The organism is Pseudobutyrivibrio sp. UC1225, from assembly GCF_900115215.1.
Lineage (GTDB): Bacteria > Bacillota > Clostridia > Lachnospirales > Lachnospiraceae > Pseudobutyrivibrio.
Genome location: NZ_FOVQ01000004.1, coordinates 57672 through 258251, shown reverse-complemented (window position 1 = coordinate 258251; position 200580 = coordinate 57672). Strand labels below are relative to the sequence as shown.

186 protein-coding genes, 2 tRNA genes and 2 pseudogenes (1 of these 190 cut by a window edge) are annotated in these 200580 nt (G+C 39.4%); 168 read left to right on the top strand and 22 right to left on the bottom strand.

Features of this window, described 5'->3' with window-relative positions:
- Positions 1-211, top strand: a 211-nt coding sequence (locus tag BMZ41_RS07720; RefSeq protein WP_304442051.1) for a group II intron maturase-specific domain-containing protein, incomplete at its 5' end; no start/stop codon positions are given.
- A gap of 123 nt (positions 212-334) precedes the next feature.
- On the opposite strand, the gene BMZ41_RS07715 is transcribed toward BMZ41_RS07720, so the two are convergent.
- From BMZ41_RS07715 to BMZ41_RS07700, 4 genes are all read right to left on the bottom strand, one after another.
- Positions 335-1309, bottom strand: coding sequence for a glycoside hydrolase family 43 protein (locus tag BMZ41_RS07715; RefSeq protein WP_090168299.1), 975 nt, complete (start codon positions 1307-1309; stop codon positions 335-337).
- A 28-nt stretch (positions 1310-1337) separates the two neighbouring features.
- Entirely contained in the window at positions 1338-2165 is an 828-nt protein-coding gene (locus BMZ41_RS07710; protein ID WP_090168296.1) for a carbohydrate ABC transporter permease, read from the bottom strand.
- A 12-nt stretch (positions 2166-2177) separates the two neighbouring features.
- Positions 2178-3062 (bottom strand): carbohydrate ABC transporter permease, encoded by an 885-nt coding sequence (locus BMZ41_RS07705; RefSeq protein ID WP_090168294.1) that lies wholly within the window; start codon positions 3060-3062, stop codon positions 2178-2180.
- 110 nt (positions 3063-3172) lie between these two features.
- Positions 3173-4468, bottom strand: coding sequence for an ABC transporter substrate-binding protein (locus tag BMZ41_RS07700; RefSeq protein WP_090168289.1), 1296 nt, complete (start codon positions 4466-4468; stop codon positions 3173-3175).
- Between the two features lie 356 nt (positions 4469-4824).
- Here BMZ41_RS07700 and BMZ41_RS07695 point away from each other — a divergent pair, with 356 nt between their 5' ends.
- From BMZ41_RS07695 to BMZ41_RS07655, 9 genes are all read left to right on the top strand, one after another.
- Positions 4825-5697, top strand: a complete 873-nt coding sequence (locus BMZ41_RS07695) for a helix-turn-helix domain-containing protein (protein WP_090168285.1) — start codon at positions 4825-4827, stop codon at positions 5695-5697.
- Positions 5698-5804: 107 nt separating this feature from the next.
- Positions 5805-6155, top strand: coding sequence for a GntR family transcriptional regulator (locus BMZ41_RS07690; RefSeq protein ID WP_090168282.1), 351 nt, complete (start codon positions 5805-5807; stop codon positions 6153-6155).
- A gap of 17 nt (positions 6156-6172) precedes the next feature.
- Positions 6173-6883 (top strand): ABC transporter ATP-binding protein, encoded by a 711-nt coding sequence (locus BMZ41_RS07685; protein WP_090528356.1) that lies wholly within the window; start codon positions 6173-6175, stop codon positions 6881-6883.
- Positions 6883-7626: a hypothetical protein gene (locus BMZ41_RS07680; protein ID WP_090168275.1), complete on the top strand. Its 744-nt coding sequence runs from the start codon at positions 6883-6885 to the stop codon at positions 7624-7626. Before BMZ41_RS07685 ends, BMZ41_RS07680 begins: the two co-directional genes overlap by 1 nt.
- Before the next feature lie 27 nt (positions 7627-7653).
- Complete coding sequence (locus BMZ41_RS07675) at positions 7654-9060, top strand: efflux RND transporter periplasmic adaptor subunit (RefSeq protein ID WP_177184177.1); 1407 nt, start codon at positions 7654-7656, stop codon at positions 9058-9060.
- 9 nt (positions 9061-9069) lie between these two features.
- The gene (locus BMZ41_RS07670; protein ID WP_090168271.1) at positions 9070-9798 is read left to right on the top strand and encodes an ABC transporter ATP-binding protein; all 729 of its coding nucleotides are present in this window, start codon (positions 9070-9072) and stop codon (positions 9796-9798) included.
- Positions 9798-11093, top strand: coding sequence for an ABC transporter permease (locus BMZ41_RS07665; RefSeq protein ID WP_090168270.1), 1296 nt, complete (start codon positions 9798-9800; stop codon positions 11091-11093). The genes BMZ41_RS07670 and BMZ41_RS07665 overlap by 1 nt, the downstream gene beginning before the upstream one ends.
- Before the next feature lie 114 nt (positions 11094-11207).
- Positions 11208-12299 carry an FIST C-terminal domain-containing protein gene (locus BMZ41_RS07660; RefSeq protein ID WP_090528350.1) on the top strand — a complete coding sequence of 364 codons (1092 nt, stop codon included), beginning with the start codon at positions 11208-11210 and terminating at the stop codon, positions 12297-12299.
- A gap of 33 nt (positions 12300-12332) precedes the next feature.
- Positions 12333-13295, top strand: coding sequence for a methyl-accepting chemotaxis protein (locus tag BMZ41_RS07655; protein WP_176754501.1), 963 nt, complete (start codon positions 12333-12335; stop codon positions 13293-13295).
- A gap of 142 nt (positions 13296-13437) precedes the next feature.
- Here the strand turns inward: BMZ41_RS07655 and BMZ41_RS07650 are convergent, their stop codons facing one another.
- A complete protein-coding gene (locus tag BMZ41_RS07650; RefSeq protein ID WP_090528347.1) occupies positions 13438-13644 on the bottom strand; it encodes a helix-turn-helix domain-containing protein in 207 nt (68 codons plus the stop codon).
- 259 nt (positions 13645-13903) lie between these two features.
- Here BMZ41_RS07650 and BMZ41_RS07645 point away from each other — a divergent pair, with 259 nt between their 5' ends.
- The 5 genes from BMZ41_RS07645 to msrA all read left to right on the top strand — a co-directional run bounded on the left by BMZ41_RS07645 (position 13904) and on the right by msrA (position 19332).
- On the top strand, positions 13904-16039 hold the full coding sequence (locus tag BMZ41_RS07645; protein WP_090528344.1) for a hypothetical protein: 2136 nt from the start codon (positions 13904-13906) through the stop codon (positions 16037-16039).
- Positions 16040-16176: 137 nt separating this feature from the next.
- Entirely contained in the window at positions 16177-16353 is a 177-nt protein-coding gene (locus tag BMZ41_RS15595; protein ID WP_090528341.1) for a YlcI/YnfO family protein, read from the top strand.
- A gap of 176 nt (positions 16354-16529) precedes the next feature.
- Positions 16530-18209: a M3 family oligoendopeptidase gene (locus tag BMZ41_RS07635; RefSeq protein WP_177184176.1), complete on the top strand. Its 1680-nt coding sequence runs from the start codon at positions 16530-16532 to the stop codon at positions 18207-18209.
- Between the two features lie 2 nt (positions 18210-18211).
- Positions 18212-18841 carry a histidine phosphatase family protein gene (locus tag BMZ41_RS07630; RefSeq protein ID WP_090528336.1) on the top strand — a complete coding sequence of 210 codons (630 nt, stop codon included), beginning with the start codon at positions 18212-18214 and terminating at the stop codon, positions 18839-18841.
- 11 nt (positions 18842-18852) lie between these two features.
- The gene (gene msrA / locus BMZ41_RS07625; RefSeq protein WP_015550922.1) at positions 18853-19332 is read left to right on the top strand and encodes a peptide-methionine (S)-S-oxide reductase MsrA; all 480 of its coding nucleotides are present in this window, start codon (positions 18853-18855) and stop codon (positions 19330-19332) included.
- A 51-nt stretch (positions 19333-19383) separates the two neighbouring features.
- Here the strand turns inward: msrA and BMZ41_RS07620 are convergent, their stop codons facing one another.
- Together BMZ41_RS07620 and fliB are read right to left on the bottom strand one after the other, a co-directional pair.
- A complete protein-coding gene (locus tag BMZ41_RS07620; RefSeq protein ID WP_090168260.1) occupies positions 19384-19725 on the bottom strand; it encodes a phenylpyruvate tautomerase MIF-related protein in 342 nt (113 codons plus the stop codon).
- Positions 19726-19760: 35 nt separating this feature from the next.
- Positions 19761-20813: a flagellin lysine-N-methylase gene (fliB, locus tag BMZ41_RS07615; protein ID WP_090528333.1), complete on the bottom strand. Its 1053-nt coding sequence runs from the start codon at positions 20811-20813 to the stop codon at positions 19761-19763.
- A 94-nt stretch (positions 20814-20907) separates the two neighbouring features.
- On the opposite strand from fliB, the gene BMZ41_RS07610 reads away from it, so the two are divergent.
- The 5 genes from BMZ41_RS07610 (at position 20908) to recJ (ending at position 26860) form a co-directional block, all read left to right on the top strand.
- Positions 20908-21084: a DUF4250 domain-containing protein gene (locus BMZ41_RS07610; protein WP_090168412.1), complete on the top strand. Its 177-nt coding sequence runs from the start codon at positions 20908-20910 to the stop codon at positions 21082-21084.
- Between the two features lie 9 nt (positions 21085-21093).
- The gene (locus BMZ41_RS07605) at positions 21094-22275 is read left to right on the top strand and encodes a CapA family protein (RefSeq protein ID WP_090168256.1); all 1182 of its coding nucleotides are present in this window, start codon (positions 21094-21096) and stop codon (positions 22273-22275) included.
- 166 nt (positions 22276-22441) lie between these two features.
- A complete protein-coding gene (locus BMZ41_RS07600; protein ID WP_090528330.1) occupies positions 22442-23857 on the top strand; it encodes an AAA family ATPase in 1416 nt (471 codons plus the stop codon).
- A 193-nt stretch (positions 23858-24050) separates the two neighbouring features.
- Positions 24051-25034 carry a phosphate acetyltransferase gene (gene pta, locus BMZ41_RS07595; RefSeq protein WP_090168252.1) on the top strand — a complete coding sequence of 328 codons (984 nt, stop codon included), beginning with the start codon at positions 24051-24053 and terminating at the stop codon, positions 25032-25034.
- A gap of 59 nt (positions 25035-25093) precedes the next feature.
- Positions 25094-26860, top strand: coding sequence for a single-stranded-DNA-specific exonuclease RecJ (recJ, locus tag BMZ41_RS07590; RefSeq protein ID WP_090528327.1), 1767 nt, complete (start codon positions 25094-25096; stop codon positions 26858-26860).
- Positions 26861-26906: 46 nt separating this feature from the next.
- Here recJ and BMZ41_RS07585 read toward each other — a convergent pair whose 3' ends face one another.
- Positions 26907-27311 carry a hypothetical protein gene (locus tag BMZ41_RS07585; protein WP_090168249.1) on the bottom strand — a complete coding sequence of 135 codons (405 nt, stop codon included), beginning with the start codon at positions 27309-27311 and terminating at the stop codon, positions 26907-26909.
- Positions 27312-27371: 60 nt separating this feature from the next.
- Here BMZ41_RS07585 and BMZ41_RS07580 point away from each other — a divergent pair, with 60 nt between their 5' ends.
- Positions 27372-28589 (top strand): 6-phosphofructokinase, encoded by a 1218-nt coding sequence (locus BMZ41_RS07580; protein WP_090168247.1) that lies wholly within the window; start codon positions 27372-27374, stop codon positions 28587-28589.
- A gap of 3 nt (positions 28590-28592) precedes the next feature.
- Here the strand turns inward: BMZ41_RS07580 and BMZ41_RS15435 are convergent, their stop codons facing one another.
- Both BMZ41_RS15435 and BMZ41_RS07575 read right to left on the bottom strand, forming a co-directional pair.
- Positions 28593-28877 carry a hypothetical protein gene (locus BMZ41_RS15435; RefSeq protein ID WP_143002007.1) on the bottom strand — a complete coding sequence of 95 codons (285 nt, stop codon included), beginning with the start codon at positions 28875-28877 and terminating at the stop codon, positions 28593-28595.
- Positions 28878-28901: 24 nt separating this feature from the next.
- Positions 28902-29147 (bottom strand): helix-turn-helix transcriptional regulator, encoded by a 246-nt coding sequence (locus BMZ41_RS07575; protein ID WP_090168246.1) that lies wholly within the window; start codon positions 29145-29147, stop codon positions 28902-28904.
- A 199-nt stretch (positions 29148-29346) separates the two neighbouring features.
- Between BMZ41_RS07575 and BMZ41_RS07570 the strand changes: the two genes are divergently transcribed.
- From BMZ41_RS07570 to BMZ41_RS07460, 23 genes are all read left to right on the top strand, one after another.
- Positions 29347-30666: a glycoside hydrolase family 5 protein gene (locus BMZ41_RS07570; protein ID WP_177184175.1), complete on the top strand. Its 1320-nt coding sequence runs from the start codon at positions 29347-29349 to the stop codon at positions 30664-30666.
- Positions 30663-32456, top strand: a complete 1794-nt coding sequence (locus tag BMZ41_RS07565; RefSeq protein ID WP_090528319.1) for an aminopeptidase P family protein — start codon at positions 30663-30665, stop codon at positions 32454-32456. Before BMZ41_RS07570 ends, BMZ41_RS07565 begins: the two co-directional genes overlap by 4 nt.
- Positions 32456-35161, top strand: a complete 2706-nt coding sequence (gene polA, locus BMZ41_RS07560) for a DNA polymerase I (RefSeq protein ID WP_090528317.1) — start codon at positions 32456-32458, stop codon at positions 35159-35161. Before BMZ41_RS07565 ends, polA begins: the two co-directional genes overlap by 1 nt.
- An 81-nt stretch (positions 35162-35242) precedes the next feature.
- On the top strand, positions 35243-36178 hold the full coding sequence (locus BMZ41_RS07555; RefSeq protein WP_090168237.1) for a DUF975 family protein: 936 nt from the start codon (positions 35243-35245) through the stop codon (positions 36176-36178).
- Positions 36179-36181: 3 nt separating this feature from the next.
- A complete protein-coding gene (gene coaE / locus BMZ41_RS07550) occupies positions 36182-36772 on the top strand; it encodes a dephospho-CoA kinase (RefSeq protein WP_090528314.1) in 591 nt (196 codons plus the stop codon).
- A gap of 29 nt (positions 36773-36801) precedes the next feature.
- Positions 36802-38895 (top strand): cell division FtsA domain-containing protein, encoded by a 2094-nt coding sequence (locus tag BMZ41_RS07545; RefSeq protein ID WP_090528312.1) that lies wholly within the window; start codon positions 36802-36804, stop codon positions 38893-38895.
- An 84-nt stretch (positions 38896-38979) separates the two neighbouring features.
- On the top strand, positions 38980-39780 hold the full coding sequence (locus tag BMZ41_RS07540; RefSeq protein ID WP_090168230.1) for an MBL fold metallo-hydrolase: 801 nt from the start codon (positions 38980-38982) through the stop codon (positions 39778-39780).
- A 112-nt stretch (positions 39781-39892) separates the two neighbouring features.
- On the top strand, positions 39893-40168 hold the full coding sequence (locus BMZ41_RS07535) for an ACT domain-containing protein (protein ID WP_090168227.1): 276 nt from the start codon (positions 39893-39895) through the stop codon (positions 40166-40168).
- Positions 40169-40267: 99 nt separating this feature from the next.
- Positions 40268-41632: a PFL family protein gene (locus BMZ41_RS07530; protein ID WP_090168225.1), complete on the top strand. Its 1365-nt coding sequence runs from the start codon at positions 40268-40270 to the stop codon at positions 41630-41632.
- A 498-nt stretch (positions 41633-42130) separates the two neighbouring features.
- Complete coding sequence (locus tag BMZ41_RS07525; RefSeq protein WP_090528311.1) at positions 42131-42673, top strand: hypothetical protein; 543 nt, start codon at positions 42131-42133, stop codon at positions 42671-42673.
- Positions 42674-42769: 96 nt separating this feature from the next.
- On the top strand, positions 42770-43480 hold the full coding sequence (locus BMZ41_RS07520; protein WP_090528309.1) for a hypothetical protein: 711 nt from the start codon (positions 42770-42772) through the stop codon (positions 43478-43480).
- A gap of 111 nt (positions 43481-43591) precedes the next feature.
- Positions 43592-44341 (top strand): hypothetical protein, encoded by a 750-nt coding sequence (locus BMZ41_RS07515; RefSeq protein ID WP_090528307.1) that lies wholly within the window; start codon positions 43592-43594, stop codon positions 44339-44341.
- Between the two features lie 164 nt (positions 44342-44505).
- Positions 44506-46554 (top strand): endo-1,4-beta-xylanase, encoded by a 2049-nt coding sequence (locus tag BMZ41_RS07510; RefSeq protein ID WP_177184174.1) that lies wholly within the window; start codon positions 44506-44508, stop codon positions 46552-46554.
- 121 nt (positions 46555-46675) lie between these two features.
- A complete protein-coding gene (locus BMZ41_RS07505) occupies positions 46676-47248 on the top strand; it encodes a precorrin-2 dehydrogenase/sirohydrochlorin ferrochelatase family protein (RefSeq protein ID WP_090168216.1) in 573 nt (190 codons plus the stop codon).
- Between the two features lie 33 nt (positions 47249-47281).
- Positions 47282-48313, top strand: coding sequence for a S66 family peptidase (locus BMZ41_RS07500; protein WP_090528304.1), 1032 nt, complete (start codon positions 47282-47284; stop codon positions 48311-48313).
- 116 nt (positions 48314-48429) lie between these two features.
- Complete coding sequence (gene dhaL / locus BMZ41_RS07495) at positions 48430-49050, top strand: dihydroxyacetone kinase subunit DhaL (protein ID WP_090528301.1); 621 nt, start codon at positions 48430-48432, stop codon at positions 49048-49050.
- Between the two features lie 34 nt (positions 49051-49084).
- A complete protein-coding gene (gene dhaM, locus BMZ41_RS07490; RefSeq protein WP_090528298.1) occupies positions 49085-49477 on the top strand; it encodes a dihydroxyacetone kinase phosphoryl donor subunit DhaM in 393 nt (130 codons plus the stop codon).
- Between the two features lie 60 nt (positions 49478-49537).
- Positions 49538-50533, top strand: coding sequence for a dihydroxyacetone kinase subunit DhaK (gene dhaK / locus BMZ41_RS07485; protein ID WP_090168209.1), 996 nt, complete (start codon positions 49538-49540; stop codon positions 50531-50533).
- A 76-nt stretch (positions 50534-50609) separates the two neighbouring features.
- On the top strand, positions 50610-51428 hold the full coding sequence (locus tag BMZ41_RS07480) for an N-acetylmuramoyl-L-alanine amidase family protein (protein WP_242942025.1): 819 nt from the start codon (positions 50610-50612) through the stop codon (positions 51426-51428).
- A gap of 151 nt (positions 51429-51579) precedes the next feature.
- Positions 51580-53562, top strand: a complete 1983-nt coding sequence (locus BMZ41_RS07475; RefSeq protein WP_090528295.1) for a methyl-accepting chemotaxis protein — start codon at positions 51580-51582, stop codon at positions 53560-53562.
- Between the two features lie 75 nt (positions 53563-53637).
- The gene (locus BMZ41_RS07470) at positions 53638-54222 is read left to right on the top strand and encodes an ATP-binding cassette domain-containing protein (protein ID WP_090528292.1); all 585 of its coding nucleotides are present in this window, start codon (positions 53638-53640) and stop codon (positions 54220-54222) included.
- A gap of 19 nt (positions 54223-54241) precedes the next feature.
- A complete protein-coding gene (locus tag BMZ41_RS07465) occupies positions 54242-54913 on the top strand; it encodes a methyltransferase family protein (protein WP_090168205.1) in 672 nt (223 codons plus the stop codon).
- A 20-nt stretch (positions 54914-54933) separates the two neighbouring features.
- Positions 54934-55620, top strand: a complete 687-nt coding sequence (locus tag BMZ41_RS07460; protein WP_090528288.1) for a DNA alkylation repair protein — start codon at positions 54934-54936, stop codon at positions 55618-55620.
- 14 nt (positions 55621-55634) lie between these two features.
- Here BMZ41_RS07460 and BMZ41_RS07455 read toward each other — a convergent pair whose 3' ends face one another.
- A complete protein-coding gene (locus tag BMZ41_RS07455; RefSeq protein WP_090168200.1) occupies positions 55635-56192 on the bottom strand; it encodes a biotin transporter BioY in 558 nt (185 codons plus the stop codon).
- Positions 56193-56340: 148 nt separating this feature from the next.
- On the opposite strand from BMZ41_RS07455, the gene bioB reads away from it, so the two are divergent.
- Positions 56341-57297: a biotin synthase BioB gene (gene bioB / locus BMZ41_RS07450; protein ID WP_090528285.1), complete on the top strand. Its 957-nt coding sequence runs from the start codon at positions 56341-56343 to the stop codon at positions 57295-57297.
- Between the two features lie 86 nt (positions 57298-57383).
- Entirely contained in the window at positions 57384-58685 is a 1302-nt protein-coding gene (locus BMZ41_RS07445; protein ID WP_090528282.1) for a S41 family peptidase, read from the top strand.
- Here the strand turns inward: BMZ41_RS07445 and BMZ41_RS07440 are convergent.
- Together BMZ41_RS07440 and BMZ41_RS07435 are read right to left on the bottom strand one after the other, a co-directional pair.
- A complete protein-coding gene (locus BMZ41_RS07440; protein ID WP_090528279.1) occupies positions 58675-59700 on the bottom strand; it encodes a PAS domain-containing protein in 1026 nt (341 codons plus the stop codon). The two genes, BMZ41_RS07445 and BMZ41_RS07440, sit on opposite strands and share 11 nt — an antisense overlap.
- Positions 59684-60364, bottom strand: a complete 681-nt coding sequence (locus BMZ41_RS07435) for a Crp/Fnr family transcriptional regulator (protein WP_090168193.1) — start codon at positions 60362-60364, stop codon at positions 59684-59686. Before BMZ41_RS07435 ends, BMZ41_RS07440 begins: the two co-directional genes overlap by 17 nt.
- Before the next feature lie 133 nt (positions 60365-60497).
- Here BMZ41_RS07435 and BMZ41_RS07430 point away from each other — a divergent pair, with 133 nt between their 5' ends.
- From BMZ41_RS07430 to BMZ41_RS07400, 7 genes are all read left to right on the top strand, one after another.
- Complete coding sequence (locus BMZ41_RS07430) at positions 60498-61088, top strand: hypothetical protein (RefSeq protein ID WP_090528276.1); 591 nt, start codon at positions 60498-60500, stop codon at positions 61086-61088.
- Positions 61089-61190: 102 nt separating this feature from the next.
- Entirely contained in the window at positions 61191-61592 is a 402-nt protein-coding gene (locus tag BMZ41_RS07425) for a hypothetical protein (RefSeq protein WP_090168189.1), read from the top strand.
- 55 nt (positions 61593-61647) lie between these two features.
- Entirely contained in the window at positions 61648-62610 is a 963-nt protein-coding gene (locus tag BMZ41_RS07420; RefSeq protein ID WP_090528274.1) for a putative ABC transporter permease, read from the top strand.
- A gap of 15 nt (positions 62611-62625) precedes the next feature.
- Positions 62626-63648, top strand: a complete 1023-nt coding sequence (locus BMZ41_RS07415; protein WP_090168184.1) for an Mbeg1-like protein — start codon at positions 62626-62628, stop codon at positions 63646-63648.
- A 70-nt stretch (positions 63649-63718) separates the two neighbouring features.
- A complete protein-coding gene (locus BMZ41_RS07410; RefSeq protein ID WP_090528271.1) occupies positions 63719-64417 on the top strand; it encodes a hypothetical protein in 699 nt (232 codons plus the stop codon).
- A gap of 173 nt (positions 64418-64590) precedes the next feature.
- Positions 64591-65181 (top strand): helix-turn-helix domain-containing protein, encoded by a 591-nt coding sequence (locus BMZ41_RS07405; RefSeq protein ID WP_090528268.1) that lies wholly within the window; start codon positions 64591-64593, stop codon positions 65179-65181.
- A gap of 20 nt (positions 65182-65201) precedes the next feature.
- Positions 65202-65408: a hypothetical protein gene (locus BMZ41_RS07400; RefSeq protein WP_090168177.1), complete on the top strand. Its 207-nt coding sequence runs from the start codon at positions 65202-65204 to the stop codon at positions 65406-65408.
- Here BMZ41_RS07400 and BMZ41_RS07395 read toward each other — a convergent pair.
- Entirely contained in the window at positions 65405-66196 is a 792-nt protein-coding gene (locus BMZ41_RS07395; RefSeq protein WP_090528265.1) for a biotin--[acetyl-CoA-carboxylase] ligase, read from the bottom strand. The two genes, BMZ41_RS07400 and BMZ41_RS07395, sit on opposite strands and share 4 nt — an antisense overlap.
- A 177-nt stretch (positions 66197-66373) precedes the next feature.
- Here BMZ41_RS07395 and leuB point away from each other — a divergent pair, with 177 nt between their 5' ends.
- From leuB to BMZ41_RS07185, 42 genes are all read left to right on the top strand, one after another.
- The gene (leuB, locus tag BMZ41_RS07390) at positions 66374-67465 is read left to right on the top strand and encodes a 3-isopropylmalate dehydrogenase (RefSeq protein ID WP_090528262.1); all 1092 of its coding nucleotides are present in this window, start codon (positions 66374-66376) and stop codon (positions 67463-67465) included.
- 18 nt (positions 67466-67483) lie between these two features.
- Positions 67484-69154 (top strand): dihydroxy-acid dehydratase, encoded by a 1671-nt coding sequence (gene ilvD, locus BMZ41_RS07385; protein ID WP_090528259.1) that lies wholly within the window; start codon positions 67484-67486, stop codon positions 69152-69154.
- 2 nt (positions 69155-69156) lie between these two features.
- Positions 69157-70833, top strand: a complete 1677-nt coding sequence (gene ilvB, locus BMZ41_RS07380) for a biosynthetic-type acetolactate synthase large subunit (RefSeq protein ID WP_090528256.1) — start codon at positions 69157-69159, stop codon at positions 70831-70833.
- A 65-nt stretch (positions 70834-70898) separates the two neighbouring features.
- Positions 70899-71981, top strand: coding sequence for a 3-phosphoserine/phosphohydroxythreonine transaminase (gene serC, locus BMZ41_RS07375; protein WP_090528253.1), 1083 nt, complete (start codon positions 70899-70901; stop codon positions 71979-71981).
- Complete coding sequence (locus tag BMZ41_RS07370; RefSeq protein ID WP_090528249.1) at positions 71981-73144, top strand: phosphoglycerate dehydrogenase; 1164 nt, start codon at positions 71981-71983, stop codon at positions 73142-73144. The genes serC and BMZ41_RS07370 overlap by 1 nt, the downstream gene beginning before the upstream one ends.
- A gap of 2 nt (positions 73145-73146) precedes the next feature.
- Positions 73147-74382: a DUF1015 domain-containing protein gene (locus BMZ41_RS07365; protein WP_090528246.1), complete on the top strand. Its 1236-nt coding sequence runs from the start codon at positions 73147-73149 to the stop codon at positions 74380-74382.
- Between the two features lie 170 nt (positions 74383-74552).
- A complete protein-coding gene (locus BMZ41_RS07360; protein ID WP_090528243.1) occupies positions 74553-75434 on the top strand; it encodes a mechanosensitive ion channel family protein in 882 nt (293 codons plus the stop codon).
- 49 nt (positions 75435-75483) lie between these two features.
- Positions 75484-78390 (top strand): insulinase family protein, encoded by a 2907-nt coding sequence (locus BMZ41_RS07355; RefSeq protein WP_090528240.1) that lies wholly within the window; start codon positions 75484-75486, stop codon positions 78388-78390.
- Between the two features lie 9 nt (positions 78391-78399).
- The gene (era, locus tag BMZ41_RS07350) at positions 78400-79308 is read left to right on the top strand and encodes a GTPase Era (protein ID WP_090528237.1); all 909 of its coding nucleotides are present in this window, start codon (positions 78400-78402) and stop codon (positions 79306-79308) included.
- Between the two features lie 3 nt (positions 79309-79311).
- A complete protein-coding gene (recO, locus tag BMZ41_RS07345) occupies positions 79312-80037 on the top strand; it encodes a DNA repair protein RecO (protein ID WP_090168155.1) in 726 nt (241 codons plus the stop codon).
- Between the two features lie 32 nt (positions 80038-80069).
- The gene (locus BMZ41_RS07340) at positions 80070-80813 is read left to right on the top strand and encodes a hypothetical protein (RefSeq protein WP_143002006.1); all 744 of its coding nucleotides are present in this window, start codon (positions 80070-80072) and stop codon (positions 80811-80813) included.
- Between the two features lie 39 nt (positions 80814-80852).
- Positions 80853-82250 (top strand): glycine--tRNA ligase, encoded by a 1398-nt coding sequence (locus BMZ41_RS07335; protein WP_090528234.1) that lies wholly within the window; start codon positions 80853-80855, stop codon positions 82248-82250.
- A gap of 23 nt (positions 82251-82273) precedes the next feature.
- Positions 82274-82948 carry a hypothetical protein gene (locus tag BMZ41_RS07330; protein WP_090528230.1) on the top strand — a complete coding sequence of 225 codons (675 nt, stop codon included), beginning with the start codon at positions 82274-82276 and terminating at the stop codon, positions 82946-82948.
- Between the two features lie 26 nt (positions 82949-82974).
- On the top strand, positions 82975-84621 hold the full coding sequence (locus tag BMZ41_RS07325) for a putative manganese-dependent inorganic diphosphatase (protein ID WP_072913579.1): 1647 nt from the start codon (positions 82975-82977) through the stop codon (positions 84619-84621).
- A 170-nt stretch (positions 84622-84791) separates the two neighbouring features.
- The gene (gene rho, locus BMZ41_RS07320) at positions 84792-86255 is read left to right on the top strand and encodes a transcription termination factor Rho (RefSeq protein ID WP_090528227.1); all 1464 of its coding nucleotides are present in this window, start codon (positions 84792-84794) and stop codon (positions 86253-86255) included.
- A gap of 45 nt (positions 86256-86300) precedes the next feature.
- Positions 86301-87452, top strand: coding sequence for an NAD(P)-dependent malic enzyme (locus BMZ41_RS07315; protein ID WP_090528224.1), 1152 nt, complete (start codon positions 86301-86303; stop codon positions 87450-87452).
- Positions 87453-87478: 26 nt separating this feature from the next.
- Complete coding sequence (locus BMZ41_RS07310; RefSeq protein WP_090528221.1) at positions 87479-87994, top strand: DUF4364 family protein; 516 nt, start codon at positions 87479-87481, stop codon at positions 87992-87994.
- A gap of 181 nt (positions 87995-88175) precedes the next feature.
- Positions 88176-92807 (top strand): family 43 glycosylhydrolase, encoded by a 4632-nt coding sequence (locus BMZ41_RS07305; protein WP_090528218.1) that lies wholly within the window; start codon positions 88176-88178, stop codon positions 92805-92807.
- Positions 92808-92939: 132 nt separating this feature from the next.
- Positions 92940-93146 carry a 50S ribosomal protein L31 gene (rpmE, locus tag BMZ41_RS07300; protein ID WP_015550865.1) on the top strand — a complete coding sequence of 69 codons (207 nt, stop codon included), beginning with the start codon at positions 92940-92942 and terminating at the stop codon, positions 93144-93146.
- A gap of 68 nt (positions 93147-93214) precedes the next feature.
- Positions 93215-94144: a DUF1385 domain-containing protein gene (locus BMZ41_RS07295; protein ID WP_090528215.1), complete on the top strand. Its 930-nt coding sequence runs from the start codon at positions 93215-93217 to the stop codon at positions 94142-94144.
- Entirely contained in the window at positions 94144-94974 is an 831-nt protein-coding gene (gene prmC / locus BMZ41_RS07290) for a peptide chain release factor N(5)-glutamine methyltransferase (protein ID WP_090168138.1), read from the top strand. The genes BMZ41_RS07295 and prmC overlap by 1 nt, the downstream gene beginning before the upstream one ends.
- Positions 94975-95026: 52 nt before the next feature.
- The gene (prfA, locus tag BMZ41_RS07285) at positions 95027-96100 is read left to right on the top strand and encodes a peptide chain release factor 1 (RefSeq protein WP_090168136.1); all 1074 of its coding nucleotides are present in this window, start codon (positions 95027-95029) and stop codon (positions 96098-96100) included.
- Positions 96101-96225: 125 nt separating this feature from the next.
- Positions 96226-96930, top strand: coding sequence for a LytR/AlgR family response regulator transcription factor (locus tag BMZ41_RS07280; RefSeq protein WP_090168135.1), 705 nt, complete (start codon positions 96226-96228; stop codon positions 96928-96930).
- 8 nt (positions 96931-96938) lie between these two features.
- Positions 96939-98300 carry an ATP-binding protein gene (locus BMZ41_RS07275; protein ID WP_177184173.1) on the top strand — a complete coding sequence of 454 codons (1362 nt, stop codon included), beginning with the start codon at positions 96939-96941 and terminating at the stop codon, positions 98298-98300.
- A 99-nt stretch (positions 98301-98399) separates the two neighbouring features.
- Positions 98400-100757 carry a glycoside hydrolase family 3 C-terminal domain-containing protein gene (locus BMZ41_RS07270; protein ID WP_090528211.1) on the top strand — a complete coding sequence of 786 codons (2358 nt, stop codon included), beginning with the start codon at positions 98400-98402 and terminating at the stop codon, positions 100755-100757.
- The gene (locus BMZ41_RS07265) at positions 100758-101312 is read left to right on the top strand and encodes a GtrA family protein (protein ID WP_090528207.1); all 555 of its coding nucleotides are present in this window, start codon (positions 100758-100760) and stop codon (positions 101310-101312) included.
- Positions 101313-101336: 24 nt separating this feature from the next.
- Positions 101337-104270: a glycoside hydrolase family 3 protein gene (locus BMZ41_RS07260; protein ID WP_090528204.1), complete on the top strand. Its 2934-nt coding sequence runs from the start codon at positions 101337-101339 to the stop codon at positions 104268-104270.
- Between the two features lie 152 nt (positions 104271-104422).
- Positions 104423-105439 carry a glycosyltransferase family 2 protein gene (locus BMZ41_RS07255; RefSeq protein WP_090168126.1) on the top strand — a complete coding sequence of 339 codons (1017 nt, stop codon included), beginning with the start codon at positions 104423-104425 and terminating at the stop codon, positions 105437-105439.
- Positions 105440-105646: 207 nt separating this feature from the next.
- On the top strand, positions 105647-109276 hold the full coding sequence (locus BMZ41_RS07250) for a SpaA isopeptide-forming pilin-related protein (protein WP_177184172.1): 3630 nt from the start codon (positions 105647-105649) through the stop codon (positions 109274-109276).
- Between the two features lie 13 nt (positions 109277-109289).
- Positions 109290-110696 carry a SpaA isopeptide-forming pilin-related protein gene (locus BMZ41_RS07245; protein WP_090528198.1) on the top strand — a complete coding sequence of 469 codons (1407 nt, stop codon included), beginning with the start codon at positions 109290-109292 and terminating at the stop codon, positions 110694-110696.
- An 81-nt stretch (positions 110697-110777) separates the two neighbouring features.
- Positions 110778-111620: a class C sortase gene (locus BMZ41_RS07240; RefSeq protein ID WP_242942024.1), complete on the top strand. Its 843-nt coding sequence runs from the start codon at positions 110778-110780 to the stop codon at positions 111618-111620.
- On the top strand, positions 111601-112482 hold the full coding sequence (locus BMZ41_RS07235) for a class C sortase (RefSeq protein ID WP_090528192.1): 882 nt from the start codon (positions 111601-111603) through the stop codon (positions 112480-112482). Before BMZ41_RS07240 ends, BMZ41_RS07235 begins: the two co-directional genes overlap by 20 nt.
- 13 nt (positions 112483-112495) lie before the next feature.
- Positions 112496-113338 carry an isopeptide-forming domain-containing protein gene (locus BMZ41_RS07230; RefSeq protein ID WP_090168114.1) on the top strand — a complete coding sequence of 281 codons (843 nt, stop codon included), beginning with the start codon at positions 112496-112498 and terminating at the stop codon, positions 113336-113338.
- A gap of 257 nt (positions 113339-113595) precedes the next feature.
- Positions 113596-117414 (top strand): DUF7604 domain-containing protein, encoded by a 3819-nt coding sequence (locus tag BMZ41_RS07225; RefSeq protein ID WP_090528189.1) that lies wholly within the window; start codon positions 113596-113598, stop codon positions 117412-117414.
- A 28-nt stretch (positions 117415-117442) separates the two neighbouring features.
- Complete coding sequence (locus BMZ41_RS07220; RefSeq protein WP_090528186.1) at positions 117443-118864, top strand: isopeptide-forming domain-containing fimbrial protein; 1422 nt, start codon at positions 117443-117445, stop codon at positions 118862-118864.
- Between the two features lie 176 nt (positions 118865-119040).
- The gene (locus BMZ41_RS07215) at positions 119041-120081 is read left to right on the top strand and encodes a hypothetical protein (protein ID WP_143071331.1); all 1041 of its coding nucleotides are present in this window, start codon (positions 119041-119043) and stop codon (positions 120079-120081) included.
- A gap of 13 nt (positions 120082-120094) precedes the next feature.
- Positions 120095-120601, top strand: coding sequence for a hypothetical protein (locus tag BMZ41_RS07210; protein ID WP_090528181.1), 507 nt, complete (start codon positions 120095-120097; stop codon positions 120599-120601).
- A gap of 17 nt (positions 120602-120618) precedes the next feature.
- Positions 120619-121332 carry a hypothetical protein gene (locus BMZ41_RS07205; RefSeq protein WP_090528177.1) on the top strand — a complete coding sequence of 238 codons (714 nt, stop codon included), beginning with the start codon at positions 120619-120621 and terminating at the stop codon, positions 121330-121332.
- A 16-nt stretch (positions 121333-121348) separates the two neighbouring features.
- Entirely contained in the window at positions 121349-122236 is an 888-nt protein-coding gene (locus BMZ41_RS07200) for a hypothetical protein (protein WP_090528173.1), read from the top strand.
- A complete protein-coding gene (locus tag BMZ41_RS07195; protein WP_090528170.1) occupies positions 122220-123326 on the top strand; it encodes a hypothetical protein in 1107 nt (368 codons plus the stop codon). The genes BMZ41_RS07200 and BMZ41_RS07195 overlap by 17 nt, the downstream gene beginning before the upstream one ends.
- A 63-nt stretch (positions 123327-123389) precedes the next feature.
- The gene (gene srtB, locus BMZ41_RS07190; protein ID WP_090528167.1) at positions 123390-124601 is read left to right on the top strand and encodes a class B sortase; all 1212 of its coding nucleotides are present in this window, start codon (positions 123390-123392) and stop codon (positions 124599-124601) included.
- A gap of 140 nt (positions 124602-124741) precedes the next feature.
- Positions 124742-126430: a hypothetical protein gene (locus BMZ41_RS07185; protein ID WP_090528163.1), complete on the top strand. Its 1689-nt coding sequence runs from the start codon at positions 124742-124744 to the stop codon at positions 126428-126430.
- A 61-nt stretch (positions 126431-126491) separates the two neighbouring features.
- Here BMZ41_RS07185 and BMZ41_RS07180 read toward each other — a convergent pair whose 3' ends face one another.
- Positions 126492-127085: a hypothetical protein gene (locus tag BMZ41_RS07180; RefSeq protein ID WP_090168094.1), complete on the bottom strand. Its 594-nt coding sequence runs from the start codon at positions 127083-127085 to the stop codon at positions 126492-126494.
- A 191-nt stretch (positions 127086-127276) separates the two neighbouring features.
- Here BMZ41_RS07180 and BMZ41_RS07175 point away from each other — a divergent pair, with 191 nt between their 5' ends.
- The 10 genes from BMZ41_RS07175 (at position 127277) to rpsI (ending at position 136386) form a co-directional block, all read left to right on the top strand.
- Positions 127277-128914 (top strand): VanW family protein, encoded by a 1638-nt coding sequence (locus BMZ41_RS07175; RefSeq protein WP_090528161.1) that lies wholly within the window; start codon positions 127277-127279, stop codon positions 128912-128914.
- Positions 128915-128935: 21 nt separating this feature from the next.
- A complete protein-coding gene (locus BMZ41_RS07170; protein WP_090528158.1) occupies positions 128936-129916 on the top strand; it encodes an AIR synthase family protein in 981 nt (326 codons plus the stop codon).
- Positions 129917-129941: 25 nt separating this feature from the next.
- Complete coding sequence (locus tag BMZ41_RS07165) at positions 129942-130424, top strand: Lrp/AsnC family transcriptional regulator (RefSeq protein ID WP_072919154.1); 483 nt, start codon at positions 129942-129944, stop codon at positions 130422-130424.
- Complete coding sequence (locus BMZ41_RS07160) at positions 130421-131590, top strand: pyridoxal phosphate-dependent aminotransferase (RefSeq protein WP_090528155.1); 1170 nt, start codon at positions 130421-130423, stop codon at positions 131588-131590. The genes BMZ41_RS07165 and BMZ41_RS07160 overlap by 4 nt, the downstream gene beginning before the upstream one ends.
- Positions 131583-132080 (top strand): tRNA (uridine(34)/cytosine(34)/5-carboxymethylaminomethyluridine(34)-2'-O)-methyltransferase TrmL, encoded by a 498-nt coding sequence (trmL, locus tag BMZ41_RS07155; protein WP_028247695.1) that lies wholly within the window; start codon positions 131583-131585, stop codon positions 132078-132080. The genes BMZ41_RS07160 and trmL overlap by 8 nt, the downstream gene beginning before the upstream one ends.
- Before the next feature lie 9 nt (positions 132081-132089).
- The gene (locus BMZ41_RS07150) at positions 132090-133859 is read left to right on the top strand and encodes an energy-coupling factor transporter ATPase (protein WP_090528152.1); all 1770 of its coding nucleotides are present in this window, start codon (positions 132090-132092) and stop codon (positions 133857-133859) included.
- A complete protein-coding gene (locus BMZ41_RS07145) occupies positions 133844-134644 on the top strand; it encodes an energy-coupling factor transporter transmembrane component T family protein (RefSeq protein ID WP_090528149.1) in 801 nt (266 codons plus the stop codon). The genes BMZ41_RS07150 and BMZ41_RS07145 overlap by 16 nt, the downstream gene beginning before the upstream one ends.
- Position 134645: 1 nt before the next feature.
- Positions 134646-135383, top strand: coding sequence for a tRNA pseudouridine(38-40) synthase TruA (gene truA, locus BMZ41_RS07140; protein WP_090528146.1), 738 nt, complete (start codon positions 134646-134648; stop codon positions 135381-135383).
- Between the two features lie 162 nt (positions 135384-135545).
- Positions 135546-135974, top strand: a complete 429-nt coding sequence (rplM, locus tag BMZ41_RS07135; RefSeq protein WP_090168074.1) for a 50S ribosomal protein L13 — start codon at positions 135546-135548, stop codon at positions 135972-135974.
- Positions 135975-135987: 13 nt separating this feature from the next.
- Positions 135988-136386, top strand: a complete 399-nt coding sequence (gene rpsI / locus BMZ41_RS07130; RefSeq protein WP_028234846.1) for a 30S ribosomal protein S9 — start codon at positions 135988-135990, stop codon at positions 136384-136386.
- 114 nt (positions 136387-136500) lie between these two features.
- On the opposite strand, the gene BMZ41_RS07125 is transcribed toward rpsI, so the two are convergent.
- A complete protein-coding gene (locus tag BMZ41_RS07125; protein WP_026504513.1) occupies positions 136501-137403 on the bottom strand; it encodes an AraC family transcriptional regulator in 903 nt (300 codons plus the stop codon).
- A 134-nt stretch (positions 137404-137537) separates the two neighbouring features.
- Between BMZ41_RS07125 and BMZ41_RS07120 the strand changes: the two genes are divergently transcribed.
- The 33 genes and pseudogenes from BMZ41_RS07120 (at position 137538) to dtd (ending at position 167349) form a co-directional block, all read left to right on the top strand.
- Positions 137538-138137 carry a DUF1349 domain-containing protein gene (locus BMZ41_RS07120; protein WP_022780009.1) on the top strand — a complete coding sequence of 200 codons (600 nt, stop codon included), beginning with the start codon at positions 137538-137540 and terminating at the stop codon, positions 138135-138137.
- Positions 138138-138139: 2 nt separating this feature from the next.
- A complete protein-coding gene (locus BMZ41_RS07115; protein WP_026504514.1) occupies positions 138140-139321 on the top strand; it encodes an MFS transporter in 1182 nt (393 codons plus the stop codon).
- A gap of 467 nt (positions 139322-139788) precedes the next feature.
- Entirely contained in the window at positions 139789-140274 is a 486-nt protein-coding gene (locus BMZ41_RS07110; protein WP_090528143.1) for an NUDIX hydrolase, read from the top strand.
- Positions 140275-140343: 69 nt separating this feature from the next.
- Positions 140344-140874 carry a nucleotidyltransferase domain-containing protein gene (locus BMZ41_RS07105; RefSeq protein ID WP_090528141.1) on the top strand — a complete coding sequence of 177 codons (531 nt, stop codon included), beginning with the start codon at positions 140344-140346 and terminating at the stop codon, positions 140872-140874.
- Between the two features lie 21 nt (positions 140875-140895).
- On the top strand, positions 140896-141342 hold the full coding sequence (locus BMZ41_RS07100; RefSeq protein ID WP_090528137.1) for a GNAT family N-acetyltransferase: 447 nt from the start codon (positions 140896-140898) through the stop codon (positions 141340-141342).
- Positions 141343-141399: 57 nt separating this feature from the next.
- Positions 141400-141597: a hypothetical protein gene (locus BMZ41_RS16030; RefSeq protein WP_330388837.1), complete on the top strand. Its 198-nt coding sequence runs from the start codon at positions 141400-141402 to the stop codon at positions 141595-141597.
- Between the two features lie 57 nt (positions 141598-141654).
- Complete coding sequence (locus tag BMZ41_RS16025; protein WP_330388836.1) at positions 141655-142455, top strand: hypothetical protein; 801 nt, start codon at positions 141655-141657, stop codon at positions 142453-142455.
- A gap of 354 nt (positions 142456-142809) precedes the next feature.
- Positions 142810-143193, top strand: a complete 384-nt coding sequence (locus BMZ41_RS07090) for a hypothetical protein (protein ID WP_015550808.1) — start codon at positions 142810-142812, stop codon at positions 143191-143193.
- Between the two features lie 53 nt (positions 143194-143246).
- A complete protein-coding gene (locus tag BMZ41_RS07085; protein WP_090528134.1) occupies positions 143247-144119 on the top strand; it encodes an NAD-dependent epimerase/dehydratase family protein in 873 nt (290 codons plus the stop codon).
- A 577-nt stretch (positions 144120-144696) separates the two neighbouring features.
- Positions 144697-146061, top strand: coding sequence for a TrkH family potassium uptake protein (locus tag BMZ41_RS07080; RefSeq protein ID WP_090528130.1), 1365 nt, complete (start codon positions 144697-144699; stop codon positions 146059-146061).
- A gap of 10 nt (positions 146062-146071) precedes the next feature.
- Positions 146072-146722 carry a potassium channel family protein gene (locus BMZ41_RS07075; RefSeq protein ID WP_090528127.1) on the top strand — a complete coding sequence of 217 codons (651 nt, stop codon included), beginning with the start codon at positions 146072-146074 and terminating at the stop codon, positions 146720-146722.
- 357 nt (positions 146723-147079) lie between these two features.
- Positions 147080-147991 carry a helix-turn-helix transcriptional regulator gene (locus tag BMZ41_RS07070; protein ID WP_090528124.1) on the top strand — a complete coding sequence of 304 codons (912 nt, stop codon included), beginning with the start codon at positions 147080-147082 and terminating at the stop codon, positions 147989-147991.
- A 40-nt stretch (positions 147992-148031) separates the two neighbouring features.
- Positions 148032-148118, top strand: a pseudogene (locus tag BMZ41_RS15920) (GyrI-like domain-containing protein); the annotation flags it as partial.
- A 2-nt stretch (positions 148119-148120) separates the two neighbouring features.
- The gene (locus tag BMZ41_RS07065; protein ID WP_090528121.1) at positions 148121-148894 is read left to right on the top strand and encodes an N-acetyltransferase; all 774 of its coding nucleotides are present in this window, start codon (positions 148121-148123) and stop codon (positions 148892-148894) included.
- A 334-nt stretch (positions 148895-149228) separates the two neighbouring features.
- Positions 149229-149726 carry a P-loop NTPase family protein gene (locus BMZ41_RS07060; protein ID WP_090528118.1) on the top strand — a complete coding sequence of 166 codons (498 nt, stop codon included), beginning with the start codon at positions 149229-149231 and terminating at the stop codon, positions 149724-149726.
- A 160-nt stretch (positions 149727-149886) separates the two neighbouring features.
- Positions 149887-150142: pseudogene (locus tag BMZ41_RS07055) on the top strand (VOC family protein).
- Positions 150143-150800: 658 nt separating this feature from the next.
- On the top strand, positions 150801-151247 hold the full coding sequence (locus BMZ41_RS07050) for a tetratricopeptide repeat protein (protein ID WP_090169335.1): 447 nt from the start codon (positions 150801-150803) through the stop codon (positions 151245-151247).
- Positions 151248-151290: 43 nt separating this feature from the next.
- The gene (locus BMZ41_RS07045; protein ID WP_090169338.1) at positions 151291-152523 is read left to right on the top strand and encodes a S41 family peptidase; all 1233 of its coding nucleotides are present in this window, start codon (positions 151291-151293) and stop codon (positions 152521-152523) included.
- 161 nt (positions 152524-152684) lie between these two features.
- On the top strand, positions 152685-153341 hold the full coding sequence (locus tag BMZ41_RS07040) for a hypothetical protein (protein WP_090528115.1): 657 nt from the start codon (positions 152685-152687) through the stop codon (positions 153339-153341).
- Between the two features lie 95 nt (positions 153342-153436).
- A complete protein-coding gene (locus BMZ41_RS07035; RefSeq protein WP_090528112.1) occupies positions 153437-153913 on the top strand; it encodes a hypothetical protein in 477 nt (158 codons plus the stop codon).
- Positions 153903-154139, top strand: a complete 237-nt coding sequence (locus BMZ41_RS07030) for a helix-turn-helix transcriptional regulator (RefSeq protein ID WP_036952582.1) — start codon at positions 153903-153905, stop codon at positions 154137-154139. The genes BMZ41_RS07035 and BMZ41_RS07030 overlap by 11 nt, the downstream gene beginning before the upstream one ends.
- 250 nt (positions 154140-154389) lie before the next feature.
- Positions 154390-154761: a desulfoferrodoxin family protein gene (locus BMZ41_RS07025; RefSeq protein WP_090169341.1), complete on the top strand. Its 372-nt coding sequence runs from the start codon at positions 154390-154392 to the stop codon at positions 154759-154761.
- A 123-nt stretch (positions 154762-154884) separates the two neighbouring features.
- Positions 154885-156189, top strand: a complete 1305-nt coding sequence (locus BMZ41_RS07020; RefSeq protein WP_090169343.1) for an ATP-binding protein — start codon at positions 154885-154887, stop codon at positions 156187-156189.
- 136 nt (positions 156190-156325) lie between these two features.
- Positions 156326-158059: a GGDEF and EAL domain-containing protein gene (locus BMZ41_RS07015; RefSeq protein WP_090169345.1), complete on the top strand. Its 1734-nt coding sequence runs from the start codon at positions 156326-156328 to the stop codon at positions 158057-158059.
- A gap of 7 nt (positions 158060-158066) precedes the next feature.
- Positions 158067-158762 (top strand): MgtC/SapB family protein, encoded by a 696-nt coding sequence (locus tag BMZ41_RS07010; RefSeq protein ID WP_090169347.1) that lies wholly within the window; start codon positions 158067-158069, stop codon positions 158760-158762.
- Between the two features lie 68 nt (positions 158763-158830).
- On the top strand, positions 158831-160408 hold the full coding sequence (locus tag BMZ41_RS07005; protein WP_090169349.1) for a helicase HerA-like domain-containing protein: 1578 nt from the start codon (positions 158831-158833) through the stop codon (positions 160406-160408).
- An 89-nt stretch (positions 160409-160497) separates the two neighbouring features.
- The gene (locus tag BMZ41_RS07000) at positions 160498-161754 is read left to right on the top strand and encodes a transglutaminase-like domain-containing protein (RefSeq protein WP_177184170.1); all 1257 of its coding nucleotides are present in this window, start codon (positions 160498-160500) and stop codon (positions 161752-161754) included.
- Positions 161747-162469 carry a cysteate racemase gene (locus tag BMZ41_RS06995; RefSeq protein WP_090528106.1) on the top strand — a complete coding sequence of 241 codons (723 nt, stop codon included), beginning with the start codon at positions 161747-161749 and terminating at the stop codon, positions 162467-162469. The genes BMZ41_RS07000 and BMZ41_RS06995 overlap by 8 nt, the downstream gene beginning before the upstream one ends.
- A gap of 2 nt (positions 162470-162471) precedes the next feature.
- Positions 162472-163983: an amino acid adenylation domain-containing protein gene (locus BMZ41_RS06990; protein ID WP_177184169.1), complete on the top strand. Its 1512-nt coding sequence runs from the start codon at positions 162472-162474 to the stop codon at positions 163981-163983.
- Between the two features lie 14 nt (positions 163984-163997).
- Positions 163998-164231: an acyl carrier protein gene (locus BMZ41_RS06985; RefSeq protein ID WP_090528103.1), complete on the top strand. Its 234-nt coding sequence runs from the start codon at positions 163998-164000 to the stop codon at positions 164229-164231.
- 3 nt (positions 164232-164234) lie between these two features.
- The gene (locus tag BMZ41_RS06980; protein ID WP_090528100.1) at positions 164235-165827 is read left to right on the top strand and encodes an MBOAT family O-acyltransferase; all 1593 of its coding nucleotides are present in this window, start codon (positions 164235-164237) and stop codon (positions 165825-165827) included.
- An 11-nt stretch (positions 165828-165838) separates the two neighbouring features.
- Positions 165839-166897, top strand: a complete 1059-nt coding sequence (locus tag BMZ41_RS06975; protein ID WP_242942021.1) for an SGNH/GDSL hydrolase family protein — start codon at positions 165839-165841, stop codon at positions 166895-166897.
- 2 nt (positions 166898-166899) lie between these two features.
- A complete protein-coding gene (gene dtd / locus BMZ41_RS06970) occupies positions 166900-167349 on the top strand; it encodes a D-aminoacyl-tRNA deacylase (protein WP_090528097.1) in 450 nt (149 codons plus the stop codon).
- A gap of 40 nt (positions 167350-167389) precedes the next feature.
- Here the strand turns inward: dtd and BMZ41_RS15590 are convergent, their stop codons facing one another.
- Positions 167390-167536, bottom strand: coding sequence for a hypothetical protein (locus BMZ41_RS15590; RefSeq protein ID WP_176754527.1), 147 nt, complete (start codon positions 167534-167536; stop codon positions 167390-167392).
- 442 nt (positions 167537-167978) lie between these two features.
- Positions 167979-168063 (bottom strand) — tRNA-Leu (locus BMZ41_RS06965).
- 174 nt (positions 168064-168237) lie between these two features.
- Here BMZ41_RS06965 and BMZ41_RS06960 point away from each other — a divergent pair.
- From BMZ41_RS06960 to BMZ41_RS06930, 7 genes are all read left to right on the top strand, one after another.
- The gene (locus BMZ41_RS06960; protein WP_090169362.1) at positions 168238-170049 is read left to right on the top strand and encodes a carboxylesterase/lipase family protein; all 1812 of its coding nucleotides are present in this window, start codon (positions 168238-168240) and stop codon (positions 170047-170049) included.
- A 124-nt stretch (positions 170050-170173) separates the two neighbouring features.
- Complete coding sequence (locus tag BMZ41_RS06955; RefSeq protein WP_090528096.1) at positions 170174-171547, top strand: MBOAT family O-acyltransferase; 1374 nt, start codon at positions 170174-170176, stop codon at positions 171545-171547.
- 11 nt (positions 171548-171558) lie between these two features.
- Positions 171559-172431, top strand: coding sequence for a GDSL-type esterase/lipase family protein (locus BMZ41_RS06950; protein WP_090169369.1), 873 nt, complete (start codon positions 171559-171561; stop codon positions 172429-172431).
- 130 nt (positions 172432-172561) lie between these two features.
- A tRNA-Leu gene (locus BMZ41_RS06945) sits at positions 172562-172646 on the top strand.
- Positions 172647-173078: 432 nt separating this feature from the next.
- Entirely contained in the window at positions 173079-173411 is a 333-nt protein-coding gene (locus tag BMZ41_RS06940) for an inorganic diphosphatase (protein ID WP_090169371.1), read from the top strand.
- Between the two features lie 321 nt (positions 173412-173732).
- Complete coding sequence (locus BMZ41_RS06935) at positions 173733-174182, top strand: GNAT family N-acetyltransferase (protein ID WP_090528093.1); 450 nt, start codon at positions 173733-173735, stop codon at positions 174180-174182.
- Between the two features lie 15 nt (positions 174183-174197).
- The gene (locus BMZ41_RS06930) at positions 174198-175058 is read left to right on the top strand and encodes an AAA family ATPase (RefSeq protein ID WP_242942020.1); all 861 of its coding nucleotides are present in this window, start codon (positions 174198-174200) and stop codon (positions 175056-175058) included.
- Here the strand turns inward: BMZ41_RS06930 and BMZ41_RS06925 are convergent.
- From BMZ41_RS06925 to BMZ41_RS06915, 3 genes are read right to left on the bottom strand one after another with little or no spacing between them, the layout of a single operon-like run.
- Entirely contained in the window at positions 175055-175435 is a 381-nt protein-coding gene (locus BMZ41_RS06925) for a C-GCAxxG-C-C family protein (RefSeq protein WP_090528090.1), read from the bottom strand. The two genes, BMZ41_RS06930 and BMZ41_RS06925, sit on opposite strands and share 4 nt — an antisense overlap.
- Before the next feature lie 10 nt (positions 175436-175445).
- Positions 175446-176036, bottom strand: coding sequence for a 4Fe-4S binding protein (locus BMZ41_RS06920; RefSeq protein WP_090528087.1), 591 nt, complete (start codon positions 176034-176036; stop codon positions 175446-175448).
- On the bottom strand, positions 176029-176241 hold the full coding sequence (locus tag BMZ41_RS06915; RefSeq protein WP_090169382.1) for a 4Fe-4S binding protein: 213 nt from the start codon (positions 176239-176241) through the stop codon (positions 176029-176031). The genes BMZ41_RS06920 and BMZ41_RS06915 overlap by 8 nt, the downstream gene beginning before the upstream one ends.
- 122 nt (positions 176242-176363) lie before the next feature.
- On the opposite strand from BMZ41_RS06915, the gene BMZ41_RS06910 reads away from it, so the two are divergent.
- The 23 genes from BMZ41_RS06910 (at position 176364) to BMZ41_RS06805 (ending at position 200369) form a co-directional block, all read left to right on the top strand.
- Positions 176364-176705 carry a winged helix-turn-helix transcriptional regulator gene (locus BMZ41_RS06910; protein ID WP_090528084.1) on the top strand — a complete coding sequence of 114 codons (342 nt, stop codon included), beginning with the start codon at positions 176364-176366 and terminating at the stop codon, positions 176703-176705.
- 91 nt (positions 176706-176796) lie between these two features.
- Positions 176797-177504 (top strand): ABC transporter ATP-binding protein, encoded by a 708-nt coding sequence (locus BMZ41_RS06905; protein WP_090528081.1) that lies wholly within the window; start codon positions 176797-176799, stop codon positions 177502-177504.
- Between the two features lie 12 nt (positions 177505-177516).
- On the top strand, positions 177517-179853 hold the full coding sequence (locus BMZ41_RS06900) for an ABC transporter permease (protein ID WP_090528078.1): 2337 nt from the start codon (positions 177517-177519) through the stop codon (positions 179851-179853).
- A gap of 169 nt (positions 179854-180022) precedes the next feature.
- Positions 180023-181804 (top strand): ABC transporter ATP-binding protein, encoded by a 1782-nt coding sequence (locus BMZ41_RS06895; RefSeq protein ID WP_090528076.1) that lies wholly within the window; start codon positions 180023-180025, stop codon positions 181802-181804.
- Complete coding sequence (locus BMZ41_RS06890) at positions 181801-183543, top strand: ABC transporter ATP-binding protein (RefSeq protein ID WP_242870683.1); 1743 nt, start codon at positions 181801-181803, stop codon at positions 183541-183543. The genes BMZ41_RS06895 and BMZ41_RS06890 overlap by 4 nt, the downstream gene beginning before the upstream one ends.
- A 101-nt stretch (positions 183544-183644) precedes the next feature.
- Positions 183645-187979 (top strand): FMN-binding protein, encoded by a 4335-nt coding sequence (locus BMZ41_RS06885; protein WP_090528072.1) that lies wholly within the window; start codon positions 183645-183647, stop codon positions 187977-187979.
- 138 nt (positions 187980-188117) lie between these two features.
- On the top strand, positions 188118-188330 hold the full coding sequence (locus BMZ41_RS06880; protein ID WP_090169394.1) for a FeoA family protein: 213 nt from the start codon (positions 188118-188120) through the stop codon (positions 188328-188330).
- Between the two features lie 18 nt (positions 188331-188348).
- Positions 188349-188576, top strand: coding sequence for a FeoA family protein (locus BMZ41_RS06875; RefSeq protein WP_072917523.1), 228 nt, complete (start codon positions 188349-188351; stop codon positions 188574-188576).
- A 2-nt stretch (positions 188577-188578) separates the two neighbouring features.
- Entirely contained in the window at positions 188579-190972 is a 2394-nt protein-coding gene (gene feoB, locus BMZ41_RS06870; protein WP_090528069.1) for a ferrous iron transporter B, read from the top strand.
- Positions 190973-190995: 23 nt separating this feature from the next.
- Entirely contained in the window at positions 190996-191175 is a 180-nt protein-coding gene (locus BMZ41_RS06865; RefSeq protein ID WP_176754528.1) for a FeoB-associated Cys-rich membrane protein, read from the top strand.
- 28 nt (positions 191176-191203) lie between these two features.
- On the top strand, positions 191204-191575 hold the full coding sequence (locus BMZ41_RS06860) for a metal-dependent transcriptional regulator (protein WP_090528066.1): 372 nt from the start codon (positions 191204-191206) through the stop codon (positions 191573-191575).
- A gap of 117 nt (positions 191576-191692) precedes the next feature.
- A complete protein-coding gene (locus tag BMZ41_RS06855; RefSeq protein ID WP_090528063.1) occupies positions 191693-192457 on the top strand; it encodes a class I SAM-dependent methyltransferase in 765 nt (254 codons plus the stop codon).
- Positions 192458-192470: 13 nt separating this feature from the next.
- Positions 192471-192602, top strand: coding sequence for a hypothetical protein (locus tag BMZ41_RS16130; RefSeq protein WP_330388833.1), 132 nt, complete (start codon positions 192471-192473; stop codon positions 192600-192602).
- A 25-nt stretch (positions 192603-192627) separates the two neighbouring features.
- Entirely contained in the window at positions 192628-192810 is a 183-nt protein-coding gene (locus tag BMZ41_RS16125) for a hypothetical protein (protein WP_051194868.1), read from the top strand.
- Positions 192811-192820: 10 nt separating this feature from the next.
- Entirely contained in the window at positions 192821-193729 is a 909-nt protein-coding gene (locus BMZ41_RS06845) for an alpha/beta hydrolase (RefSeq protein ID WP_090528060.1), read from the top strand.
- Between the two features lie 5 nt (positions 193730-193734).
- Positions 193735-194502 carry an alpha/beta fold hydrolase gene (locus tag BMZ41_RS06840; RefSeq protein WP_242942019.1) on the top strand — a complete coding sequence of 256 codons (768 nt, stop codon included), beginning with the start codon at positions 193735-193737 and terminating at the stop codon, positions 194500-194502.
- A 21-nt stretch (positions 194503-194523) separates the two neighbouring features.
- Positions 194524-194745: a hypothetical protein gene (locus BMZ41_RS06835; protein WP_090528057.1), complete on the top strand. Its 222-nt coding sequence runs from the start codon at positions 194524-194526 to the stop codon at positions 194743-194745.
- A gap of 17 nt (positions 194746-194762) precedes the next feature.
- Positions 194763-195008: a heavy-metal-associated domain-containing protein gene (locus BMZ41_RS06830; RefSeq protein ID WP_090528054.1), complete on the top strand. Its 246-nt coding sequence runs from the start codon at positions 194763-194765 to the stop codon at positions 195006-195008.
- Between the two features lie 44 nt (positions 195009-195052).
- Complete coding sequence (locus BMZ41_RS06825; protein WP_090528051.1) at positions 195053-195691, top strand: class I SAM-dependent methyltransferase; 639 nt, start codon at positions 195053-195055, stop codon at positions 195689-195691.
- A 169-nt stretch (positions 195692-195860) separates the two neighbouring features.
- Entirely contained in the window at positions 195861-196529 is a 669-nt protein-coding gene (locus BMZ41_RS06820) for a DUF6796 family protein (protein WP_090528048.1), read from the top strand.
- A 112-nt stretch (positions 196530-196641) separates the two neighbouring features.
- Positions 196642-198699, top strand: coding sequence for a hypothetical protein (locus BMZ41_RS06815; RefSeq protein ID WP_090528045.1), 2058 nt, complete (start codon positions 196642-196644; stop codon positions 198697-198699).
- Between the two features lie 102 nt (positions 198700-198801).
- Complete coding sequence (locus BMZ41_RS06810; RefSeq protein WP_090528042.1) at positions 198802-199596, top strand: Cof-type HAD-IIB family hydrolase; 795 nt, start codon at positions 198802-198804, stop codon at positions 199594-199596.
- Positions 199597-199622: 26 nt separating this feature from the next.
- Positions 199623-200369, top strand: a complete 747-nt coding sequence (locus BMZ41_RS06805; RefSeq protein ID WP_090169403.1) for a metallophosphoesterase — start codon at positions 199623-199625, stop codon at positions 200367-200369.
- A gap of 114 nt (positions 200370-200483) precedes the next feature.
- Here BMZ41_RS06805 and BMZ41_RS06800 read toward each other — a convergent pair whose 3' ends face one another.
- On the bottom strand, positions 200484-200580 hold the final stretch of the coding sequence (locus BMZ41_RS06800) for a Uma2 family endonuclease (RefSeq protein WP_072917652.1). It continues 662 nt past the right edge of the window; only the last 97 of its 759 coding nucleotides appear in the window; its start codon lies beyond the right edge, outside the window; the stop codon is at positions 200484-200486.

Genomic DNA, 200580 nt, shown 5'->3' with positions numbered 1-200580 from the left:
AAGAGGCTGGATTAATTATTTTGGGAAATTCAATCCATCAGCCATGAAATATACACTTCAATGTATAGAACGTAGGCTAGTAAAATGGGCAATGTGTAAATATAAGAACCTTCGTGGTCATAGAAGACGGGCAGAAAAATGGCTCACGTCTGTAAGAAAACGAGAGCCGAGATTGTTTGCACACTGGAGCAAAATGTATTCGTATTGTTAGATGATAAGAGCCGTATGAAGGGAGACCTTCACGTACGGTTCTGTGAGAAGTTTGAGGTGAAAATCCTCCTACTTACTCGACTGAGAGGTCGGGAGATTAATTAAATCTCCCTCCTACTCGATTTTACTCATATTCTGGAGTGATTGTCTGGATTGTGCCATCCTCGTTATACTTTAACTCACAGTACTTAACATTTCTTCTGTGGTTGATACCCTTTGAAATCTCGCAGTCATGATAGAAGAGATATGACTTGCCGTGATACTCTACGATAGAGTGGTGTGTTGTCCATCCAAGTACTGGCTCTAAGATTCTGCCCTGATATGTGAATGGACCGTATGGGTTATCTGCTACCGCATATACGATATAGTGTGTTGTTCCTGTTGAATAAGAGAAGTAGTACTTTCCATTGTGCTTGTGCATCCATGGATCTTCAAAGTATCTTCTGTCTTCATCGCCTGCAAGAAGCTCGTTGCCGTTCTCATCAAGGATTACTACATCTGAAGGAGCCTTTGCAAATTCGCTCATGTCATCCTTCATAGGAGCTACCTTTGGCCATACAGCATGCTCGTTCTTAGCTGGTTCTGTGCCGTTAGGATCAAACTTTCCTGTACGGTATTTCTCTAACTGGCCGCCCCAAAGTCCACCAAAGTAGATATAAACCTGTCCGTCATCATCGATGAAAGAGCATGGGTCAATACTAAAGCTACCTGGAATACATTCTGGTCTTGGCTCGAATGGTCCTGCTGGATTCTTGCTTTCTGCAATACCAAGTCTAAAGTTTCCTTCTTTGTCTCTGGCTGGGAAGATTAAGTGATATACTTCATCCTTTAATACACAGTCTGGAGCCCACATCTGGCTGCTTACCCAAGGAACATCGTCCTGATGTAAAACCATTCCATAGTCTGTGACTTCGTCACTGTCTTCACTCATTGAAAATACGTGATAATCTTCCATCTGATACTCATCACCATTGTCGTTATCCTCTCCGTTGTGAGGGATGTCATGTGAAGGATAGATAAAAATCTTGTCCTCGTAAACATGAGCTGATGGATCAGCTGTGAAAAGTTCAGTAATTAGGGGTTTGTTTTGTGTCTTCATTATACTCTCTTTGTCTCCTGTAAATTTTTTAGCCCTTAACGGCTCCAGCTGTAAGGCCATCTACAATCTGGTTAGAGAAAGCGCAATATACAATGATGGTTGGTATGATTGCGATGATGATGGCTGCAAACATCTGTGAATAGTTTGTATTATAAGGTCCAACGAATTTTGAAAGAGAAACAGGAAGTGTTTTCTTCATATCGTCAGATATAAATACCATTGCAAGTAAAAGTTCGTTCCAGTTTCCTACGAAAGTCATAAGACCTGTAACGAAAAGTCCTGTCTTTCCAAGTGGAAGACAAACCTTAAAGAAAATCTGATAAATCGATGCGCCATCGATGCAGGCACTTTCAATAAGCTCGTTTGGCATTCCCTCAAAGAAACCAACCATGATAAAGATTGTGATTGGTAGAGAGAAAGTCAAATATGGAAGAACAAGACCTGTAAGGCTGTTTGAAAGACCAACCTTTGCAAAGCGTGTGAAAAGTGGAATCAAAACGCAGTGTACAGGAATCATCATTCCAGTAAGGAAATAAACAAGTGCTAAATGTGAAAACTTCCAACGTAAACGTGCAATGCCAAAGGCTGCCATGGAACCAATAATCATGCTAAAAAGAAGTGTTACAACGCAGACAATAAATGAGTTAAGTGTTGCGATGCCAAGCTTTCCGGCAGTCCATGCAAAGGTGAAGTTTTCCATTGTAGGATTTTGTGGTAATGCGAATGGAGCGGTAAATATCTCCTTATTTGTTTTGAAGGCTACATTAAAAGTCCAAAGCAATGGAGCTAAATAAAGGACAGCCATGATTACCAAAAAGATGTAAATAATAATTTTCCAAACTGACAATTTTTTCATTTCTAAAACCTCCTACATCTCATATGGCTCGGTCTTTACAACCTTGTTTATAAACAGTGTTACAGCTAAGCAAAGCACAAGGAGTAAAACGCCGATTGCACTGGCATATCCATACTTGAAATACTTAAAGCCCTGCTGATAAAGGTGTGTTGCAAGAACCTCTGTCTTGTGGTTTGGACCACCTTCAGTCATGTTGAAAATCATGTCGAAGAATTTCAAAGAACCGATTGCGTTAAGTGACATTGCGGTTGCAACCATAGGACGGACGAGCGGGAGAGTGATATATCTAAAGCTCTTAGCCTTGCTGCAACCATCAATGTAACTTGCTTCATATAAAGACTTGCTGATTCCTGAAATTTGGGCCATGTAAAGCATCATAGACTGACCTACATACTGCCATAAAGCTACAAATGCGATTACCCACATTGGAAGGATGATGAAACCTTTTGTATCCATAAGCCAGAGTGGTCCTTCCATTCCAAGCTTCTGGAGAAGCTGGTTGATACCAAGCTTTGGACTGAAGATGAACATCCATAACAGACCAAGAGCTGCAGAAGAAAGAACACATGGTAAATAGATGATATTTTTGAAAAGGTTTCTTCCTTTATCTATATTTGTAAGAAGGGCTGCTAAGAACAGACCCATAATAAGCTGAGTTACACAAGAATAAATCAGAAAGAATACAGAATTCTTTAAGGCAATCTTCAATGTCTTATCGCCAAGTAATCCCTGATAATTTTTTAATCCAACCCATTTTGCTGGTGTCAAAGCGTTGTAATCACAGAATGAATAATATACAGATTGACAGATTGGAATAAACAGAATGAATGTAAACAGAATTAATGCTGGTGCCATGAAAATTACGATGGCTTTTTTATTTCTAAGTAATTTATCCATATCTTATTTTCCTTAATTTTCTTATTAATAGAGCCTAAAAAAGTTTAAAAGAATAGGGGCGCAGGGAAGTTGCGCCCCATATACAATAAAGGTATTGAAGAAAAAGAATGTTATCGGCAGTTTGCCTGGTAGAACTCTTCCATATCTGTAGCAGCTTCTGCTGGTGTCATATCACCAAGGAATACTGATACCATTGTGTCATCGAAGTGTGAACCTGTCTCTGTTGTAGGCATTGACTCGTTGTAGAATCCGAATGTACCCTTTGCGTTCTCAAAGATGTCCATTACGTATGCAAGCTGAGCAGGTGCTGCTGAAGCATCATATTCAACCTTTGTTACAGGAATCTTTCCACCAACTTCTGCTGTGTACTTCTGAGCTGTGTCGTCTGTGAAGTACTTCATGAATGCAGCGCAAGCCTCAGGAGACTTTGTTGATGAGCTCATGCAAAGTGAATCAGACTTAGCAATAAGTCTCTGTACACCAGGGAACTGGAATACACCACACTTAGACTCGAACTCTGGGTTCTCGCCGTTGATCTGTCCGATTGCCCATGAACCCTGAATAAGGATAGCAGCTTCTTCGTTGTAGAAGTTTGCTGTAGCAACATCGTTTGTGTCACCAGCTGCTGTTGGCTGGAAGTACTTAGAAAGGTCAAGAAGCTTTGTTGCAGCTGCCTCAAGCTTTCCATCCTCCCAAGAAGCAGAACCATCTGCAAGCTTAGAAAGGTCTACGCCTTCAGCTTCGCAAAGGTAACCAGCTACCATTGAAAGGCACCAAGCTGTACCAGCTGAAATTGTGATTGGTGTAAATCCTGCTGACTGAAGCTTGTCGCAAGCGTCAAGCATCTCATCCCAGTTTGTAGGAACTTCAACGCCAGCCTTTTCGAACATCTCTGTGTTATAGAAGCAGCAAGCTGCAGCTGTGTTAAGAGGTACAGCGTAAATCTTGCCGTCATATGTCTGCTGTGTGAATACTGCATCACTTGTAAATGTGTCTTTCCAACCATCTGCAAGATAGTCATCAAGTGGAGCAGCGATACCAGGTGCTACATAATCTGTAAGCTGTGGACCTGGGCTGACAATAAATACATCAGGTGTTTCCCCTGCAGCTACCAATGCATTTAACTTGTCATAGTACTCTTCGAGGTTTGTTGTAACAACGTTAACGTGATACTGACCCTCATAATCCTTGTTGAATCTTTCAACGTTCTCCTTGTATCCAAGAGAGATAAGATCCTGTGTGGCATCCAAATCATCCCAGAACATCCAAGTGATTTCCTGAACACCATCTGCTGAACCATCAGAGCTAGAAGCTGAATCAGATGATCCGCCTGATGCACCGCAACCTGTGAAAACAGAAGCGATCATCATTGCTGACATTAAAGTCGCAATTAATTTCTTTTTCATTACGTCTCCTCCTTCTTTTTGACAAATGTAAAGCCCCCTATTTGCTTTTGTGTCGCATTTGTCTGTTAACTGTTTTGGTACTTTCAATTTAACACACAATTTGAACACAATCTTCAAAAATGTTGTTGATTAGTTATCAAAAATTGCTCAAGTAAAGATAATTCTTGCTCAAAAATTGTACAATTTTACTAAAAAACATTCTTAGAAAATGATAAAATGAACAAATTAATGGATTTTGAGGAGCAATTATTTGAAAAAACTTGATTTTAGGGCAGATAAGCGCAAAAATTATAACGGAAATTAGTTATCAATTATTGCCTTGGCGGAAAAGGCGTTTTTTAAGGGAGAAGAATTATATGATAGAAAGCTTAGACGGCATCTTTGAGACCGTGAATTATAAGCAAAGTACGGGGCTGAAACTCTACGACAATACACAATATGAAGATTATCCTATGCACTGGCATCCAGCTATCGAGATTGTCATGCCAGTTGAGAATGGATATAAAATGGTTTTTTCTAATTCGGAGGTAGAGCTTAGAGAGGGAGATATCTGTATCGTTTGTCCAGGGTGTGTTCATTCTATTATTGCGCCGCCTACAGGACGCCGTATTATTTTCCAACCTAACACCACGACTCTTAGATTTATGAGAGAGGTGGAGATTTTATTCTCTATAATGTCACCCTACTGTGTTATCACCCCAGAGGAATATCCGGATATTCATGGCACAGTTAAGGAAATGCTTATTAACATTCGAGAGGAATATATGGAGAATAATCCATTCTCAGAGGTGAATATCTATAGTCAGCTTCTTAAGATGTTAGTACTAATAGGAAAGAACTATTCTAATAATAACGTAAAAGCGGATTATAATCCTATTGTAAAAGAAGAGTATGCTCCTAAGTTTATGGAGATTTGCGATTACATCAATGCTCACTGTGCAGAAGATCTTAAGCTTGATGATATTGCTGACATGAGCGGCTTCAGTAAATTCTATTTTGAGAGATTGTTCAAGCAGTTCACAGGCACTAGCTTTTATAAATATGTAAATCAAAAAAGAATTGCTAAGGCACAGGAGCTTTTAGTGGAGCCTGGTGTATCAGTAACGGATGTGGCTTTGAATTGTGGGTTCACATCGATTTCCTCTTTTATCCGTATGTTTAAAATACAAAAAGGCTGTACACCTACAGAATTTAAGAGTATGTATTGGTCTGATGTGAAAAAGGCATAAAAAATCCCTTCGGGGATTTTTTTTATTGGGGTGTTGACAGTGTGAATGTCATAGTGTACTATACACATAGTACACGAGTACAGAGGTACACATGGAGGAGTATACATATGCAATATGATTCGAAAACGCCTATTTATATGCAGGTTATCGATGCGATAAAGCTTGATATTATAAATGAGCGAATCAGGACAGGTGAAAAACTTCCTTCCAGCCGTGATCTTGCGGTACAGTACACTATCAATCCTAATACTGCAGCAAGAGTTTATCAGGAGCTTGAACGCGAGGGGGTTTGTTACACCAAAAGAGGAATGGGCACATTCGTGACTGAAGATGAATCAAAAATTAAAGAATGTCGTCATGAGATGGCTCAGGGTTGTCTTAATGATTTCCTTAAGAGTATTTCAGAACTTGGAATATCCAGGGAAGAGGCAATCGAAATGATTAAAACAACTAAATAGTGGAGGAAGGATTAAAAATGTTAGAGAGCTTTGAGGTTACAAAAAAATTTCTCGGCAAGACAGCGGTAGATGGGATTTCTATTAAGCTTGAGCCAGGACATATTTATGCAATGCTTGGCCCAAACGGAAGCGGTAAGACAACATGGATGAAAATGGCAGCAGGCCTTATTAAGCCAACATCTGGTGTGATTAAATATAATGACCAGCCAGTAGGGGTTAGTAGCAGAAATGATATCGCTTACATGTCCACTGAGCCATATTTCTATGACTGGATGACAGTTGGTGATGTTGGAAAATATTATGAGGATTTCTTCAAGGACTTTTCAATGGAGGCTTTTGATGAAATGCTTCAGGAGATGGATCTTGAAAAGAAGCTAAAGTGCAAGGAGCTTTCATCTGGTATGCTTGCCAAGCTAAAGGTAGCGGTTACCATGGCAAGAGACGCAAAGGTTTACATGCTTGATGAGCCACTTAACGGAATCGATCTTCTTGCCAGAGATGAGGTATTAAATGCAATCATCAGACATGCAGGAGAGGATAAGGTACTTTTGGTATCAAGTCATCTTGTAGAGGAGCTGGAGTCAGTTGTTGATTATGCAATCTTCATTAACAAGTCACATCTGGCAGGTGTTTATGAGGTAGAAGAATTGAGACAGAACCAGTGCATTTCTTTGGCAGATAAATACAGAGAAGTATATGGTGCTGCTGAAATGGGAGGTGCTTGCTAATGGGAGCATTAATTAAATACGAATTTAGAAAATCATGGAAGATGAAGGGACTTGTCCTTTGCTTCACAGCCTTCTTTGAACTACTTTTCCTTTTGGGAATCTGGAGATTGAATGAAGATTTGCTTGCAGCATCTTGCACTGGTCTAGTACTTACTACTATTTGTGGATTGTTCCTTATTGGAGTATACGGAATTCACATTCTTAGTAAGGACATCAATACAAAACAGAGCTACATGTTATTTATGACACCTAACAGCAGCTACAAAATTTTAGGTGCAAAGGTAATAGAAAACTGCGGCTCAGTACTTGTTTCGGGAGTATTTTTTATAGCCCTCTCTATTTTAGACATGATGCTTTTAGTTGTCAGATATGATGATGTGCAGGGTCTTATAGATTTGATGAGCGTAGCTATTACAGGTGATGTTGGAAATTTCAATTACCAGGGATTTGGAATGGCTTGCTTCGATGGAGTTATGGGTTGGGTATATCTTATCTGCCTTGGATATCTTGCAGTAGTTATCTGTGCAACATTATTAAAGGGAAACAGATTTAACGGATTACTCAGCTTTGTTGCATTTCTTGTTATTTCGCTGGTTGTTAATCACATTCACGATGCAATCTACGGAGACCTTTATATTTATTCAATGACAAGACTTATTTCAAATGTTGGTTTTTATGCTTTACTTACCTTGTTATTCTATTTGATCACAGCGTGGATCATGGATAATAAACTTTCAGTGTAACACTAGTTATGGAGGATGATATTTTTTATGGAAACAGTTAAGAAGATTTTTGGGAAAATTGGACGCTTCTTAAAGAAGCACGTTAAGCTTGTGATTGCCCTTGTGATTGTTTTGGGAATAGTCGGCTATGTACGCTATAGCATGGCAAAGGCACAGAAGCTTATGGAAGAGCAGGCAAATCAGCCTGTTACAGCCACAGTTGATCAGATGGATTTGACAAAATCTGTTAGTGTTACAGGAACACTTACCGCCACAGATACAGCAAAGGTTACATCTACAATCGGTGGCACAATGACTGGCATCAAGGTTAAGAAAATCAACTATGAGGTTGGTGATTATGTAGAGGCTGGTGCTGTTGTAGTTGAATTTGATGGCGATGATTTTGATAGAAAGATTTCAGAACTTAATGCTCAGTACAACATTGAAAATAAGGAGAGTGCTCAGGGTATTGAGGACCTTCAGAAGCAGATAACAGATGATCAGGAAAAGATTGTAGATTATCAGAAATGGCTTGATGATAAGAAGATGTACTATGACAATCTTAAGGATGCAAAAGAAGAGTATGATAAGTATCCAAATGATCCTGATACAGTACACAGATATCAGTCAGAAACAGAAATTTGTGTTCAAAAACATGGCTTTTCTGAAGCTGGAAAGACAGGTATCGATGCTTATGAAGCAAAGCAGGATGCTATAAAGGATTTACAGAAAGAGATAGATACACTTCAGACAAAGATCGAGCTTGCTCAGCTTAAGCAGGCATTTAACCAGAACTATACTCAGGTAGATGCAAAGGAAGATGTATACGAAAGCAAGGATGCTACACATGTTTCAGCTCCTATTTCTGGTTACATCCTTACTATGAATGTAACAGAGGGTAATAACTATGCTCAGGGAAATACCGTATTTACGATAGCAGATACAAGCGAGTTTGTTGTTGAGGCTACAGTTAATGAGTACAACATTGCAAACATCGAGGCAGGTCTTCCTGCAAAGGTAAAGTTCGAAGCTACAGAGGATGAGACTTTTGATGGCGAAGTTACCTTTGTTTCCCTTGCATCTGAGGGTGTGATTGGTGCAAATCAGCAGTCAACAGGCAGCAATGTTGCTTCTTATAAAGTAAAGATTAAGATGAAGGATAATGACAAGAGAATGCGTGTTGGTATGACAGCCAAGGCTAGCGTTATTATCGATTCAGCAAAGAATGCTCTTTGTGTTCCATACGATTGCATCCAAAAGAAGGATGACGGTAGCTTCTTCGTAAATGTTGTAGAGGATGACGGAAAGAAGAAAGAAATCAAGGTTACAAAGGGTCTTGAGAGTGATTACTATGTAGAGGTTAAGGGTGAAGGTCTTAAGAAGGGCATGACTGTAGAAGCAGTTGTAGCTGATGGACCAAGTACAGATATTATGGATTACATGTATTTCGATTAGGAGGTTATTATGGCAGAAAATACTATGCTTGACCTTCGCAATATTCATAAAAGCTTTTTTATTGGGACCCCTAACGAATTTGAGGTACTTCATGGACTGAATTTTACAGTTAAAGAGGGAGAGTTTGTCTCCATTGTTGGGCAGTCTGGTTCAGGTAAATCTACACTGATGAACATCATCGGTGCTTTAGACAGACCTACATCAGGGGAATACTCTCTTGATGGAATAGATATTGAGAAGGCTAAGGATCACGAGCTTTCAGCACTTAGAAATAAAAAAATAGGATTCGTTTTTCAGACCTACAATCTTATTGCAAGAACAAGTGCTTTGAAAAATGTAGAGCTTCCTATGATGTATGCAGGAATGGGAAGAGCAGAACGAACAGAACGCGCAAAGATGCTTCTGGAACAGGTAGAGATGACAGACAGAATGATGCATAAACCTGATGAGCTATCAGGTGGACAGAAGCAGCGTGTGGCAATAGCCAGAGCTATGGCCAATGACCCAGCTATCATTCTTGCTGATGAGCCTACAGGAGCTCTTGATTCTGCTACAGGTCGTTTGATTATGGATATCTTCCATAAGCTTCATGAGGAGCAGGGCAAGACAATCGTTCTCATCACTCACTCTCCAGAGCTTTCACGTGAGACAGAGCGTATTATTACTCTTAAAGATGGCAGCATCATAGGAGAGTCAGCTGGAAGCTGGACTGGATTAAAAGAAAAGGAGGGCGAATAATGTTATTTACAGAGAACGTCCTCGTAGCATTATCAGGACTTAAAGCAAATATAATGCGTTCCTTGCTTACTATGCTTGGAATTATTATCGGTATCGCATCCGTAATTGCGATAATGACTGTTGGTAACTCCATTACCCTTATTGTCAATTCCACCATGCAGGGCCTTGGTGCAAACAATATTCAGGTAGCTATCATGCAGAAGACTGATGATGAAGGCGAAGAATCAGGAATGAATTATGGTGGCTATGCCAGAGATTTAACTGATGAGGACCTTATCACCAAGGATATGCTTAAGGCTCTTACAGACGAGTATAAAGATGATATCAAGTATGTCATGCTTACAGAGCAGGTAGGAGATTATTATTCTACAAGTAAGGTTAGCCAAAATGGTAAGGATGCCAAGGTTCAGATTGTAGGTTATAACAAGGACTACATGGAATTCAATGATAAGGAAGTACTTGGTGGACGAAGCTTTATCACTCAGGATTATAAAGAAGGAAAAGCAGTCTGCATGGTTTCAGACAAGCTGGTTGAACGTCTTTACAAGGGCGATAACGATGCAGTCATTGGCACAGAGATTGAGGTAGTCAGTGATGACGGCACATTCAATGATTTTTATGTTGTAGGCGTATATAAATACGTAGCAGAATCACTTTCATTTGGTGAGTCTGACAATCCTAAGACAGAGGTACTTGTTCCTCTTAATACTGCTAGAAAGATTAATCACACAGCAAACAAGGGCTTCGAGTATTTTATGCTTGTTACATCTGTGAACACAGATAATAACACATTTGTTACAAAAGTTAGAGATTTCTTTAATGTAAATTTCTATTCTAGAAATGATGCCTTTGAGATTGCAGCAGTAAGTATGGATTCTATGATGGATTCATTAAATACTATGATTAGCATGATTAAGCTTGCTCTTTCTGTAATCGCCGGAATTTCCCTTGTGGTTGGTGGTATCGGTGTTATGAATATTATGCTGGTATCTATCACAGAACGTACAAAGGAAATCGGTACAAGAAAAGCTCTTGGTGCTACCAACGCATCAATCCGTCTCCAGTTCATTACTGAGTCAGTGGTTATTTGTGTAATTGGTGGTATCATTGGAATCGTCCTTGGCGTAGGTCTTGGTATATTGGCTGTTAAGCTTATGGGATATGACGCAGTGGTATCTGTTTCAAGCGTTGTCATTGCAGTTGGATTCTCAATGGCTATAGGTATTTTCTTCGGATACTATCCAGCTAATAAGGCAGCTAAGCTTAATCCTATCGATGCTTTGAGATACGAATAGCCCTAAAGTATTGATTATGTGTTAAATATTATTGAATATAATGTGAAAAATTAAGGATAAGCCCCTTTCTGTGCTAAAATCCAATTGTGGGATATTACACAGAAAGGGGTTATTATGCAAATTTCTATAGGAACATCTTTAAAATCAGACATTGAAGCAGCTGTAGCAGAAGTATGTTCTAAGGCTGGTTCACCTAAATTATTAGTATTATTAGCTTCTTTCGATCAATTTGAGAAAGCGGCAAAAATTATTTCGGATAGGTATCCTAATGTTCCATTGATTGGTTCAGGAACAATTTCATATTATGATACATCATCTGACAAGAGAATGATGCTTTTGTCTTTTGGAAGTGATGTGGATGCAGAAGTTGGAGTAATCCGCAATCTTTCAACTGCACCGATGTTTGATGTTCCTGCAATGGAAGAGAAGGTTTCGAAAATCCAAGCTGGTGATAGTAATACGATTTGCCTTGAATTCTGTACGAATGACGAGGAACGTCTTGTAACTACATTGAACGTAGCCTTAGAGCGAGCTCGTATTCCTATCGTAGGCGGAACTGTATTTGGATATCCTGCAGGATATACTCCAAAGGTATTAGTAAATGGACAGCTTTACGCTGATGCGTGCTGCTATGCTCTTATAAAGAATAAGTCTGGAAAGATTAGAACTTATTCCGAAAATATATATGGTCCAATGGATTGTCCTGTTACACATATTGCTACAAAGGTTAATCTTGGTGTTAAGGAATTGGTTTCTTTGGATGGCCGTCCAGCAGCAGATGTTTATTGTCAGGATGCAAATGTTAGCCGCGGTGAAATTGTAGATAACGTATTAACGAATCCGTTGGGACGAGTTATTGGTGATCAGATATTCATTACCAGCCCATATGAAGTTGGTGCAAATGGTTCGTTAATCATCTATAAGAAGATTAATGAAAATGATGCCATTCAGGTTTTGGAGCTGAAGGATTATGATTCGATTGGCTCAGAAACACGTCGAAAGATTAGAGATGAAAACAGTCGAATTTCACTCATCTTTTCGGTAAATTGTATTTATCGTCATCTATTATATTCAAATAAGGGCTATCTTGACACCTTTATAGGAGAAATGAAATCTGTTGGCCCACATGTAGGTGTTGTTGGTGGTGGAGAGCAGTACAAAAAGCAGCATGTAAACCAGACTATGGTTTGCGCAGTGTTTGAATAAATGCTTTGTATTTCGAATAGACGGAGGTGCAAGATGGGATTATTCGGAAGAAAAAAAGAAGTAGAACAGCCAGTAGTTGATAACGCTGAAGGTGCCGACAAGAAGGTCGATATGAGAAGCCGCATGAAGGCAATTCGCGAGGTTGGTAGATTTTCAATTGAGCAAAAGGAAAAGTTGCAGCAGGAAGAGGCAAATACAATTGCTGGTATTGATACAATCGGTGAGTCATTTTCAGTTGTTGAGGAAAAGTACACCAATATCTCTGATTCAGTAAATGGCTTCAAGGCGCAGTTCCAGACAATCGAAGAGATTACAAATGCTTTTGATGATATTGTAAAGAAGCTTGTTGTGACAGCAGATGATTCACATAATGGAATGGAAAAGGTTGATCAGAGTACTGGAGATGTATCAGCTACCATCGCAGAGGTGGAGGAAGTGTTTGCAGCATTCCAGAAGAGCTTTGATGATATTCGTGAGAAGGTAGAGCAGATTGGTGGCTTTGCAAAGCAGACAAATCTTCTTGCTCTTAATGCATCAATTGAAGCAGCCCGTGCTGGTGAGGCAGGACGAGGCTTTGCCGTTGTTGCTGACGAGGTAACAAATCTTTCAACCGAGATTCAAAGTGTTGTTACATCTGTATTTGATAGTATGAAGGAGCTTGATGAAAACAATAACCGTCTAGTAGAGTCGGTAGGCCATACAAAGGAAGCTATCGAGACATCACACCAGAGAGTTGTTGAGACGCAGGAGGTTGTTGGAAATATCAAGACTGTAGCTGATGAGGTTACAGAGCAGAGTGAGCAGATGGGTGAGGTATTCCAGAATTGTGAGACTTCAATCAATTCAATCTCTGATAACATTGACGATTCAAGAAGATACTTTGATACAGTTACAAACGATATCTCAGATATCAAGACCTTGATTACCCAGAAGGGATTTATGTTCGAGGATATGAACCATGTTCTCGAGCAGATTGCACCGCTTACTGATTTATAAAATATCCTTCTTGAAAAGTTGAAAGGGACTATGCACTGTGCATAGTCCTTTTCTTGTGTTAAAATAGCAGCTAGCTAAAAATAATTAGTTATATAAAACGTGAAAAAAATAAGAAGTTAGGCTAGTGAATAAGCATAACTTCTTATTTTTTATTATCCGAAATTCCAACCAGGTAATCTAAGGTCACATCATAATATTTTGCAAGTGTTATTGCATAGGAAAGTGGCAATTCTCTAATGCCTTTTTCGTATCTACGATATACCTCTCTTTTACAATAAAGGATATCAGCAACATCCTGCTGGGTTAGATCATGGTCTACTCTCAAATCTTCTAATCTTTTCAGAAGCATTACGTTCCTCTCTTTGCGCGTGAAATGTTCAGACAATAAGTAGTGAAAATACACACTTTGTGAAAAAAATGTTAATTATCACCCTTTTCATTAGACAATGCTACCAAATGGTGGTACATTAATGCTGTAGATGCCACCATTCAGTTGTATTTAATACACGCAAAGGTTTGAATGGTGGTAAAAAATAACTCTTTCGTGCTACCGTGTGGTAGCATTGCATAAGCACGAGGGAGACTAATATTAAGGAGGGACTTTTCACATGACTAGAAACAAGAAACTAGTAAAACTCATGGCTGCTGGTGTGGCAGTTGCAACCATAGCATCATCTATGCCAGCAATGGCTGCTTTTGATGCTGATTTCTATGCAAAGCAGAATCCAGATGTTGTTGCTGCAGTTGGTACTTCTTCAAAGGCATTGGAGAATCACTACAACTTGTTTGGTAAGAACGAAGGCAGAATGTCTAGCGCTGATGATATGTCAGCATCTCCATTGTTTAAGATTTTTGATGCTGCATATTATGCAAAGCAGAATCCAGATGTTGCTAATGTATTTGGTTCTGATCCTGCAAAGCTTTTCCAGCATTTCATGATTTTTGGAATGAAGGAAGGTAGAAACATCAGTCCTTACTTTGATGTACAGGCATACAAGGCTGCATATCCAGATCTCCAGAAGGCATTTGGCGACAATATTGCTCTATATTATCAGCACTTTGCAACAGCTGGTATCAAGGAGCACAGAACAGCCGGTGGTTTCCCAGCTGAGAATATCCTTCCTAGCGGAGCTAAGGCAGTTACAGCTGCATCTTCTGGTTCTTCAGGTGGCGGCTCAGGTTCTTCAGGCGGTGGCTCAGCACCTTCAGGTGGTAGCACAGCACCTTCAGGTGGTTCTAGTGGCGGAATCGTTATTCCAGGAAGTGGAGATGCACAGAAGCAGGGAGCTATTAAGGCTAACACTGCAAGTCTTGATGCAGTCAATACCTCTTTAGCTGCTGAAATTAGTAGTTTGGATCGTACTGATGTAAATGCTGTTTTAAATACAATTAATAAAGCTCAGGCAGCACTTGATAATGCGAAAGCAAATAAAGAGGCTGCGGATGAATATGCAGCAGAAACTGCTGCAGCATATAAAGCAGCTGGGCTGGCACTCAAAAATGCACAAGATAATGCGATAAAAGACTTAGCTAGCGGAGACGTGGCAGCTGTAAAGACACTTACAGTTAATCCAACTACAGGAGATGTCACAGCTAGCGGTTCTACAGTTGCTGATGATTTATATAATAAGGCAAAAGCTCTACAAGGTGCGGAGAATGACTTGGTTAATGCTCAGGTGGCTTACGATAAGGCACTGGCTGATTTAAATTCTGCAAAGGCAGCAGCTTCAGATGCAGCAAAGGTTGTAGCATCGGCTCGAGCTAATGCAGCTAACCTTGTAAAGGCTGTAGATCCAGATGCTTATAGAGCTGTTGATCCTGATTCAACAGCCTCAGTAACAACAGCAATTACTGCTTTAGCAGCTGACCATGTCCTTAGTGATGCACAGACCGCTGTTTCTGCTTATCTTACAAATGGAAAAGTAGATGCAGATAAAGTAAAAACTGCAAAAGACACTGCTGCCAAAAACACACTTGCATCTTATCAAAGCGCATATGTAAGCAAATTAATTGCTGATTTTAAGGGTGACGACGAAACTGCTAAAGCGAATGCAAAGGTAAAACTTGAGTCAATTTTTGGTGGTACAATTTCACTTGATGGAACAGATGTTAAGATTAAAATCGGTGAGGATGCAGCTCGCAATCTAGATCCTTCTACAGGAACTGATAAAGCAAATCAGGAGAAGATTACTTCTGCAACCATTGGAAGCTTTACAACATCAGCTTTATCTAATAAGACTCTTTCAGTAGCAACAGCAGATGCCCAGAATCTTATTCAGGATGCTGTTGATGAGTTTGTTCTTGCAACTGACATAGATTCAAAGAAGGGTGAATTGGCTACTGCAGTTAGCACGCAGAGTAGTAAAGATGGTGGTGTAACAACTGCTCAAGGAACTCTTTCTAGTGCTACAACAGCTTTAACAGGTGCTGAAGCAGCATTAGAAACAGCAAAGGATGATTTGGAGAGTGCACAGGGTGCTTATGATAGCTATTATGCAGGTCTTGTGACAACTGCAGATGATGTAAATGATAACACAAGTACAACAGATGTTAATGAACATGATGAAGCTCTAGCAGTTGCAAATAAACAGAAAAAAGCAGGTGCTGATATTAAGAATCAAATTCAGAATGCTGGTACACTTGAAGCTGTAAAAGATGCGGCAGCTTCTGAGGCAAGTGATGCAGCACAGATTGTAAGCGATGCTAATGGCAATCTTGAGGCGGCAACAGGTGCAAATCCATAATTAGTATTATTCATTTATATATAAGAAAGATTTTTGGACTTATATACATACTGTAATGGTGAAATAATGAGGCACCCCGAGAAATCGGGGCGCCTCATCGCACGCTATTTATCAAATCGATCAAGGGAGAGTATATCATGACATTCAAATTGAAAACAGAAAATAAAGGAACAGGAAATAAAACAGTACGATTTCCACAGGATTTACTAAAAGAAATAGAAGAAGCCATTGAAGGGAAGGACGTGACTTTCTCAGCCTTTGTAGTCCAGGCTTGCCAATATGCTCTTGAAAATCTAGAGGATAAGGATTCTTAGAAATTGTATATGGAAATCAGCCAATATGCAGGTTTTTGATTTACATCAAAAACCTGCATATTTTATCGTAAAACAACGAGAATATATGACAGCAGATATATCATTGATGCATTGTGCATAACTCTTTTCTCTGCTAAAATGTCACCTAGCTAAATTATTAAAGGAGAAGAATGATTATGGATTTTAAGTTTAAAGATATCCCTTATGAGCGTCCATCAATTGATGCTTTTGAGAAGACAATTGCAGAGCTTATAGAGCGTCAGCAGGCTGCAAAATCTGGTGAGGAACAGTTTGAGATTCACAAGGAATTCTACAAGCTGGCCAATGATTTTGATACAGCATATAATATCGCCTACATCAGACATGATGCTGATAATACAGACGAATTCTATGAGAAAGAAAACGATTATTTTGATGAGGTTATCCCTAGATTAAGCAATGCAACTATTAAATATAACAATGTTCTTGCAGCATCACCATACAAGGATTTCCTTGAGACAAAGCTTGGACCAGTATTTTTTAAGAATGCTGAGCTTGATGCAAAATCTGTTAATGACGAGGTTATTCCTCTTATGCAGGAGGAGAATGCACTTGCTTCACGTTATGACAAGCTTATTGCTACTGCAAAGATTGAGTACGAAGGTGAGACCTATAACCTTTCTCTCATGACTCCATTTACAACTAACAAGGATCGTGAGGTTAGAAAGAAGGCTCAGAAGGCTGTTTCAGACTGGTTCATGAGTGTTACTCCTGAAATCGACGAAATCTATGACAAGATGGTAAAGAACAGAACTGAGCAGGCTAAGCTTTTAGGTTTTTCTTCTTACACAGAGCTTGCATATTGCAGAATGCACAGAAACAGCTACGGTCCAAAGGATGTAGAGAATTTCAGAAAGCAGATCAAGGAATACTTCGTTCCTTTCGTAGGAAAGCTTGCTGAAAAGCGTGCAAAAAGACTTGGTCTTGATAAGCTTCAGGCTACAGAGCTTGGTGTATATTTCAATGAAGGAAATCCAAAGCCAACCGGAACTCCAGAGGGAATCCTTAAGAGTGGACAGGATATGTACTCTGAGCTTAGCCCAGAGACAAAGGAGTTCATGAACTTCATGATGGAGCATGAATTATTTGATGTATTTGGTCGTAAGAATAAGGCAGCTGGTGGATACCAGACATACCTTGCAAACTATAAGGCTCCATTTATCTATGCAAACTTCAATGGAACAAGCGGTGACGTTGATGTTATCACACACGAGTGTGGTCATGCATTCCAGGCATATGTGGTTCGTGATGATGAGATTAATGAGCATAATGAGCTTGGTATGGAGACAGCGGAGATTCACTCAATGTCTATGGAATATTTCACATATGGATGGATGAAGAACTTCTTCGGAGACAGATTCGAGGATTACTTCGAGATGCATATTGAGGATGCCAGCACTTTCCTTCCATACGGAACAATGGTTGATGAGTTCCAGCATATCGTATACGACAATCCAGAAATGACTCCAGCCCAGCGTAAGGAAACATGGAAGAAGCTTGAGCAGCAGTACAGACCATACATTGATTTCTCTGAGAATGAGTTCTGGAATCTTGGTGGATTCTGGCAGAAGCAGCTTCACATCTTTGATGTGCCATTCTATTACATTGATTATGTACTTGCTTCAATCGTAGCAATGCAGTTTAAGGTATGGATGGATGAGGATTACAAGGAGGCATGGGAACATTATCTTGCCCTTTGCAAGCTTTCAGCCAGCGATTACTATACAAACATGCTTAAGAAGGTAGGACTTAAGACACCATTTGAGGATGGAGTAGTTAAGGAAATTGTAGATAAGTTTAGTGCGAAGATTTTTTAGTTATGAGAGTATTATTATTACGCCACGGACAGACAGATTTAAATGTTCAAAAAAGATTACAGGGTAGCTCTGACATCCCTCTCAATGAGAGGGGCCGTCAGCAGGCCCGTGAGACAAAGGAATTTTTAGATGGACTTGGAATTAAGGTTACAAGAATTATTTCCAGTCCTTTGGAGCGTGCCATTGAGACAGGCAGTCTCGCCACAGGCATTTCTATGAGCCAGATTGAGACAGATGATAATCTTATTGAGATGGCCTTTGGGGTTTGTGAGCAGAGAAATATGGGGGAAGAAGACCCGGGATTTTTACATCAGTGCTTCGACACTCCAGCAGACTATATTCCACCGGAGGGTGGCGAGGGCTATGATGAGGTTGTAGCCAGAGCAGGTGCTGTAGTTGAGAGAGTGCGAGGAATGATTTCTTCAGGCGATTTTTCAGAGGAGGATGTGCTTCTTCTTGTTAGTCACGGAGCTCTTAGCCACGGACTATTTGAGTATGTAAAGAAGACTCCTCGTGAAGCCTATTGGGATGTAGATTTCAACAACTGCGCTATAGCGGAACTGTTTTTGAGTGCCGACGGTAAAAGTGACGATTATAGGTTTGTTTCAGAAGGTTTTGAGAAAAACTGGTAGGTATTAGATTTATGAAAGCATATTTTGCAGGTGGATGCTTTTGGTGTGTCACACCTATTTATAAGATTTATGGAGTGGATTCTGTTGTTTGCGGCTATTCTGGTGGAGATGAGATTAATCCTTCTTATGAGGATGTAAAAGCTCAGAAGACTGGTCATAGAGAAACAATAGAATTGACTTATGATGAAAGCAATGTAGATTATGACAAATTGCTGGATATCTATTTAGCTAATGTAGACCCATTTGATGGGGAAGGACAGTACATCGACAAGGGTTTTTCTTATACCCTGGCAATTTATTACCAAAATGAGAAGGAGTTACAGCTTGCTCAGGAAAAGATTGCTGAGCTAGAAGCATCTTCTGGTAAGAAAACTCACATTGCACTGGAGCCTTTTAAGTCTTTTTATAAGGCAGAGGAAGAACATCAGGATTATTACTTAAAAAATCCAGAAGCCTTTGAGGAAGAGCTTAAAAGTAGCGGAAGAAAATAAGAAATTTAAAAGGACAGTCGGAAGCGTTGGGCTTCTAGCTGTCCTTTTTGTTTAGAAGTTACTTCCGTTCCATCCCCAATCTGATACAGGATGATAGGTTACATAAACTGAATTTCCAGGAATTCCAAGCTTTTCAGCAAAGAGCTCACAAATCTGCCCAGTAAGCTTATCATAGGATTCCTTTGGAGCATTGCCATAGAGGCTTACTGAAACATAAGCACCCTTATCAAGCTTCTTTCCTCCCAGCCACAAATCGTAGGCATCATCAATACCCACCATAAGGTAAGTCTCAGTTTTGTTAAGAGTTGTAATAAGCTTTCCAAGCTCGCTCTTAAGCTCTTCCTTCAGCTCAGCTGTAACTGGAACAGTAATTTTTGAATCAATAAATGGCATAACATATCTCCTTTCGTGTGTGAGTTTATATAGAATTATAATTCGCATTCAAAGAATTCAATGAGTGCGTTCACATTTAAGTCTGAATGCTCTACCTCTCTGGAGTACAGGTAAATCACCTGCTCCAGAGGGGTGTTTTTATCTGCTGCATGAAGCATCATAAGCCAGCGAGTGCTTTGCACTGCAATCATAGTGCGGGCGTAGATTTGGCCGTCATAAACAGCACCGCAGAAATATGTAAAGAGAAGAGATTCAAAAATCTTCTCAAATATGAATTCTGTGTCAGCATCTGGATACATGGCTGATTTCCAGGTTACAAAGTCAGAAGAGTTGTCGTTCCAGAAAGTCTTGGCACTGCGAATAGAATCGTGCCAAGATTCCTCCAAAACTTCCATATCAAGAAGTACATCCATGTTCTTGGTACAGTAGTCAAGTGATAAGATTGCACCAGTTCCAGCACAGTCAAACTCCTCATCAAAATTCACATCGTCCATATCAAAGATTAGGCCTTCATCATAGAGTCGCTGAAGTTTTAGCCCCATAGCTGCTATTAAACTCATTCTATCCTGAAGGGAAATGGTTTTAGATGCAGCAAGTCCGAGCATCTTATCTCTTGCATATTCCAATTTATCAAATAATAGAAAATCGTAATCTTCGAATTCTTCAGGATCATCAAGGGTATCATCTTCTGATTCCGTAAATGCGAATTCATAATCAGGCTCTAAAATCATGCGAGTAAATTCTGGGCAAGAGAGGGAAAGAGAATACTCCCTAATATCCTGAAATTCTTCCACATGTCTAGGGAACATCTTGCAAGTGTAGCAAAGCATATCTTCACCAAGAGTGGAATGCAAATCGCAAAGACCACTATCATTCAGCATGGCACAGCGGGTATTATTCTGCTTGAAGCAGCTTTCCTCAAAATTGATCGAGCCATTTAATTTGGCGCAAAAATCTCCATCAGCATTCTTGTATCTTTCTATGCTTTCTGCATCTATCATTATCTGCCAACCGACACAGCAGCTTTTAGGGCATTTATCGGCAATGCATTTGAAAGCATCATAACCATTTTGTTTTCTGTAAATCATTTGTTATCTCCTAATAAAACTGCCTTGATGTTACCATGTTTTTTTATTTTATGCTAGAATACACAGAGTAAGTTTAATGAAAGGTCGTGCAATTATGAATTTTCCAAAAGATCCAGTGATGCTTCTTTCTGTTGTGAATACAGCGCTGAGAGATCATTACACTACATTATATGCATTGATTGATGATACAGGAATTGATGAAGAGGAGTTGAAAGCAAAGTTAGCAAGCATCGATTATCATTATGATTCTGTTAAAAATCAGTTTAAATAGGGGGAGATTATGGGAAGGTTTTTTTCTGCGTTAGTCAAAACGTTATTAATATTGGTGTTGGTTCTTGCGGCTGGATGGTACGCTTTAGGCGAAGGAGGCCCTTTTGAGGAAAAAGGTCAGCAGTTGTTCGGTGCGTTTCAGGAGCAGAATAGTGATTTAGAACAATCTGTACAGGATTCTTCAGATGAAGATACAGTTCTCACCGTTGAAGAGGCTGGTATCGACCCAACCTCAGCAGTTGAACCATCACCTGCTCCAGAGGATTTAACAACAAAGATCGTTTTCACAGGTGATGTGGAGCTTAGCGAGTATGTTCAGTCAAACTACAGCTCGGCAGGTGTTGATGGTGTTGTTGCACCTGAAATAAAAGACTTGATGACAAACGCAACCTTTACAATGATTAACAACGAATTTTGTTTCTCAGAGAGAGGCCAAAAGGCTCCTGATAAGCAGTACACATTTAGAGTTAATCCATCATATGTAAGTTTGTTAAATGATTTGGGCGTTGATATAGCAGGCCTTGCCAATAACCATGTCTTGGATTTCGGCAGGGATGCTCTTACAGATACGTTTACAACTCTTACAAATGCGGGTATTGATTATACAGGCGCTGGAAATAGCTTAGATGATGCCAGCAAGCTTATCGTAAAGACGGATGCAAAGGGACGCACCTATGGATTTCTTGCAGCCAGTCATGTTATTCCAGTTGGAAGTTGGAATGTTTTAAATGCTCAGCCAGGAGAGTTTTGCTTCTATGATGAGACAGATTTACTTAATGCTATAAAGGCAGCAGATTCACAGGTAGATTACCTTTTTGTTATGGTTCACTGGGGTGTGGAGCACACTACTGAGCTCACAAGCTATCAACCAAATGATGGTCATAAATTTATTGATGCTGGTGCTGATGCAGTTATTGGTATGCACAGTCATTGTTTACAGCCAGTTGAGATGTACAATGGAAAGCCAATTTTCTACAGCCTTGGAAATTTCATATTTAATCAGAATATAAAGTCTGGTGGTGGTGGAGCAGTAGAGTTTGCAATCGATGAAAATGATAATGTAAGCTACAGGATTATTCCTATTACAGCCAGCGGTGCCTGCACCAGAGTGGATGCAGCTGGATTCAGCTATGTTGAGAGTATTTCGCACGGTGTGGCTGTTGATGGTAGTGGATACATCACAGTTAAATAAAAAAATGGCTTCCCCTTGAGGTGGCTATCTATATTTTATAATTTACTAAATCTAATAAATAAAATGCGATTAAGTAAATTATAGATTGATAGGCGCTTAAAAAAAATATAATTTACTTAATCTAATAAAAATTGATGGATTTAGTAAATTATAGAGGTGAATGGAAATGTTAGTAGCAAGAGAAAAAGAACAGCAAATATTGCAGGAAGCAATGTTATCATCACAGTCAAAGTTTATTGCAATTTATGGAAGAAGAGGAGTTGGAAAGACATTTTTAGTTAGAGAAGTATATGGAAAACAGCTATTTTTCTCACATACTGGTGTTGCAAACCAAAAGACTGCTGTTCAGCTTAATGCTTTTGCAGATTCGCTAAATTCTTATGGAATGAAATATTCTACACCGGCAAATTGGATAGATGCTTTTGGAATTTTAAAAGAAGAAATTGATAAGTCTAAAGAAAAAAAGAAGATTATATTTTTAGATGAATTATCGTGGATTGATACTGCTAGAAGTGATTTTATGGCCGCGTTGGAATTCTTTTGGAATGGGTGGGCTAGTGGAAGAAAAGATATTGTTTTGATAGTCTGTGCTTCATCGACATCGTGGATGATTAATAAGGTGGTTCATAATAGAGGAGGATTACATAATAGATTAACTGGACAAATTCATTTGAAGCCATTTCAGCTTGGTGATTGTGAAAAACTTATTAAATCCTATGGACTTTCAATGAGCCGTTCAGATGTACTTAACTGCTATATGATAATGGGTGGTGTTCCGTATTATTGGAGTCTTTTGAAAAAAGGATATAGCCTGTCTCAAAACATAGATACTATTTTCTTTGCGGATGATGCTCCTTTGAAAGATGAGTACAAGTATTTATACTATTCTCTTTTTAAAAATCCAGAAGTGTACATGTCCATTGTTAATGTTTTGGGCAAAAAGAAGAAGGGACTTACTCGTCAAGAAATAATAGATGGAGCAAAGCTAACAAACTCAGGAGCGGTTACAAAACAACTAGAAGAATTAGAGTTATGTGGTTTTATTCGTAAATATACAGAGTTTGGAAAAAAGAAAAAAGATGCGGTTTATCAATTGATAGATTCATTTACACTGTTTTACTATGCATTTATGGAGAAGAGACCAACTGATGAACACTTTTGGATGAATTCTATAGGAACGCCAAAGATTAATACCTGGCAAGGACTTGCATTTGAACGAATATGTATGCTTCATGTTGCTCAGATAAAGAAAAAGATGGAGATTGGTGGAGTTCTCACTGAGGAATATTCTTGGAGTTGTAGTGAAAATGAAGATGAAGGTATTTCAGGTGCTCAAATTGATTTGTTAATTTACAGAAAAGATCAGGTTATCAATATATGTGAAATGAAGTATTCTGATGGAATGTACATGATTAGTAAAACTGAGAGTGTAAAAATACAAAATAGGGTGACAGCATTTAGGCAATCTACCAAGACACGATGTGCTCTTCACCCAATTTTAGTTACAACTGTTGGATTAAAAGAAAACATTTACTCTGGTATGATTCAGGCAGTGATTACTATGGATGATTTGTTTGTCTAAGGCTAATAATAGTGAGTAATAATTGACAATAAATTAACAAAAATACAAAAAAGTACAAAATCAAAAACAATGCTCAAAACCACTGTTTTTTCATAAAAAAGTAGTATTATATCTTATGGTTTCAAAAAACTAACACCAAAGCACTTGGTGCGAATGGTTAACATACTTAAAGAAAGAAAAGAGGAAATTAATTATGGCAGGATTTGGAGCATTAATTGACATCCTTAAAAAGGATCCTAAGAAAATCGTTTTTACAGAGGGTACAGACCCACGTATTATTGAGGCATCTAGCCGTCTTCTTGGTTCAGATTTCCTTCAGCCAATTCTCATTGGTAAGGAAGAAGAGATTAAGGCAGCTGCAGAGGATGCAGGATTTAACATCCGTGGTGCAGTTATCATCGATCCAGAGAACTATGACAGATTTGATGAGATGTGTGAGCTTTTCTGCGAGCTTAGAAAGTCTAAGGGCGTTACAATGGAGCAGGCTAAGGCTACATGTTCAGCAGCCAACTACTTCGGTACAATGCTTGTAAAGATGGGCGTTGCTGATGCACTTCTTGGTGGTGCTACATACTCAACAGCTGATACTGTTCGTCCAGCACTTCAGGTTATTAAGACAAAGCCAGGCAACAGCATCGTATCTTCATGCTTCATCATGGTTCGTAACCATGCAACAGGTGATCGTGAAGTTCTTGCTATGGGTGATTGCGCTATTAACATCAAGCCTACAGCTGAGGAGCTTGCTGAGATTGCAGGCGAGACAGCAGCATGCGCTAAGATCTTCGGTATTGATCCAAAGATTGCTATGCTTTCATACTCAACACTTGGTTCTGGAAAGGGCGAGGATGTTGATAAGATGAATCAGGCTACAAAGCTTGCTAAGGAAAGATATCCTGAGCTTGATATCGATGGAGAGCTTCAGTTTGATGCTGCAGTTTCACCACGTGTTGCTAAGACAAAGTGCCCAGGCTCACCAGTAGCTGGTCACGCTAACACATTCATCTTCCCAGACATCAATGCTGGTAACATCGGTTACAAGATTGCACAGCGTCTTGGTGGATTCGATGCTTACGGTCCAATCCTTCTCGGACTTAACGCACCAATCAACGATCTTTCTAGAGGATGTAATGCTCAGGAAGTTTATTCTATGGCAATCATCACTGCTGCATTAGCATAATTTTAGAATGACTAAATTCCGCGACGGAAGTCGCGGAATTTTTTTAACGGAGATAATTTATGAGTAAATGGATATTACAAAGAAAAGCCGCAGATTATGCTGGACTTAGTACAAAGCTGGGAGTTGATCCAGTTTTAGTGCGTCTCATGGTTAATCGTGGTCTTAGTACATATGAGGAAATGGAAGAGTATCTTCACCCTACTCTGAATAATTTCCCAGATCCACATTTATTTGCAGACATGGATTTAGCCTGTGAGCTTCTCATGGAAGCCATTGATGAGGGCGTAAAGATTCGTGTGGTTGGAGATTATGATGTAGATGGAATTATGTCTACCTACATCCTTACCTCAGCTATCAGAGAAGCCGGCGGTGATGTGGATTATGCAGTTCCCCATAGAATGGTGGATGGCTACGGAATTAATCCAGACATGGTACAGCAGGCTTATGATGATGGTGTTGGATTTATTATCACCTGTGACAATGGTATTGCGGCAGCTCCTGCTATCGATTTGGCGAAAGAGCTTGGTATGACTTTTGTTGTAACAGACCATCATGAGGTTCCCTTTGAGCTTGATGCTGATGGTGAGACAAAGCTTCAGAAGCTTCCAAAGGCAGATGCAGTTGTAGACCCAAAGCGTGATGATTGTAATTATCCATTTAAGGGTATTTGTGGTGCCCAGGTAGCATGGAAGCTTGCAGAGGTTCTCTTTGAATTTCTTGGACTTGAGAAGGAGGAATCAGATAAATTCCTCCAGTTTGCAGCTATCGCTACCGTCTGTGATGTTATGGAGCTTAAAGGTGAGAACCGCGCTACTGTTTATCATGGAATAAAGGCTATTGAGGCTACGGATAACATTGGAATTAATGCACTCTTAGCTCGCAATGAGCTTAAGGGAAAGCCTCTCAGCTGTTATCACCTGGGATTTATTATCGGTCCTTGCCTCAATGCAAGCGGTCGTCTTGATACAGCTGGACGTGCTATTGAGCTTCTTATGGAAACAGACCAGGGTAAGGCACTTGCCATGGCAAACGAGTTGGTTGAACTCAATTCCCAGAGAAAGAATATGACTCAGCTTGGTATTGATAAAGCTAGAGATATGATAGAAAATAGCGACCTGAGTAAGGATCGTGTCCTTGTAATCTATATCCCAGAATTACATGAGAGTCTTGCTGGTATTGTTGCTGGGAGAATTAGAGAGAATTACAGTAAGCCAGTGCTTGTTATCACAGATGCCGAAGAGGGTGCAAAGGGAAGTGGACGTTCTATTCCGGCTTACAATATGTTCGAAGAGCTTACAGGCGTTAAGGACGTATTTACGAAGTTTGGTGGACATCCTATGGCTGCTGGAGTGTCACTTCCAAAAGAGAAGATTGATGAGCTTCGCACTCGACTTAACGAACGTTGTACTTTGACAGAGGACGATATGCAGGAGGTTATAAAGATTGACTGTGATATGCCTCTTTCGTATATCAACGAAGCCTTGGTGGATTCCATAGATATGCTGGCACCTTTTGGTACCGGAAATACGAAGCCATTGTTTGCCTTGAAAAACGTGCCTATTCTTAAGGCTGCCTACATAGGAAAAGAAGGTCAGTATCTTAGATTGACGGTAGGTACTGAAAACGGAAATACGATGACAGCTATGATGTTTAGAAATGTTCCGGAATTTGAGGAAGCAGTAAATCAGAAATTCGGAGCGGAAGCATGGACAAGAGTCTGTGCAGGTCAGAGTGTAGGAGTTACTATGGATATCATTTACGAGCCATCTATAAATGAGTTCCGTGGCAACCGTAGCATACAGATTATGATTGAAAATTTTAAATAAAAAAATAAGAGTTTTGCTTGGGATTGCAGGCAAAACTCTTTCTTTTTTATTTTCTTATTATGTCTCTGATAAGATGTATAATACCGATGATTATTCCACGTATTAAGGCAAATATCAGGAACATCAGCAAAAAGCCCCATACGCCAAAAACGATATCTTCAAAATCCATTACACCAGAGTGGGTAATCTTTTGTCCGATTTCAATTGCGAAGGTTATGAGAATTATCAACGTAAATACGTATATCCAACTGATGGCAAGGACATGGTTTGTCTTTGCTAAAAGTGTAAATAGTGGGTGGACAATAAAAATCATTGCCATACCAATAATACCGATTACGATAAAGTGAAGCTGTTTGTCTGTTAGATTTGCTTCGTATGCGTCATTCAATGACAAAATATATGTATGTGCCTCTGTAATTATGTCTAAAATGCCATATAAAAATGTGTTCATAAATTGCCTCCTCTGTGTTAAAATCTTCCCTAGAAATACTTTATAGGGAGGATATTTTCTATGGGAAATGTTTTAGTAGCTCAATCTGGTGGTCCTACTGTGGCTATCAATGCCAGCCTTGCTGGTGTCATCGAGGGAACCCTTGGTTCTAGATATGACAAGATTTACGGCTCTATCAATGGCATTCTCGGAATCAAGAATGACAATGTTATTGACCTAACAGCTGTCGTAGCTAATGATCCACGTTTTCTTAAGCGTCTTAAAACAACTCCTGCAATGTATCTTGGCTCATGCCGATTCAAGCTTCCTAGCGTAGACTCAAATGATCCTATCTATAATATCCTATTTGACCAATTTAACAAATATCAAATCGAAGCCTTTTTCTACATTGGTGGAAATGATTCGATGGATACAGTAGACAAGCTTTCTGCTTATGCTGCTAAGATTGGTTCAAGTATCAGGTTTGTAGGTGTACCAAAGACCGTTGATAACGATCTTTGCGTTACAGATCATACACCAGGATTCGGTTCAGCGGCAAAATACATTGCAACTTCTACAATGGAGGTTATCTTCGATGCACAGATTTATGACAATCCTAGTGTCACAATCATCGAGGTAATGGGTAGAGATGCAGGATGGCTTACAGCTGCTACAGCTCTCGCAAAGAACGAGTGCTGCGATGGTCCAGACCTTATCTACTTGCCAGAGGTTCCATTTGACAGGGATAAGTTCATCGAGGACTTGGCAAATCTTCTTAAGGAGAAGAACAACATTGTAGTTGCTGTTTCTGAGGGAATCAGAGATGACAAAGGCGAGTACATTTCAGCTGCTACAGGAACATTAGACAATTTCGGACATGCACAGCTTTCAGGTGCAGGAAAGACTTTAGAGTACCTTGTTAAGGATAAATTGGGGGTTAAGGTTCGCTCTATCGAAGTTAATGTTTTACAGCGTGCAGCTGCACATATGTCCAGCCTTACAGATATCAACGAGTCAGAAGCTATCGGCAAGAAGGCTGTTGATATTGCAGAAGAGGGTGTTACAGGCGCTATGGTAACAATGGAGCGTATCAGTAATGCACCTTATGAAATTAAGCTTAATTATGCGAAGATTCATGATATTGCCAACGAGGCGAAGGAAGTGCCACAGGATTGGATTAATCCCGAGCACAATGGTGTAACCTCTGATATGGTGATGTACTTGAAGCCGCTTGTAATTGGACTTCCGGATGTGGAGTACAAGGATGGACTTCCAGTATACGTTTCTCGCGAAAACTAGAAACTAAATAACATTTAATTGCAGTCTGTTGTAATCTCTTTCCTCTAAAAGATTGAGGACGCGACGTGCGTGAGAGTACTGAGTGCGATTGATGGAAATAACACAGACTTTATTGGCACCGTGGTAATTTCTTCTTCTGAAGAATGGAACACGGTGCCAATTTTTTGAAAATGGCACTGACTGTTCTAATAAAAGATCTGAAGTGCGATTAGATACGATGCGATTGGTAGTCTTGCAGAGGACTATATCTTTTCCACAATTCTTTGAAATCTTAGGTTTTCTTTTCATTTCTAACTAACCTTTCAATAACTTTTAATTCACCTGAATATCAATTTTTTTTCCCATGGAATCAGCAACCTTAACGAGAAAGTCCAGAGACGGATTGTATTTGCCGCTTTCCATTCGGGAGATGTTAGATTTTTTTGTGCCTGCTCTCTCGGCTACAGCCTCCTGAGTGAGATGCAGGGAATGTCGGGTGTCACGAAGCTGCCGGGCGATGGAATGACGCGCCTCCAAAGCCTGGGGTGTGACAACTCCATCAGAATATCGATTCTTCATAGTTCACCTCATGCTAATATGTTATCATATATGATAACATAAAACAATGGACTTCACAATAAAATCAGGGATTTTTATCGAGAAAAATAGGAGATTAGTAACCCTTTTTTATGAGAGGCAAATGAGCTATAATCTTAAATGGATTATTTTTTTGAACCGTAGGATTATGGTTTACGAATATAGATTCTTGGAGGGACATATGGTAGGCAAAAAACAACGTTTTAGAACAGCAGTCTTAATTATCATTCTCGCAGTAGCTATCGTAGGCGGAGTTTTTGCTATTAGTTATTTTAAAGGCGGGGTCACTTTCCCATGGCAGGTATCCACAGAGGAGCAAAAGCCTGAGCAAGCGACACAGGAGCCTGTAAAAGAGGAGCCTAAGCTTGTGATCAAGGAAAAGAAACAGGACGAGGCTGTTAAGAAGGAAGAAGAGCTTAAGAAAGCTAAGGAAGAAGCAGATAAAGCTGCGGAGGAAGCTGAAAAAGAAGCTAAAGAAAAGGAATTGGCGGAGTCTGTTATCCAGATTGGTAAACAGCTGGATTATTATGGCGCCCTTCATGTTGAAGATGGAAGGCTTTATGATGAAGTAAGAAATGAAGTAAGACTTACAGGTATCAGCACTAACAATCTTAGCTGGTATCCAGAGTTTGCGTCTGCAGATACTATAAAGTTTCTCAAATCAAATTTGGGAATCAACGTAATCAGACTGGCTTTATTCACCAGCGATTATGATGGATATTGTGTAGCAGGTGCTGATAAGCAGCAGGAGCTCAAGGAAGTCATTGATGAGGCAGTTAAGGCTGCTACAGATAATGATATGTATGTTATTTTAGATTGGCATACATTAAACGATGCAAATCCTAATGAATATAAAGCAGAGGCAATTCAGTTCTTTGGTGAGATGGTTCGTAAATACGAATTAAACGACAATGTCATTTACGAAATTTGCAACGAGCCAAATGATGATACCACCTGGGAAGACATCAAGGCATATGCAAAGGAAGTTATTCCAGTGATCAGACGTGTTAACAGAACAGCAATTATTCTTGTAGGTACACCAAAAGGCTGCACTGATTTAGAATCAGTCTTGGCAGATCCACTGGATTCAGATGCTTTTGGCACTAATATTATGTATACATATCATTTTAATGCTCGCACACAAAAATCAAGCGATAGAAATGCTCTAATCAACGCATTAGAGGATGGTCTTCCGGTGTTTGTTTCTCAGTTTAGTTATTATTCAGCTGATGGTGTTGGCGACTTAGACAAGCATGAAGCTACAAGATGGGATGATTTGATGGATGATTACAATCTTTCTACATGCATTTGGAACTTATCAAATAGTGATGAGGGCTCTGCATTAATTAATCAGTCTTGTGACAAATATTTTGATTTCAAATATGAAGATTTGACAGAACAGGGAAAGCATTTATTTGAGAGACTTTCCGACAATAGAAAAAAAGCTGAAATCCCTGAAAAGGATGAAATAAAAGATAGTAAGGAGATAAAAAGAAGATGACAACTAATGAGAAAATCGCAGCATTGCGTGATTTAATGAAGGAGAGAGGAATTGATTTATACCTCATCCCAACAGACGATTTTCATTCATCAGAATATGTAGGAGAGCACTTTAAGGCACGTAGCTTTATCACAGGCTTTACAGGCTCAGCAGGTACAGCAGTTATTACATTAAAGGAAGCTCATCTTTGGGCTGATGGACGTTATTTCGTTCAGGCTGCAAAGCAGATTGCAGATTCAGAGGTTATTTTGGAGCGCATGGGAGAGCCAGGAGTTCCTGAGGTAGAAGAATTTATCGAGAAGAATTTCCCAGATGGCGGATGCCTTGGCTTTGATGGTCGTTGCGTATCAGCTAAGAATGCAGCAAAGTATTTTGATATCGCTACAAAGAAGGGCGGAGAGCTTGCTACTACTGAAGATTTAGTAGATGAGATTTGGACAGATCGTCCAGCACTGCCAAAGGCTACTACATGGCTTCTTGAGGATCAGTTCTCAGGCGAGACAATGGATTCAAAGATTGCCCGTATTCGTGAAGAAATGAAAAAGAAGGGAGCTGATGCTCATTTACTTACAGCTCTTTACGATATCGCATATACGTTAAACATCAGAGGAAATGATATTGCAAACGTTCCAGTTTTTCTTTCATTCCTTATTATCACAGATGAAAGCGTAATTCTTTTTACAGACACAACAAACTGGCCAGCAGAGGTAATGGGCTATCTCAACGATAAGGGTGTAAAGCTTTACCCATACGATATGATTTATCATTATCTTCAGAGTGCTGATATGGCAGACAGAAGAGTTCTTCTTGATCAGTCAATCGTTAATTACAACATGCTTAAGGCTCTAGAGGGTTCAGCAAAGATTATCGATGGCAAGAATCCATCAGAGCTTATGCGAGCTATCAAAAATGAGACTGAAATCAAGAATACAAAGTGGGCTCATGTAAAAGATGGTGTTGCATGCACAAAGGCTATTAAGTGGATTAAGGAAAATGTTGGTAAGGTACCAATGACTGAAATCACAGCTTCAGATTATTATGAGGCTCGCCGCAAGGAGCAGGAGAATTTTGTGGATCTTTCATTTGGTACAATCTCAGCTTACGGACCAAACGCTGCAATGATGCACTACAGCGCAAAGGCTGGTTCAGAGGCTACACTTAAGCCAGAAGGATTCTTACTTGTAGATTCAGGTGCTCATTTCCTTGAGGGTACTACAGATATCACACGAACAATCGCTCTTGGTGAGCTTACACAGCAGATGAAGGAGTACTACACAGTAGTTCTTCGTTGCCACTTAAGACTTCTTGCAGCAAACTTCCCTAAGGGAGTTACAGGTGCAAACTTAGACGTTCTTTCACGTGGACCAGTTTGGGATATGGGACTTGATTATAGATGCGGTACTGGTCACGGCGTAGGTCACATCTTAAATGTTCACGAAGGACCAAACCGTTTCCATTGGAGAGTTCTTCAGGGACAGAATTCTGCTGAGATTCAGCCAGGTATGATTACTACAGATGAGCCAGGTCTTTACATTGAGGATGGCTTTGGAATTCGTATTGAAAACGAGCTTCTTTGTGTAGCTGGTGAGACTACAGAGTACGGTGATTTCCGTCACTTCGAGGCTATCACATACTGTCCAATCGACCTTGACCCAGTTATCCCAGAGATGATGACTGAGGCAGAGAAGAAGACCCTTAACGAGTACCACGCAATGGTTCGTGAAACACTTAAGCCTTATCTTACTGATGAGGAAAATGAGTGGTTAGCAAAAGAGACTAGGGAGATTTAATGAGCAAATTACTTTTAATTGACGGACATAGTATTGCCAATCGTGCGTTCTATGGCTTGCCCGACTTAACTAACAGCCAGGGCGAGCATACAGGCGCCATCTTTGGCTTTGTAAATATGATGTTAAAGTTCATCGATGATGAACAGCCTGATAACTTTGCAGTGGCATTTGATGTTTCTGCCCCTACCTTCAGACACAAAATGTTTGAAGCCTACAAGGGCACCAGAAAGCCAATGGTTCCAGAGCTCAAGGAGCAGATTCCTCGTATTCAGGAAATGCTTAGAGCCATGGGCGTTCCAGTTATCACCAAAGAAGGCTGGGAGGCAGATGATATCTTAGGTACCCTTGCTAGAATTGGCGAGGAGAAGGGATTCGATGTTACTATCGTTTCCGGAGACCGAGATCTTCTTCAGCTTGCTACTGAAAAGGTTAAAATATCCATCCCTAAGACAAAGAAGGGTGGAACAGAAATCGAGAACTACTTCGCAGCGGATGTTAAGGAGGCCTACGGCGTTACTCCTAAGCAGTTCATCGATGTAAAAGCACTTCAGGGAGATACTTCTGATAATATTCCAGGTGTTGAAGGCATTGGCCCTAAAACTGCACAGACATGGATTGCTCAGTATGGTTCTATTGAGGAATGCCATGCTCACGTTGATGAGATGAAGAAGGGTAAGGTTGTTCAGAATTTCATCGACCAGTGGGATATTGCTGTGCTTTCCAAGGAGCTTGCCACAATCAATGTTAATGCTCCTATAGAGCTTGAAGAGGGTAGCACTAAGCTTGAGAATCTTTTTACAGAGGAGGCATATCTTCTCTGCAAGCGTTACGAGCTTAAGAAGCTTCTTCCTAGATTTGAAGCGTCTACTACTACAAAGGTTCAGGACAACAAGGCTGAGACCTTTAAACGTATATACGATTTAGGTGAGGTGGAGGATTTCTTCGCTGAGCTTAAAAAATCCGGCAAGGATTTTGTTGGTGCAAGCATTATGGCAGGAGAGGACAGATGCATAAAAGGTGCTGCGCTATCTGTTGGCGATTCTACAGTTTATGTGGATTGTGCTGGTTTTATCACCCCAGATTATCTTGGTCACAAGCTTATTGAAATCAGTAAAGCAGGCGTGAAGCTTTGCTTCTGGGATTTAAAGAATGCAATGCACATTCTTCATGAGCTTATGAGCTCAGAGGAGAAGCAGGCTGTTTTAGATAATGGCGGAAAGGCAGAGATTTTCCCTACAGCTGTGGATGTTGCTGTTGCTGCCTATCTTTTAAATCCAACAAAGAATGCTTACACAGCCGATGATGTTGCTAGCGAGATGCTTGGAATCATCATTCCTGCTCAGGCAGATTTATTTGGAAAAACAAAGCTAAATGTAGCTCTTGAGGATGATAATCTACTTGAGGCTGTTACTACATATGCTTGCTACAATGCCTATGTTGCATTTGCGGCTTTCGAAAAGGTTATTGCACAGATTAAAGAGGAGGGAATGCTTGATATTTATGAGAATATCGAGATGCCCCTTGTGTACACTCTTTTTGATATGGAGCTTCAGGGCATTGCCATGGACAAAGAAGCACTCGCTGAATATGGCAATCGTCTTTCAGTTCGTATAAACGAATTAGAGCAGAGCATTTATTCTCAGGCTGGAGAGGAGTTTAATATCAATTCTCCAAAGCAACTTGGCGTAATACTTTTTGAAAAAATGGGAATAGAGGGTGGAAAGAAGACTAAGACAGGTTATTCTACAGCGGCTGATGTCTTAGAGGAACTTTCAGCCACAAATCCTATAATATGTGATATATTAGAGTATAGACAGTTGGCAAAGCTTAAGAGTACTTATGCTGATGGCTTGGCAGCCTGTGTTGATTCCGATGGAAGAATCCGCTCTACCTTCATGCAGACAGTTACTGCTACAGGACGTATCAGTTCTACTGAGCCAAATCTTCAGAACATTCCTATCAGAATGGAGCTTGGTAGAGAAATCAGAAAGGTATTTTACCCAAAGGATGGCTGTATATTCCTTGATGCCGATTATTCTCAGATTGAGCTTAGAGTACTTGCACATATGTCTGGCGATGAAAATCTGATTGGCGCCTTTAAGGCCGGACAGGATATTCACCGTTCTACAGCATCACTTGTGTTTAACACACCATTTGATGAGGTTACAGATCTCCAGCGCCGCAGAGCAAAGGCTGTTAACTTTGGTATCGTTTATGGTATCAGTGCCTTTGGTCTTGCAAAGGATATTGGTGTAGGACGAAAGGAAGCTCAGGAGTATATTGATAACTACTTCGTGGCTTATCCAAAGATGCATGAATTTTTGGAGGGGCTTAAATCTGATGGTAAGGAAAAGGGATATGTTACTACCATGTATGGTAGACGTCGTCCTATTCCAGAACTTTCGTCATCAAACTTTATGACCCGCCAGTTTGGTGAGAGAGTAGCCATGAATTCACCTATTCAGGGAACAGCAGCAGATATTATTAAGATTGCAATGGTAAATGTCCACGACAGACTCCTCAAGGAGGGACTTAAGTCAAAGCTTCTTCTTCAGGTTCACGATGAGCTTTTGGTAGAGGCACTTGAGTCAGAACGCACACAGGTTGAAAAGCTTATTGCTGAGGAGATGGAGAATGCAGCTAAGCTTGCTGTGGACTTAGAAATTGATATGAATTCTGGAAAGACATGGGCTGAAGCACACTAAGTGCTTTCCCGTCTTCCATGGAATTTATATATATTTTAATAGGGAGAGTATAAGCATCATTGTATTAGGAGGATATTGAAAATGTTTCCAAGAAAACAAATCAAAGCAAATGCCAGAGCTGCTTTATCAGCTAATTACTGGCCAGTAGTAGGTTATCCATTTTTATTGGGACTGCTGTTGGTAATTGTACTGTCTATCGTAAGTGCTAAGTCAATTATGTCAATGGCAGGAGCAGCAGGTACATCTTCGCTGACAACAGCCGAAGCAGCATTAACAGCAAGCATGGGGACAACAGTTGCTACAGATACTGTTACAATTCTTTTATCAATCTTTGTCCTTAATGTTATTGCAGTTGGTCAGGTATACTTCTACTATAAGTTTTACAGCGGATCACGAGCAGACTTTAGTACATTCTTTGATGGATTTAAGAATGGTCAGTATTGGCACAACGTTGGTGGCATGTTCCTTATGACATTGTATGTATGTCTTTGGACAATGCTTTTCTGCCTTCCAGGAGCAATTCTTGTTGGTCTGGGAGCTGGATTCCTTTTTGTTGATTCAGGAGTAGGTGTGCTATTACTTGTTCTTGGAGTAATTCTTTATATAGTTGGTATAGTTTTTGCATTTGTTAAGGCATATCAGTATAGTATGATTCCATATCTTCTCATTGATAAGCCAGAGTTTACAGTTAAAGAGTGCTTTGAAATGACAAAGAAGATGACAAAGGGAAATAAGTGGAGTCTTTTCGTATTAGACCTTTCTTTCATCGGATGGATTATCCTTTCAATGTTCACTTTGTTCATTTTAGCAATCTTTTATGTTGAGCCTTATATGAATCTTGCAAAGGCTGGAGCTTATGATTATCTCAAGAGAGTTCATATGCCAGAGTCAGTAGAAGGTCCAACATTCCAGTCAGCATCTTTCGAGGCAGACTACACTTCAAGTGCGCCAACATTTGAGAACACAGATACATTAAATAATACACCATCATCAAATGATGATATTTTTGACGAGTAATATATGAAATTTATAGGAATTACAGGGGGCATCGGCGCTGGCAAAAGCACGGTGCTCTCTTTATTAAAAGAAAATTTTAATTGCAAAGTAGTGCTTGCCGACGAGGTGGCAGCACAGCTTATGACAAGTGGTCATAAGTGTTTTGATGAGGTAGTGGCTTTAAACTGGCCTACCTCTATTTTGGACGAGTCCGGAGAAATTGACAGACCTCTTATGGCAAAGTACATGTTCGCAGATGATGATCTTCTAAGTGGAGTAAACTCCATCGTTCATCCTGCTGTGGAAAAAGAAGTACTAAATCAGGTAGAAGAGGAAAAAGAAAAGCACAATATAGAGTATTTTTTCTTAGAAGCTGCATTGTTAATAGAATGTGGATATGGTAAACTTGTGGATGAGATGTGGTATATTTATGCCAGCCCTGAGGTTCGCGAAATCAGGCTCATGGAATCCAGGGGTTACTCTAAAGAACGCATTGAAAATACCTTTAAAGTACAGCGTTCTGACGAGAGTTTTAGAGAGCACTGTGACAAAGTCATAGATAATAGCGGCAGCAAAGAGGGGACACTTGCTCAGCTAAAGGCATTACTTAGATAGATTAAAAAATGCTGAAGGGGATTTTTACTATGGAAAAGAAGGACATTGTTTTTGGCTTGGATATTGGTACAAGAAATGTCATCGGTACAGTTGGCTATCTTGAGGATGGGGAGTTTCACGTTATTGCTCAGACATTACGTGAACACGATACTCGTGCCATGCTGGACGGACAGATTCACGATATAGGTCGAGTTGGAGCTACCTGCGACGAGGTTAAAAAGGAGCTTGAAAGCATGACAGGCCTCACTCTTACAGAGGTTTGTATAGCTGCCGCTGGTCGTGTGCTTCGTACTATTACTACACATGTGGATTTGGAATATCCAGAGGAGACTGTAGTTTCAGGCGAGGATTTACATACACTTGATATGCTTGGAATCGAGCAGGCTGGTAAGGAAATCAAAGGTGGTGCCGAGGACAGTAAATACAAGTTCTTCTGTGTAGGTTATTCTACAGTTAGATATTATCTTAATGGAGATCCATTCTCATCTCTTGAGGATCACAAGGCAGATGTTATCGGAGAGGATATCATCGTTACCTTCCTTCCCGAGGATGTTGTAGATGGACTTTATGCTGCTGTTGGCAAAGCTGGTCTTACAGTTGCTAATCTTACATTGGAGCCTATCGCAGCTATTAATGTTGCTATTCCACAGAATTTTAGAATGCTTAATATCGCCCTTGTTGATGTTGGCGCAGGTACCTCTGATATCTGTGTCACAAAAGATGGCAGTATCATTGCATACGGCATGATTCCTATGGCCGGTGATGAGCTTACTGAGGTTCTGGTTCATGAATATTTAGTTGATTTTGCTACTGCAGAGCAGATTAAGAGAGCTTCTACAGAAGGTGGAGATATCACCTACGAAGATATTATGGGCATCAGCCACACCATCAAATCTGAGGAAGTATATAAGCTCACTAATCCAATTATGGAAAAGATTGCCAGCGAGGTTGCTTCAAAGATTAAGGAGCTCAATGGCGACAAATCTGTTTCAGCAGCTTTCGTTGTTGGTGGAGGCGGAAAGATTCATGGCTTCACCGAGGCACTTGCCAATGATTTAAAGATTGTTGACGAGCGTGTTGCTCTTCGTGGCGAGGAAGTCATGAAGAATGTCATCTTCGAGCAGGAGGATATTAAGAAGGATTCACTTCTCGTTACTCCAATTGGTATCTGCCTGAATTACTATGAGACAAAGAACAACTTCATCATGATTCACTTTAATGGAGAGATGATGAAGCTTTACGATAATGGACAGCTTACAATTGTGGACGCTGCTATGCAGGCAGGTTTCTCTGCTGAGCAGTTGTTCCCACGCCGTGGTAAGGAAATCAATTTCACGGTCAATGGTGTTTCACGTATGATTCGCGGTGTCGAGGGTGAATCTGCAGTTGTTAAAATGAATGGAAAGCCAGTAGGAATTAATACTCCTCTGGAGTTCAACTGTGATGTTGAGTTCGTTCCTTCTACAGTTGGCGCAGGTGGAAATGGCACCATCGCTGATTTGGAGGAATTCACTACAGAGTATCTGTATTTCACAGTATGTGGACACAGAGTTAAGTGCCCTAAGTTTGTTGAAGTTAATGGTTCTATGGAGCCATCAACATATTCAGTTAAGGATGGAGATGTTATTGAAACACGCCCATTCTATACAGTTGGTCAGTTGGCAGAGTTTATGGATGTGACTATCGATGATCGCTACGAGATTCTCGTTAATCATCGTCCATCCAGCCTTGACTCATTGGTATATGAAAATTTCGTTATTGATTGGACTACCACTACACCGGTAGCCTATGCAGGAGATTATCTTGCCGAGGATGATGAAGGTATGCCAGAGGATTATGATATTGATGTTGCACCTGAGAATATCACTGATGTTCACACTAAGATGAAGGATGAGGCAACAGAGCTTCCAATCACCATCAATGGAAAGAAGAGAGTGCTTTGCGGAAAGAAGGATTATATATTTGTAGATATTTATAATGTAATCAACTTCGATCCGAACGAAAGCAATGGACGTCCACTCATCACAAAGATTAATGGACATAAGTGCGGCTATTCAGATGAGCTTCATGAGAATGACGAGATTGAAGTATATTGGGATAATGGCGCTTTAAACCGAGCCTAAGCGAAGGTTTAGAGTGCCAGGAGGCCTTTAGGCCGACGACACAATGGTGCGACAAGTAAAAATAGAAAGAAGATTTTATTTATAATGGATTTTTTTAGTATTGCAAGTGGTAGCAGCGGCAATTGCATCTGTGTTGGAGATGACAGCACACATGTAATGATCGATGCAGGTATTTCAGGAAAGCGCATAGAGGCGGGGATGAACAAATATGATTACACCACCGCCGATATGGCTGGCCTGCTGGTAACTCACGAACATTCAGATCACGTGTCTGGACTTGGAGTAATCTCTCGTAAATACCATATTCCGATTTACGCTACGGCACCTACAATCAGAGCAATACGTTCTATGAAAAGCCTTGGGGCCATTGATGACACACTTTTTCATGTCATCAAGCCCGATGAGGATTTCTCTATAGGTAGTCTTAATATTCACCCATTTCATATCAGCCATGATGCTGCAGACCCAGTTGCATATCGTATAGAAAATGCTAATTCTAAGGTTGCAGTATGTACTGACTTAGGTTATTATGATGGCTATATTGTTGATAATTTAACAAATTTGGATGCTCTTTTGCTTGAGGCAAACCACGATATCCATATGTTGGAGGTTGGTTCCTATCCTTATCCACTTAAGCAGCGTATTTTAGGAAATTATGGACATCTTTCTAATGAGGCCAGTGGAAAGCTTTTAAGCTCAATACTTAATGACAATATTAAGCATGTTTTCTTAGGGCATCTTAGTAATGAAAACAATTATCCAGACCTGGCTTATGAGACCGTGCGTCTGGAGGTTAACATGGATGAAAGCACTCCATACAATGCGAGTGATTTCGATATAACTGTCGCGTCACGTAGTGACGTCTCAGAAAGAATAATTATTTAATTGAGCTAGTAAGTAACAATCTCTTAGGTTTCTGAATGAAGCATTCTATAACTGAATGAAGAAACACTAAGGACTGTTACTGTAACTAGCGGAATAGAAAAGGAGAATTCTTATGGAAAACAAAGTTATTATTACCGTAGTTGGTAAAGACACAGTTGGTATTATTGCTCGTATCTGCACTTATTTAGCAGGGAGCGGGGTAAATGTCTTAGATATTACACAGACTATTGTTCAAGGATTCTTCAACATGATGATGATTGTAGATATCGAAAAGGCAACAAAGAATTTTGGAGAAATTCAGAAGGATTTAGAGAGCCTTGGAGATGAGATTGGTGTTCAGGTAAAGGCTCAAAAAGAAGAGATTTTTGAGAAGATGCACAGAATATAAATAGGGGGGACCCCGAAGGGGGAGAACCTGTTTATCACAGCGCACCCATTGCCGAAGGCAATTTGCATGGGTGCTGCTTTCCCGTATAAAGGAGGATATATGGTAAATTTACGTGAAGTAATCGAAACTAACAAGATGGTGGAGGAGCAGACACTTGACGTCCGCACAATCACTATTGGTATCAGCCTTCTTGAGTGCATTGACTCAGATTTAAAGAAGGTTAATGAAAACGTATATAATCGTATCACTACAGTTGCGAAGGATTTAGATAAGGTTGCAAAGGAAATTGAAAGAGACTATGGCATTCCTATTGTAAACCGCCGTATTTCTGTTACACCTATCGCGCTTATTGGTGGCGCTGCATGCAAGAAGCCAGAGGATTTCGTTACTTTGGCTCATACACTTGATAAGGCAGCAGAGGCTGTTGGCGCTAATCTTATTGGTGGTTATTCAGCTCTTGTTTCTAAGGGAATGACTACAGCAGATGAGATGCTTATTCGTTCTATTCCACAGGCTCTTTGCGAGACACAGAGAGTTTGTAGTTCAGTAAATTTAGCTTCTACAAAGACAGGTATCAATATGGATGCTGTTCGCCTTATGGGTGATATCCTTCTTCAGGTGGCAGATCGTTCAAAGGATAGAGATTCTGTTGACTGCATGAAGCTTGTAGTATTCTGTAATGCTCCAGACGACAATCCATTCATGGCTGGTGCCTTCCACGGTGTTACCGAGGCAGATGCTATTATCAATGTTGGTGTATCTGGTCCTGGTGTTGTTAAGAAGGCACTTGAGCAGGTTCGTGGCGAGAGCTTCGAGGTTCTCTGTGAGACAATCAAGAAGACAGCCTTCAAGGTTACACGTGTAGGTCAGCTTGTTGCACAGGAGGCTTCTAAGCGTCTTGGCATTCCATTTGGTATTATTGATTTATCACTTGCACCTACTCCAGCTATTGGAGATTCGGTTGCAGATATTCTTTGCGAGATTGGTCTTGAGTACGCTGGTGCTCCAGGTACCACCGCAGCTCTTGCAATGCTCAATGATCAGGTTAAGAAGGGCGGCGTTATGGCAAGCTCTTACGTAGGTGGACTTTCAGGAGCCTTCATTCCTGTATCAGAGGATCAGGGTATGATTAATTCTGTTGAGGCTGGTGCAATCACTCTTGAAAAGCTTGAGGCTATGACATGTGTTTGCTCAGTAGGACTTGATATGATTGCTATTCCAGGAGATACACCTGCTACTACAATTTCTGGTATGATTGCAGATGAGATGGCACTTGGTATGGTTAACCAGAAGACTACAGCAGCCCGTCTTATCCCAGTTATAGGTAAGGGTGTTGGCGACACAGTAGAGTTTGGTGGATTATTTGGATATGCACCAATCATGCCTGTTAATAAGTTCTCTTGCGCAGACTTTATTAATCGTAAGGGTCGTATTCCTGCCCCTATTCATTCATTTAAGAATTAGTTGTATTGTAAACCGGACATGGCGCAACATTTTCTTTCAGGAAATGTTGCCTGGCAAAAGCTAGCTTTTATAGGCTTTTCATTTTTAAAATTAATAGATTTATTTTGAGCATCTTATGTTTTTGACATGAGGTGCTTTTTTATTATCGTATTTTTTAGCATTATATTTTAAATATAAAACTTTTTTTTAATTAATCTATGTGCTACAATGTCAACTATTGATTTAGGCGATGACTATATAGGTGCAATATAGGAGCCTAGATTACTCAAAATGATAATTCTATAGATATTATTTCTTTAGTTTTCTTTTATCATTCCAGGTTGGGTTGAATTAAATATTATGGGTCATAACAATTAAGGACAAATTATTGGTAGAACACTTTCTACATACCAAAAGGCAGAAAAGGCCAAAAAGTATGCAGTCTGCAAGGAAAATGCAGTATGCAAGTGTGAAAACGGATTTATTTGTTCAGAAAAAATTAGTTAGGAGTCAATAATTATGAAAAGCCTAGTAGCAATTGCGCAGGAAGAATTGAGCAAAGTAAATAAAGCTCTGGAAAAAAATGAAAGGAATTTGGCAAATTTAAGAAATGTTCCGCCAAGTAATCTCAGAGCTATTAAGAAAGGAATGACATATCAATATTATTTGAAAACGTCTGAGGATAAACAATCACGATATTTAAAGAAGTCTGAAAGACATTTGGCCGAAAATCGCGCTCAGTTGGATTATGAATTGAATATTCAAAGAGTACTTAAAAATCAGCAAAAAATTCTTAATAATTTAATATCGAGATACAATGAAAATAGTGTTGAGGATACCTATAGATGTTTATGCGAAGGCCGAAAAAATATAGTTCAGCCAATACAAATGCCTATAGAGCAGTACATATATGAATGGAAAAAATCCTATGAAGTAAATAAAAATAGTATTCCTATGAAGGTTCAATATGAGACAGTGAACGGTGAAATGATTAGATCTAAATACGAAGAAGCACCTTTGAATATTAAAGTGGTAGCAGCAAAAATAGCAGAATATCTCTAAGGAATAAGCGGCACAGTGACACTATTGTGATTTAAATTATGATATTATATAAGCAGTGTATAAGGCATTGAAAGATGAAAAAAATGGGGGCTTAAAATGTGTAGAGTAAGAAAAATATTGGCATTGGTTATGGCAGGTGCATTGGTGACGGGATTAGTTGGTTGTGGGGCACAGAGTGAAAAGTCTGAGCAGGAAACTGCATCTCAAACTGAAACAAATGAGACTGAGGCATCCGAGGAAGCTTCAGAAGAAGCTGATAACAGCACATCTGAAAGTGCAAAAATTCCAGCATATGAATATCCAGGTCCAGAGTTGTTTTATAGTGTATTGTATAAATATATAAATGATGAGTTTGCAGCAAATTATGATTCGGCAGATGTTGCTATTCCAATCGTCAATATTATTTATCAGGATGAGAGCAATAAAGAAGATATCAAGGTATATGGTGATTTCTGGTACATGAATTATGATTTGAAGGGAGATACACTTGAGTGTGTTTCAGGGGGTTCATATCCTGGCTGCATTCATATGAAAACTACTGATGAAGGATATTCAGTGACAAGCATGGATATAGTTGAAGATGGTAGTAATTATCTTGATTCTGCTAAGGAAATTTTTGGCGAGCATTTTGATGATTTTGAAAAGGTCTCTAGTGATGATGATGCTAGAGAGAAGGTAAGAGCACAGATTATTTCAAACTATGTTTTTGCTAACGACCTAAATATCAAGGCTTATCAGGATCAGGGTTGGGACCCAGTCACACTACCTGAGCAGAATATTGATTCATTCTATAGTATATTAGATTAGGGAGTTTAGCTGTTTATTTCATCTGGAATTCTTACCTGGCAAATGAGAAAAGGCAACAAGAAATCAGTTTTTTGTGACTAAGAAAAGATTATTTATCATTGGATGATGTATATGGACAATCTACCAGCAATTCGGATAGGAATAAAAGATAAATTTGTATCAGTAAATGATGGCTTTTTTAGGTTGTTTGGCGGGCGGCAGGAATTTTTTTCGGAAACCTATCGTCCCAAGATTAGTAAATATGGTTGCGGAATCGTTGCTGCTATAAATTCTTATCTTTATATTGCACAGGTAAATCAGATTTCCAAAGATGATTTTATGACTTTGGTTCAGGATTATCTTGATATGTATCCCACCTCAAAGATTCTTTTGAATCTGGGGGTGGGCGTTTTGCCGTGGCAAATGTCATCCTATATTCAGCGAAAATGCAAGTCTGTTAATATAAATGTAAAAGCTAGCTGGAGAGGACGCGAAGGCGTGAGTTCATTGTATAACAAAATGAAAGCTGCATTATTAGAAGATATGCCGGTAATTTGGGCATTTTATAATCTAAAGCCTTCTCATAGGATTCAGTTTTATAAATATATTGATGGAAAATTCAAAGATACATATTTTGATGAACAAGCCAAAGAGCATAAATATGATGATGTGAATAGTCACTATGTTACTGTGACAGGAATCATCGAGCGAGAGAATAATGGATACCTGGAAAGATGGGTGGAGATATCTTCCTGGGGATCAAAATATTATGTTAATTATGATGAGTACGAGACCTTTGTTAGAAACGCAGGAGGAATACTTAATCCCTTAAATTTGGTTAATGCATATTGCTCGAATATTTTAATTATAAAAAAGCGATAGCAACTTTTAGGCATTCAAAAGCAATTTTTGATAAGAGCAACTTTTGGGGAGTTGTTAGAATATAATTGCACGAACAATATAATAATGCGTAATATCGGACATCTGCGGCGAAAAAGTCCGAATATGCATTAAGTATGGCAACAATTCACAAAAGGAGAAGATGTATGAAAAAATTCAAAATCAGAAAACTGATGGCAAGAGTACTGGCACTTGCCTTAGTTTTCAGCACATTTTTTATGGTATCTAAGGTAGATGCCAACGCTGCCAGCTACAATTTAATGGAGACCTATGGAGCAAAATATGGGTATTCTGGAAACTGTGTGCATACACACATGCTTAGGGATTCAAGAATTGTAAATGCAATCAAAAAGGATTCCAATATAGTAACACTTGGTAATGAAATGAAGCCTGATTACCTTTTGGGAAGCAGACAGGCAACTCTTATTTCGGTTGATGAAGCAAAGCGTCTTGGTTACTATATTCCTTCAAATTACAAAGAGCGTTATGTCCCAAAAATTGATTTTAGAACAGTTGATGAAGCAGTAAAAATTTGCTATGAGAATGGTCTTAAGATGAGAGGTCATACTCTTGTATGGCATTCACAGACCCCAACCTGGCTATTCAGAGAGAATTATTCAGGAAATGGCAGATTTGTAAATACAGCTACTATGGATGCTCGTCTTGAGTTTTATGTTAAGTCTGTAATGGGACATTTCTATTCAGGCAAATACGGTAGCACACTGGTATATTGGGATGTGTGCAATGAGACACTTCATGCTCAGAATTCTGGTTGGGAAGCTGTTTACGGAAGCAACAAGACAAACGCAGTATATGTAAAGAAAGCTTTTAATTACGCATATCAGGTACTTGAGCAGTACAAGCTTACAAATTCAGTTAAGCTTTTCTACAACGACTACAATACATACATGGAAGTCAATGATGTGATAAAATTAGTAAACTACATCAATCAGGGGAAGAAGGTTTGTGCAGGTGTAGGCATGCAGTCACATCTTGGAACAGGCTTTCCTTCAGTAGATTATTATACAAATGCACTTAACTCATTCCTTCGTGCAGGATTTGAAGTGCAGATCACAGAGCTTGATATCACAAACAAAGGCGATTATGATTTGAACAATTACGCATATCGCCTGTTTAAAAATATTAACGCCGCAAAAAAGAATGGTGGAAACATTTCATGTATCACATGGTGGGGACCATCAGATGCAGAGACATGGATTAGAAATGAAAAGCCACTTATCTGGTCAAATATTGGTGTTGCAAAGCCAGCCTATGATGAGGTTGTAAAGGCATTTACAGAGACATTTGGTAATCCTGGTTCATTTACACCACAACCAACGATTACACCACAGCCAACGCCAACCCCTACACCATCTGGACAAAACGTAAATACGAATTCAACAGCACATATTGATGATGGCTGGTATTATTTAAAGAATACAAATTCACAGAAGTATCTTACAGTTGAAGGTGATTCAGCTAAGGCTGGTGCAAATGTTTGTATTGGAACAGGAAGAGGCCTTGATGGTCAAAAATGGTATGTTAGGAATACAAATGACGGATATATTACCCTCACATCTAAGCTTGGTGACTTCATGCTTGATGTAGCAAATGGTTCTGCTGAAGATGGTGCAAATATTGGTATTTACAATGCATATGGAGGAGATGCTCAGAAGTTCTTATTAAAGAATACCAAGACAAATGGTGTTTATACTATTACTACAAAGTCTTCTAATGAAGTGCGTTACATTGATGTTTATGAGCACAAAAAAGTTGAAGGCACCAATGTATGTCAGTGGTTATATTATGGCAATCCAAATCAGGAATGGGTATTTGAGAAGGTAGCTGAGCAGTCAGTTACACCTCAGCCAACACCAGTTCCAACACCAGTTCCACAGCCAGCAGTTAAGGGATTAGAGCTTAGTTATACAATCAATAACTGGGGAGGCGGCTATCAAGTAAGCTATAAGATTTCTAATGCCACAGGAAACACAGTTAACGGATGGACATTAAAGGTAAATAAGAATCAGGTAAACATCGATTCTAGCTGGAATGTAAAGGTCACAACAAGTGGTGATTATTATGTAATCACACCGGTTGACTGGAACGCAAGCATTGCAAATGGAGGAAGTATCGAGTTTGGCAGCATAGGCGTAGGCCAGATAGGAAACACATTTGATTATGTATTAGAGTAATAATGGAAAATAAGAGAATGCATTTTGCTCGAATATTTTAAAATATTGAAAAGCCATAACAATTACTTCATTGTTTTAGGGTAGAATACACCTAAGTGGGAGCTTTTACAAAGGAGGAGTTATGGCTTTTTTTCCAATGTTTGTTGATTTAAAAGGGGCAAATTGTTTGGTTATCGGCGGTAGTGATGTGGTGTTGAAAAGATCTGACGCTCTTCTGGACTTTGGTGCTAAGGTTACGGTTATGACAAAGGAGGAATTTACCCCAGCAGATATACAAGGCCGCAAGATGGTTGTGGTAGATACCGATGATGAGGAAATCAATCTTCAGATATCCATGATGTGCAAGGATTCCAATATTCCAGTCAATATTGTTGGGCATCCAGAGCTGGGAACCTTTAGTTTCCCTGCCTATGTAAAGGAGGGAGATTTGGTTGGCGGTTTTTCCAGCAGCGGCAAAAGCTCTGCCTTAGCAAAATTTCTGGCCAATAAAGAAAAAGAAGTTTTGACACCAAAGCTTGCCGATTTAAATGAGATGCTTGGAAAATGGAAGGATCCTATCGAGGAACTGTTTCCTAACAAGGCAAATCAAAACAGTGCATTTGAGCAGCTGATTGATTATGCACTTTGCTTTGATGGAACTCCTACCGATGAAGAGGTTCAGGAGCTTTTGATGTCTATAAGCATGACACTTTAATTTTACTAGATATATAAAAGGAGAATAATTATTATGAAATATCCAACCTACTTGCGCAGTGGTGGAACAATTGGGCTTGTTGCCCCTTCTTTTGGGTGTGCATTTGAGCCGTACAAAAGCTGTCTTGATTCTGCTGAAAAGCGTTTTGAGAAAATGGGCTATAAATTAATTGAAGGGCCTAATTGTAGAAAAAGTGATGGGGTTGGAATTAGCTCATCGCCGGAAAATTGCGGGAAAGAGCTGACTGAGTTTTACTGTAGCGAAAATAATGACATGCTTATCACCTGTGGTGGTGGAGAGCTTATGTGTGAGACTTTGGATTATGTGGATTTTGACGCCATCAAAGAGGCAAAACCAAAGTGGTACATGGGCTATTCCGATAACACTAATTTTACATTTTTACTTAATACAATTTGCGATACTGCAGCAATTTATGGACCAAGCATTGGCGCCTTTGGAATGGAAAAGTTGGAGCCAGCGTTGCAGGATGCATTAGATATTTTCACAGGGAAGAAGACATCAGTTTCTGGCTATGCCAGCTTTGAAGTTGAATCGCTTAAGGATGAGGACCACCCATTTGTTGGGTATAATCTCACCGAAAAAAAAGAATTAAGACTGTTCATGGGAGCAGAAGAGACCAACAGAGTCCCTGAATTTGAAGGAATTATCACTGGAGGTTGCCTTGATTGTTTGGCAAATCTTGTTGGTACTAAATATGATCAGGTGGCAGCTTTCAATGAGCGCTACAAAGATAAAGGTGTTGTCTGGTTCCTGGAAGCATGTGATTTGAATGTAATGTCAATCAGGCGTGCACTATGGAATCTCGATAGAGCAGGCTGGTTCGTAAATACGAAGGGTTTTATTATTGGTCGTCCAGCAGCTGCTTGGAAGCAGGAGATGATGGGATTAGATCAATATAACGCAGTAACAGGAATCCTTGGAAAATATAATGTACCTATCGTGATGGATGCAGATGTAGGTCATCTTGCACCTGCCATGCCAATCATATCTGGTTCACACGTACACGTATCTGTAGATACCAATATTACATTAAAGTATAGATAGCTAGTAGCTAACAAGCGAGCCACAACTTAAAATAATTGTCAAAAAATATTCTCCCATCTCCTTAAATTTTGGTATAATTTAAGTATCGAAATTCTAAGGAGAAGGGGGAATTTTTTATGTCTACCAGAGTCTATGATTGCCTGAAGTTAATCGCAGAGAAAATAATTGAAAACAAAGATTTTCTTACAGATTTAGACAGAGAAATCGGAGATGCTGACCACGGAGTAAACATGGCCAGAGGATTTCAGGCGGTTATCGAAAAAGTTGATCCAGAGGATGCTGATATCGGAAATGCGTTAAAGAAGACAGGAATGACTTTGTTGTCAACTGTTGGTGGCGCATCAGGTCCATTGTATGGCACAGCCTACATGGAGGCAGCAAAGGTCTTTGCAGGAAAAACAGAGGTCAATGGGGACGACTTCAAAGCTGCAATGGAAGCTGCTATTGCTGGAATCCAGAAGCGTGGCCACGCAGAAAAAGGGGAAAAGACCATGCTTGATGCACTTATGCCTGCAACAGATGTCTTATCAGAGAAGCTTGCTGGGGGAGCAAGTCTTGCTGATGCACTTACCGATGCCTGCGTAGCTGCTAATGAGGGTATAGAATTCACAAAGACTATTGCAGCTACTAAGGGACGAGCCAGTTATTTAGGAGACCGCAGTATCGGTCATCAGGACCCAGGTGCCACATCTCTTACAATGACACTGGAAACAATTAGAGATTTTTTAAAGGCATAACGTAAATACGATATAACAAATAGGGGGATTTGTTATGGTAGGACTGGTTTTAGTATCCCACAGCCCAAAGATTGCAGAGGGATTAACTGATTTGACTTCCGAGATTGCAGCAGAACATAAGGGGATTGTGGCTGCAGGGGGCTTGGAAGATGGAACTATCGGCACAGATGCAATTCGTATTTCCGAAGCAATTCGTCAGGCTAATGACGGAGATGGTGTAGTAGTTTTAGCTGACTTAGGAAGCGGGGTAATGAGCTCTGAAACTGCTATTGAGCTTTTGGAGGACGAGGACATTAATGTAAAGCTGGCTGATGCTCCACTTGTTGAAGGCACTATTGCAGCGGCAGTGAGCGCTATGGTGGGCAGCGACCTGGAGGCTGTCCTAAAAGCGGCGGAGGACTGCCGTGGCGTAAAAAAAATACCATAAAAGTGCAGATAGCTTGAGAGTGTAACAGGCGAGAGACCAATTAGGAGGAGGAATTTTATTATGAAGAAACTTATTAATGGGGTTGATAACATCGTTGATGAAATGCTGGAAGGTATGGTTGCTGCTTATCCACAGTACATCAAAAGACTTGATGGTTTTGATGTTGTTGTAAGAGCAGGGGGCTCTAAAGGTAAAGTTGCGCTTGTATCTGGTGGCGGTAGTGGACATGAGCCTGCACATGGCGGATATGTTGGCAAGGGAATGCTTGATGGCGCTATTGCTGGAGCTGTATTTACATCACCTACACCTGATCAGGTTTATGAGGCAATCAAGGCGGCAGACGGTGGCAAGGGTGTTCTTCTTGTAATAAAGAACTATACAGGCGATGTTATGAACTTTGAGATGGCAGCTGATATGGCTCGTGACGAGGGCATTGAGGTTGATCAGGTTATCACAGCTGATGATGTGGCTGTTGAAAATAGTACATGGACAACAGGACGTCGCGGTATCGCAGGAACAATTTTCGTTCATAAGATTGCTGGTGCATGCGCTGAGGCTGGCGGAAGCCTTGCTGATGTTAAACGTGTAGCAGAGAAGGTTATCGCAAATGTTCGCTCAATGGGTATGGCTGTTGATGCTTGTACCGTTCCTGCAGCTGGAAAGCCTAGCTTTGATTTAGCAGAGGATGAAATCGAAATCGGTATTGGTATTCATGGTGAGCCAGGTGTAAACCGCGAGAAGATTGGTACAGTAAATGAAATTGCAGACAAGCTTCTTAATAAGATTTTTGCAGAGGGCATTTACAATTCAGGTGACGAAGTTGCTGTTATGGTAAACGGTATGGGCGGAACACCTTTAATGGAGCTCTTTGTAGCAAACAAGCATGTGAAGGAAGTTCTTGATGGAAAGGGCATCAAGATTCACAAGACTCTTGTAGGAAATTACATGACCTCTCTCGATATGGAAGGCTTTTCAATCACTCTTTTGAAGGTTGATGACGAGCTGAAAAAACTTCTTGATGCTCCTGCAGATACACCTGCATTTGTTCAAGTATAATTCGTAAATATTTGTTATAATATAGGGGAGATGGTGATAAGCCATCTCCCATTTTTGATATTGGCGGGGAGTGTTTATGAAGAGAAAAACAAAGCGAATTATTTGCATAGCACTTATTTACACATTATTTTGTCTTATAGCGGTGCTTATGAAAAACTTTGTTGATTTTAGAACAGAGGCAGAGCCGCTTGCGGATATTGCGGAGGAGACTACGGAAGAGGACACACAGACACCTACTGAGCCTGTAATTAAGGTTGTTACCCCTGGAACGGGACATGTAGTTTGCATTGATGCAGGTCAGCAGCAGACTCCAGATATGAAAAAGGAGCCAATTGGTCCTGAGGCCACCAAGAAAAAGCCTAAGATGGATGATGGATCTGTTGGAAAATATACAGGTATTACAGAATATCAGTTAAATCTTGATATTGCCCTTAAGGTGCAGAAGGAGCTGGAGAATCGAGGGTATACCGTCGTTATGACTCGTACTACCAATGATGTAAATATAAGCAATAGTGAGCGCTCCAATATAGCCAATGAAGCAAAGGCAGAGGCTTTTATCAGGATTCATGCAGATGGCTCTGATGACAGCACTGTACATGGTGCATCTGCTGTTTGCCAGACTACAGATAATCCATACAATGGAAATCTCTATGAAAGCAGCAGAAAGCTGGCTGACTGTGTTTTAGATGGTATGGTGACCTCCACAGGTTGTGAAAAACGACAGGTTATTGAGGTCGATTCAATGCCTGTAATCAACTGGAGTCAGGTGCCAGTTTCGATTATAGAGGTGGGGTATATATCAAATAAAGACGAGGAAATTAAGCTTGCAACAGAGTCTTATCAGCAATTAGTGGCAAAGGGGATAGCCGATGGTTTGGATAATTATTTTAATTAATCCATGGCCGTTCATAATCTTATTTTATAATCTACATAGAAAATACACTATTAATGTTGCCAAAGGTGGTAGAATTCAAGTATGAATGCGATTCTTTAATTCTAGGGAGAGTTGGTAACTGTCGGTAGTGTATTTTTTTGTGGAGGTAAATATGCAAAAAAAGAGCATTCTTTCTAGTGTTAAGACCAAATTGATTATTACAATGGTAGTGCTTGCTGCATTACCACTTCTCACTGCTACAACTATAAATTATGTCAGAACCACAACAAAGGCAAAGGAGGATGCAAAAATCACACTTGCCTGGTCTGCATGGTTCCTCGAAAGCGAGATAAATAAAATATTCGCTGAGACGGAATTATCTATGAAATCTCTGGCATCATCCCCAGGAACAATTGAATATGTTAAATCTGGTAAAAACGGTGCTCAGTTAAAACACCAGATGGATATAATTAATGCCTATTTCAATGATGGAAATGCCATTACACTTTCTGATGCAACGGGAAAGATGATTCTTAGAAGTGATGGAGGAGAACTGGCAGATATTTCTCAGAGAGATTACTGGAAAAATGCTATGAAGGGAAATACCGCCACATCTACAGTAATGACCAGTTCATCAACAGGAAAGAGATCGGTTTGTATTGCTGTTCCTGTTTATGATGTGAGTGGCAGTGTTGTTATTGGCGTTTTACATAGAAGTTTTGATTTATCAAAATTCCGAGATATTTTGGGTGAAGATGGTGAAGAGGCATTTTTGGTTGATTATGAGGGAACTCTTGCTTCTCATGCTTTCTATGACATAGCAGTAGATGATGAGCCTGTTAGTTTTGCGTCATCTCCATACATAACCTCTGATTTGGAAAGTGATACTTATATCAGTAATGCCAGCGGTGAACCAACCTATGTTTCCTATGTAAGGGAACCAATCACGGGATACATTATCTGTGATGCATTGGCTATTTCTGCAGTAACAGCAGAGGCAAGAGCATCAGCAATAACAAATATCATCCTTGGTGTGGTTTTGCTTGTAGTGGCTGCTGTTTTAGCATACTTACAGGCACTTAGTTTCACGACTCCAATTGTGGCAGTTAATGCAACATTAGCAAAGCTTGCTGATGGTATTTTTGAAAAAATTGATAAGTACACAAATCGCAAAGACGAATTTGGTGAGATTGTTAATAATACAAACAGTCTGATAGAGAAGCTGTCCACAATTGTGGGACACATTAAGAATTCTTCTAATACAGTTGCTGATTCTTCAGATGAGCTTGCAACGATGGCTGATCAGATTGCAAGAACCACAGAGACAGTTGCTTCTTCAGTTCAGCATATTGCAAGTGGTGCAGTGCAGCAGTCTGAAGATATTCAGTCAGCAGCAGAGGGAACTAACAAGATTACAGATGCGGTAGGAAGCGTTCAGGATTCTACAGTGGAGATGACAGAGCTTGCCAAGAGAATGAAGGCAGCATCAGAGGCATCTACAGCTTCACTTGATATTCTCCAGAATACAAGTGGTGAGATGACCACAAAGATTGATGAGATTTCTACAAGAATTTCTTCAACACAGAATGCTGTTTCAAATATCAACGAGCGAGTTGAAGGAATTGCAGGTATCGCATCCCAGACAAATCTTCTTTCTCTTAATGCTTCTATCGAGGCAGCAAGAGCAGGTGAGATGGGTAAGGGATTTGCAGTTGTTGCTGAGGAAATCAGAAAGCTTGCTGATGATTCAGATAGTCTTGCTTCAGAAATCAGAGCAGAGATGGATGCATTACTGCAGGAAGCAGAGCAGGCAGTTAATGCAGCTACTCAGGTTATGGAAGGTAATGCAGAGCAGCAGAAGGCATTGTCTAAGACCTTCGAATCAGTACAGGGAATGCTTCAGGATATCGAGGATACAGTACGAAGCGTTGCCAGAATTTCAGATGAGGCACAGACCTGCGTAGACTCAAATTCACTGGTATCAAATGCTATGACCTCACTTTCAGCTATTTCTGAAGAGAACGCAGCTTCTTCAGAGACAACTGGTGCTTCTGTTGAAGAGCTTTCAGCTACAGTCAGTACACTTGCTGATTCAGCTGCAAATCTTAAGGATATCGCAGAACAGCTTAATGAAGAAATGAAGTTCTTCAAATAACGCATAAACGAATTGAAAAGAAATGTGTCATTGGGTACAATCTAACCTGATGACACATTTTTTATTGGGGGAATTATGACTATAATATTAGAAAACATCTGCAAATCCTACGGGGAAGCGCAGGTCTTAGATAACTACAATCTCACAGTAGAGTGGGGCCGTGCCTACTGCCTTACAGGCCCAGCAGGCTGCGGTAAATCTACAATCCTTAAAATTTTCATGGGACTTGAAAAGCCAGACAGTGGCCAGATTCACAGAATGGGAGACTACAAATATCCTACACTCCAGAGTGCCTATGTTTCACAGGCTGATGCAAATCTTGTAATGAAAAAGAATGCCATCTGGAACGTTAAAAAGGTTCATAGATGGGCCAGCAAGGGAAGAGCGATAGAGGAACTATCAAAGTTTATTCCAGCTGAAAGACAGACCATACCAGTTTCTGAGCTGACACCTGTGGAGCGCAGATTTGTAGAGATTGTAAGGGCTCTTTTTGTTCCCGCAGATTTCATTGTTTTGGATGAGCCTTTTGAAGGAATGAATGAAGAAGAGCAGGAAAAAGCCAAGGCTTATATTTTAGAGATTCGTGGTACACGTCCACTGCTCATGGCTACAAGAAATCCAGAGGGAGTGGATTTTGCAAAGATTATAAACTTGGGATAATTTCATAAGGGGGTTGAGTATGGAAAAGAAACTAATTGTTCAGGCACTGACAAAGGTCTTTTGTGGTATTGTTCTGCTGGCAGCGTTTATATTTATTCCAGCAGGCACAGTCTATTACTGGCAGGGATGGCTGCTAATGGGGATTCTTTTTATACCAATGATTATTGCAGGCTTTGTCATGATGTTTAAGTGTCCCGAGCTTTTAAAGAAGAGACTAAATGCAAAAGAAGAACAGTCGGAGCAGAAGACTGTAGTTTTTCTTAGTGGACTAATGTTTATTGCTGCTTTTGTAGTGGCAGGTCTGAATTTTAGATTTAGATGGATAGTTTTGCCGGATGTGTTTTCTTACATTTTTGCGGTGTTATTTTTGTTAGCATATATTTTATATGCTGAAGTGCTCAGGGAGAATGAGTATTTATCTCGTACCGTAGAAGTCCAGGAGAATCAAAAGGTGGTGGACACAGGTCTTTATGGAATAGTTCGCCATCCAATGTACATGAGCACAGTGTTACTTTTCCTTGCAATGCCATTGGTACTTGGCTCCGTGATTTCATTCGTGATTATGCTTGTTTATATCCCAATTATTAGCAAGAGAATCAAAAACGAAGAGCAGGTACTGGCTGAAGGATTAGCTGGATACAGGGAGTATATGGAAAAAGTGAAATATCGAGTAATACCATTTATCTGGTGAGAATAATATAGGTGGAGTCTATGATTACAGAAGAAATCAAAGAGGAGCTTTTGAAGCTTCAGGATATAGAGTACAGGGATTTTCAGTCCAAGCTTATTCCTACAGTAGATGTGTCGTATTTCATTGGAGTAAGGACTCCGGATTTACGAAAGCTTGCAAAGACACTTGCAAAGAGACCTGATATAGATGATTTTTTGAAGCAGTTGCCCCACGATTATTTTGATGAGAATCAGCTTCATGCATTTATTCTTTCGGAGATGAAGGACTATGAGAAATGTGTGGAAATGCTTCAGCAATTCCTGCCTTATGTGAATAACTGGGCCACCTGCGATCAGATGTCTCCGAAGATTTTCAAAAAGCACAAAGCCGAGCTGTTGCCGATAATTGATGAATGGATTGCGTCAGGCGACACCTATAGTATACGCTTTGGCATAAAGATGCTAATGGAACATTTTCTAGATGAAGATTTTGATTTATCTTATCCTGAGAAGGTGGCGGCAGTTCATTCCGAGGAATACTATGTAAACATGATGATAGCCTGGTATTTTGCTACAGCCCTTGCAAAGCAGTACGATGCAACCATTACCTTTATCGAGAATAAAAAATTGGACCAGTGGTGCCACAATAAGGCAATCCAAAAGTCCATTGAAAGTTATCGTATTACTCCTGAACAGAAGGAATATTTGAGAGGGCTGAAGATTAAATAGCAAAAAAAGAAGGCTTAAAAAAGCCTTCTGAATGCTGGAATGATTTGTGCTACCACAACAGCCTTTACAAGATCTAGAGGTATGAATGGAATAAAGCCTGTGAGGAACGCAGTTTTTAAATCATAGCTCATTGTTGCTTTGAGCCATAACATTCCAATAATATCGATAATCAAAACGCCGATGATGGCACACATAGTGTACCAGAGTCGGCTATATTTTTTGCCGCGAATAAGTGGAAGAACCACCATAACAATTGGAAAAGCCCAAGTGTAAGCACCATAAGGTGCAATCAAATATCCGATGCCGCTACCGCCACCAATGAAAACTGGTAAGCCTACCACACCAAGAAGAAACCATACAAGGCTGATTAAGAATGATTCACCTACAGGAAAAAGAAGTGCAATAAGGAACACCATAAAGTTCATCATAGTAATCTTTGGCGCCATAGGTAGTGGAGTTGGAATGCTAAGGTAAGCTGATATGCATAGAATTGCAGCGAATAAGCTGCATAAAACCAAACGCTTTGTAGGTAGTAGCTGCTTTGAGTTTGTAGTAATGTTTGTGTTATCCATAATTTAGTCCCCCTAAGTAGTTTATTGAAATAACAATAATGATAATAATGGAGTAGATGTTAATTGTCAACCTTTAAATCTTAATGGGTTGACAATTATTTTTTTATAATTATCATTTACATAGATTACTTGTGAAGGGAGACTAACTATGGACATTAAAAAATTGACAGAAAGAATTATTGATGGGGGAAGTATTACAAGGGAAGAGGCTCTTGAACTTGTTGAGGCTCCATTGGAAGAGTTATGCAGCGGCGCGGATGAGCTTAGAAGATATTTTAATGGTGATGTATTTGATATGTGCGCCATAATGAGTGTTAAGGGTGGCAGATGCTCAGAAAACTGTAAATTCTGTGCTCAGTCCAGCTGTTCAAAAGCTGATATTGATACTTTTGAAGTTAGGCATGCAGAATATGTAGCCGCTGATGCAAGAGCTCATTCGGGAAAAGGAATTGCTCATTATTGTCAGGTATCTTCAGGTAGAAGATTAAACAAAGCTGAGGTGGCACAGATATGTGAAAATGTAAAAAGAATTGTGGCAGAAACTGACATGGCACCTTGCATTTCGTTGGGCTTGATTGATAAAGAGGATTTGCTGGCTTTAAAGGCTGCTGGTGTTCAGCGTGTTCATAACAATATCGAGACTAGCCCAGAATATTTCAAGAAAGTTTGTAGCACACATACAACTGATGAAAAAATTGAATATATGAAGCTAGTACGTGAAGTAGGACTTGAACTATGTAGCGGTGGAATCTTTGGAATAGGCGAGACTTGGGAAGATAGAATTGATATGGCATTTGCTCTTGTGGAGATTCAGCCTGACTCTGTACCTATCAATATGTTAAAGCCTATAAAGGGCACACCTATGGAGGATAGGGAACGACTAAGCAAAGATGAGGTTCGTCGCATCGTTGCTATCTTTAAATATATTCTTCCTAAAGCTTCTATTAGGTTTGCAGCAGGAAGAGATTACCTGGATGACACAGGTATCTCTTGTTTCAAGGGTGGCAGTAATGCGACTATTACAGGAAATATGCTTACCGTAAAAGGGATATCTGTCGAGCAGGATTTGAAAACCATTGAGGAGTTGGGATACTGTCTAGGATAACCTTTACTTACCAAGTATAATCATCTACAATCTAATAAAAGTGTGGCAAATAGTTAGGACAACAAGGTGAGTCTAAAGGAGATGTTATGAAATCAAAAGTAGCCAAGAGAGTTGTAATTGTTTCTATTTCGGTATTATCAATAGCTCTTATTTTGTTTTTGGGTTATCAACTATTCATTAATCCATATCGTGGAACAACAAAGAAATTCATAGCCTCTTTGCCTGTAGAATCAGAGCTTACTGAAAAGCAGGTGTTGAAAGACATAGATTTTACTGTTAAAAAACTAAGAGAACGTCATCCTGCATGGCTTGAGGATGATAACAAGAATGTTGCCGCTGTGGAAGATGCATATAAAACCGAGAGACAGCAAGTCATTGATGATGGTGTGGATACCTACACCGTTATTGATGAGTGGAGAATTATAGGCAGAATCATGCATCAGCTCTATGATGGACATTCTAGAATTTCTTACATGGATGACGATGCATATTACATTGATGATTTCACACAGTTAAAGGAGCTTGGACTGCCATCGGAAATAAATGGTATTCCAACAGAGAAGATTGTAGATGATTATTTAGAAATCTTTCAGTATGAGCGCAAAGAGTTTGCCAGAGCATGCGTAGATCATTTTATTGAGAATGAATCATGTCTTGAATGGGTTGGTGTGGACACTTCTGATGGAGTACGATTTACCTACGATACAGAAGAAGGAAAAAAGGATTATCACTATTCATTTGTGCCATATGAACAGGTAAAAGGTGCCGAAGAAGAGGATGATGAGTGGGTCAGCTATGAAATAGATGAGAGAACCAGTACCGCTGTATTTACCTTGGAAGAATGTAACTATGATGATTATTATGAGAGCACATTAAAGGGCTTTTTTGATCAGGTTAACGAGAAAGGAATCAATAATATAATTGTTGATTTGCGCGGAAACGGTGGCGGTAATTCCTATGTGGCAGAAGCATTTTTACAGTATCTGGATATAGATGGTTATGATAGCTGGAGTAGTGATGTGAGATACGGGAATTTTCTCATACATAATGAACCTTACCATGTAGATATTCAGAAGAAGGAAAATGCTTTTTCGGGAAATATCTATATGCTCACAGACGTTTATACTTACAGTGCGGCAATGGATTTTACAATGCTGATTTCAGATAATAATTTAGGAACTGTTATCGGTGAGGCCTCTGGAAATCTTCCTGATGCCTACGGAGATATACTTAGATTTTCTTTGCCAAATTCTAAGCTGGGATTGACTATTTCCTATAAAAACTGGCATAGAATAGAACAAAGCAAAAAAGGAGAGCCTATTGAGCCAGACTACGTCTGTGACCCAAAGGAGGCTCTCAGTAAAGCAAAACAATTGATTAGTGACTAAAATGCTTCTCAGCAAATCCCATAGGCTGGACGCATTCTAGAGTGCCCACATAGTTGTGGTCTTTGTCGCGGACTGCCATGTATCTGATTAATACAGGCTGGTTATCACGGCTGCTCCAGATATCAATACAGTCTCTATTGCCAGCCTTGAAATCAGCAATTATAGAGCGAACCATAGGCTCAAATTTAGGAGGATGACAGGTATAAACTTCTCTATCAAGGGCTGTAAGAGGGCGCTTGAAAAGCTTCATATCATCGCCATCGTTAAAGTATTTATTAACATCATTCTCATCAACAAATGTAAGCTCAATTGGAATGGTGTTAAGCATTGCATCTAGTTGATATGGAGTAAGCTGACCTGATGGGAGATTAATCATATCCCCAGTCTGAGGTAAATCCTTAACGTTTTTTTTGGGGGTAGCTTTCTCCCATAGTGGATGCTTTCCAATGAGGCAAGGCTTGTAGTCATCAAAGTCTCTTGCTATGTCAGCCCATTCTTGCATCGTGAAGTTCTTAGCGCAAAGAGGGAAGATGATGTTTTCTTCTTTGTAGAGCATGTCTTCGGCTTTTGTGACAACTACATCAAGTCTTTCGTTCCAAGTACTGTCTTCTAAAAGTGAAGGGAAATCCTTTGCACTGTTAGAGAGTGCTTTCATTTCATCGCGAATTTCATCATCTACTGTCCACATAATGTCTGTAGGACCTACAAAATGATATTTAAGCTTGAGAAGAGGGTAGAGCAAGTCGCCTTTTTCAGCATAGTGGATAGCGAGTTCTCTTGCCTTATCCAAAGCTTCGATTAAGTTTTCACGGCTTTCCATAGCAGCTCTAAGTTCCATAAGAACTTTCGAAATAGCTTCATTTTCAAGGGCAAATATGTTAAGAGGATGATTCTCTATTTGCTTGAGAGCAAGATACAGTTCATCAGCTCCATCCTGTCTCTTCAAGGGCGCAGTCTTCACCTTTGAACCAATTCCCATTCCTACATTCTTCGCTTTATCAATTCTCTTTTCCATGATTTCCTTCCTTTACGATAAATGTATCCTTATCAAAATCTATAATTCCATCATCCCTCATTTTTGAGAGCTCTCGTATCATTGCACTGCGATTTACAGATAAATATTCTGCAAGAGCCACTCTTGAAAGAGGGGAGTTAACATATTTAGAATTCTGCTCCTGTGCCAGCTGCGAAATATAAGCTAAAAGCTTTTCACGGATGCTTCCCTTTGATAGGACTTCTATCTTATTAAGGAACTTTTGATTTTTAGTTCCCAGTAGGTGAAACAGATTTGTAGCAATCTGAGCATGAAATCCGCAGGCATTAGGGCATGAATGAATTATGTTAGAGGCCGCAAGGAATAAGACTTTTGTATTCTCTGCAGCTTTAAATATCACCGATGAAGAAACGTCTTTTTGAACAGCAAAGCTTTCTCCAAACAATTCGCCAGGACCAAAGAAGGTAAATAGAGTGTTATTACCCCAAATATCATTCTTTATCATATGAACACTTCCATATAGAACGATTCCTACATAAGAAATATGGTCAGTTTCCATGTAAATGGTCTGCCCTTTTTTGAACTCCTTTTTGAAAGAGCGGATGCAGACTAACAGTTTGTCTAAATCAGCGCCCTTAATATTTTCAAAAAGCTCAACATCTTTATAACTAATCTCATTATTCATAGCGTCCACCTGCCTATCTATATACTACCTAAATAATACGATGGGAAGAGTTGCATTTGCAACTATTTGCGATTGAATTATGGTTTAAAGTGCTGTCAATGAACAAAAACAAGTTTCAAAGGAGTTAGAAAATATGAGCGCATTTTTAGGACCGATTCATTCACTTATGTATAACAGGATTATAACCCTGCAGCAGGTTATAAATGCTCTTGCTGATTTATCCAAGGTCGAAGGTTGGAATGCTGATGTGGATGACTATGTTATCCAGGAGTTTCCGCCGATAGAAGAGGTTGTAGATTTAAGTAATATCCATGCATCTTTATTTGGAATGGTGGATGGAGCTGAGAAGAGATTTGCAGGTGTAGTTTCTGCCATTGCAAGGGAAAACTATGAGCGATTAGAAAAGATAGAAGCTACTGTTAAATCTGTAGGTGAATCAATGAAAATTGAAGGTGTAAAAAGCCCAGAGGAAGCATGTGCTAGACTACAGGAAATCTTGCTAGATGGTATGCCTTGCGATAGAGCCTCTATGGTGAATCAGTACGCTGATGGAAGCTGTGAAATCATAAGAACAATGGATCTTCATTCCAGCTACTTTGAGGAAGCAGGCCTTGATGGGGATTTATACTATCAGTTATTAAAGCCATTTGTGACAGGATTATTTGCTGATTCTGAGGTTAAAATTTCTGGTGATGTCATGCATACTATAGCAATTGATATGTAGAACAAATATCCATAGGATACTTTGCAGATTTTTCATATTAGTTGTGTATAATTTTTTCGAAGAGTTCGTATATATTAGATCATTAATAGAGGGACGAACAGTATGGAAGAAAAGAAAAAGAAATTTAATCGAACAATTATTAGGCTACCGAATATTCTTGAAAAGCTGGTGGCAGCGATACTTCTGGTTGGAATAGTATACGGCGGCTATCGTCTGATTATTGATGCCTTTGCATTTATTTCACCGGATACAGAAGCATTGGCTTATATGGAAACACTTTTGGTATCTGCTTTCAGCGTTATTATTGTAATAGAGTTTGTAAGAATGCTTGTTAAGCACTCTATGAATACAATCATCGAAGTATTGATATTTGCAATAGCAAGAGGCATAGTTGCGGGTCATGAAGAATCGTTAAGTATGCTTGTTAGAGTCTTGGCTATAGCATTACTGTTATTCTGTAGAAAGTATCTGTTCAAAGAATTTGATTTTGAAGAAGAGGAATAATATTAAGCCCTGAGGAAAATCTCAGGGCTATTTTCAGTTCTGACAGGAGGAGCATATGGAGTTTTTCATAAACCTGATATTGGTATTCTTTACATTTTCATTTGTGGGATGGTGCATTGAGGTCACGTTGAAATATCGACAGTTTGGTCGATTTATAAACCGAGGATTTCTCATTGGTCCATGGCTTCCAATTTATGGCGCAGGGGCTGCACTTATCACGCTCACGGTAGCTGGGCTCACCCCTGTGGAGAGAGGTATAGGAACCACCTTTGCTATATCTTTGATTGTATGTGGCTTGATTGAATATCTTGCCAGTTACTTTATGGAAATGCGATTTCATGCTAGATGGTGGGATTATAGCCAGAAACCAATGAATCTAAATGGAAGAGTGTGGATTGGAAATCTGATTCTGTTTGGTTTGGGCGGTGTTGCTATTATCCATATCGTAAATCCGGTTTTATATGGCTTCTTTGAACAATTAAGTCTATTTAGTAAAGAAATAATTGCTGGCTGTCTTTCTGTTATTATTCTTGCTGATTATAGTGTTTCTCATTTTGTATTAAAGCTTGTAAAAATTGGAGTTGAATCCAGTGAAGCAGATAATACAGAGGCCATAAGCAAGGATGTACGTTTTCTACTTAGTAATAGATCAATCTTTTACCGTCGATTTGCCGATGCATATCCTGACGTAATCTATCGCACAGAAAAGGTTAAGGCTCGAATGGAAGAAATACGTTTGGAGACAGAGAAGTTCCGAATTGAGGCTGAAAAACGTATAGACGAATTAAACCAACAGTATGAAAAGAATAAAGCTGAGTGGGATGCAAGCATTAAAGCTGGAAGAGAGCAACTTAGGGAAAACTTAGAACCAACCAGTTTTATAAAAAACAACCTAATAGAAAAACAAAATCAGCTTATAGAATTGCTGTATGACGAGAGTACAGCTCCTGTTCCTGCAAAAGTGTTGATGGATGAAATTGAACATGAGCGTTTAAGACTTGAAAAACGCAGTTGGTAAATTGGAGGATTAACTATGGGGACAATAAAGGATTATATAAATTGGCGTGGTGATTTGGAGTTCTGGCAGGATGGTTTCAATGTAGTAGATAATCTTGTACTATCCTGTGTTTCTTATGTTGAGATGGATAGTATTTTTGATGGTGATGCTCCAAAAGTTTTGAGTATAAAAGAAGTAAGCGATATCTATTTTGAGAAGATTTATGATGAGGATAGCTTTCGAGATGGCTCAATTCTCAAGGATTCTCCAATTACATTAAAAGCAATTTCTCAAACGAATCGCTATAAAGATGTGAGAATTAGAAATTATGTTAACCTGATTGATACCTCCCGTACTCTTCAGTTCGCAGCTATGGAATTTTTGCTTCCTGATGGCACAAGCTATATCTGTTTTAGAGGCACAGACGATACGGTAGTAGGCTGGAAGGAAGATTTCATGCTGGCAATCAAGGAAACAGAGGCTGAGAAGGAGGCTGTAGAATACATTAATCGTATAGCGAAAGACAATGATAGATTACTTCGTGTTGGTGGACATTCCAAAGGTGGACATCTTTCAGTTTTTGCTGCTGCTAAGTGTAATAAAGACATTCAGCAAAGAATACTTACTGTTTATAGTAATGATGGCCCAGGATTTATGGATAAAGTGGCATCCAGCAAAACTATTAAGGATATACTTCCAAAGATTATAAGTATTGTGCCTGAGGAAACTATTGTGGGGCTTCTTATGACACCAGTATGTGAGCCTATAGTGGTTAAAAGCAATGCAGTTGCTGTTTTACAGCACAATATTGCTACATGGTGTGTGGAAGGAAAGACACTTGTTACAGTAGAAAATATTTCAAAGGCAGCTGTTATGGCTGATAAATGGATAAAGGATAGTATTGCAAAGATGACAGAAGATGAGATGGATAATTTTGTGGAAGAACTATTCTCGATATTCGAAGCAGCAGGAGCATTGACACTCACAGATTTCAAGAAGGGCGGTTTGAAATCCTTAAAGGCGATTTCGCAGACGGTAAAAGCTAGTAAAACGAAATAATATAGTTTTCATATCTAGGAATTATAATTAAAGTTTAGATGGAACCTGCCTGTTTCTATGGAGATTCAATATGGATGTAAAAGCTTCAAATCTAAATTTAACAAATCAAACTGTTATACCATCAAGAAAAGATGGTGTTTCAAATAATGGTGTGTCTGCACTTGGAGAAGAAAAAAGGCAAGAGGCATGTTCTGTTTCTTTTTCGAAAGAAGGCACTGAGAAGTCTAAAGCGATTAGTTTTAATAAGGATTCAGATGCATATAGGGAATATGTATCCAGAATGGATGAAATTCTTGGCAAGATAGCTAATGGCCAGACTGTTTCAAATAAAGACCAACAATGGTTTGACAGTGAAGTTGAGAACTATGTATCAGGTCATTATGAAGGATTGAGTGAATTCGAATTTGAAAGAGCAGATGTTTTAAGTAAGTATATTGAAGACAGGAAAGCAAACGAGCGAGAGTATAAACGTCTTACAGAGCAACTGGAGGCGGACAAGGCTTTACATGATGGTAGATTATTTAGCCATTTGAAGAAAGAACATGATCTTCAGGATGAGGAAGATTTGGTAAAAACTTTGACTGAAAGTCTTGAGGAAGAAAAGGAGAATTTTAATACGGACAAGGACAATCGAGAAAGGAAAGCCGACGAGGCATATTTTAAGGAAGGCTTTGTAGACAGATATGTAGAAAAGGAAGTGCAGAGGATGGAGGATTCTATTGGCAGGGATTTAAAGAAACAAGTCAAACTTAGTAGTGAGGAAATATAATGAGGTACTAGAAAGTGTTTTTCTTTACTTGCATTGCAAAATCATCTACAATTTAGTGAAAACGGGGATGTAAAAAAACTTTTACATCCCCATTTTTGGGCAATGTAAAAGACTTTTGATGGCGTAAACATCTTGTTTTGAATACTATTGAGTCAACAACAGGGAGGACACAAATGGAACTAGGAAAAAGAATTAAGGATTACAGAAGTTCACTTAATTGGAATCAGGATGAACTTGCAGAGAAGATGTTTGTATCACGACAGACAATTTCTAATTGGGAAAATGAAAAGAGTTATCCAGATATCCAAAGCTTACTTTTACTTAGTACTCTATTTGATGTCTCTATTGATCAATTAGTCAAAGGAGATGTAGAAAAGATGCAAAAGATTATTAATGAACAAGATGTAAATCAAATGAAGTTCTACGGAAAAGCAATGTTGATGTGCTTACTTATTTTGATTTTGACATTCGGTCCAGCGTATTTATTAATTGGGCTATGGTCATTGGTTCCAGAGGGGTTACTTATTATAGGAACATTGTATTTCTCTATAAAGCTTGGAACGCTTCAAAAAGAGAATGATGTAAGTACTTACAAAGAGATTGTGTCATTTATGAATGGTAAAACACTTGATGAGGCAACCAAACAGCAGGAAATTGGGAAGCGTCCATATCAGACTACAGTTGTAACGATAGCTTCTGCATTGATAGCAGGTGTAGCAAGTCTCGCAGTTGTATTTGTATGTAAAAACTTTTTAGGATTATAAGAGAGAAGGAGAATAATAAAATGAAAGAATTAATGACAAAAGAAAATGGATACAAAGTAATGGCATTTATTGGTTGGGTATTAGCAATGTTAATGAATCATATTACTCATAGAGAATACTTCATCGGTATAGCTCACGGAGCAGGTTTCTTCATGTTTTTCTATGGTATTTTTGCAGCTATATATTTGAATATGAAAGCTAAAAAGAAAGAAGCTTCCGAAGCTTAAATAACAACTATTTTATTAATTATCGCTGCTGCCAGCTGATTCTTTGTTATGGTATTTTTACCAGGAGCAAAAAGGCTGGTGGCAGTTTTTTTGATGTCTGCAGGAAAGGCAGAAATATCTGAATCAAAATTGATGCCGATTCCTACGACAATCCACTGAACATCGCCAGTTTCAAATTCTGTGCCAGCTTCTGTGAGGATGCCGCAGATTTTCTTATCGTCTATAAATAAATCATTGATTGGCTTGATTCTCGGACGTACACCTACTAAGGTTTCAATAGCATCACAAACAGCATTACCTGTCAAAGTTGTAATCGCATCTGGTTCTAAAGTAGAAAGATGTTCAGGCTTTAAGAGGATGCTCATATAAAGTCCGCCTTCAGGAGAATAGAAGGAGTGATCCTTTCTGCCACGGCCAGCGGTCTGTTCCTTGGCAAGGATAACTGTGCCATGTTCAGCTCCAGCAATGGCAGCTTCTTTTGCTAATCTGTTTGTAGATGTGGTGTTATCGTATATACGAATCATCTCAGGCTCAGCCTGATAAATTTCCTTAAACGAATCATCTAAATAGGAAATAATCCCAGCAGAAGACAAAATATCATTGTTATCAGCAAGCTTATAGCCCTTATTGCTAACAGCATCTATAGAATATCCAGCTTTTCTAAGCTCATTTATAGCTTTCCAGATGGCATTACGAGAAAGCCCAAGGCTAGTGGCAATTGCCTCACCTGAGGTGTAACTATCTTTATTATTTTCAAGAAATTCTAGTACTTTGTCTTTTGAACTCATATTATTTCCCTTATATTTAGCACTTTAGTGTGGTAAAGTTTACTAACACTTCTGATATATTTTAGAAGTATTTAGGCTAATTTGTCAAAGATGTAAAAATGGGGTTCTCGTTCTTGAATTTCACACTTTACTGTATTAAACTATTAAAAATGGTTTTTATAAGGGAAGGATATTATCATGACTTTCAATGTAGGCGTAATTAGAGGAGACGGAATTGGTCCAGAGATTGTCACTGAGGCGGTGAAGGTTCTCGATGCAATCGGAACGAAATATGGACATGAGTTTAAGTACACTGAAATTCTTATGGGCGGTTGCTCAATTGATGCATGTGGTGAGCCTCTCACTGATGATGCAATCAAGGCTGCCCTTGCAAGTGACGCGGTTCTTATGGGTTCTATCGGCGGAAACACTTCTACCAGCCCTTGGTACAAGCTACCAGCAGACAAGCGTCCAGAAGCAGGTCTGTTAAAGCTTCGCAAGAGTCTAAATCTTTTCGCAAATCTTCGTCCAGCATATTTATATGATGAATTAAAGGAAGCATGCCCACTTAGAGATGACATCATAGGTGATGGCTTCGACATGATGATTATGCGTGAGCTTACAGGTGGTCTTTATTTTGGAGAGCGTTCCACAAAAGAGGAGAACGGTCAGCTAGTTGCACGTGACAGCCTTACTTACAGCGAGTCGGAGATTCGCCGCATTGCAAAGCGTGGCTTTGACATTGCAATGAAGCGTCGCAAGAAGGTTACTTCAGTGGATAAGGCAAACGTTCTTGATTCTTCAAGACTCTGGCGCAAAATCGTGGAAGAGGTTGCAAAGGATTATCCTGAGGTTACCTACGAGCACATGCTTGTTGATAATTGTGCAATGCAGCTGGTTAAGGATCCTCGCCAGTTTGATGTAATCCTTACTGAGAACATGTTCGGAGATATTTTGAGCGATGAAGCTTCTATGGTTACCGGTTCCATCGGGATGCTTTCATCAGCTTCATTAAATGATACAAAGTTTGGTCTTTACGAGCCATCAGGCGGAAGTGCACCAGATATTGCTGGAAAGGGTATTGCAAATCCAATCGCTACAATCCTTTCAGCAGCTATGATGCTTCGCTATTCCTTTGATTTGGATGCAGAAGCAGATGCCATCGAAAAAGCCGTAAAGCAGGTACTGAAGGATGGCTACCGCACAATCGACATTATGCCTCGCGATGGAAGCAGCGTAACACAGGTCGGTACCGTAGAAATGGGAGATTTAATCGTAGAAAGATTATAAATTTGGAGGAGTTTAATAATGAGAAGTGATAATGCCAGAGCTGGTATGCAGCAGGCACCAGCAAGATCCTTATTCAATGCATTAGGATTTACTCAGGAAGAAATGAAAAAACCTATGGTTGGTATTGTATCTTCGTACAACGAGATAGTACCAGGCCATATGAATATTGATAAAATCGTGGATGCTGTAAAGCTTGGTGTAGCCGAGGCAGGCGGTGTTCCAGTAGTTTTCCCAGCAATCGCAGTTTGTGATGGTATTGCCATGGGACATATCGGAATGAAATATTCCCTAGTAACAAGAGATTTGATTGCTGATTCTACAGAGTGTATGGCACTTGCTCATCAGTTTGATGCACTTGTAATGGTGCCAAACTGTGACAAGAACGTACCAGGACTTCTTATGGCAGCAGCTCGTCTTGATCTTCCAACAGTATTCGTATCAGGCGGCCCTATGCTAGCAGGTCACGTAGGCGGTCAGAAGCGTTCACTTTCTTCTATGTTTGAGGCTGTTGGCGCACATGCAGCAGGCAACATGACAGAGGAAGAGGTAGAGAACTTCGTAGAGAATGTATGTCCTACATGCGGAAGCTGTTCAGGTATGTACACAGCAAATTCCATGAACTGCCTTACAGAGGCTCTTGGAATGGGACTTCGTGGAAACGGCACAATTCCAGCAGTTTACTCTGAGAGAATTCGTCTTGCGAAGCATGCTGGTATGGCTGTTATGGATATGTATAACAAGGGCATCACAGCTCGTCAGATTATGACAAAGGAAGCTGTTCTTAACGCTCTTACAGTAGATATGGCACTTGGTTGTTCTACAAACTCAATGCTTCATCTCCCAGCAATTGCTCACGAGATTGGCTTTGATTTTGATATTGAGTTTGCAAATCCTATTTCAGAAAAGACTCCAAACCTTTGTCACCTTGCGCCAGCAGGTCCTACTTACATGGAAGACCTTAATGAGGCAGGCGGTGTTTGGGCTGTTATGAAGGAGCTTGCTGACATCGGACTTCTCAACACAGAATGCATGACAGTTACAGGCAAGACTGTTGGTGAGAATATTAAAAATGCGGTAAATAGAAATCCAGAGGTTATCAGACCTGTGGACAACCCATATACAAAGACTGGTGGACTTGCAGTCCTCAAGGGCAACCTTGCACCAGACGGATCAGTTGTTAAGAGAAGTGCAGTTGTTCCAGAGATGCTTGTTCACGAAGGTCCAGCAAGAGTATTCGATAGCGAGGAAGATGCAATCGCAGCAATCAAGGGTGGAAAGATTGTAGAAGGTGATGTTGTAGTCATCCGCTACGAGGGACCTAAGGGCGGCCCTGGTATGAGAGAGATGCTTAATCCTACATCAGCAATTGCAGGTATGGGACTTGGCTCATCAGTTGCGCTTATTACAGATGGGCGTTTCTCAGGTGCAAGCCGTGGTGCTTCCATCGGACACGTTTCACCAGAGGCAGCTGTAGGCGGACCAATCGCACTTGTAGAGGAAGGCGATATCATCGCAATCGATATTCCAAACTATTCAATGACTTTAAAGGTTAGCGATGAAGAGCTTGCTGCACGTAAGGCTAAGTGGCAGCCTCGCGAGCCTCGTGTTACTACAGGATATTTAAGAAGATACGCTGCACAGGTTACTTCAGGAAATAGAGGTGCAATTTTACAGACACCGGAGGTTTAATAATGTTATTAAGTGGTTCAGAAATAATTATAGAATGTTTAAAAGAGCAGGGAGTTGACACAGTATTTGGTTATCCAGGCGGTGCAATCCTTAATCTTTACGATGAGCTTTATAAGCACAAGGATGAGATTCATCATGTGCTTACAAGCCATGAGCAGGGGGCTGCTCACGCAGCAGATGGTTATGCCAGAGCAACAGGTAAGGTTGGTGTGTGTTTCGCAACAAGTGGTCCTGGAGCAACAAACCTTGTAACAGGTATTGCAACAGCTCACATGGATTCAGTTCCAATTGTTGCCCTTACATGCAATGTTACATTACCTCTTCTTGGTAAGGATTCTTTCCAGGAGATTGATATTGCCGGTATTACCATGCCAATTACAAAGCATAATTTCATCGTTAAGGACATCAGTGATTTGGCTGAGACAATCCGCCGTGCATTCCTTATTGCAAAGAGTGGTCGTCCAGGACCTGTACTTATCGATGTTCCAAAGGATGTTACAGCTCCTACAAATAAATATGAATATATGCCAATGAAGCCAATTCCAGCAGGACGAGTTAAGAAAGACATCACAGAGAAGGCTTTAAATGAGGCAGTAAAACTTATTAAGAAATCTAAGAAACCAGTCATCTTCGTAGGTGGTGGTGCAGTTCTTGCGAACGCATCAAAGGATTTAAAGAAGTTTGTAGACTTAGTTGATGCACCAGTTTGCGACACACTTATGGGTAAAGGTGCTTTCAACGGTACAGATGAGAGATACCTTGGAATGCTTGGCATGCATGGAACAAAGGCATCGAATCTTAGCGTTTCTGATTGTGATTTGCTTATCGCTATTGGAACAAGATTCTCAGACAGAGTTCTTGGAAATCCTGAAAAATTTGCAGCAAAGGCTAAGATTCTTCAGTTTGATGTAGATCCAGCTGAGATTAATAAAAATATCATGACAGACCATGCAATCATCGGTGATGTTAAAGAGACTCTTTCAAGACTTAATAAAATTCTTGAACAGCAGAGTCATGAGTCATGGATGAAGAGCGCAAAGGCTCTTGTAGAAAAGTATCCTCTTACGGTTCCAAAGGAAGGCTTATCAGGTCCATACCTTGTGAGTGAGGTTTACCGTCAGACAAAGGGTGATGCAATCATTGCTACAGAGGTCGGTCAGCACCAGATGTGGGCAGCACAGTTCTACAAATATAAGAAACCACATCAGCTTCTTACATCAGGTGGACTTGGAACAATGGGATATGGCCTTGGTGCAGCAATCGGCGCTAAGACAGGAAATCCTGACAAGACAGTTATCAACATTGCAGGTGATGGTTGCTTCAGAATGAACATGAACGAATTGGCAACAGCAAGCAGAGAAAAGTTGCCTCTTATAGAAATTGTTGTAAACAATCATGTACTTGGAATGGTTAGACAGTGGCAGACTTTGTTCTACAACAAACATTATTCAGCAACTGTACTTGACGATGGGGTAGATTATGTCAAGCTTGCAGAGGCTATGGGATGCACAGGCGTACGCGTAACAACTCAGGAGGAATTCTCCCAGGCGTTATCGGAGGCACTTCGATCCGATAAGCCAGTGCTTATTGACTGTATCATCGACAGCGATGACAAAGTATGGCCAATGGTAGCACCGGGAGCACCTATTAATGAGTTCTTTAAAGAAAGTGATGTTTAAAATCGAACGGAGTGAAGATTTTGAACATCAGGAGGCCGAAGGCCGACGAAAGGAGATTTATTGTAATGAGCAGAGTTTTCAATTTTAGTGCAGGACCAGCAGTATTGCCTGAGGAGGTTCTTAAGGAAGCAGCAGATGAGATGCTTGATTATAAGGGCTGTGGCATGTCAGTTATGGAGATGAGCCATCGTTCCAAGGTTTTTGATGAGATTATCAAAGATGCAGAAGCTGACATCAGAAAGCTTATGAACATTCCTGACAATTACAAAGTTCTTTTCCTTCAGGGTGGAGCCAGCCAACAGTTTGCAGCTATTCCTATGAACCTTATGAAGAATAAGAAGGCTGGTTATATTATCACAGGTCAGTGGGCTAAGAAGGCATTTCAGGAAGCAAAGATGTACGGCGAGGCTGTAGAGCTTGCATCCTCAGCAGATGAGACCTTCAGCTATATTCCAGATTGTTCGGACCTTCCTATTACAGATGATATGGACTATGTATATATCTGTGAGAACAATACAATCTACGGCACAAAGTTCAAAACTCTTCCAAATACAAAGGGTAAGGACTTGGTAGCAGACGTTAGCTCATGCTTCCTTTCTGAGCCAGTTGATGTAACAAAGTACGGCATCATCTATGGTGGTGTTCAGAAGAATGTAGGACCAGCAGGTATGGTTATCGTTATCATCCGTGAGGATCTTATCCGTGATGATGTTCTTCCAGGCACACCTACAATGCTTAAGTATAAGACACAGGCAGACAACGACAGCCTTTACAACACACCTCCATGCTATGATATCTACATCTGCGGCAAGGTGTTCAAGTGGCTTCTTAAGAATGGCGGACTTACAGCGATGAAGGAGCTTAACGAGAAGAAGGCTAAGATTTTATATGACTACCTTGATTCTTCAAAGCTTTTCAAGGGTACTGTTAGAAAGGAAGACCGTTCACTTATGAATGTTCCTTTTGTTACAGGTAACGAAGAGCTTGATGCTAAGTTTGTAAAGGAGGCTACAGCAGCAGGATTTGTAAACCTTAAGGGACACAGAACTGTTGGCGGTATGAGAGCTTCTATCTACAACGCAATGCCAATCGAAGGTGTTGAGAAGCTTGTTGAGTTTATGAAGAAGTTTGAGGAGGAGAATGCCTAATGTTTACTTTTAATTGCTTAAATCCAATTTCTGACAAGGGCTTAGAGCTCTTCTCTACAGACTATAAGAAGGTTGAGAACATCAGCGACGCAGATGCAGTCTTAGTACGTTCAGCTGCTATGCATGACATCGAGCTTGGTGACAAGCTTGCATGTGTTGCTCGTGCTGGTGCAGGTGTAAATAATATTCCACTTGATAAGTGCGCTGAGGAAGGTATTGTTGTTTTCAATACACCTGGTGCAAATGCAAATGGTGTTAAGGAGCTTGTTTTTGCTGGAATGCTTCTTGCAAGCCGTGATATTGTTGGCGGTATCAACTGGGTACTTGATAACAAGGATGATGAGAACATTGGCAAGACTGCAGAGAAGGCTAAGAAGGCTTTCGCTGGTACAGAGATTGCTGGAAAGAAGCTGGGTGTTATCGGACTTGGTGCAATTGGTGTAAAGGTAGCTAACGATGCTAACCGTCTTGGTATGGAAGTTCTTGGTTATGACCCATACATTTCTGTAAATGCAGCTTGGAATCTTTCTAGAAATGTAAAGCACGTTACTAACGTTGAGGACATCTATAGAGAGTGCGATTTCATTACAGTTCATGTACCACTTCTTGATGCAACAAAGGGCATGATTAATAAAGAGGCTGTTCAGATGATGAAGAAGGGTGTTGTTATTCTTAACTTTGCCCGTGATCTTCTTGTTGATGAGAAAGCTGTACTTGACGGCATCGAGGCAGGAAAGGTTCGCCATTACGTAACAGACTTTGCAAATCCAACTGTTGCTGGTAAGAAGGGTGTTATCTGTACACCTCACCTTGGCGCTTCTACAGAGGAGGCTGAGGATAATTGTGCCGTTATGGCAGTTAAGGAAGTAATGGATTACATGGAGAATGGAAACATTACTCATTCAGTAAATTATCCAGAATGCGATATGGGAATCTGCTCTGCAGAGTCTCGTGTGGCTATTCTTCACAAGAATAAAGCCGGTCTTATTGCTTCGTTTACTACAATTCTTAGTAACGACAATGTTAACGTTGAAGATATGACAAATAAGAGCCGTGGCGACTATGCGTATACACTCCTTGATTTAGGCTCAAAGCTTAGCGATTCAGTTGTATCAGAAATCGAGAAGGTAGAAGGAGTAATAAAAGTAAGGGTGGTTAAATAAAAATGGCGACGATATTACCATTTAAGGCTATACGTCCAACTAAGGAAGAGGCTGCTGTTATAGCAGCCCTTCCTTATGATGTTTATAGCAGAAAAGAAGCTTACGAGAAGGTAAAGGAACAGCCAAATTCATTTCTTTCAATCGACAGACCAGAAACACAGTTTGCCGAGGATGTAGCTATGTATTCTGATGCTGTTTATAACAAGGCGGCAGATATGCTAAATCAGTGGATTAGTGATGGCCGCTTTATGCAGGATGCTGATGATTTTTATTATGTTTATGAGCTCACCATGGATGGTCGCTCGCAGACTGGAATTGTCGCATGCTCATCTATTGATGATTATCAGAATTCTGTAATTAAAAAACATGAAAATACAAGAGCGGAAAAAGAGCAGGACAGAATCAGACACGTGGATACCTGTAGCGCTCAGACAGGACCAATATTTTTGGCATACAAGGCGGATTCTACCATCAGTGGAGTAGTTTCAAAGATAAAGAGCCGCCAGCCAGTATATGATTTTACAGCGGAAGATGGGATCAGACATCGATGCTGGGTTATTGATAGGATGATGGATAAGGCTTTGATTGCCACAGCTTTTGATAAGATGGACAGCATCTACATTGCTGATGGTCATCATCGTGCAGCCAGTGCTGTGAAAGTAGGATTAAAGCGCAGAGCTGAGAATCCTAATTACACAGGAAAAGAAGATTTTAATTTCTTTTTGTCAGTGCTCTTCCCAGATGAAGAACTTAAGATTTACGATTATAACAGAGTTTTAAAGGATTTAAATGGACTTGCACCAGAGGAGCTTTTAGAGGAGCTTGATTCAATCGTAGAAATTTTAGAAACTTCGGATTGTCCAATCAGACCAAGAAAAAAAGGTCAGTGGAGCATGCTTTTAGAGGGAACCTGGTATTTATGCAAGGTTAAGTCTGAGCTTATGGTGGATGACCCGGTAGAAGGACTTGATGTATCTCTTCTTCAAAATCTTGTTTTAGAGCCACTTTTAGGCATCACAGATCCTAAAACAGACGACAGAATTGATTTTGTCGGTGGTATAAGAGGCTTGGAGGAATTGGAACGTCGCTGTAATAGTGATTGCAAAGTGGCTTTTGCTATGTATCCAACCAGTATTCAGGAACTGTTTGATGTGGCTGATGCAGGACTATTAATGCCACCTAAGAGTACCTGGTTTGAGCCAAAACTGCGTAGTGGATTATTCATCCATAAAATATAGAGTGAAATAATTTTATAAAACACCTTGTAACTATCAAGCTCTTAGTGTTACTCAAGCGAAGCTTTCTTCAGCTGAGCGGAGTAATATCTAAGGCTTGAGAGTGTAACAAGGTGTTTTTTTGATGGCATTGTGCTATAATATTACGGATTGTAAGTAGGGAGGAATAATAAATGTTATTATTGGAAGCTACCCCTGTAACAGCTGAGGAATTAGTGGAAGATATTCAAAAAGGTGTTCTTCAGCAGCAGATAGAAAATTTAATTCCTAAATTTTGGAGTTTCTTTTGGTGCGCAGTATTAGCGCTTATTGTTTTTATAATAGGTACACAAATCATCAAAGGAATCATAAAGCTTTTTCATAAGGCTATGAATCTTCGTGATGTTGATCCAGGAGTTGAGACATTTCTAGAATCAGTTCTTAAATGGATTTTCTACATTATCTTAATTACTATCATATTAGGATTATTTGGAGTTACCACTACATCAATATCTGCAGCGGTAGCAGGTCTCGGTGTCACCATCGGTCTTGCCTTGCAGGGGGCGCTCTCTAATTTTGCAGGCGGCGTGCTTATTCTTTTGATGCACCCATTTAGAGTTGGAGATTATATTATTGAGCATGCAACAGGTCAGGAAGGCAAAGTAGAGAAGATTAATATCATCTACACTACTCTTAAAATGATAGATGGCCGTATGGTTCAGATTCCAAATGGTACACTTTCATCGGCTTCTCTGACAAACTGCACTTCTATGACAAGAAGAATGTTTAATGAGACAGTTGGAATCAGCTATGACAGTGATATTAAAAAGGCAAAAGAGATTATGATGGAGATTGCTGAAAAGCAGGACCACATCATTACATCAGAGCCAATTCAGACTTTCGTTTCTGAACTTGGTGATAGCGCAGTTCAGATAGGACTTCGTTTTTGGGTGGAGACAGAATACTTCTGGCCTACAAAATGGGCAGTATTAGAGGAAGTTAAAAATAGATTTGATAAAGCTGGTATCGAGATTTGCTTTAATCAGCTTGATGTACATATAAAGAAAGATTTATAGGAAAATTTTGAGTAACATTAGAAGGGACTAGAAGGGGTAATACTAATTAATGAACAAAGCATATGAATTATTAAAGGAAGAAAAGCTTGAGGGGCTGGATTCCCTCGGATTTATTTTTGAACACAAGAAGACAAAGGCTAGAATTTGTTTTATTTCAAATGACGATGATAACAAGGTTTTTTATGTAGGATTTAGAACACCACCTAAGGATTCTACTGGTGTAGCACATATTGTTGAGCACACAGTTCTCTGTGGTTCAGACAAATATCCTGTTAAGGACCCATTTGTTGAGTTGGTAAAAGGAAGCCTTAATACTTTCCTTAATGCCATTACATATCCAGACAAAACTGTATATCCAATTGCCAGCACCAATGACAACGATTATATGAACCTCATTGATGTATATATGGATGCAGTTTTCCATCCAAATATCTACAAGTATCGTGAGATATTTGAGCAGGAGGGCTGGCACTATGAGATGGAAGATGAGAACAGCGATTTAACAATTAATGGTGTCGTTTACAACGAAATGAAGGGTGCATACTCTTCGCCAGATGATGTTCTCAATCGGCAGATTTTGAATTCGCTTTTCCCAGATACTACTTATGCTATTGAGTCAGGCGGAGATCCAAAGGAAATACCTAATCTTACCTACGAGGATTTCCTTGCCTTCCACAGCAAGTATTATCATCCAAGCAATTCATATATATATGTCTATGGTAATGTTGATATAGATGACCTTTTAGAGTATTTAGATACAAAATATCTCCGCTACTATGATTATCTCGAGGTAGATTCTGAGATTCAGATGCAGAAGCCTTTTGATAAGCCGGTGGAGAAGACTATTGATTATTCTATTGCCGAGGATCAGGAAATCGAGAACAACGCTTATCTTTCTTACAACGTATGTATCGGCGATGTTTTAGATCCTAATATGTACCGCGCTTTTGATATATTAAATTACGCTTTAGTTTCTGCACCAGGCGCTCCACTTTACCAGGCACTTATTGATGCTAATATCGCTGAGGATGTAGAGTGTTCTTTTGAGTCCTCACAGCGTCAGATGTTCTTTAGCATCGTAGCTCGTGGAGCCAACGAAGAGGATAAGGATAAGTTCGTTAATATTATTGAGAGCACTCTTGAGAAGGAAATCAAAAAGGGTATTGATAAGAAAACTCTTTTTGCTTCCATTAACGGAGAACAGTTTAGAGCAAGAGAGTTGGACTTCGGTAGTGCACCAAAGGGACTTATTATTGGTCTTCAGCTTTTAGACAGCTGGCTGTACGATAAGAACCAGCCATTCTTACATCTTCATTCTGTTGAGGTATTGGAGAAAATTAAATCTAGAGTTGAGAACGGACTATTTGATTATATTGCTGATGTTTATCTTCTTTCTAACAACCATAAATCAATTGTTACACTTCGTCCAAAGCAGGGACTTACAGGTGCCGATGATGAAGAGCTGAAGAAGCATTTAGCATATGTAAAATCAAAGCTTTCTAAGGATGAGATTAAGAAAATCGTAGAGCATACAGCTTACTTAAAGGAATATCAGGAGACTCCTTCTTCAAAGAAGGACTTAGAGAAGATTCCAATGCTTTCACGCTTAGATCTTAGAAGAAATGCTCGTCCTATAGATTTGGCAGTTTATGATGAGGATGGCACTACCTTGCTTCATCATAAGGTTAGCACTAATGGAATACATTACTTTAACATGGTGTTCGATATCAGTGATATTAGTGCTGAGTGGATTCCATATGTGTCTATGCTGGAACGCTTCATCGGTTTGATGGACACAAAGAATTACACATACACTGATTTCACTAATGAGATGTATCTCCATACTGGTGGTATCACTACAAACACCGGTATTTATGAGGTGAATAATACAAAGGATGAATGTAGAATGACCTTCGAGGTTCGTTCTAAGTTTATCTACGATGAGGCAGATGCTGCTAAAGATTTGGCAATGGAGATGCTTCTTCACACAGATTTCTCTGATGAGAAGCGTTTGAAAGAGCTTATTATAGCTGAGAAATCTCACATGGAATCAAATATCAGTGGCAGAGGTAATTTGATTGCTGCAACAAGAGCCAGATGTGGTTTCTCAAAGAAGGCAGCTATCTCAGAAGCTGGCAGTGGAATTTCCTTCTATCGCTTCTTAGTGGACTTAGAAGAGAATTTTGACAGCAGAAAAGATGAAGTTATATCTAAATTAAATTTATTAAGTAAATATATCTTCTCTAAATCAAGATTGATTGTATCCTCTACCGGAAAGAGCGAGGTACTCAGTCAGGCAAAGAGATTAGTGGGAGAGATTAAACCACTTCTTTCAGAGGAGAAATATGATTTCGGTGGCTTTAAGTTTGAGGAGCATGAGGTAAAAGAGGCGCTTAAAGATGCTTCGCAGATTCAGTACGTAGCCATGGCTGGCGATTTCAGAAAGGCTGGCTTTGAATATAATGGCGCCTTTAAGATTTTAGGTACCATTCTTGGTTACGATTATTTCTGGATTAAGGTCAGAGTTCAGGGGGGTGCGTATGGATGTAACATGATGCTTAGTCGTCAGGGTGACTTGGCCTTTGTTTCATACCGCGATCCAAATCTTACAGAGACCTTAAAGGTATTTGAGGAGACAGGAGATTACCTGAGAGCCTTCGAAGCTGATGACAGAGACATGACGAAATACATTATTGGAACTATCAGCGGAATGGATACACCTCTTACACCTTCCCAGAGAGGACTTAGGGGCTTGAGCTGTTACATGTCAGAGCTAAAGCTTGAGGATCTTCAGAAAATTCGTGATGAAGTCCTTGATGCTACAGTAGAAGATATCAGAGCACTGGCAGCACCAATTGATGCAGCCGTAGCTCAGCACCATATCTGCGTAGTCGGTAATGAAAATGTGATAAATCAAAATAGTGAATTGTTTAGTTCAATAGAAAGTTTATATTAGAGGAAAAGTATGAGTAATTTTAAATCGGGATTTGTAACAATTGTAGGTCGTCCAAATGTTGGAAAGAGCACACTTATGAACCACATTATTGGTCAGAAGATTGCTATCACCAGCAACAAGCCACAGACCACTAGAAACCGCATTCAGACTGTTTATACAGATGAAGAGGTTGGTCAGATTGTATTTCTTGACACACCAGGTATGCACCAGGCAAAGAATAAGCTTGGAGAGTACATGATGTCTGCTGCCAAGAGCACAATCAACGATGTGGATCTTATTCTTTGGCTTATTGAGCCAGATACAAAGGTAGGAGCTGGAGATAAGAAAATCGCAGAGCTTCTTTCCACAGTAGATGCGCCAGTTATCTTAGTTATCAACAAAATCGACATGGCTGACGGTGCAAAAGTTGGAGAGACAATTCAGGCCTTTAAGGATTTGTGCGATTTCATCGAGGTTGTTCCAGTTTCTGCTCTTCACGGTGAGGGCTGTGACGATCTTCTTTCTACTATATTTAAGCATCTTCCAGAAGGACCTGCTTTCTATGACGAGGAGACAGTTACAAACCAGACTCTCAGAGAAATCACCGCAGAGATTATCAGAGAGAAATCACTTCATGCCCTTAATGACGAGGTTCCTCATGGTATAGCAATTGCTATTGATACTATGAAAGAACGTACAGGTAAGAAGGCAATGTGGGATATTGAAGCTACTATCATTTGCGAGAAGACTTCTCACAAGGGCATTATCATAGGAAAGGGTGGTGCCATGATTAAGAAGATTGGTACTAATTCCCGCTACGAAATTGAGAAGCTTTTAGATGCTAAGGTTAATCTTAAGCTCTTTGTTAAGGTTAAGAAGGATTGGCGAGACAGCGATTACGAGCTGAAGAATTTTGGATACAAAAAAGAGGACTTATAATCAATGGGACTGGTTACCCTTACTGGAATAGTGCTTTCCAGCTCTGATGTGGGAGAATTTGATAAGAGACTTGTGATTCTTACCAAAGAATCAGGCAGGGTGACAGCTTTTGCCAAGGGAGCGAGAAGGCCAAATAACCCAATGGTTGCCGCCTGTTCTCCATTTTGCTTCGGTACTTTCGAGGCCTTTGAAGGGCGGAACTCCTACCATATTTCAAAAACTAATATCACAAATTATTTCAGAGATTTGGTACTGGATTATGAAAAGGTTTGCCTTGGTTCTTATTTCTTGGAGGTAGCGGATTATCTTTCCGTTGAAGGAGTAGATGAGAGACAGCGACTTGCACTTTTATATCAGAGTCTAAAGGCGTTGGAATCGGGAAAGTTTTCCCTTAGATTATTGAAAAACATCTATGATTTAAAGACATGGGTAATAGATGGTGAATATCCAAATGTTTTCCAGTGTTGTAGTTGTGGAAAAAAGGAAAATCTTACCACGTTTTCCATTAAACGACATGGAATGCTTTGTCGTGAGTGTGGCAATTTGGAGGCAGGTACGGATATTTCAGCGTCAACCCTCTATACTATGCAATTCATTGTTTCATCTAAGATAGAAAAGTTGTATACTTTTGTACTGAATAATGAAACGGAAGAAGAATTTACTAGAATTTTGTCCGCTTATAGATTAAACTATAGAGCGCACAAATACAAAAGCGAGGAATTTTTATGACACAAAGGAGACCTGCTGGAGGAAAAGGTGGTATGAGAAGTAGAAATGCCACTAGTCCAACAAGACAGGGGGTTGCTGCGAAGGAACTTCAGGCAGCCAGACGTAAAAAAAGACAGAGAGAAGTAATGCGCAACCGTATTATTTTCGGTGTTATTTGCGCAGCGTTACTTGCACTGCTTGTAACATTAGTTGTTAAGTTTGGTGGAGCTCTCATCGCATCAGGCGGAGCAGCAGATAAGTCCACTATTACATTTACACAGGATGGTCAGGTGGTATTCGAAGAGGTTACAGATTTCGATACACAGACTTATTCAAAGGCAGAATTCAAGAAATACACTCAGAATTTAATCAAAGACTTTAATGAGTCATATGGCAGTAAATCCATTTCACTAAAGAGAATTACTTTCAGAAAAGGGCAGGTTTACGTTAAAACTACCTATAAAGATGCTGAATGTTATGCAGCATTTAGTTCTTATAGCACTTATAATGGTTCCTACGAGGGTGCCGTTACAGCAGGGTATGATTTTAATGAAACATTTTCTATTGTAGATGGAACATCAAAGGCTACAGGTCAGACAATGGATGCTGACAGCACATTTGCAGGCTCAAAGGTTGCCATTGTTAAGGAAAATGTTAATGTAGTAGTCCCAGGAAAAATTACATATGTATCAGATACTTCTACAGAGGTTCTTGATGATCATACAGTTGGCATTTCACAGGCTGATGGAAACAACGATGCCACAGATTTAGTGTATATCGTATACACAGCAAAATAATAAATAAATATATATTTATATAGAGAGGAAATAATAATTATGGAAAAGACAATGGACAAAATCATTGCTCTTGCAAAGGCAAGAGGCTTTGTATATGCAGGCTCTGAGATTTACGGTGGTCTTGCTAATACATGGGATTATGGAAATCTTGGTGTCGAGCTTAAGAACAATGTTAAAAAAGCTTGGTGGCAGAAGTTCGTTCAGGAGAATCCATACAACGTAGGTGTTGACTGTGCTATTCTTATGAATCCACAGACATGGATTGCTTCAGGTCACCTTGGCTCATTCTCAGATCCTCTTATGGATTGTAAGGAGTGCCACGAGCGTTTCAGAGCTGACAAGATTATCGAGGATTTTGCAGCTGAGAACAACATCGAGCTTAAGGGTTCAGTTGATGGTTGGACAAAGGAAGAGATGAAGGAATTCATCGAGAACAACAATGTTCCATGTCCTACATGTGGAAAGCACAACTTTACAGACATCCGTGAATTCAACCTTATGTTCAAGACATTCCAGGGTGTTACAGAGGATGCTAAGAATACAGTTTACCTTCGCCCAGAGACAGCTCAGGGGATTTTCGTAAACTTCAAGAATGTACAGCGTACATCTCGTAAGAAGGTTCCATTTGGTATAGGCCAGATTGGTAAGTCTTTCCGTAACGAGATTACACCTGGTAACTTCACTTTCCGTACACGTGAGTTCGAGCAGATGGAGCTTGAGTTCTTCTGCAAGCCGGGCTCACAGGATGAGTGGTTCCAGTACTGGAGAGGCTTCTGCCGTGACTGGTTACTTTCACTTGGCATGAAGGAAGATGAGATGCGTCTTCGTGACCACGATCCAGAGGAGCTTTCATTCTATTCTACAGGCACTACAGATATCGAGTTCTTATTCCCATTCGGATGGGGCGAGCTTTGGGGTATTGCCAGCCGTACAGATTACGACCTTACACAGCATCAGAATGTATCTGGTCAGGATCTTACATACTTTGATGATGAGACAAATGAGAAGTATTTACCATACGTTATCGAGCCATCTCTTGGTGCAGACCGTGTAGTACTTGCTTTCCTTTGTGCAGCATATGATGAGGAAGAAGTTGGTAAGGATGGAAAGAGTGATGTTCGTACAGTTCTTCACTTCCACCCAGCACTTGCACCTGTTAAGATTGGTGTACTTCCACTTTCTAAGAAACTTAATGAAGGCGCTGAGAAGGTATTTGCAGAGCTTTCAAAGAAATATAATTGTGAATTTGATGACAGAGGAACTATCGGTAAGAGATATCGTCGTATGGACGAAATCGGAACACCATTCTGCATCACATACGATTTCGACTCTGAGGAAGATCACATGGTTACAATTCGTCACCGTGATTCTATGGAGCAGGAGCGTATCGCTATCGCAGACTTAGATGCTTACTTTGCAGACAAGTTCACTTTCTAACCATTTTTAAGGAGAGATGTGCTATGGAAAAATTAAATGTACAGGAGATCGAACTTGATGACGTAACTTCTACTGAGGATTCACAGCCAGAGGTAAACGTTACATCTATCGAGCTCGATAATGGCGAGGATTTATTACTTTCACAGATTGATGCCTTTCGCGAGAAGGCTACTCAGCTTCAGCAGCTTATTTTGGCAAAGGAACAGAAGGCTGCTGAGCTTGAAGCTCTTGTTCAGGAGAAAGAGGCTATTAATTTACAGCTTCAGGATGAACTTAATAAAAAACAAGAGGAAGCAGACAGCTTGGTTGCTGATGTTGAGACTCAGGTTGACAGAATGATGCAGGTTGTTAAGAACAATATGGATCAATTAGAACTTGACATTAAGGGCCAAGTGAACGATAATCAAGAGTCCTATGAAACACATAACAGAAATCTTCAGGATACTCTTAAAAATGTTTCAGAAGGCCTTGATATTATTCAGAGCGAGCTTTCAGAGAAAACTCATTCTGAATCAGTTCATTTATATCGCTTGATTCAGGATCTCCTTAAGGAGCACGATAAGAGCGAAGAACAGTCAGTGAAAGCTTTAGAGCATTATAGCTCACTTAAGAAGCTTATTATTGCAGCAATAGTTCTTCTTGCTGCAAATCTTGGGGTTGGTATTGCGGGTTTATTACTTTCATTTGGAATTTTATAAGATAGTTTTATTTTAACGGAGGTACTATGCCGAATACGGTTTATATTATTGGACACAAAAACCCTGACTCAGATAGCGTTTGCGCAGCTGTAGCCTACGCATATCTGAAAAACGCCACATCAAATAATGGCACTATTTACGAAGCTAAAAAGGCGGGTCAACTCAACGAGGAGACCCGCTACGTTTTGGAAAGATTCAACATCCAAGAGCCAGAGACAGTTATGGATGTTGGCGCTCAGTTGACAGATATCGAATATCGTCGTCTTGAGCCAGTTGATGGTCACATTTCCCTTAAGAAAGCATGGGAGCTTATGCTTGAGAGAGATGTAGCTACACTTCCTGTAGTAGGAAAGACAGGAAAGCTTGAAGGAGTTATCGTAAACGGAGATATCGCATATTCATATATGGATATTTACGACAATAGCATCCTTTCACGTGCCAGAACACAGTACAGCAATATCATTGGCACATTAAACGGAAACCTTGTTACAGGTAATCCACACGCTTATTTTGTTAAGGGACAGGTTGTAATTGCTTCAAGCAACCGTGAGGACCTTATGGATGATATCAACGTAGATGATTTAGCAATCGTTGGTAACATCACAGCTCGTCAGGCTATCTGTATTGAAGCTGGATGTAGCTGTCTTGTTGTTTGCGGCGCAAGCCATGTTGAGCCTGAGATTATCAGACTCGCAGAGGAGCACCAGTGTGTACTTATCACAACAGAGTACGATACTTTCACTGTTGCCCGCCTTATTCACCAGTCAATGCCAATTCGTCAGTTCATGCAGAAGGACGACATTGTTAGCTTTGAGTTAGATGATTATGTAGATGATGTTCGCGAAATCATGAAGTCAGTTCGTCACCGCGATTTCCCAATCTTAGATGAGAACAGACACTATGTTGGAATGGTTTCACGTCGTCTTCTCTTAAATATGCAGAAGAAGCAGGTTATTCTTGTTGACCACAACGAAAAGTCACAGGCCGTAGATGGTCTTGATCAGGCTGAGGTACTTGAGATTATCGATCACCACAGACTTGGCTCATTAGAGACTGTTTCACCTATCTACTTTAGAAACCAGCCTGTAGGTTCTACAGCAACAATCGTTTCTATGATGTATGAGGAAAAGGGTGTTGAGATTCCAAAGCATATCGCAGGTGTGCTTTGCTCAGCTATCATTTCAGATACACTTATGTTCCGTTCACCTACATGTACTCCTGTAGATGAGGCAAAGGCTAGAATGCTTGCTGATATCGCAGGTGTTGATGTTGTTGAGCTTGCTACATCAATGTTTGAAGCTGGAAGTGATTTCAAGGATAAGACTCCAGATCAGATCTTCCACACAGATTACAAGATTTTCAACAGCGGAGATATCAACTTTGGTGTTGCACAGGTTAGCTCAATTTCTAAGGGCCAGCTCAATTCTATCAAGGATGGAATCAAGAGCTACATGGGCACATTAAAGGATTCTTCAGACTTAGATGCAGTATTCTGCATGCTTACAGATATTCTTAATCAGTCAACAGAGCTTCTCTTTGTTGGTGATGATGCTGATAAGATTATTGCTGATGCATTTAGATTACCAGTTTCTGATGACAGCTACATTTTAGAGGGTGTTGTTTCTAGAAAGAAGCAGCTCATCCCACCTATTATGGAGTCACTTCAGGAATAAAATAATATTGGACTTCAAGAATTTTTTCGCAAAAAATTCTTGAAGTCCTTGTTTTTGCCTTAATCAGAGTATATAATTCATTTATCATCAAGGTATAATTCATTAGTCGATTCGACTTTTAATTCCATGACGTAAATAATTTGTTTAATTATAAATTTAAGGAGAGTTAAATGAGAGAAAAATATGAGAGTTTAGCGGTTGCGGTGCTACGTGATTTGGCGAAGGCTAGAGGGATAAAAGGCGTTTCCTCTATGAAAAAAGCCGATTTAGTAGAAGCTATGCTTGCGCAGGACGAAATCGACGCAAAAGAAGCAGCATCTAAAGAAACTCCAGCAAAGGAGACAGAGTCAAAAGCGGCTCCAGCTAAGGCAGAGAACGAAAGAATGCCTAGACCAGAGCGCCCTAAGAGACCAGAGCGTCCAGAACGCACAGAACGTCCAGAAAAGATGGAAAAATCTGAGAAGGTAGAGCGAAACGAAAATGTACCTCAGGATATTCCTACAGATGGACTTCTTTCTGCCAGCGGTATTTTGGAGGTTATGAGTGACGGCTTCGGATTTATTCGTTGCGATAACTACATGCCTGGCACTGAGGATGTTTATGTTTCTCAGTCACAGATTAAGAAATTCAATCTTAAGACTGGTGATATTATCATTGGAAAGAAGCGTTTCAATAATCCAACTGATAAGTTCGCAGCTCTTATGATAATCGATACCATCAACGGCTACGATCCAGCTGCAGCCTGCAGAAGACCAAACTTCGAGGACCTTACACCAATTTTCCCTAATGAGAGAATTCGTTTAGAGCGTCAGAAGAGTTCTGTAGCAATGCGTATCGTTGATCTTGTGAGCCCTATTGGAAAGGGACAGCGTGGTATGATTGTTGCCCAGCCTAAGGCAGGTAAGACCACACTTTTAAAAGAAGTTGCTACTTCGGTTAATTATTCACACCCAGATATGCATCTTATCATCTTGCTTATCGATGAACGTCCTGAGGAAGTTACAGATATGAAGGACACTATGAGAAACAGCAAGAATGTAGAGGTTATATATTCAACCTTCGATGAAAGTCCAGAGCACCACAGACGTGTTTCTGAGATGGTTATCGAGAGAGCAAAGAGACTTGTTGAGCATGGTCAGGATGTTATGATTCTTCTTGATTCCATCACAAGACTTGCACGTGCTTACAACCTTACAGTTCAGCCATCAGGACGTACACTTTCAGGTGGTCTTGATCCAGCAGCACTTCACATGCCAAAGAAGTTCTTTGGTGCAGCAAGAAACATGAGAGAGGGCGGCAGCCTTACTATTCTTGCCACAGCTCTTGTTGAGACTGGTTCTAAGATGGATGATGTTGTATACGAGGAATTTAAGGGAACTGGTAACATGGAGCTCATTCTCGATAGAAAGCTTTCAGAGAAGAGAATATTCCCAGCTATTGATATCACAGCATCAGGTACACGTAGAGAGGATTTACTTCTTTCTCGCAAGGAATTAGATGCTATGGAAATTATGCGACGAGCTATAAATAGTGCTCGCAAGGAAGACGCTATAGAGACTATCTTGAATATGTTTGCCCATACCAAGTGTAATGATGATTACATCGATATGGTTATTCGCAAGAGAGTCATATAATATATTTTGGTTTTACAGCATAAGGTATTATGAAGGGAGAGCAATATGGCATCAGTAGACGAAACAGCGGTATTTTTACACAAGCAGTGGAATGGTAAAATCGAGACCACATCAAAGGCACCTGTTAGAAACAGGGAGGATTTATCCATTGCTTACACTCCAGGTGTAGCGGCACCTTGCAGAATCATTGCAGAGGATAGCGAGGAGGCTTACAACTACACATTAAAGGCTAACACAGTAGCGGTAGTATCAGATGGTTCAGCAGTTTTAGGACTTGGAAATATCGGGCCACTTGCAGCAATGCCTGTTATGGAGGGCAAATGTGTACTGTTTAAGGAGTTTGGTGGTGTTAATGCATTCCCTATAGTATTAAGTACTCAGGATCCAGATGAGATAGTAGCAGCAGTAAAGGCCATTGCTCCTACCTTCGGTGGAATCAATCTTGAGGATATTTCAGCTCCAAGATGTTTTGAGATTGAGGAGCGTTTAAAGCAGGAATTAGATATTCCTGTTTTCCATGATGACCAGCACGGAACAGCTATTGTTGTTTTGGCAGGTATCATTAATGCCTTAAAGGTAGTAAAGAAGGATAAGGAAGCATGTAAGGTTGTTGTTAACGGAGCAGGTTCAGCTGGTGTTGCAATTACAAAGCTTCTCTTAACATATGGCTTCAAGGATGTTACAATGTGTGACCGTCAGGGCATCATTGGTCCAGATTATCCAGATCTTAACTGGATGCAGAAGGAAATGACAAAGGTTACAAACCTTTCTCATAAGACAGGTACACTTGCAGATGCACTTGTAGGAGCAGATATTTTTGTTGGTGTTTCAGCACCAGGAATCGTTTCAAAGGAAATGGTTTCTTCAATGGCAAAGGATTCTATCCTTTTTGCTATGGCAAATCCAACACCAGAGATTATGCCAGACGAGGCAAAGGCAGCAGGTGCGAGAGTTGTTGGTACAGGTCGTTCTGATTTCCCAAATCAGGTAAACAATGTAGTAGCATTCCCAGGTATCTTCAGGGGTGCTTTGGAGGCTCGTGCCACAGCTATCACAGAGGAGATGAAGCTGGCAGCAGCAAATGCTATAGCAAATCTCGTTGATGAGAGTCAGCTTTGTGACGAGTTTATCCTGCCAGAAGCCTTCGATCCACGTGTGGCTGTAGCAGTATCACACGCAATTAAGGCCTTGGTCTAAAGTAAGTTTTTTTCAGGAGGGACACCATGGCAGAACCAACCATGATATACAAGATAACAATACTAGAATTACTTCATCGAAGTGGTTTCCCGCTTAGCAATAGCCAGATTACTGATTTCTTCCTTGAGGGAGATTTAACAGATTATTTTACAGCCCAGCAGGCTATAAGTGATGATGAGGATGCAGGGCTTATAAAGTCAGTTACAAATCACAACAACACTACCTACTCTATTACTGAGGATGGTAAGAAGACACTTGAGCTTTTCAAGGAAAAAATTACACCAGCCCTCTCAAAGGATATTAATAAATATCTTAAAGCTAATTCTATTTCCATGAAGGAGGAAAACTCCTATAAAGCTACATATTTTAAGGCTGATAGAGGCGGCTATGTGGTACAGCTTAGAATCACTGAAGACGATGTGCCTACAATGGATTTGTCATTCCACGTAGCTAATAAGGAAATGGCAGAGACCCTTTGTAATAATTGGAAAGTTCGAAGTGATGAAGTTTTTGCATCAATAATGGATATCCTAATGCAGTAAATAGTAAATTTTTTAACCAATCATAAAAAAGTACCCTTTTTTTAGGGTACTTTTTTGTGTCCAAAAAATTCTTAACTAATTTACGAAAATTATTCTATTCAATTTAAGTTGTGCTTAATGTAAATTTAATTTAGATGTGAAGAAAATGTGTTCATTGGGATGAACAGAAGGGAGAAGCTATATGATGTCTAAATGGGGAAAGCGCGCTTTGGCGGGAGTTCTTTCGTCTGCAATGATATTTACTGCGGTCCCAGCAGCTGGGATAGTGGCCTTTGCAGAAGAAGAAAATCATGTGACTGAAGCGGCAGAGGAGACTGAGGATGAAGATGAATCAGTTCAGAATGAAGAGAAAGAGGAGGAAGAAGTAGAAGCAGAAGAATCAGAAGCACTTTCAGAAGTTGAGGAGGAGCATTTGGAAGGTGCAGAAGTGCCAGAAGAAGATGAAATAGAAGATGATAAGGAAGTAAAAGAATTATTCCATTTTACTATGGATAATACTACCGGCGGATTACAGAGTGGGGAGTATTCTGCAGAGGTGGTTGGTGAAAAGATTTCAGAGGACAAAGATGCTAAGAAGAACAAGTCACTCAAGTTTGAAGGTGGTTCTTGGCTTAAGGTCACTGACAGTAATGGAAAGAGTCCATTGACAGGTCTTGATGAAATCACAGTAAACTATTTCAGTAAAGGTGGAAATGGTGGTGCTGGCTGGTCACTTTTTGCAGTAAGAAATGATGAGACACCTAGTTATTTAAATAGCGAGCATTATTTTGGAATTCTTGATAAGAAGACTTCTATCAAGGTTGAGCGCTACAAGGTAGATGGTGGATCTCGTCCAGCTACCAATGATACATCTGTAAGAGATGAATGGAAGATGGTAACTGTTGTTTTAACAGAGGAAGATACTACTCTTTACGTAAATGGAGAAAAGGTCAACACAGTTGCTGGCACCGCAAAGCTTACAGATATTCTTCAGGACAACAGCACATTCTATATCGGTAAAGCTAACTGGGGTAGCGGAGAATATTTCTATGGAAATCTAGATGAGTTCTCTCTTTACAAAGGCGCTTTGTCAGATGAGGAAATTTTAGCAAAATATAAGGAAGGTCAGCAGGAGATTATTCTTTCTGATGAGGAGAAATGTCAGCTTGCTTATGATGAAATAGCCCTTCCTGTTACAAAGAATATTAAGGGAAACATTACACTTCCTACAAAGAATAGCTATGATGCGAAAGTTGTGTGGGAAAGTTCAAATCCTGAGATAATCAGCGATAAGGCAACAAAGGTAGCTGGTTACGATGATATTCCAGCCGGTGTTGTAAAGCGCGGCAGTGAAGTTCAGGAAGTTACACTTACAGCAACAATTACTGTGGGGGATGTTGAAAAGACAAAGACCTTTGACGTGACAGTTGCAAAGGCTCCTGAGAAGAAGAAGCTAGAGAACTATTTATTTGCATTCTTCCCAAGCAATTCCGAGGAGCAGCTTTATTTTGCAGCTGGCAAGGATCACCTTCACTTTACAGATTTAAATGATGGGGAGCCAGTACTTATATCTGAGATTGGTGACCAGGGTGTTCGTGATCCATTCATTATGAGAAGTGCTGAGGGTGACCATTTCTATATGATTGCAACAGACCTTAAGGTACAGACAACAGGCTGGAGCGTTGCTCAGTTTGGCGGTAGCCTTCGAATGCTTGTGTGGGAATCAGATGATTTGGTTAACTGGTCAAAGCCTCGACTTGTGGATGTTGGCTTAGATGAGAAAGCATTTGAGGACTATGGCAATGTGGGATGTCTTTGGGCACCAGAGGCAATCTATGATGAGAAGACTGGTGAGTACGTAGTATTTTGGGCTTCGATGGCAAAGGATTCAGGCCATCAGGTTACATATTATTCAAAGACACGTGATTTTGTAAACTTTACAACAGCTAAAAAATATATTGATAGAGGTGACAAGCAGCATTGCATCGACACATCAATGGTAAAGGCCAATGATGGAAAGTATTATCGAGTATCGGCTGACACAGTTGCAAATGGTGGACAGGAAGCAGCAATAATCCTTGAGTCAAGTGATTCAGTGCTCGGAAATTGGGAGCAGGTTGCTTATATCGAGGATATTCAGCCTGGTATGAAGAATTACGAAGCTTATACAAAGGATGTAAACAAGAAGTTTACAGGCGGCGTGGTTGAAGGTCCAGAGCTTTTCCCTCTTAATGATGGAAAGTCTTGGGGCTTGTATATGGATAACTATGGTGGAATCGGTTATATTCCAACCACCACAACAGATATTTCTGATACAACAGGTAAATCATGGATTGTTTATACATCAGACCAGTACGATTTTGGCTCACTTAAGAAGCGTCACGGAAGTATCCTTGGTATCACAGCAGATGAGTACAAGGCTGTTATGACTAAGTGGGGTACCGCAGAAGAGCCAGTTGTTCACGAAGATGAGCAGCAGGAGCCAGTCCTTTCATATGATTTTGAGACAGCAGATAGAAAGACAATCGCTGATGTATCTGGAAAGGGCAATAATGGCGAATTAAAGGGCAATGCTAAAATTGTAGAGGATTCTGAGAGAGGAAATGTTCTTTACTTAGATGGAAGCGGTAGCTTCGCAGAATTCCCAGAAGGCTTCTTTGATAACAGAGATGTATGCACAGTATCATTTGATTTGAAGCCAGATACTGTTACGGGAAACTTCTTTAACTTCACTTTCGGTAAGGATAATTCAAAGTACTTCTATTTAAGAGCAAGAGAAAGTGACACCTATATGGCTATCACCAAGTCATCTTGGCAGTCAGAGCAGGGTGTTACTGCAAATACAAAGTCTGTAAAGAACAAGTGGACGAACTTTACAGTAGTATTCAATGATGATGAAATGCTTCTTTATATTGATGGTGTTCTTTCTGGCACACGTGATATTTCTACAAAGCCTAGCAGCTTAGGAAAGAATCTTAAGGCATACCTTGGAAAGTCATTCTATTCAGGTGATGGTTATGTTAAGGGATGTTATGACAATGTAAAGGTTTATAATAGAGCATTATCAGAGAAAGAAATTGCAAAGGAAAATAATATAGTTTTAGAACCGCTAAAGAAGATTTCATCTAGTGATGTTACTTTTGTGACACAAAAGCTTGATAAGGCAAGCAAAGCGCTGACTCTCTTTATAAGCAAGAACAATACAAAGGGCGATATGAAGAATGCTCATCTTAACTTCACACTTCTTACAGGCGCAAAGGTGGTAGATGAGGAAGAGACATACGATTTAACAAAAGAATTTAAGCTTAAGGTTGAAGCAGATGGAGAGACCGTTGAATATACAGTTAAATCTGAGATGTGCAACAACCCGCTTCTCGGAGGACAGTTCGCTGACCCAGATATCGACTGCTTCGATGGTAAATACTACATCTATCCAACAACAGATGGTGTTGAAGGATGGGGCGGATATCAGTTCCATGCATTCTCATCAACAAACCTTGTTGATTGGGAGGATGAAGGTGTAATTCTTGATCTTAAGCAGGATGCAGACGAGAAAGTCCTCAATGATAAGGGCGTAGAAATCGCTGCGGTTCCTTGGTCAAACGGAAATGCATGGGCTCCAACAATTGAGAAGAAGAATGGAATGTACTATTTCTACTTCTGTGGACATGATACAGAGACTAATGCAAAGGCAATCGGCGTTGCATATGCAAAGAATCCAACTGGTCCATTTACTGTGTTAGATAAACCACTTATCAGCATTAAGACATGCAATGATGCAGGCATTCAGATGGGACAGGCAATTGACCCTTCTGTATTTACAGATGAGGATGGTACAAGCTATCTTTCATTTGGTAATGGAAAGGCTGCCATTGTAAAGCTTAATGAGGATATGATAAGTATTGATGCTGATACGATGGAAAATGTAACAGGGCTTAACAATTTCCGTGAATCACTTATAATCACATATCGCGACGGAAAGTATCATTACACATGGTCTTGTGATGATACAGGTAGTGAGAATTATTCAGTAGCATATGGTACAAGCAATAAGCTGGGTGGAAGAGTTGATTACAGAGGAATGCTTCTTCAGAAGGATACAGAAAATGACATTCTTGGAACAGGTCATCATTCAATCCTAAACATTCCTGGTACAGATGAATGGTATATTTGCTATCACAGATTTATGACTCCTCTTGGACAGGTGTCAGGTGGATTTGGTTATCATCGAGAGGTTTGTCTTGATAAGCTCACATTTGACGCTGATGGATATATGGCAAAGGTAACACCTACTAATAAGGGTATTACAGAGGTAGTTTATGTAAAGGGGCAGAATCCAGTTCCTACGCCAGAGTCAACACCTACACCTGCTTCATCGGGAACAGGTTCGGGTAGCAGTGCTGCTCCTACACAGTCATCTGGTCAGCGTGCAGGATCATCCACTACAACTACACAAACTGCACCAGCTTTAACGCAGGACGAGCTTACTACTATTGCTGATGCATTGACTCCACTTGGTATTTCAAGAAATAATGCTCCTTCAGCAGGCACAGTAAATAAAAAGGTAGCAGCAAATACAACTGATGCTACGACTGATGAAACTGTAGAGATAGACGAGGACGTAGAGGTAGCAGAAGAAAAGACAGAGGATACTTCTTCTGATGAACTTACAGAAACTGAATCTAATAGAGATATTGTTGATGAGGCTGTTCCAACATCAGCTCAGTCAAGCAATAGCTTGTCTCCAGCGGCAGTTATTGTTATTATCTTAGCAGCAGTTGCTGTATTAGCAGGTGCAGCAGTTTCAGTATTTAGATTTAGAAAGAATAAATAAGGCTTGCATTAGCACAAAATACATGCTACAATACTAGAGCTGTTAATCGGGATGAAATGCGAAGACCTCGCGTTTTTAGCAGTACTTACAGTTGGAAATTGTAAACATTTATTAAATGAGAGGTGAAAATCAATGAGACAGGGTATCCATCCAGATTATTATCAGGCTACAGTAACATGTAACTGTGGTAACACATTCGTTACAGGTTCTACAAAGGAGAGCATCCACGTAGAAATTTGTTCAAAGTGTCATCCATTCTACACAGGCCAGCAGAAAGCTACACAGGCTCGTGGACGTATTGACAAGTTCAATAAGAAGTACGGTATTGACGCAAAGTAGTTTGTTTTATGGACTTTTAAGGGTTGAGATGTTTGGTCTCAGCCCTTTTGTCGTGTATAGGAGAGGTAATGAAGTATTCAGGTATAGGCGGTCAGGCGGTAATGGAAGGCGTCATGATGCGTAACGGCAATCAATATGCAGTTGCTGTTCGTAAGCCCGACAAAGAGATCGCAGTAGAAGTAAAAAATACAAAAGATATTAATAATATTTGGCACAAGATTCCAATCATTCGTGGCGTGGTTTCCTTTATCGAGTCACTTACAATCGGACTTAGCACCCTCATGTATTCAGCTTCTTTTTTTGAAGATGATGAAGAGCCAGTTGATAAGTCAAAGCTTTCAGAGGAAGAATTGAGTAAGCTTGAGAAAAAGGAAAAGGCAGAGATGGGAGGTATTTTAGTACTTTCCTTTGTTATGGCCATGGCTGTATTTTTTGCATTGCCTTACTTTATTTCATTAGCTTTAAATAAGTTTGTTGCTTCACAGGCATTGATTGCTTTTATCGAGGGCATCATCCGAATTGCCATTTTCATCGGCTATGTGGTTGTGATTTCTCGCATGGAGGACATCAAACGTACTTTCATGTATCACGGAGCCGAACACAAATGTATAAATTGCGTTGAGGCAGGAATGCCACTTACTGTTGAAAATGTAAGGAAAGCCACAAGATTCCACAAAAGATGTGGCACAAGCTTTATATTTATTGTATTTATAATATCTGTTTTTGTTTTTATGTTTATATCCTTTGATAACGTATGGCTTAAGCTTGTGGCAAGACTTATGCTTATCCCAGTTATCGCAGGAATTTCTTATGAGTTCATTAGACTGGCAGGTCGATATGAGAATGGTTTCGTGGAAATCATTTCCAAGCCAGGCCTGTGGTTGCAGCGTCTTACGGTTATGGAGCCAGAGGATGACATGATTGAAGTAGGTATAGCTTCCGTCGAGGCAGTTTTTGACTGGAAGAAGTTCCAAGAAGAAAATGAGGGATGTTTCTAATGACATATAAAGAAGCTTTAAATAAAGGTATTACTATACTCGAATCCGAAAGGATTGCAGATGCGAAGATAGATGCATGGCTTTTGCTCTCATTCGTCAGTGAAATGACAAAGGCTCAGTATTTTTTGAAGCAGACAGAGCAAATAGACCAGCTTACTTTATATAAATATCAGGATGTGCTTTGTAAAAGAGCCCAGCATATCCCACTTCAGCATATTACTGGAGAGCAGGATTTCATGGGTATTAATTTCTGGGTAAATGAGCACGTTCTTATTCCACGACAGGACACAGAAACCCTTGTGGAGGAGGCTTTAAAGGTTATTCCTTCAGGAAGTCACATTTTAGATTTGTGTACTGGTAGTGGATGTGTTATTATTTCTCTTGTTGCGCTTGGACAGGGGTTATCAGGAATTGGTGTCGATATTTCTGAGGAAGCTCTTGCTATAGCCAGAGAGAACGGCAAGCGCCTTGTAGGTTCAAAGGTTGTTTTTGAACAGGGTGATTTATGGCAGCCAGTTACTGGCAAGTTTAATGCCATTGTATCTAATCCACCATATATCAGGACGGCTGATATTGAGGAGCTTACCACAGAGGTAAAAGACCATGAGCCTCGTCTTGCCTTAGATGGCACAGAGGATGGTTTGCTTTTTTATAGAGAGATTACAGCTCACGCCCGTGAGTATCTCAATGAAGGTGGCTGGCTTTTAGTTGAAATTGGATATGACCAGGGGCCAGATGTTTACGCCTTATTCGTAGAAGCAGGCTTCAAGGATGTAGAGGTTGTAAAGGATTTACCAGGCAATAACAGAGTTGTTAAAGGACACTTATAGAGGTTCTTTGATATAGATTGTAGTAATTTGAAATTAACATGGAGGTTTTAGCATGTTTGATAGATTAGAAGATTTAGTTTTAAGATACGAGGAAGTAATGAATCTACTTTCCGAGCCTGATGTAGCTAATGATAATGCTAGATTTAGAGCTCTTATGAAGGAGCAGTCAGATCTTGCACCTATCGTAGAGGCATATAAGCAGTACTCATCACACAAGCAGAATATTGAGGATTCACTTGCTCTTCTTGAAGAGGAGACAGATGAGGAGATGAAGGAGCTTGCAAAGGAAGAGCTCAATGAATCAAAGGCTGAGGTAGAGCGTCTTGAGCAGGAACTTAAGATTCTTCTTCTTCCAAAGGACCCTAACGATGACAAGAACGTTATCGTGGAAATCCGTGCAGGTGCCGGCGGTGAAGAGGCAGCTCTTTTTGCAGCAGAGATTTATCGTATGTATGTACACTATGTTGAGTCACGTGGATGGAAGGTAGAGCTTCTTGAAGCAGACGAGACAGGTATCGGTGGTATGAAGAACATCGAGTTCATGGTTAAGGGAACAGGTGCTTATTCTATCCTTAAGTACGAGTCAGGTGTCCATCGTGTACAGCGTGTACCAGAGACAGAGTCACAGGGACGTATCCAGACATCTACATGTTCAGTAGCTGTTATGCCTGAGGCAGAAGAAGTAGATATCCAGATTGAAGAGAAGGATATCCGTATCGACGTTATGCGTGCTTCTGGTAACGGTGGTCAGTGTGTCAACACAACAGATTCAGCTGTTCGTCTTACTCACTACCCAACAGGTATTGTTATCTACAGCCAGACTGAGAAGTCACAGCTTCAGAATAAGGAAAAGGCTTTCGCACTCCTTCGTGCAAAGCTTTACGATTTAGAGTTACAGAAGCAGCAGGATGCTGAAGCAGCAGAGCGCCGCTCACAGATTGGTACAGGTGACCGTGCTGAGAAGATTCGTACATACAACTTCCCACAGGGACGTGTTACAGACCACAGAATCAACCTTACACTTTACAAGCTTGATAAGATTATGAATGGAGATATCCAGGAAATTCTTGATGCGCTTATCGCAGCAGATCAGGCAGCAAAGCTTGCAAAAATGAATGAAAAATAAGAGCCTTCCCCTTGAGGGGAAGGTGGCCGAAGGCCGGATGAGGTGTCTCATCCAGGCCTTTTTTATTTGTTATATAAATATTAATTACCTTGCGCCCAATTAAATATTTATGGTATTTTAATTACATGATTAATGTATGTATAGTTGAGGACGAGGCCGAGCAGGCCGCATTATTAAAGAACTACATAAATAAATATGGTAAGGAACATAATGAGGAGTTTTCCATATCATATCTTCCAGATGGAATAGATTTGGTGGATGATTACAAAGGACAGTTTGACATTATTCTACTAGATATTCAGATGAAGCATTTAGATGGAATGGCTGCTGCGGAAAAGATTCGCAAGGTGGATTCCGATGTAATCATTATTTTTATTACTTCTACGGTACACTATGCTGTGCAGGGGTATGCAGTAGATGCATTAGGTTATGTTTTAAAGCCAGTACCTTATACACAGTTTGAGCAGCTTTTTGTGAAGGCTACTCAGCGTGTGCAGGCTAAGCAAAATCATGTTTATATGAAGGTCTCTGTGGATGACAAGCAGATTAAGCTTGATTGCGATACAGTGCACTATATAGAAAGCCAGAGAAATAATGTTATCTTACATTGCAGCGACCAGGATTATGTTACTGCAGGACCACTAAAGCGTTTTGAGGAGATGCTTTCAGTGCATGGTTTCAGCAAATGTCACAATGCATACGTGGTGAATCTTTCATATGTTGAGGCAGTTCAAAAGGAAGAAGTAGTGCTTACAAATGGAGTAGTTTTGCCAATTAGTCGAGCCCGTAAAAAGGAGTTTATGGCAGCACTGACTGAGGATATATTATAGGAGAGATGATGGATTTTAGTGCATTTCTTAATCCTGCCAATTTGCAGGACACACCAAGATTATTTACCGCTATTGCCGAATGGCTGGCGGTATTTGTTTATTTTAATATTTATAAGAGGAAATACCACGGCAGAGCCTTTGTAATGCAATGCATAGGAGCCTTTTTTATTCAGGTGGCATTTCAGTTTATAGCGGGTATTTTGCCATTATCATTTTGGATTATTTCAATGATGGGGGCAGTTGGGCTGATGTATCTTTCACTTTACCTGGTGCTTGATATAAAGCCAAAGGACTGTGGAGTTATTACTACCCATGCCTTTGTTTTGGCAGAATTTGCAGCCAGTCTGTATAAGCAGCTATATGTGTGGTTGGTCAGATTTGAACACAGGGAGTCATTTGATGCATCCTTTTGTGTTATGTTCATCACCTATTTATGCACATATATTATTTATTTCAATGTAGAACGTGGAAACATCACCCCAAATCGCAACCTGAATGTTAATACAAAGGAGCTTGTCAGCGTTGTAATCACAGGTGTTGGTGCTTTTATTATTTCAAATATCAGTTTCATAAATACAAAGACTCCTTTTTCAGCAACAGAAAACATGCTGTATGTCAGAACTTTGGTTGACTTCGGAGGCATGCTGATGCTGATGACCGAGATGGGACGTCGAAACGAGATGGTTCTGAAGAATGAGAGTACTGCCATCAATCAGCTATTCCAACGCCAGTACGAACAGTACAAGCTTGCTGTTGATAATTCCGAGGCCCTTCGCAAGGAAATGCACGATATGAAGCATTATGTAATGGCTCTTAAAAATGAGGATGATCCTAATCGTCGTGCAGAGGTTCTAGAGGATATGGAGCAGGCCATTGCCATTCAGGAATCCTTTATGAACACCGGAAATAAGGTATTGGATGTTATTCTTACTACAAAGAGTCTGCAATGTCAGAAGAAGAATATCACTTTAAATGCAATGGTGGATGGTGATTTGCTGGCAGATATCCACGTAAAAGATATTTGTTCGCTTTTTGGAAATATCCTTGATAATGCCATAGAGGCTACACAGCAGGTAGAGGATTTGGAAAAAAGACTGATTACCATGTCAGTTCGTTCACGTAATCAATTTATAATAATAGAATGCGAGAACTATTCGGAAAGTGCAAATGTGCGCTTACGAAGCAGCCAGAAACGCAGAATGTTTAAAAGCAACAATCTTCCTCGCACTACCAAAAAAGATAATGTTAAACATGGCTTTGGTCTTAAATCAATCAATCAGGTGGCAGAAAAGTATGGTGGTGCTATGAATTGTAGCTATGAAGATGGCTGGTTTAAGGTAAAAGTACTTTTAGCTAATAAAAATTCATAATGCAAGTTATCCTAAAAAAATGACAAGTTGTCCTTTGGGGCGACTTGTCTTTTTTATTTGGTGTTATAAATAAAATACAGTTTTTATGGAGGAATGTTTATGGACGCTAAAGAAATTATTTCAAAGCTTACATTGATGGAGAAAGCCGCACTTTTAAGCGGTAAGAATGAGTGGGAATCAAGAGACATCCCACGCTTAGATATTCAGTCAATTACTTTTTCTGATGGACCTCACGGTTTGAGACGTCAGGAAGGCGCAGGAGATCACCTTGGTCTTAATGCTTCACTTCCAGCTACATGTTTTCCAACAGCAGCTACAGTAGCTAACAGTTGGGATCCAAGCATTGGTGAGGAAATCGGAGCTGCTCTTGGTGAGGAGGCTGTAGCTCAGAATGTAGATGTTCTTTTAGGACCTGGTCTTAATATGAAACGTTCTCCATTATGTGGTCGTAACTTTGAGTACTTTTCGGAAGATCCAATTCTTGCTGGAAAAATGGCTGCTTCTTATGTAAGAGGTATTCAGAGCCAGCATGTCTATTCTTGTCCAAAGCACTTTGCTGTAAATTCTCGTGAGTACCGCAGAATGGCAATGAATGCAGTGGTGGATGAGCGTACACTTCGTGAGATTTACCTTACAGCTTTTGAGATTGCTGTTAAGGAAGGTGGCGCTAAGACAATCATGTCTGCTTACAACGAGGTTAATGGCAAGTATGCAAATGAAAATGAGCATCTTCTTGTAGATATCCTCAGAAATGAATGGGGATTTGATGGCATCGTAGTTACTGACTGGGGCGCAAGCAACGACCATGTTGCTGGTGTTAAGTGCCAGTCAAATGTTGAGATGCCAAATCCTGGACTTGATTCAGCAAGAGAGCTTATTAAGGCTGCTACAGAGGGCGAAGGTCGCATCACAGAGGCAGAAATCGATAAAGCTATCTTACCTATTATCGAGGCAGCTATTTACTTTAAAGAGAATGATCATACAAAGGGATTTGATAAGGAAGCTCATCATGCAATTGCTAAGAAGGCAGCAGTTAATTCAGCAGTTCTTCTTAAGAATGACGAAGATATTCTTCCACTTGCAGCAGGCACAAAGGTTTGTTTAAGGGGACCTTTCGTAGAAAAGCCACGTTATCAGGGCTCAGGAAGCTCTCAGGTTAACTCAACAAAGGTTGAGACCATTGCAGAGCAGATTAAGAACTACGACCTTACAGTAGTTGAAAAGCCTCAGGATGCAGAGGTTGTTTTATTCTTCTTTGGACTTGATGAAATTGCAGAGTCTGAGGGTGGCGACAGAATGTCAATCGATATTCCTGAGTATCAGATTAAGGAGCTTGAGAGTCTTACAGTATTCAACAAGCACATTGTTGGTGTAATGAGTGCTGGTTCTTCGGTAAAGATGCCTTGGCTTGATAATCTTCAGGGACTTCTTCACGGATATCTTACAGGACAGGCTGGAGCATCAGCTCTTCTTGATATCATCACTGGTAAGGAGATTCCTACAGGAAAGCTTACAGAATCTTATCCATTCGCATATGCGGATTGCTCAATATATAACTACGCTGGTACAGAGAAGAGAAATCTTCAGTATCGCGAGGGACCATTTATTGGATATCGTTATTACGATACAGCTGATGTGGCAGTTCAGTTCCCATTTGGATTTGGACTTAGCTACACCACATTTGAATATTCAGCACTTACTGTTTCAGCAGATGGTGTTAAGTTCACAATCACAAACACAGGTAAGCGTGATGGTGCGGAGATTGCACAGCTTTATGTTGGTAAGGCAGAGTCAGGACTTATCAGACCTAAGAAGGAACTTAAGGGCTTTAAGAAGGTATGGATTAAGGCTGGCCAGGCAGCTGATGTAGAGATTCCATTTGATGACAAAACTTTCCGTTATTTCTCAACTGTTTCCAACAAGTGGGAGATTGAAGGCGGTGAGTATCAGATTTATGTAGGCGCCAGTGTAGCAGATATTAAGCTTACAGGCACAATTACAAAGGAAGGTACAATCACAGAGTTGCCATACGATATCAATACACTTCCTAGCTACAAGTCAGGAAAGGTTCGCAACGTTCACTATGAGGAGTTCGAAAAGCTTTATGCTAAGCCTCTTCCAGAGGAAAAGGTTGGACCACTTGATATCAACGATGCCTTCTGCCAGATGGAGGATGCAAAGAGTGGAATCGGTAGATTGGTTTACAGAATTCTCAAGAAGAAACTGGATCAGTCTTATGAGAAGGGAATTCCTGATTTGAACATCATGTTCATCTACAACATGCCATTTAGAGCAATGAGTAAGATGACAGGTGGTATGGTATCCCGCGAGATGACAGAATCCATCGTAACCATCTTTAACGGACATTTCTTCCGCGGACTTGGTGGAGTAATAGGAGGCTTCTTCAGAAACCGCCGTGAAAATAAAAAGTATGAGGAAAGATTAAGGAGAAATTAAATGAATTTTTGGAATAATTTTGCAGAGAAACATCCTGCCGTTGCTAAGTGGGTTCGTGAAGGTGGTTTGTTTGTAATCGTAAGTAACGCAATCACAGTATTTAAGTACTTATTACTTACATTTTTACCAGCAGCTTTCGCATTCTTAGGAACTCGCTCCTTTGGATGGCCAGGAAAAGAAATCACATTATTTGGTGAGACATTCCAGTGGAATATCTTAGGATATGACGATGCTCACGGTGGCTTAGCTTACTTCGCAGCATACATGGTTGCAATGGTTATTGGTGAGTGCATCAATTTCCCAATCCAGAAGCTTTGGGTTTTCCGTAATCACGACAAAGCTGGAAAGCAGATTGCATGGTATGTACTTGCATTCATCGTAATCACATGCATTGTAAACTCAATCAATTGTATTTGGGTTGCAGTGGCTGGCAAATTTGTTGCCCCATTCGTATACAACATCGGTACAACAGTACTCAACGGTGGCGTTTCTATGGTTGTGTTCTTCTTTGTTAATAAGATCATCTTCCCAGAGACACCAAAAACCACCGAGTAGTTATAAAAGGAAGGAGAAGAGAGAATGTTAGGTATTAATCCAGAGGACGTGAAGGCGGTCCTCCAACAAATCCAGCCTCAGCTCATTATTTTGGGCGTAGTTCTTGCACTTGCGATTATTCTTACTATCGCTGTGCTCAAAGTGAAGAAGCCACTTCGTGGACTTATCAGAAAGAGTTCATGGATTGCTTTTGCACTTACACTTGTACTTGTAGTTTCAAACATTTTACTTTCACCACTTTACTCAATGGTAAACATGGCCATGGGTGGTGGAAAGATTACAGAGGCTTCAATCAATGAAGCAAAGGAACTTTGTACAGAAATCGCAGAGGAAGGTGTAGTTCTTCTTAAGAATGATGACAAGGCACTTCCACTTGCAGAAGGTACTAAGGTTAATGTATTTGGTTGGTCTTCAACAAACCCAATCTATGGTGGTACTGGTTCAGGTGCCCTTTCAACAGCATATCCTACAGTAGATTTCCTTAAGGGTCTTACTGATGCAGGTATCGAGTACAACCAGGATTTAGTAGATTTCTACACTGGCTGGAGAGATACAAGACCTGCAGTTAGTATGATGGGTCAGGACTGGACTATTCCAGAACCACAGGTTTCAGAGTACGGCAGCCTCATTTCAGATGCTAAGAATTACTCTGACACAGCTATTTTCTTCATCGCTCGTTCAGGTGGTGAAGGTGCTGATCTTCCTATGTCATATGACGGTGAGGATACATTCCATGATGATGGTTCAGGAATGTTTGGTATCACTGGTGTTCGCTATTCTGAGTATGCAGATGATTTAGATGCTTCTAAGTCATACCTTGAGCTTTCAAACAGAGAGCAGGCACTTCTTGATGAAGTTACATCAAACTTTGATAAGGTTATCGTAGTTGTAAACTCAGCTAACGCTATGGAGCTTGGCTTTGTAAACGATTACTCACAGATTAAGTCAGTTCTTTACTGCCCAGGCACAGGTCAGACAGGTTTTGACGGACTTGGCGAGATTATTGCGGGTAAGGTAAATCCTTCAGGAAAGACAGCAGATACATTTGTAGCTGACCTTTTTTCAACACCAACAGCAAACAACTTTGGTGATTTCGATTACACAAATATGTCTGAGTTTGGATATGAGAATATGTTCGCTGAGGGCGGCATGTCTTATCCAACATTCGTTAACTACGTAGAGGGCATCTATGTTGGTTACAGATTCTATGAGACAGCTTTCGCTGAGGCAGAGGCTGGCAACATGGAATTCGACTATGACAGCACAGTTGTATATCCATTTGGTTATGGACTTTCTTACACAACATTCACTCAGGAAATGGGTGATGTTACATCAGATGGCAAGACAGTTACATTTGATGTTACAGTTACAAACACAGGCGACGTTGCTGGTAAGGATGTAGTTCAGGTTTACTACAACCCACCTTACGAGAACGGCGGAATTGAGAAGTCAGCAGCAAACCTTATTGCATTTGAGAAGACTTCACTTCTTGAGCCAGGTGCTTCTGAGACAGTTTCAATCTCATTTGCAGTAGAAGATATGGCTTCTTACGATGTTGATGGTGAGGGTTGCTACGTACTTGATGCAGGTTCTTACGAAATCTCTATCAACACAGATTCACACAACAAGATTGCAACTGATGATGTGACAATCGCTTCAAAGGTTGTTTATGATGAGTCCAACAAGAGAGAGTCTGACCAGGTTGCAGCAACAAATCAGTTTGATTTTGCAAAGGGCGAGAACTTCGAGTACCTTTCAAGAGCAGATGGATTTGCTAACTACGACGTAGCAACAGCAGCTCCTACATCATTTGAGATGGGAGATGAGCTTAAGGCTACATATTTCAACGAGACAAATTACGATCCAACAGATTACAACAATGATTCAGATGCTATGCCTACAACAGGTGCTGACAATGGCGTTCAGCTTGCAGACCTTCGTGGTGTAGATTATGACGATGCTAAGTGGGATGAGCTTCTTGACGAGCTTACAGCTGCAGATATGAACACTCTTATCGCACTTGGTGGATATGAGACTTCAGCAGTTGATTCGATCGGCAAGGTTATGACATACGATTGTGATGGTCCTGCTTCAATCAACAACAACTTTACAGGTCAGGGTTCTATCGGTTTCCCAGCAGCAGTTATGATTGCCTGCACATGGAACAAGGATTTAGCTCACGCATTTGGTGATTCAATCGGTCAGATGGCTGATGAAATGGATGTATCTGGTTGGTATGCTCCAGCTACAAACACACACAGAAGCGCATTTGCAGGACGTAACTTTGAGTACTACTCAGAGGATGGTGTTCTTGCAGGTTGGATGTGTGCAAACGCTGTACAGGGTGCTAGAGAGCACGGTGTATACTCTTACGTAAAGCACTTTGCTACAAATGATCAGGAGACAAACCGTACAGGATTCCTTTGCACATGGCTTAATGAGCAGTCTCTCCGTGAGATTTACTTAAAGTCATTTGAGATTACATTTAAGAACTCTAACCCGGCTGCAACAATGGTTGCATTCAACAACATTGGTACAATTCCAGCAGAGGCTTGCTCATCACTTCTTAATACAGTACTTCGTGACGAGTGGGGATTCAGAGGTCTTGCTGAAACAGATTACTTTGGTGGCTATGGTTACCAGGATTCAGACAGAATGATTAGAAACGGTTGCGACCTTATGCTTGCAACTTATGAGACTCCACAGTCTACAGTTACTGATCAGGAATCTGCAACTTCATTAATCGCTATGAGACAGGCTTCAAAGAACATTCTTTACACAGTTGTAAACAGCCGCGCATACGATACAGAGGTTAGCACTGGTGCACCTACATGGGTTAAGATTCTCTACGCAGTAGATGCAGTTCTTATCGCACTTATTGCATTCCTTGAGTATCGTGCTATTAAGACATACTTAAAGAAGAAGAAAGAGACAGAACCTACTGTAGAGACAGAATAATAGGAAAAATTTAAGGGGCTCGCTTTTGCGAGCCCCTTTTCTATTTACAGTTTTGTATAAGTTGAATACAAAACTGTAATTTGATAAAATTAGTTGTTCAAAAAGTGCATAAATCAAAACAGATTTTGATGTTTTAAGGAGAATAAATAATAATGAAACTATTATCATTTGCAGTACCTTGCTATAATTCAGCTGCATATATGGAGCATTGTGTTGAGACTCTTCTTCACGGCGGTGAGGATGTAGAGATTATCATCGTAGATGACGGAAGCCAGAAGGATAATACTGGAGAGATAGCAGATCGTCTTCAGGCTGAGCATCCTACAATTGTTAAAGCTGTTCATCAGGAAAATGGAGGACATGGTCAGGCTGTTAACACTGGTCTTAAGAACGCCACAGGTCTTTTCTTTAAGGTTGTAGATTCTGATGACTGGGTTGATTTAGAGGCATATGATAAGGTTTTAAAGACTCTTCGCCTTTCTGTTGAGAATGGCAAGAATCTGGATATGCTGATTTCAAATTTCGTATATGATAAGGAAGGCGCTAGCCACAAAAAGGTTATGTCATACTCTAATCTTCCTAAGAACAAGTATTTTACATGGGATGACTGCGGCCACTTTAGAAAGGGTCAGTACATCCTTATGCATTCGGTTATTTACCGTACAAAGCTTTTGCGAGATTGTGGAATGGAGCTTCCAAAGCATACCTTCTATGTGGATAACCTTTATGTATATTATCCACTTCCATACGTAAAGAATATGTATTATCTTGATGTGGATTTCTACCGTTATTACATTGGTAGAGATGACCAGTCTGTTAATGAGAAGGTTATGATTTCACGTATCGACCAGCAAATCAAGGTAAACAAGCTTATGCTTGAGGCATATGATTATAAAAATATTAATAATTCACATGTTAAAAAGTACATGTTTAACTATTTGGAAATGATTACTGTTATTTCTACAGTGCTTCTTATGAAGAGTGGTACAAAGGAAAATCAGCAGAAGCGACACGACTTATGGAGATACATTAAGTCTTACGATTATTATCTCTATCGCAAGCTTCGCTATGGATTTATGTGTGCTACTACAAACCTTCCAGGTCACGGTGGCAGAGCTATTTCTATTACTGCCTACAAGATTGCACAGAAGGTAGTAGGATTTAATTAATCGCGCTAATCACTAAAGGATAGAATGAAAAATTATTATTTTTTATAACCTAGTCCACAATAGACTAGGTTATTTTTTGCCAAAATCTAATAGATGTTGCCATAAGCTTTCCTTTTAGGAATAAAAGTCATAAGATACAAAACGGACACAAAACGGACACAAATTGCGGAACCGTTGTGTGACTAGTTATTTAAGGAGTTAATGTTAATGAAAAGGTATCCTATCTTAAGGAGGTTACTGTGTATTAATCTCTCGGTAGTGATGCTGTTCTCCACGCAGGTGGCAGTATATGCCGAAGAATCTGGCGGAGGTTCTATCAGGCAGGAGACAATAAGCAATACCGAAGAAGGTAATACAGAAGATAGTAGTACAAAAGAAAGTAGTAAAAAAGAAAGTAATACAAAAGAAAGTAATACAAAACAGAGCAATACCAATTCCGAAGATATATCAACTAATCTAAGCAATACTCAAATTAATTCTGAAGAAGTTAGTTCTAAAAAAGAAAATTCCAAAACAGATAATAATCGAAAAGATTCGAAGACCGATGAAGAGCTTCAGGAAAATGCGGATTCCGAAGAAGCTTCAGAGGAGAAAAAAAAGTCCGAGGACGAGACATTCAATATAAAAAAGGGAGATTTTTATATATCAGCTTTTGTTCCAGCAGGAACGTTTGATGTGGATGTCGAGTTTAAGGCTGACCAGGTCAAGCTTACAAGCTCTGAAAAGGAGCTGGTAAGCCAGACTGTGGATGCTGATGAGATGGAAGACTATTACGCTTTTGATCTTCGCTTCGAAGCGGACGGAGAGGAGATTGAACCAAGGGAGGGCTCTAGCGTAAAGGTTTCCATTGAGTCGTCTTTAATCGAGACAGATGCGGTGGTTCATATTAAGGATGATGAGACAGCAGAGACTATAGAATCAAAGATTTCTGGTGAAAAGGTAACATTTGATGCTGATAGCTTTTCTACATATGTACTTACTGCGACAAATGAGATTAATCCTTCTAAAAAGGTACTCTATGATAATGAAATTTATGGTTCATTAAAGGTTAATCATGAATACAATCATACAAGTCCATACAAAGGTGAGAATTTCTTTAATAAAGGTCGTGTTGCCTTAAAGGTTTTTCAACAGAACAATTTTACAAGGGATAAGGAAATGAAATTACAGTACGCTCCATATGAGTTGGCACCTACGGATAATGGAAATTTCCTTATTTATGGCTATAAGAACGACATCCAAAACTTTACATTTACATTTGCAGCACCGGAAAACTACTATGTAGCAAAGGTTTCATTGTACGAGTATAGGTCGGAGGATTATTACAATACTAAGCCTATAGCTGAGGTTCCAATTTATGGATATCAGACTGAGTGTACTATTCCTCTTACACTTAGACAGATGACCGAAAAAGATAAAGAGGTAGCTAATGCTGTTGTAGTTGAGCTTGAGCCCAAACTAGCAAAATTGACAGGTGAGAAAAAATATGTGGAGCATGCTCAACTTGTAAATTATGTAAATGGTAGACAAAAAAATATCAAAGCGGATAGAGCAACACCTACTAATGATATATTCGGAGAGTATTTTAGGTTTGGTGATGGACAACAAGGCTTAATTAGTAATCATTGTCAGGATGGACAGGTTTACCAGGGATTGGCAGTAGATGATATCACAAGTGGTGTCTTTAAACTGTCAAATGATAATGGCAACGAGATTTTTCCGAACTATACAAAGTATAGTAATTGGTGGTGGAAAGAGTTTGTTTATAAAAAATACATTACTGAGTATTATAACGATGCAAAGGTACGTTTTGATAAGGATGAAGATGGTTACTGGACCATAGATAGTAGTCAGTATAAGTATTATTACAATGCTAATAACAATCAGGTAGACATTAAAAAAGGTAAAGAGTTTAGACCATTCATAATGAGTGATTCTGATATTAATAAACTAGGTGAGAAAGTAGAAGACAATGACAAATACCTAGATAATCACTTCGGTATGATTCTTCCTATCAGTTTTACGGTTACAGAGGATGGAAAAACTGTAGCTGATAATGGCGAGGAAAAAGATACTATTTTTAAGTTCTTTGGTGATGATGATGTATTTGTTTATGTAGATGGAAAGCTCGTACTTGATCTTGGTGGTGTCCATAATGCGGTACTTGGACAAATCAATTTCAATACAGGAGAGATCCTTATACAGGGAAATCTTCGTAATCAGCTTACATCGTCACGAAATGACACCTGTTATACAAGAAAAGATGATGGCGGCAAGGCTAAAAGTATAGGTGTGAAGAATCTTTACACTACAGATGGTCAACAAGGCATCTTCTCTTATTCAAACGTAAGGGAATTTAGCCAGAAGGAGCATGTCCTTACAGTTGTTTACTTCGAGCGTGGAGCCCACAATTCAAACTGTAAAATCAGTTATAACTTCAATAAAACTGAGACAAGAACAGTTGATTTCAAGGGACTTAAGGTAGACGAAAATAAGAAGGGACTGGCTAATGCACAGTTTACTCTTTACACAGATGAGTCCTGTGCAGAAGATAAGATTGCCATAATGGGAATCGGTGTTCCTGCGAAAGCCACTTCAGATGAGGATGGAACAATCGAGTTCACAAGCCTTTCTGCAGGTGTTATCGAGAAAGGACAACAATCTGTAACTAAGTCTTTTTATATGAAGGAGACCGCAGCACCAGATGGTTATGTTTTGGCGGAAAATGCCATTTGGAAGCTGGAGCTTACAGCTTATGCTGATGGAAGCAAGACGCAAAAGCTAATAGCTGTCAATGATGCTGCTAGGGCGTTATCTATTGGAGATTCTTCAAATGTAAAGGCAATTAAGAATAATCCAATTAGGTTTGCAAAGAAGCTTACTGTTAGTAAGACTGTAACCTATGGAAGCGATAAGCAACAGGATGATGATGCGCAGTATGTATTTGAAATATGGGAGGCTGTAGATGGTGCCTTCAGTAGGATGGCAAATAAACCTTTCAAGATTGGTGATAAAGAAACTAAAACCAATGAATATGGTCAGTTTGTTTTAAAGGCTGGTGAGGTAGCCGTATTTGAAAATCTTATGGAGACTCAGTATGAAATCGTTGAGACCTATGTGCTTTCAAATAAGGGCTACAAGCTGGAAAACTATGATACAAAGATTACTGTGGACAGTGATGATTCAAAAGCAATCACATATAGGAATGATGACATAGCAAATCGTTATGTTCTTATAGATTTTGAATCAATCGGGGAAAATAATGTTAAATCGGTTGCGTCTGAAAAGGCCGCTGAGTTTGAAAATAATTTGGTTAAAATATATGACTGGCAGTTGATGAAGATTAGCAAAACAAGTCAGTTGCCACTTGCAGGGGCAGAATTCACGCTTGCCTCTACAAAAAAGGGTTCTACAGATAAGTACTATGGAAAGAGCGATGCTAATGGCGTGGTTCTTTGGTACAAATCTGTTAGTGATAGAGATAATAACAATAATCCTATTGAGGTTTCAGTAGGAAGCTATACTCTTTCAGAAACCAAAGCTCCTGGTGGATACTCCAAGAGCGAGGATGTATGGCAGATCACCATTGATAGGGAGCAAGGAGTTCAGGCATACATCAAAACACAAGGCGACTTGAAGGAAAAAACAGTAGTAGAAGAGCAGACACTTTCAAATGGTGGTGTTCTTAAGACTGTAAAGCTTTCCTTCGAAAACGAAGTCGCATACACACTTCCTGCCACAGGAGGAAGCGGAATTCATCTTTATACAATCGGCGGAGTACTGCTATTACTTTTAGCATCGCTGTTGTTATATAAAGACAAAAAGAAGTACATTTAAGGAGAATTTTGAGATGAAGAATTTCAAGAAGGTTATCGCATTCGCACTTGCAGCGATAATGATGATGGCAATGAGCATAACAGCTTTTGCTGAGCAGAGCACAGGTAGTGCTACAATTAAAGTAACTAATATTTCAGAGAGAGATGAAAAAACAGAACTTTCTGTATATCAGCTTGCTTCAATTGACACAGCTAAGAATAAGATTGAAGTAGTAGATTGGGCTAAGGCTGTTTATCCTAAAAAGGATGACAATAATCAGTTAATCATTGATGTAGATGCTCTTAATGCAGCTTTTGAAGCAGCAAATCCAACAGCAGTTAAGAAGGCTGAGTCTGTAAATGGTGCAGATGTAGAGTTCACAGACCTTGCAGCAGGCGTTTACATGATTAAGGTTGTTGGTAAAAAGGTACAGTACAACACAATGGTAGCTGTAGCTTACACAACAGATGATAATGGTAACTATGTAGCTACAACAAAGGCTGTTGAAATCAAGGCTAAGGGTTCTTCTAACAATATGGAGAAGAAAGATGATGACGGTCTTGTAAGAGCAGGTCAGAAGGTTAACTTCGAGCTTAAGTCTACAGTTCCATACATGGCAAACAAGACAAACGTTGAGTACAAGATTTACGATAGAGAGACAAATCTTTCAGCTCCAGAAGACGTAAAAGTTTTTGTTGGTGGCAAGGAAATGGCTTTCAACTTTGGTGAAGGCGTAGCTAAGGATGGTTACACAGAATATACAATGGACCTTACTTCACTTGTAGAATCAGGAATGAACGATCAGTACGCTGGTAAGACTGTAGTAGTTAAGTACACAGCAACAGTTATCGGTTCAAATGGATTCACAAACGTTACTTATGACAGCACATATGATAAGGATGAGAATGGCGAGCCAAAGAACCCACCTACAGTAAAGGGATGGCCAGCAGATATCACACTTATCAAGTATGCAGAGGATGGAAAGACAATCCTTAATGGTGCTGAGTTCGAGGTTTCTAAGAACGGTACAGTTCTTTACTTCGCACAGGAGTCTGAAGGTGTTTACAATCTTGTAGACGAGAAGGCTGATGGTGCTACAAAGACTATCGTAGCTCCAAAGGGTAAGGTTCAGATTAAGGGTCTTGATGAAGGTACATATCTCTTCACAGAGACAAAGGCTCCAGAGGGCTACTCAATCAATCCAGCAGGTGCTAAGGTTACTATCACAGATTTAAGCGAAGACCTTACAAACAAGAACACAATTACAGAAGCACAGAAGGCACTTCTTTCACAGGAAGGTTCTATCAACGATACAAAGCTTTCTTCACTTCCATTCACTGGTGGTATGGGAACAACAATCTTTACAGTACTTGGTGTAGCTCTTATGGCACTTGCATCAGCTCTTTACTTTGCAACAAAGAAAAAGGCTTCTGTAAACTAAATGGACACATTTATGTGTTACGATGATTAAATGAAATCATTTTTTAAAAACAATTATAAATTAATATTCATTGGAGCCTTGATGATAGCTGGTCTGACCCTGCTGTTTTACCCGCTTGTGGCTAATACCTGGAATAACCATGTACAGTCTAAATTGGTAAACAATTATACAGAGTCAGTATCCGAAGCTATCGAGTCAGGCACTATCAATGCTGAAGGAGAGCTTCAGAAGGCCTATCAGTATAATGAGGATCTGCTTCCATGCATCCTGCCGGATTCCTTTGCTCAGGCAGAGGCAAATGGTGTTGACGAAAGATACATGAGTATCTTAAACGCCAATGGTGATGGAATTATGGGATATATTCAAATCCCATCAATTAAGGTAAAGCTACCGATATTCCACACTACTAATGAGGATGTTTTGCAGATAGGTGTAGGTCATCTTGAGGGCTCTTCACTTCCAGTAGGAGGACCGAGCACACATTCAGTTTTGTCGGCACACAGAGGCTTACCTAGCGCCACTCTTTTCACAGATTTGGATAAGGTGGAGATTGGTGAGGTCTTTTTTATCATCATTATGGATGAGTATTACGCTTACGAAATTGATTCTATTGATGTGGTTGAGCCAGATGATACGTCACTACTTCAAGTGGAGGAAGGAAAGGATTTATGTACACTCATTACCTGTACTCCATATGGCGTAAACACCCAGAGATTAATGGTAAGAGGTCACAGAGTTGAGTACACTCCAAAGCTTTTGGAGGATGCAAAGACTCCGGCCTTTGGTGCAGTTAGTCTTCATACCAATTACCTTCTTTGGGTAATAGTAGGTCTTTCAATAGTAGCAGCTTTTATTTTGATATTGTATCTGATTGACAGGCATCGTAATAAGAGGGCAGAAGTAATTGAAACAAAGGATATTTAAATTTTTTATTTTCATATTGTTTGTTGCAGGGGCTGTATTTTTGGCTTATCCAACCATCTCTAATGAGTGGAACAACTATGTCCAAAGCAGACTTATAAATAATTACGAGTCTACCCTTTCAGAAATGACAGAGGATGATTATTCTTCTCAATGGGCTGCCGCTCAGGCATTTAATGAAAAGATTACCGTAAATGCTATAGGTTCAGATGCCTTTAACACAGGCTCTGATGGCAATGAAGTGACACCTACAGAAGATTTTCTAAATACGGAGTATTATTCTGTATTAAATCTTAATGGTGATGGAATAATGGGATATTTATCCATCCCAAAGATTAATGTAAAGCTTCCAATTATGCATGGAACCTATGATGAGTATATCCAGAAGGCCTTGGGGCATCTTAATGGAACAGCACTTCCTATTGGAGGCGCTGGAACTCATTCAGTAATTGTAGGTCATAGAGGTTTGCCAAATGCAGAACTCTTTACCAATATTGATCAGATGGAGATTGGCGATAAGTTTTACATCCATGTTTTGGATGATACACTGGCCTACGAAGTCGATAAGATTTCTGACATGATTGAAGCGGAAGACATAGATACCCTTACAGAAGCTATGAGAATAGAGCCAGGAAAGGACTATGTTACTTTATTTACATGTACACCTTACGGTGTAAACACTCACAGACTTCTTGTCAGAGGTACCCGAATAGAATATTTGGGTGAGGATGAGGTTCCAACCGGAACAGCAGCTGTGGTAGAGACAGTTAAAGATTACTACCTGATTTTTGGTATAGCAGGAGTAATACTTACTATACTTATTATTTTGATTATCAGTAAGATTTTTAGAAGGAAACAAGCTTAAGGGAGAAAATACCGTGAAGTTTTTTGGTATAAAGGAGAATATTTTTGCTCTTTTGCTTACAGTTATTATTGCTGTTGGCGGAGCAGGAGTTATTACAGCTCATGCAGCAGGACATATCGATACAGATGCTACTGTGACAATCACTGCACAGGTAGGTAAAGAAGATACATCAGTATTTGCTCAGAGCTATAATGGAAAAGTTGATATCAATCTTTATAAGATTGCTACCCTTGATGAGGCTGGCTTACCAGTCCTTTCTCCTTCCTATAAGAATAGTGGAATTGATTTATCAGTTCTTGCAAATAATCCAAAGGTTGCAGATATAGAGAAAAATATTGTTGAGCCAGCTGTTAAGGCAGCTGGCAGTCAGCAGGCAGATGCTGTAATTACAGCATCGAGACAAAATAATATTTTTTCTGGTACTGCTACAATAGATAAAGGCGTAGGTATTTATCTTTATGTACCACAGCCTGTTTCTGATGAAAAATATAAGTACAGCTTTACTTCTTATGTTATCTATGCTCCATCAAGTGATTTTATAGTTACTGGTGCAGCAGATGCAGATAAAACATGGAAGTATAATGTTAGCTTCATTATAAAGCCACAGGAAACTCCTATCGAAGTTAATATTCCTGACGAACCAACTCCAACCCACGGCGACGATGATGATGTAGTAGGATTTGGTGAGGATATTATTGAAATGGGCTCACAGGTCCCTCTTTATGGTAGAAGTCCTAAGACAGGAGATTCAGTTCTTCCAATTATATTTTGCGGAATAGCTTTTATAATTGGTATGGCTTTTATCCTATGGTATTTCAGAATGGCGTCTGATAATAAGAAGAATAATACAAAGTAAAAAACAGAATATTAATATATCTAAAAGACCGGTTATATAACCGGTCTTTTCACATTTTCTTCACAAATTGTGTAGCTAAATTACATATTTCTTGCCACTATCTGAAAACTCCTGCCAGTTCACAGATTTGTCACACAACAAGTGGTATCCTACCATTACGATAATTATTTCGTATAACACAATTATAAGTTATACCTTACGGAACGATTTATCGAATGTGTTGGTTCAGTAGTTTGGTTTTAGTGAGGAAGAATTATATGAAAAGAAAAGCTTTATTCAATAGAATAATCTCATTAAGCATAGTAGCAGTTCTATATCTGACTTCTTCAGCATCTGCTTTTGCAGACGTAAGTGAAGGGGAGACTCCAGCAGTTGCAGAAGCTGTGGAGACAACAGATGGGGCTGCTATTTCTGATGTTCCAGCTACTGAGGAGCCAGCCGCTCCTGCAGAGAACGCTGAGGCAGTTACGCCTGAGGGAACTGAAACTGCAGAAGTAACCACTATCCCTGATGAGACCACACCTACTGGCATCGTAGATGCTATCGAAGAAGTAGTTGAAAAGGTAGTGGATGCCATAAAGGGTGATTCTGATGATCCGGAAGCTGAATCTGATGACGAAGATGATGAGGACGGCGAAGATGATGAGGACGGCGAGGATGAAGAGGAAGATGAGGAGTCAGAGGATAAGGAAGACGAAGAAGCCGAGGAAGAATGTGAGCACGACCTTATCTATACATCAAACGGTGATGGTACTCATACAGTAAGATGCAGCAAGTGCGATATGGAAGAGTACACAGAGTCCTGTGAGTTTGATGAGAATGGCGTATGTATCCGTTGTGGTTATCATAGACTTCCAGATCCAATCCTTACATATGAAGATGATGAAGTAATCGTTACAGTAAGTGGTGCAATTCCTGAAAATGCTGACCTTAAGGTTACTCCAATTAAGAAGGAAGTGGAGGAGACAAAGGAAGCATATGAAGAAGTAGAAGCCTCCTTGATGGAAGATACTCAGGATAAGATATATGTAATTGAAGGTTTCCTGGCATATGATATCTACTTTATGGATATCGAAAGTGGAGTGGAGGTTGAGCCTAATGGTGATGTTACTGTTTCACTTCAATACAAGGGAGAGGTAATTCCACCAGAGGCCGTAGACAAGAATGATAATGCAGACCATGATATTTTAGTTCAGCACTTTAATGAGCAGACAAATACTATTGAAGAATTAAAGGAAGCTGGAAAGGCAGAACTAAGTGTTACAGAGAACAATGCAGTAACATCAGCAGAGTTCACAAGTGATTCATTTTCAAAATATGTTATTACATGGGTTAAGACAGATAAACGTACAGTATTGCTTAATCTTGTTAATAAACTTGAGGATGGAACAGAGCTTACTCCTGGTGGAAATTCAAGAACGCTTAATCCTCCAACAGGAACCTCGGAGATTAATTACAACATATCCGATTTTGTTGATGAAAACCCAATCGATGGTTATACATTCGTAAATGCGAAGTATAACGGAACGGAGATAAAAAGGGTAACAATAAAAAACAACAATGGTAATTACACAGTAAGCTTTTATAAAAATACAGAAGAAAACAATAATAACTCAAATCGTGTAGCCCAGCTTACAACCTCAAATACAAATCCTAATATAAATGCAAATATAGATTTATATTACAAGGCTGATACACGATTAATCATATCAAACATAACTACTGGAGAGGCAGCCGCAGATACAGGAACAACATACGAATATACGATTTTAAAATCAGATGGCACACCTCTTGCAAATGCCAGATATGAAAGTGATAAAAACAGCTCACATAATTTAAAGACTGACACTGAGGGCAAAGTTCAAATTGCACCGGGTGAGACAATAAAGTTCCATGCTGTGGAAAATGGAAAATACACAGTTAAAGAAGAAATTTCAGGAACATATAATTTTACTAACTTTGTTGTGAAGGTATACGAGTCAGGCACTGAAAAAAAGGTATATAAAGTTGGTTCCAATGAACCAAGAGAAATAACTGTTAATCTTTCAGAGTCTAATATACCAAGTATTAAATTTAAAAATTGCTATGCAACGGTTACTGAAAAGCCTGGCGCACCTTCGGAGGTTTCAAAGTATATCAGTTATGTACCAGATGAAGACATGAATGATATATATGAACTTTCCATAAAGTTCTCAGGACCTGACAAATCAATAGTAAGTACAGTGAATACTCAGGAGACTATTGATATTCACACTAAGAAGAATGTAGATATTGTACTTGCCATAGATAAATCCAACTCAATGAGCGGCAGCAATCTCGATTATGTAAAGAATGCTATTTCCAACATGGTTGATGTATTTAAAGGAAAGAATGATGTTGACGCTAAATGGAAGATCGTTGATTTCGGTACTGACGCAGCATTGGTTTCTGGTGAATGGATTAACACAGATGATGTTCTTGGTGCATTTACTTACAATCTTCGTGATGGTACCAACTATCAGGCGGGACTTGAACGGGCATATGCAGAACTTAATTCAGGAGGAAGAGATGGCGCAGAAAGAATTATCATCTTCCTTACTGATGGTGAACCAACACAGCACCTTAAAGAAAATGGTGAGGTGGATGGTTTAGGAAACAGATTAAGTGAAGCAACCTACGCAGCTACAATGGCAGCGGCAGCAAATGTTACATGTGACCAGTTCTATGCTGTAGGTATGAATCTAGGAACCATACCAGTATATGATTACGTTTCTTATGAAGAGACCTACTGGGATTGGTGGAGCTTCAGATATAAAACCAGAACAGTCAGTGATTGGAGGGAAGTAAGAACAGTTAGTGGTTACAACCTTTTAAGTGAGCTAGCTTCAAAAGTTAATGCTACTAAAAAGGAAGCGGAAAATGTAGCAGCCAGCGCAGTTGGTGCTCTCTTCTCAAACTTAGCTGGAACTATTAGCTCAGAAACTACAGGTGGATATGACACAGAAACTGCCATGGTATATTCAAGCAATGTTACCATGAAGGATACACTTAGCGAGTATGTAGACATAAAGCCAGGCAGCGAATTTAGAATAAGTGTAAGCCACGGTGATTCTGATACTCCTGTTTTATTACCAGGTAATCCAGTGGAGCCAAGAACCAGTGGCATAATAAATGCTGATGGTACAAGCAACATACCTGCTACATATGAATTAGAAGGTGGAGTAACACTGGTTGCTTCATATGATGCCAGCAAAAAGACGATAACCTTGGATTTCCCTGATGATTATGAATTGGATAATCATTATAGCTACTCTGTAAAGATGGTAGTGGTTCCAAGTGAAAAGGCTTATAAATATTATCTTGGCGATAAGGACGAGGAGACTCAGGAGCAATATCCTGGAGGATATCCAGCAGGTATGATTGGCGAAAAGGGAACAGATAATATTTTCGCTAGTATAAAGACATCAGAAGGACAACAAGGTTTCTATTCAAATGCAACTGGAGAAGAGGATGCAATAGTAACCTATACCTTTGGAGGTCAGAAATATACTGAGAAGTTCCCTAAGCCAGTAGTTCAGGTTCATATTTTAAATACATGGGAAATGTATAAGACTGATGATTCTGGAGAAAAACTTGGTGGAGCAGAGTTCCTGTTAGAGGATTTGACCGAGGGATCTGACATAGATTTCATAGGAACAAGTGATTATTCACAGGAAGGAAAACTTGATTGGGATTTAGAGGGCGCAGAAGTGATTCCAATAGGAAAGACTTACAGGCTTTCTGAAACAAAAGTTCCAACAGGTTATTCCGGAAGCAAAGGAAAATGGCTATTTACTCTGGATGAGACAAATAAACCTACGTTGACCGTAGAAAATGCTAATGTAGAGACAGCCGAATATTCTACAGAAGTGATAAGAACAGGCAACAAAGTATTATACAAATTCACTTTTGTAAATATAAAAATGGATGGAGAGTATATCCTTCCAGCAACAGGTGGAAACGGAATTTACAGAACAACATTATACGGAATTGTATTAATGCTCACTTCGGTATTCCTTTTCTATAGAAACAAGAGAAAGTCAAGAGTTGTAAGTTAAGTGGTTCATCAATAAAGGAGGTAAACCTATGAGGAAAGTAAGAATGTTACTAACACTTGTCATGGCACTGGTCATGATGTTTGCTATGACCATCACAGCAGCAGCTACAGATGAAGGTTTAGATGCACCATCTTCTGGAACTGGAGCAAAGATTGAGGTTTTAAATGCAGACGATGCAACACTTACCTATGATCAGGTAATCGTAGCTAATCGTAAAACAGTTACAGGTTGGGAAATCGTAGATAAGTTTAAACCATTATTTGCAGGTTTTGATACTTCTGACGCAGATACTCAGAAAGATATCGATGCTCTTGTAAAGGCAGCTACTGAGGCTGAAATCTTATCTAAGCTCGGTGATGTTGGAGCTACAAAGCCATTCTCAAATCCACTGACAGTTAAAGAGCCAGGTTTGTATTTGATTAATGGTACTGAAGAGAATTTCGATTATAGTCCTATGCTCGTTTATGTAAGTGCAAAGGATATTGCTGAAGGAAAGACTCTTCAGGTAAAAGCTAAGAAGACTCCTACACTCGTAGTAAAGAAATTAGTAAATGAAAATGATGATAAGGCAGTTGAGTATGGTGCTGAGATTCCTTATGACGTTGAAGTAACAATTCCTTATTCTCCTAAGGGTGAAGAGGCTTCCTTCGTAATCAACGATGAGCTTTCTGGTGGTGTATTTAAGACAGCAGAAGGTGCAACTACTACAGAAGTTACCATTACTATTGAAGCACTTAATTACACAGAGACAAGACAGATTGCCGCAACTGAGAATGGAACAAAGCTTACAATTGACATTTCAGATTTAATTATTCACAGTGATGATCCAGAGGAAGATAATAAGTATGCAGGTTATAAGGCTGTAATTTCTTACGCAGCTATTGCTGATGGAACACTTCCAGCAGTAAACAATAAGGCATACATTGGTGATAAGCCAGAAACTGGAACAACAGTTACATCTTGGACTGGAACACTTAAGATTACAAAGATGAACGAAGCTGATGCAAATGAGCCTGAATATCTTGTAGGCGCAGAGTTTGTAATCATTAAGAAAGTAAATGATGTTACATCATATGCAGTTATTGAAGATGGTAAGCTCGCAGGTTGGGTAGCTACAGAAGAAGAGGCTACAAAGCTTGTAACAGATGAAAACGGTGAAGCTTCAGCAGATGGTTTCTCACCTGATGAAAAATATAGCTTCCATGAAGTTCTTGCTCCTGAGGGATATGCACTTAATCCTCATGATGAAGAACCAGAGTGGAAAGAAATTAAGGATAATGGAAAGATTGTTTCTTACTTAGGTGAAGCTACAATGCATGATACAAAGCTTTCAGAGCTTCCTTACACTGGTGGTAAGGGTACAGCAGCTTTCACAGGCTTTGGTGTACTTTTAATGAGTGTTGCAGCAGGTTTATACTTCGCAAATAAGAAGAACAAATCAATCAAGTAATAATACAACAGCTCAAAAATAGGATGCGTTCCCCCGTCGCAGTAGGTTCAGGGCGGGGGAGTGACATCCACTACATTATCAGGAAGAGGATATTGGTTCAGTACCTTGTTCCGGGTGATGTAAATCGGAGGATAGTAATAATGTTGAAGGCCTAGTGGCTTGGAAGGGAGTCGCCAGTGATTAAAGTTAGTTTAAGAAGAAAAGGTCTAATAGGAATATGCATGGCTTTAGCCTTATGTATTTTGGGCATAGGAGCTCACAGCCTTAGAGCAGCTAGCAGAGTAGATACAAAGAAGCCAGTTACTATTACTGCAAAGGTGGCCGATGGTGATACTTCTGCTTTTGCTACAGAATACAAAGGAAAAGTGGATATCTATTTATACAGAATTGCTACCATGGATGAAACAGGAACTTTGACTGTAGATGACAGATATGCAACTGCAGGCATCGACCTTTCTGTTTTAAATAAGAAAAATGCAACTTCTCAGGATGTAATTACAGGAATTGTAGATCCCGCGATGGAGAAGGCAGAGCAGGTTGGCAAGGATGAACAGTTTACTCTTGATAGAACAAATGGTGATACCTCAGCCACAAGCGATCCTTTAGAAAAAGGCGTTGGACTTTACCTTTACATTCCACAGAGATCTACTGAAGATGCAACTTCAAGATATGCATATGAGTTTACACCTTATATAGTATTTGCTCCTTCAAGCACATTTATTACTACTGGTACTGGCTCAGATGAATGGGATTATAATCCTAGCTTTAATCTGAAGTCAACGCAGATTGAAAGAACAGGAAAGCTAAGGATAGTTAAGAAGCTGGATCAATATAACATTTCAATGGGTAAACAGAGCTTCGTTTACGATGTGAAGGGCACCTTAGATGGAAAGGTAGTTATTAATAATGTATATAAGATAGACTTTGATGGACCTGGTACAAACGATAGGATAATCGATGTAGATATACCAGCTACTACAGTGTTAACAGTAACAGAAGCTTATCCAGGTTCAAGCTACAAGCCAGTTGATGAAGAAAAAATGGTGGTAGATGGACTTGTGGTTATTCCATATGAAAAAGAAGGCGATCCGATAGTAACCGCAGAATTTGAAAATACTTACAGTGGCGGACTTATTGTTGGTGGAATTGCAGCAGAAAATACATTTATTGAAGATGAAAATGGCGATATTCATTTTATAGAAGATGTTGTTGAATGAGAGGTAACTGATTATGAAAAATAAACAGATTATATTAGTTGCAGCCATTGCATTAATGATATGTACAGTTGCTGTAAAGCCTGCGATAGCGTATTTCACAGCTACCACAGATGTGGAAGGCGGGTTTATAGTTTCTATCGGTGATGGCATTCCAGAGATAGAAGAAAAGGTCAAGGATATGACCAAGAAGATTACCATCAAGAATGTTGGTGATTATTCTATCTTTGTAAGAGCAAAGGCTATCTATCCTGATGATGTAAATATTACCTTTGAAGCTACAGATGGCTGGAGCGATGGTGGAGACGGTTACTATTATTATAGAGATCCTATTGCACCAGGGGAGTCAACACCAGAAGAGACACCTCTTACTTTAAAGATTACAAGAGAAGAGGATGCTACTGGAAACTTCAACGTAATTATTGTTCAGGAAGCTGTTAAGGTAATGTATGACAAGGATGGAAACGTTGATTGGAAGGGAGCAGTATCCAGTCAGAATGTTTACGATCTCGGTAATCAATAGATTAGGAGGGTGTTAATATGAAAAAATTTTATAAGAGCCCTCTGCTATTGTTGGCATTGGGTTGTATAGTTTTAGCAGCGACATCTGTTGGGGCAGCAAGAGCCGCATTCACTGATTATTCTATAGACAAAATCAAATTCAGCACAGCGGAGATTGCAGTAGATGTTAGTGGAGATATAAAAGATGGGAAGTTGGTTTTTCCAGAGATTGAAAAGGCATTCGATGATGAGACCTTTGCATTTGGAAAGACATACGAGGAGAATGTTTTAGTAACCAACAATTCTAACGAAACCGCGGGTTATGATGAATACATCAGGGTTGTAGTTAGAAAGAGCTGGCTAAACGATCGCGTAAAGGATGAATCCTTAGATCCTAGACTTATTAACATAAAGACAGCCGAGGGATGGTTCAAAAACGAATCAGAATCCACATACGAACAGGAGGTTTGGTATTATACAAAGCCAGTTCCTTGTGGAGACACAGTTCAGTTTATTACAGGTATTAGCTTAGATGATAAGGTTACTACAGTGGTCATGCATTCGATTACTGAAGCACTAATCGAAAACATATATGTTTATGATCAGCAGGAAGCATATGTAACACTTCAGGTTGATGCAGTTCAGGCTAACAATGCTAAGGATGCAATTTATGGAGCATGGGGTATAAGTGTTGAGTGCAGCGTTCCAGATTCAGGCGTAATTACTTCTATTGATGGCAAGCCTACACTTTAGGAGGAAGGAGCAGGTTATGAAGATTAAATATTTAAATATAGTCCTTGCTCTTTCGCTTGCTGTGGCAGGGGTTATGACACCAGTATTAAATGTAGAAGCAAAAAATCATCCGGCTGTAGAATGGACAGTAACTTTCGATTCAAATGGAAATCTTGGCTCAGATTACAGCACCTCTGCATTAGAGGCTGCGAAAAGAATCCTTAAGGTAATGCCTGGTGATACAGTTACTTATCAGGCAACTTATAAGAATGCCTCAAATGCGTCAGCAGATTTTTATCTGGCCACAGATATAGTTGATTCGCTTGAAGATGGAAAGGATGCTTCAGGCGGAGCATATACCTTCCAGCTATATTATACACAGGGCGGTAACACTACTTATTTATATAATGACGATACAGTAGGTGGTGAAAGCGACGTTCTAGGTTTGCATCAGGTTAAAGAGCTTAATCAGACAAGCCTTAGCAATGACGAGAAGACCTATTATAAGCTTGGAACTCTTTCTAATGGAGGAGATGGCACAGTATTCCTAAAAATTACACTTGATGGTAATTCGCAGGATAGCTTGTACATGGATGCTGTAGCAAATATAGATTTGGTATTTGGTGCAGAGAAAACTCCAACTACACCTCCAGAAATAAAAACAGTTACAAAATATGTGACTAACACAAAAACAAATAGAGTTGTTTCAAAAGTACCTGGTGGGTCAGAGATAGTTGTTATTAGAGACCCATCAATGCCTTTAGCAGGCGGTGGCTCAGGCAATCCAAGAACAGGGGATGAAATATTACCAGTTATCGCTTGTACAGTAGGATTGGTACTGGGAATACTCATAATTCTTTGTTATTTTTCTATGGAGATGAAACAGAGAAGAAAGGAGGTAGCTTGTAATGAAGAAGAGCAGTAAGGCATTAGGCTTAGTATTATCCATTATATTTGCTATCTCCGCAGTACTTTCGTTATCTATGGTTGCCAAGGCAGCAGATGAGCCATATCCAGGCACAAAGTATACTGTATGGATTGGAATTGGTGATGACCGGTTCGAATTTAATAGAGATTTAGATGGAATTCTTACAGTTGATACTGGAGATGGTAGAACAGAAGACCTCCCTAAGGTAGATACTTCTGATTCCAAAGTCATCTATATTACAAACCTTAAATCAACAGATAAAGTTGGACTTAAGTGTGCAGCAGCTGTCGATACCAGCTCCTCAGACAAATATATTGTAAAAGGAGTTCGCAGAGGCGGAGCTAATGATTGGTATGCAGATTTATCCTACACTGTAGATCATGATGAAAGCTACGTAATTGCATATGGTGTTGGTACAATTGTTTCTTATACCGTAAAGTTTGAAGGTGCTAATAGGACTATTGCTCCTGTTACCTATTATGGAATTCAAGGACAGAAGAATTTTTATATTCCTAGTGAAGCTGTTTCAGGTTATGAAATTGATACCACAAAGACCAATCCAGGTTGTACTTATAAGGGACAAAGCCTTTATGTAGAGCAAGCCCTTGTTGGTGGCGAAGAATTCACCTTCAGATATAAGAAGCAGTCAGGTGGTTCTCCAATCACTGATACTAAAACAATTTATAACGAGGAAACTAATACCGTATATTCAACAGAAGTAGGTGATCCAGAGTATACCTACCAGACAATCCCAGGAGAAATCGTGGATGCTGGTGAAGGAGTTACTAATAACCGAGTAGAAGGTGGAGGTGACCAGGGTGCAGCAGGAGGCGCAGGTGGTGCCGAGGCAGGTCAGGCAGAGGCAGGTGACACTACAACAATTGGTGAAGCAGATGTTCCATTAGGTGGAGGTGAAGAAACACCAACTAATATTCCAGAGCCAGAACCACCTAAGGGACATGATACTCCGGTATATTTGTTGTATATCCGTTATTTAATCATAATAGCTATAATTGCTATTCTAATATTGTTAATTGCAATCATTGGAACAATGAAGGCTAATTATGATAAGAAACATAAGAATTAATAATTAATGTGAATTAGGGGCGACTTAATGGTCGCCCCTTTTAAAGTGTGGTAATATCTAATTATGGAAAAATTTCTTAAAATACTAGGTAATTGTATAATCATTTTAGTTATTGTATCCTGTCTACCGCTGGCTATTCCAAGGATAATGGGAATGCAGGAATACAATGTAATCACCGGGTCTATGACTCCAGAAATCCCTGTAGGTTCAATAGTATATGTTAAGCCTGTTGATTTTCAGGAGCTTGCTGAGGGGGATATTATTGCCTTTGACGTGGGAGCCAGCGTAGTTACCCACAGGATTGTGGAATTGGATGCCAAGCATCGACTGATTACCACAAGAGGCGATGCCAATCCTACTAACGACTTTATGCCCGTGACCTATGAAAATGTGCTAGGTAGGGTTGTGGCACATTATCCTTTTATAGGGAATATTGCGGCGTTGATTTCAGAGACTAAGGGGAAAATAGTAGCATTTCTCCTGCTTGTCGTGGGAGTGCTTCTTGCCAGTGTTGAGGACAAGAAGAAAAAAGAAATCAATCCAAAGGTAATACTTGCACTAGGGCTTGTTATAGTGTTTGGCTCCATAGGTGGATTTGTTTATATCTATTTAGGTTATCAGAAGTCAAATGATTTATATGATTCACTGGAAAAAACCTATGTTACAAAAACGGATGATCAGGTTCTGCAGGTGCCATGGCAGGAAATGCTTGATGTGGATATTTCGGCTTTACAGAGCATCAATCCTGATGTGGCTGGATGGATTTATGTTGAAGGAACAGACATCAGCTATCCAATAATGCACTCAGGTGATGACGAAAGATATCTTCGAACAACCATAGACAAGGAATATGCCACCGCTGGAAGTATTTTTTTGGAAGGATATAATCTAAAGGATTTTAGCGACAGCCATAATATTATTTATGGCCACAATATGCGAAATCTTTCCATGTTTGGAAAATTAAAGTATTACAAGACAGATGAAAATTTCTATGATGAGCATAGATATTTCCAAATTATAACCCCAACAGCAAAGATGAGATTTGAAATCTTTTCATATTTTGATACGGAGCCTGCATCATGGGTATACACAGTGCCTTATTATGACAATCCAGAATTTCAGGGCTATATTGACGATTTGAATAAACATGCTTATAAGGAATTTTCAGTTGCAAAGAATGTTACCTCGGCTGACAAGATAGTTACACTTTCTACCTGCTCTGCTCAGGAAATGAGATTTACAGTTCATGGATACTTAGTTGATAAAGTGGATTAATCTACAAATAAAATGTTATATTGATAGGCAGAAAAAGTATTATTCTGGCAAGATGTAATGTTAAGAAAGCCAAAATGCGTTCCGATATATCGTTTAACAAAAACGAAGTTGAAATTAATTAGTGGTATTTCGGAGGGATTATGGCAAAGAAGATTGTTTGTTTATTAAAGGGAACTGCTACCACAGGAGTAGCAATTGGAGGAGCATCAGCATTAACTGGAGCTGATTTGGTATTTGCTCAAGAACTTTCAGCAGAAGTAAATGAAGAAGCAGAGCTTGCTGTAGAGCAGACTGTTGAAGAGACTGTAGAAGAGACACATGCTACAGAGCAGCAAGATGAGTATGAGGTATATTCATATGAGACAGTAGAGAGTGCTCAGGAAGCCATAACTGAGACTGAGGTTGAGATTGCTGAGACAGAGGAATTAAAGGCAGAGGCTGAAATAGAGAAGGATATTATTGTTGAGAATCTTGTGAGTGCGCAGGCAGAGCAGGCCACTGTATCGGGCGAGCTTGCAGATGCTCAGAGCCAATTAGCAGATGTTCAGCAGGAGATGGCTGACAGACAGCAGTCTTATGAGGAGGCTGGTTATGCCAATGAAGGGCTTGATGAGCAGGAAGCTGTAGTAAGTGAAAAAATGGCTGAAGAAGCTGCTGTAAGAGCTCAGCTTTATGAGCAAAACAAGAATCTCACAATGGATAATTACTATAAAAATGAGGGTCGTCAACTTGCTAAGGAAATGATTCTTTATAAGTTGATTATGACAGGTGAGGTTAGCGCTGAGGATGCTGATAAAGTATTTTTTGGTGAGAACTTCAATAAGAATTACGATGACAAGCATTACTGCGTTAAGTATGTAAAAATTATCGATGACGAGCCAGTATATGTTGAGAGATATTTTGATTATGTAACCTGTGATGAAGAAGGCAATTCAATGTTTCAGGGACTTGTTGAAAATGAGAATGACTCTTCAGTAGTTGCAGGTATCAACGTAGTAGAAAAGACTCCTACCTATAAGGTTTGGACAGAAGATCCACACAAGGTATCAACCTACGAGAAAAATGTTCCTGGAAAGATTAAAAACCAGACAGTATATGGTTACACCTTCCATGCAGCACAGCGTGATGAACAGGCAGGTTTTTATGCTGAGGAAGGCCAGCAGAAGAAGGGCGTTGACTGGTACACCCAGAACCAGTACAAGCAGGATGTTGATAATCGAAAGGAATATAAGGATTATGTAGAAGCTGCAACTACAACAATTGCTAACCTTAATGACAGAATTGCAGAGCTTACTGCTACACTTTCTAATGTTACAAATCAGATTAATAACCTTAGAGAAGATTTGGAAGACATCCAGGTAGAGATTCAGGGCTATGACAATAAAATTGAATATCTGAAGGACAAAGTAGATGCTTTAGGTGATAGAATTCAGGAAATCATAGCAAGTCAGCAGGCTCAGAATAATGTGGCTCCACAGGCTCAGAATAATGTGGCTCCACAGGCTACTACAGCAATAGAAGATACTCCGGTACCAGCAACAACAGTTGAACAGACTCAGGAGCAGGCAGTACAGCCTTCTGTGATAGCTCCAGTCAGACAGGTAGAGGTTCAGTCTATTGAAGATGTTCAGGTTCCTCTTGCAGTAATGGATGTAGAGGCAGAGGAGGATGTAGCTCAGACAGTTACAATCCCAGAGCAGGAAGTTGCAAAGCCAGGAGAGACTACAAAGAGCATGGCTATCTGGAACGGAAGTACACTTCCATTACTTGGAGCAATAACAGGATTTATTGCTTTTACAAAAGTTAAGAGAGAAGAAGAGCAAAACTAGTCAGATAATAAAACGACCAGTACCCTAATCAATCAGGTGCTGGTCATTTTTTATGACTTACCTATGAAATCTTTTCCAATATTGAATCCTTGAAATAAAGAGAGCTTTGCTCAACCTGATTTTTCAGTAAATCAAGCTTTGAATCCAGCTCCTTTTGCTTATAACATTTTGCCAGCAGGGTATAGGATTCGCTAATATCAGTACCTGTACCTACAGCAAATTCAAGGACTGTAATCACATCGTCAATTCTTCCAGCTTCCATAAGAGCTTCTGCATATTTATTAAGAAGAACAGTAGCTCTGTCGTAGTCGTCACCAATTTTGCTCATAGTCTCGAAATTTGGAACACCGTAGGTAAGCTTAAGGTCCGTGTTTGTTACTCTGGTAAGGTTCAAAAGCTTATGAGTAGATAATTCTTTTAATTCATTTTCAATGGCAATAACTTCCTCGTCATTACTAAAATTTAATGGAAATTTCTCTATTGGAATGGTAATATATCTTAGATTAGATATATCTTTTGCAGGGGTTATATTAGCCTGACGTTCTTTTTCCCAGAACTCAGCTTCCTCCCGCTCACGTTTTGCATTTAAATTATGCAGGCGGATAGATAAAAGAACTAAAAATAACAGGATAAAAGGTAAAAGAGGAAAGCCCATGGTGGTATCTCCTTTGCTTATAGATGTTAACGAGGTATTAAATATGAAACGTAGTAAAAAACATCAGATTATAGCCAGCGTTGTATTAGTGATTGTAGTGCTTAGTATGCTCATCACCACTATTGCCGCTGCGTTTATAATTTAATTCTAAATTTTGTAAAATATAAAGTCAATTACGAGGCATTATTGTTATGAAAAAAAAGTTACTATCATTATTACTTGCTTCTTCAATCATCGCGGTTTCACCAGTTACAGCATATGCTGATGAGGTGTCGGATGAGGAGCTTGCCAATGAAGAGGCAGAATCAGTTGCAGAGGAAGTAGAAACAGACAACAGAATCATCCCAAATGGTATCAGTATTGGCGGCACAGATGTGTCAGGCAAGACAGTTACTGAGGCAGAGGATGTAGTAAATAATTATTTCGCTGATTATGACAGTGCAGTTTTCACACTTTCAGCAAACGGTCAGACTTTTACAGCTACAGGTAAGGAGCTTTGTATCGGAGCAAAGAATCCAGAGGTTCTTGAAAAGGCTGCCACATACGGTTCTACAGGAAATTTTGCAGAGCGATTTAAGGCTAGCAAGGATTTAGAGGAAGGCAGAGGAAAGGATTTTCCACTTTCTCTTGGAGCAGACAAGACAGGTATTGAGTTTTATCTTAACGGAGCATCCTCTCAGGTAAATGATGAGGCCAGTGATGATTATCTTACACGTGAGAATGGCCAGTTTGTATTCCATGAAGGTAAGGCAGGAGTAGTTGTTCAGATTCCAGAATCAGCCTCTGTTTTACAGAATTACATCGAGAATGAATGGGATGGTAGCGATACTACTGTCGAGCTTGTTACCGAGGTTAAGGAACCTAGAGGAAGCAAGGAAGAGCTGGCAGAGATTAAGGATTTGCTTGGTTCCTTCAGCACAGATTACAGTTCATCTTCAAAGGCCAGAAAGAATAACGTGGCCAATGGTGTAGGCTTCATCAATGGAACTATCCTTTATCCAGGAGACGAGTTCTCAGTACTTAACTGCATCACACCTTTCTCAGCTGAAAACGGATATATGTTGGCTGGCTCTTACGAGAACGGCACTACAGTAGAGACATACGGTGGTGGTATCTGTCAGGTATCTACTACTCTTTATGGAGCAGTTCGTGAAGCAGAGCTTGGCGTTGTTACAAGAAGCTCACATTCAATGATAGTTACTTACGTTAAGCCATCTCAGGATGCTGCTATTTCTGAGTCGGGTGGTAAGGATTTCCAGATTAGAAACAACAAGAATTATCCTATATATATAGAAGGTTATTGTGACGGCAATAACGCCTACTTCAATATCTATGGTAAGGAAGAGGATGACCCAGGTCATTCAGTTGAATTTGAAACAGAAATTACAGGTGTAAATGTACAGAATACTACATGGGTCGGCGACCCTAACGTGCCACTTGGTAAAATGACTACTACAGTAGGTGGTCACACAGGTTATACTGCCCGCCTTTGGAAGGTTGTTTATGAAAATGGAGTGGAAGTTAGCCGCGATGTTTACAACAACAGTAAATACAATCCTTCAAACAGAACAGTAACAGTAGGTATTGCATCAGAGGATCCAAACCTTTCCTATGCAATGCTTCAGGCAATTGCCACACAGGATGTTAATGTTATTGCAAACGCTATAGCGACTTACGCACCAGGCGTTGCAAATTCTACACCATTTATTATTACACCAAAGTATCAGGTTACAAATCCTGCACCAGCTGAAGACGCAGCTCCTGCAGCTGATACTACTACTGCAGCCCCAGAAGCTACTACAGATCCAGCTGCAGCACCAGCAAACTAGCACATATTTTAGGACTTACTTATGGAAATTGGAAAGTTACCAGAGAGCGTGTTAAAACGCTCTGTTATCAAACAATTACATGTTAAAAGACCAGAGGTAGGCAATGGCCCATCCATCGGAGAAGACTGCGCTACAGTACAGCTTGGCCCTGATGAGGAAATGGTTTTATCTACAGATCCAATCACTGGCACAGCCTCTGATATTGGTGAGCTTGCTGTTACCATCTCTGTTAATGATTTGGCCAGCGCCGGTGCCGAGCCTATAGGCATTTTGCTTACAGTGCTTCTCACTCCACGTATGCGCGAAGCAAAGCTCAAGCACATCATGGAGCAGGTTGATGCAGCATGTAAGCGTTATAATGTTCAGGTTATTGGCGGCCACACAGAGATTACTGAGGCAGTTAATCAGCCGCTGATTTCTGTTACAGCTGTGGGCAAAGTTAAGAAGGGACAGATGGTATCCACAGGTGGAGCAAAGCCTGGTATGGATATCGTACTTACGAAGTGGATTGGTCTCGAGGGTACATCTATCATTGCAAAGGACCACGAGGAAGAGCTTCTTACACGTTTGCCACATTCACTTGTTGATACAGCAAAGGGATTTGATCAGTACCTTAGCGTTCTTCCAGAAAGCAGAATAGCTGTAGAACACGGCGTAGCTGCTATGCATGATGTTACCGAGGGTGGTATCTTTGGTGCCCTTTGGGAGATGGGCGAAGCATCAGGTGTAGGTCTTGATATTGATTTGAAAGCGATTCCTGTTAAACAGGAGACTATAGAGGTATGCGAGTTCTTTGGAATTAATCCATATGAGCTCATTTCATCGGGGGCGATGCTTATTGCCACCGAGGATGGAAATGGCCTTGTTAGGAAATTGGCAGATGCGGGGGTAGCATCCGCCATTATCGGGAAGTCCAACTCTTCAAATGACAAGCGCATCTTGAATGGTGAAGAGGTACGTTTTTTAGAGCCTCCGAAAACTGATGCACTTTATAACGTATAGACTTGCACCGAAAGGGGATTTTATTATGAGAGAGAAAATTTTAACTTATATTGAACACAACAGTAAGATTGACCTTAGCGATTTAGCTATGATGCTTGGCTGTGACCAGGCTACAGTTATGAATGAGCTTGAGGCTATGGAAAACGAGCATGTAATCTGTGGCTATCCTACACTTATCAACTGGGAAAAGGCTAGCGTAGAGAAGGTTTCGGCTCTTATTGAGGTTCGTGTTACTCCACAGAGAGGTATGGGTTTCGATAAGGTTGCTGAGCGTATCTATAACTATCCAGAGGTTGATGCTGTTTATCTTATTTCAGGAAGCTATGATTTCATGGTTTCTATTGAGGGACATACACTTAGAGAGGTGGCAGATTTCGTTTCTGCAAAGCTTTCTCCACTTGACTCAGTGCTTTCTACACAGACCAACTTTGTATTAAAGAAATACAAGGATCACGGTATTATCATGGCAGAAAAGCATGTTGATGAGAGGGAGAAGGTGAGCTTATGAGAAACCCTCTGAATAAAACTATTACTTCAATTAAGCCTTCGGGCATTAGAAAGTTTTTCGATATTGTGGCAGAGATGCCAGATGCAATTTCACTTGGTGTAGGCGAGCCTGATTTTGATACACCTTGGAAGGTTAGAGATGAGGCTATCTATTCACTGGAGCGAGGCCGCACCTTCTACACTTCAAACTCAGGCTTGAAGGAGCTTAGAATTGAGATTGCTGATTTCTTAGAGCGTCACTATGGATTGCACTACGACCCACTGAAAGAAATGCTTATGACAGTAGGTGGTTCTGAGGGTATTGATGTTGCACTTCGTGCGATGCTTGATCCAGGTGATGAGGTTCTTATTCCTCAGCCAAGCTACGTTTCTTATGAGCCTTGTACTATTCTTGCTGGGGGCGTTCCTGTAGCTATCAATCTTAAGGAGGAGAATGAATTCCGCCTTAAGCCAGAGGAATTGGAAGCAGCTATCACAGCCAAGACCAAGATTCTTATCATGCCATTTCCGAACAACCCTACAGGAGCTGTTATGGAAAAGGCAGATTTAGAGCCAATCGTAGAGCTTGTTAAGAAATATGATTTATTTGTTCTTACAGATGAGATTTACGGTGAGCTTACATATACTGGCGAGGGACATGTTTCTATCGCATCCTTCCCAGGAATGAAGGAGCGCACTATCTATATCAATGGCTTTTCAAAGAGCCATGCCATGACTGGTTGGCGATTGGGATATGTTTGTGCACCTGCAGAAATAGTTCAACAGATGACAAAAATCCATCAGTTTGCTATAATGTGCGCGCCTACTACTAGCCAGTATGCTGCAGTTACAGCTATTCGTGACTGTGATGAAGACGTGGCAAACATGCGCGAGGAGTACAATGACAGACGTCGTTATCTCGTTAATCGCTTCAAGAAAATGGGAATCAAATGTTTTGAGCCTTACGGTGCCTTTTATATCTTCCCATCTATTGCAGAGTTTGGTATGTCATCAGAAGAATTCTGTACCCGTCTTCTTAAAGAAAAAGAGGTTGCAGTAGTACCAGGCACAGCCTTCGGAGAATCAGGTGAAGGTAATGTGCGTATTTCCTACGCATACTCCCTCGAGGCGTTAAAGAAGGCTATGGATAGAATTGAAGAATTTATAAAGGAATTAAGAAATGCTTAATATTATTTTACATGAGCCTGAGATTCCAGCTAACACCGGAAATATCGGGCGTACATGCTGTGCCACAGGCACACGCCTTCACTTAATCGAGCCATTAGGCTTTGTCCTTACAGACAAGACTGTGAAGCGTGCAGGCATGGATTACTGGGACCGCCTAGAGGTGTTCCGTTATGATGACTGGGACGACTTCAAAGCAAAGAACCCAGATGCTAAGATTTATATGGCCACTACAAAGGCCAAGCGTACTCATACCGAGGTGAATTACGAACCAGACTGCTACATAATGTTCGGCAAGGAATCAGCTGGAATTCCTGAGGAAATCCTTGTAGACAATGAGGAGAATTGCGTTCGTATCCCAATGGGACATGATATACGTTCGCTGAATTTATCAAATTCAGTTGCCATCATCTTATATGAGGCACTGAGACAGAACGACTTCCTCGGTTTGGAGACTGAGGGTAATTTACATAGACTCAACTGGAAGGAATAGTGGGTACCAATGTCGATTATCAAATCAAAGAATTTAGTTCATGAATATATTAGACGTGATGAAGAGGGCAACGTGGAGGCAATCCAGGTTGCTCTTGATCATGTTAATCTTAATGTTGAACCAGGTCAGTTTATTTCTATTTTAGGACATAACGGCTCTGGAAAATCTACCTTCGCAAAGCACATCAACGCACTTCTTACACCTTCTGAGGGCGCTCTTTTTGTAGATGGAATGAACACCTCAGATGACGAGTTCACATTTGCAGTTCGTCAGACTGCAGGAATGGTTTTTCAAAATCCAGACAATCAGATAATTGCATCTGTAGTTGATGAGGACGTGGCTTTTGGTCCGGAGAACATCGGTGTTCCTACTGAGGAGATTTTAAAGAGAGTTGAAAAATCTCTTAAGATGGTAGGGATGTACAAATATAAGAGTCATTCGCCTAACAAGCTTTCAGGTGGACAGAAGCAGCGTGTTGCCATTGCTGGCGTTATGGCTATGGAGCCAAAATGCATTATTTTGGACGAGCCTACAGCCATGCTTGATCCTGATGGAAGAAAAGATGTGCTTCAGGCGGTTCATACTCTTAATAAAGAAAAAGGAATCACTGTAATCCTTATCACTCATTACATGGAAGAGGTAGTTGATTCAGATTATGTCTTCGTAATGGAAAAGGGTAAGGTTTTCATGGAAGGTACACCTCGTGAGATTTTCAAGGATGTAGATCTTTTAAAGGCACACAGCCTTGATGTTCCACAGGTTACTCTTTTGGCACATGAGCTTAGAAAATCAGGACTTCCACTTCCAGAGTGTATTCTTACAAGAGAGGAGCTTGTAAACAGCCTTCTTCAGATAAAAAATACCGGGGTAGCAGTTAAAGCAGCAGCGTCACAGGCTGCAAAGGGACAAACTTCTGCTATTAAATCAGCTACTAATGAATTGATTTTAGATCATGTTTCCTATAAATATAGCCCAGGAACAGCCTATGAGGTTACAGCTCTTGATGATGTAAGTCTTTCCATCAAAGAAGGTGAGTTCATAGGAATCATCGGTCACACTGGTAGTGGAAAGTCTACACTGGTTCAGCATCTAAATGGTCTTATCAAGGCTACTGAGGGACATATCTATTACCGTGGACAGGATATCTATGATAAGGATTACGATATTAAGGACCTTCGTACTCAGGTAGGAATGGTATTCCAATACCCAGAGCATCAGCTTTTCGAGACTACAGTTTTCAAGGATGTTCAGTTTGGACCTAAGAATCAGGGATTAGATGAGAAGGAGCAGATTAAGCGTGCTTATGAGGCCCTTGGCTTAGTTGGGCTCCCAGAAGAGTTTTACCTTGCTTCGCCATTTGAGCTTTCAGGTGGACAGAAGCGTCGTGCGGCTATTGCTGGTGTTATTGCCATGAAGCCAAACGTTATCATTCTTGATGAGCCTACTGCAGGTCTTGATCCAAAGGGTAGAGATGATATTCTTGGGATGATTGCTGACATGCATAAGAAGCGCGGTGATACAGTTATTTTGGTTTCGCATTCCATGGAGGATGTAGCAAACTATGTGGATCGCATCATCGTTATGGATGCAGGTAAGCCAGCCTTTGATGGTACTCCAAAGGAGGTCTTTGCTCATTACAAGGAGCTTGAGGTAATGGGACTTGCAGCACCACAGGTTACATATGTAATGAACGACTTAAAGGCAGCAGGTCTTGGCGTCAGAACTGATGCAACAACTGTTGAAGAGGCAAAGGAAGAGATTTTATGCTACGTGAAATAACCTTAGGACAATATTATCCAGCAGAATCAGTGCTTCACTCACTTGATCCACGTGTGAAGCTATTTGGTACGCTGATTTTTATAATTACACTATTTTCAGCAAATAATGTGATACTTTTTGGCGCGGTACTTATCACACTCATTGGTATCATCAGAATGAGTCATGTTCCATTTTCTTTTATGGTAAAGGGACTTCGTTCAATCATTATTTTGCTTATAATTGCAGGTCTTTTTAATTTATTTTTGACACCTGGAAAGACTTTGGCATCCTTTTGGATTTTTACAATTTCAGATGTTGGTCTTAAGAATGCAGTGCTTATGACCAGTAGAATGGTACTTCTTATCATTGGTACATCTCTTATGACACTTACAACCACTCCTAACCAGCTTACAGATGGCTTGGAGAAGTCACTTGGTTTTATGAAAAAGGTAGGAGTACCTGTTCATGAGATATCCATGATGATGTCTATTGCCCTTAGATTTATTCCTATCCTCATTGAGGAGACAGATAAAATCATGAAGGCTCAGATGGCAAGAGGTGCAGACTTCGAGTCAGGTGGCCTCATCAAAAAGGCTAAGAATATGGTTCCGCTTTTAGTGCCACTTTTTGTTTCGGCCTTCAGAAGAGCAAATGATCTTTCATTTGCTATGGAAGCAAGATGCTATAATGGTGGAGAGGGCAGGACTAAGATGCGCCCACTTAAGTACACATCCTTGGATCAGCGCGCCTACATATGTATAGCAATTTATTTAATAGTTTTTTATTCAGCAAAGGTAATTTTATAATATGCGAGTAATGATTGTTGTGGCCTATGATGGGTCAAACTATTCTGGTTGGCAGATTCAGCCAAACGGAGTGACAATTGAACAGAAATTAAACGAGGCTCTTACAGATCTTTTGCAGGAGCCTATATCTATTATGGGAGCCAGCAGAACAGATGCTGGTGTTCATTCTCTTGGAAATGTGGCAGTATTTGACACTACAAGTCGTATGCCAGCTGACAAAATCAGCTTCGCTTTAAATCAGCGTTTGCCGGATGACATTGTGGTTCAATATTCGTGCCAGGTGGAGGATGATTTTCATCCAAGATACACACCATGTCGCAAGACTTATGAATATAAGATTTTGAATCGTAAAATGCCAGATCCTACAAAACGTAAGGATACTTTCCACTATTACTATGATTTGGATGTGGAAAAGATGAACGAGGCAGCTGCCTACCTTATTGGACAGCACGATTTCACATCACTCTCATCAGTAAAGGCACAGGTTAAATCCCGTGTCCGCACCATTTATACAGCAAAGGTTTATAAGGAAGATGATGTTATCCACATTCGCCTTACAGGTGACGGCTTCCTTTACAATATGGTTCGTATCATTGCAGGTACACTTATTAAGGTGGGAGCAGGCGAGATGGAACCAATGTACATGCTTGAAATTCTTCGCGGACGAGACCGTGAATTAGCAGGCCCAACAGCCCCAGCTCATGGACTTACAATGATAGGTATAGAATACGATATTTGATGTTGACGAAAGCCAATTCGTATTGTATACTATAACGGCTGATGTAGTAAGGTAACTTATTTCTGTTAGCCCGGAGATGAGTTTTACTATAACTTTCCGAGACAGTGCCCGGACATCACTTTCTTGGAGCTTTTTTAAGATTTATTTAAGGAGGAATTCTCAATGAATACTTATATGCCAAACCCATCTCAGATTGAGAGAAAGTGGTATGTAGTTGACGCAGAGGGACAGACACTTGGTCGTCTTTGTGCAGAAGTTGCAAAGGTTTTAAGAGGTAAGAATAAGCCAGTCTTCACTCCACACGCTGATTGTGGTGACTATGTTATCGTAGTTAATGCAGAGAAGATTAAGGTTACAGGTAAGAAGCTTGATCAGAAGATCTACTATCATCACTCAGACTATGTTGGTGGTATGAAGGAGACAACTCTTCGTGAGATGCTCAACACACACCCTGACAGAGTTATCGAGCACGCTGTTAAGGGCATGCTTCCAAAGGGACCACTTGGTCGTCAGATGTACACAAAGCTTTTCGTTTACGCTGGACCAGATCATAAGCAGCAGGCACAGAAGCCAGAAGTGCTTACATTTTAATAGGAGGTAGATCATGGCTAAGAATACAACAAAGTATTACGGAACTGGTAGAAGAAAGTCTTCAGTTGCTAGAGTATATCTTGTACCTGGCACAGGTAAGATCACAATAAATAAGAGAGATATCGACGAGTACCTTGGTCTTGAGACATTAAAGGTAGTTGTTCGTCAGCCACTTGTAGCTACAGGTACTGTAGAGAAGTTTGACGTTATCGTTAACGTTAAGGGTGGCGGATACACTGGCCAGGCTGGTGCTATCAGACACGGTATCTCACGTGCACTCCTTGAGGTAGATGCTGAGTACAGACCTACACTTAAGGCTGCAGGATTCCTCACAAGAGATCCACGTATGAAGGAGCGTAAGAAGTACGGCTTAAAGGCTGCTCGTCGCGCACCTCAGTTCTCAAAGAGATAATCATTCTGCAGATGCAGATTCGAAACCCCCAGATTTTATCTGGGGGTTTTCTTATATTAATCAAGTAGTTCAGATATGCTACGGCCGTTCTAAATCTTCATCGTTGCCTTGTTCTTAATTATTACGGTATTCACGAGGTGAACAGTGGAACAGTTCCTTAAATGATTTAGAGAAATAACTGTTGTTATCAAATCCACATAACTCATAAATTGTTTGAACTGAGTAAGTGCTGCTTTTAAGCATATATGCCGCATTTTGCAATCTGAAATTCTTAAGATATTTAATTGGTGAAATATTGATAATTGACTTAAAGCACCTAAGAACTTCACTTTTACTAACATTTGCAGCATTAGCCAGGTCATCTAACGTTATATTTTTAGAATAGTTTGAATGGATGTAGTTTAGGATTATCTGTACGCGCTCCTCTAACAGTGGATTTACTGTGTGGGTAAGCATACTTTCTGTTAGATTCATATGATTTAGTACAGCAAAAAAATCAGATAATTCATTTCTAACTGATATCTCGTAATCCTCTGGTTCATGATTTATTATTTCCCATACAGTTTTGATAATATTGTCCAATTTGCTAAAGAATATGGAATCTGACTTCAGTATAAAATCTCTAATACTTGCGCTATGGATGATAGGATGTAAATACTTTTTATAATAAATACTTTCTGTATTGCTGCTTATAACAGAGCTGTCAAATATGACAGATTTAAAAATTGCTGCATTGACGGGGGTATGATTACGCATGGAATGCAAAACATTGGTATTTATGAAAAATAAGTCTCCTTCTGAAAGTATATATTTTCTGTTACCGCATTCTAAAAGAATAACGCCCTTTTCGACATGGCCTATCTCAATTTCAGCGTGCCAGTGCCAGTTGACAAAATCTTCGGTGATATCATCTCTATATATGGCAACTGGAAACTCTACAGTTCCATGGGTTCCAGTTTCATCTATATTGAATGGAGTTGCTTGTTTTGATAATGATATACATGATGAGAGTGCCATAATTATTCCTCTTGAAGATATAGTTATACTATTTGACCATTTTATTCCTTTTATTATATTAATAATACGATATAATTACAATAATTTCTTTCGATTAACAAAAAAGCACTAACAAAAAGAGGAGGCTGTAGATTATGTTTGATAATTTTAAATGGATCAATAAAGGTGAGATAAAAATTGAAGAGAATAAGGTTACAATAAAAGCACCGGCTTTGACAGATTTCTTCTGTGGTGGAAGTACAACAAGTGAAGAAGGAATTCTTCCTGAATCACTTTGTAATGCTCCATATTTCTACACAGATGTTAAGGGCGACTTCGTTCTTAATGTAAAGGTATCTCACGATTTTAAGGAAACTTATGATTCTGCATCTGTAATGGTTATGCAGGATATGGACAACTGGGCTAAATGCTGTTTTGAACTTACTGACTTTGGAACACACGCTGCTGTAAGTGTTGTAACTAAAGATGGTGAATCCGATGATGCTAATGGATGCGATATTGAAGGACAGAATTTTGCATATCTTAGAGTTTGTCGCGTGGGCAGAGCATTTTCTTTTCATTACTCCCTGGATGGAGTGCATTTCCACATGACAAGATATTTCTTAATGAAAGATGCTGAGTCTGTGAAAGTAGGTTTACTTGCTCAGGCACCTACAGGCCAAGGTGGAGACAGAATATACGAGAATCTTTCTATTGAAAGCAAAACGGTAAAAAATATCAGGGCCGGGGAATAAAAATGGAAGTAGAAAAGAATTATAAAAAAACACAGCTTGCATGCTATCTGGGATTTGTAACACAGGCCATCTGCGCTAATTTTGTACCGCTATTGTTTATAACATTTCATAATACATACAATATATCATTTGGAAAGCTGGCCGCTATTTCAACAGTATTCTTTGTTACACAGCTTGTAGTTGATTTTTTATGTGCAGGTATAGTAGATAAACTGGGTTACAGAGTATGCGTAATAGCTGCAGAGATTACATCAGGATTAGGACTTGCAGGACTTGCTGTATTACCTGACTTATTGTCAGTACCATTTTGGGGAATCCTTGTGTGTGTATTTATATATGCTGTTGGAAGTGGATTGACAGAAGTGCTGGTAAGTCCAATTGTAGAAGCATGTCCATTTGAAAATAAGGATACAATGATGAGTCTTCTTCATTCCTTTTATTGCTGGGGATGGGTTGGAGTTGTCTTGGGCTCCACAGCCTTCTTTACGGTTTTTGGTATAGAAAAATGGAGAATAATGGCACTTATATGGTCGGTCATTCCGCTTTATAACATTTTCAATTTTGCAACCTGTCCAATCGAACCACTGGTAGAAGATGGTAAGAGCATGACAATGCCCCAACTGTTGAAAACAAAAGCATTTTGGATTTTTATTATACTCATGATCTGCGCAGGTTCTTCAGAAATAGCGATGGGACAGTGGGCATCCGCCTATGCTGAATCAGCACTACATGTTTCCAAAACAGTTGGAGATTTGGCTGGACCCTGCGGATTTGCAGTGTGCATGGGAATCAGTAGACTTCTTTATGGAAAGTTCGGTGAAAAAGTTGATCTGACAATTTTCATGATGGCATCCGGAGTAATGTGCCTTATGTGTTATCTGGTTGCCGGACTGGCAAATATACCATGGGTTGGATTGATTGGATGTGCATTATGCGGATTTTCTGTAGGTATAATGTGGCCAGGTTCAATTAGTATATCATCACAGATACTTCCAACTGGAGGTACAGCAATGTTTGCACTTCTAGCGCTCGCAGGAGATTTAGGGGGAGCAATGGGCCCTGCTATTATTGGAAGTATATCTGAAAAAGCGGCTAATAATTTGCAGGCAGGAGTATTGGCAGGTATAGGTTTTCCTATCATTTTAGTAATTTCAGTGTTCTATATTCGAAATAAGTATCGATAGATATTCAAATTGGTGGAAGTAATATAGCAGGCAATATCGTCATATTATAAACTTTCGTTGCTAACAGCCTCGCACAGTAGCCCTGAGCTTTCTACCGTACGCAGCAGGTAAACAGCAACTTGAAGGAGAAATGCCTAAAATAAGGCACATTCACTTCATTAATCGTTCTCAAAGAGATAATCATCTGCTATTGCAGATTACAGAAGACTCGGTACAATGTACCGGGTCTTTTTTGTGTGCCGAAAGCCTTTAAAACATTCAAGGAATGGTGGGACAAGACTAATGCACATAATATTGAACAGGATGGTAGATATGGGTATAATTATAAACAATTGCTACAAAGTATAAATTTAAGTATTTTTGAACAGATTAACTTTCAGCATAATAGACTAAAGCACATCGGAATTTTTAGAGGCAAATTATATTTCAGTTTTATTGACAAGCATACTAATTCTTATGGAGGTATTATGAACCAGGACATGACAGTTCCATGTGAAGAAGGACTGATCAATCTTCGCGTCGGAGCGATTATTATGAAAAACGGAAAAATATTGATGGTGGGAAACGATAGGGCGGATTATCTCTATTCCGTTGGCGGACGTATCAAGTTCGGCGAGACATCCGCAGAAGCTGTGATACGTGAGGTGTATGAGGAGACTGGCGTTAAGCTCGATGTTGATCACTTAGGTTTTATCCATGAGAATTATTTCTATGGAGATGCCGAATCCAATCGTGGTAAGCTTATTTATGAGGTTTCATATTTCTACTATATGAAGGTGCCGGAGGGCTTCGAGCCTGTTTGTATGAGTATGACGGAAGATGACCATGAGGAATTCCTTCGCTGGATAGATGTAAATGATCCCATCAGGTATTATCCTGAGTTTTTCAGAAAAGAGCTATTACATCCGACAGACGGAGTAAAGCATTTTGTGACAGACGAGAGAGTTATATAAAAAGGTAATTAAAGTTTTGAATTCCAGTTTTACAGATCATGACAAATCGTTGTTTGTAGGAGTGACACAATGCTTACAGAATTACATGAAAAAGTATTGCTAAAGATATGTATGCTATTACATGATTCCGGTAAGGATGTTTGCTGGGGATTAACAGGAAGTACATCTTTTGCACTTCAGGGTATGGATTATGAGCCTCACGATATAGATATTCAGACTGATGAAGCAACGGCTTATATCTTAGGTGAGTTTTTAAAGGAATACGAGGTACAGCCTGTAACCTTTAGTGGTAATGAAAAGATTAGATCTCACTTCGGAAAGTTTTTAGTTGATGGAATGGAAGTTGAGGTTATGGGAGATATTCAAAAGAAGCCAGCCGATGAATGGGAGAACATCATCCCGCTAGATACATTGCTTGATTATGTTGATTGGAATGGATATCAGGTTCCGGTGTTGAAACTTTCATATGAAGCTGAAGCCTATAGAAAGCTGGGACGTTTAGAGAAGGCAGAGCAACTAGAACAATTTGTACGGGAAAGACAAATTCCAGCTTGTCGAGATGAACGTTGGAGCATAAAATTGGAATATATTTCAGGTTAAGGAGGTAAGGATTATCAGCTGATGATACGAGAAGCAAAAAAAGAAGATTTGGAAGCACTTTTGGAACTGTATCTTTACTTACATGAAGACAGTATTCCCAAGCATGATGAACATCTTGAAAAAATATGGAATCAGATTATTAAAGATCTGAATCACCATCTGATCGTAAATGAGATTGATGGTCAGATTATATCTTCCTGTGTTTGTGTGATTATCCCGAATTTAACAAGAAATATAAGACCGTATGCTTTTGTTGAGAATGTGGTAACACACGCGGATTTCAGAGGAAACGGGTATGCAGGTGAATGTCTGGATTATGCAAAGAAGATTGCGGAGAAGGAAAACTGTTACAAAATGATGCTACTGACAGGATCAAAGAAGCCGGAGACTATGCATTTCTATGAGAAGGCTGGGTATAACAGCAGTGATAAGACAGCTTTCATACAGTGGATAGGGATGGATAAGTAGCCATAGGTAAAGGATGTTCCGGACATAAAAGTAATAACCGGGGTAAGAAGATAGATTATGGATAAATCATGGTCAGAAAACAATAAAGAAATACAGAAATTGCTGACGAAGGAAGCAACATTTAAAGATGCTATTCAGAAGCTTTTGGCTTTCCGCGAGGAAATGTTTGAGCAGATTACTCAGATTGTGAGTGGATATCCGGATGAGGCCTTTGCCAAAATGCCTTTTGCGGGTGCAGATGGATATCACAGTTAAACCCTTGCCTATTCTATCTGGCATATTTTCAGGATTGAAGATATAGTTGCCCATGAGATGATAGCAGAGGATAATCAGATTCTTTTTACACATGACTTTCATAATCGCATTGGCGCACCTATTATTACTACGGGTAATGAACTTCAGGGAAACGAGATTGCAGAGTTTTCAGAAAAACTGAATATCAAAGAGCTATACCTGTATGTAAAAGCTGTAAAGGAGTCTACGGATCAGATTCTTAGAGATCTGACATACAAGGATTTAAAGCAAAAATTTGGTGACGATGTAAAGGAAAAACTTATCCGCAGTAAATGTGTCAGCGAGAATGAGAATGCCTTTTGGCTGATTGAATACTGGTGCGGTAAGGATATAAAAGGACTGATTCAGATGCCATTTAGCCGTCACTGGATCATGCATATCGAAGCCATGAGCCGCATCAAGAATAAACTTTGCAAGATAGCACGAAAGGGTGTTGATTCTGTTGCTTATTGTGGCTTTTCTTGTAATCACTGTTTCCTTTCAGAGTGGTGCGGATCTTGCAGAACGAAGTACAATGTCTGCTCTTTTGCCACCTGTGCTGAGGACAGAATATGTCCGAATGTGAAATGCTGTAAGGAAAAAGATTTGGACGGATGTTATGAGTGTGATGAGCTCGAAAATTGCAATAAAGGATTCTATATTCCATCAAATGACGGAGCAAATGCAGCAAAGGCTCAGGCATTATATATAAGGAAATACGGAAAGAAGGCGTTCCTCAAGGTTCATGACAGACTACATGAGAAGTATGACTTCCAAAAGACACAGGAAGTTTTGGGACAGGATTATAAGGAAGGACTGAGAATTCTGGAGGAAACTTGAAAAAGTCAGCAGCATACAGTAGCCCTGAGCTTTCTACCGTACGCAGCAGGTAAACAGCAACTCGTCCTAGAAATGCCGCAAACACAGCACTTAGGACATTGAAAAAGTTCTCAAAGAGATACTCATCTGCTATTGCAGATTTCAAAAGACTCGGTACAATGTACCGGGTCTTTTTTGTGTGCCGAAAGCCTTCAAAACATTCAAGGAATGGTGGGACAAGACTAATGCACATAATATTGAACAGAATGGTAGATATGGGTATAATTATAAACAATTGCTATAAAGTATAAATTTAAGCATTTCTGAATAGATTAACTTACAGTAAAAATGACCATGGGAGTTGGAGAAGCTTTAATGGCTAAAGAATATTTATATCATGGAAGCCCCAAAAAGTTGGACAAGCTTGTTCCGAATCAAGCTTATGATACAGGATTTCAAGAAGGATGTCAGTATGCTGTTTATGCGACAAGTAACAGGAATATGGCTATATGCTTTTCTCTTGGTTGTGTAGAGGAAAATGATAACGCAGAAAGAATAATGCTCCCAGAATATGGCGATAAGATGGTGTTTAAACACTGCCATCCAAACTATGGGGGAACGGGCTACCTCTATATGTTGGACAAGGCAAAATTCACACATGCTATGGGAACTCAGTGGGTATGTTATGAAGAAATTGTACCGGAGAAGATTATTGAAATCTCAGTAGATGACTATTTGAATTTGTGTGTAATTGAGTGATTAAAAATATCTTCCAGTATTATGCACAATTGTAAATTGGGATTGAATGGGGGATGATTATGAAAATACTTGTTGTTGGTGGAACGAGATATTTTGGGATACCTATGGTTAATACCTTGCTCAAAAAAGGGCATGAAATCACAATCGCAACAAGAGGCAATTCAAAGCCGATATTTGATGGCCCTGTAGAATATGTTGTCATGGATAGGATGGATTCTGCAAGTGTTAAAGAGGCTTTGGGCGGAAAGCATTTTGACTTGATAATTGATAAGATTGCCTACAGTTCCAATGATGTTAAGGCACTTTTGGAAAACGTAAGCTGTGACAGATATATACAGATGTCTACATGTTCTGTTTATCCTAAAGAACATGCTGATATTACGGAAGATGAATTTAAACCTGAAGAATATGAGCTTCACTGGATAGACAGAATCAAGAACTACGAAGAAACTAAGAGGCAGGCGGAAAGAGCAGTATTTGAGTTCATGGATCCTGCCAATATTTCTTTTGTCAGATATCCAATAGTCATGGGTGAAAATGATTATACAGGTAGACTGGATTTCTATATTGAGCATATAAGAGATCAGAAACCTATGAATATCGATGATATGGATACGAAGATGGCATTCATATACGAGAAAGATGCTGGTGATTTTATTGCATATCTTGCTGAACACTTTGTTTCAGGACCGATAAATGGATGTTCAAAAGAAGCGGTTAAGATATCAGATATAATTGAGCACATAGAAAAACGTCTTGGGAAGAAAGCTGTGATTAGTCAGACGGGTGATAATGCCCCATATAATGGAATTGAAGATACACTCAGTTTTAGCACTGAAAAGGCTGAATCAATTGGTTACAGATTCCGTGAACTTAAAGAATGGCTGTACCCGTTGATTGACTTCAAGACGGCAACATCAAATTAGTTTTATATTTCAGCATAACGCTCCACCTTCTATGGACTTAGAGCGGAAAATTCGAAGATAATCTTACAAAAGATAGACAAAGATTTAATGAGTAGAAAGTAAAATCAGAGTATTATTGTTGGTCGCGGTTATTAAAGTTGCCACCAACCGCATACAGTAGCCCTAAGCTTTCTACCGTACGCAGCAGGTAAACAGCAACTCACCTTTGAAATGCCTGAAACAAGGCAATAAGGACAGTGAAAACGTTCTCAAAGAGATAATCATCTGCTATTGCAGATTACAGAAGACCCGGTACAAATGTACTGGGGCTTTTTTGTGTGCCGGAAGAGGGCTAGGAGGACGGGTTTAGTAGTAAACGTTAAATAGTGGGCAACAATGGTTTGCTGAGGTTCAAGAATACAATTCAAAAATATTATTTTATTGTTTGTATCGTTTATACGTATTTTTATCAAATCCATATAGTAAACACCACCAATCACTATTTATACCGGCATTTTTTACATTTACATTGATAATCTCTTGTACTATTATCTTTGATTGTGGTGCGCTTGATATATTTATACCACTTGGAGAATTTATGAATAAAAAACAAATATCATCAGTTCAATTGATTCCATTAAGCTTCCTCATTGCCATTGTACTGGGTGGGCTTATTTTAATGCTTCCAATTTCTTCCGCAACCGGTAATTGGACTAATCCCCTAGTAGCTATGTTTACTTCTACCACATCCACCTGTGTTACAGGACTTGTTGTAGTTGATACTTTCAGCTATTTCAGCCTGTTTGGGCAATTTATTATTATGTGCCTTATTCAAATTGGTGGGCTTGGAATCATTACATTTATCTCAATGATAATGCTTATAACCCAAAAGAAATTTTCACTGGTTGACAGAAAAATGCTGCAGGATTCATTGAATCTAAACACAGATGTAGGAATTCTTAGGATTCTGATTAGAATATCTAAGGATGTTTTAAAAGTAGAATTCTTTGGTGCTTTTCTATATTCCATCGAATTTATACCAGAATTTGGTATCCTAAAGGGCATATGGTTCTCTATTTTTCACTCCATTTCCGCCTTTTGTAACGCCGGAATAGACATAATCGGAGATAACAGCTTGATAAGCTATAAATCAAATCCTTTGGTGATGTGTACCACAATGATTTTGATAATAATGGGTGGTTTAGGCTACGTTGTTTGGTTTGATATGTCTGAAAAAATAAAGGCTGGTATTCGAAAGGGATTTACCCCCGTTCAGATTTTTAAAAGATTTAATGAACACACCAAATTAGTTATTACAGTTACTGCCGTGCTTATTGTTTCAGGTGCATTATTTTTCTTTGCATCTGAATACGATAATACTGGTACAATTGGAAATCTTAGCCTTTTCGATAAAATCATCAACAGCTTTTTTGAATCTGTAACCCTTAGAACAGCAGGCTTTTGTTCCTTTCCGCAAGAAAACATGTCTGATTTTTCTTGTGTAATGTCATATATGCTCATGTTCATAGGTGGCTCACCAATAGGTACCGCAGGTGGCGTTAAAACTGTTACTATATTCCTTGCCTTGTTAAACGTCATTTCATATATTCATGACGATGATCAAAGTATTATTTTTAATAGACGTATTACAGAAGAAAATATGCGAAAAGCTACAGTTATTGTATCTGTAGCCACTTTTACCATTATTGTACTAACGCTTGCACTTATAGTTACTAATCCCGTTAGCATACAGGATGGTCTTTACGAAGTTATCAGCGCTTCCGCAACTGTTGGTCTATCTAGGGGTTTAACTTCAAACCTCAATACCATCGGTAAAATCATCATAATAATAGCCATGTACTTAGGCAGAATCGGTCCTATTTCTTTGGCAATTTTCTTTGCTGGTAGAGGACATCATAAAAGTAAATGTAGATACACCGAAGGAAACTATTTCGTAGGATAAGGAGAATACAATGAAAAAAACAATCGCGGTCTTAGGATTAGGAAAATACGGCATAAGCCTTGCAAAAAGTATGTATGAAATGGGCGCAGACGTACTAGTTGTAGACAATAATCATGATAAATTAAAGGATATGGATGGTTACTGTACAGCAGCGGTGTGTGCAGACCTTACAAACGAAGATGAAGTTGAAATGTTAGGCCTAAAAAATATGGATATAGTCGCTGTAGCCATGGCAGGTAACCTTTCAGCAAGTATTATGTCTGTAGCCGTAGCAAATGAATTAAAGGTTCCACTGATAGTGGCAAAAAGTTCTTCCGACCGAATGACATCTATTCTGAAAAAAATCGGAGCTGATAAAGTAATTGTTCCTGAAGAATATGGCGGAGAACAATCAGCCAGAATCCTCGCTTCTGAAACCTTCCTAGACTACTTCAAGGTGGATGAAAACCTATGTATCGTAGAAATGCTACCTTTACAAAAATGGGTTGGTAAAAATATGGTAGAGCTAAATCTCCGTAAGAATTACAAAATAAATGTTATAGCCTATATGAACCACAATACAGGACATTGGAAAATCCTTGACCCTATTGAACCTCTTGATGCAGAAAATGAACTCCTGATTGTTCTTGAAAAATCACAGCTACATCGAATCAACAAATAATAGCTAGTATAAATCCTATTTATAATACTAATATAGCTCCAGGAATTCAGCTATATAATACTTAAACTTATGAGAAGTGAGGCAATATGATTGAAAAAATGTCACCAGCCGCATGCAGTAGTCCTGAGCTTTCTACCGTACACAACAGGTAAACAGCAACTTGAGGTGAAAATGCTTCAAATCCGGCACTTCAACACCTCAAAATGTTCTCAAAGAGATAATCAATCTGCATTGCAGATTTCAGAAACCCACAACCATTTGGTTGTGGGTTTTTTGTTGTCTAAAATAGTGTAGAATATAAACATGACATATAGATGACATGTTTATACATGTAAGATAATCATAGAAGGTGATCAAATGAAGATAGACAGATTGATTGGCATACTATCAATTCTTTTGCAAAAAGAGATGGCAACAGCTCCGGAGCTGGCTGAGCATTTCGAGGTGTCTAGAAGAACAATAAACAGAGATATTGAGACTCTTTGTCAGGCAGGAATACCAATCAAAACGACCCAGGGAGTTGGAGGCGGTATAAGCATCATGGATGGCTACAAGATGGATAGGACTCTTTTGACATCCCGTGACATGCAGATGATCCTGGCGGGACTACGAAGCCTTGATAGTGTTAGTGGAAGCGGATATTATGGGCAGCTTATGGAGAAGCTCCAGGCAGGTTCTTCGGAGTTTATCAGCGGTAGGGATTCTGTCCTTATCGACCTGTCTTCTTGGTACAAGACATCGCTGGCTCCAAAGATATCTACTATTCAGGATGCGATAGAAAACAGGCATCTTTTGACCTTCCACTATTATGCTCAGGCGGGAGAAGGAAAACGAACTATTGAGCCATATTATGTAGTGTTTAAGTGGAGCAGCTGGTATGTCTATGGATGGTGTCAAAAGCGCAAAGATTATCGTCTATTTAAATTAAACCGCATGGATAAAGTGGTTGAAACGGATAATGGATTTGTCTGCAGAAACGCTCCATTACCTGATCTGTCTACAGAAAAGATATTTCCTGGTGGAATCAAGGTAAAAGCGCTGTTTTCAAATGATGTAAAGTGGCGCCTGGTGGAGGAATTCGGACCAAACTGTTTTACGGAAACAGAGGATGGTAGACTTATGTTTACTGCGGATTACACGGACTCAGATAATTTGATCACATGGATAATGACCTTTGGAAATAAGGCAGAAGTGCTTGAACCGGTAGAAGTCAGGCAGCAGATTTCAAAGATGGTACGGAAAATGACAGCAATTTATAAGGAGGACTAAAGACATGGCATTTGATTACAAGAAGGAGTACAAAGAATTCTACGAGATTTACCTTAGTGATGCAAGGAAAGTGATGCCAGAGAAGCTTAAGACGGTTATAAGACATCCTATTAGAAAGGAGAGCTGAAGATGGAGTATATAAGAGTATCCAAGGATAATCTTGAAGAAGAACACATCTGTTGTGCTATATCAAACAATAAAGATATACAGGTATCGTCCAAGAAAGCCTGGCTTGCTGACAGATTTGATGAAGGGCTTGTTTTCTTAAAGAGTGTCGAACGCGGTAAATGCTTTATTGAATATATCCCGGCAGAGTATGCGTGGAATCCGGTAAATGCACCGGAATATATGTATATCGATTGTCTGTGGGTTTCTGGTTCCTTAAAGGGACATGGATATTCAAGTGATCTTCTTAATGAGTGCATAAAGGATAGTAAGGAAAAGGGGAAGAAGGGAATTTGCATATTATCTGCTGCTAAGAAAAAGCCATTCCTTTCTGATCCAAAGTTTCTAGCATTCAAAGGCTTTCAAGTTTGTGATGAAGCCGATAATGGAATTCAGCTGTGGTATCTGTCCTTTGAAAAAAATGTTGAAAGACCATGCTTCAAGGAATGTGCAAAGCATCCTCGTATCGATGAAAAAGGATACGTGCTTTATTACACGAATCAGTGCCCATTTAATGCCAAGTATGTGCCTGTTTTGGAAGAGACTGCAAAGAACAATGGAATACCGTTTAGAGCGATCAGAATAGAGACCAGAGATCAGGCTCAGAATGCTCCAACACCAATTACCACATATGCACTGTTCTGTGATGGGGATTATGTAACTAATGAGCAAATGAATGATAAGAAGTTTTTAAAACTGGTCAATGCAAAAGCTAAGAGAAAGCCAGGCGATAGTTGATCAGAGGAAGGAGCAGCAAAGTCCAAATCTTAATAGGAATAATCTAAGACCTGAGAGATGAATAACTGATAGTGCAATAGGCAGGGGCGTGAAAACGCCCTTGTTTTATGCACATAATATTGAACAGGATGGTAGATATAGATATAATTACAAACAGTTGCTACAAAGAAAAAATTTAAGTATTTCTGAATAGATTAACTTTCAGGATAATAAACTAAGACAAATCGGCAGTTTGTTGAGCTCTTTTGCTAGAGAAGAGCTCGATAACTTCCAGTTTGTCGGGATGAACGTTGGAGCATAAAATTGGAATATATTCCAGGTTAAGGAGGATAGATTGAAGAAAGTATTAGTTTTAGGCTGCTCCGGCAGCGGGAAAAGTACATTCTCCATAAAACTTCAGAAGAAGACTAAGCTTCCTTTATATCATCTTGATAATATTTGGTGGAATGCTGACAGGACACATATTTCAAGAGACGAGTTTGATGCGAGTCTTGCTGATGTTGTGAAGCGTGACACTTGGATTATAGATGGTGATTACAGCAGAACATATGAAAACCGTATTAAAGCTTGCGATACCATCTTTTTCCTGGATTATGGAGAAAAAATTTGCATGGATGGAATTACCGGAAGAGTAGGTCAGGAGCGTCCTGATATGCCATGGGCAGAAAGCGAGCTTGATCCAGAACTTGTAGAACTGGTTCAGAACTACGAGCATAAGAACAAACCAAAGTTGATGGAACTATTTTCCAAATATCCAGATAAGAATGTAATTACATTTTTTAATAGAGAAGAAGCAGAAAAGTGGATTGCAGAAGGACAACCAGAGGTGTAAAAAGTGATAAATTTAAATTTAGTAAATGTTCTATGGACAGTCGGAAATATTGTACTGTGGATTGGGATAATAATACTGATTGTAAATTTCATTAAAAAGTTAAAGCGATATCCAAGTAGAAATTTATTAATATAGAATTATATAAAAGGGATGAGAGGTTATGATAATAGAACACATAGCTATGTATGTAAATGACTTAGACGCTGCAAAAGATTTTTTTGTAAAGTATTTAGATGGAAAGCCTAATGATGGATACCACAATTTCTGTAGGAAGCAAGGAGCGTGTAGATGAACTTACAGGGCGCCTTAAAGCTGATGGTTATGATGTTGTAAGTGGACCAAGAGTAACAGGGGACGGCTATTATGAAAGCTGCATTGTTGCAATTGAGGGAAATCAGATAGAATTAACGATTTAGCAGATTAATTAAAAGCCAACATAAGCGCGGTTTTTATTGTTGAAAATACTGTAAGAATCTTTACATATTATTTGTTTGGAGTATTTACACTTAATTCATTGAAACAAACAGTAATCCTTATTCCGTTCATGATTATTGGATTGTTTGCTGGAATGGAGAGTTCAAAAGTCTTGGATGAAAGTGTTGTAAAAAAGATTGTTATAGTTCTTTTGGTAATATCAGGGTTATTTTTAGTTGGAATGAATTTATAGTGTTAAAAGACAGCGGCAACGTTAAACTTGCCATGTTTTTTTGTAGAAGTGGCAACTTGACACTATGAAATCTATCTAAAAAAGGTAGTTGTGGCATAACGCATAAACTGTATTTAAGAATTATTAGTGTATTACGGTAAAAACTTATAGATAAGCTTGTTTTTCCGTAGTGATTTACTAGTATTGCGGGCATCTGGTGTGTATGATTTGATATATGATACTCATTTCATGAAAAGATGTGCATTATAAGACTGAGATAATACACATTATGCGTTTTTTTTGCAAGGCGTCTACGGAAAAAATGTGGAGAACTCATGATATTGCCGTAAACAAGGGTGAATTACCATTGTAAACCTCTAAAATGAATAAAGAACTTGATAGAATCCAAGTTTGTAGGAGACTTTTGTATGAATAAAGATATTCCAGAGATGCTTATTCGGGCACAGGAACTCCAAAAGGGCGGAGACTATACTTATTCCCGTAAACTGTATAAAGAATTCTTTGAATGCAATGATACGCACCCTCTACGCTTTAAGGCTTTGTTTGAAGTAGCTGATAATTATTATCATGCTAAGGATTATAAATCAGCGATGCATGGGTATGAAGATTTCTTGGAATATTGCTCAGTTCAAGAGGATGTTACAGAGCAAGAATCGGGATGGATTGATGCATATACTAAGTTGGCTAATAGTCGGTTGGAAATGATTGAGCAAGCAAAGAACAAAGGAAAATCAGTTATTATAGAATGTTCACCCGAACAATTTGTGACTAGGCATATAGCGATGTCTTTCGGATTTAAATATCAAGGTGAACAAGATGAATGCAGCATTTATAAATTGCAGGTTATAAAGTAAATTGGGTATGCAAATTAATTGGAGGGGAAATTGAACATAGTAAATGATGACTAATAAAGAAATATTTAAAGAAATAGTTGAAATTATGCGAGAAGATTCCGCAACCTGTAAAGATTACGGAACGGGTAATTCTCAGGAATATGAAAGCCAGATATCTGATGACATGGATCGAAAGGATTTTTTACATCTGGTACAGGAATATCTGGCTACTTTTGGTGTAGAAGGACATCTTTTATTTACAGATTTCAGTCTTGAAAAAATTGGTTTTTCAGTGATGAGGCAGGACGATGTACTATACGTGATAAAGGCAAATAAAGATACAGGGCTTGTCTCGGAAGATAAAATAGTTGCAATCGATGGTTTTTCAATAAAAGAATTATTTCAAAGAGAAAAAACATTTTTTATGGGGGAAACAGCGGAGCGTGAAGGGAAAATTTGGTCTGCAGTGCTAAAGTTTTACAACGTTTTAACTGTTATTCATCCAGATGATTCAAAAGAAGATATTTCTATTATTCATAATACAAAGGGGACAGAGACGGAATGTTATTCTTTTGAAGAATATGATGATACGCTTTATCTAAGATTTGCAGATTTTGCTGATTTGGACGCGATAAATCAGTTATTTAGCAAATGTAAGTACCTTCTGGAAAAATGTAAAAAACTTATTGTGGATGTCCGTGGAAATGGTGGAGGTGCAGATTCTGCATTTGTACCGCTCCTGGAGTATTGTTTTCCAGAAGGAGAATTCGTTACAGATTATTATAAGCCAGAATATCCTATTGAAATTAATTATTCTGTTAGAAATTGTAAAGATCGAATCGAGAATCTAAAAAAATATTTGGTTGGGGATATACCAGAAGAAATGACAGCAATGCTAAATACAATGATTGCCAATAACACTGAAAATATGGGCAAAGGATTTCTTGATGACGATGACGAATTTGCAAGTGGAATTATAGGGAAAAAAGGTCCTGAAAAGGTATTGATTATTACGGATGAAAGCTGTGGTTCTTCTGGGGATGCATTCGCAGAGGTTATGTCATGTTCTCCTAAAGTGACTTTAGTTGGAAGACCTACTATGGGAATTACAGATTTTTCAAATTGTAATGTGGTTTCCTTTGATGATTTTAGATTTGTTTATCCGACGTCTAGAGACAAAAGAATTGATTATGGCAAAGGGCTTGCGCATAAAGGGGTACCTGTAGATTATTATATCCCATGGTCTCCTGAGCATATAGGTAAGGATGTGGAGTTAGATTATTGCTTGAATTATTAATAATTTGAAATCAAAGTGCCTGACCACATTCAATAATCGGAATCGTGGATATGGAACAGAGGGATTAAAACTTCTATGTGATGCTGCCAAAGACAACGGGATATTATATTTCCGTTTATAGCGTTACACATGGGATGATTAAGATGCAGTTGGGAGATTTAATGAAAAGAATTTTTAAAATTATAGGATTTATTATTTGCGGAATTATCTGTGTGGCATTAATTGCATTATTAGTATCTGGTATTAGGACAAAGCTGATTCAGAATGATTATTCATCAGTCTATACAAATCCTAAGTACCAGAATCCTGTAAAAATTGAAAACATCGATGTGATTACACAGCATGTGTCGTGTGGCTATGCTGTTATTGAGATGTTCTCTACATGGGATGGAAAAAACATAACAGAAGACAGTCTGTATGATGAATATGGAACCATAGTTACTTCTACGGGAAACAAGTTTTGTGAGGAGATGAATAAGCAGTTCCCTGAATATGACACAGAGATTCATAAGTATCAGAAGAATACTGAGTTCATTGACATTATGTATGATACTCTGTCTTCAGGAAAGCCAGTTCCATTTGAGTGGGCAGCTTTGTATGGGGACGAGTGGACATTGCACTACTCATTAATCATTGGAGCAGATATTCCAAATGATAAAATTACCGTGGCAAATCCTTACGGTTACTATGAGGAACTTACATTAGAGGAATTATTGGATAGAACCAGCTTTAAGGCCTATGAGAATATGCCACTTTTCATGAAAATGGGCTTTGTCATTGGCCTGTTTGAAAAGAATACTCTTTTTTCAATTAAATAACTTCGCGATTCATTGAAAGGTACTATATTTTTTGCACTCTGCTTGTGATACGGTTAAAGCAGGACAAGGATAACCTGATTGTGAAAGGAGTTGCCATGAAAAGGAATATTCGATTAGTTCTGTTAGGAGAATTACTATTATTTATTGCCGTATTTGCACTAAATATTATAGGTGGGAATTGGGGCGCTAGTGCCATATTATGGTTTATTGATCTACCATCTTTTCTTCTGATTGCGTTAGTTCTTATACCAGGTCTTTTGATAATGGGAGAGTGGAAGAACTTTACAAAGGCTTTTTCTGTGGGATTAAAGCCTTATAGCTTACTAGAATTGAAAAATATTATTGGGGCTGTGGAAGCTGCTCAGAAATTAACAGTTTTTGCAGCATTGTTTGCTATTATCATATCCGGAGTTTTACTTCTTGGAAAGCTGGATGATTTATCTACCATAGGAGCTAATCTTGCAATATGTTTTCTGTCGGGGTTGTATGCGGTGATTCTTGAATTTTTCCTTTTGCCACTGAAGCTTAATGCTGAGCACAAGATGAATGAGGAAATGGATTTTGGAGAATAATATCAATATCTCTAAAGAGCAATATCTTGCAGTAGCCCAGAAATTTGGACTAACAAAGCGTGAACTGGAATTGGGCTTTATGAAGGTATCAGGATTTTCAAATCGTAGAATTGCTTATATGTTAGGTATTTCAGAGCAGACAGTGAAAAATCATTTTACTCATATTTACGAGAAGGCATGGGTTCCAGGTAGAAAAGAATTTATAGAATTATTTATTCCCAATTAACAAATGAGATTATATTGCCCCAGAAAGCCGTGTCAGCGGCGGAAAGAAGCATGGAAAAAATCAGGTTGTGGCCGAAATTAGTTAATGTTAAAATTATTGGAATGCAGTTCTAAATGTATTTGGAATTATATCTATGTAACAGTATTTTCACAGAAAATCTGTTTATATACATTGTGTAAAATGTTATTATGTAAAATAGAAGGTAAACATCTAGTATTTTCAATGGGAAAAGTATTGTAGGAGGGGTCTTATGAAATTTTTTGTATGTGAAGTATGCGGTAATTTTGTAGGCATGATCAAAGAGTCTGGCGCTCCAATGACATGCTGCGGGCAGAAAATGAAGGAGCTTGTACCTGGTACATCTGATGGTGCGGTTGAAAAGCATGTGCCTGTTTTTACCGTAGATGGAAACAAGGTAACAGTTACTGTTGGTTCGGTAGAGCATCCTATGGCTCCAGAGCATTACATCGAGTGGATTGCACTTGAGACAAAGAAAGGTGCTCAGAGAAAGGTTCTTAATCCTGGTGATAAGCCTTGTGCTGAGTTTGCTCTTACAGATGATGATGCAGTAGTTGCTGTATATGCATACTGTAACCTTCATGGCCTTTGGAAGGCAGAATAGTTTGAATTTTACCTCAGAGACATCAATTGGTGTTTCTGAGGTTTTTTGTTACCATCTTCACTTTAACATACTAAAGTGCTACTATTAGTCTATACTATTGGCAACATGTTTTAGGAGGCAGTTATGTACGAGAAGATTTCAAGACTATTAATGTATGGCGATTTAACTGAGAATAGTATTCTTTATAAATTAGGCAGGGCTATTGACTCAGTTGAATCTAGTGACTATAACAAGCGAGAGATTACCCGCGAGATTAATGCGATTTCAAAGGAACTCCTTATGCTTGCTACTGATTATGGCTTTGATGACAATCTTTGGCATAACTATATAGCCTTTTATATTATTACAAATGAGAATCCATTTTCTTTGGTCACAGAGAAAACTGATGTTAAGCCAGGTTCTGTGAATCATTTGGTGGAAAATGATTTTAAAATTCTAAAAGAACTATTTGATTACGATTTTTCTGCCCTGGAAAAAGAACTTGGAATTCAGAGCTTTTCTGTATTTACCAATTACAGCGCTGTACAGAAGAATCAGCAGATGTATAACCGAAATGTCAGCGAGAAGGTTAGAAATCTTTCAAAGGCTCTAGAAAATGCCAAGGATGAAAAGGAATTCTTTAACGTAATTACGGATTTCTATAAGGCCTATGGCGTGGGAATGTTCGGTCTTAACAAGGCATTTAGATTAGAAGAAATTGGAAATAATGATATAAAATTTGTTCCTATCAACAACATGGATGAAGTAGTTTTGGATGATTTGATTGGCTACGAGTATCAAAAGCAGCAGCTTATCGCAAATACGGAGAGCTTTGTTCAAGGAAAGAAGGCTAATAATGTACTGCTTTTCGGAGATAGCGGTACAGGAAAATCTACAAGTATCAAGGCTATTGTAAATCAGTATTACGACCAGGGGCTTCGAATGATTGAAATATATAAGCATCAGTTCAGATATCTTTCGAAGATTATTGCCAGCATTAAAAATAGAAATTACAAATATATCATATATATGGATGATCTTTCCTTTGAAGAGCATGAGATTGAATACAAATTCCTTAAGGCTGTTATTGAAGGCGGCGTGGAAACAAAACCTGATAATATCCTGATTTATGCCACATCTAACCGTCGTCATCTTATCAAGGAGACTTGGAACGATAGAAATGACCAGACTAATACTGATGACCGTCATCATTCTGATACGGTAGAGGAGAAACTGTCGCTTGTCCACAGATTTGGTGTAACAATCAGCTATAGTAAGCCAATGCAGAAGGAATATATCGATATTGTAGTGGGACTTGCAAAGCGTGCTGGCATTACCATGCCTGAGGAGGAGTTGATTGCCAAGGCGAAGATATGGGAGCTGGAGCAAGGTGGCTTATCCGGAAGAACAGCACAGCAGTTTATAAATCATATTGCTGGTACTCAATAGTGAAAAGTAACCTTTTTACCACAATGCTGAAATTTTTGTGAAAAAGCCTAATAGCATTTACTAATGATGTAAAATGTATTATGTATAGGTGTCGAATAATTATTTACTAATAATTTTTATTCCAAGCGAGGGCATTATGGGAAAAGAGGAGTATATCGAAACTGGTGTGGGCGTGGTGCCTACGGGGTTGCCAGGCGGATTTTTCATCTATGAAGCGGAAGGTGACGAGAAGATTCTTTTTGCAGATTCAAACGTCATTAATCTTTTTGGTTGCCAAACTTTTGATGAATTTATGGAGTTCGTAGGCGGAACCTTCAAGGGGCTTGTTCATCCAGAGGATTTATATAAGATTGAAAACCAAATTCAGGCACAGACTATATTTGGTGAAAAACGTCACGATTATGTTCGGTACAGAATTATTACAAAGCAGGGTGAGGTTAGATATATAGAGGATTTTGGTCATCTCCTTCATTGGATGAATGGAAAGAGCTTTTTCTATGTATTTATTGTAGACGTAGACCAAAACGAATACTTGAATAATGCCAGTAATTCCTATGCAGAAGCTGAGTTACTTGCTGGAGACAGAGAGACGGATAAGCTTACAGGCTTATTTAATATGTCTTTCTTCTATCACAAGGTGCAGATGCTTTTGACATCCACAGAAGTTGCCCGACAGGAAAGTGCCTTTATACATTTCGATATTCCAAATTTTAAGCTTTATAATGAGCGTCATGGTTTTAAGATGGGAGATGAACTCCTATGTGATATGGGAAGAATTATTAAGGATGTATTTTATAATGCTACAGTTGCAAGATTTTCTGATGATCACTTTGTAATATATTGTAATGATCCGAAGGATGCAGTAATAGAAAATGTAGAGGAAGTATATAAGCGTATGCTTCTTCAGGATGATGTAAATAAGAAGGTAAGAGTAAAAGCGGGTATATATTTCCTTGATGATCAGCGTGCTGAAGTTGGTCTTGCCTGCGATCATGCAAGACTTGCATGCAACAGCATCAAGAATCGACATGATTTAAATTATTGTATTTACGATGATATTTTAAGAGATAAGCTAAGACGTCAGCAGTATGTTATTGATCATATTGATGAGGCTATAGCTCTTGATTATATTAAGGTATTTTATCAGCCTATTATCAGAGTGGCCACCGGTGAGGTTTGCGGAATGGAGGCCCTGGTGCGTTGGGTTGATCCATCTGTAGGAATGCTTTCACCTCTAGATTTTATTGAGACACTTGAGCATTTCCACCTGATTCATCTTGTGGATGAATTTATGGTTAAGAAGGTTTGTCAGGATATGCGTATGCTTATGGATGAGGGACTTCCTGTAGTTCCTGTGTCTGTAAATATTTCCCGTTTGGATTTTGATGTATGTGATGTTTTGAAGCTTTTGGATGATTTCTGTGAGATATATGAAATCACAAGAGATTTGATTGAAGTTGAAATTACAGAGAGTGCCTTTAATGATAATACTGGTCTCATAAAGCACGAAGTGGCTAAGATTCGAAATGCAGGTTATGAGGTTTGGGTAGATGATTTCGGAAGTGGATATTCATCTCTAAATACTATAGCAGAGTATGAATTTGATGTTTTGAAGCTGGATTTGATTTTCCTTAGAAGCTACCATAACATGCACACAAGAAAGCTTATGAGCTACATCATAAAGGGTGCTTCAGACTTAGGAATTAAGCCTCTTTGCGAAGGTGTTGAGACGGAAGAGCATTATCAGTTCCTTAAGAGCATTAATTGTGAACGAGCTCAGGGCTATTATTTCGGAAAGCCAGCGCTTTTGGATGAAACCCTTGAGACTATAGCAGAAAAGGGAATGACCTTTGAGGGTTATGGAGAATAAATAGTATATGATTAATTCACTACTTGATTATTTGCAGAGCATGAATGAAATAGCAGTAATTCTCAGATTGGTACTTGCTACGGTGTGTGGCAGTCTGATTGGTTTGGAGAGAGTGGTTAGGCGACACAGTGCAGGAATAAGAACCTTCTCCCTTGTAAGTCTTGGCTCTGCAGTTGCCACAGCCCTAAATCTGTATTTGGCAGCCATGCCGGGATTTGACGCTGATGTAAGCCGTATACCTGCAGGAGTTGTAAGCGGTATAGGTTTCCTTGGCGCAGGTACAATCATAGTAACTGGAAGAAATCAGATAAAGGGTCTTACCACAGCAGCTTCCCTCTGGGTGGCTTCTTGTATGGGTATGGCTTTTGGAGCAGGTTATATTACCGTTGGCCTAGCATGTTTTGCCCTTGTTATGCTTGCAAATCTTGTGCTTGTGAGATTCACTCAGCAGATAGAGGAAAACAGCAGATACATCAGTATCTATATCGAGGTGGAGGAGACCAACGGAATTAAGCGACTTAGGAAGAAGTTTGCTGATCTGGGATACCAGATTACAAGTATTAATAAGACTAAGGACAAAACCTTATCTGGTAATGATACAGCTTTGATGGTGGAACTGGATTTTGGAAGCAGGCATTCCCACCAAAAGCTTTTTGATGAGTTGAATAATTTAGATTTTGTAAGTTATGTTGAGGAGGTGTAATCGCCTCCTCATTTTGTTATAATTATACTCAAGATTAAATTTGAGTTGAATAATTCGGGAGGGTTATTATGGTTAGAGATGGTAAGCTTTGGATTGCAAATACAGAAAGTGGTACACCAGTTTTTGTTTTGCCGAAGATGGCTAACAGACATGGTCTTATAGCGGGAGCTACAGGCACAGGAAAGACCGTTACCTTAAAGGTTCTTGCAGAGTCCTTCTCTGATATGGGTGTGCCTGTTTTTTTGGCTGATGTAAAGGGCGATATAGCCGGAATGCTTGAAACTGGCGTAGACAGCGAAAACATGCAGGAGAGAATCAAAAGATTTGGCTTGTCAGACCATGGTTTCTCATATCAGAAATATCCAACAACCTTATGGGATGTATATGGAAAGAATGGTATTCAGATTCGTACATCTATCTCAGAGATGGGACCACTTCTCTTGGGAAGAATATTGGATTTAAATGAAACGCAGAAAGATATCCTTACAATTGTTTTCAAAATTGCTGATGAGAATGGTTGGTTTCTTTATGACACCAAGGATTTAAAGGCTATGCTTAATGAGGTGGCAGAGAACAATAAGGAATATGCAGCTGAGTACGGAAATATTGCAAAGCAGAGTGTAGGTGCAATTCAGCGAGCAGTAGTAGCTCTTGAAATGGCAGGAGGAGACCAGTTCTTTGGACAGCCTGACCTTGATATCAGAGATTGGCTTACACCGGACGCATCTGGCAAGGGCATGATTCACATCCTTGACAGTCAGAGCCTTATCAATAATGGTACTTTATACTCTACCTTCCTTCTTTGGCTTTTATCAGAGCTCTTTGAGACTATGCCAGAGGTTGGAGATTTGGAAAAGCCTAAGATGGTATTCTTTTTCGATGAAGCGCATCTCCTTTTCAAAGATACTCCAAAGGCTCTTCTTGATAAGATTGAGCAGGTGGTTAAGCTTATTCGTTCAAAGGGAATAGGAGTTTATTTTGTTACTCAAAATCCTAGGGATATTCCTGATGGAGTGCTTGCTCAGCTTGGAAATAAGGTTCAGCATGCTCTTCATGCTTACACTCCAGCAGATCAGAAGGCTGTTAAGGCGGCAGCAGATTCTTTCAGAGAAAACCCTGCATTTAAGACAGCTGATGTTATCGAAGCTCTTGGAACAGGCGAGGCTGTTGTATCCTTCCTTCAGGAGGATGGTACACCATCTGTGGTTGAAAAGGTGTTTATTCTTCCACCACAGTCTAAGATGGGAGGCATAGATGCAGCTGTTAGAGAAGGTGCCATTAAAGCAAGCAATCTTTATTCTAAATACGCAGTAGCAGTTGATCCTGATTCTGCTTACGAGATGCTAGGAAGAAAGAATGAGCAGGAAGAGAAGGCAGCCGCTGAGGCAAAAGAGGCAGAGGCAGCTGCAAAACAGCAGGCTAAGGAAGAGGCTGCAGCGGCAAAGGCTGAGGCAAGAGAGAAGGAAAAAGAGGCTAATCGTAAGAAGCGTGCAGCAAAATCAGTAGGAACTACTGTTGCAGGAACAGTTGGCCGTGAAGTTGGTAAAAAGGTGGGCAAACAGCTGGGAGGAAAGTTTGGTCAGACTCTCGGTGGTAATACAGGAGCTCAGCTATTTAGAGGCATCCTGAATACCCTTTTGAAATAAGTATCTGCAATGTCGAAAATTTGACTCTAAACTCCATGATTGTTAAAATTATATCCGAGTGTAACGATACACTCGGGAGAATAATAATTATGGAAACGACTGTCAAATATAGAAGACGTTATAATAAGAGAAAAAGAAAAAATAGGCTTCTTATTTTCATAGGCGTAGTGGCTTTATTTTTAGCCTGCGCTGGGGTAGGAGCCTATTTTTATTATGATTATTCACATCGAGTTTACGATACCTGTGTGATTGAGCTTGGTGAGACAGTACAAGCCAGCGATTTCTTAAAGGAGGAATCCAAGGAAGCAGAATTTACTCCTGAAACAGTATTTTCTACTGATATTGCAGGTGAATACCAGGTTGGCATTTCTTCAAAACCTTTTACCTATGAGTGTACCTTACAGGTTCAGGATACAGTAGCACCGGAACTTACTGTACAGCCTCTCACCCGTACTAAAGAGGAGGCTCCTGAGGCAAAGGATTTTGTGGAGTCGGTCAGTGATTTGTCTAATGACGTAAATATATATTTTGCAGAGTCGGTAAGTTTTGATAACTACGGTGACATTCCTGTTAAAATAGCTGCAGAAGATCCATCTGGAAACAGAACCACAGAGGATACGGTATTGCATCTTGTGGAAGAATACGACATCACTCCTCCTATAATTGAGGGGCAGCTGGATAAAATTGTATATGCAGGACAGGGTGTCAGCTTCAAGAAAGATGTAGTTGTCACTGATAATGTGGATAATAATATCGAGGTGCAGGTAGACAGCAGCCATGTTAATCTTGATGTTCCAGGAGAATATCCTATTATATATACTGCGTCAGATTCCATGGGGAATATGGATTTGGCAGAGGGAACCATCACCGTTATTGAGGTGGTATATTCCGAAGAACAGGTAAATGAACTGGCAGATGCTGTGCTGGCAGATATTATTAAGCCAGATATGTCAGATTATGATAAAGCCCACGCCATCTACGTATGGATTCAGGGAAATATTGGTTACAGCGAAAGTGAGGACAGAGGCGATTGGTTAAAGGGTGCCTATGATGGTTTAAAGAATCGCCACGGTGATTGCTACAATTACTTTGCAGTTGGAAAAGCGCTTCTCACCCGAGCAGGCATTAAGAATGAGGATATAGAAATCATTCCTACAGCTACCCGTCATCATTTTTGGAGTGTAATAGATTGTGGAGAGGGATGGAGACATTTCGATTCCACACCACGTACAGATAAAACCTTCAAGGGATTTTATGTTACAGATGAGGATTTGATGGCCTACTCAAGCGAGCACTATCGTTCTCATAACTACGACAGAGAGGTGTATACATACTTCAATGAGTAAGAAATTAGGAATTATTGGTGGCCTTGGCCCTATGGCGACAGCATATTTCATGCGTCGTATCATTGAGCTTACAGATGCAGCCACAGATCAGGAAAATATCGAAATGATTATATATAACTGTCCATCTATTCCGGACAGAACAGGATTCATCCTTGGTACTAGTGGGGAGAGTCCACTTCCTAAAATCACGGAGCTTGCTCACAATCTTGAGCATGCAAATGTGGATTATATTGCCATGCCATGTATCACAGCCCATTATTTCCACGACCAGTTGGCAGACAGTGTGTTTATCCCTGTCAGCAATGGAATAAAGGAAGCTGCTCAGTATATTTATGAGAGAGGCATCACAAAGGTCGGAATTATGGCCACAGATGGTACTGCGTCAATGCATTTGTTTGATTCAGTATTTAAGGATTACGACATTAAGTGCTTATATCCTGATGAAGCAGGTCAGAAGCAGGTTATGAGCTTAATATATGATGAGGTTAAGGCTGGAAAGCCTGTAGACATGGAAAAATTCTTCCAGGTTAAATCCCAGCTGTTGGAGGCTGGTGCAGAAATTATTGTTTTAGGCTGTACAGAGCTTTCTATTGTAAAGCGCGACAATGAGGTGGGACCAAAGGTTCTTGATATCGTTGATGTGCTGGCGGCAGATTGTGTTAAGAAATGCGCCAAGGCAAGGCCTGAATGCGACAATTTAATTACAGAGGTATAGAAATGCAGAATAACGTACTAGATTATTTAGAGGGAAGTCTGGCCCGTGTTCCAGACAAAATCGCATATGCGGATGATGAGGTCAGCCTCACCTTTGCAGATGTAAAAAGAATAATGGATTCAGTGGGAACAGGATTATTGAATCGCGGTTGCAAGCGAGAGCCAGTAATTGTTTTCATGAAGAAGAGTCCAAATACTATCGCTACTTTCTTTGGAGTAATTAATGCTGGTTGCTACTATGTTCCAATAGATAGTGAAATGCCAGCCACACGAATTAATCTTATTCTTGATAATTGTAAGCCTAGAGTAATTATCTGTGACGACAGCACAGTAGGTATTGCTGAGGGTTTTGATTACAAGGCAGATATTGTTCTCTTTTCAGATATCGCAAATACGAATCCTGATGCAGATGCACTTGCAGTGGTTCGTAAAAAGGCTATTGATACAGATCCTATCTATATCGTATTTACGTCAGGTTCTACAGGTGTGCCAAAGGGTGTTTGCGCCTGCCATCGTTCGGTTATCGATTATATCGAGCAGCTTTCAGAAACACTTGGCTTCAACGAGGACACAGTCTTTGGAAATCAGACACCATTATACTTTGATGCCTGCCTTAAGGAGCTTTATCCTACATTAAAGTTTGGTGCTACCACATATCTGATTCCACATTCTTATTTCATGTTTCCAATTAAGCTTGTGGAATACATTAATGAGCACAACATCAATACAGTATGCTGGGTAGTTTCAGCCCTTACTATGATTAGTGCTTTTGCAACCTTCGATACAGTTGTACCTCATACCCTTAAGACTATCGCTTTTGGTAGTGAGGTATTTCCTATAAAGCAGTTTAGACTTTGGAGAGCTGCAGTGCCTGATGCAAAGTTCTTCAATCTCTACGGACCAACAGAGGGCACAGGAATGTGCTGCTATTATCCGGTTGAGAGAGAGTTCGCAGACGACGAAGTCATTCCTGTTGGATTCCCATTTAAGAATACAGAGATTCTTCTTTTAAAGGAGGATAACACTCTTGCAACAGATGGAGAGCAGGGGGAGATTTGCATTCGCGGTACATCTGTAACTCTTGGATATTACAACAATCCTGAGAAGACAAGCGAGGCTTATGTGCAGAATCCGCTTAATACAGCATATCCTGAAATCATTTATCGCACAGGTGATATTGGTCATATTAATGAATACGGAGAGCTGATTTTCCACTCACGTAAGGATTTCCAGATTAAGCATATGGGACACCGCATCGAGCTTGGAGAAATCGAAGCAAATGTTAACCTTGTTCCAGAGATTAAGCTTTCAGGTTGTATTTATGCTAAGGAGCAGGGCAAAATCGTCCTTTACTATGTAGGTGACATTACAGAGGGCGACCTTATCAAAGCATTAAAAACAAAGCTTCCACGCTACATGTTACCTAACAAGGTAAATCGCCTTGAAGAGATGCCATTCACAGCCAATGGAAAAATAGACCGCGTGACTTTATCTAAAATGTATGAAAATAAATAACGGAGGATTATAAAATGAATGAATTAATTGAAATCTTAAGTGACTTACATCCAGAGGTGGATTTCACTACAGAGAAAGGTCTTGTAACAGGAGGAATCCTTGATTCCTTTGATATTGTGTCTCTTATTTCAGAGATTAATGAGGCGTTTGATGTTACTATTGGAGCAGCAGAGCTTACTCCAGAGAACTTTGATTCAGCTGAGACAATTTACGCATTAATCAAAGCTAAATTAGATGATGAGGATTAATAAATGTTATTTACAAGCTACGAATTCCTTGGATTTCTGTTAGTAGTATTTATAATGTATTATTTGTTGCCAGGAAGGGCCCAGTGGTCCTTCCTGCTTCTTGCAAGTTATGCATTTTATTTCATGGCAGATCCAAGATATTTGATTTTTATTGTAATCACTACTGTCAGTACATATCTTGCAGCTAAAACCATTTCCGATAAGAAGCAAGCCTTTGATGTTTGGTTCAAGGAACACAAAAAGGAAATGGAAAAGGAAGAGCGCAAAGCAGTAAAAGCTATGGAGCATGCTGCTGAGAAGAAGATTTTCCTGTGCTGCCTTCTTTTTAATCTTGGTATTTTGGCAGTTACCAAATATACTAACTTCACCATTGCAAATATCAATTCTATTATTTCTGCTTTTGGTAGTCCTAGTGGGATTTCTTTTGTAGATTTGATTATCCCTATGGGTATTTCATTCTATACCTTCCAGTCTATGGGTTACCTTATTGATGTTTATAATGGTAAGTTTGAGGCTCAGAAGAACCCATTTAAGTTTGCGTTGTTTGTATCATTCTTCCCTCAGCTTGTTCAGGGACCTATCAGCAGATATGCAGATTTAAGCCAGACACTTTTTGAGGAGCACAGATTCGACTGGAAGACAGTATCTTTTGGTTTAGAGCGTATCATGTGGGGCTTCTTCAAGAAGCTTGTTATTGCAGACAGGATTCTTGTGGCAGTACAGGCAATTATCGCATCACCTGATACCTATAATGGCTTTTATGCTTTTGCAGGTGCCATGTTCTATGCCCTTGAGCTTTACGCAGATTTCACCGGTGGTATTGATATTACAATCGGTGTGGCTGAGACAATGGGAATAAAGGTTACTGAAAACTTCAGACGACCATACTTCTCAAAGAACATTAAGGAATACTGGAACAGATGGCATATCACCATGGGTACCTGGTTCACTGATTACATTTTCTATCCAATCAGTGCCAGCCAGTTTATGATGAAGCTTTCAAAGAAGTCACGTGCTCGTCTTGGAAACAATCTAGGTAAGAGAGTACCAGTTTATCTTTCAAGCTTTATTGTATGGTTTACAACAGGTATCTGGCATGGTGCCAGCTGGAATTTCATCGTATGGGGACTTGGCAACTTCGTAGTTATCATGATTTCTCAGGAACTGGAACCATTCTATAGATGGTTTCACAGCAAGGTAAATGTAGACGGAACCTTCGGATGGAAATTATTCCAGGTTATCCGTACCGTACTTATTATGTCTTCACTTCGTATGTTCGACTGCTATAGGGATGTACCACTTACCTTTAAGATGTTTGGAAGCATCTTCACAAAGTCGAGCCTGTCACAGCTTAATGCCGATGCATTTATTGGAATGGGTCTTGAAGCATACGATTATGCTGTTGTGTTTATTGGCATGCTTGTACTTGTGACTGTCAGCCTTATACAGCGCAGGGGAAGTGTTCGAGAGAAGATAGCAGCTAAGGCTGCGCCAGTTCGCTTTATAGCCTGGTATGGTTTATTTATGGCTACATTAATCTTCGGAGCATACGGAATCGGATACTCCGCAAGTCAGTTTATATATAATCAATTTTAAGGTGTATTAATATGAAAAAGCTTTTAGCTATTATTTTAACTTTATTCATAGCTGTTGCAGGCCTAGCCTTCACCAACAAACTGTTAGAACCAAAATACATGTCTGGTGTTTTGGAAGGCGCGATGATAGAAGAGTACTATGATGATCCTACAGATCACAACGTAGTATTCATCGGTGACTGTGAGCTTTATGAAAATGTTTCACCAGTATTTCTCTGGGAAAACTTTGGAATTAATTCGTATATACGTGGCAGTGCCCAGCAGCTAATATGGCAGTCGTACTATCTTGCTGAGGAGACTATCAAGACTGAGCATCCAGATATCATCGTATTCAATGTTTTATCTATGAAGTACAACAAGCCACAGAAGGAAGCTTACAATCGTATGACAATCGATGGTATGAAGTGGTCTTCGAGCAAGGTTGGTTCGATTAATGCTTCGATGACAGAGGAAGAGCACTTCATAGATTATGTTTTTCCATTACTTAGATATCACAGACGTTGGAGTGATTTGAGTTCTGAAGACCTTACTTATTTGGGACACAGGGATAAGGTTACTTTCAATGGATATTACATGCGTGTAGATGTAAAGCCAGCAGAGAATGTTCCAGAAGGAAAGCCACTTGCTGATTATCAGTTTGGTGATAACGCATATGCGTATTTAGACAAGCTCACAAAGCTTTGTAAGGATAATGACGTGCAGCTCATTTTGGTTAAGGCACCAACTCTTTATCCATACTGGTACGACCAGTGGGAAGAGCAGATTGTGGATTATGCTGCCGCCAATGATTTACCTTATATCAATTTCCTTGATTTACAAGATGAGATGGGAATTGACTGGATTAAGGATACTTATGATGGTGGTCTTCATCTTAACCTTGCAGGTGCAGAGAAAATGTCTCAGTATTTAGGAAAGGTGTTGTCAGAGGACTTTAAGGTTCCTGACAGAAGAGGAGAGGCAGAGCTTGATTCATACTGGAAGCAGGTATCTGAACGATATAACGCTGAAATAGAGCGTCAGAATACTAATTTGAAGTTATACGGAACAGTTCACGAGCCAGAGGAGAATTAATAATGAAGTTTGTAATTCAGCGTGTAAATGAAGCATCTGTTGCAGTAGATGGAAATACTATTGGTGCTATAAAGAAGGGCTTTCTTGTCCTTATAGGAGTATCAGATTCAGATACAAAAGAAATAGCTGACAAGATGGTAAAGAAGCTTTTAGGACTTCGTATTTTCGATGATGAGAATGATAAAATCAATCTTTCACTTACAGATGTAGGTGGTGAGCTACTTCTTATATCACAGTTTACCCTTTATGCTAACTGCAAGAAGGGATATCGTCCATCCTTTACAGATGCAGGAGCACCAGATTTCGCCAATGAAATGTACGAGTACATTATCAGCCAGTGTAGAGCTGCTGGCTACCATGTAGAGACAGGAGAGTTTGGAGCAGATATGAAGGTGTCCCTCTTAAACGATGGTCCATTTACAATTGTATTAGACTCAGCAGAGATATGCTAAGGCGAAAAAAAGCTACCCGTGATGATGGGTAGCTTTTGCTTTAATGTATTGATACCAAAATATTGGCAATTGATTTAAATACACTTGGCTTCTTGGTAACCATTTTAACCAAGGCCTCTTCATAGTGTCCCTCTTTGTAGGCTCTTACAAGTTTCGATTCTCTTCTTTTAATGTTTTCCTCCTTCATAGCATTTACCTCCTCAACATTAGACTATGAAAATAAGTAGAAAACATTAATCTCCCCAAAAATAAACAAGTAATGTATTAGGTGTGTAATAAGACTATACATCAAAACTCATGTATTAATTGTGAAGTAAGTGGGATATCACTGTGATTTTTTAGTGTTCTCAGATTTTTCTTCTGTGGAAGCCTCTTCTTGTTCTACCATATACTCTAATAGAGCATTAAATGCGCAAACTTCATTTCCACAACATGGACATTTCATATGTATGCCTCCTCTTATCATGGCAGTATTAGAAACAAAATACTGAATCACATGAGGATTATACCACAAGAATATAAATAATTGTAAACATAATGAATGTTTTTTATGCGGAAGGCGGGTCCAAGGAACTCATCGGCACATAAAAAAATAACCAGAGCTTTATGCTCTGGTTATCTTTTTATCATGCGGAAGGCGGGACTTGAACCCGCACGCTCGCAATGAGCACAAGATCCTTAGTCTTGCTCGTCTGCCAGTTCCGACACTTCCGCTTGTCTTAGCGACAAGAAGTATATTATCAAAGACCTAGCAGATAGTCAACACTTAATTCACATTTTTTTTATAAAATTTTTTTACAGGTTTTATTTACAATTTTTTTTTATGTGATATGATATATGAAAAATTGAGATAAATTTAATTGTGTAAAATCGAAGAAAGGGATAGATATGATTTTTTCGATATTAGTTATTCTGATTACATTAGTATATTTAGTTATTTTAGAGCTTTCTAAAAATTTATTGGCCGGATGGGTGGTAGGTGTTCTTGCTGCCATTATCATGCTTTTGGAAAGACACATGTTGAAGAAGCAGAATATTGTTTCTAGAAAAGCTAAAACTATTTCATGGGTAGCTTTTATACTGGTTCTTTTTGTAAATCTAATATTTACAAAACCTCCAATTAAGAATGTTCCAGCTGTTGATGTAAAGAATCCACAGATTACTGAAGTGGTTCAGGTAAAGCAGGGATATCTTAGAGGAGTTTATAATGAGGATAAGTCAGTAAGAGTTTATGCTGGTATTCCGTATGCGAAAGCGCCAGTTGGTGATTTACGCTTTAGAGAGCCTCAGGAACCAGAGAAATGGGATAGAGTAAGAGAATGCGATGAATTTGGCCCTATGGCTATGCAGACTCGTTCCAATCCGTTCGTAGACAGTCTGTCGCATATACTTGGCTGGCATGATTATCAGGTTAAGTTTGGGGATGAATATCTGGAGGCCATGAGTGAGGATTGCCTTTATTTAAATGTATGGGCACCTGAAACAGAGGATAAGGAATTGAAGCCGGTTATTTTCTATATTCATGGTGGAAGTCTTACAACAGGTCAGTCTTCCTATTCCGAGTATAGAGGTGAAGATTTGGCGAAGCAGGGTGTAGTATTTGTAAACTTTGCATATCGCCTTGGCACACTTGGCTATTATACTGCTGATGACTTAAAGGAAGAATCACCTAATGGTACTACAGGCAATTATGGTTTATTGGATCAGATTGCAGCTTTAAAGTGGGTTTATGAGAATATTGAGCAGTTCGGTGGTGACCCAAATCAGATTACAATAGCTGGTGAATCTGCAGGCTCATCCAGTGTAAATGCGTTGTGTGTATCACCACTTACAGAAGGATTATTCAGATATGCTATAGCAGAATCTAGTGGAATAACTGCAATCGAGCCTTTCCATACCTTCCGTTCTTATGATATAGCATTGGAGGAAGGCAAAAAGGTTCGCGATGCGTTCGGAGTATCCTCATCAGCTGAATTAAGAGACATTTCTCCATGGGAGCTTATCAAAAACGACAGTAATCAGTCAGCAATGACAATCGATGGATATGCTATTGTTGAACAGCCATATCTTACATATGAAAAAGGTAATAATCACGAGAAGGCTTTGCTTAATGGTTTCAACGTAAAGGAAGCTGATGCCTTCTTATTGACAACAAAAGCAACAGCTGATAATTATGTTGAACTTTTGGCTGAAGATTTAGGGGAACAGGCAGAGGAGATGGCTAAGGTAGTTCCAGCAGACAGTCCACAGCGTGACCAGCATTTTATTGTGGATGCTATGGGAGATGCTAAAGGGGCACTTAATAAGTCGTACTCTGCTATATGGTTTAGCTATTCACATTATCTTTGGAATAATTACTTGATTGAACAGGGCGTTCCAACCTACGAATACTATTTCACCAAGACAAATAACGTTCTTTCAAATTATCATGCTGGAGAGTTGCCATATGCTTATGGAAATCTTTGGAGACATCCTGGGCTCTATGATGAGGAGGACTATAAGCTTTCTGAGGTTATGCAGAAATATTGGGTGAATTTTGCCAAGACCGGGAATCCTAACGGAGAGGGACTTCCAAAATGGGAGATGCGTTCACCTACACAGGATAAGCTGATTCAGCTCGATACTGAAATAAAAATGGTAGATGACCCAAACATGGAAATTTATAAAGTGATTGATAAATATCAAAAAACATTAAAATAATTGTTAAGGCAACCTCAAAGCGGGGTTGCCTGTTTTATTTTTTCGTAACAAAAAGGTAATTTTAATTTTATGGAATAGCGTATATTCTTAGGGTATACTATAAATATGAGTAGGGAGAGATAGTATGACCTTTTCGGATTTGAATTTCATTTTTAGAGCAGTGCCTCTATTTTTATTAATATATTATGTTTTTCCAGCCAAGGTTAGACCTTGGCTTCTTATAGTTGCAAGTATTGCCTTCTATGTGGTAAATGACTGGAAGTTTGTCGCTCTTCTTGTGGGGGCTACAATTATCAATTTCGGCTTTGCAAAGTTGGTTTCTAAAAAGAAAAAAGCTGCGCTTGTTTGCATTATCATTTTTAATGCTGGTTTATTATCCTTCTTTAAGGTGGCGGGAAGGTTGAAGCTTGGAATCGCATTTCCGTTAGGGCTTAGCTTCTATATTTTCAAGATGATTTCCTATCAGGTGGATTTGTACAGAGAGCAGATTAAGACAGTCAGCTTTAGGGATATGTCCGCTTATTTCACTATGTTCCCACAGATTTTATCAGGACCTATCAGCAGATATTCATATGTGGAGGATAACAGTTTTTGGGCTGTTGTGCCAAAAGAAGAACGTCCATCTAGGGGCCAGCGTTTGCTGACTGTACTGGCATCAGTAGAAGATGGATTAAAGTATTTCGTCATCGGTCTTTTTATGAAGGTTATGATAGCGGATCATTTGGCAGTTCTTTGGTCAGATATCAAGACTATTGGATACGAGAGTATATCTACACCACTTGCATGGCTTGGTGCTTATGCTTACTCCATGAATCTTTATTTTGATTTTTGGGGATATTCCCTTATGGCTGCTGGTATAGGTGTCATGTTGGGATTTCCTTTTATTGAGAACTTTATCCAGCCATATGCTGCTAATTCGGTTTCAGATTTTTACAGACGCTGGCATGCTACGTTGGGAAGCTGGTTCAGAGATTATATTTATATCCCTCTTGGCGGAAGTAGGAAGGGCAATGGCCGTACCATTTTTAATTTGCTGGTGGTATGGTTGATAACAGGTCTGTGGCACGGCATGACTACAAACTTTGTTTTGTGGGCAATGGTTCTTTTCGTGATTATACTTGTGGAAAAGTTCATTCTTTCAAAGTGGAATATTGCCTTCAAGATTATTGGTCACATAAATGTCTGGGTGGTCATTCCATGTACATGGGTAATCTTTGCTATTCATTCAGTAAGAAGACTATGTACATATGGTCTTCGCTTATTCCCCGTTATAAATAATGGAATTGCAGTAAATAAGAACGATATCCTTTATTTATTACCATCTTACTGGCCATACTTATTGATGGGATTAGTTTTAGTTATTCCTTTTGTGCAGACATTTTATAGAAAGCACAAGGAAAATATATTAGTTACTTTGGTTTTATTTGTGATGTTTTGGATTTCAATTATTAGTCTTGCAAATTCAGCTGGTAATCCATTTATGTATCTGAGATTCTAGAGGATTTGGTTATGAAGATTAAAAGTTATTTATTGATTATCTTAATAGTGATATCTGCAGTGGGGCTTTCGGTGTGCAGCTACATTTATACACCTGAAAAGTATCAGGAATTTTCTGCAGGTGTTGATAAGGAGCCGGTTATGGCGCCCATGCTAAAGGGGGCAACAGCAGGTGTATATCCTTGGAGCCCTGAAGAAAAACAGGAGGAATCACAGCCTAAAGCTCAGACGACGGAGGAAGAGAAGCCAAAGCCAGAGGCAAAGATTGAGGTGGTAGAGCCAAAGTCCTTTACAAAGGTGGAGGATTCCTACTTTGACGATGCTGTATTTATCGGTGATTCCAGAATGGTAGGACTTTCTCAGTATTGTCCTGAGATTGATTCAAGGGCTACCTTTTTTGCAAAGAAATCACTTACTATATACAACCTTCAAAAGGATGCCTGGATTGATGTGGAGAATGGTCCAAAGGAGACTCTTTTCGAAGCACTGTCTAAGATTTCCTTCTCTAAGGTCTACATCATGGTGGGAATCAATGAGATTGGCCGTGGTACCAACGAGACATATCATGATGCATACGCAGATGTTATCAACAGGATTTTGGAGATTCAACCAGATGCACTTATCTTTATCAACAGTACTATGCATGTGACTAAAGAGAAGAGCGAGGGCGATCCTCTTTACAATAATGGAAATATAAATGTAAGAAATGCAGCTCTGTTTGATTTGATAGATTATCAGCACATTTTTTATCTAAATGTTAATGATATGCTTGATGATGGAGAAGGCAATCTTGATGATTCACTTTCCGGTGATGGAGTGCATTTAAAGGGCTCTTGCTACGAGCCATGGCATCAGTATTTATTGTTCAACGGAGTGGTTGATTAAGGTGTCAGAATTATCTGATTTAACGGAGTAAAGTTAGTCACTTTAATTTGCCAAAAACCGTTGACGCATGCCGGTTTCTCTGATATATTATGTCTTGTCGTTGAGACAAGCGAACTTCAAAAGAGTTCTTGCGGAAGTGTCGGAACTGGCAGACGAGCAAGACTAAGGATCTTGTGCTCATTGCGAGCGTGCGGGTTCAAGTCCCGCCTTCCGCATCCTTTAAAAGAGAGTAACCAAGTAATTGGTTGCTCTTTTTTGGTTTATATAAATTGTGTGGTTCAAGGTTCAAAATGCATCCCAAAGGCAATTTTATTGAAAATGGGATGTATTTTTTCTTTCAGTGTCCATAAATTAATTCTCATATTATATAAAGGTGTTTCTTAAAATATGCTATTCCCAATGTTTGAATGATACTAAATACTTAAATCTGCGATTTGTGAACTGAAAATGTTAATTTCTTACATCCCAAAATGAGTTTTTAACGGTTTGGGATGTATATGCGAAAAAGATATGCCACACTAAATAAATCTTCAATTGCAAAATTACCATTCTTAAGATATTGTAGAATAATGAAAATATGGGGGAACTAGCTGTGAATAATGTATATAACGAATGTCCAATTATTGAATTTGAAGGAAAGGTTTGAGATGGATAAAATAATAGGCACGATTGTAAAAGGTCATATCGATCGTCCATTAGGCTCGACACATCCAGATTATCCAGACATGATTTATCCAATTAACTATGGCTTTGTTGATGGGATTTTTGCAGCTGATGGAGAGGAACAGGATGTATATATATTGGGCGCAGACGAGCCTTTAGAGACCTTTGAAGGAAAGGTTATTGCAGTTTATCATAGGACTAATGATAATGAGGATAAATGGATTGTTTCATTGGATGGCATAGAATATTCGGATGAAGACATTTTGTCTGCAATTGAGTTTCAGGAACAATACTTTGAAGGGGTACTTTTGAGATAATACAAGAACAGGGGGAATAATTATGGCAGCAACAATAATCTATTTATCTTAAGAAGAAGTTAATAATAAAGGATATTGCATAAACTGTTTCTAAAATGTATGATAAACACATAGATTACAAAGAAAGAGAGGTGTTCAATTATGATGATTAGAAGAATGAATATAACATCTGAATATCTGTTGAAGACCTCGGCATATTTTTAATAAGATTTTATTTTACCGTGGTTTATTAAGCCGCGGTATTTTTTTGCCAATACTTCTAGGATATTCATACAAGCCTTTAGTTATCAATTATGTAATTACATTTTATGGAGGAATCATATGATTAATCTTAGAAAAATCACAGAAGAAAATTTTATTGATGCATTTAATTTGCATCTTGCAGCAGGACAGGATAAGTATGTTTCTCATCCAATTCGTAGCCTCGCCCAGGCCTATGTATACAGAAATCAGTGTCAGCCATTTGGAATATATGATGGTAATGTTATGGTTGGTTACGTCATGGTAATCTATGATTATGATATTCCGGAGTACGATATCTGGCATATGATGATTGATGAAAAGTACCAGGGAAAAGGATATGGAAAAGCTGCTCTTGAGCAGGTTATGTCCTACATAGGTACAAAGCCTTTTGGAGATTCTAATAGAGTTACACTTACTTGCAATAAAGAGAATAAGCTGGCGCTGGCATTGTACAAAAATCTAGGTTTTGAAGAGACCGGTGTGGTAGATGATGATGAGATTGAGTTATCGCTAAATATATCAGCATAGGGAGAAAAATGTAAATTGGTTTATTTAAAGAATTTTTATTTTGCATCAGGCATAGCTGAGGACTTGTATTTAAATGATATTCAAAGAACCTGCTATGACAGCTTTTACCCTTTTATGATTCTTCCACAGAAGGGCATAGATGAAATAGAGTTTAAGGATGTCACTATCCTTTATGGTGGTAATGGTTCTGGTAAGAGCACAATGCTTAACATAATAGCTGAAAAGATTGGCGCCGAAAGAATGGCTCCTTATAATCGCTCTAATTTCTATGAGGATTACCTGGGCTATTGTGATCTGGATTATATCAATGCACAGATGGAAGAAAAGCTTATCATTACCTCGGATGATATTTTTGACTATATGCTTGATATAAGAAGATTAAATGAAGGGATTGATACAAAAAGGGAAGAGCGATTGGAGGAATACCTGGATTACAAGTACAGCTCTTATCAGTTGAAATCAATAGATGATATCGAAGAGCTTAGAAAGCGTAATGCTGCTAAATCAAAGACTCAGTCCAAGTATATAAGAGAAACCCTATTAGATAATGTTCGCGAGTATTCTAACGGGGAATCTGCCTTCAAATATTTCACCAGCAAGATAAAGGAAAATGGCATCTATATCTTAGACGAGCCAGAAAACAGCCTGTCGCCAGAGATGCAGTTGGAACTGGTGAATTTCCTAGAGCAGTCAGTCCGTGCATTTAGATGCCAGTTTATTATTGCAACACATTCTCCGTTTATCTTGTCATTAAAAAATGCTCTTGTTTATGATTTGGATAAAGAACCTGCAGGCCCTAATGATTGGCACAAGCTTAAAAATGTGCAGTCCTATTACAGATTCTTTATGGATAGAAGAGATGAGTTTGAAAACTAGTTGGTAAGGTGTGTCTCTAATACTTCCACTGCATTTCTAACGCAGTCATCACATTCGCATTTTACCACACCAGTTTCAACACCCTTAAGGTCCTTGCAGATTGTAGCACCGCATTTGCTTTCAAAAGCCTTTGCTACAGCTGCAGCGTCCCTGAGGATAGGCATACCTTCATATTTCTTCATGCCAAGAACCATCTGTGCACCACAAAGGGCACCGCAGGTAGCTTCCATGCATCCCATGCCGACACCAAAGGAAGCACCCATTTTCTTTAAATCTCCCTCAGCGCAAGAAAGCTCATCCTTAAAAGAACAAAGTACTGCCTGACAGCAATTGTAGCCGTTGTGCTTAAGTTCTACTGCTAATTCTTTTCTTTCCATTTTTAGACTCCTATTTATCATTATTTTTTAATTTACAGATTCCCTGTGTCATTGTGCCCATAGGACAAAATGTACACCAGGTACGTTCTTTATATAATACCATAACAATCAATCCGATTAACGTTGAAGTTAACATAAGACTGTAGAAACCAAATCCAAACTGGGCTACCCAGTCAGGAAAAAGGCTTCCATTATAAGCCCACTGCCAAGGAACCTTAAAAGTCCAAAACAGCTTGATGGCTTTTCTTAGTGTGCCAGCACCAGAGAATACAAGATAGGTCTGGAATACCATTGTTCCAAACATTGTAAGGAAGAATGCCAAAAATCCATATCTGAACCATTTTGATGATAGCCATGCAGGTGCAGCCTTACCTCTGGAACATTTCATATTTCGTCCTAAAACCCAGAACAACTGACCTCTACCGCACATGTGATTACAGAACCATTTATTTCCACCTACAATTGCAAAAATCAAAGGAAGAATGAAATCAATCATTCCAAGCCATGCAAAGAGAATATTGAAAAATCCTAAGGTAAAATAAACGATAGACCAAATCCATAGGTACTCATACCAATGTCGTTTCACTTTATTCTTAGCCATTTGTTACCTCCTGCTTAATTTCATTAATTGTTATTGCATTAGCGGGACATGCCTTGGAACAAATTCCACATCCTACACATTTTTCTAATTCCACAACTGCATAGCATCCCCTATAAATGTTGATAGCCTTTCGCGGACACTGTAGTGCACATACTCCGCAGGCCACACATCTGTCCTTGTCTGGAATTGCTTTTTTCTTAACCATATAGACTCCTATACTTGCTTTGTTTTTGAACTACGTTTATTATATGTGGTAAGAAAAATATATCAACTACGCAAAATAAATTAACCTGGTAAGAAAAAACTTACCAGCACGAGGAAAAGAATATGAGTAAAGAAAAGAAAGAACCATTATGTGAAGATATAGCAGGTGAGAGCTGTGGACTTAAGAAGGTATTAAATATTGTTGGTGGAAAATGGAAGATTATGATTCTTTGCGTCATCGATAATAATGAAGTAGTGCGCTATGGAGATCTAAGGCGTTCCGTTTTTGGAATCACAAATACTATGCTGGCTCAGTCTTTAAAGGAACTGGAGGGGGATGGTATGATTTCACGTGTGCAGTATGATGAAATGCCTGTAAGGGTAGAGTATTCTCTTACTGATAAAGCAAAATCATTAATTCCTATTCTTTTAGAACTAAAGCGTTGGGGAGAGGAAAATCTTTAAGAAGTTATTGCAAATAACATATGAATATATTATCATATGTTCAAAGGTAAGACTAGACTAACCATGACGAGCTTGGAAAGGAGGACTTATTATGCCAGAGAATTTCTTAGAGGTAAAACAGATTTATAAAGCCTACGGGGAAGGTGATAGTAGGCAGGAAGTTTTAAGGGGAACAGATTTCTCGGTGGCTAAGGGGGAGTTTTGTGTACTCTTAGGACCATCAGGTTCAGGAAAATCTACACTGCTAAATATCATCGGGGGTGTTGATAGTGCAGATTCTGGTTACATTTCTATTGATGGAGAAAAGCTTGAGGATATGAATGAGAAGGCGCTGACTAATTACAGACGTAAGCACCTCGGATATGTATTCCAGCTTTACAATCTTATTCCAAATCTTAATGTGAAGGAGAACATCGAGGTAGGTGCATATCTTTCAGACAAACCACTTGATATTGATGATTTACTTCATACGCTTGGTCTTTTCGAACATCGCTATAAACTTCCAAACCAGCTTTCTGGTGGACAGCAACAGCGTACTTCCATAGGTAGAGCAATTGTAAAAAATCCAGATATTCTTCTTTGTGATGAGCCTACAGGAGCCCTTGATTACAACACATCAAAGGAAATTCTTGGACTTATTGAAAGTGTAAATCAGCGATACGGAAATACGATAATCATGGTTACTCACAACGAAGCGATTTCTCATATGGCTGACCATACTATCAAGCTCCGTGACGGTGTTGTCCGTAAAAACATAGTGAATGAGAACAAGACTAGCGCAGCTGATTTGGATTGGTAAGGGGGTGATAAAATGAGATCACCACTTATTAGAAGAATTCCAAGAGAGCTACTTGGAGAATGGAAAAAATACTTTGCCTTATTTGGGATTATGGTAATCACCATAGGATTCGTTTGTGGTCTGTTTGTGGCTAACAATAGTATGGAGACAGCAGGCAACGAATCCTTTGAAAAATACAATATCGCAGATGGCTATTTTAACTTAAGGGATGAAGCTACAGACAAGCTTATAGACGCCATTGAGGATGAGGGAATCACCACCTATAAGCAGTATTATAAGCAGGTAAGTGAACGCATCCCAAATAAGAAAAACGCAGAGAAATCTGACATCAGAGTCTTTGTAAACAGAGACCAGGTTAATAAAATTTGCCTTATGAAAGGTGAATTTCCAAAAGCTAAGGATGAGATTGCTATAGACAGAATGCACGCTGAAAATGTCGGCGTAAAGATTGGTGATTACATCAGAGTTGATGGTAATAACATGAAGGTTACTGGTCTGGTAGCTTTTTCTGACTATAGTGCCCTTTATGAGGATAACAGCGAGATTATTTTCAATGCTATTACTTTCGATGTTGCTGTAGTCGCTCAGGAAGGTTTTGACAGCATTAAAGGCGCTACAGTTTATCAATACGCATTTACGTACAATGATAAACCAAAGGATACTGAGGATAAGAAATTAAAATCCGATGATATTGTTGAGCGACTTTATAAGCTTGCTGCTACTGGAGGAGATGAGGATAATCCTGATTTTGAGCATCTAAATGAGGTTACAGGATATCTCCCTGAATATCTCAATGAGGCTATTCATTTCTCCCAGGATGATATTGGCAAAGATAAGATAATGGGAGAAGTTTTACTTATTATCCTCATAGCAGTTATCGCCTTTATCTTTGCGATAGCAGTAAGTAATACTATCGTTAACGAAGCTTCTGTAATTGGAACCTTAAGAGCCTCGGGCTACACAAAGGGAGAACTCTTACGACATTACGTGACAGTTCCTATAATAGTAACATTGCTTGCTGCTCTTATCGGTAATGTTTTAGGATACTCATACTTTAAAAACGTAGTTGTAAACATGTATTACAATTCCTATAGTCTGCCTACTTATGAGACATTGTGGAATTCTGATGCTTTTATCAAGACTACCGTATATCCGGTATTACTTGTAATAGTGATAAACTTTGTGGTTATTTCTGGAAAGCTTCAGTATTCTCCATTACAGTTCTTACGAAGAGATTTGAGTAAATCAAAAAGAAAAAAGGCTATTCGTTTGCCACGTTGGAGCTTCTTAAATCGCTTCAGGCTTAGAATATTAATGCAGAATGTGACAGGCTATTTCACCCTGTTTATCGGAATATGGTTTGTAATGATTTCTCTTAGCTTTGCAGTAGGGCTACCTGCTACATTAAAGAATTATCAGAACCACGCCATCGATTATATGATTGCTAATCATCAGTATATTCTTAAAAAATCTGTGGATGCAGATGGAAATAAGATTACAACTGATGAGAAATCTGCTGAAGAATACAGCTCCCGCATTCTTCTTACAATAGATGGAGTGCATGTTGATGAGGAAGTGACAGCATACGGATATACGAATAACAGCAAATACTTTAATCTTCCTTATGATGTTGATAAATATGAGGTATGGGTATCTGAACCTTTTGCTGATAAGTTCTCTCTCCAGGAAGGTCAGAAGATTACCTTAAAGGAACACTACACCAGTGATACCTATGATTTCACGATTAAGGGAATCTATAATCAGCCTGGTATAGTGGCTATCTTTATGCCAAATGACAAGTTTAATGAAATCTTTGATTACGATGAAGATCATTTCACAGGCTTCATGTCTGAGAAAAAGCTGGATGATTTGGACGAGGATAATATCCTTACAGAAGTTACCGTGGATGATATTTTAAAGATGGTAAGACAGCTTGATCATTCCATGGGTGGATACATGGATTATTTCTCATATGCATGTATGGCCATAGCGGTACTTTTGATACTATTGCTTACCAAAATCATCATAGAAAAGAATACAGTCTCAATCTCCATGCTAAAGGTATTAGGTTACACTTCTGGAGAAATTAACAGTGTATTCATCCGACTTACAACAATTATGGTTGTGATATTTGCAGCCATTACAGCAAATCTTAGTACTTTTGTTATTAGTGAATTCTGGAAAATCATTATGTATGAGATGAATGGATGGTTTAAATTCTATTCAGGACCAAAGGACTATCTGAAGATGGTAATTATGGTTATAGTCTCTTATTTGATAGTAGTACTGCTTGATATGCGCAGAATCAAAAGAATACCAATGACAGACGCTCTAAAGAGCGTAGAATAACGTTTATTTATCAGGACGTCCTCCTTATGAGGGCGTCCTTTTTGAATGACAAAAATCGTTTTATAACATAATTCTTGTTGACAAAAAAGAAGTTATGGGGTAGATTTTACATGAAAAGGTTAGTGAAAACTAACACTGGGTAGACATATCTAATATAAGGAGAAAAACAATGAAACAGCAAGATAGCAAAGGGGTAATAAAACAATTATTCGTATATGCGAAGAATCATAAGTATCTTACCATTGCCTCATGGATATTGGCAGCTATATCAGCACTTCTAGCGTTGGCACCTTTCTATTACATATGGGCAATTATCAGAGAGGTAATTGAGGTGAGGCCTGATTTTTCACAGGCAGTGCACATCAAGGCATATGGCTGGACCGCAGTTGGAATGGCCCTCCTTTCAATGTTGGTATACATAGCGGCTTTGATGTGCTCTCATATTGCTGCCTTTAGAGTTCAGGTAAATATGAGAGTTGCAATGATGGAACATATCATGAAGCTTCCTATGGGATACATTGAGTCAGAGGGAAGCGGAAAGATTAGAAAGATAGTGGCAGATTCAAGCGCTGCCACAGAAACCTTTTTGGCACACTCACTTCCAGATAAAGCGGTAAGCTATGTCACTCCAGTTGGTCTAATCTTTATGCTTGTTTACTTTGATTGGAGAATTGGACTTGTCTGTCTCATACCTGCACTTTTAGCATTTTTATCTATGGGCTTTATGATGGGCGATAAGATGAAAAAAGCCATGGCAGAGTATCAGGATGCCTTAGGAGACATGACATCAGAGGCAGTAGAGTATGTAAGAGGCATTCCTGTTGTTAAGACCTTTGGACAGACAGTATTTTCTTTCAAGCGTTTCAAAGAAGCCATTGATAAATATGAGGCATGGACAGTTGGTTATACCACAGCGGTAAGAATTCCTATGACTGCTTTTGTAACCTTGGCAAATGCAGTTTTTGCAGCACTTGTTGCCTGTGCCTTTATCTTTGGTGGAGAGGGTATCGCAAATACGTTTATATTTAACATCCTTTTCTATATTATCATCACACCAATCCTTACAGTCACACTTATGAAAGTGGCATACTCAGGTGAAAGTGAGATGATTGTAATGGATGCCTTAAACAGAATGGATTCTATTCTTAATGTAGAACCTCTTCCTGAAACTAGCACTCCTAAAACACCTAAGGATGCAGGCATTGTTCTTGATAATGTTAATTTCTCTTACGATGACAAAAAAGGAAATGCCATTGATGGAATCAGCCTTTCAATTAATCCTGGTGAGCACATCGCATTCGTGGGGCCATCAGGTGGTGGAAAGACAACACTTGCTTCACTTATTGCAAGATTCTGGGATGTGAAAAGTGGTTCTATTAAAATCGGTGGCGTGGATGTAAAGGATATTGCTACTCCTGAATTGATGCAGAATGTATCCTATGTTTTTCAGGATAGTAAGCTTCTAAAAATGTCTATTCTGGAAAATGTCAGAATGGGAAATCCTAATGCTACAGATGAACAGGTTGTGCAGGCTCTGAAGGATGCACAGTGCATGGATATCATTGAAAAATTCCCAGAGGGAGTTAACACAATGATTGGAACAGAGGGCGTATATGTATCCGGTGGTGAAGCACAAAGACTTTCCATCGCAAGAGCATTTTTAAAGAATTCACCAATTCTTATTCTTGATGAGGCTACCGCATTTGCAGATCCAGATAACGAGGCAAAGGTACAGCAGGCTTTTGCAAATTTGTCAAAGGATAAGACAGTGATTATGATTGCTCACAGACTTTCAACTGTTGTGGATGCAGATAAGATTTGCGTTCTCTCAGGTGGAAAAATCGTGGAAAGCGGTACACATGATAGTCTTATCAAAGAAGCAGGTATTTATAACCACATGTGGTCAGAGTATAACAAGTCAATCAATTGGAAGGTAGGTAAGGGAGCATGAGAAGATTAGAAGAAAAGTTACAACACAAATATGCCCTTTCTGAAAAAGGTGCAAAGGATATGGTAACAGCATTTGTGGCTTGTACTATCGGAAACCTTGCTCAAATGTTACCTGTAGGAGTTTTGTTTTCATTTTCATCAGATTTGTTAAGCGGTAAAACCCCTGCGGAAAGACCAGTGTTTTATATCGTAGGAATTCTGATTTGTCTTGCAGCAGTATTTATATCTCAGTATTACCAGTACGGCGCAACCTTCTATTCGACATATATCGAAAGTGGTGTCAGAAGACGAAGCCTTGCAGAAAAGCTTAGAAGAATTCCACTTTCCTTCTTTGGAAAAAAGGATTTAGCAGACCTCACAAACACAATCATGATGGATTGTGCAATTATTGAAACAGCATCCTCACATTGGCTTCCAGAATTAGTGGGTGCCATGATTTCTACTGTCATTATCGTAATCAGCTTATTCTTCTTTGATTGGAGAATGGCTCTTGCAGCAGTGTGGGTAGTACCTATTTCATTCTTCATTGTTTTTTATTCTAGAACAATGATGCATAAGCTTAACAGAAAAGGAAGCAGATATAAGGTCGCATGCCTTGATGGAATTCAGGAAGCTTTGGAGACTGTTAGAGATTTAAGAGCTTACAATGCACAGGAAGCATACATGGTTGGACTTACAAAAAAGATTAAAGCTGTAGAGACTCACAACATTGTGTCCGAGTTTGCTAATGCAGCATTTGTATGTAATGCTCAGATGATATTAAAATTTGGAATTGGAACAGTAGCAGTTGTGGGTTCGTCACTTCTCATAAAGGGAGAGATTAACGTATTTACGTTTTTCATGTATTTGCTTGTAGTGTCAAGAATGTATGAACCACTTCAGATTTCATTACAGAATTTTGCAGCGCTTATTGCTACAGACACACAGTGTGAGCGAATGGATGAAATCCTTTCACATCCAGAACAGACTGGTATCTCTCAGTTATCTAATAACGGATATGATATTGAGTTTAAGAATGTTAAGTTCTCCTATGAGGAGGGAGAGGCTGTTCTTCGAGATGTAAGCTTTGTTGCAAAGCAGGGCGAAGTAACAGCTCTCATAGGACCATCAGGTGGTGGCAAGACTACAGTGTCAAGACTTGCAGCAAGATTCTGGGATATAGACAGCGGAAAGATTACTGTTGGCGGAATGGATATATCAAAGATTGATCCAGAGACACTTTTATCAATGTATTCTATCGTGTTCCAGGATGTAACTCTTTTCAATAACTCAGTTTTGGAGAACATCAGAATTGGTAACAAGGATGCAACAGATGAACAGGTTATGGCAGCAGCAAAGCTTGCCCACTGTGATGAGTTCGTGGAGAAGTTACCTGATGGTTATAACACTTTGATTGGTGAGAATGGTTCAGAGTTATCAGGTGGTGAGCGTCAGCGTATTTCTATTGCAAGAGCATTCCTGAAGGATGCACCAATTATTCTTATGGATGAGGCTACAGCGTCCCTTGATGTTGACAATGAATCCCTTATTCAGGAGGCGCTTTCAGCTTTGATTCAGAACAAGACAGTTCTTGTTATTGCCCATCGTATGCGTACAGTAGATGGTGCAGACAAGATTGTTGTTCTGAAAGATGGTATCGTGGCAGAGCAGGGCTCACCTGAGCAGCTTCACGGAACCAAGGGAGTGTATGCTCATATGCTTAATAAGCAGATGGTCACTGATGGGTGGAAATTGGCATAAAAAACTTATTGTAGATTTAACTAACTTGTGTTATCCTTTTGAATTAGCGGTTAGATGTGAATAACTCTAATCAGAAATATAAAACCAAAAGGAGAGCATGTATGAAAAATAAGGGATTATGTAAGCAAGTAAAAGCAGGTGCCTTGGCAGCTGCTTTACTTGTGTCTTCATTTTCCGCAAATGTCGTCGTTTCAGCGGAAGAAATAATTTCTTACGAAGATGGCACCTACACTGGTGTCGCAACTGGCAAGAACGGAGAAGTGTCTGTTTCAGTTACAATAAAAGATGGAAAGGTGGTAGAAGCATCTGAAGTTTCACAGCAGGAAACCCCAGGGCTATGGGCTAAGGCTACAGCTTTATTTACTACAATAAACGAAAAACAGCCAACCTTTTCGGAGATTGATGAAATAGACGGAATCAGCGGAGCTACTATTAGTTCTAATGCCATAAAGGCTGCAGTAAAGGATGCTTTTTCACAGGCTGAGAAAAAGAGCAATCCTGAAGAGCCGGAGGAACCAGAAAATCCAGGTACTCCAGAGGATCCGGAGAATCCAGAGAACCCAACAGACTCTGATGATACTATCAAGGGTGAAGGAACAGAAGAAAATCCTTATCTTATTAGCAATGTGAAGCAGTTAGAGCTTTTTGCCAAGAACGTTGATGAAGGAAATTCATATGCAGGTGAGTATGTAAGTCTTACAAATGATATAACTTTATCGTCTTCACAGAACTTCAATTCTATAGGAACATCTGATGGTTTTGATATTTTTGCCGGAACCTTCGATGGAAATAATTACTCAATTTATAACATGACAATCAATAGCGAAAATGTCTCTGATGAGGGACTCTTTACGGCCCTTAAGGCGGGAGCGGTTGTTAAGAATCTTAAGGTGATGAATGCATCAGTGTCAGCTTCACCAGACTATGGCTTGAATGCAGGTATTATTACTGGAGATTTAAAAAGAACAGCAGTTATTTCAAATTGCCAGGTAAGTGGAAAGCTTAATGTAAAGTCTGACTCAGCGGCTATTTCTGTTGGAGGAATTGCTGGTAACATGATGGTTAAATCTGAGGTGAAGAGTTGCTATTCAGATGTGGATATCATGGCAGAACTTAAAGATGGAGTGATGGCAGATATTGGTGGAATCGCAGGTCTTACCAAGATGAACTCAAAAATAATTGATTCCACTTCAGCAGGAACTATTAGCACAAAAGGTGATACAAGTGTTAATGCAGGTGGAATCGTTGGTACTGCTATGGGAACTACAGAAAATGTTGTTTCTAAAATGACCATAGAGACAGATGGTACTACTAACACTATAGGTGATGAGTGGAAAAATAAGGATGTAGATTCATCAATCTTTGAAGCAGGAGATGGTTCAAAAGAGAATCCTTATCAGATTTCAAATGTAGAGCAGCTTGTAGCTTTTGCAGGTTCTTTAGAAGATTCTGTTTTGTATGATAATAAGTATGTGGAACTTATATCGGATATTGATATTTCTGGAATAGATAACTGGGAGCCAGTTGGTGGTAGTCAGTACGCTTTTAATGGAACTTTTGATGGTAAAGGACATACTATTAATGGATTAAAAGAAGGAACAAAATCAAATCCAAGAAGACTTAGTAAAAACGTGGAAGATTTTTCAAACGCCCTTGGATTCTTTGGAAATATTGGTGTAGATGCTGTTGTTAAGAATTTACATCTTACAAATGTTGCAATTTATGCATATCGTGAGGATGCCTCTTTTGTAGGTGGAATCGTAGGTTATATGCAGGGACTTAGTGATAGTGGTTCTTATAAGGGCGCTGTTATTGATAACTGTTCTGTTCAGGGAATCATTGAATCAACAACTGCCGAAAAGAATGCCTATGTAGGTGGTATTGCAGCCAGACAGTATAAGGGTGCAATTATTAATTGTCATACAGATGTAAGCTTGCGCTCAAAGGTAGAGTATGGTGAATCAATTGCTTCTGTTGGCGGAATCACAGGTATGACAAACAGAGGTCTTGTGGCGAACTGTTACTCCACTGGAACATACTTTGGAAGTATGGCTCGTGATATTGAAAATGAGATAGAAGGTATGTCAGCGGTAGGTGCTATCGTGGGTGTAAATGCCGGAGATTTGGTTAATTGTTACGGTAGCGGTGACACAGAATCAGAGCATTATAGTATTTACACAGGAGCAATTACTGGCTGGGTAACGGGTATCGGTAAAGCATATCAGAGTTATTTTGATATCGAAAAGACAATGAAAATTGCAGGTCGAAAAGAAGCACAGGTTCAGCCTTACGGTACTAAAACAGTTGGTGGTGTAAATGAAGAAGGAGTGGCATACGAAGGTGGTGTAGTAGGAAGCCTTGAGAGTTTCACTACTGAAACATATAGCAAATTGGTAGAAAAGCTTAATTCAAATTTTGAGACCTTTGGAATTGATATTTCAAAATATGGTTTGAAGAATGATTGTTTTAGAAAGTGGAAACTGGATAATAATATTGTTACTCTTTCAGATGAATTCGTAAATACGATATACCTTCAGCCAGAAGAGGAGAAGGTGCCAGTTACTCCTATTGTTATGGGAGATGGAGATTGGTACGGAAGAGATAATGCTGGAAAGGTTACTGTAAAAATTACAGTAAAGAACAATGAGATTGTTTCTGAGAGTATTATATCTGGAAGTAAATCTGATTCTGAAAACTATGAGAAGGCTCTTGCACGTGCTAAGGATAAGGCTATCTATGGAGATAGAACAGGTTACGGCGCAGGAGACGAAAAACAGTTCGCAGGAGGTAACGGTACAAAAGAAAGTCCTTATCTAATCTCAAATGAAAAGCAGCTTCGCTATATAGCTGAGGCTATTAATGCTGATGAAACATGGGAGGGCAAATACTTTAAGCAGACAGCAGATATAAAGCTTTCTGATAAAGAATGGCTTCCAATAGGATTTGCAATTAAAGCAAAGATTAAGGGTGATCCTATATTGTATTCAGCTTATCCTTTCAGAGGAAACTACGATGGAGATGGTTACACAATTACAGGTTTAACAATTGGAACAAGAAGCAATCCAGCAAGCCAGTACACCGCTGCAATGTTTGGATTTACAGGTGGAGATTACGAGACAAATCTTACATATGGTGATGATACTTTAAAGGTTGAATTAAAGAATATTAACCTTCGTGATATTTATATCAACAATGAAGTTTCTTATGACACATACACAGCAGGTCTTGTAGGAACTGGCCAGAATGGTGTCTTCATAGATAACTGTTCTGTGACAGGTAAGATTTCTGTAAAAGCAGATGATATTGCATCACGTGGTGCAGGTCTGGCTGCAAGCATGCTTAGAGGCGAGGTAACAAACTGCTATACAGATGTAAGTATCAGAGCAATTACCGAAGAAGGTGATGTTTATGCTGGTGGAATGTTCTCAGTAACAAATCGTATAAACGTATTAAATTGTTATGCTCTTGGTGATGTATATGGTAATGCAAATACAAACAACAAGGTTCACATCGGTGGATTTACAGGAATGGCTGGAGCATTTCAGTACAACTGTTACGCTTTGGGAAATGTAACTTCAAATCGCCCAACAGTAGATATTGGTATTATGGACGGCAGAATTGCCAACATAGCCTATGATAGAAATTGCTACTTCAACCAGGATGCAAAAATTATCGAAAATGGTAGCGAGATTAAAGTTGTTTACACCGGTGCAGATGGTACCGGAAGCAGTAAAGATGTTACTTTTGGAAAGACAAAAGAAGAAATTGGTTCAAAAGACTTTGCAGCCTTGCTTAATGAGAATGTAAAGAACGTAGTCAGTGAGCTTGAGATTGCTGATAACGAACTTGGTGGTATTATGAGCATTTACTACAACAGAGGTTCAGCAGGACTTAAGAGTTGGATTATAAAAGATGGTATTGCGGTACTAACAGCTAAAGAAGTTAAAACAGATGATAACAAGAAGGCTGAGACTGGAAACAGCTCAACAAAAAACAGCTCAACTGAAAAATTATCAGGAAGCTCTTCAGATACATCAAATAGAACAACATCATCAGTAGTAAGCTCTACAACTAAAATTGCAGAGCTGGGAAATAACAATACAGCTATTATTCCTGAAACACAGGTGCCTATGGCAGGAGAAAAGATTACAGCAAAATCTAATGCTAAGGTAAAGAATAAAGTTGACTCTGAGGTGGCTGAAAAAACAGAAAATCTCCTTGAAAATGAAGAGGAGGAACCTGTGGCTGACTCAGTTGTAGAAGAACCTGAATCAGAGGATGCTGTAGAAGATACAGTTACTGAGATTTTCCCAGAGGAAGTACCAACTGCAGCAGAAGCAGAATCTAATACTGGAATAATCATTTTTATCATTGTTTTAGTACTTGTAGTGTCAAGTATTGGTGCAATTATTTTAAGAAGAAAAAACTTTAAATAAATTTATAAATATGCTTGACAAGTTAGCACGTGCTAACTATACTTAGTAATGGTTAGTAGTTGTTAGCAACTGCTAACCATTATTTAGGGTATACGGTTAGGTGACACTAATCGAAATTAGATAAAAGCGAGGAAATGTATGATGCCATTGATTTATGCAGAACCAGGGGAAACTCAGATAATTAAAAAAATCGGTGGAAGCCCTGAGGTGAAAAAACATTTGGAACACCTAGGCTTTAACGTAGGCGGTGAGGTTAGCGTAGTGAGTACACTTGGCGAGAATCTTATCGTAAAGGTTAAAGAGAGCAGAGTGGCAGTCAGCGATGAACTGGCTAGAAAAATTATGATCTAGTAAGAGGAGGAATAATCATTGAAAACATTGAGAGATGTAAAAATCGGAGAGACAGCTACTGTTGTAAAGCTACATGGTGAAGGCGCTGTTAAGCGTAGACTAATGGACATGGGTATTACTAAGAATACTTCAGTATTCGTACGCAAGGTAGCACCACTTGGTGACCCAATCGAGGTTACAGTAAGAAATTATGAATTATCACTTCGCAAGGCTGATGCGGAAATGATAGAAGTGGAGGAGAATTAATTATGAGCATAACAATTGCACTTGCAGGTAATCCAAACAGTGGTAAGACCACATTGTTCAATGCACTTACAGGTTCAAATCAGTTCGTTGGTAACTGGCCTGGTGTTACAGTTGAGAAAAAGGAAGGTAAGCTTAAGGGACATGATGACGTAGTTATCACTGATCTTCCTGGTATCTACTCACTTTCACCTTACACTTTGGAAGAAGTTGTTGCCAGAAATTATCTTATCAACGAGCGTCCAGATGCTATCTTAAATATCATCGATGGTACAAATCTTGAGAGAAATCTTTATCTTACAACACAGCTTACAGAGCTTGGTATTCCAGTGGTTGTAGCTGTTAACATGATGGATATCGTTAGAAAAAATGGCGACCAGATTCACATTGATGAATTATCACGTCAGTTAGGCTGCAAGGTTGTTGATATTTCTGCTCTTAAGGGCGACAAGACAGCAGAGGCTGCAGAAGAGGCTATCAAGGCAGCTAAGAATGGCAAGACAGTTCCTCTTCATACATTCTCAGGTCCAGTTGAGCATGCAATCGCTCATATCGAGGAAGCAGTTGTTCACAATCTTCCAGACGAGCAGCAGAGATGGTATGCTATCAAGGTATTTGAGCGTGATGATAAGGTTTTAGAGCAGTTAAATATTGCCGCTGACAAGCTTGAGCATATTGAAAAAGATATCATGGCTGCTGAAACAGAAATGGATGATGATTCAGAGAGTATTATCACAAATGAGCGTTATGTTTATATCGCTCAGGTAATCAAGTCTTGCTACAAGAAAAAGAACGAAGGCTCTCTTTCAGTATCAGATAAGATTGATAAGGTAGTAACTAACAGATGGCTTGGTCTTCCAATCTTCGCAATCGTAATGTTCCTTGTATATTGGATTGCTATGGTAGGCGTAGGTGCACCTGCTACTGATTTTACAAACGATTGCATCTTTGGTGATGGTTTCCATCTCTTTGGTATGGATGGCGGATACGGTGATATCTCTGAAAGATATGCTGATGCTTCAGCTATCGTTGATGGATATGACGTTTTTGTAGAGGAAAATGGAAGTGCTCCTGTTGATGAGTTCACATACGAAGTAGAGGATGAGGAGACACTTGAAATTTCAGAAGAGACAGCAAGTATTTCTGATTATGAAGCTGCTGTAAAGACTCTTGAAGAAATCGGCGATGAGCCAGATCCATCAGAGTACGGTACATGGGTACCAGGTATTCCTGCTCTTGTTGAGTCAGCACTTGATGCAGCAGGTACTGCTGATTGGCTTAAGGGACTTATCCTTGATGGTATTGTAGCTGGGGTAGGTGCAGTTCTTGGTTTCGTTCCACAGATGCTTGTACTCTTCCTTATGCTTGCATTCCTTGAGGCATGTGGTTACATGGCAAGAATCGCATTCGTTCTCGATAGAGTATTTAGAAAGTTTGGTCTTTCAGGTAAGTCATTCATCCCTATGCTTGTTGGTGTAGGTTGTGGTGTTCCTGGTGTTATGGCCAGCCGTACAATCGAAAACGAGCGTGATAGAAGAATGACAATCATGACAACTACATTTATTCCTTGTGGTGCCAAGGTTCCATTTATCGCTATGATTGCCGGAGCTATCTTTGGTGGCTCAGCTTGGGTTTCAACATCAGCATACTTTATTGGTATGGCAGCAATCGTTATTTCAGGCGTAATGCTTAAGAAGACAAAGATGTTCGCAGGCGATCCAGCACCATTCGTTATGGAGCTCCCTGCATATCATATGCCTACACTTGGTAACGTACTTCGTTCAATGTGGGAGCGTGGCTGGTCATTTATCAAAAAGGCTGGTACAATCATTTTACTTTCAACAATCGTTGTTTGGTTTACAAGCTACTTCGGATTCGCAGAGGACGGATTCAGAATGCTTGCAGAGGATGAGCTTGAGTTCTCTATCCTTGCTAAGATTGGTAATGCTATCGCTTGGATCTTCATTCCACTTGGATGGGGTAACTGGCAGGCAGCCGTTGCATCAATCACAGGTCTTGTAGCTAAGGAGAACATCGTAGGTACAATGGGTATCCTTTATGGTGGCGGAGAGTTGACTGCATGGCAGGCGCTTTCACAGGCATTTACAGGCATTACAGGATTCTCATTCCTCGTATTCAATCTTCTTTGTGCACCATGCTTCGCTGCAATCGGTGCTATCAAGCGTGAGATGAACAATGCAACATGGACATGGTTTGCAATCGCATACCAGTGTGGATTCGCTTATGTAGTAGCATTAATGATTACACAGTTTGGAAATGCATTAACAGGTAATGTAAATATTATTGGTCTTATCGTATCAATTGTATTATTAGCAGGTATTATCTACATGCTTTTCTTCAAGAAGTACAAAGAGGCATCAAAGCTTGAGATTGCTTAGATATAATTAAGAAGGTAATAGATATGATTTCATGGATTACAGAAAATATTGGAACAATAGTTGTTTTAGCAGTGCTTATCTTAATCGTTGCTGGCATTATTCGTTCAATGATTAAGACAAAGAAGCAGGGTGGATCTTCCTGCGGCTGTGGATGTTCAGGATGCAGTGGATGCTCATCTTGTGATTCCACATCATCAAAATAACAGTAGATAAATGTGATTGAGGGACAAAATGAACAAGGCATCAGAGGATTATATCAAAAACATATATATACTTAAGCAAGATAAAGCCCATCTTCATTCTGTTGATTTGGCTAAAGAGCTGGGACTTTCCAGAGCCAGTGTTTCCAGAGCCATGTCGAACCTTCGTAAAGACAATATCATCGTCATGAAGGAAGACGGAGAGATTGAGTTCACTATCAAGGGTCAGAAAATCGCAGAAGTGATTATTGATAAGTATGTGACTCTTACCGGATTCCTTCAGGATGTTGCTGGGGTGGACGAGGAAACCGCCAAAGAGGATGCTTGCAAAATCGAGCACTATATCAGTGACGATACCTATGCAGGGATTAAGCAGTTCATCATCGCTCATCCTGATTTGTAAATTTATAAATGAAAATAAGCTATTTGAGATATACCGGTCTTGAATAGCTTTTTTTTAAATGTAGAGTTAGCGATGACTAACTAGAACTTAATTAACGAAAAAAAGGGAGGACTTGAAATGAAAGCAGATTACAAAAATTGGATGCCTAAGGGAATGATATTGGGAACACAGACAATTGCGATAGTGTTTCTTGTACTGACGTATTTTACCTTCGATAATTATACTATCGGAAAGCTCTTTTGGGCCTTAACTGTGATTTTTATATTTGTAAGCATTTGGATGCAGTTAATGCATCGTGCATTCTCGTATGATGGCAAGAGACAGATGTCAAAGCAGATTATTGATGGAGTTTCTTCATATGTGGATATTCCCGATGGAGGAAAGTGTCTTGATGTAGGATGTGGAAGTGGCGCATTAAGTATTGCCTGTGCAAAGAAGAATCCAAATGCGCAGATTATTGGCATAGATAGATGGGGCAAGGAATATGCTTCTTTCAGTAAGGATCTCTGCGAGAGCAATTCAGAGGCGGAAGGTGTGAGCAACACTTCTTTCCAGCAAGGGGATGCCTGCAAACTCGATTTCCCTGATGAGACCTTTGATGCAGTAACAAGCAATTATGTTTATCACAACATCCCAAGCAAGGACAGACAGGCTATTCTTTTAGAAACACTTAGAACCTTGAAAAAGGGTGGTACTTTTGCAATCCATGACATCATGTCTAAGGGAAAATATGGAGATATGAAAGCTTTTGAGAAGAAGCTCAAAGATATGGGCTATGAAGATGTTCAGCTGATAGATACTACAGATGGAAAATTTATGAGTAAATGGGAGTCTACTTGGATGGGACTTTCAGGCTCGACTCTTTTAGTAGGAACGAAATAGTGGGAGGTATACTATGGGGCTTTTTAAAAAATTTGTAAGTCAGACCAGAAAACCTGAGGGATTCTTAGGTCAGATGATGGTAAATGGAATGAACAGTGGGCATGCTAAAATGGCTGATTGGGAAGTGCTTCTCAGAAGTCAATAAAGCTCTCAAGCCAGGTGGAACATTCATGATTGTAAATGAATCTGATGGCACTGATGAGGCGAGCCTTAAGTTTGAGAAAATTATTGATGGTATGACTTGTCATACTGTAACTGAAATAGAAGGTGCACTAAAGGATGCTGGCTTCTCAAAGATTAAAACAGCCCACCATGAAAGCAAACCTTGGATTACAGTGATTGCAGAGAAATGAGGTTGATGTCATGAGCGCAAAATATGAAATACTTAAGTTTTTGGTGAAGGCTTTAAATTTGAAAAAGCTTTACTTTGGTGGTAATGATGAGGATTTTATTGATAGTAAAAGAAAATTAAATGCCAGAATTACTGTTCCTGATTTACAGGATGATGAATTTAACATAAGTCAAATTCAGGTTATGGGATGTACAGTTCTGAAATTGATTCATAAGAAAAAAGTAAATAGAGCCAATATGTTTATCATAGGTGGCGGTATGGTTATAGCCCCTAGAGTCGGTTCGATCAAAAAAGCACTTAGATTTGCAAAGGAAACAGGTTTAGATTTGTACATACCTTATTATCCTTTATGTTTAGATTATCCAATTTCAAAAGCCTATGAAATGATACACGAAACATACAAGGAGATGCTTAAAGATTATGATGAAAAGAATATAAGCATACTTGGTTCGTCTTCGGGCGGAAACCTAGCTTTAGGCTTGGTGGCTTATATTAATGATGGCCATAAAGATGTTCCGATGCCAGCACATATCATTGCTCTTTCGCCAGGCACTTGTGTAAATTCAGAAGAAGAATGGAAGCGTATGCTTGAACTTGAAAAGAAGGATGTCATGGTTCCAGCAGATTATATGAAACGAGCTGTGGAAATAATGAGACATGGTGATAATTCAGTTCCTGATTATATGATTTGGTTACAGAAAGGTGATTTTACAAATTGTCCACCGGTAACTTTTATATATGGTTCTGATGAAACTTTATATGCTTGTGCTCCATCTTTTGAGAGAGTAATGAAACGATATAGTGTTAGCTACAATATGATTGTAGGAAAAGGAATGTTCCATTGTTATCCAGTGTTCCCAATAGTAAAAGAAGCAAAAGAGGGGTGGGAGCAGATGGTTCAATTAGCAAGAGAGGCTTAGATATTATGCAATTCCATGAAACGGGAAACATGTCAGGGAAGACTTTGATGCTACTGCCTGGAACATGTTGTGATTGGCAGACAAATTTTGGTACTGTGATAGATAGCTTGGCAGAAAAGTATCATCTAATTTGTGTAAACTATGATGGCTTTGATGGGAGTGATGCTATCTTCCAAGATATGATAACTGTAACAGAAAAAATAGAGAAGTATATTATTGATTTTCATTATGGTAGGCTTGATGGAGCGATTGGTTCATCGCTTGGTTCAAGCTTTGTAGGGCAGCTGGTTATGAGAAAGAAAGTGCATATAGACCATGCAATTTTTGGAAGTCCTGACCTTGACCAAAGTGGAAAGGTAGCTGCCAAACTTCAATCTTTGCTTGTGGTCCCGTTACTTACCAGCTATACAAAGAGCGAAAAGAAGCGGAATAAGACTAAAGAAAAATTGAAGAGTTTTTTTCTGATGAATGACGAGACTGCTGAGAAGTTCATGAGCTGTTTTTCAAAGTTCAATCCAGAGTCAATTAAGAATGAGTACTATACTGACTTATTGACTCATCTTGAAGATGATATTGAGGTAGAACATACACGGGCTCATTTTATATATGCCAATAAAATGGGTGAGAAGTATTTAAAGCGCTACAAAAAATATTTTCATAACCCTGATATTAGAGAGTTTGATATGCAACATGAGCAGTGGCTTTTCGGAGAAAAAGAATATTCTGAGCCTGTGCTTAAAGCTATAGATGAATTTATGGATGAAGCAGTTTAAACCAAGGTGAGGAGTGGGGTTTTGAGTAGAAAGGATGAAATCAAATCAGCTTACAAAAGTTTGGGTGGTGCACATAGCTTTAACAGAGCAGATAAAATGATTAGAAGGTTTTATATTAAGAGCGGATTTTTTACAGAACCTTTTGAAACAGTGGATAGCTTAAAGGCGAGACTCTCAAAATTGTACAGCACAGTAGAAGTATCAAATGTTGAGAGTATAGCTGTGTTTAATTGTGTGAAATAGGAAAGAGAGTATTTATTATGAAGAAATACACAGTGAAAATAGATGGCATGATGTGTGGCATGTGTGAAGCACATATCAATGATGCGATAAGGGCTGCTTTTCCGGATGCGAAAAAAGTAAAAGCATCTCACGGTAAAAGAATTGCCAATTTTATTTCTGAAGAAATAGATGAGAATAGGCTTAGGGAAGTGATTGATGCTACAGGATATACTTTTGTTTCGGCAGAATCCGAAGAGTTTGTGAAGAAAGGTTTGTTTTGGTAGTTGGATTATTTATAATATACAAGTGCTAACATGAGGAGGCTTATATGAAGACAGCAGAACAGTATAAAGAACTTACTATTAAAGAATTTACAAAGGCAGCAGATATATATGAGACAGATCAGGCTGGAATCTATGAGATGTGTAAGGATGATTATCCATACATAGCAGCAGAGTTGGAAAAAGAAGATTATCAGGATTTGCTGGACTGTGGATGCGGAACGGGTCCAATGATTTCTCTCCTACATGAAAAGGACGCCACAAAGCATTACACAGGTTTGGACATCACTCCTAAGATGATTGAGGTGGCTAAGGCTAAGAATCTTAGGGGTGTAGATTGGGTTGTGGGAGACTGTGAAAACCTGCCCTTTGAGGAAAATTCATTTGATGTAATTATTTGCTCAAACAGTTTTCATCATTATCCAAATCCACAGAAATTTTTTAACAGTGTGAAGCGTGTATTAAGACCAAATGGAAGGCTAATTCTGCAGGATTATACAGCTCCAAGTATCGTTCTTTGGTTTATGAATCATACAGAAATGCCACTTGCAAACTTAATCGGACATGGAGATGTTAAGGCATATTCATTAGATGAGATTAGAAAGTTTTGTTCTGTCGCAGATCTTAAGATAGATAACCTAGAGGCATGCGAGAAATTTAGAATGCATTTGGTAGCAAGAAAATAGTAGAGGTCGTAAAAATGTGGTAGTATGTAGTTAGGAAAACCTAACTAAAAGAGGAAGGAGGATTTCAGTATGGATACAAGTGGAATTCTTATTTCGATTGTGATTGTTGGGGGGTTAATATTTTTGATACATACGGTAAAGAGAAAGATTCATTAATTGGGAGGAAGCTATGAAAAGATTGTCATCAAGACAGAAGATATTAATGGGTTGTGTCGCCATGGTATTAGCTATAATCGGAGATTATTTGCTGGGATTTGGTGTGTTTGATGCATCGACATCTTCTGATGCATATATGGGCTATGAATGGCACGTTGTTCCAGACTGGAGATTTGCTGTTTCATCGATTCTTGGTTTTTCATGTGTACCATTCTTCGCAATTGCGGTAATCGAGCTTCTTAGAGTCATGGAAGAAGAATATAGCCTGGGATATTCAAAACTATATAAGCTCTTCAAAATTGCAAACTGGGCAGGAGTTTTCTATTTTGCATTTATCCATATTGGAATATGTATGCTACCAGTAGTTTTCAATGCTGGCATGGATGCTACAGGAGATATTCCAACTTCTGTTGGAATGGTGGTTAGAGTTTTAAAAAGTATAGCAGTTCCAATGGCGGCAGGATTTATTATTTGCGATGGGTTTGTAACTATAGCTTGGATTGGAATGATCATAAAAGGATTGATTCCAGTAAAGAAAATACTATTGATTTGTAATCCTATCGTAATTGCGTTATTAGGAAACCTTGCGAATTATATAGCAGGTGGCTTGGATTCAGGATTTGAATCCTTTGGATGGTTGTTGATGTATCTGGTATGTGCAATGAGTTTTAGTGGAGTTTGATAAAACGACCGTAAGTTATTGAAAACTTCCTGAGGTTATACTATACTAACTTGGTTGGTACATATTACTCAAAATGAGTAATAAATATACTGTACCCAGGAAGAGGATATATATGAAAAGAAAGGTATTAAAATTACTTCGCTCAGGTGTTGCGGTTATGGGTGTGGTAGCTATGCTTAGCACGATGCAATCATATACTTTGACTGTTGCAGCAGCTGAACAGGGAGTCATCAAGAACCACGAAAGTATCACTCTTGAAATTGGAGATACCGTCATTCTCCAAGGTGAGCGTGCTTATGGTTACAGTGATTATGAAATCTCATGGACTTCAGACAATGATGGAATTATTAGTATTGAGTCTACTGATGATGGTAATTCATGGGATAAATATACCACTGCTAAGATAAAGGCTGTTTCATCAGGAACTGCCACAGTTAATCTTAAGGCAGATTATCACGGAATGTGGTCATACGATGAAAGCTTTACAATCAATGTAAAAGGATCTTCAACAGAAGAACCATCAATAGATGAGCCTGTTGTAGTTGAAGATAATAAGAATCTTTTTATCAGACTTGTGGGTAGCTTTGAACACAAGATGGTAGGAGAGGAAGATGTAGATGCAGTATCAAGTGCTACTACAGGATCTTATGTATCAACAGGTGCAAATGCAGTGAAGCTTGAGGCTGCACTAGTTGATAAGGATGTAGATAGAGATTCAGTACCTGAGGAAAGCTGGCATCCGCTTAGCTATTTTGAAAATGCCGAAGATGCAGTAAAAATCAATCCAGACCATACCAAAACAAAGGTGCTTGTTGAGCCAGAATGTCCTGGTGTAGAAGTAGGGTACAATGTTTGGGATGGAACAGTTGCAATTACTGGAAAACCAGAGCAGGCTGGTGACTATAAGATTTCAGTTCAGTTTACAGATACAGAAAATCGTGTAGCTATCAGTAATGCAGTAGACTTCACAGTTTATGAGCTTAATGGAAAACTTGTTGAAGTACTTAATTATGATAATGCTACTCAGACTAGTGATGGCAAATATATTTACGATCAAAAGCCTTGGTATATAAGTGATTTAGGGGCTGATGTTGTTACAGTACCAAAGGATATCAAGGCATGGTACGGAAGTCATACCACTGGAACATATGCAGAACTTGGTTCGGTAATCTCTCTTACAAATGGAGAGGTACCATCGCAGACTCTTGTTATTCCTAGAGGATGTAATCTTACAATGCTTAACACTCGTGTTCACAGTGGTGTGAAAATTGTTGTTGAGAATGGTGGTAAGTTATCTTTAAGACAGTCTACTATTGAAGGTATCTTAGAGGTTCGTAGAGGCGGAACACTTTCTGTAGATTATATTGACTATGGTGAGGATGCAGGATTCACTCATGGCTCGGTAATCAATGGTCAGATTAGAATGATGAACGGTTCAACATTGGAAAATGCCAGAATCGTTTCTCATACAAATTATTCAGCAAGAGATGATATCAATCGAAATAACAGCAATCCGGTTGTCGTTACGGATGGAACTGTTTACGTTAAAGGTAATGTATATATAAAAGGCGACGAAGCTGCTGACTATGGTGTTGGTCAGAAGGGATTGGCAGTTAAAGGAAAGCTTATTGTTCCGGATGGGTCTGTTTTAGCTGTTTTTGGCGGTGGAGAGTCTCAGCTTTCTTCTATGGGAGGAGATGCTATCACTCTTAACAATGGCACGATTTATGGCGATGGAAAGGTAATTGCTGTAGGTGGATTTGGAATGAATCTTACAGGCAATCGTGACATTCTCGGAGGTGGAGCAGCTGTTTCTGGAAAAGGAACAATCGACACAGACAGAGCATACCTTGAGGGCGGTTATAGTTTTGAAAAAGAGACCCAGCCTATCAATGGAAACATTACTCTGTCATACAGAACTGACCATAATCTTGTTACTGGTAAATGCATTATGGGCACAGGAGAAACTACCAGTCCTAATTATTGGCATGGAACAGGTGATTCAGATGGAATCTGCCCAGACTTAAGTAAGTATGTTGTGGAGGATAATGCTCCAATAAGAAGACATTCATACCGCAATTCATACTGGTATCCAACATATGCCAGCAGCTATTACAATTGGTATTCGAACTATTTATTCAATACTATAATGTGGTATTGGTTCTTCTAAATTCTAATAAGTATAAAATGGGCGTGGTTACTAGATGTAGCCACGTCTTTTTTATGTTACTATATGATGTAGTTCTAGAAATGAGAAAAAGAAGGTATTTATATGATTAAACTTATTGCAACAGATGTAGACGGAACCTTAGTAAAGGATGCGTCTCCTGATATTTATCCAGAGATTATCGAGATGGTAAAGGAGCTCAGAAAAAGAGATATTATTGTTTGTATTGCCAGTGGCAGACAGTATTCCAGCATTGAAAAATTATTCAAGGAAGTTAAGGATGATTTGATTTTCATTGCTGATAATGGTGCTCATGTTAAGTGCCGCGGCAAGGATTTAAATATCGTAAATATGAATCCAGAATATCTTGATGAGCTTATAAAAGAGCTTAGAACTTTTGAAGACTGTGAGATGATTTGCGAGGGACCAGGAATTACTTATATCGAGTCAGAAAATCCAGAGTTCATTAATTTCATCGAGACACAGTATAAGTGTGACTACAAGCAGGTAGATGACGTTTTGACAGAAGGTTCAAATATTATCAAAGCCTCTATTTTCAAAAGACCATCTATCAGATCAATCGGTGATGAGATTCTTATTCCAGAGTGGAAGGATCGCCTGAAGGTCACTATGGCTGGTGAAGACTGGGTAGATTTTATGGATAAGTCTGTGGATAAGGGAAATGCTCTTAAGTTTATCCAGAAGTTTTATGGTATTTCACCAGATGAAACTATGGTATTTGGTGACAACAATAATGATATTGGTATGCTTAAGTGCGCTACAGAAAGCTATGCTGTTGAGACAGCACCTGATGTAGTAAAGGAAGCTGCAAATCACATTTGCCCATCATGGAAAGAAAAGGGAGTATACCAAATATTAGCTGCTAATTTTTCGGAATAATTATCGTATATACGGAGTGAATGCTCATGAGTTTATTTGCTATCGGAGATTTACATTTACATTTCCAATCTGAGCTGAAAGCCAGAAATCAAATTGAAGATAAGATATGGCAGAATCACGAGGTGATTTTCCAAGAAAACTGCCTTAAGGCAATGAAACCAGATGACACCCTTGTACTTGTTGGTGATCACAGCTGGGGCAAGAATCTGGATGAATGTCAGATGGATTTGGAATATATCGAGAATCTTCCAGGAAGAAAAATTTTACTTCGCGGAAATCACGACATGTTTTGGGATGCCAAGAAAACTAATAAGTTAAATGAAATGTTTAAGGGCAGACTGGAATTTTTGCAGAACAATTATTTCACTTATGAAGATTATGCTCTGGTGGGCACAAAGGGCTACACTTTTGAAGGACCATTTTATGTGGATAGCTATGGAAATATTCAGGGCTGGGATGAAAAGGAAGCTGAGCATGCTGAGAAGCTAGTTAAGAGAGAGTCAGAAAGATTAGTGGCTTCTTTCGAGGCAGCAAAGGCAGATGGATACAAGAAATTCATTATGTTTTTACATTATCCACCTACCAACATTATACAGACAAACAGCATCTTCACGAAGCTTGCTGAGCAGTATGGTGTATCGCAGGTGATTTATGGACATTGTCATGGCGAAACCAGATTCCACGACAGTATCACGGGAAAGAAAAGAAGAATCAGGTATTCACTTGTGTCCGGTGACGCTTTGAGATGGAAGCCACTTAAGGTTTTGGACTAGTTTATACAGCTAGTCTATATATGCGATTTCACATTCTCAGTTCAGTGGAATCTATGCAAAGAATTTGCCAGTTTGGCCAATTGTGGCTGCAACGTATTCGTTAACTAATTGATATTAATATCTCTGTATTTCAGATAAATCCAGTATTAAATCATCGTAGATTCCAACTGGAACTGGCTCAGAAAAGCCATAGATTTTAACTTCCATATTT

Bases quoted from the DNA above. Each gene is read 5' to 3' on its own strand.
- BMZ41_RS07665 (WP_090168270.1), top strand. From the start codon at position 9,798: ATGTTATTTACAGAGAACGTCCTCGTAGCATTATCAGGACTTAAAGCA.
- srtB (WP_090528167.1), top strand. From the start codon at position 123,390: ATGGAAAAATTTCTTAAAATACTAGGTAATTGTATAATCATTTTAGTT.
- BMZ41_RS06920 (WP_090528087.1), bottom strand. From the start codon at position 176,036: ATGGCTAAGAATAAAGTGAAACGACATTGGTATGAGTACCTATGGATT.
- BMZ41_RS06820 (WP_090528048.1), top strand. From the start codon at position 195,861: ATGAAAAGATTGTCATCAAGACAGAAGATATTAATGGGTTGTGTCGCC.
- BMZ41_RS07460 (WP_090528288.1), top strand. From the start codon at position 54,934: ATGATTACAGAAGAAATCAAAGAGGAGCTTTTGAAGCTTCAGGATATA.
- bioB (WP_090528285.1), top strand. From the start codon at position 56,341: ATGGACATTAAAAAATTGACAGAAAGAATTATTGATGGGGGAAGTATT.
- BMZ41_RS06905 (WP_090528081.1), top strand. From the start codon at position 176,797: ATGCCAGAGAATTTCTTAGAGGTAAAACAGATTTATAAAGCCTACGGG.
- BMZ41_RS07000 (WP_177184170.1), top strand. From the start codon at position 160,498: ATGGAAACGACTGTCAAATATAGAAGACGTTATAATAAGAGAAAAAGA.
- dhaL (WP_090528301.1), top strand. From the start codon at position 48,430: ATGTCTACCAGAGTCTATGATTGCCTGAAGTTAATCGCAGAGAAAATA.
- BMZ41_RS07150 (WP_090528152.1), top strand. From the start codon at position 132,090: ATGTCGATTATCAAATCAAAGAATTTAGTTCATGAATATATTAGACGT.
- BMZ41_RS07185 (WP_090528163.1), top strand. From the start codon at position 124,742: ATGGCAAAGAAGATTGTTTGTTTATTAAAGGGAACTGCTACCACAGGA.
- rpmE (WP_015550865.1), top strand. From the start codon at position 92,940: ATGAGACAGGGTATCCATCCAGATTATTATCAGGCTACAGTAACATGT.
- BMZ41_RS07295 (WP_090528215.1), top strand. From the start codon at position 93,215: ATGAAGTATTCAGGTATAGGCGGTCAGGCGGTAATGGAAGGCGTCATG.
- prfA (WP_090168136.1), top strand. From the start codon at position 95,027: ATGTTTGATAGATTAGAAGATTTAGTTTTAAGATACGAGGAAGTAATG.
- BMZ41_RS07220 (WP_090528186.1), top strand. From the start codon at position 117,443: ATGAGGAAAGTAAGAATGTTACTAACACTTGTCATGGCACTGGTCATG.
- BMZ41_RS07480 (WP_242942025.1), top strand. From the start codon at position 50,610: ATGAAGAGAAAAACAAAGCGAATTATTTGCATAGCACTTATTTACACA.
- dtd (WP_090528097.1), top strand. From the start codon at position 166,900: ATGAAGTTTGTAATTCAGCGTGTAAATGAAGCATCTGTTGCAGTAGAT.
- BMZ41_RS07040 (WP_090528115.1), top strand. From the start codon at position 152,685: ATGAAAAGAATTTTTAAAATTATAGGATTTATTATTTGCGGAATTATC.
- dhaM (WP_090528298.1), top strand. From the start codon at position 49,085: ATGGTAGGACTGGTTTTAGTATCCCACAGCCCAAAGATTGCAGAGGGA.
- BMZ41_RS06845 (WP_090528060.1), top strand. From the start codon at position 192,821: ATGAGCGCAAAATATGAAATACTTAAGTTTTTGGTGAAGGCTTTAAAT.
- rpsI (WP_028234846.1), top strand. From the start codon at position 135,988: ATGGCTAAGAATACAACAAAGTATTACGGAACTGGTAGAAGAAAGTCT.
- BMZ41_RS06925 (WP_090528090.1), bottom strand. From the start codon at position 175,435: ATGGAAAGAAAAGAATTAGCAGTAGAACTTAAGCACAACGGCTACAAT.
- BMZ41_RS07240 (WP_242942024.1), top strand. From the start codon at position 110,778: ATGATAGCTGGTCTGACCCTGCTGTTTTACCCGCTTGTGGCTAATACC.
- BMZ41_RS06935 (WP_090528093.1), top strand. From the start codon at position 173,733: ATGATTAATCTTAGAAAAATCACAGAAGAAAATTTTATTGATGCATTT.
- BMZ41_RS07420 (WP_090528274.1), top strand. From the start codon at position 61,648: ATGGAGTTTTTCATAAACCTGATATTGGTATTCTTTACATTTTCATTT.
- BMZ41_RS06840 (WP_242942019.1), top strand. From the start codon at position 193,735: ATGCAATTCCATGAAACGGGAAACATGTCAGGGAAGACTTTGATGCTA.
- BMZ41_RS07430 (WP_090528276.1), top strand. From the start codon at position 60,498: ATGAGCGCATTTTTAGGACCGATTCATTCACTTATGTATAACAGGATT.
- BMZ41_RS07530 (WP_090168225.1), top strand. From the start codon at position 40,268: ATGGTAAATTTACGTGAAGTAATCGAAACTAACAAGATGGTGGAGGAG.
- BMZ41_RS07360 (WP_090528243.1), top strand. From the start codon at position 74,553: ATGTTATTATTGGAAGCTACCCCTGTAACAGCTGAGGAATTAGTGGAA.
- BMZ41_RS07275 (WP_177184173.1), top strand. From the start codon at position 96,939: ATGGATTTTAGTGCATTTCTTAATCCTGCCAATTTGCAGGACACACCA.
- BMZ41_RS06865 (WP_176754528.1), top strand. From the start codon at position 190,996: ATGATTTCATGGATTACAGAAAATATTGGAACAATAGTTGTTTTAGCA.
- BMZ41_RS07065 (WP_090528121.1), top strand. From the start codon at position 148,121: ATGGAGTATATAAGAGTATCCAAGGATAATCTTGAAGAAGAACACATC.
- BMZ41_RS07305 (WP_090528218.1), top strand. From the start codon at position 88,176: ATGATGTCTAAATGGGGAAAGCGCGCTTTGGCGGGAGTTCTTTCGTCT.
- BMZ41_RS07255 (WP_090168126.1), top strand. From the start codon at position 104,423: ATGAAACTATTATCATTTGCAGTACCTTGCTATAATTCAGCTGCATAT.
- BMZ41_RS06995 (WP_090528106.1), top strand. From the start codon at position 161,747: ATGAGTAAGAAATTAGGAATTATTGGTGGCCTTGGCCCTATGGCGACA.
- ilvB (WP_090528256.1), top strand. From the start codon at position 69,157: ATGTTATTAAGTGGTTCAGAAATAATTATAGAATGTTTAAAAGAGCAG.
- BMZ41_RS07650 (WP_090528347.1), bottom strand. From the start codon at position 13,644: ATGCTTCTGAAAAGATTAGAAGATTTGAGAGTAGACCATGATCTAACC.
- BMZ41_RS07525 (WP_090528311.1), top strand. From the start codon at position 42,131: ATGAAAAGCCTAGTAGCAATTGCGCAGGAAGAATTGAGCAAAGTAAAT.
- BMZ41_RS07425 (WP_090168189.1), top strand. From the start codon at position 61,191: ATGGAAGAAAAGAAAAAGAAATTTAATCGAACAATTATTAGGCTACCG.
- BMZ41_RS07675 (WP_177184177.1), top strand. From the start codon at position 7,654: ATGGAAACAGTTAAGAAGATTTTTGGGAAAATTGGACGCTTCTTAAAG.
- polA (WP_090528317.1), top strand. From the start codon at position 32,456: ATGAGCAAATTACTTTTAATTGACGGACATAGTATTGCCAATCGTGCG.
- BMZ41_RS07125 (WP_026504513.1), bottom strand. From the start codon at position 137,403: ATGGCACTCTCATCATGTATATCATTATCAAAACAAGCAACTCCATTC.
- BMZ41_RS07310 (WP_090528221.1), top strand. From the start codon at position 87,479: ATGGCAGAACCAACCATGATATACAAGATAACAATACTAGAATTACTT.
- BMZ41_RS07205 (WP_090528177.1), top strand. From the start codon at position 120,619: ATGAAAAAATTTTATAAGAGCCCTCTGCTATTGTTGGCATTGGGTTGT.
- BMZ41_RS07090 (WP_015550808.1), top strand. From the start codon at position 142,810: ATGGCTAAAGAATATTTATATCATGGAAGCCCCAAAAAGTTGGACAAG.
- rplM (WP_090168074.1), top strand. From the start codon at position 135,546: ATGAATACTTATATGCCAAACCCATCTCAGATTGAGAGAAAGTGGTAT.
- BMZ41_RS07605 (WP_090168256.1), top strand. From the start codon at position 21,094: ATGGGAAGGTTTTTTTCTGCGTTAGTCAAAACGTTATTAATATTGGTG.
- BMZ41_RS07500 (WP_090528304.1), top strand. From the start codon at position 47,282: ATGAAATATCCAACCTACTTGCGCAGTGGTGGAACAATTGGGCTTGTT.
- BMZ41_RS07020 (WP_090169343.1), top strand. From the start codon at position 154,885: ATGTACGAGAAGATTTCAAGACTATTAATGTATGGCGATTTAACTGAG.
- BMZ41_RS07070 (WP_090528124.1), top strand. From the start codon at position 147,080: ATGAAGATAGACAGATTGATTGGCATACTATCAATTCTTTTGCAAAAA.
- BMZ41_RS07170 (WP_090528158.1), top strand. From the start codon at position 128,936: ATGGAAATTGGAAAGTTACCAGAGAGCGTGTTAAAACGCTCTGTTATC.
- BMZ41_RS07200 (WP_090528173.1), top strand. From the start codon at position 121,349: ATGAAGATTAAATATTTAAATATAGTCCTTGCTCTTTCGCTTGCTGTG.
- BMZ41_RS07175 (WP_090528161.1), top strand. From the start codon at position 127,277: ATGAAAAAAAAGTTACTATCATTATTACTTGCTTCTTCAATCATCGCG.
- BMZ41_RS07365 (WP_090528246.1), top strand. From the start codon at position 73,147: ATGGCGACGATATTACCATTTAAGGCTATACGTCCAACTAAGGAAGAG.
- BMZ41_RS07340 (WP_143002006.1), top strand. From the start codon at position 80,070: ATGAGAAGTAGAAATGCCACTAGTCCAACAAGACAGGGGGTTGCTGCG.
- feoB (WP_090528069.1), top strand. From the start codon at position 188,579: ATGAGCATAACAATTGCACTTGCAGGTAATCCAAACAGTGGTAAGACC.
- BMZ41_RS07580 (WP_090168247.1), top strand. From the start codon at position 27,372: ATGGGAAATGTTTTAGTAGCTCAATCTGGTGGTCCTACTGTGGCTATC.
- coaE (WP_090528314.1), top strand. From the start codon at position 36,182: ATGAAATTTATAGGAATTACAGGGGGCATCGGCGCTGGCAAAAGCACG.
- BMZ41_RS07535 (WP_090168227.1), top strand. From the start codon at position 39,893: ATGGAAAACAAAGTTATTATTACCGTAGTTGGTAAAGACACAGTTGGT.
- BMZ41_RS06955 (WP_090528096.1), top strand. From the start codon at position 170,174: ATGACCTTTTCGGATTTGAATTTCATTTTTAGAGCAGTGCCTCTATTT.
- BMZ41_RS07510 (WP_177184174.1), top strand. From the start codon at position 44,506: ATGAAAAAATTCAAAATCAGAAAACTGATGGCAAGAGTACTGGCACTT.
- BMZ41_RS07440 (WP_090528279.1), bottom strand. From the start codon at position 59,700: ATGGAAAAGAGAATTGATAAAGCGAAGAATGTAGGAATGGGAATTGGT.
- BMZ41_RS07335 (WP_090528234.1), top strand. From the start codon at position 80,853: ATGGAAAAGACAATGGACAAAATCATTGCTCTTGCAAAGGCAAGAGGC.
- BMZ41_RS06910 (WP_090528084.1), top strand. From the start codon at position 176,364: ATGAGTAAAGAAAAGAAAGAACCATTATGTGAAGATATAGCAGGTGAG.
- BMZ41_RS07315 (WP_090528224.1), top strand. From the start codon at position 86,301: ATGGCATCAGTAGACGAAACAGCGGTATTTTTACACAAGCAGTGGAAT.
- dhaK (WP_090168209.1), top strand. From the start codon at position 49,538: ATGAAGAAACTTATTAATGGGGTTGATAACATCGTTGATGAAATGCTG.
- BMZ41_RS15590 (WP_176754527.1), bottom strand. From the start codon at position 167,536: ATGAAGGAGGAAAACATTAAAAGAAGAGAATCGAAACTTGTAAGAGCC.
- BMZ41_RS07210 (WP_090528181.1), top strand. From the start codon at position 120,095: ATGAAAAATAAACAGATTATATTAGTTGCAGCCATTGCATTAATGATA.
- BMZ41_RS07165 (WP_072919154.1), top strand. From the start codon at position 129,942: ATGAGAGAGAAAATTTTAACTTATATTGAACACAACAGTAAGATTGAC.
- truA (WP_090528146.1), top strand. From the start codon at position 134,646: ATGCGAGTAATGATTGTTGTGGCCTATGATGGGTCAAACTATTCTGGT.
- BMZ41_RS07620 (WP_090168260.1), bottom strand. From the start codon at position 19,725: ATGCCATTTATTGATTCAAAAATTACTGTTCCAGTTACAGCTGAGCTG.
- BMZ41_RS16125 (WP_051194868.1), top strand. From the start codon at position 192,628: ATGATTGTAAATGAATCTGATGGCACTGATGAGGCGAGCCTTAAGTTT.
- msrA (WP_015550922.1), top strand. From the start codon at position 18,853: ATGAAAGCATATTTTGCAGGTGGATGCTTTTGGTGTGTCACACCTATT.
- BMZ41_RS06950 (WP_090169369.1), top strand. From the start codon at position 171,559: ATGAAGATTAAAAGTTATTTATTGATTATCTTAATAGTGATATCTGCA.
- BMZ41_RS07670 (WP_090168271.1), top strand. From the start codon at position 9,070: ATGGCAGAAAATACTATGCTTGACCTTCGCAATATTCATAAAAGCTTT.
- BMZ41_RS07455 (WP_090168200.1), bottom strand. From the start codon at position 56,192: ATGGATAACACAAACATTACTACAAACTCAAAGCAGCTACTACCTACA.
- BMZ41_RS07355 (WP_090528240.1), top strand. From the start codon at position 75,484: ATGAACAAAGCATATGAATTATTAAAGGAAGAAAAGCTTGAGGGGCTG.
- BMZ41_RS07635 (WP_177184176.1), top strand. From the start codon at position 16,530: ATGGATTTTAAGTTTAAAGATATCCCTTATGAGCGTCCATCAATTGAT.
- BMZ41_RS06825 (WP_090528051.1), top strand. From the start codon at position 195,053: ATGAAGACAGCAGAACAGTATAAAGAACTTACTATTAAAGAATTTACA.
- BMZ41_RS07050 (WP_090169335.1), top strand. From the start codon at position 150,801: ATGAATAAAGATATTCCAGAGATGCTTATTCGGGCACAGGAACTCCAA.
- BMZ41_RS07445 (WP_090528282.1), top strand. From the start codon at position 57,384: ATGAAATCAAAAGTAGCCAAGAGAGTTGTAATTGTTTCTATTTCGGTA.
- BMZ41_RS07110 (WP_090528143.1), top strand. From the start codon at position 139,789: ATGAACCAGGACATGACAGTTCCATGTGAAGAAGGACTGATCAATCTT.
- BMZ41_RS07610 (WP_090168412.1), top strand. From the start codon at position 20,908: ATGAATTTTCCAAAAGATCCAGTGATGCTTCTTTCTGTTGTGAATACA.
- leuB (WP_090528262.1), top strand. From the start codon at position 66,374: ATGACTTTCAATGTAGGCGTAATTAGAGGAGACGGAATTGGTCCAGAG.
- BMZ41_RS07270 (WP_090528211.1), top strand. From the start codon at position 98,400: ATGGACGCTAAAGAAATTATTTCAAAGCTTACATTGATGGAGAAAGCC.
- BMZ41_RS15435 (WP_143002007.1), bottom strand. From the start codon at position 28,877: ATGAAAAGAAAACCTAAGATTTCAAAGAATTGTGGAAAAGATATAGTC.
- rho (WP_090528227.1), top strand. From the start codon at position 84,792: ATGAGAGAAAAATATGAGAGTTTAGCGGTTGCGGTGCTACGTGATTTG.
- BMZ41_RS06985 (WP_090528103.1), top strand. From the start codon at position 163,998: ATGAATGAATTAATTGAAATCTTAAGTGACTTACATCCAGAGGTGGAT.
- BMZ41_RS07565 (WP_090528319.1), top strand. From the start codon at position 30,663: ATGACAACTAATGAGAAAATCGCAGCATTGCGTGATTTAATGAAGGAG.
- BMZ41_RS07475 (WP_090528295.1), top strand. From the start codon at position 51,580: ATGCAAAAAAAGAGCATTCTTTCTAGTGTTAAGACCAAATTGATTATT.
- BMZ41_RS06915 (WP_090169382.1), bottom strand. From the start codon at position 176,241: ATGGTTAAGAAAAAAGCAATTCCAGACAAGGACAGATGTGTGGCCTGC.
- BMZ41_RS07600 (WP_090528330.1), top strand. From the start codon at position 22,442: ATGTTAGTAGCAAGAGAAAAAGAACAGCAAATATTGCAGGAAGCAATG.
- BMZ41_RS07195 (WP_090528170.1), top strand. From the start codon at position 122,220: ATGAAGAAGAGCAGTAAGGCATTAGGCTTAGTATTATCCATTATATTT.
- BMZ41_RS07080 (WP_090528130.1), top strand. From the start codon at position 144,697: ATGAATAAAAAACAAATATCATCAGTTCAATTGATTCCATTAAGCTTC.
- BMZ41_RS07370 (WP_090528249.1), top strand. From the start codon at position 71,981: ATGTTTACTTTTAATTGCTTAAATCCAATTTCTGACAAGGGCTTAGAG.
- trmL (WP_028247695.1), top strand. From the start codon at position 131,583: ATGCTTAATATTATTTTACATGAGCCTGAGATTCCAGCTAACACCGGA.
- BMZ41_RS07585 (WP_090168249.1), bottom strand. From the start codon at position 27,311: ATGAACACATTTTTATATGGCATTTTAGACATAATTACAGAGGCACAT.
- BMZ41_RS07075 (WP_090528127.1), top strand. From the start codon at position 146,072: ATGAAAAAAACAATCGCGGTCTTAGGATTAGGAAAATACGGCATAAGC.
- BMZ41_RS07245 (WP_090528198.1), top strand. From the start codon at position 109,290: ATGAAGAATTTCAAGAAGGTTATCGCATTCGCACTTGCAGCGATAATG.
- BMZ41_RS07045 (WP_090169338.1), top strand. From the start codon at position 151,291: ATGATGACTAATAAAGAAATATTTAAAGAAATAGTTGAAATTATGCGA.
- BMZ41_RS07655 (WP_176754501.1), top strand. From the start codon at position 12,333: ATGGGATTATTCGGAAGAAAAAAAGAAGTAGAACAGCCAGTAGTTGAT.
- BMZ41_RS15595 (WP_090528341.1), top strand. From the start codon at position 16,177: ATGACATTCAAATTGAAAACAGAAAATAAAGGAACAGGAAATAAAACA.
- BMZ41_RS06830 (WP_090528054.1), top strand. From the start codon at position 194,763: ATGAAGAAATACACAGTGAAAATAGATGGCATGATGTGTGGCATGTGT.
- BMZ41_RS07575 (WP_090168246.1), bottom strand. From the start codon at position 29,147: ATGAAGAATCGATATTCTGATGGAGTTGTCACACCCCAGGCTTTGGAG.
- BMZ41_RS06880 (WP_090169394.1), top strand. From the start codon at position 188,118: ATGATGCCATTGATTTATGCAGAACCAGGGGAAACTCAGATAATTAAA.
- BMZ41_RS07015 (WP_090169345.1), top strand. From the start codon at position 156,326: ATGGGAAAAGAGGAGTATATCGAAACTGGTGTGGGCGTGGTGCCTACG.
- BMZ41_RS06990 (WP_177184169.1), top strand. From the start codon at position 162,472: ATGCAGAATAACGTACTAGATTATTTAGAGGGAAGTCTGGCCCGTGTT.
- BMZ41_RS06900 (WP_090528078.1), top strand. From the start codon at position 177,517: ATGAGATCACCACTTATTAGAAGAATTCCAAGAGAGCTACTTGGAGAA.
- BMZ41_RS07515 (WP_090528307.1), top strand. From the start codon at position 43,592: ATGGACAATCTACCAGCAATTCGGATAGGAATAAAAGATAAATTTGTA.
- BMZ41_RS07035 (WP_090528112.1), top strand. From the start codon at position 153,437: ATGAAAAGGAATATTCGATTAGTTCTGTTAGGAGAATTACTATTATTT.
- BMZ41_RS07115 (WP_026504514.1), top strand. From the start codon at position 138,140: ATGGAAGTAGAAAAGAATTATAAAAAAACACAGCTTGCATGCTATCTG.
- BMZ41_RS07085 (WP_090528134.1), top strand. From the start codon at position 143,247: ATGATTATGAAAATACTTGTTGTTGGTGGAACGAGATATTTTGGGATA.
- BMZ41_RS07025 (WP_090169341.1), top strand. From the start codon at position 154,390: ATGAAATTTTTTGTATGTGAAGTATGCGGTAATTTTGTAGGCATGATC.
- BMZ41_RS07160 (WP_090528155.1), top strand. From the start codon at position 130,421: ATGAGAAACCCTCTGAATAAAACTATTACTTCAATTAAGCCTTCGGGC.
- BMZ41_RS06885 (WP_090528072.1), top strand. From the start codon at position 183,645: ATGAAAAATAAGGGATTATGTAAGCAAGTAAAAGCAGGTGCCTTGGCA.
- BMZ41_RS07250 (WP_177184172.1), top strand. From the start codon at position 105,647: ATGAAAAGGTATCCTATCTTAAGGAGGTTACTGTGTATTAATCTCTCG.
- BMZ41_RS07540 (WP_090168230.1), top strand. From the start codon at position 38,980: ATGGATTTTTTTAGTATTGCAAGTGGTAGCAGCGGCAATTGCATCTGT.
- BMZ41_RS07700 (WP_090168289.1), bottom strand. From the start codon at position 4,468: ATGAAAAAGAAATTAATTGCGACTTTAATGTCAGCAATGATGATCGCT.
- BMZ41_RS07325 (WP_072913579.1), top strand. From the start codon at position 82,975: ATGCCGAATACGGTTTATATTATTGGACACAAAAACCCTGACTCAGAT.
- BMZ41_RS07685 (WP_090528356.1), top strand. From the start codon at position 6,173: ATGTTAGAGAGCTTTGAGGTTACAAAAAAATTTCTCGGCAAGACAGCG.
- BMZ41_RS06855 (WP_090528063.1), top strand. From the start codon at position 191,693: ATGAAAGCAGATTACAAAAATTGGATGCCTAAGGGAATGATATTGGGA.
- BMZ41_RS07465 (WP_090168205.1), top strand. From the start codon at position 54,242: ATGGAAAAGAAACTAATTGTTCAGGCACTGACAAAGGTCTTTTGTGGT.
- BMZ41_RS16030 (WP_330388837.1), top strand. From the start codon at position 141,400: ATGGATAAATCATGGTCAGAAAACAATAAAGAAATACAGAAATTGCTG.
- BMZ41_RS07710 (WP_090168296.1), bottom strand. From the start codon at position 2,165: ATGAAAAAATTGTCAGTTTGGAAAATTATTATTTACATCTTTTTGGTA.
- BMZ41_RS06895 (WP_090528076.1), top strand. From the start codon at position 180,023: ATGAAACAGCAAGATAGCAAAGGGGTAATAAAACAATTATTCGTATAT.
- BMZ41_RS07470 (WP_090528292.1), top strand. From the start codon at position 53,638: ATGACTATAATATTAGAAAACATCTGCAAATCCTACGGGGAAGCGCAG.
- BMZ41_RS06960 (WP_090169362.1), top strand. From the start codon at position 168,238: ATGATTTTTTCGATATTAGTTATTCTGATTACATTAGTATATTTAGTT.
- BMZ41_RS16130 (WP_330388833.1), top strand. From the start codon at position 192,471: ATGGGGCTTTTTAAAAAATTTGTAAGTCAGACCAGAAAACCTGAGGGA.
- BMZ41_RS07695 (WP_090168285.1), top strand. From the start codon at position 4,825: ATGATAGAAAGCTTAGACGGCATCTTTGAGACCGTGAATTATAAGCAA.
- BMZ41_RS07330 (WP_090528230.1), top strand. From the start codon at position 82,274: ATGGAAAAATTAAATGTACAGGAGATCGAACTTGATGACGTAACTTCT.
- era (WP_090528237.1), top strand. From the start codon at position 78,400: ATGAGTAATTTTAAATCGGGATTTGTAACAATTGTAGGTCGTCCAAAT.
- ilvD (WP_090528259.1), top strand. From the start codon at position 67,484: ATGAGAAGTGATAATGCCAGAGCTGGTATGCAGCAGGCACCAGCAAGA.
- BMZ41_RS07280 (WP_090168135.1), top strand. From the start codon at position 96,226: ATGATTAATGTATGTATAGTTGAGGACGAGGCCGAGCAGGCCGCATTA.
- BMZ41_RS07545 (WP_090528312.1), top strand. From the start codon at position 36,802: ATGGAAAAGAAGGACATTGTTTTTGGCTTGGATATTGGTACAAGAAAT.
- BMZ41_RS07680 (WP_090168275.1), top strand. From the start codon at position 6,883: ATGGGAGCATTAATTAAATACGAATTTAGAAAATCATGGAAGATGAAG.
- BMZ41_RS07705 (WP_090168294.1), bottom strand. From the start codon at position 3,062: ATGGATAAATTACTTAGAAATAAAAAAGCCATCGTAATTTTCATGGCA.
- BMZ41_RS07520 (WP_090528309.1), top strand. From the start codon at position 42,770: ATGTGTAGAGTAAGAAAAATATTGGCATTGGTTATGGCAGGTGCATTG.
- BMZ41_RS06860 (WP_090528066.1), top strand. From the start codon at position 191,204: ATGAACAAGGCATCAGAGGATTATATCAAAAACATATATATACTTAAG.
- BMZ41_RS16025 (WP_330388836.1), top strand. From the start codon at position 141,655: ATGATAGCAGAGGATAATCAGATTCTTTTTACACATGACTTTCATAAT.
- recO (WP_090168155.1), top strand. From the start codon at position 79,312: ATGGGACTGGTTACCCTTACTGGAATAGTGCTTTCCAGCTCTGATGTG.
- BMZ41_RS07100 (WP_090528137.1), top strand. From the start codon at position 140,896: ATGATACGAGAAGCAAAAAAAGAAGATTTGGAAGCACTTTTGGAACTG.
- BMZ41_RS06980 (WP_090528100.1), top strand. From the start codon at position 164,235: ATGTTATTTACAAGCTACGAATTCCTTGGATTTCTGTTAGTAGTATTT.
- BMZ41_RS07405 (WP_090528268.1), top strand. From the start codon at position 64,591: ATGGAACTAGGAAAAAGAATTAAGGATTACAGAAGTTCACTTAATTGG.
- BMZ41_RS07630 (WP_090528336.1), top strand. From the start codon at position 18,212: ATGAGAGTATTATTATTACGCCACGGACAGACAGATTTAAATGTTCAA.
- BMZ41_RS07660 (WP_090528350.1), top strand. From the start codon at position 11,208: ATGCAAATTTCTATAGGAACATCTTTAAAATCAGACATTGAAGCAGCT.
- BMZ41_RS07410 (WP_090528271.1), top strand. From the start codon at position 63,719: ATGGATGTAAAAGCTTCAAATCTAAATTTAACAAATCAAACTGTTATA.
- BMZ41_RS07005 (WP_090169349.1), top strand. From the start codon at position 158,831: ATGGTTAGAGATGGTAAGCTTTGGATTGCAAATACAGAAAGTGGTACA.
- BMZ41_RS07400 (WP_090168177.1), top strand. From the start codon at position 65,202: ATGAAAGAATTAATGACAAAAGAAAATGGATACAAAGTAATGGCATTT.
- BMZ41_RS07265 (WP_090528207.1), top strand. From the start codon at position 100,758: ATGAATTTTTGGAATAATTTTGCAGAGAAACATCCTGCCGTTGCTAAG.
- BMZ41_RS07395 (WP_090528265.1), bottom strand. From the start codon at position 66,196: ATGAGTTCAAAAGACAAAGTACTAGAATTTCTTGAAAATAATAAAGAT.
- BMZ41_RS07690 (WP_090168282.1), top strand. From the start codon at position 5,805: ATGCAATATGATTCGAAAACGCCTATTTATATGCAGGTTATCGATGCG.
- serC (WP_090528253.1), top strand. From the start codon at position 70,899: ATGAGCAGAGTTTTCAATTTTAGTGCAGGACCAGCAGTATTGCCTGAG.
- BMZ41_RS07225 (WP_090528189.1), top strand. From the start codon at position 113,596: ATGAAAAGAAAAGCTTTATTCAATAGAATAATCTCATTAAGCATAGTA.
- BMZ41_RS07120 (WP_022780009.1), top strand. From the start codon at position 137,538: ATGTTTGATAATTTTAAATGGATCAATAAAGGTGAGATAAAAATTGAA.
- BMZ41_RS07435 (WP_090168193.1), bottom strand. From the start codon at position 60,364: ATGAATAATGAGATTAGTTATAAAGATGTTGAGCTTTTTGAAAATATT.
- BMZ41_RS06975 (WP_242942021.1), top strand. From the start codon at position 165,839: ATGAAAAAGCTTTTAGCTATTATTTTAACTTTATTCATAGCTGTTGCA.
- BMZ41_RS06805 (WP_090169403.1), top strand. From the start codon at position 199,623: ATGAGTTTATTTGCTATCGGAGATTTACATTTACATTTCCAATCTGAG.
- prmC (WP_090168138.1), top strand. From the start codon at position 94,144: ATGACATATAAAGAAGCTTTAAATAAAGGTATTACTATACTCGAATCC.
- BMZ41_RS06810 (WP_090528042.1), top strand. From the start codon at position 198,802: ATGATTAAACTTATTGCAACAGATGTAGACGGAACCTTAGTAAAGGAT.
- BMZ41_RS06890 (WP_242870683.1), top strand. From the start codon at position 181,801: ATGAGAAGATTAGAAGAAAAGTTACAACACAAATATGCCCTTTCTGAA.
- BMZ41_RS07715 (WP_090168299.1), bottom strand. From the start codon at position 1,309: ATGAAGACACAAAACAAACCCCTAATTACTGAACTTTTCACAGCTGAT.
- BMZ41_RS07415 (WP_090168184.1), top strand. From the start codon at position 62,626: ATGGGGACAATAAAGGATTATATAAATTGGCGTGGTGATTTGGAGTTC.
- recJ (WP_090528327.1), top strand. From the start codon at position 25,094: ATGAGTAAATGGATATTACAAAGAAAAGCCGCAGATTATGCTGGACTT.
- fliB (WP_090528333.1), bottom strand. From the start codon at position 20,813: ATGATTTACAGAAAACAAAATGGTTATGATGCTTTCAAATGCATTGCC.
- BMZ41_RS06940 (WP_090169371.1), top strand. From the start codon at position 173,079: ATGGATAAAATAATAGGCACGATTGTAAAAGGTCATATCGATCGTCCA.
- BMZ41_RS07570 (WP_177184175.1), top strand. From the start codon at position 29,347: ATGGTAGGCAAAAAACAACGTTTTAGAACAGCAGTCTTAATTATCATT.
- pta (WP_090168252.1), top strand. From the start codon at position 24,051: ATGGCAGGATTTGGAGCATTAATTGACATCCTTAAAAAGGATCCTAAG.
- BMZ41_RS07180 (WP_090168094.1), bottom strand. From the start codon at position 127,085: ATGGGCTTTCCTCTTTTACCTTTTATCCTGTTATTTTTAGTTCTTTTA.
- BMZ41_RS06815 (WP_090528045.1), top strand. From the start codon at position 196,642: ATGAAAAGAAAGGTATTAAAATTACTTCGCTCAGGTGTTGCGGTTATG.
- BMZ41_RS07645 (WP_090528344.1), top strand. From the start codon at position 13,904: ATGACTAGAAACAAGAAACTAGTAAAACTCATGGCTGCTGGTGTGGCA.
- BMZ41_RS07105 (WP_090528141.1), top strand. From the start codon at position 140,344: ATGCTTACAGAATTACATGAAAAAGTATTGCTAAAGATATGTATGCTA.
- BMZ41_RS07505 (WP_090168216.1), top strand. From the start codon at position 46,676: ATGGCTTTTTTTCCAATGTTTGTTGATTTAAAAGGGGCAAATTGTTTG.
- BMZ41_RS07555 (WP_090168237.1), top strand. From the start codon at position 35,243: ATGTTTCCAAGAAAACAAATCAAAGCAAATGCCAGAGCTGCTTTATCA.
- BMZ41_RS07010 (WP_090169347.1), top strand. From the start codon at position 158,067: ATGATTAATTCACTACTTGATTATTTGCAGAGCATGAATGAAATAGCA.
- BMZ41_RS07145 (WP_090528149.1), top strand. From the start codon at position 133,844: ATGCTACGTGAAATAACCTTAGGACAATATTATCCAGCAGAATCAGTG.
- BMZ41_RS07260 (WP_090528204.1), top strand. From the start codon at position 101,337: ATGTTAGGTATTAATCCAGAGGACGTGAAGGCGGTCCTCCAACAAATC.